Origin of the sequence: Methylobacterium fujisawaense, from assembly GCF_039619325.1 — a bacterium.
Taxonomy (GTDB): Bacteria; Pseudomonadota; Alphaproteobacteria; order Rhizobiales; family Beijerinckiaceae; genus Methylobacterium; species Methylobacterium fujisawaense.
The window spans coordinates 102,553-292,500 of sequence record NZ_CP155000.1 but is presented as its reverse complement, the minus strand read 5'-3'; the positions used below and the strand labels follow the sequence as shown (position 1 = coordinate 292,500).

Annotated in this window: 150 protein-coding genes, 6 pseudogenes and 2 riboswitches (2 of these 158 cut by a window edge); of the genes and pseudogenes, 91 read left to right on the top strand and 65 right to left on the bottom strand. The window is 71.9% G+C overall.

Going from position 1 to position 189,948, the window contains the following annotated elements:
- A protein-coding gene (locus ABC766_RS01490) for a Do family serine endopeptidase (protein ID WP_043347519.1) crosses the window boundary here: on the top strand, nucleotides 1-508 show its final stretch. 950 nt of this gene lie to the left of the window's left edge; 508 of the gene's 1,458 nt are visible here — the last part of the coding sequence; the start codon falls outside the window, past its left edge; its stop codon occupies nucleotides 506-508.
- Between the two features lie 99 nt (nucleotides 509-607).
- Entirely contained in the window at nucleotides 608-1,951 is a 1,344-nt protein-coding gene (locus ABC766_RS01485; protein WP_043385987.1) for a replication-associated recombination protein A, read from the top strand.
- A 38-nt stretch (nucleotides 1,952-1,989) separates the two neighbouring features.
- Here the strand turns inward: ABC766_RS01485 and ABC766_RS01480 are convergent, their stop codons facing one another.
- Entirely contained in the window at nucleotides 1,990-2,454 is a 465-nt protein-coding gene (locus tag ABC766_RS01480; protein ID WP_043385985.1) for an Lrp/AsnC family transcriptional regulator, read from the bottom strand.
- A 254-nt stretch (nucleotides 2,455-2,708) separates the two neighbouring features.
- Here ABC766_RS01480 and ABC766_RS01475 point away from each other — a divergent pair, with 254 nt between their 5' ends.
- Nucleotides 2,709-3,719 (top strand): 1-aminocyclopropane-1-carboxylate deaminase, encoded by a 1,011-nt coding sequence (locus tag ABC766_RS01475; RefSeq protein ID WP_182593225.1) that lies wholly within the window; start codon nucleotides 2,709-2,711, stop codon nucleotides 3,717-3,719.
- Between the two features lie 217 nt (nucleotides 3,720-3,936).
- The gene (gene ggt / locus ABC766_RS01470) at nucleotides 3,937-5,706 is read left to right on the top strand and encodes a gamma-glutamyltransferase (protein WP_345820788.1); all 1,770 of its coding nucleotides are present in this window, start codon (nucleotides 3,937-3,939) and stop codon (nucleotides 5,704-5,706) included.
- Nucleotides 5,707-5,879: 173 nt separating this feature from the next.
- Here the strand turns inward: ggt and purD are convergent, their stop codons facing one another.
- From purD to ABC766_RS01455, 3 genes are all read right to left on the bottom strand, one after another.
- Nucleotides 5,880-7,154: a phosphoribosylamine--glycine ligase gene (purD, locus tag ABC766_RS01465; RefSeq protein WP_342144129.1), complete on the bottom strand. Its 1,275-nt coding sequence runs from the start codon at nucleotides 7,152-7,154 to the stop codon at nucleotides 5,880-5,882.
- Between the two features lie 96 nt (nucleotides 7,155-7,250).
- A complete protein-coding gene (locus ABC766_RS01460) occupies nucleotides 7,251-7,586 on the bottom strand; it encodes a hypothetical protein (RefSeq protein ID WP_043355576.1) in 336 nt (111 codons plus the stop codon).
- Nucleotides 7,587-7,670: 84 nt separating this feature from the next.
- Nucleotides 7,671-8,894, bottom strand: a complete 1,224-nt coding sequence (locus ABC766_RS01455) for an oxalate decarboxylase family bicupin (protein ID WP_342144132.1) — start codon at nucleotides 8,892-8,894, stop codon at nucleotides 7,671-7,673.
- Nucleotides 8,895-9,085: 191 nt separating this feature from the next.
- On the opposite strand from ABC766_RS01455, the gene ABC766_RS01450 reads away from it, so the two are divergent.
- A complete protein-coding gene (locus ABC766_RS01450; protein WP_345820784.1) occupies nucleotides 9,086-10,357 on the top strand; it encodes an efflux RND transporter periplasmic adaptor subunit in 1,272 nt (423 codons plus the stop codon).
- Nucleotides 10,358-10,600: 243 nt separating this feature from the next.
- Nucleotides 10,601-13,027 carry a membrane-bound PQQ-dependent dehydrogenase, glucose/quinate/shikimate family gene (locus tag ABC766_RS01445; RefSeq protein WP_345820783.1) on the top strand — a complete coding sequence of 809 codons (2,427 nt, stop codon included), beginning with the start codon at nucleotides 10,601-10,603 and terminating at the stop codon, nucleotides 13,025-13,027.
- A 94-nt stretch (nucleotides 13,028-13,121) separates the two neighbouring features.
- On the opposite strand, the gene ABC766_RS01440 is transcribed toward ABC766_RS01445, so the two are convergent.
- The 6 genes from ABC766_RS01440 to ABC766_RS01415 all read right to left on the bottom strand — a co-directional run bounded on the left by ABC766_RS01440 (nucleotide 13,122) and on the right by ABC766_RS01415 (nucleotide 18,691).
- Complete coding sequence (locus tag ABC766_RS01440; protein ID WP_345820781.1) at nucleotides 13,122-14,057, bottom strand: dihydrodipicolinate synthase family protein; 936 nt, start codon at nucleotides 14,055-14,057, stop codon at nucleotides 13,122-13,124.
- A gap of 116 nt (nucleotides 14,058-14,173) precedes the next feature.
- On the bottom strand, nucleotides 14,174-16,438 hold the full coding sequence (locus tag ABC766_RS01435) for a xanthine dehydrogenase family protein molybdopterin-binding subunit (protein WP_345820779.1): 2,265 nt from the start codon (nucleotides 16,436-16,438) through the stop codon (nucleotides 14,174-14,176).
- Between the two features lie 10 nt (nucleotides 16,439-16,448).
- A complete protein-coding gene (locus tag ABC766_RS01430) occupies nucleotides 16,449-17,492 on the bottom strand; it encodes a xanthine dehydrogenase family protein subunit M (RefSeq protein ID WP_345820776.1) in 1,044 nt (347 codons plus the stop codon).
- Nucleotides 17,489-17,980 (bottom strand): (2Fe-2S)-binding protein, encoded by a 492-nt coding sequence (locus ABC766_RS01425; protein ID WP_043345413.1) that lies wholly within the window; start codon nucleotides 17,978-17,980, stop codon nucleotides 17,489-17,491. The genes ABC766_RS01430 and ABC766_RS01425 overlap by 4 nt, the downstream gene beginning before the upstream one ends.
- Before the next feature lie 116 nt (nucleotides 17,981-18,096).
- Nucleotides 18,097-18,327: a DUF2945 domain-containing protein gene (locus tag ABC766_RS01420; protein ID WP_043385962.1), complete on the bottom strand. Its 231-nt coding sequence runs from the start codon at nucleotides 18,325-18,327 to the stop codon at nucleotides 18,097-18,099.
- Between the two features lie 100 nt (nucleotides 18,328-18,427).
- Nucleotides 18,428-18,691, bottom strand: a complete 264-nt coding sequence (locus ABC766_RS01415; RefSeq protein WP_345820773.1) for a hypothetical protein — start codon at nucleotides 18,689-18,691, stop codon at nucleotides 18,428-18,430.
- Nucleotides 18,692-18,848: 157 nt separating this feature from the next.
- On the opposite strand from ABC766_RS01415, the pseudogene ABC766_RS01410 reads away from it, so the two are divergent.
- The 3 genes and pseudogenes from ABC766_RS01410 (at nucleotide 18,849) to ABC766_RS01400 (ending at nucleotide 21,896) form a co-directional block, all read left to right on the top strand.
- Nucleotides 18,849-20,094 (top strand): annotated as a pseudogene (locus tag ABC766_RS01410) (sensor histidine kinase).
- 128 nt (nucleotides 20,095-20,222) lie between these two features.
- Complete coding sequence (locus ABC766_RS01405; protein WP_083683397.1) at nucleotides 20,223-21,341, top strand: hypothetical protein; 1,119 nt, start codon at nucleotides 20,223-20,225, stop codon at nucleotides 21,339-21,341.
- Nucleotides 21,342-21,620: 279 nt separating this feature from the next.
- A complete protein-coding gene (locus ABC766_RS01400; protein WP_236961471.1) occupies nucleotides 21,621-21,896 on the top strand; it encodes a CsbD family protein in 276 nt (91 codons plus the stop codon).
- Between the two features lie 69 nt (nucleotides 21,897-21,965).
- Here ABC766_RS01400 and ABC766_RS01395 read toward each other — a convergent pair whose 3' ends face one another.
- From ABC766_RS01395 to ABC766_RS01365, 7 genes are all read right to left on the bottom strand, one after another.
- Nucleotides 21,966-22,415: a BA14K family protein gene (locus tag ABC766_RS01395; RefSeq protein WP_075380026.1), complete on the bottom strand. Its 450-nt coding sequence runs from the start codon at nucleotides 22,413-22,415 to the stop codon at nucleotides 21,966-21,968.
- A gap of 941 nt (nucleotides 22,416-23,356) precedes the next feature.
- Nucleotides 23,357-25,063: a DEAD/DEAH box helicase gene (locus ABC766_RS01390; RefSeq protein ID WP_179698584.1), complete on the bottom strand. Its 1,707-nt coding sequence runs from the start codon at nucleotides 25,061-25,063 to the stop codon at nucleotides 23,357-23,359.
- A 9-nt stretch (nucleotides 25,064-25,072) separates the two neighbouring features.
- Nucleotides 25,073-25,861, bottom strand: coding sequence for a precorrin-6A synthase (deacetylating) (gene cobF, locus ABC766_RS01385; RefSeq protein WP_345820767.1), 789 nt, complete (start codon nucleotides 25,859-25,861; stop codon nucleotides 25,073-25,075).
- Between the two features lie 47 nt (nucleotides 25,862-25,908).
- The gene (locus tag ABC766_RS01380; protein WP_345820766.1) at nucleotides 25,909-26,847 is read right to left on the bottom strand and encodes an ornithine cyclodeaminase family protein; all 939 of its coding nucleotides are present in this window, start codon (nucleotides 26,845-26,847) and stop codon (nucleotides 25,909-25,911) included.
- Between the two features lie 142 nt (nucleotides 26,848-26,989).
- Nucleotides 26,990-28,111, bottom strand: a complete 1,122-nt coding sequence (locus ABC766_RS01375) for a DSD1 family PLP-dependent enzyme (RefSeq protein WP_043385946.1) — start codon at nucleotides 28,109-28,111, stop codon at nucleotides 26,990-26,992.
- A 59-nt stretch (nucleotides 28,112-28,170) separates the two neighbouring features.
- Nucleotides 28,171-29,310 (bottom strand): threonine synthase, encoded by a 1,140-nt coding sequence (locus ABC766_RS01370; RefSeq protein ID WP_043385943.1) that lies wholly within the window; start codon nucleotides 29,308-29,310, stop codon nucleotides 28,171-28,173.
- Between the two features lie 171 nt (nucleotides 29,311-29,481).
- A complete protein-coding gene (locus tag ABC766_RS01365) occupies nucleotides 29,482-30,744 on the bottom strand; it encodes a D-amino acid dehydrogenase (RefSeq protein ID WP_342145276.1) in 1,263 nt (420 codons plus the stop codon).
- Nucleotides 30,745-30,809: 65 nt separating this feature from the next.
- Nucleotides 30,810-30,918: riboswitch (glycine riboswitch) on the bottom strand.
- 3 nt (nucleotides 30,919-30,921) lie between these two features.
- Nucleotides 30,922-31,024, bottom strand: a riboswitch (glycine riboswitch).
- A 168-nt stretch (nucleotides 31,025-31,192) separates the two neighbouring features.
- Between ABC766_RS01365 and ABC766_RS01360 the strand changes: the two genes are divergently transcribed.
- The 3 genes from ABC766_RS01360 (at nucleotide 31,193) to ABC766_RS01350 (ending at nucleotide 32,679) form a co-directional block, all read left to right on the top strand.
- Complete coding sequence (locus tag ABC766_RS01360; RefSeq protein WP_043345389.1) at nucleotides 31,193-31,528, top strand: hypothetical protein; 336 nt, start codon at nucleotides 31,193-31,195, stop codon at nucleotides 31,526-31,528.
- 191 nt (nucleotides 31,529-31,719) lie between these two features.
- Nucleotides 31,720-31,977, top strand: a complete 258-nt coding sequence (locus ABC766_RS01355; RefSeq protein WP_043345387.1) for a hypothetical protein — start codon at nucleotides 31,720-31,722, stop codon at nucleotides 31,975-31,977.
- A gap of 96 nt (nucleotides 31,978-32,073) precedes the next feature.
- Nucleotides 32,074-32,679 (top strand): glutathione S-transferase, encoded by a 606-nt coding sequence (locus ABC766_RS01350; RefSeq protein WP_043345385.1) that lies wholly within the window; start codon nucleotides 32,074-32,076, stop codon nucleotides 32,677-32,679.
- Nucleotides 32,680-32,701: 22 nt separating this feature from the next.
- Here ABC766_RS01350 and ABC766_RS01345 read toward each other — a convergent pair whose 3' ends face one another.
- Nucleotides 32,702-33,175: a DoxX family membrane protein gene (locus ABC766_RS01345; protein WP_043345382.1), complete on the bottom strand. Its 474-nt coding sequence runs from the start codon at nucleotides 33,173-33,175 to the stop codon at nucleotides 32,702-32,704.
- 523 nt (nucleotides 33,176-33,698) lie between these two features.
- Here ABC766_RS01345 and ABC766_RS01340 point away from each other — a divergent pair.
- A complete protein-coding gene (locus ABC766_RS01340) occupies nucleotides 33,699-34,451 on the top strand; it encodes a glycosyltransferase family 2 protein (RefSeq protein WP_342145278.1) in 753 nt (250 codons plus the stop codon).
- Between the two features lie 63 nt (nucleotides 34,452-34,514).
- On the opposite strand, the gene argE is transcribed toward ABC766_RS01340, so the two are convergent.
- The gene (gene argE / locus ABC766_RS01335; protein WP_342145279.1) at nucleotides 34,515-35,747 is read right to left on the bottom strand and encodes an acetylornithine deacetylase; all 1,233 of its coding nucleotides are present in this window, start codon (nucleotides 35,745-35,747) and stop codon (nucleotides 34,515-34,517) included.
- 184 nt (nucleotides 35,748-35,931) lie between these two features.
- Here argE and ABC766_RS01330 point away from each other — a divergent pair, with 184 nt between their 5' ends.
- The 7 genes from ABC766_RS01330 (at nucleotide 35,932) to ABC766_RS01300 (ending at nucleotide 43,183) form a co-directional block, all read left to right on the top strand.
- On the top strand, nucleotides 35,932-36,249 hold the full coding sequence (locus ABC766_RS01330; RefSeq protein WP_345820758.1) for a hypothetical protein: 318 nt from the start codon (nucleotides 35,932-35,934) through the stop codon (nucleotides 36,247-36,249).
- 65 nt (nucleotides 36,250-36,314) lie between these two features.
- Nucleotides 36,315-37,181: an alpha/beta hydrolase gene (locus ABC766_RS01325; protein WP_043385924.1), complete on the top strand. Its 867-nt coding sequence runs from the start codon at nucleotides 36,315-36,317 to the stop codon at nucleotides 37,179-37,181.
- A gap of 180 nt (nucleotides 37,182-37,361) precedes the next feature.
- Nucleotides 37,362-39,281 carry a sensor histidine kinase gene (locus tag ABC766_RS01320; protein WP_345820754.1) on the top strand — a complete coding sequence of 640 codons (1,920 nt, stop codon included), beginning with the start codon at nucleotides 37,362-37,364 and terminating at the stop codon, nucleotides 39,279-39,281.
- A gap of 368 nt (nucleotides 39,282-39,649) precedes the next feature.
- Nucleotides 39,650-39,979 (top strand): hypothetical protein, encoded by a 330-nt coding sequence (locus ABC766_RS01315; RefSeq protein WP_345820753.1) that lies wholly within the window; start codon nucleotides 39,650-39,652, stop codon nucleotides 39,977-39,979.
- A 179-nt stretch (nucleotides 39,980-40,158) separates the two neighbouring features.
- Nucleotides 40,159-40,836 (top strand): carbonic anhydrase, encoded by a 678-nt coding sequence (locus ABC766_RS01310; protein ID WP_043385918.1) that lies wholly within the window; start codon nucleotides 40,159-40,161, stop codon nucleotides 40,834-40,836.
- 3 nt (nucleotides 40,837-40,839) lie between these two features.
- Entirely contained in the window at nucleotides 40,840-42,408 is a 1,569-nt protein-coding gene (locus ABC766_RS01305) for a SulP family inorganic anion transporter (protein ID WP_345820751.1), read from the top strand.
- A gap of 430 nt (nucleotides 42,409-42,838) precedes the next feature.
- Entirely contained in the window at nucleotides 42,839-43,183 is a 345-nt protein-coding gene (locus tag ABC766_RS01300) for a hypothetical protein (protein ID WP_345820749.1), read from the top strand.
- Between the two features lie 49 nt (nucleotides 43,184-43,232).
- On the opposite strand, the gene ABC766_RS01295 is transcribed toward ABC766_RS01300, so the two are convergent.
- The 3 genes from ABC766_RS01295 to ABC766_RS01285 all read right to left on the bottom strand — a co-directional run bounded on the left by ABC766_RS01295 (nucleotide 43,233) and on the right by ABC766_RS01285 (nucleotide 45,521).
- Entirely contained in the window at nucleotides 43,233-43,463 is a 231-nt protein-coding gene (locus tag ABC766_RS01295; protein ID WP_053610472.1) for a hypothetical protein, read from the bottom strand.
- A 191-nt stretch (nucleotides 43,464-43,654) separates the two neighbouring features.
- Nucleotides 43,655-44,308 carry a hypothetical protein gene (locus tag ABC766_RS01290; protein ID WP_345820748.1) on the bottom strand — a complete coding sequence of 218 codons (654 nt, stop codon included), beginning with the start codon at nucleotides 44,306-44,308 and terminating at the stop codon, nucleotides 43,655-43,657.
- Between the two features lie 118 nt (nucleotides 44,309-44,426).
- Entirely contained in the window at nucleotides 44,427-45,521 is a 1,095-nt protein-coding gene (locus ABC766_RS01285; RefSeq protein ID WP_043385909.1) for a replication protein RepA, read from the bottom strand.
- Nucleotides 45,522-46,396: 875 nt separating this feature from the next.
- Here ABC766_RS01285 and ABC766_RS01280 point away from each other — a divergent pair.
- Both ABC766_RS01280 and ABC766_RS01275 read left to right on the top strand, forming a co-directional pair.
- Nucleotides 46,397-47,254, top strand: coding sequence for a TrmH family RNA methyltransferase (locus ABC766_RS01280; RefSeq protein ID WP_053610470.1), 858 nt, complete (start codon nucleotides 46,397-46,399; stop codon nucleotides 47,252-47,254).
- Between the two features lie 180 nt (nucleotides 47,255-47,434).
- On the top strand, nucleotides 47,435-47,674 hold the full coding sequence (locus ABC766_RS01275) for a hypothetical protein (protein ID WP_085987657.1): 240 nt from the start codon (nucleotides 47,435-47,437) through the stop codon (nucleotides 47,672-47,674).
- A gap of 278 nt (nucleotides 47,675-47,952) precedes the next feature.
- Here ABC766_RS01275 and ABC766_RS01270 read toward each other — a convergent pair whose 3' ends face one another.
- Nucleotides 47,953-50,001, bottom strand: coding sequence for a methyl-accepting chemotaxis protein (locus ABC766_RS01270; protein ID WP_053610469.1), 2,049 nt, complete (start codon nucleotides 49,999-50,001; stop codon nucleotides 47,953-47,955).
- A gap of 759 nt (nucleotides 50,002-50,760) precedes the next feature.
- On the opposite strand from ABC766_RS01270, the gene ABC766_RS01265 reads away from it, so the two are divergent.
- Nucleotides 50,761-51,186 (top strand): cupin domain-containing protein, encoded by a 426-nt coding sequence (locus tag ABC766_RS01265; RefSeq protein WP_043351508.1) that lies wholly within the window; start codon nucleotides 50,761-50,763, stop codon nucleotides 51,184-51,186.
- Nucleotides 51,187-51,189: 3 nt separating this feature from the next.
- On the opposite strand, the gene ABC766_RS01260 is transcribed toward ABC766_RS01265, so the two are convergent.
- A complete protein-coding gene (locus ABC766_RS01260; RefSeq protein WP_345820742.1) occupies nucleotides 51,190-52,371 on the bottom strand; it encodes an MFS transporter in 1,182 nt (393 codons plus the stop codon).
- A 442-nt stretch (nucleotides 52,372-52,813) separates the two neighbouring features.
- Between ABC766_RS01260 and uvrA the strand changes: the two genes are divergently transcribed.
- The 7 genes from uvrA to ABC766_RS01230 all read left to right on the top strand — a co-directional run bounded on the left by uvrA (nucleotide 52,814) and on the right by ABC766_RS01230 (nucleotide 62,511).
- Entirely contained in the window at nucleotides 52,814-55,933 is a 3,120-nt protein-coding gene (gene uvrA, locus ABC766_RS01255) for an excinuclease ABC subunit UvrA (RefSeq protein ID WP_342144247.1), read from the top strand.
- A gap of 699 nt (nucleotides 55,934-56,632) precedes the next feature.
- Nucleotides 56,633-57,613, top strand: coding sequence for a transporter (locus ABC766_RS01250; RefSeq protein WP_043345625.1), 981 nt, complete (start codon nucleotides 56,633-56,635; stop codon nucleotides 57,611-57,613).
- 265 nt (nucleotides 57,614-57,878) lie between these two features.
- On the top strand, nucleotides 57,879-58,853 hold the full coding sequence (locus ABC766_RS01245; RefSeq protein ID WP_043345622.1) for a S1C family serine protease: 975 nt from the start codon (nucleotides 57,879-57,881) through the stop codon (nucleotides 58,851-58,853).
- Nucleotides 58,854-59,041: 188 nt separating this feature from the next.
- Nucleotides 59,042-59,311 carry a GCG_CRPN prefix-to-repeats domain-containing protein gene (locus tag ABC766_RS01240; RefSeq protein WP_043345620.1) on the top strand — a complete coding sequence of 90 codons (270 nt, stop codon included), beginning with the start codon at nucleotides 59,042-59,044 and terminating at the stop codon, nucleotides 59,309-59,311.
- A gap of 283 nt (nucleotides 59,312-59,594) precedes the next feature.
- The gene (locus ABC766_RS33955) at nucleotides 59,595-59,741 is read left to right on the top strand and encodes a DUF1127 domain-containing protein (protein ID WP_020095497.1); all 147 of its coding nucleotides are present in this window, start codon (nucleotides 59,595-59,597) and stop codon (nucleotides 59,739-59,741) included.
- Nucleotides 59,742-59,830: 89 nt separating this feature from the next.
- Nucleotides 59,831-61,258 carry a methylenetetrahydrofolate--tRNA-(uracil(54)-C(5))-methyltransferase (FADH(2)-oxidizing) TrmFO gene (gene trmFO / locus ABC766_RS01235; protein ID WP_345820738.1) on the top strand — a complete coding sequence of 476 codons (1,428 nt, stop codon included), beginning with the start codon at nucleotides 59,831-59,833 and terminating at the stop codon, nucleotides 61,256-61,258.
- Nucleotides 61,259-61,308: 50 nt separating this feature from the next.
- On the top strand, nucleotides 61,309-62,511 hold the full coding sequence (locus tag ABC766_RS01230; RefSeq protein WP_345820736.1) for a Zn-dependent hydrolase: 1,203 nt from the start codon (nucleotides 61,309-61,311) through the stop codon (nucleotides 62,509-62,511).
- Between the two features lie 66 nt (nucleotides 62,512-62,577).
- Here ABC766_RS01230 and ABC766_RS01225 read toward each other — a convergent pair whose 3' ends face one another.
- Both ABC766_RS01225 and ABC766_RS01220 read right to left on the bottom strand, forming a co-directional pair.
- Nucleotides 62,578-63,297, bottom strand: coding sequence for a CatB-related O-acetyltransferase (locus ABC766_RS01225; protein WP_043345613.1), 720 nt, complete (start codon nucleotides 63,295-63,297; stop codon nucleotides 62,578-62,580).
- The gene (locus ABC766_RS01220) at nucleotides 63,294-67,259 is read right to left on the bottom strand and encodes a glycosyltransferase (protein ID WP_345820731.1); all 3,966 of its coding nucleotides are present in this window, start codon (nucleotides 67,257-67,259) and stop codon (nucleotides 63,294-63,296) included. Before ABC766_RS01220 ends, ABC766_RS01225 begins: the two co-directional genes overlap by 4 nt.
- A gap of 330 nt (nucleotides 67,260-67,589) precedes the next feature.
- Between ABC766_RS01220 and ABC766_RS01215 the strand changes: the two genes are divergently transcribed.
- From ABC766_RS01215 to ABC766_RS01200, 4 genes are all read left to right on the top strand, one after another.
- Nucleotides 67,590-68,222, top strand: a complete 633-nt coding sequence (locus tag ABC766_RS01215; RefSeq protein WP_043756726.1) for a PadR family transcriptional regulator — start codon at nucleotides 67,590-67,592, stop codon at nucleotides 68,220-68,222.
- 30 nt (nucleotides 68,223-68,252) lie between these two features.
- The gene (locus ABC766_RS01210; RefSeq protein ID WP_342145393.1) at nucleotides 68,253-69,170 is read left to right on the top strand and encodes a glycosyltransferase family 2 protein; all 918 of its coding nucleotides are present in this window, start codon (nucleotides 68,253-68,255) and stop codon (nucleotides 69,168-69,170) included.
- Nucleotides 69,167-70,123 carry a glycosyltransferase family 2 protein gene (locus tag ABC766_RS01205; protein ID WP_279901531.1) on the top strand — a complete coding sequence of 319 codons (957 nt, stop codon included), beginning with the start codon at nucleotides 69,167-69,169 and terminating at the stop codon, nucleotides 70,121-70,123. Before ABC766_RS01210 ends, ABC766_RS01205 begins: the two co-directional genes overlap by 4 nt.
- Nucleotides 70,124-70,248: 125 nt before the next feature.
- Nucleotides 70,249-71,172 (top strand): hypothetical protein, encoded by a 924-nt coding sequence (locus ABC766_RS01200; protein WP_279901532.1) that lies wholly within the window; start codon nucleotides 70,249-70,251, stop codon nucleotides 71,170-71,172.
- Between the two features lie 9 nt (nucleotides 71,173-71,181).
- Here ABC766_RS01200 and rutD read toward each other — a convergent pair whose 3' ends face one another.
- From rutD to rutA, 4 genes are all read right to left on the bottom strand, one after another.
- On the bottom strand, nucleotides 71,182-71,982 hold the full coding sequence (gene rutD / locus ABC766_RS01195) for a pyrimidine utilization protein D (RefSeq protein WP_053608220.1): 801 nt from the start codon (nucleotides 71,980-71,982) through the stop codon (nucleotides 71,182-71,184).
- A complete protein-coding gene (gene rutC / locus ABC766_RS01190; RefSeq protein ID WP_345820722.1) occupies nucleotides 71,982-72,368 on the bottom strand; it encodes a pyrimidine utilization protein C in 387 nt (128 codons plus the stop codon). Before rutC ends, rutD begins: the two co-directional genes overlap by 1 nt.
- 114 nt (nucleotides 72,369-72,482) lie before the next feature.
- Entirely contained in the window at nucleotides 72,483-73,244 is a 762-nt protein-coding gene (rutB, locus tag ABC766_RS01185) for a pyrimidine utilization protein B (RefSeq protein ID WP_043379752.1), read from the bottom strand.
- Nucleotides 73,244-74,338, bottom strand: a complete 1,095-nt coding sequence (gene rutA / locus ABC766_RS01180) for a pyrimidine utilization protein A (RefSeq protein ID WP_345822651.1) — start codon at nucleotides 74,336-74,338, stop codon at nucleotides 73,244-73,246. Before rutA ends, rutB begins: the two co-directional genes overlap by 1 nt.
- Nucleotides 74,339-74,820: 482 nt before the next feature.
- Between rutA and ABC766_RS01175 the strand changes: the two genes are divergently transcribed.
- Nucleotides 74,821-75,234, top strand: coding sequence for a DUF4864 domain-containing protein (locus tag ABC766_RS01175; protein WP_043352578.1), 414 nt, complete (start codon nucleotides 74,821-74,823; stop codon nucleotides 75,232-75,234).
- A 42-nt stretch (nucleotides 75,235-75,276) separates the two neighbouring features.
- Here ABC766_RS01175 and ABC766_RS01170 read toward each other — a convergent pair whose 3' ends face one another.
- Nucleotides 75,277-75,606 carry a hypothetical protein gene (locus ABC766_RS01170; RefSeq protein WP_345820717.1) on the bottom strand — a complete coding sequence of 110 codons (330 nt, stop codon included), beginning with the start codon at nucleotides 75,604-75,606 and terminating at the stop codon, nucleotides 75,277-75,279.
- Between the two features lie 209 nt (nucleotides 75,607-75,815).
- On the opposite strand from ABC766_RS01170, the gene thrC reads away from it, so the two are divergent.
- The 8 genes from thrC to ABC766_RS01130 all read left to right on the top strand — a co-directional run bounded on the left by thrC (nucleotide 75,816) and on the right by ABC766_RS01130 (nucleotide 86,954).
- Nucleotides 75,816-77,228 (top strand): threonine synthase, encoded by a 1,413-nt coding sequence (thrC, locus tag ABC766_RS01165; protein ID WP_043379743.1) that lies wholly within the window; start codon nucleotides 75,816-75,818, stop codon nucleotides 77,226-77,228.
- Between the two features lie 175 nt (nucleotides 77,229-77,403).
- Nucleotides 77,404-78,699 carry a pitrilysin family protein gene (locus tag ABC766_RS01160; protein ID WP_345820716.1) on the top strand — a complete coding sequence of 432 codons (1,296 nt, stop codon included), beginning with the start codon at nucleotides 77,404-77,406 and terminating at the stop codon, nucleotides 78,697-78,699.
- A 302-nt stretch (nucleotides 78,700-79,001) separates the two neighbouring features.
- On the top strand, nucleotides 79,002-81,878 hold the full coding sequence (locus tag ABC766_RS01155; RefSeq protein WP_236952982.1) for an EAL domain-containing protein: 2,877 nt from the start codon (nucleotides 79,002-79,004) through the stop codon (nucleotides 81,876-81,878).
- 231 nt (nucleotides 81,879-82,109) lie between these two features.
- Complete coding sequence (locus tag ABC766_RS01150) at nucleotides 82,110-82,349, top strand: hypothetical protein (RefSeq protein WP_345820714.1); 240 nt, start codon at nucleotides 82,110-82,112, stop codon at nucleotides 82,347-82,349.
- Between the two features lie 108 nt (nucleotides 82,350-82,457).
- Nucleotides 82,458-82,826, top strand: a complete 369-nt coding sequence (locus ABC766_RS01145; RefSeq protein WP_043352571.1) for a hypothetical protein — start codon at nucleotides 82,458-82,460, stop codon at nucleotides 82,824-82,826.
- A 29-nt stretch (nucleotides 82,827-82,855) separates the two neighbouring features.
- Nucleotides 82,856-83,791: a ferredoxin--NAD(+) reductase gene (locus ABC766_RS01140; protein WP_085987674.1), complete on the top strand. Its 936-nt coding sequence runs from the start codon at nucleotides 82,856-82,858 to the stop codon at nucleotides 83,789-83,791.
- An 88-nt stretch (nucleotides 83,792-83,879) separates the two neighbouring features.
- Nucleotides 83,880-84,944 carry a hypothetical protein gene (locus ABC766_RS01135; RefSeq protein ID WP_043379735.1) on the top strand — a complete coding sequence of 355 codons (1,065 nt, stop codon included), beginning with the start codon at nucleotides 83,880-83,882 and terminating at the stop codon, nucleotides 84,942-84,944.
- Between the two features lie 312 nt (nucleotides 84,945-85,256).
- Nucleotides 85,257-86,954, top strand: a complete 1,698-nt coding sequence (locus tag ABC766_RS01130; RefSeq protein ID WP_427902278.1) for a methyl-accepting chemotaxis protein — start codon at nucleotides 85,257-85,259, stop codon at nucleotides 86,952-86,954.
- Nucleotides 86,955-87,030: 76 nt separating this feature from the next.
- Here the strand turns inward: ABC766_RS01130 and ABC766_RS01125 are convergent, their stop codons facing one another.
- A complete protein-coding gene (locus ABC766_RS01125; protein ID WP_427902277.1) occupies nucleotides 87,031-89,571 on the bottom strand; it encodes a glycogen/starch/alpha-glucan phosphorylase in 2,541 nt (846 codons plus the stop codon).
- A 458-nt stretch (nucleotides 89,572-90,029) separates the two neighbouring features.
- On the opposite strand from ABC766_RS01125, the gene ABC766_RS01120 reads away from it, so the two are divergent.
- The 5 genes and pseudogenes from ABC766_RS01120 to ABC766_RS01100 all read left to right on the top strand — a co-directional run.
- A complete protein-coding gene (locus ABC766_RS01120) occupies nucleotides 90,030-91,616 on the top strand; it encodes an alpha-amylase family glycosyl hydrolase (RefSeq protein ID WP_043379732.1) in 1,587 nt (528 codons plus the stop codon).
- Between the two features lie 562 nt (nucleotides 91,617-92,178).
- Nucleotides 92,179-93,309: pseudogene (locus tag ABC766_RS01115) on the top strand (glycogen/starch synthase); the annotation flags it as partial.
- Between the two features lie 60 nt (nucleotides 93,310-93,369).
- Nucleotides 93,370-94,668, top strand: a complete 1,299-nt coding sequence (gene istA, locus ABC766_RS01110) for an IS21 family transposase (RefSeq protein WP_427902312.1) — start codon at nucleotides 93,370-93,372, stop codon at nucleotides 94,666-94,668.
- Entirely contained in the window at nucleotides 94,668-95,456 is a 789-nt protein-coding gene (istB, locus tag ABC766_RS01105) for an IS21-like element helper ATPase IstB (protein WP_127991182.1), read from the top strand. The genes istA (ABC766_RS01110) and istB (ABC766_RS01105) overlap by 1 nt, the downstream gene beginning before the upstream one ends.
- Before the next feature lie 16 nt (nucleotides 95,457-95,472).
- Nucleotides 95,473-95,950, top strand: a pseudogene (locus ABC766_RS01100) (glycosyltransferase); the annotation flags it as partial.
- A 62-nt stretch (nucleotides 95,951-96,012) separates the two neighbouring features.
- On the opposite strand, the gene glgB reads toward ABC766_RS01100, so the two are convergent.
- The 5 genes from glgB to treZ form a co-directional block, all read right to left on the bottom strand.
- Nucleotides 96,013-98,295 carry a 1,4-alpha-glucan branching protein GlgB gene (glgB, locus tag ABC766_RS01095; protein WP_053608224.1) on the bottom strand — a complete coding sequence of 761 codons (2,283 nt, stop codon included), beginning with the start codon at nucleotides 98,293-98,295 and terminating at the stop codon, nucleotides 96,013-96,015.
- The gene (gene treS / locus ABC766_RS01090) at nucleotides 98,292-101,570 is read right to left on the bottom strand and encodes a maltose alpha-D-glucosyltransferase (protein WP_345820704.1); all 3,279 of its coding nucleotides are present in this window, start codon (nucleotides 101,568-101,570) and stop codon (nucleotides 98,292-98,294) included. The genes glgB and treS overlap by 4 nt, the downstream gene beginning before the upstream one ends.
- A gap of 149 nt (nucleotides 101,571-101,719) precedes the next feature.
- Nucleotides 101,720-105,100 (bottom strand): maltotransferase domain-containing protein, encoded by a 3,381-nt coding sequence (locus ABC766_RS01085; RefSeq protein WP_342142122.1) that lies wholly within the window; start codon nucleotides 105,098-105,100, stop codon nucleotides 101,720-101,722.
- A gap of 371 nt (nucleotides 105,101-105,471) precedes the next feature.
- The gene (locus ABC766_RS01080; RefSeq protein WP_345820702.1) at nucleotides 105,472-110,373 is read right to left on the bottom strand and encodes a malto-oligosyltrehalose synthase; all 4,902 of its coding nucleotides are present in this window, start codon (nucleotides 110,371-110,373) and stop codon (nucleotides 105,472-105,474) included.
- Complete coding sequence (gene treZ, locus ABC766_RS01075) at nucleotides 110,370-112,175, bottom strand: malto-oligosyltrehalose trehalohydrolase (RefSeq protein ID WP_345820700.1); 1,806 nt, start codon at nucleotides 112,173-112,175, stop codon at nucleotides 110,370-110,372. The genes ABC766_RS01080 and treZ overlap by 4 nt, the downstream gene beginning before the upstream one ends.
- A gap of 276 nt (nucleotides 112,176-112,451) precedes the next feature.
- On the opposite strand from treZ, the gene ABC766_RS01070 reads away from it, so the two are divergent.
- On the top strand, nucleotides 112,452-113,321 hold the full coding sequence (locus ABC766_RS01070) for a hypothetical protein (protein ID WP_043379845.1): 870 nt from the start codon (nucleotides 112,452-112,454) through the stop codon (nucleotides 113,319-113,321).
- A gap of 24 nt (nucleotides 113,322-113,345) precedes the next feature.
- Here ABC766_RS01070 and ABC766_RS01065 read toward each other — a convergent pair whose 3' ends face one another.
- On the bottom strand, nucleotides 113,346-113,621 hold the full coding sequence (locus ABC766_RS01065; protein ID WP_043357650.1) for a YiaA/YiaB family inner membrane protein: 276 nt from the start codon (nucleotides 113,619-113,621) through the stop codon (nucleotides 113,346-113,348).
- A gap of 48 nt (nucleotides 113,622-113,669) precedes the next feature.
- Nucleotides 113,670-114,356 (bottom strand): PspA/IM30 family protein, encoded by a 687-nt coding sequence (locus tag ABC766_RS01060; RefSeq protein ID WP_345820697.1) that lies wholly within the window; start codon nucleotides 114,354-114,356, stop codon nucleotides 113,670-113,672.
- Nucleotides 114,357-114,463: 107 nt separating this feature from the next.
- Here ABC766_RS01060 and ABC766_RS01055 point away from each other — a divergent pair, with 107 nt between their 5' ends.
- Complete coding sequence (locus tag ABC766_RS01055; RefSeq protein WP_043756762.1) at nucleotides 114,464-115,090, top strand: TetR/AcrR family transcriptional regulator; 627 nt, start codon at nucleotides 114,464-114,466, stop codon at nucleotides 115,088-115,090.
- A 237-nt stretch (nucleotides 115,091-115,327) separates the two neighbouring features.
- On the top strand, nucleotides 115,328-116,368 hold the full coding sequence (locus ABC766_RS01050; RefSeq protein ID WP_345820693.1) for an ABC transporter substrate-binding protein: 1,041 nt from the start codon (nucleotides 115,328-115,330) through the stop codon (nucleotides 116,366-116,368).
- Between the two features lie 22 nt (nucleotides 116,369-116,390).
- On the opposite strand, the gene ABC766_RS01045 is transcribed toward ABC766_RS01050, so the two are convergent.
- A complete protein-coding gene (locus tag ABC766_RS01045; protein WP_043357661.1) occupies nucleotides 116,391-117,968 on the bottom strand; it encodes a DHA2 family efflux MFS transporter permease subunit in 1,578 nt (525 codons plus the stop codon).
- On the bottom strand, nucleotides 117,965-119,230 hold the full coding sequence (locus ABC766_RS01040; RefSeq protein ID WP_342142119.1) for an HlyD family secretion protein: 1,266 nt from the start codon (nucleotides 119,228-119,230) through the stop codon (nucleotides 117,965-117,967). The genes ABC766_RS01045 and ABC766_RS01040 overlap by 4 nt, the downstream gene beginning before the upstream one ends.
- 77 nt (nucleotides 119,231-119,307) lie before the next feature.
- Here ABC766_RS01040 and ABC766_RS01035 point away from each other — a divergent pair, with 77 nt between their 5' ends.
- Both ABC766_RS01035 and ABC766_RS01030 read left to right on the top strand, forming a co-directional pair.
- Nucleotides 119,308-119,982 (top strand): TetR/AcrR family transcriptional regulator, encoded by a 675-nt coding sequence (locus ABC766_RS01035; RefSeq protein ID WP_051044827.1) that lies wholly within the window; start codon nucleotides 119,308-119,310, stop codon nucleotides 119,980-119,982.
- A gap of 201 nt (nucleotides 119,983-120,183) precedes the next feature.
- On the top strand, nucleotides 120,184-120,894 hold the full coding sequence (locus tag ABC766_RS01030; RefSeq protein WP_043352024.1) for a DUF1013 domain-containing protein: 711 nt from the start codon (nucleotides 120,184-120,186) through the stop codon (nucleotides 120,892-120,894).
- A 147-nt stretch (nucleotides 120,895-121,041) separates the two neighbouring features.
- Here the strand turns inward: ABC766_RS01030 and ABC766_RS01025 are convergent, their stop codons facing one another.
- The 3 genes and pseudogenes from ABC766_RS01025 to ABC766_RS01015 all read right to left on the bottom strand — a co-directional run.
- Nucleotides 121,042-122,391: an MFS transporter gene (locus ABC766_RS01025; protein WP_345820690.1), complete on the bottom strand. Its 1,350-nt coding sequence runs from the start codon at nucleotides 122,389-122,391 to the stop codon at nucleotides 121,042-121,044.
- Between the two features lie 157 nt (nucleotides 122,392-122,548).
- Nucleotides 122,549-123,574, bottom strand: a complete 1,026-nt coding sequence (locus ABC766_RS01020; protein WP_345820689.1) for a histone deacetylase family protein — start codon at nucleotides 123,572-123,574, stop codon at nucleotides 122,549-122,551.
- A gap of 312 nt (nucleotides 123,575-123,886) precedes the next feature.
- A pseudogene (locus ABC766_RS01015) lies at nucleotides 123,887-124,987 on the bottom strand (HD domain-containing phosphohydrolase); the annotation flags it as partial.
- Between the two features lie 560 nt (nucleotides 124,988-125,547).
- Between ABC766_RS01015 and ABC766_RS01010 the strand changes: the two are divergent.
- Together ABC766_RS01010 and ABC766_RS01005 are read left to right on the top strand one after the other, a co-directional pair.
- Nucleotides 125,548-126,432 carry a LysR substrate-binding domain-containing protein gene (locus ABC766_RS01010; protein ID WP_081948571.1) on the top strand — a complete coding sequence of 295 codons (885 nt, stop codon included), beginning with the start codon at nucleotides 125,548-125,550 and terminating at the stop codon, nucleotides 126,430-126,432.
- A gap of 194 nt (nucleotides 126,433-126,626) precedes the next feature.
- Nucleotides 126,627-126,869 (top strand): hypothetical protein, encoded by a 243-nt coding sequence (locus ABC766_RS01005; RefSeq protein ID WP_345820683.1) that lies wholly within the window; start codon nucleotides 126,627-126,629, stop codon nucleotides 126,867-126,869.
- Here ABC766_RS01005 and ABC766_RS01000 read toward each other — a convergent pair.
- Together ABC766_RS01000 and ABC766_RS00995 are read right to left on the bottom strand one after the other, a co-directional pair.
- On the bottom strand, nucleotides 126,833-127,120 hold the full coding sequence (locus ABC766_RS01000) for a hypothetical protein (protein ID WP_043356965.1): 288 nt from the start codon (nucleotides 127,118-127,120) through the stop codon (nucleotides 126,833-126,835). The genes ABC766_RS01005 and ABC766_RS01000 overlap by 37 nt on opposite strands.
- A gap of 122 nt (nucleotides 127,121-127,242) precedes the next feature.
- Entirely contained in the window at nucleotides 127,243-127,653 is a 411-nt protein-coding gene (locus ABC766_RS00995; RefSeq protein ID WP_043356963.1) for a DUF1236 domain-containing protein, read from the bottom strand.
- A gap of 288 nt (nucleotides 127,654-127,941) precedes the next feature.
- On the opposite strand from ABC766_RS00995, the gene ABC766_RS00990 reads away from it, so the two are divergent.
- Together ABC766_RS00990 and ABC766_RS00985 are read left to right on the top strand one after the other, a co-directional pair.
- Complete coding sequence (locus tag ABC766_RS00990) at nucleotides 127,942-129,630, top strand: thiamine pyrophosphate-binding protein (protein WP_053608230.1); 1,689 nt, start codon at nucleotides 127,942-127,944, stop codon at nucleotides 129,628-129,630.
- 138 nt (nucleotides 129,631-129,768) lie between these two features.
- Nucleotides 129,769-130,212: a DMT family transporter gene (locus tag ABC766_RS00985; RefSeq protein WP_043756769.1), complete on the top strand. Its 444-nt coding sequence runs from the start codon at nucleotides 129,769-129,771 to the stop codon at nucleotides 130,210-130,212.
- A 47-nt stretch (nucleotides 130,213-130,259) separates the two neighbouring features.
- Here the strand turns inward: ABC766_RS00985 and ABC766_RS00980 are convergent, their stop codons facing one another.
- Entirely contained in the window at nucleotides 130,260-131,588 is a 1,329-nt protein-coding gene (locus ABC766_RS00980; protein ID WP_043357949.1) for an Nramp family divalent metal transporter, read from the bottom strand.
- Between the two features lie 156 nt (nucleotides 131,589-131,744).
- Between ABC766_RS00980 and mntR the strand changes: the two genes are divergently transcribed.
- Nucleotides 131,745-132,206 (top strand): manganese-binding transcriptional regulator MntR, encoded by a 462-nt coding sequence (gene mntR / locus ABC766_RS00975; protein WP_053608232.1) that lies wholly within the window; start codon nucleotides 131,745-131,747, stop codon nucleotides 132,204-132,206.
- A 24-nt stretch (nucleotides 132,207-132,230) separates the two neighbouring features.
- Here the strand turns inward: mntR and ABC766_RS00970 are convergent, their stop codons facing one another.
- Nucleotides 132,231-133,415, bottom strand: coding sequence for a zinc-binding metallopeptidase family protein (locus tag ABC766_RS00970; RefSeq protein WP_043379837.1), 1,185 nt, complete (start codon nucleotides 133,413-133,415; stop codon nucleotides 132,231-132,233).
- Nucleotides 133,416-133,633: 218 nt separating this feature from the next.
- Here ABC766_RS00970 and ABC766_RS00965 point away from each other — a divergent pair, with 218 nt between their 5' ends.
- The 3 genes from ABC766_RS00965 (at nucleotide 133,634) to ABC766_RS00955 (ending at nucleotide 140,608) form a co-directional block, all read left to right on the top strand.
- Nucleotides 133,634-136,912, top strand: coding sequence for a transglutaminase family protein (locus ABC766_RS00965; protein ID WP_345820673.1), 3,279 nt, complete (start codon nucleotides 133,634-133,636; stop codon nucleotides 136,910-136,912).
- Nucleotides 136,913-137,174: 262 nt separating this feature from the next.
- Nucleotides 137,175-139,712, top strand: a complete 2,538-nt coding sequence (locus tag ABC766_RS00960) for a circularly permuted type 2 ATP-grasp protein (protein WP_043357961.1) — start codon at nucleotides 137,175-137,177, stop codon at nucleotides 139,710-139,712.
- Nucleotides 139,709-140,608, top strand: coding sequence for a transglutaminase family protein (locus ABC766_RS00955; RefSeq protein WP_345820672.1), 900 nt, complete (start codon nucleotides 139,709-139,711; stop codon nucleotides 140,606-140,608). The genes ABC766_RS00960 and ABC766_RS00955 overlap by 4 nt, the downstream gene beginning before the upstream one ends.
- A gap of 100 nt (nucleotides 140,609-140,708) precedes the next feature.
- On the opposite strand, the gene ABC766_RS00950 is transcribed toward ABC766_RS00955, so the two are convergent.
- From ABC766_RS00950 to ABC766_RS00940, 3 genes are all read right to left on the bottom strand, one after another.
- Nucleotides 140,709-141,320 (bottom strand): pyridoxamine 5'-phosphate oxidase family protein, encoded by a 612-nt coding sequence (locus ABC766_RS00950; RefSeq protein ID WP_043379707.1) that lies wholly within the window; start codon nucleotides 141,318-141,320, stop codon nucleotides 140,709-140,711.
- Nucleotides 141,321-141,342: 22 nt separating this feature from the next.
- The gene (locus tag ABC766_RS00945) at nucleotides 141,343-143,046 is read right to left on the bottom strand and encodes a lysine--tRNA ligase (protein ID WP_342142109.1); all 1,704 of its coding nucleotides are present in this window, start codon (nucleotides 143,044-143,046) and stop codon (nucleotides 141,343-141,345) included.
- A 192-nt stretch (nucleotides 143,047-143,238) separates the two neighbouring features.
- Nucleotides 143,239-144,108, bottom strand: a complete 870-nt coding sequence (locus ABC766_RS00940) for a transporter substrate-binding domain-containing protein (protein WP_210274695.1) — start codon at nucleotides 144,106-144,108, stop codon at nucleotides 143,239-143,241.
- A gap of 49 nt (nucleotides 144,109-144,157) precedes the next feature.
- On the opposite strand from ABC766_RS00940, the gene ABC766_RS00935 reads away from it, so the two are divergent.
- The 5 genes from ABC766_RS00935 to ABC766_RS00915 all read left to right on the top strand — a co-directional run bounded on the left by ABC766_RS00935 (nucleotide 144,158) and on the right by ABC766_RS00915 (nucleotide 148,818).
- Nucleotides 144,158-146,146 carry a glycosyltransferase family 2 protein gene (locus ABC766_RS00935; RefSeq protein WP_345820666.1) on the top strand — a complete coding sequence of 663 codons (1,989 nt, stop codon included), beginning with the start codon at nucleotides 144,158-144,160 and terminating at the stop codon, nucleotides 146,144-146,146.
- Between the two features lie 100 nt (nucleotides 146,147-146,246).
- Nucleotides 146,247-146,414, top strand: coding sequence for a hypothetical protein (locus ABC766_RS00930; RefSeq protein WP_274927529.1), 168 nt, complete (start codon nucleotides 146,247-146,249; stop codon nucleotides 146,412-146,414).
- Nucleotides 146,415-146,629: 215 nt separating this feature from the next.
- The gene (mazG, locus tag ABC766_RS00925) at nucleotides 146,630-147,571 is read left to right on the top strand and encodes a nucleoside triphosphate pyrophosphohydrolase (RefSeq protein ID WP_345820664.1); all 942 of its coding nucleotides are present in this window, start codon (nucleotides 146,630-146,632) and stop codon (nucleotides 147,569-147,571) included.
- Nucleotides 147,572-147,779: 208 nt separating this feature from the next.
- Nucleotides 147,780-148,157 (top strand): hypothetical protein, encoded by a 378-nt coding sequence (locus ABC766_RS00920; protein WP_043379694.1) that lies wholly within the window; start codon nucleotides 147,780-147,782, stop codon nucleotides 148,155-148,157.
- Nucleotides 148,158-148,488: 331 nt separating this feature from the next.
- Nucleotides 148,489-148,818, top strand: coding sequence for a hypothetical protein (locus tag ABC766_RS00915; protein WP_043355615.1), 330 nt, complete (start codon nucleotides 148,489-148,491; stop codon nucleotides 148,816-148,818).
- Between the two features lie 67 nt (nucleotides 148,819-148,885).
- Here the strand turns inward: ABC766_RS00915 and ABC766_RS00910 are convergent, their stop codons facing one another.
- The 5 genes from ABC766_RS00910 to pabB form a co-directional block, all read right to left on the bottom strand.
- The gene (locus ABC766_RS00910; protein WP_345820661.1) at nucleotides 148,886-149,425 is read right to left on the bottom strand and encodes a ferritin-like domain-containing protein; all 540 of its coding nucleotides are present in this window, start codon (nucleotides 149,423-149,425) and stop codon (nucleotides 148,886-148,888) included.
- Nucleotides 149,426-149,785: 360 nt separating this feature from the next.
- Nucleotides 149,786-150,292, bottom strand: coding sequence for a DoxX family protein (locus tag ABC766_RS00905; protein WP_043379683.1), 507 nt, complete (start codon nucleotides 150,290-150,292; stop codon nucleotides 149,786-149,788).
- Complete coding sequence (locus tag ABC766_RS00900) at nucleotides 150,289-151,152, bottom strand: aminotransferase class IV (RefSeq protein WP_345820658.1); 864 nt, start codon at nucleotides 151,150-151,152, stop codon at nucleotides 150,289-150,291. The genes ABC766_RS00905 and ABC766_RS00900 overlap by 4 nt, the downstream gene beginning before the upstream one ends.
- The gene (locus tag ABC766_RS00895; RefSeq protein ID WP_043379680.1) at nucleotides 151,139-151,744 is read right to left on the bottom strand and encodes an anthranilate synthase component II; all 606 of its coding nucleotides are present in this window, start codon (nucleotides 151,742-151,744) and stop codon (nucleotides 151,139-151,141) included. Before ABC766_RS00895 ends, ABC766_RS00900 begins: the two co-directional genes overlap by 14 nt.
- The gene (gene pabB, locus ABC766_RS00890; RefSeq protein WP_043379677.1) at nucleotides 151,741-153,129 is read right to left on the bottom strand and encodes an aminodeoxychorismate synthase component I; all 1,389 of its coding nucleotides are present in this window, start codon (nucleotides 153,127-153,129) and stop codon (nucleotides 151,741-151,743) included. The genes ABC766_RS00895 and pabB overlap by 4 nt, the downstream gene beginning before the upstream one ends.
- Nucleotides 153,130-153,505: 376 nt before the next feature.
- Between pabB and rimO the strand changes: the two genes are divergently transcribed.
- The 8 genes and pseudogenes from rimO (at nucleotide 153,506) to ABC766_RS00850 (ending at nucleotide 163,257) form a co-directional block, all read left to right on the top strand.
- The gene (rimO, locus tag ABC766_RS00885) at nucleotides 153,506-154,867 is read left to right on the top strand and encodes a 30S ribosomal protein S12 methylthiotransferase RimO (protein WP_043379826.1); all 1,362 of its coding nucleotides are present in this window, start codon (nucleotides 153,506-153,508) and stop codon (nucleotides 154,865-154,867) included.
- Nucleotides 154,868-155,010: 143 nt separating this feature from the next.
- A pseudogene (locus ABC766_RS00880) lies at nucleotides 155,011-155,469 on the top strand (DNA polymerase IV); the annotation flags it as partial.
- 189 nt (nucleotides 155,470-155,658) lie between these two features.
- On the top strand, nucleotides 155,659-156,951 hold the full coding sequence (locus tag ABC766_RS00875) for a site-specific integrase (protein ID WP_345820655.1): 1,293 nt from the start codon (nucleotides 155,659-155,661) through the stop codon (nucleotides 156,949-156,951).
- 114 nt (nucleotides 156,952-157,065) lie between these two features.
- The gene (locus tag ABC766_RS00870; protein WP_345820654.1) at nucleotides 157,066-158,511 is read left to right on the top strand and encodes a hypothetical protein; all 1,446 of its coding nucleotides are present in this window, start codon (nucleotides 157,066-157,068) and stop codon (nucleotides 158,509-158,511) included.
- Nucleotides 158,504-160,543 (top strand): hypothetical protein, encoded by a 2,040-nt coding sequence (locus ABC766_RS00865; protein WP_345820653.1) that lies wholly within the window; start codon nucleotides 158,504-158,506, stop codon nucleotides 160,541-160,543. The genes ABC766_RS00870 and ABC766_RS00865 overlap by 8 nt, the downstream gene beginning before the upstream one ends.
- A gap of 103 nt (nucleotides 160,544-160,646) precedes the next feature.
- Nucleotides 160,647-160,970, top strand: a complete 324-nt coding sequence (locus tag ABC766_RS00860; RefSeq protein ID WP_345820652.1) for a hypothetical protein — start codon at nucleotides 160,647-160,649, stop codon at nucleotides 160,968-160,970.
- A complete protein-coding gene (locus tag ABC766_RS00855; RefSeq protein WP_345820650.1) occupies nucleotides 160,970-161,368 on the top strand; it encodes a hypothetical protein in 399 nt (132 codons plus the stop codon). The genes ABC766_RS00860 and ABC766_RS00855 overlap by 1 nt, the downstream gene beginning before the upstream one ends.
- Nucleotides 161,365-163,257 carry an ATP-dependent RecD-like DNA helicase gene (locus ABC766_RS00850; RefSeq protein ID WP_345820648.1) on the top strand — a complete coding sequence of 631 codons (1,893 nt, stop codon included), beginning with the start codon at nucleotides 161,365-161,367 and terminating at the stop codon, nucleotides 163,255-163,257. The genes ABC766_RS00855 and ABC766_RS00850 overlap by 4 nt, the downstream gene beginning before the upstream one ends.
- 54 nt (nucleotides 163,258-163,311) lie before the next feature.
- On the opposite strand, the pseudogene ABC766_RS33950 reads toward ABC766_RS00850, so the two are convergent.
- A pseudogene (locus ABC766_RS33950) lies at nucleotides 163,312-163,515 on the bottom strand (DNA polymerase IV); the annotation flags it as partial.
- A gap of 86 nt (nucleotides 163,516-163,601) precedes the next feature.
- Between ABC766_RS33950 and istA (ABC766_RS00845) the strand changes: the two are divergent.
- Complete coding sequence (gene istA, locus ABC766_RS00845; RefSeq protein WP_427902312.1) at nucleotides 163,602-164,900, top strand: IS21 family transposase; 1,299 nt, start codon at nucleotides 163,602-163,604, stop codon at nucleotides 164,898-164,900.
- Nucleotides 164,900-165,688: an IS21-like element helper ATPase IstB gene (istB, locus tag ABC766_RS00840; RefSeq protein ID WP_127991182.1), complete on the top strand. Its 789-nt coding sequence runs from the start codon at nucleotides 164,900-164,902 to the stop codon at nucleotides 165,686-165,688. The genes istA (ABC766_RS00845) and istB (ABC766_RS00840) overlap by 1 nt, the downstream gene beginning before the upstream one ends.
- A 45-nt stretch (nucleotides 165,689-165,733) precedes the next feature.
- Here istB (ABC766_RS00840) and dinB read toward each other — a convergent pair whose 3' ends face one another.
- Nucleotides 165,734-166,690: a DNA polymerase IV gene (gene dinB / locus ABC766_RS00835; RefSeq protein ID WP_345820646.1), complete on the bottom strand. Its 957-nt coding sequence runs from the start codon at nucleotides 166,688-166,690 to the stop codon at nucleotides 165,734-165,736.
- A 280-nt stretch (nucleotides 166,691-166,970) separates the two neighbouring features.
- Between dinB and ABC766_RS00830 the strand changes: the two genes are divergently transcribed.
- Together ABC766_RS00830 and ABC766_RS00825 are read left to right on the top strand one after the other, a co-directional pair.
- Nucleotides 166,971-167,588, top strand: coding sequence for a DNA polymerase thumb domain-containing protein (locus tag ABC766_RS00830; protein ID WP_425287545.1), 618 nt, complete (start codon nucleotides 166,971-166,973; stop codon nucleotides 167,586-167,588).
- A gap of 192 nt (nucleotides 167,589-167,780) precedes the next feature.
- A complete protein-coding gene (locus ABC766_RS00825) occupies nucleotides 167,781-168,008 on the top strand; it encodes a hypothetical protein (protein ID WP_342141177.1) in 228 nt (75 codons plus the stop codon).
- 51 nt (nucleotides 168,009-168,059) lie between these two features.
- On the opposite strand, the gene ABC766_RS00820 is transcribed toward ABC766_RS00825, so the two are convergent.
- The 3 genes from ABC766_RS00820 to ABC766_RS00810 all read right to left on the bottom strand — a co-directional run bounded on the left by ABC766_RS00820 (nucleotide 168,060) and on the right by ABC766_RS00810 (nucleotide 169,987).
- Nucleotides 168,060-168,260, bottom strand: coding sequence for a hypothetical protein (locus ABC766_RS00820; protein WP_043350668.1), 201 nt, complete (start codon nucleotides 168,258-168,260; stop codon nucleotides 168,060-168,062).
- A 111-nt stretch (nucleotides 168,261-168,371) separates the two neighbouring features.
- Nucleotides 168,372-168,998, bottom strand: coding sequence for a bifunctional nicotinamidase/pyrazinamidase (gene pncA, locus ABC766_RS00815; protein ID WP_345820645.1), 627 nt, complete (start codon nucleotides 168,996-168,998; stop codon nucleotides 168,372-168,374).
- Between the two features lie 11 nt (nucleotides 168,999-169,009).
- Entirely contained in the window at nucleotides 169,010-169,987 is a 978-nt protein-coding gene (locus ABC766_RS00810; protein WP_043379664.1) for a quinone oxidoreductase family protein, read from the bottom strand.
- 212 nt (nucleotides 169,988-170,199) lie between these two features.
- Here ABC766_RS00810 and ABC766_RS00805 point away from each other — a divergent pair, with 212 nt between their 5' ends.
- From ABC766_RS00805 to ABC766_RS00775, 7 genes are all read left to right on the top strand, one after another.
- Nucleotides 170,200-170,496 carry a succinate dehydrogenase assembly factor 2 gene (locus ABC766_RS00805; RefSeq protein WP_043351869.1) on the top strand — a complete coding sequence of 99 codons (297 nt, stop codon included), beginning with the start codon at nucleotides 170,200-170,202 and terminating at the stop codon, nucleotides 170,494-170,496.
- A 25-nt stretch (nucleotides 170,497-170,521) separates the two neighbouring features.
- Nucleotides 170,522-170,752, top strand: a complete 231-nt coding sequence (locus tag ABC766_RS00800; protein WP_043351867.1) for a hypothetical protein — start codon at nucleotides 170,522-170,524, stop codon at nucleotides 170,750-170,752.
- 274 nt (nucleotides 170,753-171,026) lie between these two features.
- Entirely contained in the window at nucleotides 171,027-174,623 is a 3,597-nt protein-coding gene (gene mfd, locus ABC766_RS00795; protein ID WP_043756801.1) for a transcription-repair coupling factor, read from the top strand.
- A 148-nt stretch (nucleotides 174,624-174,771) separates the two neighbouring features.
- The gene (locus tag ABC766_RS00790) at nucleotides 174,772-176,100 is read left to right on the top strand and encodes an AmpG family muropeptide MFS transporter (RefSeq protein WP_043379658.1); all 1,329 of its coding nucleotides are present in this window, start codon (nucleotides 174,772-174,774) and stop codon (nucleotides 176,098-176,100) included.
- 190 nt (nucleotides 176,101-176,290) lie between these two features.
- On the top strand, nucleotides 176,291-177,667 hold the full coding sequence (locus tag ABC766_RS00785) for a DUF2778 domain-containing protein (protein WP_345820639.1): 1,377 nt from the start codon (nucleotides 176,291-176,293) through the stop codon (nucleotides 177,665-177,667).
- Nucleotides 177,668-177,792: 125 nt separating this feature from the next.
- A complete protein-coding gene (locus tag ABC766_RS00780) occupies nucleotides 177,793-178,842 on the top strand; it encodes a CoA ester lyase (protein WP_345820637.1) in 1,050 nt (349 codons plus the stop codon).
- A 269-nt stretch (nucleotides 178,843-179,111) separates the two neighbouring features.
- Entirely contained in the window at nucleotides 179,112-179,465 is a 354-nt protein-coding gene (locus tag ABC766_RS00775) for an endonuclease domain-containing protein (protein WP_345820636.1), read from the top strand.
- Between the two features lie 7 nt (nucleotides 179,466-179,472).
- On the opposite strand, the gene ABC766_RS00770 is transcribed toward ABC766_RS00775, so the two are convergent.
- Nucleotides 179,473-180,456 carry a GlxA family transcriptional regulator gene (locus ABC766_RS00770; protein ID WP_278306942.1) on the bottom strand — a complete coding sequence of 328 codons (984 nt, stop codon included), beginning with the start codon at nucleotides 180,454-180,456 and terminating at the stop codon, nucleotides 179,473-179,475.
- 53 nt (nucleotides 180,457-180,509) lie between these two features.
- On the opposite strand from ABC766_RS00770, the gene ABC766_RS00765 reads away from it, so the two are divergent.
- From ABC766_RS00765 to ABC766_RS00755, 3 genes are all read left to right on the top strand, one after another.
- Entirely contained in the window at nucleotides 180,510-181,253 is a 744-nt protein-coding gene (locus ABC766_RS00765; RefSeq protein WP_345820633.1) for a DJ-1/PfpI family protein, read from the top strand.
- Between the two features lie 96 nt (nucleotides 181,254-181,349).
- Nucleotides 181,350-181,688: a heat shock protein HspQ gene (gene hspQ, locus ABC766_RS00760; RefSeq protein ID WP_043357318.1), complete on the top strand. Its 339-nt coding sequence runs from the start codon at nucleotides 181,350-181,352 to the stop codon at nucleotides 181,686-181,688.
- Nucleotides 181,689-181,738: 50 nt separating this feature from the next.
- Nucleotides 181,739-182,770, top strand: a complete 1,032-nt coding sequence (locus tag ABC766_RS00755) for a DUF4424 domain-containing protein (RefSeq protein ID WP_345820630.1) — start codon at nucleotides 181,739-181,741, stop codon at nucleotides 182,768-182,770.
- Between the two features lie 122 nt (nucleotides 182,771-182,892).
- Here ABC766_RS00755 and ABC766_RS00750 read toward each other — a convergent pair whose 3' ends face one another.
- Entirely contained in the window at nucleotides 182,893-183,669 is a 777-nt protein-coding gene (locus ABC766_RS00750) for an invasion associated locus B family protein (RefSeq protein WP_043379642.1), read from the bottom strand.
- 454 nt (nucleotides 183,670-184,123) lie between these two features.
- Between ABC766_RS00750 and ABC766_RS00745 the strand changes: the two genes are divergently transcribed.
- Nucleotides 184,124-185,422: an acyl-CoA synthetase gene (locus ABC766_RS00745; RefSeq protein ID WP_274927521.1), complete on the top strand. Its 1,299-nt coding sequence runs from the start codon at nucleotides 184,124-184,126 to the stop codon at nucleotides 185,420-185,422.
- A gap of 162 nt (nucleotides 185,423-185,584) precedes the next feature.
- A complete protein-coding gene (locus tag ABC766_RS00740) occupies nucleotides 185,585-185,929 on the top strand; it encodes a hypothetical protein (RefSeq protein ID WP_043357312.1) in 345 nt (114 codons plus the stop codon).
- 157 nt (nucleotides 185,930-186,086) lie between these two features.
- On the opposite strand, the gene ABC766_RS00735 is transcribed toward ABC766_RS00740, so the two are convergent.
- The gene (locus ABC766_RS00735; protein ID WP_043357337.1) at nucleotides 186,087-187,331 is read right to left on the bottom strand and encodes a UbiH/UbiF family hydroxylase; all 1,245 of its coding nucleotides are present in this window, start codon (nucleotides 187,329-187,331) and stop codon (nucleotides 186,087-186,089) included.
- 506 nt (nucleotides 187,332-187,837) lie between these two features.
- A complete protein-coding gene (locus tag ABC766_RS00730) occupies nucleotides 187,838-188,722 on the bottom strand; it encodes an alpha/beta fold hydrolase (protein WP_043357310.1) in 885 nt (294 codons plus the stop codon).
- A gap of 110 nt (nucleotides 188,723-188,832) precedes the next feature.
- Between ABC766_RS00730 and recG the strand changes: the two genes are divergently transcribed.
- Nucleotides 188,833-189,948 carry the start of an ATP-dependent DNA helicase RecG gene (gene recG, locus ABC766_RS00725; RefSeq protein WP_170861803.1) on the top strand. It continues 1,116 nt past the right edge of the window, so 1,116 of the gene's 2,232 nt are visible here — the first part of the coding sequence; the start codon lies at nucleotides 188,833-188,835; the stop codon falls past the right edge of the window.

The following is a 189,948-nucleotide window of genomic DNA, read 5'->3' as shown; positions in this document are numbered from 1 at the left end:
CAAGAGCCCCGCCGAGGAGGCGGGCCTGAAGCGCGGCGACCTGATCCTCACCGTCGACGGCCAGGAAGTCGCCGACCCGGAGGCCTTCGGCTACCGCTTCGCCCTCAAGGGCATCCAGGGCAACGCCCGGTTCGGGATCCTGCGCGGCACGACCCGCCAGACGGTGGCGGTCAAGCTCGCTCCGGCGCCGGAGACGCGGCCGCGGGACATGCTCAAGGTGAAGACCCGCTCGCCGTTCCTGGGCGCGACGCTCGTGAACACCTCGCCCGCGGTGGCCGAGGAGATGCAGGTCGATTTCCCCGCCGACGGTGTGGCCGTGCAGGCCGTGGACGAGAACTCCATCGCCGCCCGGGTGGGGCTGCAGAAGGGGGACGTGATCGTAGCGGTCAACGGCGTGCCGATGGCGACCACCAAGGATCTCGACCGGGTCACCCGCAACAGCCTCAATTCCTGGGAAGTGGCGATCAACCGCAACGGCGAGGTCCTGACCTCGGTGTTCGGCGGCTGATCCCGGGCGAGCCCGGCACCGGCTCGCGACCGTGGGCAAGCGTGGGCAAGGTCGGGCGCGCCGCTTGCGCCGCCGGTCGCGCCCGGTGTTGATGCGCAGATGTCCGACCTGTTCGCTTCCGCGGAGCCGCCCTCCGCGCCGGATTCCGGCCGCGCCTCCGGCACCGAGGCGGGCCGCCCCCTCGCAGACCGCCTGCGGCCGCAGAGCCTTGCCGAGGTCGTCGGCCAGGAGCACCTGACCGGGGAGGGCGGGGCGCTCACGCGCCTGCTGCGCGGGCGCAGCCTCGGCTCGCTGATCTTCTGGGGACCACCCGGCACCGGCAAGACCACCGTGGCGCGGCTGCTGGCGCAGGGCACGGACCTGCATTTCGAGCAGATCTCGGCGATCTTCTCGGGCGTGCCCGACCTGCGCAAGGTGTTCGAGGCCGCGCGCAAGCGCCGGGCGACCGGACAGGCGACCCTGCTGTTCGTCGACGAGATCCACCGCTTCAACCGGGCGCAGCTCGACGCCTTCCTGCCGGTCATGGAGGACGGCACCGTCACGCTGGTGGGGGCGACGACGGAGAACCCCTCGTTCGAGCTGAACGCCGCGCTCCTGTCCCGGGCCCGGGTGCTGCTGTTCCGGGCCCTCGATCCGGGCGCCATCGCGCGGCTGCTGGTGCGGGCCGAGGCGCTGACGGGCCGAGCCCTGCCGCTCACCGAGGAGGCGCGCGGCGTGCTGGTCCGCATGGCCGACGGCGACGGGCGGGCGGCCCTGACCCTGGCGGAGGAGGTGTGGCGCTCGGCGCAACCGGGGGAGACTCTCGACGCGGAGGCCCTGCAGGCCATCGTGCAGCGGCGGGCGCCGATCTACGACAAGGCGCAGGAGGGCCACTACAACCTGATCTCGGCCCTGCATAAGACCGTGCGCGGCTCGGATCCGGACGCGGCGCTCTACTACCTCTGCCGGATGCTCGATGCCGGGGAGGACCGGCTGTTCATCGCCCGCCGGCTGGTGCGCATGGCGGTGGAGGATATCGGGCTCGCCGACCCGCAGGCCCTGGTGGTGGCCAACGCCGCCAAGGACGCCTTCGACTTCCTCGGCAGTCCGGAGGGGGAGCTGGCGCTCGCCCAGGCGGCGATCTACCTCGCCTGCGCGCCGAAATCGAACGCGGTCTACACCGCCTACAAGGCCGCGACCCGGCTCGCCAAGGAGGCGGGCTCCCTGCCGCCGCCGCGGACCATCCTCAACGCGCCGACCAAGCTGATGAAGCGGATCGGCTACGGCGAGGGCTACCGCTACGACCACGACGAGCCCGATGCCTTCTCGGGACAGGATTACTGGCCCGACGCGCTGGGGCGCCAGCACCTCTACGAGCCCACCGAGCGCGGCTACGAGACCCGCCTCGCCGAGCGCCTCGACCGGTGGGAGGCTCTGCGCAAGCAACGGCGCGGGGAGGCGTAGAGGCGTCCGACGTCATCGCGAGCGCAGCGAAGACAGCGTCATAGGTCGAGGGGCGCGTTGTCGATCACCTCCTTCATCACGAAGAAGGTCCGGGTCTGGCGCACCCCCGGCAGGCCGATCAGCGTGGCGCTGTGGAGGCGGTTGAAGTCGGCCATGTCGGAGACCCGGATCTTCAGCATGTAGTCGAAGTCGCCGGCCACGAGATGGCAGTCGAGGAGCACGGGAATCGCCCGCACGGCAGCCTCGAATTCGGAAAAGCTCTCGGGGGTCGAGCGGTCGAGCACGACGCCGACGAAGACCAGGGTACCGCGTCCGACCCGCATCGGATCGATCAGCGCCCGGACCGCCCGCACGAACCCGTCCGCGAACAGGCGCTGGATCCGGCGGTGGCAGGTGGCCGCGCTGGTGCCGACCCGCTCGGCGATCTCGGCATTGGCCATCCGACCGTCCGCCTGGAGCAGGCGCAGGATCTTCTGGTCGATCCGGTCGAGCCCTTCGGACATGGACGATTCTTTCATGTTCGACTGGAAAACCGGATATTCCTGCGTGAGTTTGGCCTAGCAACGCAAGAGACCGGCCTTCGACGCCCAAAGATCGAGAGCACCTTTCATTGCAAATCGGGTAGTTTTCCCTGCGCCTCGAAGATAGGAGCCGGGACCTCACGGCCCGGTCGTTCTCGGGGCCTCGCCTCGATGCATCCGGGCCGGACGGAGACCGCTCCTGCCCCCGGGCGCGTCCCGAGATCTGGAGAGACCCGATGCTGGCACAGTTCGAGCGCTATCCCCTGACCTTCGGCCCGACGCCGATCGAGCCGCTCAAGCGCCTGACGGCTCATCTCGGCGGCGAGGTTGAGATCTTCGCCAAGCGCGAGGATTGCAATTCCGGCCTCGCCTATGGCGGCAACAAGCTGCGCAAGCTCGAATACATCGTCCCGGACGCGATCAAGAGCGGCGCCGACACGCTGGTGTCGATCGGCGGCGTGCAGTCGAACCACACCCGCATGGTCGCGGCGGTCGCCGCCAAGATCGGCATGAAGTGCCGGCTGATCCAAGAGGCCTGGGTGCCCCACGAGGACGCCGTCTACGACCGGGTCGGCAACATTCTCCTGTCGCGGATCATGGGCGCGCAGACGCAGCTCGTGGATGACGGATTCGACATCGGCATCCGCGACAGCTGGAAGCGGGCGCTCGCCGAGGTCGAGGCCGAAGGCGGCAAGCCCTACGCGATCCCGGCAGGCGCCTCGGTGCACAAATACGGCGGGCTCGGCTATGTCGGCTTCGCCGAGGAGGTGCGCAAGCAGGAGGCCGAGATGGGCCTGCGCTTCGACTACGTGGTGGTCTGCACGGTCACGGGCTCGACCCATGCCGGCATGCTGGTGGGCTTCTCCGCCGACGGGCGCGCCCGCAACGTCATCGGCATCGACGCCTCCTGCACCCCGGCCCAGACCAAGGCCCAGGTCCTCGACATCGCGCAGAACACCGCCGCCTTGGTCGGCGCGGGCGACATCGTCGCCGACGACGTGGTGCTCAACGAGGACTACGCCTACCCGGTCTACGGCGTGCCCTCGCAGGAGACCGTGGACGCGATCCGGCTCTCGGCCCGGCTCGAGGGGATGATCACCGACCCGGTCTACGAGGGGAAGTCGATGCAGGGCATGATCGACCTCGTGAAGAAGGGCTTCTTCCCGAAGGGCTCGAAGGTGCTCTACGCCCATCTCGGCGGCGCCCCGGCGCTGAACGGCTACAGCTACACGTTCCGCAACGGCTGAGCCGGGGCGAACGCGCCTCCCATCCATCGCCTCATCCTGAGGTGACCGCGCAGCGGGCCTCGAAGGAGGGCTCCAGGGATCGCAGCGTCCTCTGGAAGGCTCCTTCGAGGCCTCCGCTGCGCTCCGGCGCCTTGCGATGAGGGGGAGGGTGGAGGCCGCGACTCTGGCCTGCGGTCCCCTATATGGCGGCGCGGGACCCGCACCGGAGAGGGCAGGGATGATCGCACCGGCACGCGCGCTGCTCCTGGCCGCCCTGCTCGCCCTGGGCGGCCCCGCCGCGCGGGCCGCCTCGGGGCCGGCCGTGGAGGCCGAGAACGGGATGGTGGTCTCGTCGCAGCGCCTCGCCTCGCAGGTGGGCGCCGACATCCTCCGGGCCGGCGGCAACGCCGTGGATGCCGCGGTGGCGGTGGCCTATGCCGAGGCGGTGGTGAACCCCTGCTGCGGCAATCTCGGCGGCGGCGGCTTCCTGGTGCTGCACGCCGCCGACGGGCGCAGCCGCTTCGTCAATTTCCGCGAGACCGCCCCGGCCGCCGCGACCCGGGATATGTATCTCGACGCGACCGGCACCGTGGTGAAGGGCGCGAGCCTGCGCGGCTGGAAGGCGGCCGGCGTGCCCGGGACCGTGCTCGGCCTCAACACCGCGCTGGCCGAATACGGCACCCTGCCGCTGGCCCGGGTGATGGCGCCGGCGATCGCGCTCGCCCGGGACGGGTTCGTGCTGACCCGGGGCGACACCGACATCCTCGAATCCGGCACCACGCTGTTCGCAGCCCAGGCCAACGTCGCCCGGATCTTCCTGCGCCCGGACGGCAGCCCCTGGCGCCCCGGGAACCGGCTGGTCCAGGCCGACCTCGCCCGGACCCTCCAGGCCATCGCCGATCACGGCTCGGACGCGTTCTACAAGGGTGCGATCCCCGAGGCCGTCGAGGCGGCCTCCCGAGCGGGCGGCGGCCTGCTGACGGCGGCCGACTTCGCCGCCTACACGGTGACGCAATCCGAGCCGCTGACCTGCCGCTACCGGGGCGCCACCGTCCTGTCGGCGCCGCCGCCCTCGTCGGGCGGCACCACGCTCTGCGAGATCCTCGGCATCCTCGACGGCTACGACCTGCGGGCGGCGGAGTTCAACTCCGCGCGAAGCGTGCACCTGATGGTCGAGGCCATGCGGCGCGCCTATGCCGACCGCAACCTGCTGCTCGGCGATCCGGCCTTCGTGGCGAACCCGGTCGACCGGCTCCTGTCGCCGGCCTATGCGGAGACGCTCCGGGCCTCGATCCGCCCGGACCGGGCGACCCCGTCCGCCGAGATCCGCCCGGATCCCGGCCTGGAGACGCGGGAGCGGGCCGAGACCACCCACATCTCGGTGATGGACAAGGCCGGCAACGCGGCCGCGCTGACCTACACGATCAACGGCTATTTCGGCGCCGGGGTGATCGCCGCCGATACGGGGTTCTTCCTCAACGACGAGATGGACGACTTCACCGTCAAGACCGGGGTGCCGAACCTGTTCGGCCTCGTGCAGGGGACGAAGAACGCGATCGAGCCCGGCAAGCGCCCGCTCTCCTCCATGGCGCCCACGATCGTGCTGCGGGACGGCAAGGTCGCGCTGGTGGCGGGCTCGCCGGGGGGCTCGCGGATCATCACGATCACCGCGCAGACGCTGATCAACATGCTGGATTTCGGCATGGCGCCGCAGGAGGCCGTGGACGCCCCGCGCATCCACCACCAGTGGCTGCCCGACACGGTCTACGCCGAGCCCTTCGCGCTCTCGGCGGACACGCAAGCGATCCTGCGGAGCATGGGCCACACGCTCGTCGAGCAGAAGCCCTGGGGGGCGCAGGAGCTGATCGCGGTACGCGCCGCGGCGCCCGCGCTCCCCGAGGCGACGTCCTCGGGCAACGACGCTTCGCGCACGCAGGGGATGCGGCCGGGACTGCTCTACGGCGCCAACGACAACCGGAGGCCCGCCGGCGCGGCGGTTGGAGAATAGGGCGCGGTCGGCTGTATCGGAACAACCCCGTCGTGGCGGAACCGCGCGGCGGAACCCGCTCACCAGCACCCTCAACGGTGCAGGCGCGGATCTGCCGGCCGATGCGGGGCGCGCCTGCGGTGCGCCCGAAAAAGGGGTAGGGCCCGGGCTCGTGCGCCCGCGGACCCTGCCGCTCAGCCCTCTCCGGCCTCCCGTGCCACCGCCCGGAACCCGATGTCGCGCCGGCAGAAACCCTCCGGCCAGTCGATCCGGGCCACCGCCGCGTAGGCGCGACCTTGAGCGTCCGTGACGCTGTCGCCCAAGGCCGTGACCGCCAGGACCCGGCCGCCATCGGCCAGGAGCTGCCCGCCCTCGGCCCGGGTGCCGGCCTGAAAGACGTGAACCCCGTCGCCCTCGGCCCCATCGACGCCGCGGATCACCGATCCCCGGACCACGGCACCCGGATAGCCCGCCGCCGCCATCACCACGGTGAGGGCGGCCCGCTGGGTGTCGAATTCCAGGCTTACGCCGGAGAGGTCGCCCTCGCAGGCCGAGAGCAGGGCCGGCACGAGGTCGGAGGCGAGGCGCGGCATCAGCACCTGCGCCTCGGGGTCGCCGAAACGGGTGTTGTACTCGATCAGCTTGGGGCCGTCGGCGGTGAGCATCAGGCCGGCATAGAGGATGCCGGTGAACGGGCAGCCCCGCGCCCGCATGCCGGCGAGCGTCGGCGCGATGATCTCGGCCATCACCCGGGCCTCGATCTCCGGAGTGACCACCCGGGCGGGGGAATAGGCGCCCATGCCGCCGGTGTTGGGACCGCGGTCGCCGTCGAAGACCCGCTTGTGGTCCTGGGCGGTGCCGAGGGAGATGGCCCGCGTGCCGTCGCACAGGGCGAAGAAGCTCGCCTCCTCGCCGAACAGGCACTCCTCGACCACCACCTCGGCGCCGGGCTCGGCGAAGAGGGCGGTCAGCGCGTCCTCGGCCTGGTCGAGGGTCTCGGCCACGGTGACGCCCTTGCCGGCGGCGAGGCCATCCGCCTTCACGACGATCGGGGCCCCCTGCTGCCGGACATAAGCCAGCGCCGGCTCCAGTTCGGTAAAGCGCGCGAAGGCGGCGGTGGGGATGCCGCAGGCAGCGCACAGGTCCTTGGTGAACCCCTTCGAGCCCTCGAGCCGGGCGGCGTCGCGGGTCGGCCCGAAGGCACGGATCCCGGCAGCCTTCAGGTCGTCCACCAGCCCGGCGACCAGGGGAGCTTCCGGCCCGACCACCACGAGGCCGATCGATTCCGCCGTGCAGAAGGCCGCCACCGCCGCGTGGTCCGTGACGGCCAGGTCCGGCCGGTTCGTCCCATGGCGGGCCGTGCCGGGATTGCCGGGCGCCGTGAACAGGCGCGTGCAGAGGGGGCTCTGGGCCAGCCGCCACGCCAGGGCGTGTTCACGGCCGCCGGAGCCGATCAGGAGAATGTTCATGCGCACGCCACCATGGACCGAGCTTGTGGGCGAAGCCTGCCGGTGGGCAAAGGTTTTTTTCGGGCTGTCCCCGCTCTGCGCGGATATCCCGGCCGCTCAGCAGCCGATGCAGACGCCCGTGTTGACGCCCGTGTTGACGCCACCGCGCCGCCCACCCCCGTGGCGACCGAGATGACGGCCTCCATGGACTCCCCCCCGGATGCCGCGATAGGGCAGGACGGGTCCGAAGGACTCGAATTGGACGTTGCGCTGGATCGTCTGGTTCAGCGTATTGAAGTCCGAGACCCGCTGCTGGTTGAGCGCCCGGATCTGACCCTGCAGGGCGAACGAGGCGTTGGCGGCGTTCGGGTCGTTCTGCTGCACCTGGGCCTGGGCGGCGCCGGCCGGGAGGGCGAGCGCCAGGGCGAGGAGCGCGCGGGATGCGGGGCGCATGGGTCCCTCCGTGCAACGTATCGCGATGTATCGCGTGGTCTTTCGAACTCGACGCGCCAGGATCGGTCCGGGTTCCGGGCCGCGTCAACCCGGCACGACCGGGGATTTCGTCTCCGGAAGGGTCTCGACCAGCTTGGCATCCAGCCCGGTATGCGCCTGGACCAGGGGATGCGGGGTCAGAGCCAGCCACTGGGTCAGGGAGATATCGGCATAGCGCGGGCTCTTGAAGATTTCCAAGAAGGTCAGTGTCGTGTCGCCGGTATTCTCGATGTAATGGCCCATGGCGAAGGGCACGTAGCCCACATCGCCGGCTTGGTAGTCGAAGGTTCTGGCCTTCGATTCCGAGCCGAACACGGTCATCCGGCCCTTGCCCGAGAGGTAGTACTGCCATTCGTCGCCATTCGGGTGCCAGTGCAGCTCGCGCAGGCCCCCGGGCTCGACCTCGACCAGCGCTGCGGCGATCGTCACGGAGGCCGGGAACACCGTGGAATCGGTGATGCGCACGCTGCCGCCCCGGGTGCGGATCGGCTCCTGGGCCAGCATCCGGTGGCTGAACGACTTCGGCACCGGGCCCGAGCCGCCCATCCGGTCGGCCGTGAGCGGGCCGGGCTTCGGCCCGGGGAAGATGTAGAGCTCCTTCTCGGGGATCCGGGCGAAGGCGCTCTCGGGCAGGCCGAAATTCTTCGCGAGCACGTCCTTGGGCGTGTGCGCCAGCCAGTCGGTCAGCAGGAAGGTGGAATCCTCCGAGAAGCCGCCGTCGTCGAACACGAGCAGGAACTCGCAGCCGTCGATCCCGTCGGCGGCGAGCCCCTGGATCGAGTGCGGGATGCCGCCCGGGAAGTACCAGAGATCGCCCGCGCCGACATCGTCCGCGAAGGTGCGGCCGTCTTGGTCGACCGCGGTGATCCGGGCCTTGCCCTTGATCATGTAGGACCACTCGGCCTCCTTGTGCCAGTGCATCTCGCGGACCGCGCCGGCCTTGAGCCGCATGTTGACCCCCGCCATGGCCTTCGAGACCGGCAGCTCGCGGATCGTGGTCTGGCGCGCCCAGCCTCCCTCCTCCAGTCGCATGTGGCTGTCGCTGAACGACCATTTCAGGTTCGGCATCGTGCCGTGGTCGGTGCCGGGCGGCGCCAGGGTGAACGGCTCCTCGGCGGCCCGGGGCTTATTCTGCGGCCCCAGGATATCGGCGCCCTTGCCCCGGCGCTCGGGGAGGGGCGCGGCCGGCCCGGCGGATTGCGCCGCAGCGGAGGACGCCACCATCGCGCCGCCGACGGCGATGACGGCACGCCTGGAAATCTCGGACATCGCACGCGGTCCCTGCTCTGTCGCAGGGTAACCGGACGCCGGCCGGGAGGATCCGCAACGGGGCACCATCGTGCAGTGCGGCATCTCGCCCGGAGCCTGCGCGCGATCTATATCTTGAATGCACGATCAGACGCGTCCCGATTGGGGGACGAGCGCCCGAGCGGTGCACGGGGCGCGACCCGAGGGCGAGGATGGCGGATCGGGACAGTTCAGCCGCGGACGAGGCCGGCCGCGCCGCGTCCCACGGCCGCCTGTGGATCGCCCTGCTCGCGCTGGCGGGCGCGGGTCTCCTCGGCTACCGCCACTGGCCGGAACAGTCCCGGGCGGCGAGCTCGGAACCGGCTGCCGCGGCAAAGCCACCGGCTGTGCGGGTCGCCCGGGCCGCCCGGGCCTCCGACACCTTCAGCCTGACCCAGACGGGCACCACCCAAGCCTTCGATACCGCCGGCCTCTATCCACGGGCGACCGGCTACATCGTCGAGCGCAAGGTCGATATCGGCACGCACGTGAAGAAGGGCGACCTGCTGTACCGGATCAGCGCGCCCGACCTCGACCAGCAGCTGGTCCAGGCGCAGTCGCAGGCACTTCAGCTCCAGGCGGCGCTGATTCAGGCACGGGCGATGGTCGACCAGGCCGAGGCCAACCGTCACCTCGCCGACGTGACCAACCGGCGGACCGCGACCCTCGCCGGCACCGGCGTCGAGACCCGGCAGAACGCCGACACCTCCCAGGCCGGGGTGCTGGCGCAGACCGCCAATGTCGACGCCGCCAAGGCGGCCGTGAAGGTGGCCGAGGCCAACATCGCCGCGCAGGAGGCGCAGGTCGCCCGGCTCAAGGTCCTGACCGGCTTCGAGGAGATCCGCGCGCCCTTCGACGGGGTGGTGACCACCCGCAACAACGATGTCGGCGACGCGGTGACGGCGGACACGAACACGGGCGCGCCGCTCCTGACCCTGGCGCGGGACGACGTGCTGCGCATGGCGGTGAACGTGCCGCTCTACGCCGCCGACGACGTCCGCGACGGACTCGACGCCAGGGTCGAGGTGGCGCAGATCCCCGGCAAGGTCTTCCCCGGCAAGGTCTCGCGCTCGTCGACGACCCTGCTCTCCACCGCGCGGACGCTGGCGACCCAGGTCGACCTCCCCAATCCGGACGGCACGTTGCGAGCCGGCCTCTACATCACCGTCACTTTGGAGATCCCCCGGTCCTCGCCCGCCGTGACGGTGCCGAACGAGGCCCTGATCTTCGACCAGCACGGGACCCGCGTGGCGATGATCGAGCCGGCCGGGGACGGGACCGGCGTGGTGCGGATGCGCCCGGTCACGATCTTCCGCCAGACGCGCACGCTGCTGGAGTTGCGCGATGGCCTGAACGGCGGCGAGCGCGTCGTCGTGGGGCCGCCGGCCTCATTGCGCGACGGTGACAGGGTCGTCCTGCGTCCGGAGGACAAGGCGGGGGCGTGAACGGCACGCGGTCCAGGGCGATCCGGCCGCCGTAGCCTGCCGCTGCTGCCTGCCGCTGCTGCCTGCCGCTGCTGCCTGCCGGGCGTCAGGCACACCCCTGCAGACGGGCCTGTCCGGCCTTGGGACATGTCCAGCCTTGGGACAGCCACAACCGGCATAAGCCGTCGGACAGACGGTGCTCCGCCGCGGGGTCGCCCCCCGGCGGCGTCATGTCCGGCTGGCTCAAGGATCAGGTTGATCGCCGTGGCACTCGGAACCCTCGCACTATCGCTCGCGCTGCTTGGCCTGGCCCTGGCCTTCTTCGGGGCGAAGCTGGCCTTCGCAGGGGGATCGGCGTTCTACCTCGTCCTGGGGGTCGGTTTGCTGGCCTCCGGCATCCAGCTGGCCCGGCGCCGCCAGAGCGGCCTCTGGATCTATGCCCTGATTCTGGCGGCGTCCTTCATCTGGACGATCGTCGAGGTCGGGCTCGACAAATGGCAATGGATCCCGCGCGGCGCCCTGATCTTCGCCCTCGGCCTGGTCCTCTGCCTGCCCGTCGTGGTGCATCGCCTGCGGGACGCGCCCGAACGGGCCTGGGCGCCGAGCCTCGGAAACGGCCCGCTCGCCCTCCGGGCCGTCGTCCTGCTCATCGCGGCCGCGAGCACCGCTTCCTGGTTCGTCGATCCGGTCGAGACGCACGGCATCCTGCCGAAGGTCGCGGAGGCGAGGGCCGCCGTCGATCCGAGCGGCGTCCCCTATCCGGCCGACGACTGGGTCGCCTATGGCGGCACCAATCTCGGCCAGCGCTACTCGGCCCTCGAGGACATCACCGTGGGCAATGTCCAGGGCCTCACGGTGGCCTGGGAGCACCATACGGGCGACCTGCGCGGCGACGGCCGGACGGATTCGAAGGAATTCACCTTCGAGGCCACGCCGATCAAGGTGAACGGGCTGCTCTATCTCTGCACGCCCCACAACATCGTGCAGGCCCTGGAACCCGAGACCGGCCGGCTGGTCTGGGCCTTCGACCCGCAGATGGCGCGGGACGGCCAGTACCAGCACCAGACCTGTCGCGGCGTGTCCTACAACGACTCGACCGGCTACGCGCCGCCGGCGGAGGCGGATCCGGCGAAGGCGGGCGCCGTCGCGGCGGCGGTCGCCGAATGCCCGCGCCGGATCATCGCCGCCTCGGTCGATGCGCGGCTCTACGCGCTGAATGCCGATACCGGACTCCCGTGCCGGACCTTCGGGGCGGACGGGTTCGTCGATCTGACGGCGCAGATGCCGAACCTCCGGCGTGCCGCCTATCAGCAGACCTCGGCGCCGCTGGTGACCCGGAACCTCGTCGTCCTCGGTAGCGCGATCGCCGACAATTACTACGCGGAGAATCCGTCGGGCGTGATCCGCGCCTTCGACGTGCGCACCGGCGCGATCGTCTGGAAGTTCGACGCCGGCAAGCCCGACGCGACCGCACCGCTGCAGCCCGGTGCGCTCTACGAGCCCAACTCGGCGGTGGCCTGGACGCAGTTTTCGGCCGACGAGGCTCTGGGGCTCGTCTACGTGCCGTTCGGCAACCGGGCGCCCGATCAGGTCGGCGTGTCCCGGTCGAAGGCGGACGAGGCCCTCGTCGACGCCCTGGCGGCTCTCGACCTGGAGACCGGCAGGCTGCGCTGGGCCTTCCGGACCACGTATCACGACCTGTGGGACCGCGATAACCCGTCCCAGCCGGTCCTCCTGACCCTGCCGCAGGGCGACGGGACGGTGCCGGCGATCCTGATCCCCACCAAGGTCGGCAATGTCTGGGTCCTCGACCGCCGCACCGGCGCTCCGATCCGGCCGGTCTCCGAGGTCTCGGTCTCGACCCGGACCGACATCCCGGGAGAGGCGCCGTCTCCGGTCCAGCCGGTCTCGTCGCTCCGCTTCACGCCGGCGCCGCTGAGGGAGGCCGACATGTGGGGCGTCACGCCCTTCGACCAGATCCAGTGCCGGCTCGCCTTCCGGTCGAACCGCTACGACGGCAACCCGTTCACGCCGCCGCAGGCGTCAGGCGGCGCGATCATCTGGCCCGGCAATATCGGGGTGTTCAACTGGGGCTCGGTGGCCGTCGATCCGGTGCATCACTGGATGATCGCGACGCCGCAATACCTGCCCTACCTCTACCGCCTGCTCCCGCGCCCGGCGAACGAGCCCGACCGGCGCCTCATCACCACCGATCCGGATGCCGCCCCGGGCAACGAGAATCTCGGCGGCCCCTACGCGGTGTCCATCGCGCACATGCGCTCGGCCCTCGGCGTCCCGTGCAACGCGCCGCCCTGGGGCGTGCGGGTCGGCGTGAACCTCGCGGACGGCACAACCGCCTGGAGGCACCGCAACGGCACCGTCGCCGGGCAGAAGATCGGCGGGGTCGCGGTCCCGATCCCGTTCGCCATGGGTATGCTGGCCCATGGCGGCACCCTGGCCACGGCCGGTGGCGTCGCGTTCACGGCCGCCACGCTCGACGACCGTATCCGCGGCTACGACATGCAGACCGGGGCGGTCCTGTGGTCCATGACGCTGCCGGCCGGCGGTCAGGCTACGCCGATGACCTATCGCGGCAAGGACGGCCGGCAATACGTGGTGATCGCGGCGGGCGGGCACGGCTCGCTCGGCACCACGCCGGGCGATTCGGTCATCGCCTTCCGGCTTCCGTGAGCCGGCGCCCGCGGCGCGAGCCCGGGGATCGCCGGCCTCGCGCCGGAACGGATGGCGCCGGAGGGCCCGGCCCTCCGACCGGGCAGGGGGCGTTCTAGCCCGCGAGCCGCGCCCGCGCGTCGATGCGGGCAAGGCGGGCCAGCAGGTACTCGACCTCGGCCTTCGCCTGCGCGGTGAGCGCCTGCGACGGCTTGCGCTGGGCGTCGGATGAAAAAATTCCCCGGCGCATGAACACGTATTTCCGCACCGCGAGCCCCAGCGGGCCCTGCTGCTGCTCGTAGCGCAGATAGGGGAGGTGGGCGTCGAACAGGTCGTGGGCGGCGTCGCGCTCGCCGGCCCGGCCGAGGCGGACCACGTCGACCAGCATCTCCGGGAAGGCGTAGCCGGTATTGGCCCCGTCGGCGCCGCGCTCGGTCTCGAAATCGAGGAACAGGCCGCCATTCCCCACGAGGATGGAGATGTGGCGCATGGAGCCCTCGCGCTCGAAGCCGCGCAGCGCCGAGATCTTCTCCAGGCCGGGCCAGTCCTCGTGCTTGAGCATCACGCAGGAGGGGTTCTCCGACACGATCCGGCGGATCACCCCCGGGGTCATCTGGACCGAGAAGGTGAGGGGGTAATCCTGCAGCACGAAGGGCACGTCCGGCCCGATCGCCTCGGCGGCGGTGCGGTAATAGCCGACCACCTGGTCGTCGGTGCGCAGCGTGTTGGGCGGCGCGATCATCACGCCGGCGGCGCCCAGCCCCATCACCTCCCGGGCGAGGGCCCGCATGGCCGCGAAGCCCGGCGCCGTGACGCCGACGATGACCGGCAGCCGGGTGCGCCCGAGGACGCGCTTGGCCACCGCGAGGCCCTCCGCGTGGTCGAGCTTGCCGGCCTCACCGAGCTGGCCGAGGATCGTCAGGCCGTCGACGGCCGCAGCCCCGAAGAAATCGGTCATCCGGTCGAGGGAGACCTCGTCGATCCGGCCATCCGGATGGAACGGCGTCGGGGCGATCGGCACGACGCCGCGAATGTCGCTGGTGAGAGGCATACCGGTCTCCGTGCTGCTGCGGCGACCGCCGGCCGCCGGTGGGTATGCCCATACTCAAAAATCCCGGGCGCTGCGACGCACCCGGGACGGGATCGGCCTTCGGTCAGGCCGTTCGGTCAGCCCAGCAGCTTGTCCAGGGTGATCGGCATCTCGCGCACCCGAACGCCGGTGGCGTGCCAGACCGCGTTGGCGATGGCCCCCACCGTGCCGGTGATGCCGATCTCGCCGACGCCCTTCACGCCGAGCGCGTTCACCACCGCATCGTCCTCGTGGACCAGGATCGCCTCCATGGTGGGCACGTCGGCGTTCACCGGCACGTGGTACTCGGCGAGGTTGTCGTTGAGGAAGCGGCCGGTGCGCGGATCCATCTCGGCCCGCTCGTGCAGGGCGAAGGACAGGCCCCAGATCATCCCGCCGTAATACTGGCTCTGGACGAGGCGCGGGTTGATCACCCGGCCCGCCGCGAAGGCGCCGGTGAGGCGGCTCACCCGGATCTGGCCGAGATCGGGATCGACCTTCACCTCGGCGAAGACCGCGCCGTGGGCGTGCATGGCGTAGGAGGCCTGCGCGGCCGGATCGGCCCCGGCCTTGCCCTGGCCCTCGATGCTGGCGCGGCCGGCCCGCTTGAGGATGTCCGTGACGGACTCGCCCCGGCCCGGATCGTCGCGCCGGGTGAGCCGCCCGTCCGCCGCGGTGACGCCGGCATTGCCGGCGCCGTAGAGCGGGGAGGCGGGGTCGTTGGTGGCCAGCTCCGCGAGCTGCCGGATCACGTCGGCGGCGGCCGCGTGGATCGCGCCGCCGGCGGTGGCGGTGTGGCCGGAGCCCCCCGCGATCCCGGCATTCGGCAGGTTCGAGGAGCCCATCCTGAAGGTGAGGGCGTCCATCCCGATCCCGAGCCCGTCGGCGGCGATCTGGGCGAGCGCCGTCCAGGATCCCTGGCCCATGTCGATCGCCCCGAGCTCCACCGTGCCGGTGCCGTCGGCGCGGATCTCGGCCCGGGCCATCCCCTCGAAGATCAGCGCCGGGAAGGTGGCGGTGCCCATGCCGGTGCCGACCAGGAACCCGTCCCTGTCGCGGGTCTGGCGGGGCTGGAGCGGCCGCCCGGCCCAGCCGAAGGCCTCGGCGCCCCGCCGGTAGCAGTCCCGCAGGGCCTTCGAGGAGAACGGCTTGCCGGTGATCGGCTCGACCTCGGCGTAGTTGGCGAGCCGGAACTCCAGCGGGTCCATGCCGAGCGCGAAGGCCATCTCGTCCAGCGCGCTCTCCAGGGCGACGCTGCCGGTGGCCTCGCCGGGGGCGCGCATGAACAGCGGCGTGCCGGTGTCGAGGCGCACCGCCTCGTGCCGGATGGCGATGGCGGGGCTCGCGTAGAGGGTGCTGGTCGCCCGGCCCGCCGGCTCGAAGAAATCGTCGAAGCTCGACGAGGCGGTGCGGATGTGGTGGTCCAGCGCCGTGAGCTTGCCGGCGGCGTCGGCGCCGAGCCGGATCGTCTGCCGGGTCGGGCCGCGATGGCCCATGGGACCGTACATCTGGGTCCGGGTCGGCACGAGCTTCACCGGCCGGCCCACGAGCTTGGCCGCCATGCAGGCGAGCACCTGCGGCCCGGCCGGCACGCCCTTCGAGCCGAAACCACCGCCGAGATAGGGGCTGTCGATGTGGATGTCCTCGGGGCGGATGCCGAACAGGCCGGCGAGCCGGGCCTGCGACATGGCGAGCGCCTGGGTCGGCATCAGGAGCGTCAGCCGGTCCCTGTCCCAGCTGGCCACCGCCGCGTGGGGCTCCATGGCATTGTGGTACTGGGCCGGCGTCTCGTAGGTAGCGGCGATCGTCTTCGACGCGGCCGCGAGCCCGGCCTCGACGTCGCCGTCGGTCTCCACCGGCGGCGCGCCGACGCCGACCGAATCCGGCGTGAAGGCCTCGCCGGAATCGAGCCCGATCCGCGGGGTCTCGGCCGCGTAGGTCGGGGCGAGCAGCCGGGCCCCTTCGGTGGCCGCCTCCAGGGTCTCGGCGATCACCACGGCGATGGGCTGGTTGGCGTAGCGGACCCGGTCGTTCTGCAGGAGGTCGAGGCGGAAGGTGAACGGCCCGTCCTTGGCATCCGGATCCTTGGCGAGCGCCGGGGCGTGCCCCGGCCGCATCACCGCCACGACGCCGGGATGGGCCTCGGCGGCGGCCACGTCGAGGCCGGTCACGCGACCGCGGGCGATCCGGGCGACGCAGAGCGCCGCGTGGAGGGTCCCGGGGGGCAGGTTGTCGGCGGAAAAGCGGGCCTGGCCCGTCACCTTGAGGGGGCCGTCGCGCCGGGTCAGCGGCTGGCCGATGCTGGAGCCGTGCCGGATCGCGCCGGCGGGGCGGTTCGAGGCGGGCGTGGAGGTCGCGGTCATGCGGGTCTCCTCAGACGATGCCGAACGGGGAGGCGGGGAGCGCCGGGATCCGGGCGGGCGTCCCGGCGGCGGCCTGGGTCAGCGCGCGGATCGCCACCCGGCGGGCGAGCTCGATCTTGAAGGCGTTGGCCTCGCCGGTGGGCTTGGCGCCGGCCAGCGCCGCGGCGGCGGCCTTCGCGAAGGCCTCGGGGGAGGGTGCCTGTCCGGCGAGCGCCGCCTCGGCCTCCGCCACCCGCCAGGGCTTCAGCGCCAGCCCGCCCAGGGCGAGCCGGGCCTGCCCGATCCGGCCGCCGGCCTCCAGGGTGAGGGCGGCCGCCGCCGAGACCACCGCGAAGGCGTAGGATGTGCGGTCGCGGACCTTGAGATAGCGGGCATGGCCCCGGAAGGACGCCGCCTCGGGGGGCAGGCGCAGGCCGGTGATCAACTCGCCCGGCTGCAGCTCCGTCTCCCGCTCCGGATGGTCGCCGGGGAGGTGGTGGAACGCGGTGAGCGGTACCTCCCGGGCGCCGTCCGGCCCGGCGATCTCCACCACCGCGTCGAGGGCGGCGAGCGGCACGCAGAAATCGGACGGGTGGGTGGCGATGCAGTGATCGCTCCAGCCCTGGACCGCGTGGATGCGGGTGGCGTGCCCCAGAGCCGCGCAGCCGGAGCCGGGCGCGCGCTTGTTGCAGGGCGAGACCGCGTCGGTGAAGAAGGGGCAGCGGGTGCGCTGCATCAGGTTGCCGCCGACCGTGGCGGCGTTGCGCAATTGCGCCGAGGCGCCGGCCAGCAGGGCCTCGGCCACCATCGGGTAGGTTTTTCCGAACATCGCGTCGTGGGCGAGGTCGCTGTTGCGCACCAGCGTGCCGATTCGGGTGGCGCCGTCCGGCAGACGCTCGATCGACGACAGGCCGGGGAGCCGGGTGATGTCGACGACCCGCTCCGGGGTGGCGACGCCACCCTTCATCAGGTCGACGAGGTTGGTGCCGGCGGCGAGGAAGGCGGTGCCCGGAACCTGCCCGGCCGCCACGGCCTCCGGCACGCTCGCCGGGCGGATGTAGTCGAAGGTCCTCACGCCGCGTCCTCCCGGTGCTCCGCTTGGCCGGCCGCGTCCTTTACGGCCTCCAGGATGCCCGCGTAGGCGCCGCAGCGGCAGAGATTGCCGCTCATGCCCTCGCGGATGCGCTCCGGATCGGTACCGGCGTGGCCCTCGCGGATCAGGCCGACCGCGCTCATGATCTGGCCGGGGGTGCAGAAGCCGCACTGGAAGCCGTCATGGGCGATGAAGGCCGCCTGGACGGGGTGCAGCCGGTCGCCCTCGGCGAGCCCCTCGATGGTCAGCACCTCGGCCCCGTCGAGGCTCGCGGCGAGGGTCAGGCAGCTGTTGATGCGCCGCCCGTCCACCAGCACCGTGCAGGCGCCGCACTGGCCGCGGTCGCAGCCCTTCTTGGCGCCCGTCAGGCCGAGGCGCTCGCGCAGGAGATCGAGGAGGGTGACGCGCGGATCGTCGAGGGCGATCTCGCGCGGCTGCCCGTTCAGGGTGAGCCTGAGGGGAATGGTCATGCGGCGGTCCCGGCTTCGAAGGCTGGAACCGTTACAGATAGCCGCCGCCCCGCTCCCGGCGAGACCTTAAGCAGAAAGCGATGTGCGCAAGATCACGGCACGCACAGGTTGGGCGCTTATGCAGACTTGACCTTAACCTCCGAGACGGATTTCAGCACCGTCTTGCCCTTGGCGGTCTTGATCTCCAGGGCCGGCTCCGCCTTCGAGGCCTCGCGCTTGACCGTGTTGCCCTTGATGGTCTTCTTGACATCCTGGGTGTGGACCTTGGTCACCTCGCCCGAGACGGTGCCCTGGCCCCACTTGTAGGTGACATCGTCCCCGGTCTTCACCTTCGCCTTGGCGGTCATGTCCGTCTCCATCGTGGATGCGGGGAAAGGCGCCCCGGGGCAGGGGCGTTCCCGAGTTTCCACGGCCGGAATGCCGCAGGCGGATCGACCCGTTCCCGGCTCACCGGCCGACCTCCCGGCGCAGGGCCGCGACCATCGTCTCGACCGCCGCCTGCGCGGTCTCGCCGAGGTCGATGTCGGTCTCGCCGGCGGTGACGAGGCCGCGCCCCTCCAACTCCTTGACCCCCTCCGGATCGGCCTCGTGGCCGGCGCCGTCCCGGCGGATCACCGCGGTGACCTTTTCGCCGCTGACGAGGCGGTGATAGGCCGCGAAGACGAAGATCGAGAGGGCCTTGTCGGAGAGTCCGTTCACGTCGTCGGCCATGCCTGGCGCCTCCTGCGCTCCGCGCGTCGTATCCGATGGGCGAACGCCGGACGGGGCCGGGGGCTCCGCACCCCGGCCGGGGTGCGACGACGGGTGCGCCCGTCCGAGCGGCGACGCTTCGCGCCGGGCCCGCCTTCCTGCTAGTCTCACAGCTCCCATGACAGCGCATACCGACCAGACCGAAGTGGAACCCAGCCCCGAGGCGGCCCGCCCCCCCGCGCCCCCCGATCTCGACTATCGCCTGCGCCAGCAGGCGATCCTGTCCGAGTTCGGCGTCGAGGCTTTGCGCGGCACCGATGTCGACCACCTGCTGCAGCGGGCCGCGGAGCTGTGCGCGCAGGGCATGGGCGCCGAGTTCTGCAAGGCCCTGGAGTACCAGCGCGGCGCCGACACCCTGCTGGTCCGGGCCGGTGTCGGCTGGGGGCCCGACGTGATCGGGCAGGCCCGGATCGGGGCGGACCTCGCCTCCCCGGCGGGCTTCGCCCTCAAGACCGGGCGACCGGTGATCTCGAACCACCTCGCCGACGAGACCCGGTTCCGGACGCCGCAGCTCATGGCCGATCACGGCATCCGCCGGGCGATCAACGTGCTGATCGAGAACCGGGACGGCGCCTTCGGGGTGCTGGAGGTGGACGACACCCGCGAGGGCATGTTCGAGGAGGCCGACATCGCCTTCATGCAGGGCTTCGCCAACCTGCTCGGCGGCGCCATCGAGCGCCAGCGCACCGAGAGCCTGCTGCGGGCCGCCCTCGCCCGGCAGGACCTGCTCGCCCGCGAGATGAGCCACCGGGTCAAGAACAGCCTCGCCATCGTGGCGAGCCTGCTCGCCCTCCAGGCCCGGGCCGCCGAAGACCCGGCCGTGCAGATGGCCCTCGCGGATGCGCGCAGCCGCGTCGAGGCGATCGCGAGCGTCCACGACCAGCTCTGGCGGCAAGGTGACAAGGACGGCGACAAGGCGGCGGGCGAAGGGGAGGGGGTCCCGGGCGAACTCGACCTCGCGCCCTTCCTGGAGAAGCTGGTGGCCAACCTCGCCAGCGGCGTGCCGGGCCAGCGGCTCGCCTGCACGGCCTGCCCGCAGCGGATCTCGGCCGACCGGGCGATTCCCATCGGCCTCTTGGTCAACGAACTCGTCACCAACGCGCTCAAATACGCCTATCCGCCCGAGACGCACCCGGGAGGCGGCGAGATCCGGGTCCGCGCCGAGCGCCAGCCCGGGAGCCTCGTGGTCGAGGGTCGCCGATGACGGGATCGGGCTGCCGGCGGAATTCGAGATCGGACGCAACTCGAAGAGCCTCGGCATGCGGGTGGTCGGCAGCCTCACGCGCCAGCTCGGCGGCAGCCTGACGATCCCGGCCCGGGGGAAGGGCGCCTGCTTCCGCCTGGAGGTGCCGCTGGACGGCTGAGCGCGGCGCCCGGCCGGGGCGGGGACGGGAGAAGGGCCCTGCCCCGTCGCGACCGGGGGCGACGGGCTCGGCGAGACAGAGCGCGAGATTGAGCGCGAGACAGAGCGGATGCAGTGACCGGGATCAGGATGACGGGGGCGCCCCTCGCCGAACGGCTCCACGCCTTTCGGAGCCTCGGGGACAATTGCGAGTTCGGCTTCGTGCAGCGCTACGGGGGGGTCGAGCCCTCCGGCCTGCTGCGCTTCTCCTACACGCCGATGGCGGACCTGATCCGCGGCCTGCGCTGCGGCTTCGCGGATTTCGGCGTGCCGGGCGACCTGCGGCTCTCCGTGAGCGCGGGCGGCACCTACTATTGTCACAGCCTAGCCTACAACATCTGGGCGAATACCGGACATCCGGCCGGCTCGATCGCGCCGGAGGTGCTGCTGGAGCGGGAATACGGCCGGCTGGCCCATCTCAAGCGCAAGATGCTGGACGACCTCGCCGACGGCTCGAAGATCCTGGTGCGCAAGGTCGGCCGCGACGAGCCCGAGGCCGACTTCGCCCGCTTGGCCGAGGCGGTCTGGGCGCATGGGCCCTCGACGCTGCTGCGCGTGACCGAGGCCGGGCCGGACTGGGCTCCCGAGCCGGCCCGGCGCGTCGCCGACCGCCTGATCGCGGGACGGGTCCGCCGCTTCGCGCCGGCGGAGCAGGCCTGGGAGGTCGACCTCGAACCCTGGATGCACCTCGTGGACAGCACCTACGCGCTGGAGCGCGGCGCGGCGCCGAGCCGCCTCGACGCCGCCGCCTTCCCGGAGGCGCTGCCGCTGCCGGGCCGCCTGCGCCGGCATGTCGGCCGGCACCGGGCGAGGGCGCTCAGCGCCTACACCCGGGCGGTGGATCCCGCCGGCTTTCGCGCCGATGCGGTCCACGTGTTCTCGAGCTGGGTGTGGATTCCGGAGGAGTTTGCCGGGGACCGCATCTTCGCGGCGGCCGGCTATGCGCGGCTGGGCTGGCGCGACGCCGACCTGTCGCGGCGGCGGTGCTGGCAGCGCGTCTGGGCCGCGGGTCGGCTGCGGCCCGACGCGACGCGGGAGCCCGTCGGGCTCGGGATGATCGGCACGTGGCGGGACGGATTCTGGTCCGCCGGCGCGCGCTTCGCCGAGGGACCGATCCCCGGGGATGAGCCCGCGCCGGACCTGCGGATGCCGCCGTTCCGGTTCCCGGGCCAGGATCTCCTCGGACGGCTGCGGCCGCGGTTCCGATAGACCGCCGGCCCCCCCCCGGGCTCAGCTTTCGCTTCCCAGAGCGCGGAGGAGGGTGCCGAGGTGGCGTCGTCGGTCCCGCCTCCGGCCCGATGCGCGTGGCCGCCGGGGCGGAGGCCGAGCCCTGGATGCGGGCGGGGATCGGAGACGATCGGGCCGCCCGCGCAGGGAGCCGGTCCCGGGATACCGGTTCGATTCCGGCCGATCCGATACGGCTGCACCATTGCACTGGCGCGCCCCGCCCGTAAACCGCGCCCCCTCGCACAGAACGGGAGATTCCGGATGCGCAGCAGATCGATGATGACCCTGGGCGGCAGCGTCCTCGCCCTCGCCCTCGCCGGCCCGGCCTGCGCCGACGACACCCCGACCACGGCGGGTGCGGTCGATCGGCTCAAGGGCCTGACCAACGAGGCGATCGGAAGCGCGAAGCGCGGGGTCGGCAACCTGACGGAGGACGAGGCCCTCAAGGCGGAGGGCCGTGCGCAGAAGCTCCGTGGACAGGCCGAGCAGGGGCGGGGCAGGGCCAAGGACGTCCGCGAGAACGCCCTCGACCAATAGGGATGCGGCGGGCCCCGGCCGCGCCGGGCGGCCGGGGCCCGCTCCCGTCGGGGCAGAAGCGGGAGGAGCCTACGGGCAGGGATGGCGCAGGCCGTCATAGCCCAGGTAGGTCCCGGAGGCCGGGTCGTAGGAGGCGTAGCGGGCGGCGCAGGACGCCGAGCCGCGCACGACGACCGGGGCGGCGTAGACGGGTGCGGGCGCCCCGTAGACGGCCACGGGCCGCGCCGCGGCGTTGGCCGCCGCCGAGCCGATCACCGCGCCGGCGGTGAAGCCGAGCAGGCCGGCCCCCACGGCGGCCCCCACGCCGGGACCGCGGCGGTCGCCGTAGCCCCAGCGGCCGTACCCGCCGCGGTGCCAGCCTCCCCAACCGGCATGGTGCCAGCCGCCACGGAACTGAGCGTACGCGGTGGGAAGGGCGCCGGCCCGGAGGGCCTCAACCGCCTGTCCGGATGCGGCCTGAACGGGGGCAGCGAGACCCGCCAGCACGGCCAGGGTGGCGACGCCGGTCACGATCCTCATCGGTTCTCTCCATTCTCCAGAGGGGTGGAAATGCCCGCATCAGGCATTCACGAAGCCCAGTAACAATGGATCCGCAGGACCGTTCCAGTCGTGAGAAAGATCATTTTTGTCGCACCGGACGGGCCTGAAACAATTCGATACGAACAAGAGCGACGCGGGCGCGGCGTCGGGCCTCCCTCATCGCTGCCGTTGGCGTTCGGTGCGGGGATCCGCATCAGCCTCGTCTTTCGGTACGGCGCAGCTGACCATCGCCCGGGGGCGCGAATACAGGAGCCGGTATCGGGCTGCTTGGACCAGCGCACCTCGGGCGATCCCGTCGACGGCATGGCACCGCAGGGCACCGCACGGCACCGCGGGCGCCCGCGGCGATGCGGCGGACAATCGTGCCGCGGGGAGGGGGCCCGAACAGCCCTCCCCGGGTGATCGCCCGGCCCGTCCCGCTGGCCGGTGCGCGGCCTCGGTGCGGCTCTGAAGTCGGACCGGTCAGGCGTCAGGGCGGTCGGCAGACGCACGGAACGCAGGGGCCGGTGCGCGGACGGTGGCCGGAACCGGCACCCGCCGCGGGCACCGTTGCTCAAATGTTCCGCAAAATTCCGCTTTTTGTTCCACGGCCCGCCTGAGACCGGCCCTCGCTCTGGTGATATCCAGAGTTCGCATAAGATATATTATGGAACATAAGCGTCATCCTCGCTCGGGCGAGGGGGCTTGGCTCGGCTTCCGACCCGGTTTGGCGCTCAGGTTCGGCGTGTCGAGCGGACCGGTTCGTAACCGGGATCCTGGCCGGCTCTGTGGCCGGCGGCGCGACCGGGACCGGTGCCGGGACGGCGCGCCGGGCGAGGGCCGTTCGAGCGCCCTCCCCGGTCCCGGCCCTCGGACGGCCTCCGAACCCGTCGGGGCCGTCCGAGGGCCGATGGCGGCGAAGCGATCATCCGGAGACGGCGTCAGCCGGCGGGACCGGGCGTCCGGCGCTCGCCCAGGATCCGGCCTTCGCGGGTGCGACACTCGATCTGCTCCGATACGCGGCCCGGTCGGACACGGACGGCGGCCGGCCGCGCCAGGCTCCCGGCGCCCTCCAGGAAGCCCGCGGCGGTCATCGGCGCGTCGCGCCCGCCGCCGAGACCCCGCCACCAGGACACCGCCTTCTCCCGCTCGTAGCCGCTGCGCTCCGGCCGCAGGCGCACGCGCCAGCCGGCCTCGGCGGCGCCGTCCCGCCAGCCGAGCACGAGGTCGAGTCCGTCCGGCGCGGCTTCCAGGTTCAGGGTCGTGACCGGATGCCAGGCGGCCCCGGACCCGCCGGTCTCCGGCGCGGGGGCAGGGCCGGCCGGTTCGGGATCCGGCAATCCGGGATCCGCCGAGAGGATCGCCAGCTCGTCATCGGCCGCGGCCTCGTGCGGGGCCTCGGCGTCCGCGTCCGCCTCCGGCTCGGTCCAGCAGGCCTCGCAGGTGGAGGCGTTCAGCGCGATCAGGGCGCCGCAGCCGGGGCAGGGCTTGGCGCGCGGGGCCCCTGCCCCGCTCAGGCCCTGGGTGGCGCTCCGGACCGTCACGGCGTCCACGGGACCGTGCATCCGCACCAGCCCGGCATAATCGAGGATCAGCGCGTCGGCCTTGCCGGGGGCGCAGCGCAGCGCCCGGCCGACCTGCTGCACGTAGAGCCCGGTGCTGCGGGTCGGGCGCAGCAGCGCCACCAGATCGACCTCGGGGACGTTGAAGCCGGTGCCGAGCACGCCCACCGAGGTCAGGCAGCGGATCTGTCCGGCCCGGAACGCCGCCACGATCCGGTCGCGCTCCCGGCGCGGGGTCTCGCCCGAGACGCTCTCGCAGGCATACCCTTCCGCCCGTACGGCGTCGCGGACGGCGTCCGCATGGGCGAGGCCGGCGCAGAAGGCGAGCCAGGCCCGGCGGGAACCTCCGTATTCCGCGAGTTCGGCGACCGCCGCGCGGGTGATCCAGTCGCGGTTGACCGCCGCCTCCAGCTCGCCCGGGATGTAGTCGCCTCCCCGCCGGCCGACGCCGGAGACGTCGAGCTGGGTCAGCGTCGCCTTGGAGACGAGGGGCGCCAGGAAGCCGCGCCGGATCAGCGTGAACGTGTCGGCCTCGTAGGCGATGCCGGAGAACAGCCGGTGCTCGCCCGCGTCGAGGCGGCCCGAATCGAGCCGGTAGGGGGTCGCGGTGAAGCCCGCCACCCGCAGCCCGGGGGTCATCGCCCGCAGGCCCGCCAGGAACCGGCCGTAGCGGGTGTCGGCGGCGCGGGGGATCAGGTGGGCCTCGTCGACGATCACGAGGTCGCGGGGCCCCACCGCGTCGAGCCGGTCGGCCACCGACTGGATGCCGCAGACCAGCACCTGCGCGTCGGCCTCCCGCCGCCCGAGCCCGGCGGAGAAGATCCCGGCCGGCGCCTCCGGCCAGGCGCGGCTCAGTTCCGAGAAATTCTGGGCGACGAGTTCGCGGCTGTGGGTGACGATCGCCACCCGGGCGAGGGGGTCTTGCTCCAGGGTCTCCCGGGCGAGGGCCGCGATGACCAGCGCCTTGCCGGCCCCGGTGGGCAGCACGATCAGGTGGCCGGGCGCCGCGTCGTCCGCCCCTCCCCGCGCCCAGGCGGCCGAGAGCGCGTCGAGGCTGGCGCGCTGATAGTCCCGCAGGCGCAGCATGGCGGCGGTCTAAGCGGGTTTGCCGGTCCTGTCCGTGGCGGCGCGGTCACGGCGCAGCAGGTAGATGTCCATGATCCAGCCGTGGCGGTCCCGGGCCTCGGTTCGGACCCGGCGGATCGCGTCGCCCGTATCGCCCAGCCGGCCGGAGAGCAGGATCTCGTCCGGGCCGCCGAGATAGGCGCCCCAGTAGATCGTCAGGTCCGGGTCGAGATGGCCGAAGGCCGGGTCGCCGTCGAGCATCACCACGACGCTCTCGGCGTCCGCCGGCCAGCCCGCCGCGAGGCGGCGGCCCGTGGTGATCAGCACCGACCCGCCGATGCCGTTCAGCGGCACGCCGTGACGGGCGGCGAGCACCTGCACGCTCGTCAGGCCGGGGATCACCGTCCGGGTGACGGCGACGCGCCCGCGGTCGGCGATGCGGTCGAGGATGCGGAGCACGCTGTCGTAGAGGGCCGGGTCCCCCCAGGCCAGGATCGCCCCCACCTCCCCCGGCCGGAGATGCGCGGCGAAGGCCGCCTCCAAGCGCTCGGCCCGGGCCGCGTGCCAGGCCGCGACGGTGCCGCCGTAATCGGCCGGGCGGCGCTCCCGGGGCGGGTCCTCCACGGTGACGACCCGATGGGGCTTGGCGATATGGGCCGCGCAGATCCGGCGGCGGATCTCGACGAGGTCGGCGGTCTCGGCGCGCTTGTCGAGGACGAACACCGCGTCGACGTCGGCAAGCGCCCGCACCGCCTGGAGGGTCAGGTGCTCGGGGTCGCCCGTGCCGATGCCGATGACCCGGATCTGCCTGTCCTGCATGCCGTCCGTCCTCCGCCGGGGCGGGGGAGGGCCGGCGCCGGCCTCCCCTACAAGCGCGCGTCGGCTTTGGCGAGGATCGCCCGGGCGATGGTCAGGTCCTGCAGGGCGATGCCGGAGGAGTCGAACACGGTGATCGCCTCCGGATCGGTCCGGCCCCCCTCCCCGGTCCGGAGCACGTCGCCGAGGGCCCGCAGGCCGGCGGAAGCCCCCGCGGAGGCGTGCTGGAATTCCCCGATGGTGCGCGACTGCTCCGGCAGGTCGCAGAACAGCTGCGCCCGCTCCAGCAGGGCCGGGGGCAGTTCCTGCTTGCCCTTCGCGTCCGCCCCCATGGCGGCGACATGCGTGCCGGGGCGGACCCAGTCGGCCTCCAACAGCGGCGCGCGGGCCGGCGTCGCCGTGACGATCACGTCGGCGGCCGCGCAGGCCTCCCGGGGCGCGGCCGCCCGCACGGCGATCCCCGAGGCCCCCTGCCCCGCCAGACGCTCGGCGAAGCCCGCGACCTTGGCGGCGTCCCGGGCGACCACCAGCACCGTCCGGATCGGCAGGATCCGGGCGAGCGCCGCGCACTCGAACTCCGCCTGGTTCCCCGCCCCGAAAACGGCGAGCACCGCCGAATCCGGACGGGCGAGGACGCTGGCCGCCACCGCATCGGCGGCGGCGGTCCGGTAGGCATTGACGCGGCCCGCCTCGATCACCGTGTCGACCCGGCCGACATCCTGGTCGAACAGAAGAATCACCGAATTGTGCCGCGGCAGGCCCCGGTCCGGATTGCCCGGCCAGAACGAGCCGACCTTCAGGCCGGCATAGTCGGCCGTAGAGCCCGACTTGATCGAGAACCGGTTGGTCGGCTCCGAGCCGTGCCCGAGCACCGCCGGGAACAGGGTGGTGCCCGGGGCGACCGCGGCGATCAGCGCCTCCCGGGCCGCCTCGAACGCCATGGCGTGGTCGACCAGGGCCGCGGAGTCCTCTTCCGAGATGAAGCGCATGGATTCGAATACCTCCAGAGTCCGGGTTTCAAAAGGGCGTGCCCTTTCGCGGGTGCAGGGCGGCGCCCTGCGGTCGGGGACGCCCGAGCGTCGGGGCGCCGCCCCGACACCCCGCCGAAGGGCTTCAGCCCTTCGGAATCCCCTACAGGGTCATGCCGCGGGCGGTGACCGGCCAGACGGCCTCGACCCGGCCGTTCCGCACGCCCACGTACCAGTCGTAGACGTTGACCGTCGGGTCGCAATGGCCGGGGATCAGCTTCAGGCGCTCGTTGAGCTTGAGCACGTTGCCGGGATCGCTGATCACCCCGTGCTCGTCCGAGCACTTGATGTACGCCACGTCGTCGCGGCCGAACACCACCGGCAGGCCGCTGTCGATGCTCTGCGCCTTCAGGCCGGCATCGCAGATGGCGACATCCGCCTTCGCCTTGCTCATGATCGCCGTGACGATGAACAGGCTGTTCTCGAATTCCGCGATCGGCCGGCCGTCCGCGTCCTTCACCCGCTGGTAGTCCGCGTCCATGAAGACATAGGAGCCGCATTGCAGCTCGTTGTAGACGCCGCTGCCGCCCTCCAGGGCGAAGCTGCCGGTGCCGGCCCCCGCGACGATATCGCAGGCGAGCCCCTCGGCCTTCAGCAGGTCGACGGTGCGCCTGGTCTCGTCGATCGCCGTCTGGATCAGGGCCTTGCGCTCGCCGTAGTCGCGCACGTGCTGCGCCTTGCCCTGATAGGCCTGCAGACCCGCGAAGCGCAGGCCCGGCGCCTTCGCGATCGCCCTGGCGATCACCAAGGCGGGCTCGCCCGGGGCGACGCCGCAGCGGCCGGCGCCGACATCGATCTCCACGAGGCATTCGAGGGTGACGCCATACTGGACGGACGCCGCCGAGAGGTCGTCGACATTGCCGAGGTCGTCGACGCAGACCAGCACCCGCGCCCGTTTGGCGAGCGCCGCCAAGCGCTCGATCTTCTTCGGCGCCACCACCTGGTTGGAGACCAGCACGTCGCGGATGCCGGCGCTCACCAGGGCCTCGGCCTCGCTGACCTTCTGGCAGCAGACGCCGCAGGCCCCGCCCCGCTCGATCTGCACAGTCGCGATGTCGGAGGATTTGTGCGTCTTGGCGTGGGCCCGGTGGCGCAGGCCGTGCTCCTTCATGAAGCGGCCGAGCGTGTCGACGTTGCGCTCGAAGGCGTCGAGATCGACCATCAGGCAGGGGGTGTCGATCTCCTCGACCGGCATGCCGACGCAGGCGGGAATGTTGTTGCGCATGGTCCGTCTCCTCCGGATCGGGGTGTCTTGGTCGGGATGTCTTGGTCAGCGGGCCTGGGTCACGGGGCGAGGCCCAGAAGCTCGGCGATGCGCGGCGTCGCCTTGATGCCGGTGCCGGTGAGCACCACCACGGTGGTCTCCCCGGGCCGGATCGCGCCGCTTGCGGTGAGGTCGGAGAGCGCCGCCGCCGCCATGGCGCAGGTCGGCTCGACGTAGAGGCCGGTGCGGGCGAGCTCCATCAGGGCCGCCTCGATGGCCGCCTCGGAGACCGCCACGGTGCCGCCGCCGGACCGGCGGAGCGCCGCCAAGACCTCGCGGCCGCGCACCGGCTGGGCGATCGAGGCGCCCTCGGCCAGCGTCGGGCGCGGGGTCACCGGCACGAAATCGTCGGCGCCCGCCGCGAACCCGGCATGGAGCGGCGCGCAATGGGCCGGCTGGACCGCGTAGAGCCGCGGCAGGCGGGCGATCTCCCCCCGGCGCAGCAGCTCCGAGAAGCCGATGTCGCAGCCGAGGATGTTGCTGCCCGCGCCGCAGGGGATGATGACGGCGTCGGGCGCGGAGAAGCCCAGATCCTCCCACAGCTCGTAGGCCAGCGTCTTGGTGCCCTGGAGGAAATGGGCCTGCCAGTTGTGGCTGGCGTAGAAGATCTCCTCCGCCTGCCGCACGGCGGCGTCGGCGGTGTCCTGGCGGGTGCCGGGCACCAGCTCGACCGCGGCGCCGGCGGCGCGCATCTGCACGGTCTTGGCCGGCGAGGTCGAGGCCGGGACCAGGATCTTGGCCCGCATCCCGGCGGCGGCCGCGTAGGTCGCCACCGCGGCGCCGCCGTTGCCGGAGGAATCCTCCAGCACCGCGTCGATCCCCTGCTGGCGCAGGATCGACAGCATCACGGACGCGCCCCGGTCCTTGAAGCTGCCCGAGGGCGCGAACCATTCGAGCTTGAAATGGGCGTGGCCGCCCCGCCAGGGTCGGTGCACCAGCGGGGTGCAGCCCTCCCCGAGGGAGACCGGGTCGGAGACCGCCACCGGCAGGGCGGCGGCGTAGCGCCAGAGGGAGCGCTTGGCCGTGTCGATCTCCCCGCGTCCGATCCCCGGCAGGTCCGTGATCATCAGCGGACCGCCCGTCTCCGAGCGCCAGCGGGGCGTCTCGATCGGGTAGGTCGCGCCGGTGGCGGGGTCGAGATAGGCGGCAGATGGAGGCATCGCGGCTCGGTTTCCGGGGCGGTTCGGGAAGATAATACAAAATAATCTTGGTCGGCGCGCCTCCCTTCTCGCGGAGACGACGCCGGGCCGAGGCGGGCGGGGCCCGCCTCGTCAGGGCTCCGCCCCGACAACCCGCCAAAGGGCTTCAAGCCCTTTGGAAACCCGGGCCTCTCAGGCCGCGAGCGGCAGGATCGTCCGCTCCGGGGCGTGCTCGGCGGCGATCGCCCCGGCGACGATCTCGGCGGTGGCCCCCGAGAGGGTCCAGCCGAGATGGCCGTGGCCGGTGTTGTAGAAGACCCCGGGCCGGCGGCCGCGACCGACCTTGGGCAGCATGTTCGGCAGCATCGGGCGCAGGCCGCTCCAGGCCACCACCCGGTCGGTGTCGACCAGCGGGAACTGCTCGCGGGTCCAGTCGACCAGCGGCTGGATCCGGTCGTGGCGGATGTCGCGGTTGAAGCCGTTGAACTCGGCGGTGCCGGCGACCCGCAGGCGCTCGTCGCCGAGCCGGCTCGTCACGATCTTGGCCGCCTCGTCGAGGATGCTCACCTCGGGGGCCGCCTTCTGGGCCTCCGGAGTCAGCAGGTTCACGGTGATCGAGTAGCCCTTCACCGGGTAGACGTTGACCCGGTCGCCGAGCATCGCGGCGAAGTGCCGGCTGGCGCAGCCCGCACAGATCACCACCGCGTCGGCCTGCAGGACCTGCGTGTCCCCGGGAGGATGGCCCGCAGCGCGCCAGCCGATGTCATAGCCCCCCTCCCCCGGCGCGATCGTCTCGACGCTGGCGTCCTGGACGAAGCGGACGCCCCTGCGGGCGCAGGCGGAGGCGAGCCCCCGGGTGAATTTGTGGATGTCGCCGGTGGCGTCGGAGGGCGTGAAGAAGCCCCCGTGATAGGTCCCGGCCAGCGTAGGCTCGATCGCCCGGATCTCCTCCGGAGTCACGGCGTAGCGCTCGAGGCCGCCCTCCCGCAGCAGGGCGTTGACCCCGGTCGCCTTCTCGAAGCTCGCTCGGTCCCGGTAGAAATGCAGGATGCCGCGGGTCTTCAGGTCGAAGTCGATCCCCTCGGCCTCGGCCATGGCGAACAGCGCCTCCCGGGCCTTCAGGGCCAGCCGCACGGTCTCCACGGTGTTCTCGCGGTAATGGGCGATCTCGCGGACGAACGCGGCCATCCAGGACAGCTTGTGCCAGGAAGGCTTGGGATTCATCAGCAGCGGCGCGTCCCGGCGCATCATCCAGCGCAGGCCCTGCATCACCGTGGAGAGCTTGTTCCAGACCTCGGCGTTGCAGGCCGAGAGCTGGCCGCCATTGGCGAAGGAGGTCTCCATGGCGGCGTAGCGCTGCCGGTCGAGGACGGTGACGCGGTAGCCGCGCTGGGCGAGCGCATAGGCGGTCGTCACGCCGGTGATGCCGGCGCCGATCACGGCGATGTGGGTCATGGGCTTGGACTCCGGGACGTGGACGCGTGGAGGCCGCCTCAAGCGGTCGGCCGGTTGCGCGCCCCATCTGTCCCGGTGCCTGAGAGCTTGATCCGTCCCGCCCTGGCGCGGCGAAGTACGGACGTCCCCTTCGGCGGGTGCCCACGGGTTCCCCCGCTGCACCTCTCTCCAGATCGCCCTGACGACACGGTTCCGGTGCCTGAGAGTTTCCGGGGCGGTTGCTCCGTCGGCGCCGGGTCCCCTCTGCTGGGAAGATCCCGGTCTCTCCCGCATCGTCACGATGGGCTGTCCCTGGATACGCCGATCGGCCGCAGGGGAGAAGCCCGCCCGTCCCGTCGGCGGCCGATTTCACCGACAGCCGCTGCGCGTTGTCACCGCCATCCACGCTCTCCGCCGGAGCGATCCCGGCCGCCGCCGGTTGACGCTGGATTCTCCGGGAGACACCCCGATGCTGACCAGGACCGCGATCTACGAGGGCAGGGTGCGCGACGCCCGGGAAGAGGAATTCTTCCGCCGGGTCCGGGACGAGCTGGAGCCGTTCTGGCGGCGATTCCCGGGCGTCACCGCCGTGCGGATCCAGCGCGTGGTCTCGAAGGACGCCGACGCCCGGCCGATCGCCATGATCCTGGAGATGGACTTCCCCGATCAGGCGGCGCTGGATGCCTGCCTCGCCTCTCCGATCCGCCCGGAATCGCACGCCGCCACCGAGGCGGTGATGGAGATGTTCGACGGCCGCTTCTACCATCTGGTCAGCACCGGGCGCACCATGTCGCTGGTGGATTAGGACCCGGCCTCGGAAGGTCAATCCCCGCTCGAACGCAACGGCAAGTTTACCGCATATAAACCTATACTGACATATTATAATAGCCTGAAGATAAAATCTCAGGCCTGAACATCAGTTGATCCAGCACTCTTTAAGGGTCTCGGCGCAGGTTCCGTCCGAGCGACACCCTTCTTGTTCAGGCGGACGGCGCGATGGCGAAATGGATTCCTGGCGCGGCCGTCTTCGGCCTCCTGTGCCTGATGATCATCCCGGCTCCCGGGATCTGGGGCGTCCTGATCGGGGCCGCCTGCGTGCTGGCCATCGTCGGCAGCCTGTGCATGCTCGCCCTCGATCGGGTGGCGAGCGCCATCCTCGTCTGGCGCTCGCGGATGCGGGCGCGACGCCCGAGCCCGAGCCGGAGCCGGAGCCGGGTGGTCCATGCCGGCTCCAGGATGACCCGGAAGGTCTGAGCCTCCGGCGGGGCGCCGGGGGCTGGATTCCCCGCGGCATCGGTGCAAGGTCCCGGCGCCGCGACCACGGCGCCTAAGACCAACCGGGACGGTCCGATGAAGCTCCTCTACTCCCCCGCCTCGCCCTATGCCCGCAAGGTGCTGGTCCTCGCCCACGAGACGGGACTGATCGACCGGATCGCCGTCACCGTCGCCGGGGCCTCGCCGACCGGGCCCTCCGCGGAGGTCGCCGCCCACAATCCGCTGGGCAAGATTCCCGCCCTGGTCCTGGAGGACGGCACCGCCCTCTACGACAGCCGGGTGATCTGCGAGTATCTCGACGGCCTCTCGTCCGGGCCGCGCCTGTTCCCCGAAGGCGCCGCCCGCTGGGACGCGCTGACCCGGCAGGCGCTGGCCGACGGGCTGCTCGATGCCGCGCTGCTCGCCCGCTACGAGCGCGTGCTCCGCCCCGAGCCCCAGCGCTGGGACGCCTGGGAGGCCGGCCAGATCGGCAAGATCCGCGCGGCGCTGGACCGGTTCGAGAGCCTGGTCGGCGGGATGCCGGCACTGGATATCGGCACGGTCGCGATGGCCTGCGGGCTCGGCTACCTGGACCTGCGCTTTCCCGATCTCGCGTGGCGGGAGGGCCGTCCGGCGGTCGCGGCCTGGTACGCGCAGTTCGAGCGCCGGCCCTCCATGGCGGCCACCGTGCCGAAGGGCTGAGCTCCCGCCGCGCCGGGCCCCGCTACGGCCGGGCCCGGTCCGCGATCGCGTAGGGATGGGTCGAGCCGAGGGGATCGGCGAGGAAGTCCTGGACCGTCCCGGCGCCCGTGCCGAAGGTGATGAGCAGGAAGCCGCCCGCCAGGGCGAAGTTCTTCAAAAAATCCCAGAACAGCGCGCGGCCCTTGCCCCCCGCCCAGAAATCCCCCGGCACCCAGAACTGCTTCCACAGCAGCGCCGTCACCCCGCAATAGCCGGCGAGCACGAAGGCGGCGGCCCGGTCGGCGACCCCGGTCAGGATGCAGAGCGACATCCCGATCTCGACGCCGAGCCCGATCAGGATCAGCACCGTTGCGGGCGCCGTGGCGTGCACGGCCTCCCGCGCCTGCCCGACCGCGCCCCGGAAGTTCAGGATCTTGTCGAGGGCGCTGAACGGCAGGAACAGCAGCACGAGGAGCAGGCGGACGCTGAACGCGATTGCGACGCTGAGGCTGGCCATGCGCTGAACGGTCTCCCGATCCGGCCCGGTTCGGGCCGCCGATCCAAGGCGCTGATCCAAGCCGCGAGCGGCGCAAAGGTTTCGCGCGGCCCCGCCGGCCGCGTGCAGATCCTGGCCCCCGAAGCGCCCTGTGCGGGCCGGCCCCGGCGGTGCGCAGCGCGTCTTCGATCACGGGCGGCATCCCGGCAACGCAGACTCGGACGCCTCATCTGGAATGATAACTCTCTAAAATCATAATTGAGCTAGCTCCTATTACTAAAAATCGATCTTAGTTCTGGATATTTCAATTGTAGAATTTTTTTAAGCACTGAAACGTCGATCTTAAACTCGCATCATTAATCCTTGACACACTGTCCCAGGTAATATTTCACTGTTTCAATGCCTATCGAATTCGATGCACGCCATCACCTGGGTGCGCTAAGTTCGAGATTAGACACATAACCCACCATTATATTACATTCATCTCGGGTAAACGATTATGAGAGTTGCCATCATCACGCCATCCCGGATGAAACAATCGACCATGGCTGGAAAATCCGGTCAGTACTTCCTGGAACACGCGGTGGAGAGCGCGAACGCCCAGGAACTCGACAGGCCGGCGACGATCCATTTCTTCGTCGGGACCGACCCCGAGACCGAGATCCCGGCGCGGCTTGCCGCGCATCCGCAGATCACCTTCGTGCGCGGCGCGCGCAAGGGGCAGATCCCCGCCTTGAACGCGGCCATCCAGGCCGTCGATGCCAGCTGGGACCTCGTCGGCTTCCTGGAGGACGACGATCGCTGGCTGCCGCAATACCTCGCCGTCGCGCTTCACGCCCTGGACCGCTTCGATTTCGTCTCCTCGACCCAGCTCGAAACGGACGAGGCTGGCGAGGTCGTCCGGATCAACGACTTCCCGACGCCGTCGGGCTGGCTGATGCGCCGGACCACCTTCGCGCAGGTCGGCGCGATCAGCCCCGCCTCGAAATGGCATTACGACAACGAGTGGCTCGGCCGCCTCGCCGAGACCGGCCTGCGCCGCGCCCACCTCGTCGAGGCGACGGCGCCCATCACGCTGCAGCACGCGCGCCTGGTCCGCCCGTGGCTCGCCAACGTCCTTCAGCTCGGCGGGCCCAGCATATGCCTCGCGCGCCACAACTTCGTCCTGCCGCTGGTGTGCCGCCTGGTGCATCCCGGCTCCGGAAGCTCGGATGTCGGCCAGGGCGGGACGTCGAGAGCCGAGAGCGAAGCCGAGTACCGGCGGCTGGTCGACCGCTTCGGCCGCATCCCCTGGTGAGGTCGCGCCGCACGGCGGACGCCCTGCGGGCCGGAAGCGCGCTCGACCGGCGCGGATGTTGGTTCAGACTGGGAGCGCCCCTCGGGACGATGACGCGGAGCCGGTCGTGCAGGTGCGGATCAGCCGCCGCACGAAGCCCGCGCACGCCTCAAGTTCGTCCCGGGTGACGTACTCGTCGGCCCGGTGGGCCCGGGCGATGGAGCCCGGTCCGATCACCACGGCGGGCACGCCGCCGAGCCGCTCGAACAGCCCACCCTCCGTGCCGTACGAAACCTTGGCGTGGCCGTTGCGGCCCGCGAGGCGCTTGGCCAGGGTCACGATCTCGGCCTCCGGATCGGTGTCGAGGCCCGGATAATCGATCAGCGGCTCGACATCGACGCCGCAGGCCGGATCGCCGGCCCGCATCAGCGGCGCCAGCGTCCCGGTGGCGTACCCGATCGCCGCGGCCGCCAGCGCCGCGGCATCGTCCGCGCCGATCGCCCGGTACTCGAACGCGACGCTGCAGGTGTCGGGCACGATGTTGAGCGCCGTGCCGCCCCGGACCACGCTCGACAGGCCGGTGGTGTGGGGCACGTCGTAGAGCGGGTCGCGGGCCCCGTCCCGGGCGATGGCCTCCGCGGACAGGCGGACATGCTCGATGAAGCGGGCGGCGTATTCCACCGCGTTGACACCCTGGGGCGCCAGGGCCGAGTGGCTGGCCCTGCCCCGGAAGGTGAGGCGGGCGGCCGACTTGCCCTTGTGGCCGACCACCACATCCATCCCGGTGGGCTCGCCCACGAAACAGCCGAGCGGCCGCGGCACGCGCTCGAGCATCCGGGCGATCAGCGGGCGCACGCCGAGGCACCCCACCTCCTCGTCGTACGAGATCGCGAGGTGGATCGGGGTGGCGAGATCCGCCGCGACCATTTCGGGCAGGAGCGCGAGGCAGACCGCGAGGAACCCCTTCATGTCGGAGGTGCCGCGCCCGTAGAGCCGCCCCCCCGCCTCCCGCAGGGCGAACGGGTCCGACGACCAGGGCTGGCCCTCGGCCGGCACCACGTCGCTGTGGCCGGAGAGCACGTAGCCGGGGCAGGTCTCGAACGGCCCGACGCTGACCAGCAGCGCCGCCTTCCGGCCGGTCGGATCCGGCACCCGCTCCACCGCGGCGCCGTGGCCCCGGCAATAGGCCTCGGCCCAGTCGATCAGCGGCAGGTTCGAGCGGTCGCTCACCGTGTCGAAGGCGACGAGCGTCCCGAGCAGCGCCACCGGATCGGGCGGGCCGGAGGGCGGCGGGACGGTCTGTGCGGGCTCTGTCATGGATGGCGTCCTGCAACCGCGCGCGAATCGGCCCGGATGGGGCGCCCGGATTCCTACGGGGTTTTCGGCGCTTCGGGGATCCCGGGCAACGCCTGGACCGCCCGACCGGTCCCGGGAACCGGTGCGGCGTCCGAGCGTCGCTCTCGGGGGAGGCCGCCGGAGACCGCCCCTGGGAGCCCGAACCATGCGTCGCCGTCCCGCTCCGATCCGCGCCGCCCCGCTCCGCGCCGCCCCGATCCTCGCGACCCTGTTGCCGGCGGCCCTGCTGCTGGCCGCCCCGGCCGAGGCCCGGCCACCGGCCGGGACGCCGCGCCATCGCGTCGCGTCCGACATCGACCGGACCCTCGCCCGAAGGGCGGCGCGGGACCGGCCGGACTGGCGGGTCTGGCAGCGGCCGCTCGTCCCGACCTTCGCTCCGGCGACGCGCGAGCGGGTCGCGGCCCCGCCCTTCACGGGCTGGGGCTACGGCGGCACCCTCCCGGGGGCCTGGCCCGGCTTCTGATCCGCCTCGACCCGGGCCCGACCGCCTGCCATGGTGCGGGCGACCGAAGGCCTGAGACGGACGCGATGGTGCTGGAGTTCCGCCTGGACGATCCGACCCCCGCGGATCCGCGCCGCCGCTGGAACGCCCTCGCGCAGGAGGCGCGGGACGCCTGCTACGACAACACCCGCGCGGTGGCCGACAGCGCCGCCCAGGTGGCCGCCCGGAATGCCGCCTCGGCCGCCTACCGGGCCGCGCATCCGGCGGGCCTCGACGTGCCCTACGGCCCGGGCCCCCGCAACGCCCTCGACCTCTACCCGGCCCGGGACGGGGCGGCGCCCTGCCTGGTCTTCATCCATGGCGGCTACTGGCAGCGCGGCGCGCGGGAGCTGTTCGCCTGCTTCGCGCAGGGCCCGAACGCCGCCGGCTGGTCGGTGGCGATGGTCGGCTACACCCTGGCACCGGAGGCGAGCCTCACCCGGATCGTGGCGGAGATCGGCGCGGCCCTCGACTGGCTCGCCGCCCACGGGGCCGCGCACGGGATCCGCGGCCCCCTGATCCTGTCGGGCTGGTCGGCCGGCGGACTGCTCACCGCATTGCATCTGGGCCATCCGGCGGTGGCGGCGGGGCTGGCCATCTCCGGCGTCTACGACCTCGCGCCGATCCGCCAGACCGAGCTGGACGCCAAGCTGAGCCTCACCGACGCGGAGGTCGAGACCCTGTCCCCCCTGCGCCGTCCGGCGGTGGCGAAGCCGCTCTGCATCGCCTACGGCTCGCGCGAACTGCCGGCGCTGATCCACGACGCCCGCAACCTGCACGCCCTGCGGGCGGCGGCCCACGCCCCGGGGGCCCTGCTGCCGGTGCCCGATGCCGAGCACTTCTCGGTGCTCGACGCCCTGCGCCGGCCGGGCGGGATCCTGGTCCGGGCGGCCCATGCCCTCCTCGAGGGCTGACGATCCGGGCAATGGGACGATCCGGGGATGGGACGATCCGGGCGTATTTACAACTCCCGATAGAAATTTCGCATCGCCGGAGACCGCTCCCGTCTTGCTGAGGCCCGCGGCGCGTGCTGAGACGGGGGTGCGGGCGCGATCTCCCTCCTCCGGGAGCCGGCCGGATCCGAGGGAGATCGGATGCAAGCGGTCGCGCGATCGGAAACCCCTGCGGCGGCGGCCTGCGCCGATCCCGCGGACCGGGCCGATCGCCGCCGCCGCGGATGGGGCACGCCGCGGCTGCGCGTCGTCCTGGCTTTGGGCTTCGGCACCCTCGGCTTCCTGGCGACCCTGGCGCTCGCCGCCCTTGTGAGCCGGGAGGCGACCCGACGGCTCGAGGCGGAGGTCGGCGGCCAGCTCGCCGAGATCGCCGGCCAGATGGCCCGGAACCTCGATATCGGGATGTTCGAGCGCTGGCGCGACATCCAGATCGCCGCCGCCTCGGACAGCCTGCGCGATCCCGGAACCGCGACGGCGGCCAAGCGCGCCGTGATGGAGCGGCTCCAGGCGACCTACCCGGCCTATTCGATCATCGGGCTGGTCGACGCCGACGGGCGCGTATCCGCGACCAGCACGGGCGCCCTGGAGGGCGCGGACGTCTCCGGCCGGGACTATTTCCGCGGCGGCCTCGAGGGGCCCTATGTCGGGGACGTGCATCCGGCCAAGCTCCTCCAGAGTCTGATGCCCCCGGTCGACACCGGTGCGCGCGGGGCGGCGCGGGAGCCGCTGCGCCTCGTCGATGTCGCGGCCCCGGTCCGGTCGCCGGACGGCCGCGTCCTCGGAGTGCTGGCCGCCCATCTCGACTGGACCTGGGCGCGCGACATGGCACGCATCCTCGAAGGCGCGCTCCGGGGCCATCGCCAGGGGGCCGAGATCCTGATCCTGTCCCGCGACGGCACCGTGCTCCTCGGTCCGCCCGCCCTGCAGGGCGCGGCCCTGCCCCGGGCGGTCCTGACCGGCGACAGATCCCTCGATCCGCAGGGCACGAGCCGGGTCGGGCCCTGGCCCGACGGCGCCGCGGCGTATCTGAGCGCCCACGCGTCCACGACCGGTCACCGGGACTATCCCGGTCTCGGCTGGCAGGTGGTGGTGCGGCAGACGGCCGACCGGGCCCTGACCGCGGTGGCGGCCCTGCGCGGGGACATCCTGGTGGCGGGCAGCGTGGTGGCGCTCGCGGCGGCACTGCTCGCGTGGCTGCTCGCCGGCCTGATCGCCCGCCCGCTGCTGGACCTGGCGGTGGCCGCCGAGACGCTGGGCCGCGACCAGCGGCCGCCGCCGCTGCCCCGCGCCTTCGTGCGCGAAGGCGCGATGATCGCCGACGCCCTGGGCGCGGCGGCGGACGAGCTCGCCCGGCGCGCGGACACCCACCGGCTGCTGATCGATGAACTGAACCATCGGGTGAAGAATACCCTCGCCACCGTGCAGGCGATGGCGGCCCAGAGCCTGAAGAACCTCGGCGGGGACGCCGCGGCCGGGCGCGACGCCTTCGAGGCGCGGCTGCTCGCCCTGTCGCGGGCCCACGACATCCTGACCCGCGAGAGCTGGGCGAGCGCGGACCTGCGCGGCGTCGCGACCCAGGCGATGCGGCCCTTCCTGGGCGCGGAAGTCCCGGGGGGCGCTCGGTCCGGCAGCGATCTGGCGAGCCAGACCTCGTCCGGTGCGCTGCCGCCGCGCATCAGCCTGGAAGGTCCCGACCTGCGGCTGCCGCCCGAGGGCGCGCTGGCGCTCACGATGATCCTGCACGAATTGTGCACCAACGCGGTCAAGCATGGCGCCCTGTCGGTTCCGGGCGGTCGCGCGGCGCTGGTCTGGACGGTGGAGGCCGGCCCAGACACCGATACCCTCCGGGTGACATGGTGCGAGTGCGGCGGCCCCCCGGTCGTCCCGCCGACGCGGAAGGGATTCGGCACCCGCCTGCTGGAGCGGGGCTTTGCCGGGAACAGGACCGCCAGCCTCACCTACGAGGCTGCGGGCGTCGTCTACAGGGCGGCCAATCCCCTGCCCGCCCCCGGCCGCGCGGCCGCGCAGCCCACGCCGCGTCTGCAGGCCGGACGGGCCTGATCCCGCTCCGGCCCGATCGGCTTTCCCTCCCGTTCCACCCCGACATCGACCCCGCCTCGCGGCGTCGGGACAGCGGCCGCGCATTCCCGTAGCCCGGCCCCTTAGCCCGGCCCCACGGTCCGGCCCCATGGCCCGACAGAGCCCGATCCGGCGCATCGGAACCAGATCCGGCTTTAATCCCGGCGCTGATTTCGTGACGAGACAAAGATGTGTGCAAACACACTCTGTAGTAAATTGGTGATGGATTAAAGTCTTCATTGATGTGATGTGCTGAGACGCACATGAGATTTGCAAGAGTTTGACTAGGTTCGACTGACCGGCAGGGATTCGGTGTCCCCGGCCACAAGACGAACGCACGAGGAAACGCCATGCTCCAGTCACGACACGTCCCGATCCGCGGCACCACCGTCGGCCTCGCCCTGGGCCTCCTGGCCGGACTCCTCGGCGCGCCCCTGGCCGCGCAGGCCGGCGAAGGCGGCGGCGGGAGCCGCCAGGCCGCCGGCGGGGGCCACATGAGTTCCTACGTCAGCGATCCCCATCACGACCCGCGCTCCCTGCACTCGCAGCGCGCCGGGACCGGTCAGCTCCTCGGAGCGCCGATGCTCCACGAGAGGGCCGGCACCACGGTGGCGCGCCGCCGCGCGGTCGATCCCCACTGGGCGTCCGGAACCGTAGAGCCCCGCCGGGCCCGACGCTGAGACCGCCCGCCCGGCTCCGGGACGGCTCGCCTTCCTCCCCCCGGCCTGGCCGGGGGACCTTCACCCCGACCCGAACGCTCGGGCCGCACGACCCGCCCCCCTCGGGACGGGTCGTGCGGCCCGAGCGGTGTGCCCGCCCCGGTTTCTCCCCCGGTTCTCCCAGCGTCAGAGACCCCTTCATGAACAACATCATCCAGGGCATCGCCAGCTTCCAGGGCAACGTCTTTCCCGGACAGCGGCAGATGTACCAGCAGCTCGTGCGCGACGGTCAGCAGCCGAGCGCGCTGATCATCGCCTGCGCGGATTCCCGGGTCTCGCCGGAGCACATCACCCAGGCGGGGCCGGGGGACCTGTTCGTCTGCCGCAACGCCGGCAACATCGTGCCCCCGGCCTCCGACGTGGTCGGCGGCGTCTCCTCGGCGATCGAGTATGCCGTGGTGGCGCTGGGCGTGCGCGACATCGTGGTCTGCGGCCATTCCGATTGCGGCGCCATGAAGGGGCTGATGAACCGGGATCTGCTCAAGCGGATGCCCAGCGTCGCGTCCTGGCTGCGCCACGCCGAGGCCGCCGAGCGGATCGTCTGCGAGGCCTATCCCGAGGGGATGGACGCGCAGGCCCGTCACCACGCCCTGGCCCTGGAGAACGTGGTGGTCCAGCTCGCCAACCTGCGCACCCATCCGAGCGTCGCCGCCGCCCTCGCCAAGGGGTCCCTGCGGCTGCACGGCTGGTTCTTCGAGATCGAGACCGGTGCCCTCCTGGCCTATGACGGCGCGAACGGGCGCTTCCGGCCGATCGCCGGGGCCGACATGCCCGTGGCGCAGGATTCCTCCACCGGCAGCCGCCTGCAGGCGGCCTGACCCATGCGGATCCCCAGCAGCCTGACCGCCGCCCTCGCCCCGGGCGGCGCCATCCGGACGAACCTCGCCCGGGACCTGCCCGCCTCCGTTGTGGTCTTCCTGGTGGCGCTGCCCCTGTGCATGGGCATCGCCATCGCGTCCGGCGTACCGCCGGAACGCGGTCTCGTCACCGGCATCGTCGGCGGCATCGTGGTCGGCCTCATCGCGGGCTCGCCGCTCCAGGTCAGCGGGCCCGCCGCGGGGCTCGCGGTGATCGTGTACGGGTTCGTGCAGGCGCACGGGCTCGACGCCCTCGGCCCGGTCCTGGTGGTGGCGGGCCTCGTCCAGCTCGCCGCCGGCGCCCTGCGGATCGGCGGCTGGTTCCGGGCGATCTCGCCGGCCGTGGTGCACGGCATGCTGGCCGGCATCGGGATCCTGATCGTCCTGGCCCAGATCCACGTCCTGACCGACGCCCTCCCCCGGGCGAGCGGCCTGGACAACCTCGTGGCGATCCCGGCCGCGTTCTTCGACTTCGTCACCGGCACGGGCGACCGCACCGGCGCCGTGATCGTCGGCGGGTTCACCATCGCGGCGATGATCGCCTGGGAGCGGCTGCGCCCGGCGCGGCTCCGGCTCCTGCCCGGGGCGCTCGTCGGCGTGCTGGCGGGCAGCCTGGCGGCCGGCCTCGGTGGCTTCGCCGTCAAGCGCGTGGCGGTGCCGGAGGCGCTCTTCTCCGGACTCGCCCTGCCGGGGGCCGAGGCCTGGGCGCGCCTCGCCGAGGCCGAGATCCTGATCATGGCCCTGGTCATCGCGGTGATCGCCAGCGCCGAGAGCCTGCTCTCGGCGGCCGCTGTCGACCGGATGCATGACGGCCCCCGCACCCGCTTCGACCGGGAGCTCGGCGCCCAGGGCATCGGCAACCTGATCTGCGGACTCCTCGGCGCGCTGCCGATGACCGGGGTGATCGTACGCTCCTCGGCCAACGTCCAGGCGGGGGCGGTGAGCCGGGCCGCCACGGTGATGCACGGGACCTGGATCCTGGCCTTCCTGCTCGCCCTGCCCTGGCTGCTCGCCCTGGTGCCGACCGCGAGCCTCGCCGGCATTCTGGTGGTCACCGGCTGGCGACTGGCGAGCCCGGCCCACGCCCTGCACCTGCAGGCCCGCTACGGCTGGCTGACCGCCGCGATCTGGCTGGCCACGATGGCCACCGTGGTGGCGGTGGACCTGCTCTCCGGCGTGCTCACGGGCCTCGCCCTGAGCCTCATCCAGGCCCTGCCGAGCCTGCGCAAGGGCCGGCTCCGGATCGAGCACGCGGCGGCCCCGGAGGTGCCCGGCGTGCCGGAGCTGCGCCTGTCGGGGGCAGCGACCTTCCTGCAGCTTCCGAGCCTCACGGCGGCCCTGGAGCGTACCCCCGAGGGCGGCGAGGTCCGCCTCGCCACCGACAACCTCGCGGCCATCGACCACACCTGCCTGGAGATGATCGGCGACTGGGCGAGCCGGCGCAGCGCCGGCGGCAGCCGGATCGCCGTGGTCGGCGGGTCGGGAGTCCCGCACGACCGGCTCGCCGCCGCGGTGGCGGCCCCGGCCCACTAGGAAGCCCTGTGCCGAAGGGGCAGACCCTTCGGCACAGGGCGCGTCGGAGCAGGCCGTGCGGACGCGGGCCCGAAGCGGACGCGGGGCGGGCGGGGTCCGGGCGGGGTCCGGGCGGGGTCCGAAGGCGGAACCGTGGGTCCTGCGGCGGCGCCCCGACGTTTCCACGCGGATCCGAGCGGACGGCGCCCCCGGGCCTGTCCGCGTCGCGGCAGACGGTCGCGGCAACCGGTCGACGGGGCCGCCTTCCGGTCCGTCCCGACGCGGGCCGGGAGCCGCCCGGGTTCGTCGGAACCCGGAATTCCATCGTTTTCACAACCGGTTAATCCTGAATCTTCGCGCCCCCTTAACGGGCGGACCGCCAGACTCGCCGCTACGGCAGGCCCGCTGCGCGGGATCGGCCGCGGAATGGTACTCGTCAGGAGCTTCGTCGATGATCAGGTTCCTCGCGGCTTCGGCCGCATGCCTGGTCCTGTGCGGCGCCGCGGCGGCGCAGGACATGCCCGGCCTTGCGACGCTGCATCCGCCCGATCCCGCCCAGCCGGTGGCGGCGAGCGCCCCCGTCCCGATGCCGGACGGCGGGGTGGCGCCGGGACTGCGCCTGGGATCCGTTCCCGACCCGGTCCCGACGCCCCCCGGCAGCCTCGCGCTCCGCAGCACCGCGGCCGACGCCGCGCAGACGACCGCCAGCCTGAAGGCCCCGTCCGCCACGCCCAAGCCGTGGTGCGCGCAGGAGCGGCGGGTCGGCACCGGTCTCGGTTTCTGCCTCGTCAATTGAGCGGTCCGCCCGGGCCGTGCCGGGCTCTGCCCCGGACCCGGTCGCCGGCTCAGGAAGCCCCGTAGACCGCGACCGCGTCGAAGGTCTCGCCGTCCTCCGGGGCTTGGTCGCGAGAAGCGACGAGGGAGGCGACGAGGAGGACCAGCACGGCCGCTGCGACGGCCGCGACCGCGAGCGGCCGCGTGATCAGATCCGCATGGGCGCGGGCGGCGTGGATCACCGCGCAGCCGAGAAGGAAGATGCACAGTTGCGCGGCCGGCGTCGCGAAGGCCGCCGTCATCGCGGCGTCCCGGTCGTCCGATGCCGGCCGATCACGCCGATCACGCCGATCGGGTCCATGACGGTGTTCATGTCCGTGTCCATGGCACGCCCTCCCCGGCTGAGGCTGCCGATGCCCGGCTTGACCCGCAGGCGGTCGGCCGCGCCGGCCGGCGCGGCCGAACATGCGGGCGCGGGCGACCCGGCCGGGCGTCACGTCTGCGTGACCGGGCCCCCTCGGGCGGGTTCCGGATCCGGCGGCGCCAGGGCGTAGGTGGCCTCACCGACCCGGCTCAGGGGCCCGCCCGGCCCGGACCGCTTCCACAGCCGCGTGTTGAGGGCCGCCACCGGATCCCGGCCGGGCAGGGTGAAGCCCTGCCCGACGAGCACCTCCAGGATCTCGGCCGCGTGCAGCGGCCGGCCCGCGCGCCCGATCGCCGCGCAGGCCGCCTCCACCACGGCCCGGCCGTAGCGGCGGGCGCCGGCGGCATCCTCCGTGAAGGCGATGGCCGGCGGGATGGCGCCGCGGGCGCCGGCGGCATCGGTCCGGACCACGGGACGCGCCTCCGGACGGGCTTCCGCCCCCCGTCGTCCGCGCGGCGCGCCGGAATCCTCCGCCGCCGGTCCGGACCGATCCCCCGGCACGCCCGGGTCCCCCAGCGCCGGATCGTCGGCGGGGTCTCCGCGAAGGCGCGCCCCCGGCTCGGGGACCGGATCCGATGCCGCCCTCGCCCCGGATCCGGCGACTCCCAGGCGGCGGCCGAGTTCGAGGTAGAGCACGAGGTCGGCGATCTGCCGGTCGAGGGCCTCGCGCTGGCGCCGCAACGCGGCGAGCCGCGCCTCGATCTCGGATTCCGACAGACCCACGCGATGGTCCCTCCGACCTGAGGGAACATCTACCCGTTCTCAGCACCGGTGGGAATGCTCTAAGTCGGAATATTCCGTACAGCCTGAGCGACAGTCGGAATATTCCATCCGGCGAGCCTTATTCCCTTGCCCGCTTCCGCATTCCCTTGGCGGCCGGCCTGGGCGGCACGAGCAGCGTGCTCGGATCGGCCGGATGCAGGGTCAGGCCGCCCTCGTCGAGGACCAGCGGCAGCCGCGGGAAGACCTCGCGCAGATGCGCGAGATCCGCCTTGAACGCCTGCCGGAAGCTGCGGATCGAGGCGTTCTCGGCGCCGAACTGCGCGTGGAGGTTGGCCCAGGTCAGGCGGAGCGGGCGCTGCAGCGACCGCAGGCGGTAGCCGGTCCAGAACAGCAGGTCGAGCTTGCGCGCCGAGCCCGAGAAGGCCCGGGCCGCCCGCACGTCCACCGGCAGGGCGTGCCGGATCAGGGTCTCGTAGAATTCGGGGTCGAAGCGCACCGTGCGCCCCGCCTCGTCGGCCCCCTCGCCGGCGCGGGGGCGCCACAGTTCCAGGCTGCGGAACGGCGGAACGTTGAGGGTGGTGGCGCTGTCGCGCCCGTCCCAGAGGCCGATCTGCATGGAGCAGGCGGCCAGCCGGTTCAGCTGCTCCTTGAACTGGCGGATGGTGCCGCGCTCGCCCCCCGTGACCGCGAAGCCCATCTCGCGCATGAAGCCCGACAGGGTCTCGGCCACCTTCACGGTGGGGCTGCGCTGGCGCACGGCCTCGGTGCAGAGGTGCAGCAAGACCAGCCGGGCCTTCGGGCCGTAGGGCAGCCCCTGGGGCTCGAAGGCGCCCGTCTCCGGATCCTTGATCCGGCCGGCGATCAGGCTGAGGGAGTTGCGCCCGTAGCTGCGGGAGAATTCGCGCACCGGCCCGGGGTCGCGGTAGGGCAGGCCGCACAGCGCCAGGACCGAATGGATGTGCTGGAGGCTCGACGGGAGCGCCGGCTCGCTCTCGATCACGAGGCGCACCGCGTCGCGGCGGCGCTGGTCGCGCGACAGGCCGGCCCGGCGGCTCTCCTCCTCCCCCAGGAGGGCGGCCTGGGCATCGCGCTCGCGCTGACGGTGGAGCACGTGCTCCACGATCTGCGCGAACAGGAAGCCGCCGCGCGCCGCCTCAATCTCGGCCTGCAGGTCCGGGTCGTGGATCCCGGCGATCTTCTCCTCGATGCTCATCGCCCCTCGGTCCGCGGCACAGGGGCGCGTTCGTCCGGCGAACGGGAGAACGGCCCGATCCTGCCATGCCACGATTCGGACGCCGCGGACCCGGTTCGATCGGGCTTGTCCCGGCAATCCACGCTTCCCCGCTCCCGGCCCGCCCCCGAATGCAGGCGCATGACCGGGGCCGGGTGACCGCGGCCCCCCTCCATCCCCGCTCCAATCCTGCTCCAATCCCGCTCCGCCCCTCTCGGCTCTCCGGGGCCCCTCCGGCCCCGCGCGACGCAGAGTTCGATACGGGGTCCGTCCGCCGCCCGATCCCACGCAGAGTCCGATACGCCCGCCCGCCCGCGTTCCGTCCCCGTTATCCACCGGCGCGGGCCGGAATCCCCGCCGAATCCGATACGCTGCCGCGCAGATTCCGATACGCCACGTCGCCGGTCCGGCGCAGAATCCGATACGCGACCGCGCAGAGTTCGATGCGCACCCACGCAGAGTCGGATGCGCGAAACCACATCAACCCCTTGGCCAGAGTGAGGAATTTCGGACTGCATATAACTTGCCGAACTGACTCTCTGAAAGACTCTTCCAGATAATCTTCCTAGTGTCGGAGAGCCTGTTCGTTCTGACGAACGAACCCTGATCGCACCGGAAGCGCACAGGGTACGAAGGGAATGTATGATGGTTTTCCACATTCCCTCGAATTGCCGCCGTCACCGCTTGACGATCCGCAGAGCCTGGATGGCGGCGGGCCGGCCGGCTTCGTCACGGGGACCGTCGCGATCCCCGCGATGGCGGCTTGACGCGGGCGATGCCGCCCGGTTTCTCGGAGCCGTCCCAGAGGGCCCTCAGATGAAGAGCGTGCCGATGCCTCCCTTCCGGATCGAATCCCGATGACGGACCGCCGCGATGACGGCCGTCCGTCCGGCAGTCGCCCCGCCCCGAATCGCCCGCACGGGCCCCGACGTCCGGCTCTGCGGCCCGGCAACCGCCCCGGCAGCCGTCCCGGCGCGGCGGGCCGCCAGCAGGAGGCGGACGGCGACGGGCCGGCCGTGCTCTATGGCTGGCATCCCGTGGTTCAGGCCCTGGGCAATGCGCAGCGCGGCCTGCAGCGGCTGCTCGCCACCGAGAACGCGGCGGCACGGCTGGAGGCGGAGTTCGGCGGCGCCTTGCGGATCACCCCGGAACTGGTCCGGCCGAGCGAGATCGGCCGCCTGCTCGGACCGGACGCCGTCCACCAGGGACTGTATCTCGAGGCCGAGCCCCTGCCCGCCCCGGGGCTCGACGATCTGCCCGCCGACGCGCTGCTGCTGGCGCTCGACCAGATCACCGACCCGCACAATGTCGGGGCGATCGTCCGCACCGCCGCGGCCTTCGGGGTGGCGGGGATCGTCACCACGGCGCGCCACGCCCCGGGCGCAACCGGGGTCCTGGCGAAATCCGCCTCCGGCGGCCTGGAGCACGTGCCGTTCGTGACCGTCCGGAACCTCGCCGAGGCGCTGATCGCCCTGGGGGAACGCGGCTTCACCCGGGTCGGCCTCGATTCCGACGCGCCGGAAAGCCTCGACGCCGTGACGGTCGCCCGGCCGCTGGTGATCGTGCTGGGCGCCGAGGGCAAGGGGCTGCGCGAGCGCACCCGGAGCTGCTGCGACCTGCTGGCGCGGATCCCCTTCGCGGGGGCGATCCGCAGCCTCAACGTCTCGAACGCCGCCGCCATCACCCTCTACGCCCTCGGCCGGACCGAGACCTGACCGCGACCTGACCGAGGCCTGTCCGCGACGCGGACCGACGGCCCGGTCGAGACACGTTCGGAAACACGGAACCGGCGCCGGAAGCCCCTCTTCCGACTAGGCAGTTTCCGCAACTTCCCGTAGAGTTGCGGATGAGGGGGGCGTAGGCTGGAAGGCTGCGTCCGGATGCTGGACGATGTGATGACCTATGGCGGCTGGGCCGTCGGCCTGGTCGCTGTCGGCGTATGGACTTGGCTCGCGCGGCGTGCCTTTCCGAGTTTCGAATCCTTCGTGAGGGGCTTCGACGACGAGCTGCAGCTGGGCGCCAGCCCGGAGGAGCGCGCGCGCAGCGCGCGCTGGCATCAGGTCCGTCAGGCCGCCGTGGCGCTGACGGCAGTCGCGGCCCTGTGCCTGTCGATCGGGTTCGCGATTCCCGACTGAGCCCGCCGATTCGGCCGCGCCGGATCCGCGCGCTCACCGCCTCGGCCAGATCGATGTGGCGCTCCTGACCTTCCGGCACGGTTCCGGAGGCCGGCGTGCACTGAGGGCGCGGGGCGTCCCGGCGTTGGGCCGCGGCAGGACCCACGACAGATCCCGGATTCGAAGGCGCCGGGACCCTTCGCGGGTGCAGGGGGTGCCCTGCCGTCGGGCATGGCCCGGTGACGCCGGGGCGCCGCCCCGACACCCCGTCCGAGGGCGCGCCCTTCGGAAGCCCCGGCTCAAGCCGCCCGGATCCGGGTGAGGAAGCCCTCCGCGGCCTCCCGCAGGTCGCTCGCTTGGCGGGACAGGTCCCCTGCTGCCCGCAGCACCTGTTCGGAGCCCCGGCTGGCCGCGGCGGCGGCCTCGCCGACGCCCGCCATGTGCCCCGAGACCCCGCGGGTGTCCTGCGAGGTCTGGGCGGTGGTCCGGGCGATCTCCGCGGTGGCGGCGCCCTGCTCCTCGACCATGGCGGCGATCTCGGCCCCGATCCGGGCGAGGTTGCGAATCACCTCGGTGATGCTGCCGATGGACCGGACCGAGGCCTCCGTCGAGCCGGTGATCTCGGCGACCTTGGCGGCGATCTCCTCGGTGGCCCGGCTGGTCTGGGTGGCGAGGTCCTTGACCTCGGCGGCGACCACCGCGAAGCCGCGGCCCGCCTCGCCGGCGCGGGCGGCCTCGATCGTGGCGTTGAGCGCCAGCAGGTTGGTCTGACCGGCGATCTGCGAGATGATCGCGACGATCTCCCCGATGCTCCCGGCCGCCTGGGCGAGACGGTGCACCTCGCTGGCGGTCCCGTCCGCGTCCCGGGTCGCGGCGGCGGCGAGGTCGGCCGAGGCCCCCACCTGTACGCCGATCTCCCGGACCGAGGCGGTGAGTTCCTCGGTGGCCGCCGCCACCGTGTCGGCCGAGCGCGCGGCCGAATCGGCGGATCCGGCCACCGTCCGGCTGAGATCCGTGGTGTCCTGCGCGGTCCGGGCCATGCCGTGCGCGGAGGCCTCCAGCTGGGCGGCGGCCGCCGAGACGGCCGCGACGATGCCGCCGACCTGGCGCTCGAAGCTGTCGGCGAGGCCCAGGGCGGCGGCGCGCTGCGCGGCACTCGCCTCGGCGGCGAGCCGCTCCTGCGCGGCCCGGGCGGCGCGACGCTCGGCGACGCTGTCGCGGAAGGCGACGGCGGCGGCGGCGATCGCCCGGACCTCCCGCGGGCCCCCCGACGGGATCGCCAGATCGGCCGTCCCCTGGTCCCGGCCGATCGCGGTCAGGACCTGCGCCATCCGGGCGAGGGGGCGCGCGATCGCGGTGCCGAGCCAGACCGCGAGGCCGGCCGAGAGGGCGAACAGGGCGAGGCCTCCGGCGATCCAGAGGGTCAGCATCCGGTCCGCCCGGGCGCGCAGGGCGCCGGCGGCGGCCTCCAGATCGGCGGTGAGCCGGTCCTCCACGCCCTTCAGGGCATCGATGCGCTGCGTGGCGAGGCCGAACCAGGAAGGCGCGTCGCGGAAGGCGAGCGGCGTCCCCGGCATCGTTTCCTGGGCGATCCTGCGCAGGCGCGCGACCGCCCGGGCCGGCTCGGTCGCCTCGGCGGCGTCGAGCAGGGTCGTCTGGGCGGCCTCGGCCCCGGCCCGGAACAGGCCCGCATAGGTCGCCTGCTCGGCCGAGAGGGTGGCGAGCCGGCGCGCGGCCGCGAGGTCCAGGTTGCCGGAGGCGAAGACCGCCGAGGCGGCGGCCCGCTCCTGGCCGGCGGCTTCCTTCATGGCCAGGAAGGCCGCGTAGGCGTTCGCCCGGGCGGCGAGGCCGGCCTCGTCGATCGCCCCGCCCATCGCCCGCACGAGCCCGAGCCCCTCGCCGATCAGGCCGGTGTAGTAGCCGGCCGCCTGGGGGACGCCGGCCGTCAGGGCATCCACCGCCAGCCGCTGGTCGGCGAGCCCGGCGAGCGCCTGGCCGAAACCCGCGCCGCGCGCCGCGAAGGCCGGGCCGTACTGCGTGGCCGCCGCCATCGCCCCGGGAAGGTCTGCGAGCGCCGCGTCGGTGCGCACGCGCTGGGCGGCGAGTTCGGGCCCGAACTGTGCGCCCTTCGCGCCCAGGAACAGGCTGGAGGCACCGCGCTCGCGCTGGGCCTCATGCACGAAGGCGCTGATCCGCGAGGCGAGGCCGACGAGGCTCTCCACCCGGTCCATCTCGGCGCGCCGCGCCCACTGGTCGGACACCGTCCAGCCGGCGGCCCCCGCGAAGGCGAGGCTGGGGGCGAGCGCCACGACCAGGATCCGGGCGCGAAGCGAGGAGAGGAGGATCATCGGCGGCAGGACATCTCGGAGAACAGAACGGAGCTTGGCCGCAGGTCATAAAGATCTGGTTATGCTGACCTGCCCGGATTCGGTGCAGCTCTGCCTGATCGGATGGCAGTTTCGGTCGGGGCGCCGCTGTCGGTGTGCAGGTTTGCCAGGTCTTCAGCGCGGGGATCATCGGTTCCGGGGATCGCCCGTGCGGGGGCGGGCCGTCTTTCATCAGCGGCGGTACTTCGGCGGAGGCCGTCCGGGGGATTCGTTCCCCCGGTTCCATTGCGGGGCGCGGGATCGTGACCCTGCGCCGGGTCATGCGGGACCGCCGCCGCCGGAGCGCCCTGAACCGCCGGGTCCTCTCCAGCGGGGGGCGACAGCTGCGCCCTTCCGCGCCCCGGCCCGCGTCGTCTCCGCCACCGCCGCCCCCCGGGCCGGGATCGTCGCTCTCGTCACCCCGATCGACGACCCGGAGCGGCTGATTTCCGGCTCCGCAAGCGCAGGAGCCTGTGGCGGCCCCGGGCGTTCCCGTCCCGGCGCGCGATGGGCGGCCCGCAGGATGGGCGGCCCGCAGGACGTCGCCGCCGGGGCGCATGCCTCGACGGGCTGTCTCGCCGCGTTGACGCGGGGCGCCTGCGCACCACCCTGGGTGAGCATGACGGGGGGATCGACGCCGCGAGCCCGCGGCGCGCCCCGGCGCCGATCGAGAGCGGGCGGGCCGAGGACAGGATCGTGCGCGACGGTTTTCGGAGTGAGGAGGACGTGATGGCGGAGGCGATGGCGGACGCGGCGGGGACCGGCATCTTCGACGTGGCGGCGCTGGCGGCGGCGCTGCCCGGCAGCGCCCAGACCCTCCTGGTCGACACCTATCTGACCGACCGGGAGGCCGCGAGCGCCCGGGTGTTCCGGGTCTACCGGCCGACTCCGCCGCACTACCACGCCACCTGCGACGAGTATCTCTACTGCCTGTCGGGCCGGGGCACGGTCTGGCTGGGCGACCCGGCCGCCGCGACCGCATTCGGCCCCGGTCAGCTCCTGGTCTTCGAGAAGGGCACGGTCCACGCCATGCCGGAGATCGATCCCGCGGAACCGGTGGTGTTCCTCGCGATCGACACCCCCCGGCGGGCGCCCACCGACATCGTCTTCGTGAACCCGGAGGACGGCAGCCCCGCCACATTCATGGCGCGCAACGCCGAGGCGTGAGCCTCACACCGGCAGGGACCGCCCGGCCGCCGCCACGGCGAGGAGCAGGGCCGCCACGAGCAGGAGCGCGGCGGACAGGCCCAAAGCCTGCGCGGCGAAGCCGATCAGCGCCGGGCCCGCCAGCACCCCGGCATAGCCGAGCGTCGTCACCGCCGGCACCGCCACGCGCGCGGGCATCGCGGTCTGGCGGCCGGCCGCCGTGAACAGGACCGGGACGATGTTGGCGCAGCCCGCCCCGACCAGGGCGTAGCCGGCGAGGGCCGCCTCCCAGGCCGGGACCAGGACCGAGAGCGCGAGACCGGCGGCCGCCAGGAGGCCGCCGAAGACCACCACGGGCCGCCGCCCGAGCCGGGCCACGACCCGATCGCCGGCAAGGCGCCCCGCCGTCATCGTCACCGAGAAGGCCGCGTAGCCCATCGCCGCCCAGGCCGGATCGAGGCCCCGCTGCTGGATCAGGAACACCGCGCTCCAGTCGAGGGCCGAGCCCTCGGTGAGGAACACCACGAAGCAGAGCAGGCCCAGCACCAGCACGACGCCCCGGGGGCGCGCGAAGGCGGGGCCTCCGCTCCCCCCTGCCCGCTCGGCCGGCAGGATCCCGGGCCAGGCGGCCGCGAACAGGGCCGCGATCCCGGCGACCAGGAGCAGCACGCTCCAGCCCGCGCCGAGCCCGGCCGCCAACAGGCCGCTGGCGATCAGCGCCCCCAGGATGCAGCCGAGGCTGTAGAGGCCGTGGAAGCCCGACATCATCGGGCGCCCGCTGGCGCGCTCCACCACGACGGCCTGCAGGTTCATGACGCAGTCCACCGCCCCCATCCCGGCGCCGAACAGCACCAGCGCCAGGGTGAGCGGCACGAGCCCATCGCCCACGGCCAGCACCGGCAGGGCGAGGCCGATCGCCAGCGTGCCGGCGAGCAGGACCGGCCGGAAACCGAGCCGCGAAGCCGCCGCCCCGGCGCTCGGCATCGCCAGGATCGAGCCGATGCCGAAGGTGAGGAGCAGCAGGCCGAGCCCCGCCGCGTCGAGGCCGGCGCGGTCCTGCACCAGCGGCACCAGGGGCGCCCAGGTGGCGTTGGCGATGCCCACGATCAGGAACAGCAGCCGCGTGGACACGCTCTGTCCGCGGGCCGCATTCCGGTCCCCCGCCCCGCCGAGGGCGACCGGGTCGGTCAGGTCGAGCGCTGGCATCGGCACCTGTCGATGGAGTCGAGTCCGAGGGTGGATCCCGGCGACGTGGGGCCTCGGTTCCCGCGGCGCAACACCGGGCCGTCGTCGCGCGCGCCGGGCCGCGCGCCCGGAGGGGACACCGGCGGCCCCATGCGTCGGCGACTTGCCCGGTTCCTCGCAGGCGCCCTCGCGCGCCCGCTTGGACGACCGGTTGGACGCCCGCTCGGGCGCTGCCGGAACGCTTTGCCGCGCGCGCAAGGGCGGCGGCTCGTTCGCCGAGCGGTTGCCGCCGTACGCGTTTCGTTCTAGCAAGGGCGGCGCATGACGGACCTGCGTCCCGCCGGCCCCACCTTGCCGTCGGCCCCCTCGGGCTCGACATGTGTCGGAGCGGCGGCTGGCCCGCGCGCGAATCCGATCCGGATCCGATCCGACTGCGTCGACGCCTCGAAAGACCGCCGCCCTCATGGCCAAAGCCCAAGCTGGAAGTCGTGCCGCAAGCCGCGCCGGCGCCGCCCAAGCTGCCCCGACAGCCGCCGCGCAGACGGCGTCCAAGGCTCCGAAAGCCGCCACCGCCGCCCCGGCCCCGCAGCCCAAGCCGGCCCGCGCGAAGTCCGAAAAGCCCGCCCGCCCTGGGGCGGCCGCCGAGGCCGCGATCGACGCCAAGCTGGCGGCCCTGTTCGACGCCGCGCCGGCGAGCGCCCATGACCGGCGGGTCATCGCGGTCCGGGGGGCCCGGGAGCACAACCTCAAGAACGTCGACCTGACGATCCCCCGGGACAAGCTCGTGGTGTTCACCGGGCTCTCGGGCTCGGGCAAGTCGTCGCTGGCCTTCGACACGATCTACGCCGAGGGGCAGCGCCGCTACGTCGAGTCGCTCTCGGCCTATGCCCGCCAGTTCCTGGAGATGATGTCGAAGCCCGACGTCGACCAGATCGACGGGCTGTCGCCGGCGATCTCCATCGAGCAGAAGACCACCTCCAAGAACCCCCGCTCCACCGTCGGGACGGTCACCGAGATCTACGACTACATGCGCCTGCTCTGGGCGCGGGTCGGCATCCCCTACTCGCCGGCCACCGGCCTGCCGATCGAGAGCCAGACCGTCCAGCAGATGGTCGACCGGGTGCTGGAGCTGCCGGAGAAGACCCGGCTCTACCTGCTGGCGCCCGTGGTCCGCGGACGCAAGGGCGAGTACCGCAAGGAAATCGCCGAGTACCAGAAGAAGGGCTTCCAGCGCCTGCGCGTGAACGGCGAATACTACGCCATCGACGACGTGCCCAAGCTCGACAAGAAGTTCAAGCACGACATCGACGTGGTGGTCGACCGCATCGTGGTCCGGGCCGATATCGGCTCGCGGCTGGCCGAGTCCTTCGAGACGGCCCTGGAGCTGGCCGATGGCATCGCGGAGGTCGTGTTCGCGGATGCCCCCGAGGGCGAGACGCCCCGGACCATCACCTTCTCGTCGCGCTTCGCCTGCCCGGTCTCGGGCTTCACCATCGCGGAGATCGAGCCCCGGCTGTTCTCGTTCAACAACCCATTCGGCGCCTGCCCGACCTGCAGCGGCATCGGCCACGAGATGCGGATCGACCCCGAGCTGGTCATCTCCGATCCCGCTTTGAGCCTGAAGCGCGGCGCCGTCGGCCCCTGGGCGAAGTCGACCTCGCCCTATTACGGGCAGACCCTGGAGGCGCTGGCCGAGCATTTCGGCTTCAAGACCAGCGTCCCGTGGCAGAGCCTGTCGGAGACGGCCCGTGCCATCGTGCTGTACGGCTCGGGCAAGCAGGCGATCCGCTTCGCCTACGACGACGGGTTGCGCAAATACACGGTCAACAAGCCCTTCGAGGGCGTGATCCCGAACCTGGAGCGCCGCTACAAGGAGAGCGACTCGGACGCCGTCCGGGAGGAGATCGGGCGCTTCATGAGCGAGACGCCCTGCGCCGCCTGCGGCGGCAAGCGGCTGAAGCCCGAGGCGCTCGCCGTGAAGGTCGCCATGGCCGACATTGCCGATGTCACGGCCCTCTCAGTCAGTGAGGCGCATCGCTGGTTCTCGGAGCTGCCGGAGAAGCTGACGGCGAAGCAGAACGCCATCGCGGTCCGGATCCTGAAGGAGATCCGCGACCGGCTGAGCTTCCTGGTGGATGTCGGCCTCGAATACCTGACGCTCGCCCGCGGCTCCGGCTCCCTCTCGGGCGGCGAGAGCCAGCGCATCCGGCTGGCCTCGCAGATCGGCTCCGGCCTCACCGGCGTGCTCTACGTCTTGGACGAGCCGTCGATCGGCCTGCACCAGCGCGACAACGAGCGGCTGCTCGGCACGCTCAAGCGCCTGCGCGACCTCGGCAATTCGGTGATCGTGGTCGAGCACGACGAGGACGCGATCCTGCAGGCCGATTACGTGGTCGATGTCGGCCCGGGCGCCGGTATCCATGGCGGCGAGATCATCGCCCAGGGGACGCCCGCCGAGGTCCTGGCCAACCCGGCCTCGCTCACCGCGAAATACCTCACGGGCGAGATGGCAGTCCGGACGCCCGCCGCGCGCCGAAAAGGCCGCAAGGGCAAGCTCGGCCTGTTCGGCGCCCGGGGCAACAATCTGAAGGATGTCGATGTCGAGATCCCGCTCGGCACCTTCACCTGCATCACCGGCGTCTCGGGCGGCGGCAAGTCCACCCTGGTGATCGACACCCTCTACAAGGCGATCGCCAAGAAGCTGAACGGCGCCCTGGAGCATCCGGCCCCCTACGGGCGGCTGGAGGGGCTGGAGCACCTCGACAAGGTCATCGACATCGACCAGTCGCCGATCGGCCGCACGCCGCGCTCGAACCCCGCCACCTATATCGGCGCCTTCACGCCGATCCGCGACTGGTTCGCGGGCCTGCCGGAGGCCAAGGCGCGGGGCTACCAGCCCGGCCGCTTCTCGTTCAACGTCAAGGGCGGCCGCTGCGAGGCCTGCTCGGGCGACGGCGTCATCAAGATCGAGATGCACTTCCTGCCCGACGTCTACGTCACCTGCGACGTCTGCAAGGGCAAGCGCTACGACCGCGAGACCCTGGAGGTGAAGTACCGGGCCAAGTCCATCGCCGACGTGCTCGATTCCACCGTCGAGGAGGCGGCCGAGCTGTTCAAGGCGGTGCCGGCGATCCGCGACAAGCTCGAGACGCTGAAGCGGGTCGGCCTGCACTACGTCCATGTCGGCCAGCAGGCCACCACCCTGTCGGGGGGCGAGGCGCAGCGGGTGAAGCTCTCCAAGGAGCTGTCGAAGCGCGCCACGGGGCGCACCCTCTACATCCTCGACGAGCCGACCACCGGCCTGCATTTCCACGACGTCGCCAAGCTCATGGAGGTGCTCCACGAGCTGGTCGACCAGGGCAACACCGTGGTGGTGATCGAGCACAACCTCGAAGTGATCAAGACCGCCGACTGGGTGATCGACATGGGTCCCGAGGGCGGCGACGGCGGCGGCCGGGTCGTGGCGCAGGGCACGCCGGAAGAGATCGCCCGCTCCAAGGTCAGCCATACCGGCCGGTTCCTGCGCGAGGTGCTGGAGCGGCGCCCCGCGGCGCCCGCGCGCCGAGGCCGCGCCGCCGAGTAGCGCGCCAAACCTTCCGGGCCAAACCTTCCGGGTAAGCGGCGGCGTCGGACGCACCGGCGACAGGGCCGGCCGCGGGCCCTTCCCCACACAGGACGGGCGGGACGCGCAGCCCCGGAGGATCGGCCCCTCCGGGCGGGGACGCGCGAATCCGCGAGCCCGACGGGAGGAGGCAGGCGGTTCGGACCGGCCCGATCGCAGGCCGGCGCGGCAGTTTCTGCCGGGTGCCGTCCGCATATCCGCCCGGCCGGGCGGTGATTCGAGCCGCGGGGCGCCGGTTTGGGCCAGCCGCGGGCCGGTTCGAAGCCGGATTCCGGTCCGGATCCCGGCCGGGCGGCCCGCCCGGCGGCCTGCCCGATCACCTCCCCGGCCTTGCCGGATTCTCCCGTGCCCCGGCGCGACAACAGCTTGACCATTCAACGATATTTTGCCGGACCCCCCGTTTGGGCAGGGTCTGTGGACAGTGTTGCATCGCCGCAAAAATGCGGCTTTTGCGCAACGGTTCAGCCGGTTGTGGCGTTTCGGCGAGCATTCCACTGTCTTTCCGCAGGTCTCTGTAGAATAGTCGCAGACGTTGAGACGGGCAGGCTCCGTGGGGGCGCTCGGTAGGTCCGAAGCCGGCAGCCGCGATTGGCGAGCAGACCGGCAAGGAAGTGCCGAATGCGGGACGGAAGCCGTGGGACCTTGGGAAGGAATGAGAAAATGATGAAGAACTGGCTCGCGGCCGGCGCGGTCGCGCTCACGGTCGGCATGACCTCGACGATCGCGCAGGCGCAGACCACCACGGTTCCCGGCGAGCAGGTCGGCCTCGCCGTCGGCGCGCCGCTGCCGGAAGGCCTCTACGCGATCAACACGTTCACCTACCGCCGCACCGACGCGCCAAACTCGCCCGACACGGCCGTCAACATCCCGGTCCTGGTCTGGTCGACCCCGTTCGTGCCGTTCGGCGGCCGCGTCGAGCTGCTCGTGGCGCCCCCGACCGTGTTCGCCTTCACCCGCAACCCGGCGGGCGTGCGCAACAAGGACATCTCGATCAACGTCGGCACCTTCGTCGGCGGCATCTGGGCCTTCGACCTCGGCAACAACTTCGGCGTCAGCTTGCTCGGCGGCGCCTACCTGAACGACCTGAACGGCGACCGCGGCTCGATCATCACCGCGAACGGCACGACGGCCACCCCGGTCCTGCCGCAGCTCTCCTCCAACACCTACCGCTTCGGCATCGCCGGCAGCTACACCGGTGACGGCTGGAACATCACCGCCAACCTGACCGCCAACATCTACGACTCGCCCGGCCGCTTCCCCGGCCAGGTCGGCGCCGCCATCGGCCCGATCCGCCTCTCGGACGCCCTGAACTTCGACCTCACCGCGACGAAGAAGTTCGGCAACTTCGAGATCGGCCCGATCGCCTACGGCACCTACAACTTCGACATCAGCCAGGCCAGCGCGGCGGCCGGCAACCGCGGCCGCTTCGCCATCGGCGGCCTCGTCGGCTACGACTTCAAGATCTTCACCGTCCAGGCCTACGTCGCCCGCGACGTCGTGACCGGCGCGCAGTACACCAACGCCTTCGGCCGCACCCGCGACAACTACTCCACCGACGGCTGGATCCGGTTCATCGTGCCGCTCTACTCGCCGGCCCCGGCCGCCTCGCCGGTCCCGGCGGCCCTGGTCCGCAAGTACTGAGACCAACCCGAGACACCGGGCTCCCCGCCGCCGCGCGGCGGGGGCGCCCGGATCTCCGACAGGCCGTCCTCCGGGACGGCGCGCCGCCCGGCACCGCCGGGCGGTTTTTTGTTGTGCCGGCCCCGCCGCGGGCCGCCCCGAACGGGCCCGTTCCATGGGTCGCAACCGACCGCGGGTGACGCGGGCGGCGCTGACATCCTATGGTGTGCCGATGGCGCGGCTCCGGCGCCGACCGGAGCGCAGGCGGACGAGCCGAAGGAAAGTCATGGCGACGCAGGGCGAGTGGAAGATCCCCGCGCAGGCCCAGCCCAGGCCCGCGGATTACGGCTACGACCTCGACCGGGCGCTCTCGGCCGTGCTGGCCCTGTCGGCGCGGATCCCGGAGAGCGCGTTCACCGCCGAGACGCTCGGCACCGAGCGCGCCGGCAACGGCGTGGTGATCCGCGAGGACGGTCTCGTGCTCACCATCGGCTACCTCGTCACCGAGGCCGAGAGCGTCTGGCTCACCACCCGGGACGGCCGCTCGGTGCCCGGCCACGTCCTCGGCTTCGACGCCGCCACGGGCTTCGGCCTGGTCCAGGCGCTCGGCGATCTCGGCGTGCCGGCCCTCCCGCTCGGCCGCTCGGCCGGGCTGAAGACCGGCGACCGGGCCGTGCTGGCGGGGGCGGGCGGGCGCCAGCGCTGCGTCGCCGTCGAGGTCGTGGCCCGGCAGGAATTCGCCGGCTACTGGGAATACGTCCTCGACGAGGCGCTGTTCACCGCCCCCGCGCACCCGCATTGGGGCGGCACCGCGCTGATCGGTCCCCAGGGCGACCTGCTCGGCATCGGCTCGCTGCAGCTGCAGCAGGGCGGCGCCGGCGCGGCGCGACCGATCAACATGGTGGTGCCCATCGACCTGCTGACGCCGATCCTCGAGGACCTCGCCACGCGCGGGCGGGCCAACCGGCCGCCGCGCCCCTGGCTCGGCCTCTACGCCACCGAGAGCGAGGAGGGCATCGTCGTGATGGGTCTCGCCGATAACGGTCCGGCCGAGACCGGCGGCCTCCAGGCCGGCGACGTGATCGAGGCGGTCGCCGGCGAGCCGGTGGCCGATCTCGCCGCCCTGTTCCGCAGCGTCTGGGCGCTCGGCGAGGCCGGGGTGCGGGTGCCCCTCACGGTCCGCCGCGAGGGGCGCGGCGTGAAGCTCGCCCTCGTCTCCGGAGACCGGGAGCGGTTCCTGCGCACGCCCTCGCTGCACTGAGGCCGCCCGGAGCGCGCAGCCGTCGCGCTCCGGGCGGCGTCGCCGCGGGTGCCGTCGTGGGTGCCGTCTTGGGTGCCGTCTTGGGCCTGTACCGGGCACAACTTACGGCTCAGCGACTGTTCAGGTGGCGGCGTCGAATCTGCAACGACCGGCTCCCGATCCGCCGGAAGCGTTGAGGAGATCCAGTCATGACGGTTCTGAGCGCACCGCGCGCGAAGGCGCTCGTGATGGCCGCCGCGATCGCCGGCGGCCTCGGGCTCGCGGGCACCGCCGAGGCGGCCGGGGGCTGCGGCCCCGGCTTCCACCCGAATCCCTGGGGCATCTGCCGGCCGAACTGGGGGCCCCGGCCCTACGGATACTGGCGGCGGCCGATCTACTATGGGGGCTATGGCGGCTATTACCGGCCGCGGCCGTTCTACCGGCCCTACGGCTTCTACGGGCCGCGCCCGTTCTACTGAGCCTCGCGCCGGGCGATTCGAACGGCATGACGGGCGTCCCGCCGACCGGCGGGGCGCCCGTCGCGCGTTGTGGGAGGCTTTCCGGGGCCTGCATGCGCACAAAGAATGACCATTTGGAAACCTTGCCGGTTTCTTAAGCCCGGTATGCACTTTCCGCAGGTCTGATGCTTGACCTTGCGACTCCTGCTGCGCTGCGGCGGGATTATATGTGCGTTGCACCAACAAGAGGCAGCGATGCGCAATGAGGCGCCGTCGTCTGCTCGAACAGAGGTCACAGCACACCATGTCCGCCGCCCGTAGCGTCCTGAGCCGCGTCCGCGCCTATCTCCGGTACCGCGACACCGTCACCCAGCTGTCCCGCCTGTCGGACCGCGACCTGGCCGATCTCGGCATCAACCGCAGCGAGATCCGCGGCGTCGCCCGCGTCTGATCCCAGCGTTTGATCCCAGCGTCCGAGCCGAACGCCGTGAAGGACCGTTGCCCGTTGATCCGGGCGGCGGTCCTTCGCTATTTTCAGGCATGACACAGACCATCCATATCGTCGGCGGCGGCCTCGCCGGATCCGAGGCCGCCTGGCAGGTGGCCGAGGCCGGCCATCGCGCCGTGCTCCACGAGATGCGCCCCGTGCGCGGCACCGAGGCCCATCAGACCGACGGGCTCGCCGAGCTCGTCTGCTCGAATTCCTTCCGGTCGGACGACCCGGAGGGCAACGCGGTCGGGCTGCTGCATCAGGAGATGCGCACGCTCGGCTCGCTGATCATGCGGGCGGCCGACGCCAACCAAGTGCCGGCGGGCGGGGCGCTGGCGGTCGACCGGGAGGGGTTCTCCGCGGCGGTGACCCGGACCCTGGAGCAGCACCCCAACGTGACCCTGGTCCGCGGGGAGGTCGAGGGGCTGCCGCCGGAGGCGTGGGGCCCCTGCATCGTCGCCACCGGCCCGCTCACCGCACCCGCCCTCGCCGAGGGGATCCGGGGGCTCACCGGGGCCGAATCCCTCGCCTTCTTCGACGCCATCGCGCCCATCGTCCACCGCGACTCGATCGACATGGAGGTGGCGTGGTTCCAGTCCCGCTACGACAAGCCGGGGCCGGGCGGCACGGGGGCGGACTATCTCAACTGCCCGATGAACCGGGAGCAGTACGACGCCTTCGTGGCCGCCCTCGTGGCGGGCGAGAAGATCGGGTTCAAGCAATGGGAGGGCACGCCCTATTTCGACGGCTGCCTGCCCGTCGAAGTGATGGCCGAGCGCGGGCCCGAGACCCTGCGCCACGGCCCGATGAAGCCCGTGGGGCTCACCAACCCGCGGGACCCGCTGGTCAAGCCCTGCGCGATCGTGCAGCTGCGCCAGGACAACGCGCTGGGCACCCTCTACAACATGGTCGGCTTCCAGACGAAGCTGACCTATGCCGAGCAGGTCCGGATCTTCCGCACGATCCCCGGCCTGGAGCGGGCCGAGTTCGCCCGCCTCGGGGGCCTGCACCGCAACACCTATCTCGACAGCCCGCGCCTCCTCGACGCCACCCTCCGGCTGAAGGCCCGGCCCGCCTTGCGCTTCGCCGGCCAGATCACCGGCTGCGAGGGCTACGTGGAGAGTGCCGCGGTCGGGCTGATGGCCGGCCGCTTCGCCGTCGCCGAGGCGGCCGGCCGGCCCCTCGCCCCCCTGCCCCAGACGACGGCCCTCGGCGCGCTCATCGCCCACATCACCGGCGGCCACGTCGCGGCGGACGGCGAGGCCAACGCCCCGCGCTCGTTCCAGCCGATGAACGTCAATTTCGGCCTGTTCCCGCCGCTCGCGCAGGCCCCCCGCAACGAGACCGGCCGGCGCCTGCGCGGGCCCGAGAAGGCCGCGCTGAAGAAGCGCGCGCTCACCGACCGGGCCCGGGCCGACCTCGCCGCCTGGATGGCGGGGACGCAGCCGGCGGACTGGAGACCTGCGGCGGCGGAATAGGAAGGCGCATGCGGCTTGCAGGGGGGCGCCCTCCAGCATCCGGGCCCCGCATGATCGAGATCGACACCCGCGCCTTCCTGGCCGACCTGTACGCCCTGCGCGAGATCGGCCGGTTCCGCACCGGCGTCCACCGGCCGACCTTCTCGCCCGAGGACATGGAATCCCGCCGCTGGCTGATGGCCAAGCTGGAGGCCTGCGGGCTCGCGGCCTCCATCGACGGGATCGGCAACGTGCTGGGGCGCCACCGCGGCCCCGGCCCGCATCTCCTGGTCGGCAGCCATATCGAGACCCAGAACGAGGCCGGCTGGCTCGACGGGGCGCTGGGGGTCGTGGCCGGGGTGGCGCTGGCCCGAGCTGGCCTGCCCGTCGACGTCGTCGCCTTCGCGGACGAGGAGGGGCATTTCTCCGGCGGTTTCCTGGGCAGCCGCTCGGCGATCGGCGACCTGACCGAGGCCGAGATCGACGAAGCCCGCAACCGCACCGACGGCACCCCCCTGCGCGCGGCGCTCGAAGCCGCGGGCCTGGCCGGCCTGCCCCGGATGCGGCTCGATCCGGGCCGCTACCGCGGCTTCCTGGAGATGCATATCGAGCAGGGCACGCAGCTCGAATCCGCCGGCCTGCATCTCGGCGTGGTGAGCGGCATCGTGGCGATCTGGCAGTTCCGGATCGTGTTCGAGGGCAACCAGGACCATGCCGGCGGCACCACCATGGCGGAGCGCCGGGACGCGGGCCTCTCGGCGGTGCGGCTCCTGGCGGCGATCGACCGGGCGTTTCCGAACGTCTGCGGCCCGCGCAGCACCTGGACCACCGGGCGGATCACCCTGGATCCCGGCGGCTTCAGCATCATCCCGGGCCGGGCGGAGGTGTTCTTCCAGTTCCGCGACGTGGCGATGCCGGTGCTGGAGCGGATGGAGGCCTGCCTGGAGGCGCTGGTGCGCGAATCGAACCGGCGCGAGCGCTGCCCGGCGACGCTGACGGCCCTCTCCAAGGCGATCCCCGCCCCTTGCGACCCGGACCTGATGCGCGCCCTCTCGGAGGCCGCCGAGCGGGTCTGCCCCGGCGGATGGCAGGTGATGCCCTCGGGGGCCGGACACGACGCGCAGAACGTCGCCCGGATCCTGCCGGCCGCGATGCTGTTCGTGCCCTCGATCGGCGGCATCAGCCACCATTGGGCGGAGGATACGAGCGACGCCGACCTCGCCCTCGGGGTGCGGGCGCTCGGGGACGCGGCCGCCCGGGTGCTGGCGGGGTGAGCGTACCGTGCCCCGGGCTCTCTGCCGATCGGCCGGAGGGAACGGGCCGTCGCGGCGCCCCGGACCTCAGGCGCCCGGCAGCAGCGACTGGATCGGGATCAGGTCCGGCCGGTATTCCTGCATCCCGCCGGCGATCCGCTCCTCCACGGCGTCGAGGAATTTCTCCGGGTCGGTGATCGAGCACTGGCGCAGGTCCCAGAAGGCGTAGCGCCACCACTGCACCTTCAGGTAGCGCTCGATCAGCGCGTCGGGGAAGCGCATCTTCACGATCCGGGCCGGGCTGCCGGCCACGATCGCGTAGGGCGGCACGTCCTTGGTCACCACCGCCATGGCGCCGATGATCGCCCCGTCGCCGATCGTGATGTCGGGCATCAGGAAGGCGCCGTGGCCGATATAGACGTCGTTGCCGATGCGCACGCGCTTGGGCCACAGATAGGGGCCGCAGATCTCGTAATCCTCCGCCCGCGGGTCCAGGCGGTCGAACACCGCCGAGTGGTGCGTGTAGAACAGCGGCGAGGTCGAGCCGCAATGGACCGGATGGCTGCCGCGCCCGACCTGGACGCTCTCGCCGATCGAGCAGTAGCGGGCGATGTCCGCGCCGAAATAGTAGCCGCTCACCGCGTACGAGAAGGCTCCCATGGTGAGGCAGTAATCGATGCCCATCCACTTGATGCTGCACGGTGGCTCGAAGGTGCAGTCCTCCGGCAGTCCGAACGGAGCCGGATGCAGCACCGAGATGCCGCGCCGCAGCATCTCCTGCTTCATGTCCTCGTTGACGGAGATCATGCGGCGTCCTCGTCGATGCGGCGGCGTTCCGGCCCGGCCGGTGCCGGGTCCAGGCCATAATAATCGTGCAGCAGGTCGCCGTAGACGGCGGCCCGGATCGGTCCGGAGAATCGCCCCGCATCCGAGACGTCGAGGGCGAGCAGCCGGTCGTTGCAGGCGGCCGGGTCGGTGACGAGGGCGCAGGGCAGCAGGTGGCCGTTCGGATAGGCGCGCAGCCGCTCGGCCGGTGCGCCGAGGTCGAAGGCCGCCACCGGCAGGCCGGTGCGCAGCGCCAGCGTCAGCGCGTACGAGTAGGTCTCCGGCCAGATCGCCGGCAACAGGACCAGGTCGGCCGAGACCCGCCAGACCAGGTCCAGGGCCTCGTGGTCGCCGGCGTAGCGCCCGGTCTGGGCGACCCCGACCTGCTCCAGGCCGACGGCCAGGGCCGGGTCGGAGAAGCCCACGATCGAGAAGCGCAAAGGCAGCTTCCGATCCTGCGCGTCGGTGGCCAGCGCCTGCAGGAACAGCCCGCCCTTCGTGGCGCTGATCGCGCCGAGCACCGCGACGCGGCGGACGCGTCCGGGCCGCTGCAGGGCGGTGGAGCGCACGCTGCGCTCCGGCTCGACATGCGGCCGGACCGTGACCGCGAGATCCGGGTACACGTCCCGGATCCGGCCCGCCGTGTCGGCGGACGGCGCGAGCACCCGCGAAGCCCCCGCCAGGAACGCCCCGAACGCCGCCCGCCGCTCCCCCGGATCCGGCTCCTCGAACCCGTCCGCGTCCGAAGCCAGACAGGCCCGGCACGCGCTGACCGGCGCCAGCCCGCAATAGCGCCCGTCCGGCTGCACGAGGTGGTTGCGGTGGCAGACCGGCGAGTAGTCGTGCAGCGTCCAGGCGTAGGGCCGGCCCGACCCCGCCACCCGATCCATCAGCGCCCGCGCCGCCGCCCAGCGCAGCCCCGCCAGCGAGTGCACGTGGATCAGGACCGGCGCCAGCTCTGCGATGAAGCCGGCGAGTTCGTCCGCGTCCCGCGGCAGGTACAGGCTGTCGAGGTTGGGCAGGTACAAGAATTCGGGGCTGCGGTAGGCGACGTGGACCTCGAGGTTGCGGGTCCGGTCGATCTGCAGGAGCACGACGCTCAGGCCCTCGGCCCGGGCCTGCGCGACCATGTCGTCGATGTGCCGCTGGATGCCCCCGCCCCAGGAATGGGTCACGTACAGGAGCGCCCGGCCGGCGAAGTGCCGGGCCAGCCGCGCCCGGTCGAGCCGCGCCCGCCCGCGCCGGCCGGGATCGGCCTGGACGAACTGGCCGACCCGGGCCGGGTAGTCGGGGTGCTTGGCCAGCAGGGCCGCCTGGCCCTGGACGTACTCGCCGCCCTCGTCGAGCCCGAACGAGATCTGGCCGGCATGGTAGACGAACACGTCCTCGGCGAGCAGGTTGACGAAGCCCGCCTTGATGGCGCGCAGGCACCAGTCATTCTCCTCGCCGTAGCCCTTGCCGAAGGCCTCGGCGTCGAGGGTGCCGACGGCGTCGAGCGCGGCGGCGGTCATGTACATGCAGAAGCCGACGCCGGTGGGCACGGGCACGGCGTGGCCGCGGTTGACCTGCGCCGCCATGCGGTCGAGATCGGCGCGGTCGATCTCCAGCGGCATGGTGTTGTTGGCGTTGAAGCGCGGGTAGGAGCAGATCGTGGCGTTGTTGGACAGCGGCGTGACGCTGCCCACGCGCAGCCCCGCCCCGGCTTCGGCCTCAGGTTCGGCCCTGGGGGCGGCCTCGGGTTCGACCTTGGGTTCTGCGTGGGCGACGAGCCGGTCGAGCCAGTCGCCGAAGACCTGCGCGTCGGAATTGAGCAGGACGACGGCGCGGCCCTGGCGCAGGCCGAGGGCGCGGTTGACCGAGCGGACGAAGCCGAGGTTGCGTTCGTTCTCGACGAGGTGGAACAGGCCGCGGCCGGCGAGCCGGGCGAGGTCTGCGGTGAGTTCCGGGTCGGGGGAGCGGTCGTTGACGGCGAGCAGGGTGAAGGGCGTGGCCTGGGGCTGGGACAGGCAGGCGTGGAGGGCGCGCAGGGTCTCGCCGCGGCCCTTGTAGACCGGGACGATCACGACGACCCGGGCCTGGTCGATGGGCAGGGCCCGGGGCAGGCGGTCCCATGCGTCGGGCGCGGGGGCCTCCATCGGCGGGTAGGTGCCGAGATCCTCGGGGGCGGCCATCAGCCCGGCGGCCCGGCCCGTGCGCACGTAGTGCAGGAACGGCGACTCCCCCGCACCCAGGAGATGGCCGTAGGTCTCCCTGTAGAACGCGATGGAGAAGGTCGCGCTCGGATCGCGCCCCTCGTGCTGGCCGTAGGCGACGAAATGAGCGAGCGGTCCGCCGGGGGCGTCGGCGGCGTCGGGGTTGCGCTTGGCGTAGAAGGCGGCGTCGAAGAACGGCGCGATCAGGCGGGCCTCGTCGGCCAGCGCCGCCGCCCGCGAATCCGGCGTGCCGTAGCGGGGGTGGAAGGCACCGGCCGAGATGTCGGCGCCGTGCAGGAGGGCCGTGGCGAGGACGTGGACGAGGGGCGCCAGCCCGGTCTCGCGCACCCCGGGATGCGCGTCGCAATAGGCCTGTCCGTCGAAATCCGCCCTGGGGTTGCGGCCCTTGCGCCAGCCGGTGTCGCAATAGTCGCGCACGGCGTCGTCCGCCTCGGACAGCCCGTAGCGCGCCCGGTAGAAGCCGTGGTCGAAATGCCCCGCCACCAGCCGCGCCTGCAGGTCCAGGAGCCCGTCCCGGTCGCAGGCCGCCTGCCCGATCGCCCCCAGCCAGCCCGTATCGGCGATCGGCGCCCGCGCCGGGCGCAGGCCGCAGACGCCCAGCAGCGCGGCCAGCGTCGAGCGCCCGGGCCCCGGGTCGCGCAGCTCCCGCCAGCCCGCCTCGGCGAAGTGCAGGTACGGCTCCCGCCCGCCCACGTCCGGGTAGGTCGCCCGGTACCAGTCCGCATCCACCGCCGGCAGGTGCAGCCGGTGCGGCTCGGCGAACGGCGCGCCCCCGGACAGCCGGGTCTCGGCCACGTAGCGGAAGAACGGGTCGTCGCCGACCGCCCGGCTGCCCGCGCGGGCCTGCACGAAGCCGGCCGGGTCGAAATCCGGCCGCGGGCTGACCCGCGCCCGCCAGCCCTCCGCCACGTAGTGGCGCAGCAGCGCGGCGTCCGAGGCCCCGGCCAGCGCCTCGGCCTGGGGGCCGGGCAGGCGCTGCCGGTAATGGGCGGCGTCGAAGTAGGGGGCGAGGGTCTCCATCCGCAGGGCCAGCGCCGCGTCCGGGTCCGGCCGGGCGGGGCCGCCGTTGCGGACGTAGTGCACCAGCGGGTTCTGGGTGGCGAAGGTGAGGCCGCGGGTGAGGCAGTAGGCCAGGGTGTCGAACTGCGGTGCCGGCTCGCGGCCCTCGCGCCAGCCGGAGGCCATGTAGTGGTCGACCGGATCGACGCCGGCGGCGGCGAGGTCGGGGTTGTTGGCCAGGTAGAAGGCCCCGTCCACGAGGCGGCGGGCGAGGCGCTCGGCCCGGGCCGTGTCGGGCTTGGGCAGGGGCGCGCCGGCCGCCCCGCCCGCGCCGCTGCCCTCGCCGCCACCCTCGCCGCCGGCCCGGGCGCGCCGGCGCGTGAGGGCGTGCAGGAACGGGTTGATGCCGGCCCGGGCGAGGTAGGGGCGGTCGGCGAGGTAGGCGGCGGAGTCGAAGTCGGGGCGCGGGTCGCGGCCCTCGCGCCAGCCGCGGACGAGGTAGTCGCGCACCGGATCGGCCGTGATCCCGTACCAGCTCGCGTAGAAGGCCGCGTCGACATGCGGGGCGAGGGCGCCGATCAGGCGCGCCTCGAGATCCGCACCGGTCGCCGCACCGGCCCAGCGGCGGTGCAGCGCCGCCGGCTTGGCCAGCGGATCGCGCAGCCGGCCGAGGCGGCGGCGCATCCGCGTCAGGGCCGAGGTCCGGCCGGTCCCGTCGGAGCCGCGGCGCATCTCAGGACTCTGCGGAGGGGCGTTCGCCGCGGGCCGTCACGAGGCGCGGCATCCATCGGCCGCCCGCCGGGCGGGCGCGGTCGAGGCGCGGGGCTCTGATCGAGTCATGGGCGGCAGCTGGCGGGCAGCGTCGGGGGCGCAAGGAGGCGCGGGAGCGGTCATCCTGTCGGACACCTGTCGCACTAACGGAACCGGCGGAATCCGTAAACCGTGGGTCGCCGGCACCGTCCGCCCAGGATGGCTGCGTCGCGGGTCGGAGGCAGGCGCCTTGCGGGCATTCGGTTTTCGATATATCTTATATTTAGACATATCGAAATCGAGTCGAAAATCATGCGCCCACACCGCCCGGATGTCCTCCACGCCGATCCCTTCGATGCCTTCCGCGTCCGCGCCCATCGCGGTCCGATGGGGGGCGATCCCCGCGGGCGGCACGGTCCGCACGGCCACCACGGTCGCGGACCCGGGGAGCGCCGGATGTTCGGCCGGGGCGGCCGGGGCGACCTCGCGCGCTTCTTCGCCCACGGCGACCTGCGCCTCGTCATCCTGCACCTGATCGCCGAGAAGCCGCGTCACGGCTACGAGATCATCAAGGCGATCGAGGAGCGGGTCGGGGGCGCCTACAGCCCGAGCCCCGGGACGGTCTACCCGACGCTCACCCTGCTGGAGGAGCTCGGGCACGTCACGGTCACCCCCGGGGAGGGCACCAAGCGGCTGCACACGATCACGCCGGAAGGGCAGTCCGTCCTGGACGGCAACCGCCCGGTCCTCGACGCGATCCTCGCCCGGATGGCGGAGGCCGAGGCCGCCCGGGGCGACGGTCCGCCGCCCTCGGTGGTGCGCGCTCAGGAGGGTCTGAAGCTCGCCCTGCAGATGCGGCTCGCCCGCGGTCCGCTCAGCGCCGAGCAGGCCGCCGCCGTCACGGCCGCGCTGGAGGCGGCGACCGCCGCGGTGGAACAGGCGTGAGGGATCGCGATCGCCGCCGGGACGCGACCGGTGCCTGACCCGCGGCTCAGCCGCCTCGTGCTCGGGGTCACCCTGTTCCGGCCGGGTCCGGAACAGGTGGAGCGCGTGTGCGCCCTGGCCTCGGCCGGCTTCGCGGCGGTGATCGCCTTCGACAATGGCGGCCTCCCGGCCGGGGCGGCGGAGCGCCTCGCCCGGGCCGGCGTCACGCTGCTGTCGGAGGGGACGAATCTCGGCATCGCCGAGGCGCTCAACCGGATCGCCGCGGCCGCCCAGGCCGCGGGCGCCGGGGCCCTCCTCCTCCTCGACCAGGATGCCGAACCGCCCGGAGATCTCGCCGCCGCGCTGCTGACGGCCCAGGACCGGCTGCGGGCGGCCGGGATCCCGGCGGCGGTGGTGGGCCCGGCCCCGGCCCCGGCGCCGGGCCACAAGGCGCCCGCCTACCCGCCCCGTCCCGGCGCGCCGGGGCATGGCGACCTCGCCCCGGTGCAGTTCCTGGCGACCTCGGGCTCGCTCGTCGACCTCGCCGCCTTCGCCCGGGTCGGGCCCTTCCGCGGCGACTTCTTCATCGACGGGGTCGAGCTCGAATGGTGCTTTCGCGCCTGGAGCCTCGGCTACGGCTGCTACCAGACCCGCGCCGTCGCGATCCCGCACCGCGTCGGCGGCGGGACGATCCGGGCCTTCGGGATCGCGATGCCGCGCCAGCCCCTGTTCCGCATGGGGACCTATCTGCGCAACGCGATCTACGCGTGGCGGCTGCCGCACGTGCCGCTGCGCTGGAAGCTCGCCCAGGCCGCCTACCTGCCGCTCCAGGCCGGGCTGTACTGGGCGGATTCGGGCTGGCGGCCCGCCGTGCTGCTCAGGCTCCTCGCGGCCGCCCGCGACGGCGCCCTCGGGCGCCTCGGGCCGCCCCGGGATCTGCCCAGAGATGAGCCGAGAGATCTGCCGTGACCGACCGCCCTGCCCTCGACGTGGTGATCGTCAACTGGAACGGCGGCGGGCTGCTGCGCGCCTGCCTCACGAGCCTCGCGGCCGCGCAGGACGCCGCGGCCGTGCAGGTCACCGTGGTGGACAACGCCTCGACGGACGGCTCCATCGAGACCCTGCCCGCCCTGCCCCGCCCGCTCCGGCTGATCCGGAACGCCACGAATCTCGGCTTCGGCCGGGCCTGCGACCAGGGCGCCGCCGCCGGCGACGCCCCCGCGATCCTGTTCCTCAACCCGGACACGCAGGTCGCGCCCGACGCGCTCGGCGTGGCTCTGGCCGCGCTGATGGCCGACCCGCGGACCGGGATCGTCGGCGCGCGCCTCGTCGAACCCGACGGGCGGACCGCGCGCTCCTGCGCCCGGACCCCCTCGGCGTTGGGCCTCCTCGGCCGCGCCCTGGCGCTGGACCGCCTCGGCCTCCTGCGACCGCACTTCCTCCTCGAATGGGACCATGCCGCGGACCGCGCCGTCGACCAGGTGATGGGCGCCTTTCTGATGATCCGCCGCGACCTGTTCCGGACGCTCGGCGGCTTCGACCCGCGCTTCTTCGTCTACTGGGAGGATGCCGACCTCTGCGCCCGAACCCGGGCGGCGGGCTTTTCCGTGCGGCACGTGGCCGGGGCGGTCGCCCGCCATCTCGGCCAGGGCACGACCCGGCAGGTGCGGGCGCGGCGGCTGTTCTACTTCCTGCGCAGCCAGATCCTCTATGCCGGCAAGCACCACGGCGTCGCCGCGGCCCTCGCCCTGACGGCGGCGAGCTTCGGCGCGCAGGTGCCCCTGCGGCTCGCCCTGGCCCTCGCCCGCCGCTCCCCCGGGGAGGCCGCGGAGGTCCTGCGGGCGGCGGGCCTCCTGGCCGCGGCGCTGCCGGGGCTCGTGCCGGACCTCCTGGGGTCCGCGCGCGCGCGGGCCGCCGGCTGAGCGGGCCGGCTGAGCGGGATGGCGATGCCGCACGCGACCCGAAGCGCCCTCCGCGCATCCCCGCTCACATCCGCCTGCCGCCTCATCGGCCGGGCCGGGGCCGCGGCGCCGCACCGGATGCGGCCGTGAACCTGACCTTCGCCGGCGACGGCCGGTTCTGGGCCTGCGCCTTCCTGGGCCTCGGCCTGCCGGTCTGCCTCGCGCTGGCCTGGATCGATCTACCCGGCGAGACCCCGTCCGCCCTCGATGCCTTCGTCCGGCTCGCCCGCATCGCCGCGTTCCTGAGCCTGGGTGTCGCCGCCCTGGCCGTGGCGACCCGGGGACGGGCCGCGCTGTTCGCGCTGCTGTGCTGGCCGGCCTCCCTCGCGGCCGCCTCCGGTCCGGACGGGCTCGTCCTCGCGCTGGCGGCCCTCGCCGCCGCGCTGCTCAGCCCCCGGCCGATGACGGGCCGGTACAGGCCTGCGCGCCTCGCCGGAGCGACGCTGGCGATCGCCCTGGTGGTGCTGGCGCGGCCGGCCTGCGCCCCCCTCGCCGGGATGCTGCTGGTGCCGTTCCCGCCGCCGGGACGGCTTGCCCGCACCTGCCGGGAGCGGCTGCCCCTCGCCGCAATCGCCCTCTTGCCCGCCCTTCTGCCGGCCCTCTCGGCTGCGAGCCTCGGGACGCCGCACCCCGCCGGAGCCGGGCACGGGCCCATGGCCCTGCCCGTCCCGCTGCCCGGTTTCCTCTTCGGGCTCTGGGCCGTCGCGCTGCTGGTGCCGCTGGTCGCGCTGCGGCGCGGCCCCCTGCCCCCGCGGGCGGAGCGGCTGTGGCTCTCGGGGGGGGCGCTGCTCGGCCTCTGGCTGATGGTCGGGGCGCAGGCCCTCGCCCCGGCGGGCGGCCCCGGCGGGCTGCAGATCCGAGACCTTGTGCCGCTGGCGCCGATGCCGATTCTGGCCTTCGCCCGGGGGCGGATCGGCACCGCGGCGGCCCTGCGCTGGCCGGCCCTGCTCGTGGTGCTGGCCGCCGCTCTCGACGCGGTGGCGCTGCCGATGATCGCGCTGCGGCTTTAGGAGAAACGCTCAGTCCCGGTCGAGGAAGTCCAAGAGTGCCCGGTTGAACGCCTCGGGCCGGGTGACGCTGTGGGCGTGGCCGCCGTCGGGGGCGAGGGCGAGCCGGGCCTTGGGCAGCGCCGCCGCCAGCCGCTCGGACCGCGTGTAGGGCACCAGCACGTCGTCCCGGGCCGCCATCACCAGGGTCTCGTGGCCGATCGATCCGAGACGCTCCGCCACCGTGAAGCGCTCCAGGGCGGCGATGCGCGCCAGCACGGTCTCGGCGCCGGGGAAATGCGCCAGCGCCTGCGCCTCGTCGTGGGCGACGCGCTCGGCCTGCGCGGAGAGCCAGGGCGCCGGGTACAGGAAGATCGCCTGGGCCCGCACGAAGGCCTCCGGGCCGCCCCCCGCCAGGATCGCCCGGCGGGCCGCGAAGCAGCGGCGCGTGGCCGGGTCCAGGGCGTCCCAGCCGTTGATCACCACGATCCGCCCGACCCGGTCGGGCGCGTCCAGCGCCATCTGGAGGGCGATCAGGCCGCCCAGGGCGTGGCCGACCACGTCCGCCCGATCGATCCCGGCTTCGTCCAGCACCGCGCACGCGTCCCGCGCCATGGCGGGTATGTCGTGGTCCGGCCCGAGGGGGCCGGGCGAGCGCCCGGTGCCGCGATGGTCGTAGGTGACGACCCGGAACCGCGCGGTCAGGGCCGCCATCTGCGGCGCGAAATAGCCGGCCCCGCCGCCGAGCCCCGGCGAGAGCAGCACCGGCCGCCCGTCCGCCGGGCCCGCCACCGCGTGATGGAGGGAGGCCGCCCCCGCCGCGCGCCTGGCCATCAGCGGCCGATATGGGCGACGGAGGCGATCTCCACGCGGGCCTCGGGCTTCACGAGGCCGCACTGAATGCAGTAGCGCGCCGGTTTCTCGCCCGGAAAATACTCCGCGTAGACGGCGTTGATCGCCGCATAGTCGGCCCAGTCCGCCAGGAAGACGTGGTTGAAGGTGACGTCGGCCATCGTGCCGCCCGCGGCCTCCACCACACCCTTGACGGTCTCCAGCACGTGGCGGGTCTGGGCCGCCGCATCGCCGACATGGACCACCTGGGCATCCGCATCCAGCGGCAGCGTGCCCGAGACGTACAGGACCCCGTCGGCCAGCGTGCCCGGCACGTAGGGGGCCAGCGGCTTGCCGGTTCCCGGCGGTATCACGACCTGCTTGGGCATTCCCCTGCGCCTCCCGCACGCGACCTGTCGGCCGGCCCTTGCAGGCTGCGCGGGAGGCCGCAGCGCGGCGGCGTTCGGGCACCCTGCCGGTCACCGGCCGGGTGCGCGATGCACTTATCCGGCCAGGTCGACGCCGGCAGCGTCAACCGCAGCGGGTGAAGGCGCCCCGAGGGCCCTCTCGAAGGCGGGGACGTCCGAGACCCAGCCGAAGAAGGTCTCGATATTGGCGAGCGCCGCGTGGTGCAGGCTCTCCGGCCCGGCCTGGTGCGTGGCGTCGGCCAGCACGATCCCGAAATACTCCCGGTGGAACCCGTCCCGCAGGGTCGACTCGACGCAGACGTTGGTGGCGATGCCGGTGAAGACCAGCGTGGTCACGCCCCGGGCCCGCAGGGTGCTGTCGAGGGGCGTGTTGTAGAAACCGCTGTAGCGCGGCTTGCCCATCACGATGTCGCCGGGCTCCGGCCTCAGGGCGTCCACCAGCGCGTAGTCCCAGGATCCCTTGGCGAGAAGCTGCGTGTTCGCTTCAGGATTCCGGCGCATCGTCTTGAGGGCGTTGGATTTGTGCCAGTTCGGCGAGCCCGGGCCTCCGGCCTCGACATAGGCCGGGTCCCAGCCGTTCTGGAACCACAGGACCGGGATGCCGGCGGCCCGGGCCGCCGCCACCGCCCGGGCGATCCGGGCGATGACCGGGCCCGTGCCCGACACGTCGAAGCCGGCCCGGTCGAGGTAGCCGCCCGGGCTGGCATAGGCGTTCTGGACGTCCACGACGATCAGGACCGTGGTCGCGGGATCGAAGGCGATCGGCTCCGGGCGGGCCGGCAGGATGACGCCGCCGTGGCGGCCGTTCGGGTCGCGATATCCGGCGGGGGCGTCCATCAGGCCACCTCGGGCAGCGGCGCCGCCGTCACGTGCCGGCGCGACCGCATCAGCGGCTGGATCCGCGTCCCGAACGCGTCGAGGCCCTTGAGGAAGTCGTCGAAGACCAGCAGCACGCCCTCCACCCCGTCGATGGTCATGACGGCGTCGAGCATCGCGGCCACGCCGGCGTAGCTGCCCACCAGGGTGCCCATGTTGAGGTTCACCGCCGAGGCCGGGTCGGCGAGCTGGCGCACGTTGGTGTCGCCGCCGGACTTGGTGTCGGCCGCGCCCTGGAGGCCGAGCCACGCGATCGCCTCGGAATCCGCGCCCGCCTTGTAGTGCGCCCAGGTGGCCATCGCCACCTCGTCGGTCTCGTCGGCGATGATCATGAACAGGGCGAAGGCCGTCACCCGCCGCCCGGTCCGCGCGCTGGCTTCCGCCAGCTTCTCCACCACGGGGGCGAAGGCGGTCGGCGTGTTGAGCCCCTTCCCCAAGCAGAAATTGTAGTCCGCGTACTGGGCCGTGAAGGCCAGGCCGGCGCCGCTCTGGCCGGCGCAGATGATCTTCATGGGGGCCTGCGGACGGGGGCTCAGCCGGCAATCGTTCATCTGGAAGAACGCGCCCTTGCGGTCGCTGACACCCGTCTCCCACAGATCGCGCAGAATTTGAGCATACTCCGCTAAATAGTCGTAACGCTTGGCAAAATACTCATCCCCGGGCCAGAGGCCCATCTGGTCGTATTCCGGCTTCTGCCAGCCGGTGATGAGGTTCAGGCCGAAGCGCCCGTCCGAGATCGAATCGATGGTCGCGGCCATGCGGGCGACGATGGCGGGCGGCAGGCACAGGGTCGCCGCGGTGGCGAACAGCCGGATCCGGGTGGTGACGGCGGCGAGCCCCGCCATCAGGGTGAAGGATTCGAGGTTGTGGTCCCAGAACTCGGTCCTGCCGCCGAAGCCGCGCAGCTTGATCATCGACAGGGCGAAGTCGAGGCCGTAGCCCTCCGCCTTCAGGGTGACCGCCTTGTTGAGCGCGAAGCTCGGGCGGTACTGCGGGGCGTTCTCCGAGAGCAGCCAGCCGTTGTTGCCGATCGGAATGAACACCCCGACGCTCATGGCCGGCCCGGCTCCGGGCGCCGGCCCCGCTCCGGGCGCCAGCCCGGCTCCGGGCACCGGCCCGGCTCCACGGTCCGGAGCGGCCGCGTCCGGGATCGCGTCCGGGATCGCGTCCAGGGCCGGCCCGGTTCGGGGGCCGGCGCGATCGTCCGCATGGCTCTGCATCATCGTCCCACGCTCCGTCCGGTCGGTTCCGCCGGAACCGAGTCGACGCGCGGAGGCTCGCAAAACCGCGGCGGAGGGTCAAACCCGCGGCGCCCGTGCGGCGCGAAAATGCCTATCTTTCCAGCGGCTTGCACAACCGAGACGCGATGTCTGCTCAACCCGTGCGCGCGTCCCGTCCGGCCGCGCCGACCCGCCGAGACAAGCTTTCGTGCGGCAAGATTACCGGCGATGTCGGGCATCGATTGCCGTCGACGGAGCGGAGACCATCTTCACACGACAATGATAAATCTCGATCCGACCCTGCTGGAGTGACATCGATGCGCGTGTGGCCCGTCCTGCTCCTCGTCCTCGGCCTCGCGGGACCGGCGGTGGCCGACGAGGCGGCGCGCGCGGCGGCCCGGGCGGTGATCGCCAAGCAGGAGCAGGCGCTGGGCCGCGACGACGCGCAGACCGCCTACGAGCAGGCCGCGCCGGGGATCCGGGACCTGTTCCCGAATGCCGACCTGTTCATCGGCATGGTCCGGAACCAGTATCGTCCGGTCTACCGCCACCGCAGCTTCGTGTTCGGCGAGGCGCGGGACACGGACGAGGCGGGCGTGGTCCAGTCGGTGGCGATCCAGGACGAGTACGGCATCGACTGGACGGCCGAGTACAGCCTCGCCCGGGACGCGGACGGGCAGTGGCGCATCACCGGCTGCCGCCTGGTCAAGGCACCCGGCGCGCGCGCCTGAGGGGTGCCCGCCACCGTCGCGGCGGGCACGGGCCTGTCGGCCTCAGGGCCGGAACGCCGCGAGCCTGTCGAGCATCTGCAGGGCGACGTCGGCGCAGGCCTTCGTCGAATCGTCGTCGGCGCATTTCACGTCGAGGCGCGCGTCGCCGCGCTCCAGCACGATATGGGCGGCCCGCGACGGCGGCGGAGGTGGCGGCGGGGGCCCGTCGGGACCGGGGCCGCGCCTCGGGTCGCCGGGCGGCGGCGGCGGGGGTGGCGCGCCGGCCTCGGGGCCGGGCCGCGGGCCGCCGGGCGGCGGCGGTGGGGCCTGCGCGAAGGCGGCGGTGCCGCACAGCAGCGCCGCGGCACCCGCGAGGGCGATGAGTCGGGTCATGTCGGCTCTCTCCGAGGCTCGATCCGCCCCGCCGGCTGGGGCGCCGCGGGGTGCGCCGGCTCTAGGGCGTGCCCGGGAAACCGGCCCTGAACCGGCCCGTTCAGCCCCGGTTAAAGGCCGGGCCCCCGGGCGGACCGGCCGCGTCGTCCGGAGCTTTCGACAGGCCCGCCCGCATCGTGTAGAGGGAGCGCCTTCCCTCGGAGGACCCTGTGCTCCACGTCTCGACTCGCGGCGCGGCCGCGCCGCTCTCCTTCTCGGACGCGCTGCTGGCGGGCTTGGCCCGCGACGGCGGGCTCTACGTGCCGCAGACCTGGCCGCAGATCGGCCGTCCGGAGATCGCCGCCCTGGCGGGCCGCCCCTACGCGGAGGCCGCCAAGTGCGTGCTGCGCCCGCTGATCGACGGCGACGTCGCCGGTCCGGACCTCGACCGGATGATCGACGCGGCCTACGCGACGTTCCGCCACCCGGCGGTCTGCCCGCTGACCCAGCTCGACGACAACCTGTTCCTGCTGGAGCTCTTCCACGGGCCGACGCTCGCCTTCAAGGACGTGGCGATGCAGCTGCTCGGGCGGCTCATGGACCACGTGCTGACCCAGCGCGGCGCCCGTGCCACCATCGTGGGCGCGACCTCGGGCGATACCGGCTCGGCCGCCGTGGAGGCCTTCGGCGGCCTCGACCGGGTCGACGTGTTCATCCTCTACCCGCACGGGCGGGTCTCGGAGGTCCAGCGGCGGCAGATGACCTCGGTGCCGGCGCAGAACGTCCACGCGCTGGCCGTCGACGGCACGTTCGACGATTGCCAGAACCTCGTCAAAGCCCTGTTCCAGCACGCCGATTTCGCCGACGCGGTGCGGCTGTCGGGCGTCAACTCGATCAACTGGGCCCGGGTCGCCGCGCAGGCGGTCTACTACTTCACCAGCGCGGTGGCGCTGGGCTCGCCGCACCGCCCGGTCTCCTTCGCGGTGCCGACCGGCAATTTCGGCGACGTGCTCGCCGGCTGGGTCGCCAAGCAGATGGGCCTGCCGGTCGGGCGGCTGATGATCGGCACCAACGCCAACGACATCCTGGTGCGCACCCTGGAGCACGGCGCCTACGAGCTGCGCGGCGTGGTGCCCACCACCTCGCCCTCCATGGACATCCAGATCTCGTCGAACTTCGAGCGGCTGCTGTTCGAGGCGCTGGGGCGCGATTCCTCCTCCCTGTCGCGGTTGATGGCGGGGCTGAAGCAGTCCGGCGGGTTCTCGCTGAGCCCCGAGGTTCTCGCCACGGTCCGCTCGGACTTCGACGCCGTCGCGGTGCCGGAGCCTGACGTGATGGAAGAAATCGCCCTGACCCAGGCCGCCACCGGGGTGGTGCTCGACCCCCACAGCGCCATCGGCGTGCGGGCCGGGCGGCGGCTCCTGGAGCAGGATCCGGCGACCCCCGTGGTGGCGCTCGCCACCGCGCATCCCGCCAAATTCCCGGACGCGGTCGCCAAGGCCACGGGCGGCCTGCGCCCCGCCCTGCCTCCGCACCTCGCCGACCTGATGGACCGGCCCGAGCGCCTGACCCGGGTGGCCAACGACCAGGCCGCTCTGGAGACGCTCATCCGCGAGCGCGCCCGCATCACGAGGGGGGCGTGAGCGTTGCCCGGGGCGCGCGCCGCGCCCCCTCTCCCGTGCGGGAGAGGGTCGGGGTGAGGGGCGTGCCCGTTCCGGAGGTTTCTCCGCCCTCACCCGGCTCTCTGCGAGCGCAGACCGCTCCCGCACGGGAGAGGCGACCCGCGCCCGATCCGGCCCCCTTCGCGACGAGCCGTCGATGAACCAGCACTTCTCCACGCACGCCGCCTCGCCGTCCCTGCGCACCACGCGGCTCGACAACGGCGTCACGGTGGTCACCGAGCCGATGCCCGGGGTCGCCACCGCCAGCCTCGGCGTCTGGGTCGGGGCCGGCTCGCGCAACGAGCGCGCCGACGAGGCCGGCCTGTCCCACCTCATCGAGCACATGGCGTTCAAGGGGACGCGAACGCGCTCGGCGCAGAAGATCGCCGAGGAGATCGAGAATGTCGGCGGCGAGATCAACGCCGCCACCTCCACGGAGGGGACGAGCTACACCGCCCGGGTCCTGGGCGAGGATGCCGGCCTCGCCCTGGACGTGATCGGCGACATCCTCACCGATTCGGTGTTCGACGCGGGCGAGCTCGCCCGGGAGAAGGGCGTGATCCTGCAGGAATACGCCGCCGTCGAGGATACCCCCGACGACGTGGTCTACGACGCGTTCACGGAGGCCGCCTTCCCGGACCAGCCGGTCGGCCGGCCGATCCTCGGGCGGCCCGAGACGATCCGGAGCTTCGACGAGGCCGGCATCCGCGCCTATCTCGACCGGGAATACACGCCGGACTGCATCGTCGTCGCCGGCGCCGGGGCGGTGACCCACGAGGCGATCGTGGCGGCGGCCGAGCGCCATTTCGGGGGGCGGCCCGCCAAATCCGCCCCCGCCTCCGTGCCGGGCGTCTACGGCGGCGGCGAGCGGCGGATGCCGCGCAAGCTCGAGCAGGCCAACGTGGTGATCGGCCTGCCGGGCCTCTCCTTCCGGGACGACCGCTACTACGCGCTGCACATGTTCGCGCAGGTGCTGGGCGGCGGCCTGACCTCGCGGCTCTGGCAGGAGGTGCGCGAGACCCGCGGCCTCGCCTACGAGATCCAGGCCTTCCACTGGCCCTTCTCGGATTGCGGCCTGTTCGGGATCGGCGCCGGCACCGCCGGGGCGGACCTGCCCGAACTCGTCGACGTGACGCTGGCGGCCACCGCCCGGGCGGCCCGCGACCTCGACGCCGTCGAGATCGCCCGCGCCAAGGCGCAGCTCAAGGTCTCGCTGCTCTCGGCGCTGGAGACGCCGGGCGGGCGCATCGAGCGCAACGCCCGCCAGATCCTGGCCTGGGGCCGGGTGATCCCCGCCGGAGAGGTGATCGACAAGGTCGACGCCGTCACGGTGGCGGATGTCCGGGCCGCGGCGGCCGCGATGCTGCAGGGCACGCCGACGCTGGCGGCGATCGGCCCGATCCGCAAGCTGCCCGCCCTCGACAAGATCGCGGGTGCGCTCCGAGCGGCCTGAGAGGCGGTCGGATCTCCGCGAACAGGGATCCGGCTCCCCCGCATCCCGAGGCGCCCGCCGACGCGGGCACCGCAGGCTGCGGGCGCGCGGGGGATGGACCGGTTCCGAGACGCTCAGAATCCTGCCGCGGAGCCGCCCCCCGCCCCGCCCAACTTGATTTGGCCGCAAAGGGGCGCGATCCGCGGGCGGTGGACCGGCCCCGGGGCGACCTTGCCCCAGGTGAGGCCCACCCCTATCGATCAAGGCCGCCCGGGCGGCTGACGCCGAACCTCGCACGGCCGGAAGTCAAGACACCCTTGCGCATCCTCGCCCTCCTCCTGTCCCTGGTCGGCGGTCTCGTCGGTGCCCTCGCGCTGGGGGGGCCGGCCCGGGCCGTGGAAGCGGTCCGCGTCACCCTCGACGCGCCGGTGATCGACCTGACCACCGCGATCGAGCGCTACCGCTCCGACGGCGACCTGATCCAGATCTCCACGGCGCCCGGCAAGGACGGCATCGTCCGCCGCATCGTCGTGAAGGCCCGCGACGCCGGCGCCCGGCCCGACTGGATCGTGTTCGCGCTCACCAACGACACCGACGAGCAGATCGACCGCATCCTCGTCGCCCCGCATTTCCGGCTGGTGGATTCCGGGGTGATCTGGCCCGATCTCGGCGGCTCGCGGATCGCCGCCATCACGGCGAGCCAGGGCATCCGCCCGGAGCGCGACGAGAACCCGGAAGCCGACCAGTTCACCATCACGCTGGATCCCGGCGCCACCGTCACCTACGTGGCCGAACTGCGCGGCTCCAACGTCCCCCAGCTCCGCCTCTGGGACCAGGACGCCTACCGCCGGAAGGCCGCAGGCCTGACCCTCTACAAGGGCATCATCATCGGGATCAGCGGCCTGCTGGCCCTGTTCCTGACCATCGTGTTCGTGGTCAAGGGCGCGATCATCTTCCCGGCCGCCGCCGCGCTCGCGTGGTCGGTGCTCGCCTATGCCTGCATCGATTTCGGCTTCCTGCAGCGGGTCTTCCCGGTCACCGAACTGGCCGAGCGGGTCTACCGGGCCTCCGCGGAGGCGGTGCTCGGGGCGACGCTGCTGGTCTTCCTGTTCGCCTATCTCAACCTCGCCCGCTGGCACGTGCGCTACAGCCATGTGGCGTTCTTCTGGCTCGCCTTCCTGGCCGGCCTCGTGGGGCTCGCGGTGTTCGACCCGCCGGTGGCGGCGGGCGTGGCCCGGATCTCCATCGCGGCGGTGGCCGGCATCGGCCTGCTGCTGATCGTCTACCTCGCCGCCCATAACGGCTACGACCGCGCCATCCTGCTGGTGCCGACCTGGCTGCTCCTCGTCGTCTGGGTGACGGCGGCGGGCTTCGCGGTCACCGGCCAGATCGGCAGCGACCTCGTGCAGCCGGCGCTCATCGGCGGCCTCGTGCTGATCGTGATGCTGATCGGCTTCACGGTGCTCCAGCACGCCTTCGCGGGGGGCGGGCTCAGCCACGCTCTCGTGTCCGACACGGAGCGGCGTGCGCTGGCGCTGACCGGCGCCGGCGACGTGGTGTTCGACTGGGACGTGCCCGCCGACCGGGTCTTCGTCGGCCCCGAGATCGAGGGCCAGCTCGGCCTCGCCCGGGGGACGCTGGAGGGACCGGCCACCAACTGGCTCGGCGCGCTCCACCCCTTCGACGTGGAGCGCTACTCGGCGGCCCTCGACACGGTGATCGAGGAGCGGCGTGGCCGCATCGTCCACGATTTCCGCCTGCGCTCGGAGGCCGGCGCGTTCTTCTGGTACCGGCTGAAGGCGCGGCCCGTGATCGGCGCCGACGGCGAGGTGATTCGGGTGGTCGGCACCATCGCGGACGTCACCGAGGTGAAGACCGCCGAGGAGCGCCTGCTCCACGACGCCGTGCACGACAGCCTCACCGGCCTGCCGAACCGCGAATTGTTCGGCGACCGGCTCGATGCGGCGCTCGCCTTCGCCGGGCAGGACCAGCGCCTCAAGCCCACCGTGATCGTGCTCGACGTCGACCGGTTCAAGGGCATCAACGACGCCATCGGCCTGTCGGCCGGCGATTCGATCCTGCTGACCCTGTCGCGCCGGCTCGGCCGGCTGCTGCGGCCGCAGGACACCCTGGCCCGGGTCGCGGGCGACGAGTTCGCGGTGATCCTCCTGTCGGAGCGCGACCCCGACCGGATCCTGGCCTTCGCCGAGATGATCCGCCGGGCGATCGCCACGCCGATCACCTACGCGGACCGGGAGATTTTTCTGACCGTCTCGATCGGGCTCGCCCTCTACGAGGCCGGCGCCAACCTGAAGCGCGACGAGGTGTTCAAGAGCGCCGAGATCGCCATGATCCAGGCCAAGCGCAACGGCGGCGACCGCATCGAGGTGTTCCGCGCCCATATGCGCACCGACCGCTCCGACCGGCTGATGCTGGAGAGCGACCTGCGCAAGGCGATCGAGCGCAACGAATTGCGGGTGCTGTTCCTGCCGGTGGTCCGCCTCGAGGACCGCACGGTGGCGGGGTTCGAGACCGTCCTGCGCTGGGACCATCCGAAGCTCGGCCGCATCCCGGCCTCGACCTTCATGCCGCTCGCCGAGGAGAGCGGCTTCGTGGTCAATCTCGGCATCTTCGCCCTGGAGCGCACCGCGCTGGAACTCGCCGCCTGGCAGCGCTCCCTCGAGGTCGAGCCGCCGATCTTCGCGGCCTGCAACCTGTCCTCGCGCCAGCTCCTGCGCCACGACCTCCTGCACGACGTGAAGACCGTGCTGGCCCGCTCCGGGGCGCTGCCCGGCTCGCTCAAGCTGGAATTCAGCGAGAGCCTCGTGATGGAGAATCCGGAATACGCCGCGCAGATGCTGGCCCGGATCCACGACCTCGGCGCCGGCCTGTGCCTGTCGGATTTCGGCACCGGCTACTCGGCGCTCTCCTATCTCCAGCGCTTCCCCTTCGACACGATCAAGGTCGACGCGACCTTCGTGCGCCAGATCGGCACCGGGCAGACCGCGATCCTGCGCTCCATCGTCCGCATGGCGAGCGAACTGAACCTCGCCATCGTGGCGGAGGGCTGCGAATCGGAAGCCGACGCCCAGGCGCTGGCCGGGCTCGGCTGCGAATACGCGCTGGGCCCCGCCTTCGGCGAGCCGATGACCATGCTGCAGGCCCGCCAGATCGTCGGCGCGGCGCCTGAGGCGGCCTGAGATCCCTCCCGCGGGGCCGACAGCTGTGCTGCCGGCCACCGACACCATGGCGGCCGGGGATGCGACGCCTCCGGACCATGTCAGGCTCGTGCGGGACGGCTTCGCGCAGGTGCGGCCCATCGCCGGGACGGCCGACCTGCCCTGAGGCTGCCTGTTCGAGGTCGCCCCGCAGGCGCATCGCATCCCCGCTTCCACGCGGACAGGACCGAGCAGACGCTGACGCCGACGGCCATGCTCGGGCCGGCGGTGGCCAGCCCGAACCATCCGGAGACCGCGGCGCCGGCGCTCCAGGCTTCGGACGCAAGGCCCGTGGCCGACACGCAGGACGCCCCCTGCGCGCCGGTGGGCGCGGCCCTGCCGTGGCCCCTGGAACAGGGCCTCGGCGCGGACTTCACCCCGGAGGTCCGGGAGGCCCGGACCGAGACCGACGCGCTGGCCGCCCGCGCGATTCAGCAGGCGTATGCGGCCTGAAGGCCGAAACGGCGAAAGCCGCCGATCGGCTTAAGCCACCCTTAACCATGTTCGACCAAGCTCCTGTGGATGGACGGGCCCTTCAGCGCCCGGGAAGGGGATGGTCGGATGGCCGAGGCGGCACGGCGTTACCAGCAGGCAGGGGGCTCCGACCTCGTGCGCCGCCTGATGGCCCGGCCGGTCCGGCTGGAGCAGCAGGCCCGGACCCGGATGCCGCTCCGCGATCCCCGCCATGCCGATCCATCCCCCGAGGCCTTCGACGATCCGTCGGATGCGCTGGACGAGGCCGACGAGATCGCCCGCCTCGAGACCGAGCTGCAGGTGATGAAGGCGGTGCTCCGGGCCCAGCGGCAGGAGGTCGAGTCGCTGCGGGCGCAGCGCCAGCTCCTCACCGACTCGGCCCCGACCGACGATGTCCGCGCGACCCGCGAGCGCTGGGCGGCCCTGGTCGACTCGCTCCTGATCCGCGCCCGCTGATCCGTCACAAGCGCATGCGGGGGAGAGCCATGGGGGCGCGCTGCTCGCTCGTCGTCAACGGTCGGTCGGTGCGTGTCTCGACCGGCGATACGCCGCTGGAGGCCGCGCTGGCCGAGGGCATGATCGCCCCGCTCCAGGCGCAGCCCGGCAACCTGCTCGCCGGCCAGGGCCTCGCTCAGGGCAGCGCCGCACCGTCCGGTCGCCGTCATCCGGCCCGCCGGGCCAGGGCCGAGGCCCTGCGCCCGGCCCTCCCCGGCGCCCCGATCCAGGGCCAGGAGGCGGCGGCGCCGCCGCCCGTGGCCGTCCGCAAGGGCACGGTCACGGAAATCCGCCGGCTCAGCCCCGGAATCCTCGAGGTCGTCGCGACCCTGACCCGGCGCCCCACCGGTGAGCCGGGCCACCAGGCGCTGGTGACCTTCGCGGGGCTGCCCACCCTGACGCTGTCCCCGACCCTGCGGGTCGACGGCACGACCGAGATCAACGACGTGGTGTTCCATGTCGCCCGCGACCCCGAGGGCGATCCCCTCGACGCGCTCCGCCTCGACCAGCCGGTGCGCCTCAAGGGGCCGGTCGGCCGGGGGCAGTACCGCCCCGGGGGCGGGCGCCTCGTGCTGGTGGCGGCCGGCGCCGGCTTCGGCGCGATCTGGGCGATCGCCCGGGCGGCCCGCTACGTCGAACCCGCCCGCGAGATGGCCCTGGCCGTCGGCGCCCGCGATGCCCTGGACCTCTACATGCGCGAGAGCCTGGACTGGCTGCGCCGCACCGGCGTCGGCCGGATCGTGCTCTGCGCCGATCGCGGCCGCCAGCGGCCGCCGGACGTGCGCTCCGGCCCGCTCAGCGCCCACCTGCCGAGCCTGCGCGCCACCGACGTGGTCCACGTGGCGGGCGACGTCTCGACGGTCGGCGCCGTGCAGGTGCTCGCCGCCGCGGTGGGCGCCCGCTGTTACCCGATCGTGATCGACTGACCGCTGTCGCCTCGACGCGGCGGCGCCCGGCTGCTACCGGCGCCGGGCCGGCCGCACGGGGCCGATCCTGAGCCCGATCCGAGCCCCGATGGTCCGCGTCCTCTGCCTCGGCTACAGCGTCACGGAGCTGCCGGGCTATGTCGAGCGGGCCAACGCCCTGGCCGAGGCCGAGGGGCGTCCGGTCACCTTCCTCCGCAGCGGCTGGGGCGGCCATTCCCTACCCTCCATCGCCGCCCTGATCGACGAGATCCTGGACGCGCTCCCCTGCGACGGCGTCCTCCTCGAGCTGTTCACCGGCAACGTCCGCTACTTCGACGGCGCGACGATGCGGGCCTATCTCGACGACATCCTCGCGGCGACCGCCCGGCGGGACCTGCCCGTCGCCTTCCTCAACCTCCACCAGGGCGGCGTCGACTACGCGGCCGAGCCCGTCGCCGGCCTGCTGGCGGAGTACCGCGCCCTCTACGGGATCCCCTATCTCGACATCGCCGCCCCGGTGGCGGCCGCGGGCGCGGGCGACATCACCTACCTCCTGACGGATGCGACCCACGTCACGCCGGTGGGCGCCGACCTCTACGGCACCCTGGTCTACAGCTTCCTGCGCGCGCCGCCCCCGGGCCGCGCCTATATCGACCGGTTCCGGACCCTGCCGGGCCGGTTCGAGGCCGTGCCGCTGCGCGCCCTCCCCGGCCTGACCTGCGGGTTCGCCCTGCGCCGCAACGGCATCCCGCTGGACTTCCTGGAGATTCCCGAGGGCACCCGCGTCACCGTCCCCCTCGGGCGGCCCCGCGACGTGATCGGTCTCCTCGTGACCTACGGCCCCCAGGCGGGCACGCTGACGGTCCAGGACCCGGCGAAGGGACGGGGGCACGATCTCGTCGCCTACGACGAGTTCTCCTACTACACGCGCTCGATGTTCCGCAGCGTCACCCTCCCGGCGGCGCGCGCGCTGACGATCGCGCAATCGGCGGAGCGGCCGGACATCGCCCTGCGCAAGGGCGCGCCGGATCCGGGCCCGCGGATCGGGCGCGTGTCGCATGTCGTCTGCCGGCGCAGGCTGAGCCTCGCCCAGCGCGCCGCGCGCCTGCTGCACCGGCTGCGGCGCGGCCTGCGCCGCCTCGGGCCGCGGGTCGGCCTCGTCCGCGGGGCCTGAGATTCCGGCCCGGGCCGGGCGCGAAGGAGACGCCGGGCCTCACGGCGCCCGCCCGCGCCCGCCCGCGCCCGCCGGCGAGACCGCTCCATCCCCGACCCGGATCGGCCAGGCGCTCCCGGACGCGCGCCCACACCGCTCGATCGGTTCAATGGCGCTGATGTATTTCTTCGATATTATAAGTATTTGCAGATGAGTAAATATTCGTTTCATTCTTCGAGTGATCTGTCGTCGACAGATGATCGTGGCAAAGCGTGGATCTCTGCCGCGGTCTTATGCTAAAGGATATTTTGAAATCATGGGGGGTCGGACGATATGCGGTTTCTACGGAATGCGAGCCTGCATGTAAAAATGTCCGTGCCCATCATGTTCATGGTGATCGTCACTGCGGGGGTCGTATTTTATTCGATTGCGGGTCTCAAATATATGGAGGAAAGAAACATATATCTGGTCGATTATTATTTCGCCAGGCTCGAGATATTTGCGAAAGTTCGCGAAAAATTCGTCGATGCCGCGCTCATGAATCGCAATTTGATCATCGGCCGCCCTGAAGGGGACCTCCCGCTCTTTCGCAGGCGCTACGACGAGGACGTCAAGGCCGTGGCCGACGGCATCGAGACGCTGGCCGAGGGCTCGCGGCGCGAGGAGATCGCGGCGATGCAGCGCCAGATCGGGGCGATCGCCCGGGACTATTTCGACCTGCTCGACCGCTCCAACTACCTCGCCCTCCGGAACGACCGGTCTGCGGCGATCCAGGTCGGCGTCGTCGCGAGCCGTGAGGTCCGGGCGCAGTTCGACAGGGCGGCCCAGGATTACGAGGCGCAGGCGACGGCCCGCCTCCGCGAGGCGAGGCGCGCGTCCCGGCAGGAGGCCGAGCAGGCGCGGACGGTCCTGATCGGCTCCGCCCTGGCGGGCCTGCTCGCCGCCTTGAGCCTCTCCGCGGTGATCGTCGTCTTCGGCGCGACGCGGCCGCTGCAGCGCCTCGTCGCCGTCCTGCGGCGCATGGCGCAGGGCGACGTCGAGGCCGCGATCGTCGAGGCGCAGCGCGGCGACGAGATCGGGATGGTCGGGCGGGCGGTCGAGGCGATCAGGACCATGGTCGCCCGCAACGCCGCCGCGGAGGCCGAGCGCCGACGGCGGGCGGACGCCGAAGCCGCCGCCGTGCGCAAGGAGGCCACGATGGACCTCGCTCGGACCTTCGAGGAGGCGGTGGCCAGGATCGTCGAGCAGGTCTCGTCGGCCGCGGGAGAACTGGAGGGCACCGCCCACCAGATGACGACGACCGCCCAGGAGACGGCCAGCCAGTCCGGCGCGGTGGCGGCGGCGGCCGAGGCGGCGGCGGCCAACATCAACGCCGTGGCGGCCTCGACCGAGCGGCTCGCCAGCGCCATCCAGGCGATCGGCCATCAGGCGAGCGGCTCGTCCGACCTCGCGCAGCAGGCGGTCGGCGAGGCCGACCAGACCGCCGGCCTCGTGGCCGAACTGCAGCAGGCGGCCTCCGAGATCGGCGACGTGGTGCGGCTGATCGCGTCCGTCGCCGAGCAGACCAACCTGCTCGCGCTCAACGCAACCATCGAGGCGGCGCGCGCCGGCGAGGCCGGGCGCGGCTTCGCGGTCGTGGCGGCCGAGGTGAAGGCCCTGGCCGAGAAGACCGCCAAGGCGACCGACGGGATCGCCGCCCAGATCGGCCGGATCCAGGGCGTGACCGGTTCCGCGGTCGGCGCGATCGGCGGGATCATCGACCGGATCCGCGAGATCAACGGCGTGGCGATCGCGATCGCGGCGGCCGTGGAGGAGCAGGGCGCGGCGACCCAGGAGATCGTGCGCAACATCGCCCACGCGACCCGGGGTGCCACGGCGGTGACCGGCACCATCGTCGGGGTGGCCGAGGCCTCGGAGCGCACGGGCGTGGCGGCCGATCACGTGCTCGCAGCCGCCACGGCCCTGTCACGCCAGTCGGAGCGGCTGTCGGCGGAGATGGACCGCTTCCTGGTCGGCGTTCGCGCCGCCTGAGGGCCGGAGCCTTCCGGAGCGGGCAGGCCCCGCGCCGACCCGCTTCCGCATGGGAGCGGGTCGGGCGGCCGACGGCTCAGCCCAGGCGGACCCGCCAGATCTCCTCGGCGTATTCGCGCATCGCCCGGTCGGAGGAGAACCACGCCATGCGGGCGGTGTTGCGGATCGCCTTCGCCCACCAGCCGCGCGGATCGCGCCATGCGGCGTCGATGGCGCGCTGCACCCGCCAGTAATCGTCGAAATCGGCGGTGAGCAGGTACTGGTCGCGCCGGCGCAGGTCGTCGGTGAGCGGCCGGAACCGGCCCGGCTCCTCCGGCGAGAACCGCCCCGCGGCGATCATGTCGAGGGCCGCCGCAAGCCGCGGCGAGGCCTGGATCGCCTTGGCCGCGTAGTCCGGCTCGGCCTGCCGGGCCTTCACCCCGTCGGCCTCCAGGCCGAAGATGAAGATGTTGTCCGCCCCGACATGGTCGCGGATCTCGATGTTGGCGCCGTCGAGGGTGCCCACCGTGAGCGCGCCGTTGAGGGCGAACTTCATGTTGCCGGTGCCCGAGGCCTCCAGCCCAGCGGTGGAGATCTGCTCCGACAGGTCGGCGGCCGGGATGATCGCCTCGGCAAGGCTCACCGAGTAGTTCGGCAGGAAAACCACCTTCAGCCGGCCCGCGACCTCGGGATCGTCGTTGACCGCCTTGGCGACGTCGCAGGCGAGCTTGATGATCAGCTTGGCCTGGACGTAGCTCGGCGCCGCCTTGCCGGCGAAGATCTTCACCCGGGGCGTCCAGTCCCGGTGCGGCTCGGCCTTGATCGCCTGATAGAGCGTCACGGTCTCGAGGATGTTGAGAAGCTGGCGCTTGTACTCGTGGATGCGCTTGACCTGCACGTCGAACAGCGCGGCCGGATCGACGTCGATGCCGGTGCGCTCGGCGATGAGGTTGGCCAGGGCCTCCTTGCGCTCCCGGCGCACGGCCGCGTAGCGCGCCACGAAGACCGGGTCCTCGGCATGGGCCTCCAGGCCCCGCAGCAGCTCGGGATTGTCCAGCACGCCGGCGCCCACCGTCTCCACGGCGAGCCGGGTGAGGCCGGGATTGGCGTTGTGGAACCAGCGGCGGAAGGTGATGCCGTTGGTCTTGTTGACGATCTTGTCCGTGTCGAGGGCGTGCAGGTCGGAGAAGACCGTCGAGCGCATCAGGTCGGTGTGGAGCGCCGAGACGCCGTTGACCCGGCGCGCGCCGTGGAAGGCGAGATGCCCCATGCGCACCCGCCGCCCGTGCGACTCGTCGATCAGCGAGATCGAGGCGAGGTAGGCGGCGTTGTCGGAGGCGGTGTCCTGGCGGGCGTGCTTGGCCTGCTCCTCCAGGTGCATCCAGTTGATCAGGTAGATGATCTGCATGTGGCGCGGCAGCAGCCGCTCCATCAGCTCCACCGGCCAAGTCTCCAGCGCCTCGGGCAGGAGGGTGTGGTTCGTGTAGTGCAGCGTGTGCGTGGTGACGTGCCACGCATCCTCCCAGGAGAGGCCGTGCGCGTCGATCAGGACGCGCATCAGCTCCGGCACCGCGATGGCCGGGTGCGTGTCGTTGAGCTGGATCGCGGCGTGGTCCGGCAGGGACCGGACGTCGCCGCGCTCGGCCACGTGGCGGGCCACGAGATCCTGGATCGAGGCCGCGGTGAAGAAGTATTCCTGGCGCAGGCGCAGCTCCTGGCCCTCGGCCGAGGAATCGCTCGGATAGAGCACCCGGGAGATCGCCTCGGCGCGCATCCGCGCCGCCACCGCGCCGACATGGTCGCCGCCGTTGAACCGGGCGAGGTCCACGGGCTCGCCGGCCTCGGCCTTCCACAGGCGCAGGGCGTTGACGTGGCGCCCGCGCCAGCCGACCACCGGCACGTCGTGGGCCACCGCCCGCACGGTCTCGGCCGGCTGCCAGTGCCGCCGGATCACCCCCTCCTCCGCGGAGGACATGGTCACGGTGCCGCCGAAGCCGATGGCATAGGTCGCCTCGGGCCGGGCGAATTCCCAGGGATTGCCCTCGGCGAGCCAGGTCTCCGGCGCCTCGCGCTGCCAGCCGTCCTCGAAGGACTGGCGGAACAGGCCGTGGTCGTAGCGGATCCCGTAGCCCATGGCCGGGATGCCGATGCTCGCCATGCTCTCCATGAAGCAGGCGGCCAGCCGCCCGAGGCCGCCATTGCCCAGAGCCGCGTCGGGCTCGGCCTCCTGCACGGCGTCGAGGTCGACCCCGAGTTCCCGCAGGGCGGCGCGGGTGGTCTCGGTCAGGCCCAGGTTGTTCATCGCGTCCGACATCAGCCGGCCGATGAGGAATTCCAGCGACAGATAGTAGACGCGCTTGTTCGGCACGCTGCGCTCGGCGGCCAGGGCGGCCGCCACGATCCGCTCACGCAGGGCCAGGGCGGTCGCCGCGAACCAGTCGCGCGGGCGTGCGGTCTCGGGCGTGCGGCCCAGCGCGAAGGTGAGCTTGGCGCGGATCGACTCCCGCAGGTCGACTCCCGCGTCACCACTTGCGGACAGCACCGGGGCGGTCCAGGAGCCTGCGGCCGGGGCCTCGGGAGCGCGCTCGTCGCGCGCGACATCTTGTGGCACAGGCCGGGTCAGAACATCGTTCAACACGTGCGGGTCCCCCAAAGTCGTCGCCCCGGATTCTAGCGCCGGGGGTATCGTGGGCGGATTATCTCTTTTGATGGATTGCCGCCGCATGAACGGACGGACGATCCGTGCCCCGAAGCATCCGACGATGCGGTCGGCTTCCGGCGAAGTCGTGGCAGCGCCGCTCGATCGGAGCCCGCGGGTACGCTGAGAGACATATGGCGCGGCGGCGTGACATTCCAGGCACAGATCTGCGCGACGGCGCTGCGCGAAGGTCATGCACGCCGGCGATGCGGCTCACGGTCATGCCCGGGACGCGGTTCTCGACGGGCGCTCCGTGTCGGGCGCGCCGATCCGCGCCCGCCCGGCGCGCGCCCGGCGCGCGCCCGGCGCGCGCCCGGAGCACGCCCGGAGCGCATCCGTCGCCGGTCGCCAGCACGCCGGTCAGCGGTTAAGCGTGGGCCGCCAACGGGAGGGGCAGCATGACCGACACTGTCTGGTGGAAGCGCGGGACCGTCTACCAGGTCTATCCCCGCTCCTTTCACGACACGAACGGCGACGGGGTCGGCGACCTGCCGGGCATCACGGCGCGGCTGGACTACCTCGCCTGGCTCGGGGTCGACGCCGTCTGGATCTCGCCCGTCTATCCCTCGCCCATGGCGGATTTCGGCTACGACGTGGCCGATTACTGCGGGATCGATCCGCTGTTCGGCACGCTGGCCGACTTCGATGCCCTCGTGGCGGAGGCCCATCGGCGCCGGCTGAAGGTGATCCTCGACTTCGTGCCGAACCATTCCTCGATCGCGCATCCGTGGTTCGCCGAGAGCCGGTCGTCGCGCACGAGCCCGAAGCGCGACTGGTACATCTGGCGCGATCCCGCCCCCGACGGCGGGCCGCCCAACAACTGGCTGTCGAATTTCGGCGGCCCGGCCTGGACGCGCGACGAGGCCACCGGCCAGTACTACTACCACGCCTTCCTGGCGGAGCAGCCGGACCTGAACTGGCGCAACCCCGCCGTGCGGGCGGCCATGCACGACGTGCTCCGCTTCTGGCTGGAGCGCGGGGTCGACGGGTTCCGGGTCGACGTGATCTGGCACCTGATGAAGGATGCGGGGTTCCGCGACAACCCGGCCAATCCCGACTACGCGCCGGGCTCGCCGGAGATCAACCGCTTCACCCAGGTCTACTCCGCCGACCGGCCCGAGATCTTCGACGTGATCGCCGGCATGCGGGCGGTGCTGCGCGACTACGGCGAGCGCGTCCTGATCGGGGAGATCTACCTGCCGGTGGAGCGGCTGGTCGCCTATTACGGCCCCGACCTCACCGGCGCCGACCTGCCGTTCAATTTCCAGCTGATCCAGACCCCGTGGCGGGCCGACGCGGTGGCCGAACTCGTGGCCGATTACGAGGCGGCCCTGCCCGAGGGCGGCTGGCCCAACTGGGTGCTGGGCAACCACGACCAGCCGCGCATCGCCGCCCGGGTCGGGCAGGCGCAGGCCCGCATCGCCGCGATGCTGCTGCTGACCCTGCGGGGCACGCCGACCCTCTATTACGGCGACGAGATCGGGCTCGGCCATGTTCCGATCCCGCCGGAGCGCGCCCGCGATCCCTGGGAGTACAACGAGCCCGGGCACGGCCGCGACCCGGCGCGCACCCCGATGCAGTGGGACGACAATCCCCAGGCCGGCTTCTCCACGGCCGAACCCTGGCTGCCGCTGGCGGAGGATTGGGCAGCCTGCAACGTCGAGAGCCAGCGCTCGGATCCGGGCTCGATGCTCACCCTGTACCGGCGGCTGCTCGCCCTGCGCCGCGACCACGCGGCGCTCGCCGTGGGCGGCTACCGGGAGGTGCCGTTGGGGATCGCCGCGGTGTTCGCCTACGAGCGCTTCGCCGACGATGCCGTTCTGCGCGTGCTCCTGAACTTCGGCGCGGCGTCGCAGGATCTGCCGCTGCCCGAGGGCGACTGGACCGTGCTGCTCTCGACCCGTGCGGGGCGGGCGGGCGAGACGGTCGGCCTCACCCTGGCGCTCGGACCCGCCGAGGGGGTGATCCTGCGCCGCGGCGGGTGAGCCGGACCGGATCCGCCCATCCGGGCGCGGCGCCTCGGCGCGGGCGCCGGTCCAACGGCCCGGCGGCGCCTCATGGTCCGAGCCGGGGGCACGACATGGCTTGCGGCCGGAGCCCTTGGCTGCTGCGGCCCACGACCGTCCTCGCGCGCGCGGTGCGATGCCTCAGGGCTGCGCGCCGTCGGCCGTCGGGCGCGGGGTGGATGGCCTCGCTCCGCTCGCAGAGACGGCGGGGCCCAAGCCCCCAGCCGGACACGGTCCAGGCGCGCAGAACGTGATTCGGGATAGGGCGGTGCCGCTGCGGCGCGGCCCTGTGCATCGACGCCGGGGCGATGCCGCCCCATCCCGGAAGCCGCCCGGCCCGCCGAAATTTGCCGCGCCGCCACGATTTCGTGCTGCGACGCCACATAGGTAAGTGAAGCTTAATTCTCACGGTGGCCTATTTTGTGCGTCGCAGCGGAACCGTCGCGACGGAGGAGTATTAGCCGTGGTTGAGATCGCGACAGCCGTGCCTGCCCGATCGTCTGCCAGACCGGGGCATTCCGCCCGGCCAGGATCAATGCTGATGCTCGATACGCGCCGTGGTGGTTCCTTCGCCGAGTGGTCGTCCGGCGAGGGGGACGGCGTCGTATCCGTACCGGTGCCGGCCCGTCCGGCCTCGCTGCGCCGCCGCATCCTGTACGCCACGCCCGAGATGGCCGACTTCGTGAAGACCGGCGGCCTCGGCGAGGTCTCGGCCGCCCTGCCCCGGGCGCTGGTGCCGCACTACGACATCCGCGTGCTGATCCCGGGCTACCGGCAGGTCCGCGCGGCGTTCCCCGAGATTCCGGTGGTCGCCCGCCTCGAGGGCTTCGCGGGGGTTCCGGCCTGCGACCTCGGCCTGGTCGAGGCGGCCGACGGCCTGCGGATCTACGTGCTGCTCAGCCCCGACCTCTACGAGCGCGACGGCACGCCCTACGGCGACCAGCACGGCGATTTCGGCGACAACGACCTGCGCTTCGCCCGCCTCAGCCTCGCGGCGGCGGACCTCGCCGCCGGCGCCGACCCCGACTGGGCGGCCGACCTCCTGCACCTCAACGACTGGCAGGCGGCCCTGGCCCCGGCCTATCTCGCCTGGCGCGGCCGGCGGGTGCCGAGCGTGCTGACGATCCACAACCTCGCCTATCAGGGCCTGTTCCCCCGGGACGCCCTGCCCCGGCTCGGCGTGCCGGAGGCGGCCTTCCAGGTCGACGGCGCCGAGTTCTACGGGCAGCTGTCCTTCCTGAAGGCCGGCATCTTCTACGCCTCGCAGGTCACCACGGTGAGCGAGACCTACGCGCGGGAGATCCAGACCCCCGAGATGGGCTGCGGCCTCGACGGGCTGCTGCGCACCCGCGCCGGCCAGGGCCGGCTCGCCGGCATCCTCAACGGCATCGACGAGACCTGGGACCCGAGCACCGACCCGCACCTCGCCACGCGCTTCGAGATCGACGACTGGAAGGGCAAGCGGGCCAATGCCGAGGCGGTACGCCAGCAATTCGGCCTCGCGGTTTCCCGCGGGCCGCTCTTCGCCATCGTGTCGCGCCTCGTCCACCAGAAGGGCATCGACCTGAGCCTGCAGGCCGCCGAGGCGATCGTGGCCGAGGGCGGCCAGCTCGTGGTGATCGGCCAGGGCGAGGGCCGGTTCGAGCAGGCGCTCCGGGGTGTCAGGCGACACGGCAAACTGACCCCCTGACGCCATGAGGATCTGACCCCCTCGATGAGCGAGGAGGTCGAGATGATCAGGAACGAGGCTCAGGCTCTGACGCGGATGGACGATCCGTGGAGGGCCGAGATGAAGACGCCGGACGACGTGTCGGCGATGATGCGGCTGCAGGCGCTCGGCTGGGGCGCGAAGCGGATCGCAGCCGAGCTTGGCTGTTCGAAGAACACGGTGAAGCAGTGGCTGCGACGGGGGGATTGGCGCCCCTGCGCGACGCCCTCGCGCTCGAAGCAGCTCGACGGCTTGGCGGACTGGCTGGTCGAACGCTTCCGGCAGCATGCGGGCAACGCCGACGTCGTGCGCCAGGATCTGGCGACCGAGAAGGGCATCCACGTCAGCCTGCGCACGGTGGAGCGGGCGGTCGCGCCGTTGCGGCGGGATCTGGTGATCGCCGCGCGGGCGAGCGTGCGGTTCGAGACGCGGCCGGGCGAGCAGATGCAAATCGACTTTGGCGAACGGCGCGTCGAGATCGGCGGCGTGCCGACTCGGGTCTCCCTGTTCGTAGCGACGCTCGGCTACTCGCGCCGCCTGCACGTGCGTGCCTTCGGCCACGAACGGCAGGAGGACTGGTTCGCCGGGCTGGAGAGCGCTTTCCGGGCTTTCGGCGGCGTGCCACACGAGGTGTTGCTCGACAACGCTCGCGCCCTGGTCTTGCACCACGACCCTGTGAGCCGCGAGGTCGTCCTGCACCCGCGCCTGCACGCCTTCTCCCGCCACTGGGGCTTCCGGGTGCGGGCCTGCGCCCCGTACCGGGCGCGCACGAAGGGCAAGGACGAGCGCGGCGTCGGCTACGTCAAGAACAATGCCGTGGCCGGCCGCCGCTTCGCGAGCTTCGCAGCCCTGGAGGCGCATCTCGATGCCTGGACGCGGGACGTCGCCGACCGGCGCGTGCACGGCACGACCGGCGAGGCGCCGGGCGAGCGGTTCGCCCGCGACGAGGCTCGGGCGCTACGGCCGCTCGCGGGCGTGCCGCCGTTTTCCGCCGCGCGCGATCTCGTGCGCCGGGTCGGAGCGGACTGCGCGGTTGCGGTCGACGGCAACGCTTACTCGGTACCCTGGCGGCTGATCGGTGAGCGGGTGCGGGTCACCGTGAGCGGAGCGGTGGTGCGCGTCCACCACGGCGGACGGGAGGTCGCCGCGCATGCCGAACTGAAGGGACGTCACGGCCGTGCGGTCGACGACGCTCATCTGGCCGGGCTCGTGGGTAGCCGTGAGCGACCGGCTCATCGGCGCGACCCGCCTCCTCTCGTGGCGACGCCGGAACTGCTGCGTCCGCTCGCCGAGTACGAGGCTGTCGCCGGGGGAGGCTTCTGATGAGCGAGGAACACGATCACCTCACCGTACTGCTCGACCGCCTGAAGCTGACGGCCATGCGTGACCAACTCGACAGCCTGATCGACGAGGCCGGCCGGGGCGAACTGACGATCCGCGAGGCGCTGACGCTGTTCTGCGAGCGGGAGATCGCCCGGCGCGATCAGCGGCGCATCGACATGGCCTTCGGGCTGGCCCGCTTCCCGTTCGTGCGCGACCTGACCGGCTTCGACTTCGGCGCACAGCCCTCGTTGGACAAGGCGCAGATCCGCGAGATCGCCACCGGCCGCTTCATCGCCAACGGTGAGGCGGTGCTGCTCCTCGGACCACCCGGGGTGGGCAAGACGCATCTGGCGGTGGCGATCGGGCGTGCGGCGATCGTGGCCGGCTACGGCGTGTTGTTCACCCCAGCCACGACGCTCGTGGCGCAGTTGGCCAAGGCGCACGCCGAGGGGCGGCTGGAGGAGCGGCTGACGCACTATGCCAAGCCGAAGCTGCTGATCATCGATGAGCTCGGCTACCTGCCGTTCGAGCCGGATGCCGCGCACCTGTTCTTCCAGCTCGTCAGTCGCCGCTACGAGCGCGGCGCGATGCTGGTGACCTCGAACCGGGCGGTGGGCGAGTGGGGCAGCGTGTTCGGGGACGCGGTGGTGGCCACCGCCATCCTCGACCGGCTGCTGCACCATAGCCACGTCGTCACCATCCGCGGTGACAGCTACCGCCTGCGCGAGAAGCGTCGCAGCGGACTTCTACAGAGGGCCGCTATCGTCCCCAACCCCACGCCCGTCTAGGCGAGGAAACCGGCATGGGGGTCAGATCCTCGTGACGCGAAGGGGTCAGTTCCGGTTGTCGCTTGAAACGGGGCTTGGCCAAGCGCCATCCCGAGGCGGTCGGCGTGCATGTCGGCTTCGAGGAGGCGCAGGCCCGGCGGATGTTCGCGGGCAGCGACTTCCTGCTGATGCCCTCGCGCTTCGAGCCCTGCGGGCTGGCCCAGATGTACGCGCAGCGCTTCGGCTCCCTGCCGATCGTGCGCCGCACCGGGGGCCTCGCCGACACGGTCGAGGACGGGGTGACGGGCTTCACCTTCGCGGAGGCCTCGGCCGCGTCCTTCGGGGCGGCGGTCCGCCGGGCGCTGGAGGCCTTCGGCCAGAAGAAGCGCCTCAACGCCATGCGGCGGCGGGCCATGGCGGCCCGCTTCGGCTGGGATCAGGCCGCCGACAATTATGCCGGGCTCTACGGCCGGGCCATCGGCAACAGCACCGCGCTGCGCTGGCGGGCCGCGTAGGGCCTTCTCGCGGACGCAGCCGCCTCAACCCCCTCCCCCCAGAGGGGGGAGGGAGTCTCCGCTCACCCTTCCAGCAGGAAGATCATCGTGGCGAGCGGCGGCAGGGTCAGCGACAGGCTCTGCCCCTGGCCGTGGCTTGCCTGATCCTCGGTGCGGCGACCGCCCTGGTTGCCCAGGTTGGACCCGCCATACACGCCGGCATCCGAGTTGAACGCCTCGCGATAGAACCCCGCCGCGGGCACGCCGATCCGGTAGCCCTCGCGCGGCACGGGCGTGAAGTTCGAGACCACGATCGCCACCTCGCCGGGCTTGGCGCCCTTGCGGGCCCAGGCGATGACGCTGTTGTCCTGATCGTCCGCCACCAGCCACTGGAAGCCGGTATGCTCGACATCACGGCTGTAGAGGGCCGGAGTCGAGACGTAGAGCCGGTTGAGATCGCGCACCACGCTCTGCACGCCCTTGTGCAGCGGGTCGTCGAGGTGGTGCCAGTCCAGGCTGGTGTCGTGGTTCCACTCCCGCTCCTGGCCGAACTCGCCGCCCATGAACAGCAGCTTCTTGCCGGGATGCCCCCACATGAAGCCGTAATAGGCCCGGAGATTCGCGAATTTCTGCCAGCGGTCGCCCGGCATCTTGCCGAGCAGCGAGCCCTTCCCGTGCACGACCTCGTCGTGGGAGAGCGGCAGGACGAAATTCTCCGAGAAGGCGTAGAGCAGCCCGAAGGTCAGGTTGTGGTGGTGGTAGCGGCGGTGGATCGGATCCTCCTGCATGAAATGCAGGGTGTCGTGCATCCAGCCCATGTTCCACTTGAAGCCGAAGCCCAGGCCGCCCGTATAGGTCGGGTGCGACACGCCGGGCCAGGAGGTCGATTCCTCCGCCACCGTGATCGTCCCGGGGGCGTGGCTGTAGGTCGCCTCGTTGGTCTTCCGCAGGAAGTCGATGGCGTCGAGGTTCTCGTTGCCGCCGTAGCGGTTCGGGATCCACTCGCCCTGGCGGCGGGAATAGTCGAGGTAGAGCATCGACGCGACGGCATCCACGCGCAGGCCGTCGAGGTGGTAGTGCTCCAGCCAGAACCGGGCGTTGGCGGCGAGGAACGTCGCGACCTCGGTGCGCCCGAAATTGTAGATGTAGGTGCCCCAGTCCTGGTGGAAGCCCTGGCGGGGATCGGCGTGCTCGTAGAGGTGGGTACCGTCGAACTGGCCGAGCCCGTGGGCGTCGAGGGGGAAGTGGCCCGGCACCCAGTCGAGCAGCACGCCGATCCCGGCCTCGTGGGCGGCGTCCACGAAGGCGGCGAAATCCTCCGGCGTGCCGAAGCGGCTCGTCGGGGCGAACAGCGAGACCGGCTGATAGCCCCAGGACCCGTCGAACGGGAACTCGGTGATCGGCAGCATCTCGATATGGGTGAAGCCCAGATCCTTGACGTAGGGGATCAGCCGTTCGGCGAGCTCCCGGTAGGTCAGGTAGCGGTTCCCCTCCTCGGGCACCCGCGCCCAGGAGCCGAGATGGACCTCGTAGACCGAGATCGCCGCGTGGCGCGGGTCCTTGGCGCCGCGGGTGCTCATCCAGCCCGAATCGCGCCAGTCGAACTCGCCCGACCCGTGGGTGACCGAGGCGGTCTCCGGCGGGTGCTGGGCCGCGAAGGCGACCGGGTCGGCCTTGAGCGGCACCAGGGCGCCGTCGGGGCCGCGGATCTCGAACTTGTAGCGCACGCCGGCCTTGAGGCCCGGCACGAACAGCTCCCAGATGCCGCCGTCCTGCCAGAGGCGCATCGGGTGGCGGCGCCCGTCCCAGTCATTGAAGTCGCCGACGACGCTGACCTTGCGGGCGTTCGGGGCCCAGACGGCGAAGCGGAAGCCGTCGATGCCGTCGAGCTGGCCCGACTGGGCGCCGAGCATCCGGTAGACGAGGTTGGTGCCGACCTCGCGCAGCGTCGCCACGTCGTATTGCTCGATCGAGGAGCCGAAACCGTAGGGGTCGTAGCGGCGGCGCTTCGTGCCGTCCCAGGACTCGACCTCGATCTCGTAGAGCGGCCGGTGCTCGCCCTCGACCCGCGCGACCCAGAATCCGTCCGGATGGCGCTTCTCGAACGGCACGGTGCGGCCGTCCATCACCAGGGTGGCGGCCCGCGCCTCGGGGAGCACGGCGCGCACCTCCCAGGCCTTGGGCCCGACCCGGTGGGGGCCCAGCACCGAGAACGGGTCGCCGTGATTGGCCGCCATCAGGGCCGCGATCGCGTCCGGATGGACGCTCGGCGTCTGCGCGACGCCGGAGCCCGGGACATCCGCGTTCCGCGCCGTCCCCGCTTCCGGGGCGGCCCGTCGTGCGAAGGTCTCGTCGATCGCCGTCATTCCAATGCTCCGGGCTCGTGTCCGTCCGTGTCCAGAATGGTCAGAACCCCACGGGCGGGGATTTCGATCCAGTCCGGCCGGTTGTTGGCCTCGTAATCGACCTCGTACAGGGCCTTGGTCAGCAGGCAGAGGCGCAGCAGCCGCGCCCGGCTTCCCAGGTCGGTCACGGCGGCGCGCGAGCCCTCCACCGCGGACTCGTAGCCGGCGAGGAACGCCGCCTCGATCATGCCGCGCCACGCCGTGGCGGCGTCCCGCGCCCGCCCCTCGGAATCGGCGAACCGGGCGGTGATCTCCCGGATCACCGTCTCGGCGCCGTACGCGAAGGAGCGCATCAGCCCGGCGACGTCCCGCAGGGGCATCGACTTGGCCCGGCGCTCGTCGGCCGGACGCGAGGGCTCGCCCTCGAAGTCGACGATGATCAGGTCGTTCTCGGCGACCAGCACCTGTCCCAGGTGGTAGTCACCGTGGATGCGGGTCTTGTGGGCGCCCCGGACCGGCTCGGCGGTGAGCGCGGCGATCAGGGCCTCGACCTCGCCCCGGCGCTGGCCGAGTTCCGCGCAGGCCGGCTTGCCGGCATCGAGCCCCCGGTCGGCCAGGCCCTTGAGCGCCCGGAAGGCACGCTCCGCCTGGTGGCGGGCGTCGCGCGCCAGCACCGCGAGATCGTCCCCGGTGAACGGCTCGGCCGCGAAGGCCGGATCGTCGGTCTCGATCGCCAGCGCCGCGTGCAGCTCGGCGGTGCGCCGCCCGAGCAGATCCGCCCAGGGCCGGTGGGCCTGGAACGCCTCCTCGGGGCTGGCGGCCTCGCTCTCGGGGGTGAGCACGACGGTCTCGAAGTCCCGGCGCAGGCCCTCCAGCATCAGGGTCCAGGCATCGCCCTGGTTCACGACGAATTTCTGAAGGATCGCGAGGGCCGTCCGGGTCCCGTCCTCGGCGACGTGCTCCAGCGTGCCGAGCAGGGCGGGGGTATTGGAGAAACCCGCCTGCTCGGTGAGGAAGCGCCCGACCTCGATCTCGGGATGCAGCCCCGGCTGCAGGCGGCGCAACAGCTTGAGCATCATCTTCGAGCCGACGGCGATCGAGGTGTTGCTCTGCTCCGCCGACAGCCGGCGGATATCGGCCACGTCGACCGTGACCTCCGGGTCGAAGGCCGAGGTGACGGCGAAGACGAGGCGGCCGCTCTCCGTGGGGATCACACGGCCCTGGCGCATGTCGTCGATGAGGCAGGCGGCGAAGTCGTTGGAGCCGGCCGCGCCGTAGAGCAGCCCGGTCCGCGGGCCGCGGCGCACCCGCGCCACCGCGAAGGGCATCAGCGCCTCGTCTTCGCGGCCCTCCTCGACGCCGACCGGCATGAAGTACTCATGGCTCTCGCCGTTGGCGAGCTGCACCTGCAGCCGCGGCAGGAGGAAGCGCGCGCTCCCGTCGACGTCCTTCAGGGCGGCGCAGTCGACCACCTTCGTGGCCTTGATCCGCGAGCCCTTGGCGCCGAACCAGCGCCGGCTCGTCAGGAACGGCGGCACCACCGTGCGCTCGAAGGCGACGCGCTCGCGCCCGCTCATCAGGGTCTCGATCCCGCCGGTGAGCACCAGGGTGAACAGCTCCGGCGGCTCCTGCTGCGGGCCGACCACCCCGGAGCGCGCGGCGCTCAAGCTGAACCAGTAGAAACCGTAGGACGGCAGGGTCAGCAGGTAGGGCAGATCGCCGATCGGCGGGAACTCGGTGCCGCCGGTGAGCTCGATCGGCACCGCGGTGCGCAGTTCCGACAGGTCGAGCTGCACCGCCTGGGGCGCCCGCGACAGGTTCGCCACGCACAGGATCCGCTCGTCCTCGTGCTCGCGGATCCAGGCCAGGACCTTCCGGTTGCTGGGATAGAGGAACTGGATCGTGCCGCGCCCGAGGGCGACGCTGTTGTTGCGGATCGCGATCATGCGCCGCGTCCAGTTCAGCAGGCTCGTCTGCGCCTGGGTCTGCGCCTCGACGTTGATGGCGTCGAAGCCGTAGATCGGGTCCTGGATCGCCGGCAGGAACAACTTCTGGGGGTTCGCCCGGGAGAAGCCGCCGTTGCGGTCCGGGGACCATTGCATGGGCGTGCGCACGCCGTCGCGGTCGCCCAGATAGATGTTGTCGCCCATGCCGATCTCGTCGCCGTAGTAGAGCACCGGCGTGCCGGGCATCGACAGGACGAGGGACTTCATCAACTCGATCTTGCGCCGGTCGTTCTCGAGGAGCGGCGCGAGGCGGCGGCGGATGCCGAGATTGATCCGGGCGCGGCGCTCTGCGGCGTAGAACGACCAGAGGTAGTCACGCTCCTCGGCGGTGACCATTTCGAGCGTCAGCTCGTCGTGGTTGCGCAGGAAGATCGCCCATTGGCAGCCCTCCGGAATCTCCGGGGTCTGGCGCATGATGTCGGTGATCGGGTGCCGGTCCTCCCGGGCGATCGCCATGTACATCCGCGGCATCAGCGGGAAGTGGAACGCCATGTGGCATTCGTCGCCGTCGCCGAAATACTGGGCGGTCTCCTCCGGCCACTGGTTGGCCTCGGCCAGCAGCATCCGGTCGGGGTAGCTGGCATCGAGGGCGGCGCGGATCTTCTTGATGACGTCGTGGGTCTCGGCGAGGTTCTCGCAGTTCGTGCCGTCGCGCTCGATCAGGTAGGGGATCGCGTCGAGGCGCAGGCCGTCGACGCCCATGTCGAGCCAGTAGCGCATCACCTCGATGACGGCCTCGAGCACCGCCGGGTTGTCGAAGTTCAGGTCCGGCTGGTGGCTGTAGAACCGGTGCCAGAAATACTGCTTGGCCACCGGGTCCCAGGTCCAGTTGGACGCCTCGGTATCGAGGAAGATGATCCGCGTGTCCCGGTACGGCTCGTCGGTGTCCGACCAGACGTAGAAGTTGCGCTCCGGCGAGCCGGGGGGCGCCTCGCGGGCGGCCTGGAACCAGGGGTGCTGGTCGCTCGTGTGGTTGATCACGAGTTCGGTGATGACCCGCAGGCCCCGGGCGTGCGCCGCCTCCACGAAGGCCTTGAAGGCCTCCATGGTCCCGTAGGACGGGTTGATGTCCCGGTAATCGGCGATGTCGTAGCCGTCGTCGCGGAGCGGCGAGGGATAGAACGGCATCGGCCAGATCGCCGTGACGCCGAGATCGCGGACGTAGTCGAGGCGCTGGGTCAGGCCCTCGAAGTCGCCGATCCCGTCGTTGTTCGAGTCGAAGAACGACTTGACGTGGATCTGGTAGATGATGGCGTCACGGTACCATTGCGGGTCGCTGCGATCGATCATCGCGTCGCTGCCTCATCGGTCGAATCTGACGGGACCGGCGGTGGGAACCGGCCGGGAGCGGGCGGACGACCGCCGCGCGGGTGCAATGGTCGGCGACGGGGAGGCCCGCCGCCGGGGTCAGGTGCCACGGTCAGGTGCCACGGGTGGCCTCAGCCCGCAACCCGCCGCGGCGCCCGCAGGCGCCAGATGACGCAGGATCGCTCGGCCGGATCGAGGGCGATGCGGTGGGACTTGCCGCGCAACTCGAACGTGTAGCCCTGGAGCAGGTCCTCGACCTCGACGGCGCCGTCGTCGGGCAGGCCGAACAGCCAGAGCGGCACCTCGTAGGTGCATTCCTGGCGGTTCTTCGGGTCGAGGTTGACCATGGTGAAGATGCAGTTGTCGCGCTCCGGCGTCGCCTTGGCGTAGGCGATGATCTGGTCGTTGAAGGCCCCGGTGAAGACGACGTTGCGGAAATCCCAGAGGGCGGGGTTCTCGCGCCGGATCGTGTTCAGCTTGACGATGTGCTCGCGGATGTTGCCCGGCCGGTCGTAGTCCCAGGCCTTCAGCTCGTACTTTTCCGAGTTCAGGTACTCCTCCTTGCCCGGATACGGCGCGGCTTCGCACAGCTCGAAGCCGTTGTAGATGCCGTAGACCGACGACAGGGTCGCGGCCAGGGTTCCGCGGATGACGAAGCCGGCGCGTCCGCTGGTCTGAAGGAAGTAGGGGTTGATGTCGGGCGTATTCGCAAAGAAATTCGGGCGGTAGTACTCACCCATCTCGCCGGCCAGCTCCAGGGCGTAGTCGGTCAGCTCCTGCTTGGTGTTGCGCCACGTGAAGTAGGTGTAGCTCTGCTGGTAGCCGGCCTTGGCGAGCTTCTTCATCATCTTCGGCCGGGTGAAGGCCTCGGCGAGGAAGATCGCGTCCGGATAGCGCCCGTTGACCTCGCCGATCACCCATTCCCAGAACGGGATCGGCTTGGTGTGGGGGTTGTCGACCCGGAAGATGCGCACGCCCCGGGCGCACCAGCCGAGCAGGATGTCGCGCAGCTCGATCCACAGCCCGGGCAGGGCGCCGCCGTAGAAGTGGACGTTCGAGATGTCCTCGTACTTCTTCGGGGGGTTCTCGGCGAATTTCAGCGTGCCGTCGGGGCGCCACTCGAACCATTCCGGATGGTTCTTGATCCAGGGATGGTCGGGCGAGCACTGGATCGCGAAGTCGAGGGCGATCTCCATCCCGTAGGCGTGGCTCGCCGCGACCAGCCGCTCGAAATCCTGAAGGGTGCCGAGGTCGGGATGCACGGCCTCGTGGCCGCCCTCCGCCGCGCCCACCGCGTAGACCGAGCCGACATCGCCGGGCTCGGCCGTGAGGGTGTTGTTCTTCCCCTTGCGGTTGGTCCGGCCCACGGGATGGATCGGGGTGAAGTAGAGGACGTCGAAGCCGAGCTCGCGGATCTCGGGCAGACGCCGGATCACGTCGTCGAAGGTGCCGTGGCGGTTCACGTCCATCGACTGGGAGCGCGGGAAGATCTCGTACCAGGCGGAGAACCGGGCCGCGAGGCGGTCGGCGATCACCGGCAGGGTCACGGGATAGCGGGTGAGGTTCACCCGCTCGGCGTTCCGGCGCACGAGGCGCGACGCCTCGGGGTCGAGGATCCGGTCGAGCTGGGCGGCCGAGCCGGTCTCCTCGGCGGCGAGCGCCGCCACGAGCGCGGCGAGGCGCTCGGCGTCGCGGCCGCCGCGGGTCCGGGCGAGCGACGCCGCGGTCCCGACCAGGGCCACGCCCTCGATCGTCTCCAGGCGGACATCGACGCCGGCGGCGCGCTTCTTCAGGGTGTCGCGCACCCAGGACGAGAAGGCGTCGCGCCACGCGATCAGGGTGAACTCGTAGCGGGCGTTGCGCTCCAGGGGGAAGTGCCCGGCCCAGCGGTCGTTGTCGACGAAGACCATCGGGTCCTCGCGCCACGCGTCGCTGCCGGCGACCCGCGACAGGATCGCGGCGTCGATGATCTCGTGGCCGTCGGAGAAGATGTCGGCCTCGACCCGCAGGGACTCGCCGACGATCCGCTTCACCGGCGAGCGGCCGCCGTCGAGCTCAGGGCTGACCGCCTCGATCACCACCCGCCCCTCCCCGTCCGGGGTGCCGCGCTCGGGGAGCCGGGCGACCTCCTGGGCGCTGGCCGCCAGGATGCGCAGCTCGCCCGGCATCAGGTCGATGGCGCTGCCGGGATGGAACGCGATCGGCTCGGCCTCCGGGGTCCGGTCGACGAAGGTGCCGAGCATGCCGCCGGTGCGGGCGATGAGCGACCCAGCCTCGACCGGCACCGGCTTGTCGGTCGGGTTGTAGAGCACGATCAGCCCGTGCCGGGCCGAGGCCGGGTGGCCGGTGTCGAAGCGGGCGAGCGCCACGCAGTCGCTGTCGGGAGACGAGATCCGGATCTGCGCGCCCTCGACATTGGCGGCGGGCAGCTCCGCCCGCAGGGCGTTGACCGCCCGGATGAAGCCGGAGATGTCGATGCCGGTCTCGTGCTCGCGGTCGCCCGGGGTGGTCTCGACCACGTGCAGCGCCCGGCGGTAGCCCCATTCGTAGCCGATGGGCATCAGCACGCCGGACGAGAAGAAGGCGGCCAGCGCGTAGCGGGTGCGCAGATGGGCCGCCACCGCCTCAGGGCCGCCGCCGATCCCGGCGGCGAGCCGCGTCATGTCGTGGTTCTCCGGGAAGGCGATGGAGGGCGCCAGCACCCGCAGGCGATCGTACTGCTCCAGGGCCCAGGGCTTCTTCAGGTCCCACCACGCGAAGGAGTTGAACAGGTAGTCGAAGCCGGCGCCCGCCGTGGCCCGGGCCTCCTCGAAGGTGCAGCCCAGGGTCTCGGCGGCGAAGAGACAGGCGGGATCGCGCCCCTTGGCCTCCCCGATCAGGACGCGCCAGGTCTCCGGCGGCACCTTGTAGGCCGCATCACAGCGGAAGCCCGCCACGCCGAGGTCCTGGAGCCGGGCCACGTAGGCGCCCCAGATCCGGGTCAGCTCATCCCGGGCAGCCGGCGTGTGGTAGTCGAGTTCGGCCAGATCGCCCCAGACGGTGCGGATCGACGGATCGTCCGGATCCACCGCCGCCGGGTGCATGATCGAGCCGTCGGACTCCTTCATGAACAGGTCGGGCCGCTCCGTGGCGAGGCGGGCGTTGTCGGCGGTGTGGTTGATCACGAGGTCGGTCATCACCGACAGGCCGAGGGCCTGCGCGGCCGCGCAGAAGCGCTGGATCTGCGCGTCGTCCGGCGTGCCGTCCGGGTCGCGGAACCGCTCGTCGAGCCGCTCGGGATCGGCCACCGCGTAGAGGCTCCGGGAGCCGCCGGTCTGGTGGAACGGGTTCAGGTAGATCCAGTCGAAGCCGAGCGCGGCGATCCGCGGCAGCTCGGCGGTCCAGTCCGCGACGCGCCCGACCAGGAGCGGGAACAGGTTGTAGATCCGCGGCCCCTCGGCCCGGGGCGCCAGCGCGGCCGGCAGGACGGCCTCGGCCCGGGTCGTCGCAGCGGCTTTGGTCGGTGCGTTCATGCTGGCTTCTGGCTCCCGTTCCTGTGTCGTAACGCCCGAACCGCCCGGGCGTGCCTTCGCGTGGGACGGCGGGGATTGTCAGGTCCGCGCCGTCCGCCTCTCAGCAGATTCGCATGACAGGACCGCGAGGGACCTGCCGACATGGTCTTCGTGGCAGGGACGGACCCGCGCACGCTCCCTCCCGCCGCTGCGGGGAAGGGTGGTCCCCGAAGTCCCGCGACGGGGGCGCGATGCTGCCGGAGAAGGCGGCGGCCTTCATGCCGGCTCCGCCCGTTTCGGAAGCCGGGTTCCCTGCTCCCGACCCGGCCTGACGGCCGGCCCACCCTCCCCCGCGGAGGGGGGAGGACGATCCACGGATCCGGCCGCTCCCCTCACGGCTCCCGCCGCAGCACCGCGTAGGGCAGATCCCGCAGGAGTTCGCCGAGGTCGGCCCCCTCCCCCGCCACGATCCGCCCCGAGGCGAGGTCGCGCCAGCGGGTCCCCGCCCCGAGATCGACCCGGGTCCCATTAAAGGCCTCACCCGGCCAGACCGCCTCCCCGACGAAGCCCGCCACCAGCCGCGGTACCGCCACGAACAGGTCGCCGCCCTCCTGGCCGGGATCGGTCCGACGGTAGGCGATCACGTGCCCGGCCCGCGCGCCGGTGGCCGGGACGGGTTCGTAGGCGGCGCTCGCGTAGAAGTCCGGTCGCTCGGCCCGCTCGGCCAGAAGCGCCGCGAGGGTCGCCTGCTTGACCCGCCCGTCCGGCCAGTGCGCCAGCAGCTCCGCGGGCACGCCGCCCTGGTCCAGCATCCGCCCCAGGGCCGGGTAGTCCACCGGGCGGCGGTTGTCGGGATCGACGAAGGAGAAGTCCCAGATCTCCGTGCCCTGGTAGGTGTCGGGCAGGCCCGGCAGGGTGCATTTCAGGACCGTCCGGCCGAGGCTCGCCAGCATGCCGAGATGGGCGAGCCGCCGGGCGAAGGGCCGGAGCTGCGCCAGGAAGTCCGAGCCCGGGGCGATCAGCGCGGTGAACAGCTTCTTGACCGCGCCCTCGTAGACCGCGTCGACATTGACCCAGCTCGACCGGCGCTTGCCCTCGCGCATGGCCTTCTCGCCGTAGGCGATCAGCCGGTCGCGGAAATCCTCGATCGCCCCGGCCTCGTCCCGCTCCAGCAGCTCCAGCGGCCAGGCGCCCAGAATGGCCTGGAAGAACATCCACTGGTCGTTGGCGTCGGGGGCCGGCTCGCCGTCGATGCGGGCGAGGTGCGGGCCGGCGGTGCGCTGCCACAGGTCCCAGGCCTTGGCCCATTCCTCCGGGATCTCCGAGAGGGCGAGCAGCCGCGTGCGGGCATCCTCGCCCCGCTTGGTGTCGTGGGTCGCCGTGGTGATCATGGCGCTCGGCCAGTCCCGGGCGCGGGCGATCTGGAGGTCGTGGAAGTGCTCCGCGTCGATCCCGTACTCGCCCGGATCGCCCCCGACCTCGTTGAGGCCGAGCAGGCACGCGTAGCGGTAGAACAGCGTGTCCTCCAGGCTCTTGGCCATGACCGGGCCGGTGAGCTGCTGGAACCGGCGGCGGAAGCGCAAGGCAACCCGCGGATCCGGCCGGCCCGCCCCGGCGGTCTCGATCCGGCCGAGCAGGACGTCGGCGGCGAAGTCGTGGACCGAGCGGTCCGGCAGGCTCGACCAGCGCTTGGCCTTGGCGACGGCGCCCTCGATCAGGCGCACGTCCTCGGGCTCGACCTCGCCCTCCTCCAGCTCCGGCGGCAGGTAGCTCCGGTAGGTCGGGAAGCGCGCGATGATCTCGATCAGCGCCCGGCGGAGCGCGTTGACGGTGAAGTCGCGGGTCCGCCGGTCGGAATCGGCGACCTCCTTGAGGTCGGTGGTCAGCACCTCCAGCTCGCTCGCGAAGCTGATCTCCAGGATCTCGGCCTTGGCGGCACGGAGCTGGAAGCCGTAGGGCTCGTCGAAGCCCGTGGCCCAGGTGTAGAGGCGCTCGACCTTGCCGCGCTTCCCCTTGTCGACCAGGATCCCGTCGAGCTGATTGAGCACGTCGTAGCCCGTGGTCCCGGCCACCGGCCAGGGCCGCAGCCGCTCCCCGGGCTCCAGGATTTTCTCCACGACCACGTAGAAGCCCGGCCCGACCGCCGCCTGGAGCGCACGTGCGTAGCCCAGCGGGTCGGCCAGCCCGTCGATATGGTCGATGCGCAAGCCGTCGATCCGGCCCTCGCGGATGTGCCGGAACACGGTTTCGTGCGAGCGGTGGAAGATGTCGGACAGCTCGACCCGCAGGCCGGCGAGCGAGTTCACGTCGAAGAAGCGGCGGTAGTTGATGTCGCTCGACGCCACCCGCCAATGGGCGAGCCGGTAGGCCTGCGCTTCCAGCAGCCGGTGCAGCGGCCCGAAACTGTCCGGGCGGCCCTTGAAGCCGTTGAGCAGGGCCAGCGTGCTGGCGGTGGCCTCCTGGATCAGCGGCGAGACGCCGTGGATCTCGGCGAGCCGGCGCTTTAGCCCCTCGGCCTCCTCGGGGAAGCCTTTGCGGCGGGTCTCGTCGGTGTCGATCGCCATGGCCCGCAGGCGCTCGGAGATGGCGAGCAGCTCCGCGGTGGTGTCGTCGTCCACCGCCCCGATGGCGGCGATCACCCGGTTGAGGATGGTCGGGTAGCTCAGCGGCCGGATCGGCAGCTGGTGCTCGTAGTGCCAGACGCTGAAGGCGCCCTTCTCGGGATCGAATTTGAGCACCAGGGTGCCCTGCTCCAGGGCCTCGCCGTAGCGCTCGCCCAGGAACGGGATCACGAGGTTGCGCCCAGCCCCGAGCCGCTGCCAGTCGATGTCGAAGGCGTCGGCGAAGGGCGAGAGCGAGCCCCATTCGAGCACCGAGAGCCACCACGGGTTGTCGGATCCGCCGACGCCCATGTGGTTCGGGACGATGTCGAGGAGCAGCTTGATCCCGTGGGCGTGGAGCGTCTCGGAGAGCTGGACGAAGCCCGCCTCGCCGCCGAGTTCCGGGTTGATCGCCCCGTGATCGACGATGTCGTAGCCGTGGGTCGAGCCGGGCCGTGCCGTCTGGAGCGGCGAGGCGTAGACGTGGCTGATCCCGAGCCGGTGCAGGTAGGGGACGATCCGGCCGGCATCCGCGAAGGTGAAGTCCTTGTGGAACTGCAGCCGGTAGGTCGAGCGCGGCGGCGGCGCGGCGAGCCGCGCGGCCCCCGAGCGCGGTCCCCGTGCCTCCGCCGACAGGGCGGCGGCCAGCTTGGCCAGCGGCCCGCCGGGGGCGGCGATGTCCGCCAGCTCCCGGTCGAGCTTGCGCCGCCAGTTCGGGTAGCCCTCGGTGGAGCCCGGCACGTTGGCCTGGGCGAGTTCGGAGACCACGTCCTCGTACTGCACGGCGGTCAGCATCGAGGGCGCCCGGGCGAGGTAGCGGGCGGCGGCCTCGAAGGGCGCGGCATCCGGGGGCTCGGCCGAGGGGAGCAGCTGCTCGCCGGCCAGCGCCTCGGCGAGGCGGCGGCGCTCGACGACGCGCTCGGCCCGCTCGCCCTCGGCCCGCTCCTGGTCGTAGAGGCCGAGCGACTGCCGGGTGTCGGTGTCGACCCCGCGCCACCAGCCCACGAAGGTCGGCAGGTCGTGGGTGGTGATGGCGGTGAGCGCGTCGCGCGGATAGGCCGACGGCGCCTTGAACCGTCCGTCGCCTTCCCGCTCGAAGGCGAGGATCCGGTAGCTCAGCACCCCGGCCCGCATCAGCGCGTCCGAGAAGCCCTCCGGGGCGGTGCCGAGATCCTCCGCGATGACGAGGCACTTGTTGCGGTGGCTCTCCAGCCGCAGCACCGCCAGCATCGGCTCGAACGGCATGGCCACGTAGGCCCCGGCCTGGGCGCCCGCGCCCAGCGGGATCAGGAACAGGCGGGCGAGCTGGAAGGCGTGGTCGATCCGGATCGCGCCGGCATGGCGCATGTTGGCCTGGACCAGGGTCCGGAAGGCGGCGAGCCCGTCGCGCTCCATCTCCAGCGGATCGAAGGCCGGCAGGCCCCAGTTCTGGCCCTTGGGCGCCAGCAGATCCGGCGGCGCGCCGATCGACACCTTGTCGGCGAAGCGCTCGGGATGGGACCAGATCTCGGAGCCGCCCCGGTCGGCGCCGACCGCGAGGTCGCGGTAGAGCCCGACCCGCATGCCGGCGCCCAGAGCCGCCGCGGAGGCCTCTTCGAGCTGCCGGTCGGCGAGGTATTGCAGCCAGGCGTGATAGCCGACCGCCTCGGCATGCTCCGCCGCGAAGGCCCGCACCGCCTCCGTGCCGGCCCGGCGGTACGCGTCCGGCCAGTCGCCCAGCCAGTGCGCGCCCTGCCCCCGGAAATGCTCCGACAGGGCCTCGAACAGGGCGTGGGATTCGAGATCCTCGCCGCCCGCCTGCCGGAAGCGCGCGAAATCCGCGTCTGTGCCGGCCCGGGCGGGGGAGTCCGCCCAGAGGGCCCGGAGCACCGGGTCGAGCACGTCGTGCACGCCCTGGTGGTCGACCAGCGCCGCCTCGCGGAGCGCCGTGATCGCGTCCGCGCGCGCATCGAGCAGCGCCTCGGCCCGGGAGCCGGCGAGCCCCGGCAGGCTGCGCGGGGCGATGAACAGCGTCTCCAGGAACAGGCGCGAGGAGGGCGAGTAGGGGGAGATCTTGGTCCGGTCGGAACCGAACAGGGCGTGGACCGGGCTGAGCCCTAAGAACGCCGCCCCGCGCAGGGCCGCCTCGCGGGCGGCCTCGCCGGCATCCGCGTAGGTGCCGATGCCGATATTGGTCGCCGAGCGCAGGCCGTAGAGCTGGGCGGCGAGCCCCCAATCGGAGGCCCCCTCATCCGTGTAGGGGCGCGGGCGCCAGCAGCGCTGCGGCGCGGCGATCACCCAGGCCTCGGTGCGGCTCTGGCCGGCCTGCACGATGAGGCGGTGATAGCCCGGGGTCAGCGGCGGCAGCTCGAAGCCGGGATCGGACCCTTGCGGGTTGGCCCGTCCCTCCCGGGCGGTGCCGCGCTCGTCGACGAGGCGCCAGACCAGGGTGTGGGGCGCCCCGTCCTGCAGCCGGACCGGAACGCGGGCGGCCCGGCGGGCCTCCACCGGCAGGAGCGGCGGGATCAGGCCGCGGCGCAGGCGCTCGACCTCGGCGAGGCTCCCGGCGATCGACGCCTCGTCCTGGACCGCGAAGCCCAGGGCCGCCAGCAGGCCGCGGCGCACCGCCAGCGGCGTCTCGACGGGCTTGCCGAAGGCGTCGGTGTAGCCGGCGGCGACGCCGACGAGGTCGGCGAGTCTTTCGAGGGGGCTCACGCGTGGGACTCCGTCAGGAACACGCCCGTCCAGGACGGGAGATCGCGTCCGGCCCCGTCGGGGGCGTTGGTCCAGACCGGCCGGGCACCGCCCGGATCGACCGCGAAGGCCTCGGTCCCGACATTGGCGACGAAGCGCAGGGTGCCGGCGCCGAAGCGCCACGTGCAGTCGACCACGTCCGCGCGCGGCATCGTGGCGGCGGCGCCGTCATAGCCGGACTTCGCCAGCGTCACGACCACGTCGCGGCGCAGCCCCAGGAGGCGCGTCGTCTCGGCCAGAACCTCCCGGTGGGGCGAGCGCTCCCGCTCGGACCAGTCGAGTTTTGACTGCTCGAACGTCTCCCGTTCCGTGGGATCGGGGATCTTCGAGGTATCGTCCGCAAAGGCGGCAAAACTCTTGAACTCCCGGCGGCGGCCGTCGCGGACCGCCTTGTTCAGGTCCTCGTCCGGCGCGAAGTCGACGAAGAACAGGAACGGCGCCGAGGCCGACCATTCCTCGCCCATCCAGAGCATCGGGATCTGCGGCGCCAGCAGGAGCCCGGCCCGGGCGAGATCGAGTTTCTTCGGATCCGCGAGGTGGTTCAACCGCTCGCCCAGCGCCCGGTTGCCGACCTGATCGTGGTTCTGGAGGAAGGTCACGAAGGCCGAGGGCGGCAGGTGCCCGGAGGACTCGCCGCGCGGATGGTTGTCGAGCGTGGCGAACGGCTCGCCCTGATACGCGAAACCCTCCGCGAGGCAGCGGGCGAGGTGCGCGACCGGTTTGTCGGCAAAGCTTTTATAGTAGCCGGCGTCCTCGCCCGTGAGCAGGACGTGCCAGCAATGGTGCAGGTCGTCGGCCCACTGGGCATCGTGCATCTTCGGGCGCCCGGCCGCGTCCCGCTCCAGCCAGCGGGCCTGGTTGGCCTCGTTCTCCAGCATCAGGTGGATCTGCCGGTCCGGAAAGGTCTTCCGGACCGTCTCGCCGAGCTCGGCCAGGAAATGACGGGGCGAATCGTCGAGGATCGCGTGGACGGCGTCGAAGCGCAGGCCGTCGAAGCGGTATTCCTCCAGCCAGTAGAGGGCGTTCTGGATGAAGAACTGGCGCACGGTGGCGCCGCTCTCCTTGCCGTCGAAGTTGATGCCCGCGCCCCAGGGGGTCTGGTGGCGCTCGGTGAAGAAGGTCTTGGCGTAGGCGTGGAGGTAGTTCCCGGCCGGACCGAAGTGATTGTAGACCGCGTCGAGATAGACCATCAGCCCGAGCCCATGGGCGGCGTCGATCAGGCGCTTGAGGTCGTCCGGGCGGCCATAGGCGCCGTCGGGGGCGTAGGGCTGGACGCCGTCGTAGCCCCAGTTGCGCGCGCCCTTGAAGTCGGCGAGCGGCAGCAGCTCGATGGCGGTGACGCCGAGCGCCTTGAGGTCGGGCAGCCGGGCCTGCAGGCCGGCATAGGTGCCCTCCGGCGTCGCGGTGCCGACATGGCACTCGTAGATCACCGCCTCCTCGAAGGGCCGCCCGGTCCAGTCCGCGTCGGACCACGCGAAGGCCCGCGGGTCGATCACCTCGCTGAGGCCCGAGACGTCGTCCGGCTGGAAGCGGGAGGCGGGATCGGGCACCACGAGGTCGCCGTCGATGCGGAAGCCGTAGCGGGCGCCGGGCTTCACCCCGGGCAGGGCGGTGCGGCGCCAGCCGCCGCCGGATTCCGGCAGCGGGTGATCGGCGCCGTCGACGACGAGCGCGACGCTCTTGGCGGTGGGTGCCCAGAGGGCGAAGCGGACGCCGCCCTCGACCATCTCGGCCCCGAAATCCATGCTGTGGGCGCGCCGCATCGGGCCACCGTCCTCGTCATTGGCCGCGCGCACCGGGATGCAAGCGCGGCAGGATCATCTGTCGTGGGAGAAGGCCCCGGGCCCGATCCGGTTCCCGCAGCGCAGCTATGGCGGAGCGGCCGGGTGGCAATGGGTCGACGACTGGGTCGACGAATGGGTTGACGACTGGGTCGACGCGCGGGGGCGACGGGCGCGCGGAAACTAAGCCGCAGTTCCGTCCGTGCGGGGCGGCCCTATCTTGAGCCGCCGGCATTCGCGTCGGTCTGGGAGCGGACACTGGGTCGGGCGCACATCATCGGCATCCACGGGCTCGCCAACAAGCCGCCCCGGGATGAGAAGGCCGCCTGGTGGCGCGCCGCGATCCGCGAGGGGCTCGACCGCAATCGCGGGCTCCGGGTGGCGGAGGCCGACCTGCCCTTCACCTTCGTCTACTGGGCGGACCTGCGCTACCCGCAGCCGCTCGCGGGCGACCGCAACCGCGAGCCCTACCGCCCCGATCACGGCCTCGGGCCGTTCCCCTCCCCGGCGGGGGAGCCCGACCGCGCCGAGCCGACCCTCACCGACCGGATCTATCGCGGCCTGTCGCACCTGCAGGAGGCCGCCGGGCTGACGCCGGTGGACGACCTGATCCTGGAATACCGTCTCGACGATCTCTGGGGCTACCACGAGGACGCGGCCTTCCGGGCGGCGGCGCGGGCGCGCCTGCGCGACGTTCTGGCGGCGGCCGCGGCGGATACCGTGCTGATCGCCGCGCACTCGATGGGCGGCCTGATCGCCTACGACGTTCTGCGCGCCGCCGAGGCGGAGGGGACGCCGATGCCCCGCTGCGCCCTGGTCACCCTCGGCGCCCCTCTCGGCCTCGCCGAGCTGAAGCTGAAGCTCGCCGACGCGCACGGCGACCTCCGGGTGCCGGCGGCGCTCACCGCCTGGACCAACCTGATGGACCGCCAGGACATCGCCACGGTGGGCGACGACCTCGCGGCCCTCTACGCGCCGAATGCCGCCGGCGTGCGGGTGCGGGACGTGCCGGTGATCAACGCCTACCGGAGGCCGGACGGCGCCGAGAACCGGCACAAATCCTACGGCTACCTGCGGACCCCGGAATTCTCCCGGGTGGTCGCCGCGTTCCTGGAGGCTGCGGACTGAGCGGCGCCGACCTCGGGGATCGGCTCAGAGCCGGCCCGGCACCGCCTCCCGCAGGACGCGCTCGGTGGCGGCGTCCTCGATCTTGTTGATCAGCCGTTTCGCCTCGTGCTCGTCGCGCAGGGTCTTGGCCAGGGTGAAGGTCGTGCCCGTGAGGAACAGCGACGCCATGGCGAGGTAGCCCTTGATCCAGATATCCGCGGGCAGGAAGAAGATGCCGATCGTCAGCATGGCGGCGGCGGCGGCGAAGCTGACCAGCGTGAAGGTCTTCCAGGCGCCGGTATGGGGCATCTGCGGTGTCATGGTGCGGTCTCCTGAGGAAGGATCGGATGGGGGTTCGTGCGGCGCCGGTCAGGCCCCGGCCCTGAGGCGGTCCAGCACCGCCCGCGGGTCCGTGCGGGGGCGGCCGTAGCCCGCCGCCTCGAGATCGGCCTCGATCCCGCCCGCGGTCCCGGCCTCGAGATCGGCCTCGAGCTCGGTCAGCGCGGCGGCGACGTCCGCCTCGGCCGCCTGCCGCTCGCGCATGCGCGCCAGTGTCCGCTCGGCCTCCCCGAGGGCCCCCGCCGACAGGGTCGTGACCCGGCGGCCCTCGAGGCCGGCCCGCCGCAGCGCCTCGGTGGTGCGGGCGGTCTGGAGCCCGCGGTCGAGATCCCGCAGCCGCTCGCCGCCCTGGGCGACGAGGCGCTTCAGCCGCTCGACCTCGGCGGCGAAGCGTTCGGCGGCGGCCCGGCGGTCGGCCCGCTCGTCCTCCAGCGCGGCGATGTGGATCGCCGCCCCGGTCCCGAGATCCTCGCGGCCGTCGGCCAGCGCCCGCCGCGCCCCGTCCGACAGGGTGTCGATGCGGGTCCCGATGGCGTCGAGGGCGCGCATCTCGGCGGCGTGGTAGGCCAGGGCGACGGCCAGTTCCCGCCGGGCGGCCGCCAGGGCTCCGGCGGCCTCCCGGATCTGCTGGCGCAGGATCGTCACGGCATGGGCGTCGTGGATCGCCTGGGCGTTGTCGGCGATCACGCCGCGCATCAGGAAGGAGAGGGTCCTCATCACGGTTCACCTCGCGAAGAACGACGGGCCGGATCGCATCCGTAATTTATTGAACGTCGTTCATGAAACAGGTAAAACACGCGGCGCGCCGCGTCGCAAGGGATAAAATGAACGAGGTTCATAAAAAAGTGCGCGGACGGCCGCGGAAGGAGCCGGGCGACCGCGCGGCGGATCGCCGGGCCCTGATCGAAGCCGCGGTGGCGATCCTGAACGCGGGCGGCGCGGCGGCGCTGACCGCCCGCGGCGTCGCGGAGCGGGCCGGCACGGCGGTGGGCTCGGTCTACACGCAGTTCGACAGCCTGGAAGTGCTGCGGCTGGAGGCCAACGCCGTCACCATGCGGCGGCTCCGGGACGCCCTCACGGAGGCGCTGGCGGCCTGTCCGTCGCGGGGGACGGAGGCGCGGCTCCTGTGCCTGGCCGATGCGTATCTCGCCTTCGCGGCGGGGCACCATGCCGCCTGGGCGGCGATCTTCGAGCGCCGCACCGTGGCGGCGCCGGATTCGGTGCAGGCCGACATCGCGGCCCTGTTCGGGATCCTGGAAGGGGTGCTGCGCGACGGCGGCCGCCTCGCCGAGGCGGAGATCCCCGTGATGGCGCGGGCGCTGTGGTCCAGCGTCCACGGCATGACCTATCTCGCCGATCTCGGCAGCCTCGGGCCCCTCGGCGTGGACGACGTGCGGCCGATGATCGACGCGCTGGTGCGGGCGGCGGTCCGGGGCTTCTCGGCGGGCTGAGTGCCCGCGACGGTGGCGGCCCCGGCCCCGGCGCGGGCGCTGCGTCCGGCGGTGCGGAGCCTGCCCGATCGTCGGCCGCGCCGGTCGCGCCGGTCGCGCATCGGGGGACGTTGCCGCGCCGGAATCGGCGGATCGGGGCGGCGGGGCCTTGCGCGCGCCGACCCGAACCTGTCCACTCGCGCCCAACGACACATCCGGATCGGACACGAATCCGCCGGGGTCACAGGGAGATGCGTCATGGTGGGTACGTCGCGGACGGGCGCGTTGCTGCTGGGCTGCCGCCGGCTCCTGCGGGCAGGACCGGCCCTCCTGCTGGCCGGGCTGGCGCTCGCCTCCCCCGCCCGGGCCGACGACGCCAAGGTGCGGATCAGCCGGCAGCCGGGCTTCGTCTACCTGCCCGCCGTCCTCGCCGAGCAGCACAAGCTGATCGAGAAGCACGCCAAGGCCGCCGGCCTCGGGGACGTCGCGGTGGAGTGGGTCAACCTGACGAGCGGCGCCGCCGGCAACGACGCGCTGCTCTCGGGCAATATCGACATCGTCGACAGCGGCTCCACCAACATGCTGCTGCTCAACGACCGGACGCGGGGCGACGTGAAGGGCCTGTGCGGCGTCGGCACCACGCCGATGCTGCTGCTCACCCGCAACCCGGACGTGAAGACCCTCGGCGACTTCTCCGGCAAGGACAAGATCGCCCTGCCCTCCGTGAAGGTCTCCTCGCAGGCGGTGCTGCTCCAGATCGCCGCCAGGAAGGCCTTCGGGCCCGAGAACGCCACCAAGCTCGACCCGCTCACCGTCCAGCTCGGCCATCCCGACGCGGTGGCGGCGCTGGCGAGCCCGCACAACGAGATCAACAGCCACTTCTCGCTGCCGCCGTTCCAGCAGCGCGAGCTGCAGGATCCGGCGATCCACACGGTGCTGAACTCCTTCGAACTCGTCGGCGAGCCGGTGAGCAACGCGATCCTCTACGCCCGGACCGGCTGGTACACCCGAAACCCCAAGCTCGCCGCCGCCATCGTGGCTGCGATCGACGAGGCCAATGCCGCGATCGCCCGGGACCCGCTCCAGGCCGCCAAGGATTATGTCGCGGCCACCAACGAGAAGACGCCCCCCGAGACCCTGGTCGCGATCATGAAGGAGCCGGGCACGAACTTCTCCACCACCCCCTACGGGATCATGCTCCAGGCCCGGCACTTCTACGCGATGAAGACCATCAAGGCCGAGCCCAAGGACTGGAAGGACACGTTCTTCCCGATCGTCCACAACCTGCCGGGGAAGTAGCCCCCGGCCTCGCATCGGCCCGTCAATGCGCCTCCACCGGCCCGGCGGCGCGCTGGGGCTTCTTGAGGATCGCCACCACGGCGAGGCTCGCCACGAGGCTCACCCCCACCAGCCAGAACCCGTCCGCGTAGGCCATGACGGTGGCCTCGCGGCGGACCTGTTGCGCCAGCATGCCCAGAGCCGCGCCCTTGGCGGCCAGCGGGTCGGCGATGCGGGCGTGCATCCCGGCGGCGAGCGCCGCGAGCCGGTCCTGGGTGCGGGTCGCGTTGACGGTGATCGCCTCGGCCAGCACCGAGAAGTGGAAGTGCTCCCGCCGGTCGATCATGGTCGACAGCAGGGCGATGCCGATCGAGCCGCCGAGGTTGCGCATCATGTTGGACAGCGCCGAGGCGTCGGCGGTGTCGCGCGGGCCGAGGCCCACGGTGGAGAGCTGCGAGAGCGGGATCGTGAACAGCGGCTGGCCGATGGCCCGCATGAGCTGCGGCAGGATCAGCTGGTCGGCGCCGACATCGTGGGTCAGGCCGACATTGATCCAGCAGCTCGCGATGAAGAACAGCGTCCCGGTGACCACGAGCAGCCGGGCGTCGACGGCGCGCATGAGCAGGGGCATCATCGGGAACAGGACCAGCTGCGGCAGGCCCGACCACATCACCACGGTGCCGATCTGCTCGGCATTGTAGCCCTGGATCTGCGCGCAATAGACGGGGATGATGTAGATCGACCCGAACGACACCGCGCCCAGCACGGTCATCAGCACGCAGGCGCCCCCGACCGAGCGGTTGGCCAGGACCCGCAGGTTGATGAAGGGCTTGGCCGCCGTCAGCTCGCGGACGATGAAGCCGGTGATCCCGGCGACGGCCAGCCAGCTCGCCTCGACGATCACGGGCGAGCCGAACCAGTCCTTGCGCTGCCCCTCCTCCAGCACGAAGGTCAGGGCCGGCAGCCCGGTCGCCATCAGGCCGATGCCGATCCAGTCGCCCTTGAGCAACTCGCCCCAGCGGGCGGGCGCGGCCTCGAAGGCGCCGAGCTGGATCGCCGCGGCGATCGGCCCGAAGATCAGGTTCAGGTAGAAGATGTAGTGCCAGGACAGGTTGTCGGTGAGCCAGCCGCCCACCGTCGGGCCGATGGCCGGCGCGAAGGTCGCCGTCAGGCCGAACAGCGCGATGCCCACCGCCTGCTGGCTCTTCGGCAGCCGCGTGCGCACGATCACGATGGCGGTGGGGATCAGCACGCCGCCGGTGAAGCCCTGGCCCGCCCGGAACAGGATCATCTGGCTCAAGCTGGTCGAGAGCGCGCAGGCCAGCGAGAAGGCGGTGAACAGCAGGGTGTTCACCGCGAGGTAGCGGCGCAGGCCGATCACCGAGGACAGCCAGCCGGTGAGCGGGATCACGATGATCTCGGCCATCAGGTAGGCGGTGGAGATCCAGCTCCCCTCCTCGGTGGAGGCGCCGAGCGCCCCCTGGATGTCGGCGAGCGAGGCGTTGGTGATCTGGATGTCGAGGATCGCCGTGAAGGCGCCGAGGATCGCGCCGAACACGGCGAGCCAGTCCCGGGCGCTCGCCTTTGCCTCGGGCCCGGCCACGGCCGGCACGGGGCTCATCGGGGCAGGGCCTCGCTGACCAGCGCCGGGGCGGGCTTCGGCCTGCGGCGGGCGGGATCCACCGGCTCCACCGGGTCGGCGGTGTGGACCGTCGCCTCCACCGACAGGCCGGGGCGCAGGCGGCCGACGAGCGGGTCGGCGGGATCGAGGGCGACGCGCACGGGCACGCGCTGCACCACCTTGGTGAAGTTGCCGGTGGCGTTCTCCGGGGGCAGCAGCGCGAATTGCGAGCCGGTGCCCGGGGAGAAGCTCTCGATCCGGCCCTCGAATGCATGGTCGCCGAAGGCGTCGACCGTGACGGTGACGCGCTGGCCCTCGACCATGTGCCCGGTCTGGGTCTCCTTGAAGTTCGCCACGAGGTAGATGTCGCGGCCCATCGGCACGAGGGTCAGGAGCCCGGTGCCGGGGGAGACCACCTGCCCGATCCGCAGCGCCCGGTCGCCGGCCACGCCGTCGATCGGCGCCAGGATGGTGGCGTAGCTGAGGTCGAGCTTCACCCCCTCGACCTTCGCCCGCGCCCCTTCGAGGCTCGCCCGGGTGCTGGCCTCCAGGGCCTTCAGGCTGTCGATCTGCTTCTGCGCGGCGTCGAGCGCGGCGGCGGACTTGTCGCGGGCGGCGTGGCGCTGGCGCAGGTCGGCATCCGCCTGCTGCTGGCGCTGCACCGTGCCGGAGCCGGTCTGCAGCAGGTTCTGGTAGCGGGTGTATTCCTGCTGCGCGAAGGTCAGCGCGGCCTCGGCATTGGCGAGGTCGGCCCGCGACGAGGCGACCTGCGCCTGCTGCTGGATGATCGCGGCGGCGACGCCCAGGACCTGCGCCTTGTCCTTCTCGACCTCGGCCTCGGCCTGCTTGAGCTGGACCCGGTAGGACCGGTCGTCGAGGCGGGCGATGACGTCCCCGGCCTTGACCGGCTGGTTGTCGCCGACCCGCACCTCCGCGACGGTGCCGGCGATGCGCGGGGCCACCGTCACCTTGTCGGACTGGAGATAGGCGTCGTCGGTCACCTCGAGGAAGCGGCCGACGGTCCACCAGTGCCAGCCGTAGGTTCCGGCGCCGCCCAGCGCGAGAACTCCGAGGAGGGGCAGCACGATCCGCGCGCGGCGGCGACGCGGCGCCGATGCGGAGGCCGGCGCAGGGACCTGGGCCGGGGTCTGGGTCTGGGCCGGGACCTGGGCCGGGACCGCCGCGGCGGCGACCGGGGCGGGCGCCGGGGCACCCGCGACCGGGTCGGCGCTCTTGAAGCTGTCGCTGCGACGTGCGTCCATCGGGTCTGGCCAGAATCAAAACGGTACGGTATCGTTTTGATAATGCGCGGGACGGCTTCGGGCAAGGAGAATCGCGGGTGACGGTCACGGAGATCGCGGGAGCGGAGGCGGGACAGCGGCGGGGCGGCCGGCCGACGCGCGCGGAGGCGGTCCGGCGCGAGGCGCACCTGATCGCCGTGGCGACCACCCTGTTCCTGGAGCGCGGCTTCGACGCCACCTCCATCGACGCGGTGGCCGAGGCCGCCGGGATGAGCAAGCCGACGGTCTATGCCCGCTACCGCGACAAGCGGGCCCTGTTCGAGGCGGTCCTGCGCGAGCGGATCGCCGCGTGGCTGGCGCCGCTCTCCGCCGCCGCCGAGGCCCAGGCCGCGCAGGGCGGGAGCGACGACGTCGAGACCGCCCTGCAGGATCTCAGCCGCACCCTGCTGGCCCACGGGCAGTCGCCGGGGGCGGCCATGCTCAAGCGCAACCTCGTGGCCCAGGCCCTGCAGTTTCCCGAACTGGCGCGGCTGGCCCACGAGGAGGGCTGGCTGCGGGGCGTGCGCGCCGTGGCGCAGCTGCTCGACGCCTTCGCCCGGCGCGGCCGGATCGCCGTGGCGGATCCCGAGATCGCGGCCGACCTGTTCCTCAGCCTCGTCCTCGGCCGGTCGTCCCAGGCGGCCCTCTACGGCATCGCCACCGATCCGGAGACGCAGGAGCGGCGGCGGCAGGCGGCGGTGCGGCTGTTCCTCGACGGGGTACGGCCGCGCTGAGGGGCGGCCGGTCGTCCCGGCCCCCGGTGAATCCGCAGGCGGGCTCTCCGAACCGCCGAACCCGTGATTGCGCCCCTCCCCGCCCGGGCCTATAGTGCCTCATCCCCATTCGACAGCGTGAGACGGGACATCCGGATCGGTCATCCGGAGCCCGCGGCCCGATGCCCGGCCCCCGTCCCGCCAGGCCGGAGCACGAGAGACATGTCCCAGGGTCCGCTGATGCCCAAGGCGACCGCCGTCTGGCTGGTCGAGAACACCTCGCTGGCCTTCGAGCAGATCGCCGATTTCTGCAAGCTGCACCCGCTGGAGGTGAAGGGCATCGCCGACGGCGAGGTCGCGGCCGGCATCAAGGGGCTCGACCCGGTCTCCACCGGCCAGCTCACCCGCGACGAGATCGAGAAGGCCCAGAAGGCGCCGCACTACAAGCTGAAGCCGGCCGTGTCGAAGGTGAAGCTGCCGGAGGTGAAGCGCACCACCAAGGGCCCGCGCTACACCCCCCTCTCCCGCCGCCAGGACCGGCCGAACGCCATCCTGTGGCTGCTGCGCAACCACCCGGAGCTGAAGGATTCGCAGATCATCCGGCTGGTGGGCACCACCAAGTCGACGATCCAGCAGATCCGCGAGCGCACCCACTGGAACTCGGGCTCGCTCCAGCCGATGGACCCGGTGACCCTCGGGCTCACCACCCAGATCAACCTCGATTTCGAGGTCCAGCGCGCGGCGGCCGACCGCCCGGCCGCGGTGGCGGCCGAATCCGGCGCCTCGCTGCTGCCGACCGAGGTCTCCACGGCCCGCGAGGCGGACGAGCGGGAGCACGCGGACGATCACGGCGGCCGCGAGGAGCGGCTCGATGCCGATTCGGTCTTCGCCAAGCTCAAGGGCCGGCACCACGACGAGGACGACGAGGACTAGGACCGGCCTCCGCCCTGCCCCCTGGGCCGGGCGGGCCCATGGCGCCTGTGCAGGATCCGGCCCCCGCTCCACCGGAGTCGGGGGCCGCTTTGCGTCTGGCCGGGCCCGGGACCGCTGGCCGCCGGCGGGGCGGGACCCGGGATCGATCTAATCCGGCAGCGGCCGGCCCCGCGTCTCCGGCATGAACCACGGCACCACGAGGCCGATCACGTAGACGCTCGACAGGGTCAGAGCCGCCGCGGCGACGCCCCCGAAGGCGGTCACGATCTGCCCGGCGAGGATCGGGAAGATCCAGGCGATCAGCCGCGCGCCGTTGAAGACCACGCTCGCCGCCGTCGCCCGCACCGCCGGGGTGAACAGCTCCGCGAGGTAGATCGCCATCCACGAGAAGGCGAAGCCCAGGGTGAAGAACCCGTTCAGGAAGGCGAGCCCCATGAACGGCACCAGCCCGCCGGTCCAGAGGTAGCAGGCGAGCGACGTGACGATGCAGCCGACATAGGTGACGAGCAGGAAGGCGCGGCGGCCGATCGCGTCGGCCACGAAGCCCGAGATCACGTAGGCGGTGATCGCCCCGACATTGTAGATGATGCCCATGCGCGGGCCCCAGACATTGGCCGGCTCGCCCGCGGCCTTGGCCAGCCCCTCCGTGTAGGCCGGCAGCCAGGACGAGACCGCCCACCAGCCTACCGTGGTGGCGAACGACATGGCGGTGGCCAGCAGCACCCGCCGCCGGCTCTCCGGCTCCCGAAAGATCTCCGCCAGGGTGAAGGGGCGTTGCGCGGCCCGCGGGGCGTGGCCGGCATCCTCCGCGGTGGCGGCCCAGCGCTGCGCCTTGAGCGCCTGCATCCACTGCTCGGATTCCTCCAGCGCCCGCCGCAGGTACAGGCAGACGAAGGCCGGCAGGGCGCCCAGCGCGAACAGGATCCGCCAGGATTCCGGGCCCAGGGGCTCGGTGGCCGCGAGCACGGCCCACACGATGGCGGCCAGCACCGCGCCGCCGCCGAAGCCCGATTGCAGGAAGCCGCAGCCCTTCGGCCGCGCCCGGTTCGGCCAGGTCTCGGCCACCAGGGCGATGCCGGTGGACCATTCCGAGCCGATGGCGAGCCCCGTGATGAACCGCAGGATCGCGAGCTGCGTGAAGCTCCCGGCGAAGGCGGTCAGCCCGGTGAAGACCGCGTAGCCGAGGATCGAGATCATCATCATGCGCTTGCGGCCGATATAGTCGGCCGCGATCCCGCCCATGAGGCCGCCGATCCCCCAGCCGAGCAGCGTGATGCCGATGGCGAGCCCCACGTAGGTGGCCGGCGCCTGGGCCTGCTCGGGGGTGAGGATCGAGGCCAGCGCCGGACGCAGGGCGTAGACCAGGGCCACCGCCTCGTAGCCGTCGAAGATCCAGCCGAGATAGCTGCCCCACAGGATCCGCCAGTGGCGCCGGGTGAGACCCGCGTACCACGGAGCGCTGGCCGCCTCGCGTAAGCCCACCTCGCCCGCGCCCATCGTCCGTTCCTCCCGCCCGGGACGCGTCGGCGGCGCCCGCCCCGCCCTGATAGGTCGGTTGTGGCATCGGGTCGACCACATCCGGGTAGCCGATCCGGCGCCCCGGCGATCACGATCGCATCACGCCCGCACCGCGGGGGCGGACGCGATGCGGGTCTCAGCGCGCGGCGTCGAAGGCAGCCAGGAAGGCCGCGAGGTTGTCCGGCAGGGCCGCGCAGAGATAGCCGCCCTCCTGCACCAGGGCCGTGGGCAGCCCGGCCCGGGCGATCCGCTCCGCGGCCCCGACGAATCCCGCCCGGGTCACCGCGAGGGCGCCGATCGGGTCGTCCGCGGCGGCGTCGAGGCCCAGCGCCACCACGAGGGCCCGGGGCCGGTGCGCGGCGACAGCCGCGAGACCCGCCTCCAGGGCCGCGAGCCAGGGCGCGTCCCCCGAGCCCGGCGGCAGCGGCAGGTTGCGGTTGAACCCCGCCCCCGCCCCGGTCCCGGTCTCGTCCGCATAGCCGGCGAAGAACGGGAAGTAGTCGGACGGGTCGGCATGGACCGAGACTGTCAGCACGTCGGCGCGGGCGTAGAAGATCCCCTGCGTGCCGTTGCCGTGATGGACGTCGATGTCGAGGATCGCCACCGGGCCGCCGGTGGCGGCGCGCATCCGCTCGGCCGCGATGGCGCTGTTGTTGAGGAAGCAGAAGCCGCCGGCGGACTCTGCGTAGGCGTGGTGGCCGGGCGGGCGGCACAGGGCGTAGGCGTGTCCCGCCGCGAGGGCCGCGTCGGCGGCCGCGACCGCGCATTGCGCCGACCCGTAGACCGCCGCCCAGGTGCCGGCGCGGATCGGCGTCGAGGTGTCGGCGGTGTAGAGGCCCAGCCGCCCGAGGAGGCCGGCGGGCCTCCGGTGCATCTGCGGCCGGGCGAAGGATCCGGTCAGGATCTCGTCGCCGATGTCGGGGATCTCGCTCCGGCGCGCCCAGGCCTCGGCCAGGAACGCCACGTAGTCCGGATCGTGCACCGCCCGGATCGGGTCGAGGCCGTGATCGGCCGGCTCGGCGAGGTCGTGGCCGCCCCGCAGGGCCGCGTCGCGCAGGATCGCGTAGCGGGCGGCCTGCTCGGGATGCGGGATCGGCGTGCCGCGCCGCAGGTAGCGTTCGGGATCGTGCCGGCCTGAATCGGGCGTGTGGAAGATGCGCATGCCGGAAGGTTAGGGGCTTCCGGGGGATGCGTCATCCGCCCGGCCCGCGCTCAGATGAGGTAGACGGTGCCGTCCGCGCGGAACACCTTGGGGCATTTCGCCCCGTCGACCAGGCGCCGGGCCGCGTCCAGGGAGATCCGGCGGGCCAGGGCGATCTCCGGCAGCGTCTTCCAGGTCGTGGTCATGGTGCGGCTCCGTCCGTGATCCGTGCGAGTCCGCGATCAACGGCGCAGACGAGCCCGGGTTCACCGATGGCGTCAGGAGCGCCTCGGGGCTGCTGACGCGCCATCCCGCGGGGGCCGGCGACGGGGCGGCGACCTCGCGGAGCAGGGTCGGCACCCGCGCCCAGGGTTCGGTGACCGGCCCCGCATTCGGCCGCACCCCCGCCCGGTTCTGCCCGCCGGCGACGCGGATGTCCGGGAAGCGCGCGCAGAAGGCCTCCACGCAGGCCGGGTCGAAGTGGCGGCCGCTGTCGGCGCGGATGCAGTCCAGGGCCGCGTCGAAGGGCAGCGCAGCCTTGTAGGGCCGCGCGGTGGTCAGGGCGTCGAACACGTCCGCCACCGCGACGATCCGGGCCGAGAGGGGAATCGCGGCGCCGACGAGCCCGTGCGGGTAGCCGCCGCCGTCCCATTTCTCATGGTGAAACTCGGCGATCTCGGCGGCCAGCCGGATCAGTTCGGAGGCGCTCCCGCCCAGGATGCGCCGGCCGATCGCCGGATGCGTCTTGATCAGGTCGAACTCGTCCCGGTCGAGCCGGCCGGGCTTGAGCAGGACGCCGTCCGGGATGCCGACCTTGCCGACATCGTGCAGGGGCGCCGCGAGATAGAGGTTGCGGCAGACATCCGGCGCCAGCCCGAGCCCCTCGGCGACGATCTGGCTGTAGCGGGCCACCCGCCATGTGTGATCGCCGGTGTCGTTGTCGCGGTATTCGACCGCCAGCGCCAGGCGGAAGATGATCTCCTCCTCGCGCTCACGCATGTGGCGCAGGGCGGCCTCCACCGCGCCGTCGAGCCAGGCCGCCTGCTCGGCGAGCCGCCGCACCGCCCGGGCGAGCCGGATCATGTTGCGCAGCCGGACGGTGAGTTCGACGCCCTGCATGGACTTGTCGAGGAAATCGGTCGCCCCCGCCTCCAGGGCGGCGAGCCGCACCGCGTCCGAGATGTCGCTCGTGATCATCACGATCGGCACCTGCGCGTAATGCGGGATGGTCCGCATCTGCCGGATGAAGGCGATCCCGTCGATGCCGGGCATGTGGCAGTCGACCAGGACGATATCGAAGGCCCGCATCCGCGCCTCGACCATCGCGGCGACCGGGTCGCCGTGATCGGTGACGGACATGTCGGGCTTGGCCTCCAGCAGGCGGCGGAGGCGCATCCGCATGGTGGCGCTGTCGTCGACGAGGAGCGCGTCCATCAGCGGCGCCCAGACCGGTTCGCGGGCGTATCGGAGCCGGAGCGCCGCAGGCGATCGCGGGACGGCCGGTCGATCCCATGTTCTGACGCAGAAGCCATCGTCGCGAAGCCTTGCAAGACTATTCGATGATCATTGAGACATGCAGCGTTAACGTCCGGTAAATCTGAATTGAATCTGAATTGCTGATATTTACAGAATTATTGACTTTTGCGGGGTCCATATTTGGATTGTTCCGAAATTGACCCGGATTTTCTGCGTCGATAGACCGGTGAAATTGCGCGCTATACCGTGCCGGATACCTCGGGACTGGTCCGTCTCTGCCCGGGACCGGCGCGCCCGGCCCTTCCTGCAGCGCCCCCTGGGCTCGGGCTCGGGCCGATGCCGGGGCGCGGCCGGTGGGAATTCCTGACAGACGGGCGGCCGGCCGCTACCGTGGCCCGGCGACGGCCGGGGCCGTCGACGCGCGACCGGGCCAGGGCCGGGCCAGGGCCGGGCCAGGGCCGGTTCCGGGCTGCCCGGGCCGCGCCGGTGCAGATGGCGTGTCGGGAGGCGCCTGCGCGATGATGCGGTTCGATCTCACCGATCTCGGCCTGTTCCGGCACGTGGTCGAGGCCGGCTCGATCACCCACGGGGCCGCACGGGCGAACCTCGCCCTGGCGGCCGCCTCGACGCGGATCCGGCTGATGGAGGAGTCCCTCGGCGCGGCGCTGCTGACCCGGGGCCGGCAGGGCGTCAGCCCGACCCCGGCCGGGCGAGCCCTCCTCGTCCACGCCCGGGAGGTCCTGGCCGGGGTGGAGCGGTTGCGCGAGGAGATGGCGGCCTTCTCGGGGAGCGCCTTCGGCCAGATCCGGGTGCTGGCCAACACCAACGCGCTGACCGAGTTCCTGCCGGACGCGCTCTCGGCCTTCCTGGCCGATCACCCCGGGATCGGCGTCGAGATCGACGAGCGCACCTCCGAGGAGATCGTCGGGCTGGTGGCCGAGGGGGCGGCCGATCTCGGCATCCTGTCCGGCACGGTGGATACCGGCTCGCTGCGGACCTTCCCGTTCCGGGAGGACCGGTTCGTGCTGGTGGCGGCCCGGGATCACCCCCTGGCGGCGCGCGGGACGATCCCGTTCGCCGAGCTGCTCGGCCACGACCTCGTCGGCCTCGACCGGCGCAGCGCCATCAGCCGGTTCCTCGTCGCCCAGGCGGTGCGGGAGGGGCGGCCGATGCGCCTGCGGGTGCAGCTGCGGGACTTCGACGCCGTCTGCCGGCTCGTCGAGGCACGGGTCGGGCTGGCGGTCCTTCCCGAGAGCGCCGCCGCCCGCGCCGCCCAGGGCCTCGCCCTGGCGGTGGTGCCCCTCGCCGATTCCTGGGCGCGGCGCGACCTGACCCTGTGCCTGCGCGACCTCGACGGGCTGCCGCCGTTCATCCGGGCCTTCGTGGCGCAGCTGCGCGCCTGAGCGTCGCCCGGCCCCCGCCCCGGGCCCGAGGCGGGGAGACCGCGGAACACCGCGATGGTCGCGGACATGATGCGCGTCGTCCGCGGGCTCGATCCGCATAGGGGTTCCGATGGGGCCGCCGTTCCGTCCGGTCATGAGGCGGGACGGGTCGGTGGTGATCGGCGACGCCTTCGAGGCCGCCTGCCCGCGTCCAGGTGCCGGCCTGCGACGCCCGCAGCCTGCGCGCCAGCCTCTACGCCCGCGGCCCCGCGATGGAGGCCGGCGCCCTCTGGCGGGCCCGGCGCCTGCGCAACCGCGTCGCCCGCACGGCGATCCGTCTCGCCGATGCCCCCGGGCCGCGGCGTCCCTGGCGCTCGGCCTGGGGCTGTCGGAGCGTTTGGCGCGCCCTGACGCGGCGGCGTCAGCGCCAGCGCTCCTCCGTGCAGGCCAGCACGTAGACGACGTGCATGCAGCGGGCCTGGGCGGCCTGCGAGGTCGCGTCGCTCATGCACGCCCGCATCCCGGCGGAGAGCAGCCCGCGATCGACGTCCTGATCCCGGGCGCAGGTGAAGATGGGCTGGAAGCCTTCGAACCGGCTCACCTGCCAGAAGATGACCACGAACGCGAGCAGACAGAACGCGCAGACCAAGAGCCGGTTGTCGTAGAACCAGTGTCTCCGATCGGCCTCTGCGGTGTTGCGCGCGCTCATCCCGTCACCGGGGGCGCCGACAGGATCGCGGTCTGGGCCACCTGTGTCCTCCGCAGCGGATCGCCCGCGCCATCTCGCCGAATCCCTCAGCCGCGCCAGCCGCGCCCACCGGGAGGGAACCGTCAGTCGATCACCTCCACGATGCGGCGCGTGCGTGGCTCGACGAGCACCGGATGGCCGTTGACGATCGTGTAGCTGTACTCCGGCAAAGCGAACTCGCGCGGGACATCGTAATACACGACGCCCTCCTCCGGTAGCACGGTTCCGACCCGAACGGGGCCCGCGAGGGCGACGGACGGGCGGCGCTCGCCGAGGGCGTAGATGCGGAATCGCTCCCGCCGGTCGACGCCGAGGATGCCGTTGGCCGTGCCCACGGCGGCACCGATCGCGCCGCCGACGATCGCCCCGAGGGGGCCCGCCATCTCCTCGCCGCGCGAGGCGCCCTCCTGGGCGCCGCGCTCCAAGCCTTGCGCCTGCGCGATGGCGGGGAGGCCCAGCGTGGCCAGGAGCGCAAGGGGAGCCGCGATCCGCATGGGTGTCGTCCTGGTCGGTGGCATGGACCTTCAGGCCTGCGCCTGAGGGGGCGGGAGCATCCCGGCCACGGCAGGTTACGCCAGAAAGGCTGCCGATCGGTTGCGGCCCGCCGCACGCCGTCCGCAAGGGGGCCGCATCGGGCGCCGGCCCCCTCTTCCGGCACCCTCTTCGCGATCGGCGTGACGGTTCGGCTCTCGGTCGGCTCTCGGGATGCGGGCGGAGCCGCGGCATTGCCCCGGCCCGCCCATGGTTTAGCCTCCCGCTGATTCCGCCGGAGAGGACAGGGCATGTCGATCGAGACCGTGGAGACCGCCGGCCGGCGCCGGGGCGCCGACCTCCTGGTGGAGGTGCTGCGCTCGGAGGGGGTGCGCTACATCTTCGGCAATCCCGGCACCACCGAATTGCCGCTCATCGACGCGCTCACCGAGGCGCCGGACATCGCCTACATCCTCGCCCTGCAGGAGGCGACCGCGGTGGCGATGGCGGACGGCTACGCGCAGGGCGCCCGGCGGCCCGCCTTCCTCAACCTGCACACGGCGGGCGGCCTCGGCCACGCCATGGGCGGGCTCGTGAATTCCCAGGTCTCCGGCACGCCGCTGGTGGTCACCGCCGGGCAGCAGGATCTCCGCCACGCGCTGACCGACCCGCTGCTGATGGGCGACCTCGTGGCCATCGCCGACCCGGTGATGAAGTGGGCCCGGGAGGTGACGAGCCCGGACCAGATCCCGATCCTGCTGCGCCGGGCCTTCCACGATGCCGCCGCCGCCCCGTCCGGCCCGGTCTTCCTGTCCCTGCCCATGGACGTGATGGAGGCGATGAGCGCCGTACCGGCGGGCGAGACCTCGACCATCGACCAGCGGGCGGTGGCGGGTTCCCTCGACCGGCTGGCGGACAAGCTCGCCGCCATCGCGCCCGGCCGCCTCGCCCTGATCGCCGGCGACGAGATCGACGCCTCGGACGCCTCGGCCCAGATGGTGTCATTGGCCGACCTGCTGGCGGCGCCGGTCTACGGCTCGTCCTGGCCGGCCCACATCCCCTTCCCCACCGCGCACCCGCTCTGGGCCGGGAACCTGCCGACCCGGGCCGACGCCATCGCCGCCATCCTCGGGCGCTACGACGCGGTGTTCGCGCTGGGCGGCAAGTCGCTGATCACCGTGCTCTACTCGGAGGTCTCGGCGGTGCCGCCGGGGGTGCAGGTCTTCCAGCTCTCGGCCGACGTGCGCGACCTCGGGCGCACCTATGCCACGAGCCTCTCGACCGTGGGCGACATCCGCGCCTCGCTGGACGCCCTGCTGCCGCTGCTCCGCCCCCGCCTCGCCGACCGGGCCGAGGCCTTCGCGCAGCTGCGCGCCCAGGCAGTGACCGCCCGGGCCGAGCGGCGGGCGACGCTTGCCGCCGCGGCGGATGCGGCCTTCGAGGATCCGGTGATCGCGCCCCTGGTGGCCGCCCGGGAGGTGGCCCGCGCGGTCGGGGCCGAGACCACCATCGTGGACGAGGCGCCCGCGACGCTCACGCACCTGCGCACCTTCCTCGACAGCCCGTCGGCCCATCAATACGCGGCGATGCGCGGCGGCGTGCTCGGCTGGGGCATGCCGGCCGCGGTGGGGTTTTCCTTGGGGCTCGACCGGGCGCCCGTGGTCTGCGTCGTGGGTGACGGGGCCGCCATGTACTCGCCCCAGGCCCTCTGGACCGCCGCGCACGAAAAGCTGCCGGTCACCTTCGTGGTGATCAACAACGCCGAGTACAACATCCTCAAGACCTTCATGAAGGGCCAGGCGCACTACGCCTCGGTGCGGGCCAACCGCTTCATCGCCATGGACCTCACCGACCCGCGCATCGATTTTCCGGCCCTGGCCGCCTCGATGGGGGTCCCCGCGCAGCGCGTGACCCGGGCCGCCGACATCGCCCCGGCGATCGAGGCCGGGATCCGGTCGGGAGGGACCAACCTCGTGGAGGTGGTGGTGCGGGCGACGTGAGGGGCCGCCCCTCCGCCGGCCTCCGAGGGGCGCGGCCCTGAGGGCCGTCGCGGCGTTCGGACACAGAGGCTGCCGAGGAACACGGACGTCCGGCCCGGGCTGCCCTAGGGATCGGTTTGACCGGGCGGGATCTCAGCCATGTGGTACCTCTACGGTTTCGCGCTGCTGGCCGGCGTGGCCAACGCCGTCCAGGCCGGACAGAACGGGACGCTGTCGAAGGGGCTGGCCGAATCGCTGGTCGCCGGCCTCGTGGTCGCCGCCGGGACCGCGAGTTGCATCCTCGCGGTGGGGCTCATCACCGGGAGGCTCGCCTGGCCGACGGCCGCGCAAGCCCTCGGGATGCCCTGGTGGGCGTGGTTCGGCGGGGTCCTGGGCGGAGGCATCATTCTGGCGCAGTTCGTCGTGGCCCGCCAGATCGGGGCCGCCCCGTTCCTGGGCCTCCTCGTCACGGCCGGGGTCGCCACATCGATCATGCTGGACAATTTCGGGTGGGTCGGCTTCGAGCGCCACCCCGCCAGTCTCTGGCGCATCCTCGGCGGCGTGCTGATGATCGCCGGCGTCGCCCTCGTCGCGCTGTTCTAGGGGCAAAACCGGGCCGGCCGATCACATCGACCGGCCGCCTCGCGGGCTTACCCCAGCCCCGGCACCGGTATCCCGAAGGCCGCCGCCAGCAGGACCATGTTGAGGGCGAGCACCACGGCCGCCCCCGCGACGGCCGCCGCCTGGGTGAGCGGCCCGTTGGCGAAGGGGCCCATCACGCTCCGGCGGCGGGTGAACACCACCAGCGCCACCATCGGCACCGGCAGGGCCAGCGACAGCACCACCTGGGACAGGACCAGCGCCCGGGTCGGATCGACGCCGATCGCCACCACCACGAAGGCGGGCAGCATGGTCACGAGCCGGCGCACGAGGAGCGGGATGCGCCAGCCGGTGAAGCCCTGCATCACCAGCTGGCCGGCGAGCGTCCCCACCACCGAGGAGGAGATCCCGGAGGCGAGCAGCGACACCAGGAAGGCCGCCCCGGCCGCGGGGCCCAGCAGCGGCGTCAGGGTCCGGTAGGCCTCGCCGATCTCGGCGACCCCGCTGTGGCCGGCATGGAAGGCCGCCGCCGCCATGATCACCATCGCCATGTTGACGAGGCCCGCGAGCAGCAGCGCCACCACCACCTCGCGGTTGGAGTAGCGCACCAGAAGGCGCCGGTCGGCCTCGTTCCGCGGGCTGCCGCGCCCCTGGGTCAGGCCGGAATGCAGGAACAGGGCGTGCGGCATCACGGTGGCGCCGATGATCCCCACCGCGATGGTGAGCGCCTCCGCGTCCGGGATCCGCGGGGTGACGAGGCCCTTCGCGGCCTCGCCCCAGGCCACCGGGGCGATCAGCAGCTCGATCGCGTAGCAGAGGCCGATCGTGCCGACCATCGCCCCGATGGCGATCTCCAGGGGCCGGAAGCCCTCGTGCTCCAGGAGCAGGATCGCGTAGGTGACGATCGCGGTGATCGCCATCCCGGCCATCAGCGGCATGCCGGTGAGCAGCGACAGGCCGATGGCGCCGCCGAGGAACTCCGCGAGGTCGGTGGCCATCGCGGCGACCTCGCTGATGCCCCACAGGGTGAGGCGCACCGGCCGCGACGTCGCGTCCCGGCAATGCTCGGCGAGGTTCTTGCCGGTCACGATGCCGAGCTTGGCCGACAGGGCCTGGAACAGCATCGCCGTGAAGTTGGCGAGCAGCACCACCCAGAGCAGCCCGTAGCCGTAGCGGGCGCCGGCCTGGATGTTGGTGGCGAAGTTGCCGGGGTCCATGTAGGCGATCGACGCCGTCACGGCCGGACCCGCGAACAGCAGGAACCGGCCCCGTCCACCCGCCCGCCCTTCGAGGACGTCGCGGATGGCGCTCTCCGTCCGCCGGCTCATCGCCCCGGGCGGGGCGCCCCCGGGGGCCGTCCCGGCGTTCGGCGCCACCATGCTCACCCTCTCCTCAAAGATATAGCTCGGGCTATATTCAGGGCTGCGGCCGCGGGATTCAAGGGGTTTTCCGCGTGCCGCGTGGGACTCCCCTCCGGCCGCCGGTTTTTGCTAGACAGGGGCGGGGCGGCGTGTGCGTGCCGAGAGGGAGAGCCGATGCAGGAACCGTCCGAGCCGGGCTCGCCCGAGACCGCGCTGGTCGATCCCGAGCGGCACGTGGAGAGCTTCCGGCAGGCCCGCGAGGCGCGGCGGTCCGAGCTGGTCGAGGATTACGTCGAGCTGATCGACGACCTGATCGGCGACGGCGGCGAGGCGCGCCAAGTGGACATCGCGGCCCGCCTCGGCGTGGCGCAGCCCACCGTCGCCAAGATGCTCAAGCGTCTGTGCGAGGACGGGTTCGTCCAGCAGCGGCCCTATCGCGGCGTGTTCCTGACCGAGGCCGGCCGCCGGCTCGCCGCCCAGGCGCGGGAGCGCCACCGGATCGTCGAACGCTTCCTGTGCGCGCTGGGGGTGAGCCCCGAGACCGCCCGGCGGGACGCGGAGGGGATCGAGCACCATGTCAGCGCCGAGACCCTGGCGGCGTTCCGCGCCTTCGCGGAACGTCACGGGGGGACGTGAGGCGCCCGTCCGTCCGCCCTGCCCTCACACCGTCGGCGCAGGCACCTTCTGGCGCAGGCCCAGGATCACCGCCCGGAGCATCTCGGCGCCCGCCTCGCCGGCATCCGGCAGGATGCCGGTGCGGGAGGCGTAGATCCGCTCGTGCACGAAGGCGAGCTTGGCGATCACCGTCGGCGTCAGCTTGAACGGGTAGAGCGCCGGCTGGCCCATGCTGTGGGAGAGCGAATTGATCGCGTAGGTCAGCGGCAGCCACGCCGCGATCAGCCGGTCGAGATCCTGGGTGTTGTAGGGGTCGAAGTCGATCACGGTCGGTGCCGCCTGCCCGTGGCGCAGGCGCGGGCGCACGTGCAGCTCGAAGGTCGAGGCGGTCTCCACCGTGTCGACGATGTGCAGGTAATGCGCGAAGGTCTCGGCGAAGTCCTCCCAGGGATGCGCCGTGGCGTAGGCCGACACGTAGGCCTCGTCCCAGTCGGCGGGCGCGCCCCGCGCGTAATGGTTCTGCAGCGCCTGGACGTAGTTCAGGCGCTCGTCGCCGAACAGCGCCCGGAAGGCCCCCATGGTGGGGCTGTTCATCACCAGCAGGTACCAGAAGTAATGCCCGATCTCGTGCCGGAAATGGCCGAGCAGGGTGCGGTAATGCTCGCCGAACAGGATCCGGCGGCGCTCCCGCTCGACATCGTCGGCCTCGGCGATGTTCATGGTGATCAGGCCGTTGATGTGCCCCGTCAGCACCGGCATTCCGCCGGAGAAGCTCTCGGACGGATCGGCCAGGAAGTCGAAGGCCAGCCCGTCCGTGTACTGGGCGCGGGTGGCGAGCGGCAGGTCCAGGCGCAGCAGCGAATAGAACAGCCTGCGCTTGGCGGCCTCGATCTGGCGCCAGCGGGTGAGGTTCCAGGTCTGCGACAGGTCCGGCACAACGCGGTTGTGGCGGCAGGCGGTGCAGTAGATGTCGGGGCTGTCCTCCGGCACCAGCCAGTTGCAGGCCTCCGAAACGGCGTTGTTGCACAGGCGGTAGCGCCGTCCGGGATCCGCGTAGGCGTGGAAGACCTGCGCGCCGCCCATCAGCGGGTGCGCCGAGGCCCCCTGCGGCTCCAGGGCCGAGACCTCGTGGACCACGCACGTATAGCCCAGCTGCCGCGCACAGCTCTCGCAGGCGGTCGCCTCGAAGGTGACCGGCTGGTCGCAGGCCTGGCACTGGAAGATCTTCATCGCGCGGTCCCGGGCCGGCACCCGGCCCACCTGCCGGTCAAAGCGGGGCCAGGCGGCAAAGTTCCGGCCAGAGGTTCGGAGGCCTGGGCGCCGCCGCACGGAAATTGCTTGTGTCTCGGTTCGTGTCGCATAACCGCGCGGTGGGGGGCGATGGTCGACCCGCCGTGACGTCCGGAACCGGCGCCGAGGCCGGATTCGATCCTTCAGACGGAGCCATCGTGTCGATCAAAGCCGCCCTGCACCACGTCACGCATTACCGCTACGACCGGCCGATCAGCCTGGGCCCCCAGGTGATCCGCCTGCGCCCGGCCCCGCACGCGCGCACCAAGGTTCCGGCCTACGCGCTCACGGTGACGCCCGCCAACCACTTCCTGAACTGGCAGCAGGATCCGAGCGGCAACTGGCTCGCCCGCCTCGTCTTCCCGGAGAAGACCGACGAGCTGAAGATCGAGGTCGACCTCACCGCCGACCTGGCGGTGATCAACCCGTTCGACTTCTTCGTCGAGGATTACGCCCAGACCCACCCCTTCGCGTACGACCCGGACCTCGCCGAGGAGCTGGCCCCCTACCGCGCGCCGGTGGATGCGGATGGCCCCGAGATGGCGGCGCTGCTCGCCCGGCTCCCCGCGGAACCCAGCACCGTGCAGTTCCTGGTGGCGCTCAACGCCCAGATCGCCCGGGAGACCGCCTACGGCGTGCGCATGGAGCCCGGCGTCCAGACGCCCGCCGAGACCCTGCGCCTCAAGAGCGGCTCCTGCCGGGATTCGGCGTGGCTGCTCGTGCAGGTGCTGCGCCGGATCGGGTTCGCCGCCCGGTTCGTCTCCGGCTACCTGATCCAGCTCGTGCCCGACACCGTCGCGGTCGACGGCCCCACCGGCACCGGGTCGGACTTCACCGACCTGCATGCCTGGGCCGAGGTCTACCTGCCGGGCGCCGGCTGGATCGGCATGGACGCGACCTCGGGTCTGCTCACCGGCGAGGGCCATATCCCGCTCGCGGCGACGCCGCATTACCGCTCGGCCGCGCCGATCTCGGGGGCGGTCGAACCGGCCAAGACCGAGTTCGGCTTCGCAATGAGCATCACCCGCGTCGCCGAGACGCCGCGGATCACCAAGCCGTTCTCGGACGCGGTCTGGGCGTCCATGGACGCGCTCGGCGAGCGGATCGATGCCGACCTCGCCGCGCAGGACGTGCGCCTGACCATGGGCGGCGAGCCGACCTTCGTCTCGGTGGACGATTTCGAATCGCCCGAATGGAACATCGCCGCGGTCGGCCCGACCAAGCGGGGGCTCGCCGACACGCTGATCCGGCGCCTGCGCGACCGGTTCGGCCCGGGGGGGCTGCTGCATTACGGCCAGGGCAAGTGGTATCCCGGCGAGAGCCTGCCCCGCTGGGCCTTCGCCCTGTACTGGCGCAAGGACGGCCAGCCGATCTGGCGGAATCCGGACCTGATCGCCCCCGAGGCGGCCGCAGGCCAGGCGGGCGAAGCCACGATCGCGCAGGCCAAGGCCCTCGCCGACGCGCTGGCCCGCCGCCTCGGCCTCGCCGACTACGTCATCCCGGCCTTCGAGGACAGCGAGGTCTGGGAGAAGAAGGCCGCCGAACTGCCGGTCAACGTCACGCCCGCCGCGGCCCGGTCCGGCTCCGTGGAGTTCGACGCCCGGATCAAGCGGGTCTACGAGCGGGGCTTGGCTGAGGCCGCGGGCTACGTCCTGCCGCTGGCGAGCCTGCCCACCGGCAGGGACGGCGACGCCGACCGGGTCTGGATCTCGGAAGCCTGGGACTTCCGGCGCGGCGCCGCCTTCTTGGTGCCGGGCGACTCGCCGGTGGGCTTCCGCCTGCCCCTGTCGTCCCTGCCCTACGTGCCGCCGGAGCACTATCCCTACTACCAGCCGCAGGACCCCCTGGAGTCGCGCCCGCCCCTCACCGACGGGCGTCCCGGCGCGACCACCGTCAACGGTTCAGGGATCACCGGCGTCGCGGTGCGCACGGCGCTCTCGATCGAGCCCCGCGACGGGGTGGTGCGGGTGTTCATGCCGCCGGTGCAGCGCGCCGACGAGTATCTCGAACTCGCCGGCCACCTGGAGGCGGCCGCCGCCGAGCTGAACCTGCCGATCCAGCTGGAAGGCTACGAGCCGCCCTACGACCCGCGGATCGGCGTGATCAAGGTCACCCCCGATCCGGGCGTGATCGAGGTGAACGTCCACCCGGCCGCCTCCTGGCGGGAGGCGGTCGCCATCACCACCGACTTGTATGCCGAGGCGAGGCAAACCCGGCTCGGCGCGGAAAAATTCATGACCGACGGGCGCCACACCGGCACCGGCGGCGGCAACCACGTGGTCATGGGCGGCGTCACGCCGGACGATTCGCCGTTCCTGCGCCGGCCCGACCTGCTCAAGAGCCTCGTGCTCTACTGGCAGCGCCACCCGGCGCTCTCGTACCTGTTCTCGGGCCTCTACATCGGCCCGACGAGCCAGGCCCCCCGCATGGACGAGGCGCGCCACGACGGGCTCTACGAACTGGAGATCGCGCTCGCCCAGATCCCCGCCCCCGACGCGCCCAACATCCCGCGCTGGCTCGTCGACCGGGTGTTCCGCAACATCCTCGTGGACGTCACCGGCAACACCCACCGGGCCGAGATCTGCATCGACAAGCTCTACTCGCCGGACGGGCCCACCGGGCGCCTCGGCCTGCTGGAGTTCCGGGCCTTCGAGATGCCGCCGGACGCCCGGATGAGCCTCGCGCAGCAGCTCCTGCTCCGCGCCCTCGTGGCCTGGCTGTGGCGGGAGCCGCAGACCGGCGGCTGTGTCCGCTGGGGCACGAACCTCCACGATCGGTTCATGCTGCCGCATTTCCTCTGGTCCGACTTCCTCTCGGTGCTGGAGGATCTCCGGGCGGCGGGGTACGCTTTCGATCCGGTCGCCTTCGAGGCGCAGGCCCTGTTCCGGTTCCCGGTCTTCGGCACGGTCGAGCAGGGCGGGGTCCGGATGGAGCTGCGCCAGGCGCTGGAGCCCTGGCACGTGATGGGCGAGGAAGGGACCAGCGGGGGCACCGTGCGCTTCGTCGACAGCTCGGTCGAGCGGCTGCAGGTCAAGGTCGAGGGCTTCGTGCCCGAGCGGCACGTCATCGCCTGCAACGGCCGCCGGCTGCCCATGACCGGCACCGGCCGCGGCGGCGAGGCCGTGGCGGGCCTGCGCTTCAAGGCGTGGCAGCCGGCCTCCTCGCTGCATCCGACGATCCCGGCCCACTCGCCGCTCACCTTCGACATCCTCGATGCCTGGAACGGGCGCTCGCTCGGCGGCTGCCGCTACCACGTCGCCCATCCGGGCGGCCGCAACTACGAGACCCATCCGGTCAACGCCTACGAGGCGGAGGGGCGCCGCCTCGCCCGGTTCCAGCCGCACGGCCATACCCCCGGCCGGATCGACATGCCCCGGCCGGAATCGAGCGCCGAGTTCCCCCTCACCCTCGACCTGCGGATGCCGGCCCCGCAATGATCCGCGATGTCCACACATCTGGGTCGGACACGGACGCGGACGACAGAGCGCGACGCGCCCCCTCTCCCGTGCGGGAGAGGGTTGGGGTGAGGGACGAGAGGCTTCAGGGTCGACGCGCCGGCAGGACGCGCCCCTTTCGGGCAGACCCGACCCCTCACCCTGTCCCTCTCCCGCACGGGAGAGGGGACCCGCGCTCCCTTCTGCGGCCGCGTCGCCGTCCACGCTGTGTGGATCCGCAAGCCGCAGTGACCGGGGGGCCGTGATGGAGGCGGCGCTCGCGGGCAGCCGCGGCCGGGCCGAGCGGCCGGAGGGCCCGCGGGAGCGCGTCGCCCGCTGGAGCGCGGGCTACCGCCCCGCCCCCGGCCGGCCGGACGAGTTCCTGGGCCCGGACGGCGCTCCGCGCGGGGCGTGGCCGCGCCTGCTCGACCGTCTCGGCGGCCTCACCGAGCCGGAGATCATGGCCCGCTTCGTCGCGGCGGAGCGGCACATCCGGGACGCGGGCATCTCGTTCCGCATCGCCGGCGACCAGCGGGAGCATCCCTGGCCGCTGGGCTGCCTGCCCCTGGTGATCGAGGGGTCCGAGTGGGCGGCCCTCAGCGCCGGGATCGTCCAGCGCGCGGAGCTGATGGAGGCGATCCTCGCCGACGTCTACGGGGATGGTAGGCTGGTCGCCGAGGGATTGCTGCCTGCCGCGATCGTGGCCGGCACGCCGGAGTTCCTGCACCCGCTCCACGGCGTCACGCCCCCCGGCGGCCATTACCTCAAGCTCTACGCCGCCGATCTCGGCCGGGGCCCGGACGGGCGGTGGCAGGTGCTGGCCGACCGGACGCAGGCCCCCTCGGGCCTCGGCTGGGCGCTGGAGAACCGGATGGTCCTGGCCCGGACCTTCCCGGACTTCTTCCAGGACCTCCACGTCGAGCGCCTGCCGGCCTTCTTCCAGGCCTTTCGCGATGGCCTGGCGCTGGGGGCCGAGCGCGTCGACCCGCGGATCTGCCTGCTGACCTCCGGCCCCTACAGCAGCACCTATGTCGAGCAGGCGGCGCTGGCCCGCTATCTCGGCCTGATGCTGGTGGAGGGCGACGACCTCGTCATGCGGGACGGCCGCCTGCACGTGCGCACCGTCTCGGGCCTGAAGCGGGCCGACGCCCTGTGGCGGCGGATCGACTCCGACTTCCTCGATCCCCTGGAGCTGAATCCGGCTTCGCGGCTCGGCGTGCCCGGGATCCTCGAGGCCCTGCGCAACGGCTCCCTGGTGATGACCAACATGCCGGGCTCGGGCCTCGTCGAGTCGGCCGCGCTCGCCCCCTATCTCGACGGCATCGCCCGGCGCGTCCTCGGCGAGCCCCTAAGGCTCGGCCATCCGCGCACGTGGTGGTGCGGCGACCTGGAGGGCTTGGCGCACGCCCAGGCCAACCTCGACAGCCTGACCCTGCGCCCGGCTGCCACGCCCCAGCGTGGGGCGGGGCGCGACGCGATCCTCGCGGGCCCGGTCCTGGCGGCCGAGCGGGAGCGGGTCGTCGCCGCCCTGCGCGACCGGCCCTTCGACTACGTCGCCCAGGAGGCCGCGCCGCTCTCGACCATGCCGGGCTGGGAGCGCGGGCCGGACGGCCTCGTCCTGGTCCCCCGCCCCTTCGTGGTCCGCGTCTTCGCCACGCGGACGCCGCTCGGCTGGCAGGTCATGCCCGGCGGCTTCTGCCGGGTCTCCGAGCGCGAGGACGTCGACCCGATCGAGCTGCGGCTCGGCATCCGCTCCGCCGACGTCTGGGTGCTGTCCGAGAAGCCGGTCGCCGCGCCCCTGATCGGCACGCAGGCGGCCCCGCGGGTGCGGCGGGTCGGCGGCCATCTCCCGGCCCGGGCCGCCGACGGCCTGTTCTGGCTCGGACGCTACCTGGAGCGCGGCGAGGCGGTGATCCGGCTGGTGCTCGCCCATCTGCGCAGCGTCGGCGACGCCGTCGGGACCGACATCTCGGGCGCCCTCGACACGCCCGCGGCCCTGGCGCTCCGGGCCCTCCTGCACGAGTGGGGCGCCATCGGCGCGGCAGACTTGCCCACCGCCCGCCTCGCTCTGGAGGCGCTCGCCGGGCGCGATCGGCCGGGCTCGGCGCGGTCCCACATCCTCGCGGCCCGCCGCAACGCCGCCGCGCTCCGCGCCCGCCTGTCCGGCGAGGCGTGGCGGGTGCTGGCCGACCTGAACGAGTTCCTGTCCCTCAACACCGAGCGGGCCTTCACCGAGTCGCAGCTCGCCGGCCGCGCCGAGCGGGCCCTGAGCCAGCTCGCGGCGCTCGCCGGCCTCACCCACGAGAACATGAGCCGCGCCGAGGGCTGGCACTTCATCGAGCTCGGCCGGCGCATCGAGCGGGCGATCAACACCGGCGCCTTCGCGCTCGCCTTCGCCAACGACGAGGCGACGCCCGGCTGCCTCGGGGTGATGCTGTCGCTGTGCGATTCGCAGATCAGCTACGGGCGGCGCTACCTGCAGGGGGCGGCCCTCGATCCGGTCCGCGACATGGTGCTGCTCGACCCCTACAACCCGCGCTCGATCGCCTTCCAGGCCGAGGCGATCACCCGGCACCTCGCCGACCTGCCGGCGCTGGCCGCGGACGGCATCCCCGAGCCCCATTGCCGTCTCGCCACCCGGATCCTGGCGGAGCTGCGCAGCGGCGAGGCCGCGGATTTCGACGCCGTGCGCCTCACCGCGCTCGCGACCGACCTGGAGCGGCTGGCCGACGGCATCGCGGCCCGCTACTTCCCCACCGGGCCGAACGCGCTGCGCCCCGAGAAGCTGACGGGGCTGGCGTGATCTACACGCTGCGCCACCGCACCACCTACCGCTACGGGCGGCCGGTCCACTTCGCCCGCTGCACCCTGCGGCTCAAGCCGCAGGAGGGCGAGGGCCAGAGCGTGCTGGCGAGCGCCGTCACGATCGACCCGAGCCCGGCCCGCGCGGTGATGCGGCGCGACTATTTCGGGATCGAGGCCGTGGCGATCACCCTGGAGGCGCCGCACACCACCTTCAGCGTCGAGGCGCTCTCCACCGTGCGGGTCGAGCGCCCGGCCCCGCCGCCGCCGGAATCCGGCATGGCCTGGGAGCGGGTCCGCGACGCCGTGGTGGCCGGGCGCGACCTCGCCGGCCGGGCGCCGGTGCATTTCCTGTTCCCGAGCGGCCGGGTGCCGCTGCTGCCCGCGATCACCGACTATGCCCGGCCGAGCTTCTTCGCCGGCCGCAGCGCCTACGGGGCGGCCCACGACCTGATGCTGCGGATCGGCCGGGACTTCCGCTTCGATGCCAAGGCCACCACCGTCTCCACGCCGCTCGCCGAATCCTTCGCGCTCCGGGCCGGGGTCTGCCAGGATTTCGCCCACGTGATGATCGCGGCCCTGCGCGGCATGGGCCTGCCGGCGGCCTATATCAGCGGCTACCTGCGCACCGTGCCGCCGCCGGGCCGCCCGCGCCTGCGCGGGGCGGATGCGAGCCATGCCTGGGTGGCGGTCTGGTGCGGGGACGGCTGGCTCGGCCTCGACCCGACCAACGGCGTGCCGGTGCAGGACGACCACATCGTGGTGGCCCGCGGCCGCGACTACGGCGACGTGGCCCCCGTGGACGGCATCGTCAGCGGCTCGGGCAAGCAGCGCCTCAAGGTCGAGGTCGACGTCATCCCCGATACCGAGACGCAGGATCTCGCGCTGGTGGGGTGAGGGATCCCGGAGCGGCCCGCCGGCTGGTGCCCGAAACGTCTCCCCCCTCAGGATGCGGATGCGGAAGCGGGTCGGACAGGCCGGCGCCCAGACTCGTCCCTCACCACATCGTCTTGGCCGCCCGCTCCGGCCATTCCGCGTCGTAGCGCTGGCCGCCGACCGCGCCTGCGGTGAGCGCCGCGAGGATCGACCCGGGCGTCGGCAGGCTCGCCGGATCGACGCGGGCATCCGGATCCCACAGCTTGGCCCGGATGATCGCCCGGGCGCACTGGAAGTAGATCTCCGCGACCGTGATCACGATTGCGGTGCGCGGCGCGTGGCCGTCGACCCGGAACGTGGCCAGGAGATCCGGATCGGCCGAGATCACCGCCCGCCCGTTCACCCGGAGCGTCGTGCCCGAGCCCGGGATCAGGAACAGCAGCGCCACCCGCGGATCGCGCACGATGTTGCGGAGCGAGTCGATCCGGTTGTTGCCGCGCCGGTCGGGCAGGATCAGCGTGCGCGGATCGGCGACCCGCACGAAGCCCGGCTGGTCCCCGCGGGGGCTGCAATCGAGCCCTTCCGGGCCGCTCGTCGCCAGCACCGCGAAGGGCGAGGCCTCGATCAGCGCCGCGTAGTCCGGCGTGACCGAATCCGCCACCTTGGCGGTGGAGGCGGCCGCCGGGGGCGCGGTGTAGATCGCCTCCAGGGCGGCGAGGCTGTCGACGACCATCACGCCCTCCTGCGGTCCTTGCTCACGCGACCTTGGCCGTGCCGGCCACGAAGGCTTCGTGCTCGGCCACCAGCGCGCCCGAGAGGGCCGCCTCGATCAGGCTCCGGGTCTCCGCCACGCCGTAGAGGGCCACGAAGGAGCCGAAGCGGGGTCCGCGCGCCTCGCCGAACAGCACGTTGTAGAGGCTCGTGAACCACGCCTGCGACACGCCGGGCCGCCCGTCCGGGCTCTTGGCCTTGCCGGACGTGTCGGGGAAGTGGCGCCGCCCCACCTCGTAGACCGCCGCCTGCAGGGCCTCCGGATCGGTGGAGCCGGCATGGTCCCTGAGGGTCTCCGACAGATCCTCCAGGGCCGCCCGCTCCTCCGGGGTCGGCGCCCGGTAGGTCTTGGCCGGCCGCACGAAATCCGAGAAGTATTTCAGCGCGTGCTTGACCAGCCGGTCGAGGCCCGGATGGGTCTCCGGCCCGGTCTGCGGCGCGTAGCGGCGGATGAAGCCCCACAGCACCGCCGGATCCTCGGTGTTGGCCACCGCGGCGAGGTTGAGCAGCATCGCGAAGGTCAGGCTCGCGCCCTCGACCGTCTCGGGCTCCGGCGGGGTGCCGGCGTGCAGGTGCCAGACCGGGTTGCCGAGGCGGAGCTTCGCGTCCTGGCCGGCATAGCGGTCGAGGAAGCCGATATACTCGTCGACGTGCCGGGGGATCACGTCGAAGAACAGACGCTTGGCCTCGCGCGGCTTGTTGTACATGAACAGGGCGAGCGATTCCGGCGTGCCGTACTTGAGCCACTCGTCGATGGTCAGGCCGTTGCCCTTCGACTTCGAGATCTTCTGGCCCTTCTCGTCGAGGAACAGCTCGTAGTTGAAGCCCTCCGGCGGCTCGCCGCCGAGCGCCCGGGCGATCTTGGCGGAGAGCTTGACCGAATCGATCAGGTCCTTGCCGGCCATCTCGTAATCGACGCCCAGCGCCACCCAGCGCATCGCCCAGTCGGGCTTCCATTGCAGCTTGGCGTGGCCGCCGGTCACCGGGGTCTCGTAGCGCTCGCCCGTGGCGGGATCGCGCCACGCGATGGTGCCGCTGCCGGCGTTCACCGCCTCGATCGGCACCTGCATCACGTGGCCGGTGACCGGGTGGAGCGGCAGGAACGGGGAGTAGCTCGCCGAGCGCTCGGCCCGCAGGGACGGCAGCATGATCTCCATGACGGCGTCGTAGCGCTCCAGCACCCGCAGCAGCGTCGCGTCGAACACGCCCGAGCGGTAGCATTCGGTCGCCGATCGGAACTCGTAGGCGAACCCGAAGGCGTCGAGGAAGCGGCGCAGCTCGGCGTTGTTGTGCGCCCCGAAGCTGTCATGGGTGCCGAACGGGTCCGGCACGCGGGTGAGCGGCTGGTTGAGATGGCCGGCCAGCATCTCGCGGTTCGGCACGTTGTCCGGAACCTTGCGCAGCCCGTCCATGTCGTCCGAGAAGGCGATCAGCCGGGTCGGCACCGCGTCGCGGGTGAGCACCCGGAAGGCGTGGCGCACCATGGAGGTGCGGGCGACCTCCCCGAAGGTGCCGATATGCGGCAGGCCCGAGGGGCCGTAGCCGGTCTCGAACAGCACCTCCGTCTTGCCGGATTTCTCCAGCCGCGCCACGAGCTTGCGCGCCTCCTCGAAGGGCCAGGCGGCGGCGTTGGCGGCGGCCTCGATGATGTCGGGGTCGAGGGTCAGGGCTGGGGGGGCGGCTTGCATGTCTTCGGGGATGAACGCGAATTGGGAGCGCGCACCCTAGAGCGGTTCGCATCGGAGCGGAACGCCTGACGGTGCAATGCGGGGTTCCATCGCGCGCCCGCGCTCGTGGCCTGAGACTGCGGCGCCCGGCTCCGCCGCCCCGTCCGGCATGAACCGGTCGACGGCGGCATCATCGCCCAGGAAGGAAGTCCGTCAGAACGGGCTCACCGGGAAGAACCGCAGGTACAATTCGGTGTACTTGCCGTCGTCCCAGACCCGCTGGAGCGCGTCGTCCAGGGCCCGGGAGAGGGCGGCGTCCTCCGGGCGGGTGATCAGGCCGATCCCCTCCCCGAAATAGCGGTTCTCCAGATAGTCGCCGCCGATGAGCGCGCAGCACGTCTCCGCGTCCTGGCCGCCGACATAGAGGGCGAGGTTCAGGCCGTCGGCGAACAGGTAGTCGATCTCGCCACGCTTGAGCGCGCCCTCGGCCGCCGCCAGGTCGGTGAAGTCCTTGGCCACGGCCTTCGGGAAGAACGCCTTCAGGTAGGCCGCATGGGCGCTGCCGGCGATGACCCCGACGCTGCGTCCGGCGAGCGCCGCCGCCGAGGGGACGGGCAGGCCCTTGTCGGTCCGGGCGGCGAACCGCGCCGGCCAGCGGAAATACGGCCGCGTCGCCAGGAATTTCTGCCGCAGCGTCGCCGTCAGGGGAATGGCGGCCGCGACCACGTCGCCCTGCCGGCTGTCGAGGGCATCGAGCAGGGTGTCGAAGCGGCGCGCCTGCACCGTGCAGGTGATCGTCAGCTTCTCGCAGACGGCGCGGGCGAGCTCGACCACGAAGCCCGTCGGGTTGCCGTCGGGGCCGGCGAAGTGCAGCGGCGGGAACTCGTCGTCCGTGAGGAAGCGGACCGCCCGGCCGGTCTGGGGCGCCTCGATCCGCTCGCCCCGGCTGCGCGGGTTCCAGAAATCCGGCACCGTGACGGCGGGGGTGGCGGTGACACCTGTGGCCTCGGCGGTGGCACCGGCTGCAGCACCGGCGGGCGCGGCCGGGGCCGCGAGGAGCGCGGCGGCGAGCACGGCCGCCATGCACCGGGATGGGATGCGTGTCCTATCGCCTCTTGACGATCGGGAGGGGGTGGTGCTCCTCTCGGAGCGTGGGGGCGGGGACTGGCTCACCCCCCTCCTCTACCACGTCCTGGGGCCACCGGGGGAGCGCGGCGTGTCGGTCCAGCGCCCGCCCGCGGGGCCGGCGGCCCTGCCGTCGGAGATCGCCTTCCTGCTGGCCGAGGGCGTCGACGGCCGGCTGCTGGTCCGGGCGGCCGCCGCGGCGGCCGCGGCCGGGACCGACGCGGCGACCGCCCTGCTGAATGCCGGCCTGATCGCCGAATCGGCCTATTACGAAGCCCTGGCCCGGGCGCTCGGCGCCCCCTACCTCGACGGCCCGATCCCGTTCGGCCTGGGCCTGCGCTTCCCCGACAGCCTGGTGGCCGGTCTCGCGCCGCTGGCGCCGGGATCGGTGTCGCCCTGGGTGCTGGCGCCCTGGGGCCGGGCGATCGCGGACCTCCTCGACGCCCCGGGCCGCGCTGCCATGCCGGCGATCACCAGCCCCACGCGCCTGCGCGAGGCCGTGTTCGCGGCCATCCCCGAGCAGGTGGCGGATCATGCGGCGCACGACCTGCGGCGGCGCGCCCCCGAGCGGGCGACGGCCCCCGAGCCCGCCCTCCGCTGGCTGCTGGTCCTCGCCCTCGCGGTCACCGCCGCGCTCTGCCTGTGCGCGGCGCTGCCGCCCCCGCTGGCGCGCGCGGTGGTGATCGCCGGGCAGATCCTGTTCCTGGCCATGGCGGCCCTCCGGATCGCGGCCCTCGCCATCGCGGCCCCGGTGGAGCCGGAGGCGGTGGCGCCCCTCGCCGAGGCCGACCTGCCGGTCTACACGGTCCTCGTCCCCCTCCACCGCGAGGCGGCGGTGGTGCCGGACCTGCTCAGGGCGCTCTCCGCCCTCGATTATCCGGCCGCCAAGCTCGACATCAAGCTGCTGCTCGAGGCGGACGACGCGGAGACCGCTTCCGCCCTTCCCCGGGACACCCTGCCGGCCCGGTTCGAGGTGATCACGGTGCCCCCGGGCGGCCCGCGCACCAAGCCCCGGGCGCTCAACGCCGCGCTGCCTTTGGCCCGCGGCGCCCTGCTCACGGTCTACGACGCCGAGGACGTGCCCGATCCCGGACAGCTGCGGCTGGCGGCCGCCTTGTTCGCGCGCCTGCCCGCGCGCACCGCCTGCCTCCAGGGGCGGCTCGTGATCGACAATGCCGGCGATTCGTATCTCGCCCGCGTCTTCGCCCTCGAATATGCCGGCCTGTTCGACGTGCTGAACCCGGCCTTCGCCCGCTGCGGCCTGCCGGTCCCCCTCGGCGGCACCTCGATGCACCTGCGCACCGCGGTGGTGCGGGCGCTGCACGGCTGGGATGCCCACAACGTCACCGAGGATGCGGATCTCGGCCTGCGGCTGGCGCTCGCGGGCTACACCGTCGGCGACCTGCCTAGCCCCACCTTCGAGGAGGCCCCCGCCCGTCTCGGACCCTGGCTCGGCCAGCGCACCCGCTGGCTCAAAGGTCTGGTCCAGACCAGCCTCACCCACGGGCGGCGCCCCCTCGACACCGCACGCAGCCTCGGCGGCCTGGAGACGCTCTGCGCCGTCGCGCTGGTCCCGGGGACGGTGGCCTCGGCGCTCGCCTACCCGGTCTGCCTCGTCGCGGCGGCGTGGTCCTTCCTGGTCCTGGAGATCCCGGCCGCGCCCGCCTTCCTGGACAACCTGCCCACCGGGCTCGCCATCACCCTGTTCGGGACGGGGCTCGCCGCCCTGGTCCTGCCCGCCCTCGCCGGCTGCGCCCGGCGCGGCTGGGGGGACCTCGCCCAGTCGGTCCCGTGGATGCCGGTCTACTTCCTGCTGGTCAGCCTGGCCGCGTGGCTGGCGCTCATCGAGCTGATCCGCGCCCCGCTGCGCTGGAACAAGACCCGGCACGGCCTCGCGCGGACCTCCCGCAGCGGGCGGCGGGCCCGGCGCGGGCGGCCTGCGACACCCTGCGACACGGCGCGCGGGCCGGACGGCGGCGCATGCGCATCCGCTTGATCTGGATCAGTCGCGCCGACCGGCGGCACCGCTCACGTCGGCGCTTGGCTCGTGCCCGCGCCTCGGGCGGCGGGTGATTCGCCTCGCGGCGGCCCAAGCGATGCCGGCCTTCTGCCTCCGACACACCCTCGAGCATGCGGACGGCCGCTGCGGCCTCGCCTCCGCCAGCGACCACCTGGAGGCGGACGGCGTGGAGGCGGCGATCCGTGGCGCCCGGGAGCTGGGCCGGACCGCCAGCCCCATGCTCCTGACCGGGGCGCGGTGCTGACGGATTCGGTCGGCCGGATCCTCTGGTCGTTCACCCTGGCACCGGCCCGGGAGCCGCCCTGCGTCCGGGCGACGCGCTGACGGCCGCCGGAGCCGGATGCCCCCGGGGCCCGCGCGTCGATGGCCCACTGGCGCGGCCGGACCTGCATCGCGATCCCGAGGGGCACGCCGGCGGGCGGATTTCCCTGCGCCGCGCCATGCTCTAACGCCATCCGCATGAGCGAGACACGCGATGCGGGCCGGCCTGGGCCGGGCGGGGCGAAGGCGGCGGGTGCTGCGGAGGAGGCGCCTCTGAGCCGGCTCCTGCGCCTGATGACGACCCTGCGCGATCCCGTCGCCGGCTGCCCCTGGGACGTGGCGCAGAGCTTCGCCACCATCGTGCCCTACACGATCGAGGAGGCCTACGAGGTCGCCGACGCGGTGGCGCGGGGGGATCTGCGCGACTTGCGGGACGAACTCGGCGACCTGCTACTCCAAGTGGTGTTCCACGCCCGCATGGCCGAGGAGCAGGGCGCCTTCGCCTTCGACGACGTGGCCCGCGCCATCGGCGACAAGCTGGTCCGGCGCCACCCCCACGTCTTCTCCCCGGACGGCACGCCCCTGCCCGCCGGCTCGCCCCTGCGGGATCCGGCCCAGGTCGAGGCCCAGTGGGCGGCGATCAAGGCGCAGGAACGGGCGGCCCGCCAGAAAGAGCGGCAGGAAGAGCGGCAAGAGGCGCGGCAGAATACAGGCGCCGCGCCGGATCCAACGCCGGACCCGCTCGGTGGCGTCGCCCGGGCGCTGCCGGCCCTCGCCCGGGCGGAGAAGATCTCCCGGCGGGCGGCCGCCTACGGCTTCGACTGGGACGAGGCCGCCCAGGTCGTCGACAAGGTCCGCGAGGAGACCGACGAGGTCGCCGAGGCCCTGGCGGCGGGCGACCCGCAGGCCCTGTCCGAGGAGATCGGCGATCTCCTGTTCTCGGTGGCCAACCTCGCCCGGCATGCCGGGATCGACCCGGAGACCGCCCTGCGCGACGGGACCGCCAAGTTCGAGCGCCGCTTCGCCGCCATGGCGCGGCACCTCGCGGCCTCCGGGGGCGCCCTCGGCCGCTCCGACCTCGCCGCCATGGAGGCGGCGTGGCAGGCGGCCAAGCGCGACGAGGCGGGGGGTGGGCCGTAGCGGCGCGTGGCCCGGATCCGAATCGGGCGACCGCCTCGCGAGATCCGCGACCGGGACCTTCGTCTGTCCGCGTTCGAGCGGCGCTGTCAGGCCGCGCCGCTCGAACGCCCGCGGCCCGATCTGCGGGCCCGTCGCGGCGGATCGGCCGGGCTCCGCAACGGTGATCCGACGCGTTGGCGTTCCGGCCGCCGGGCGTTAAACCCGCGCCATGTTCGATGATGCAGCCGCTCAGCGCTATCTCGCGGGACTGGCTCCCGTGGCGGCGGGATCGGTGCGCTGGCTCATCTACGATCACGACCGGCAATGGGTCTCGGTCGTTGACGGCAATCTCGTGTCCCTGCGGCAGGATTGCCTGCATGTCCTCGGCGCCTCCGCGGAGGCGGACGCCACCGCGTCCCTCGTCGATGCGATCCGCGACTTCCTCGCCGAAGGGACGGATCGCACCCCGCAGATCGTCGCCCTCTCGTGCGCCGTGCTGATGCAGAGCGTCGGGGATCTCGACGCGGTGTTCGATCGGATCCGGTCCGGCGTCATGGCAACCCTCGTCTATGCCGAGGACGTCGTGGTCAGGCCCGTCGCCGCGTAGGGCAAATCGGCACTGCCCGTCCTCGCCGCCCGGCACGCCGGCGACGGCGGCCTTCGCGGCAGCCGGGGGCGGCTTGATCCCGCGAGGCACCCGCGCTCTCGAGAAGGGGCTTCCGGGCGCGCGTCGGCGGACCGCCGACGCCGGGATTCCCGCTCCGGACGCGCCGGCTGGGATTGAAGGAACCTCCCCCGTCCAGGTTCCGAGGCCGAGCGGTGCCACGTTCCTGATCGACCGCGCCGCGATCCGCGCCGGGGTTACCCGCGGCGATCCTCCGCGGCTCCCCGGCGCGCCGAGGGCTCGACACGGGGCGGTCCGCGGATATGTTCCGCGCATGCGCTTCGCCCTGCCCGTCCTCGCCGCCCTCGCCGTCACCGCCGCCCTGTCCCGGCCCGCCGCGGCCGAGACGGTCGTCCAGGAGCGGTTCGGCTGCCACAGCCAGGAGGTCACCGACCGCCTGTTCAAGCTGGTCATGGCGGGCGACGAATCCGGGTTCGGGCAGTTGCTGAAGGGCAGCCTCGCCAGCGGCGAGTGCCGGTCCTTCAAGCCCGGCGAGGAAGTCCGGCTCGAGTCCCGGACGATGAGCTACGGCTGCCTCGCCCTGAAGGACGCGCAGGACCGCTGCTACTGGACGCCGCTCAGCGCCATCGAGAAGGCGAACTGAGCCGGGCCCGGCCGGAGGGCGGCCCCGCTGTCCGGCACCCGCGAGGGGCGCCGGGTCCCGCGGGCGATCAGGCGCCCTTCTTGCCCTTGCCCCTCGCCGGTTCCGCCTCGCCCTCCCCGGCATCGGCCGCCGCGTTGATCGTCCCGGCGATCTGGGAGAGCAGCGCGTCGGTGGTCTTCTCCTCCTGCAGGGTCTCGTCCAGGAGCTTGGCGGCATCCGCGTAGCCGAGCTGCTCGGCCCAGGTCTTCAGGGTGCCGTAGCGGGCGATCTCGTAATGCTCCACCGCCTGGGCGCAGGCGGCCAGAACCGCGTCGGCGGCCGGGCTGCCCGCGAAGTCGTCGAGGTCCTCCTCCATCTCGGAGACGATCCCCTGCATCGCCTCGCAGGTCTTGGCCCGGGCCGGCTTGCCGATGATCTCGAAGACCTGCGTCAGGCGCTCCACCTGCTGGGCGCTCTCCTCCGCATGGGTCTCGAAGGCTTGGCGCAACGCGTCGTGCTCCGCCGCCTTGGCGGACTTCTTGAGCGCCTTCACCGACTGCTTTTCGGCATAGTAGACGTCCTTCAGGGTCTCATAGAAGGCGTCCTGCAGCGTCTTCTGCTTGGCCATGGCGGTCTGTCTCCGTTGAAGGGCCGCCGTCGGTGTCGGCGGCCTCCTCGGTGAACCCCGGTCCGGCCGGCTGTATCCGGGCGATATCTTCGGCCTGTGGAGGAACCTTTCGGGGTTTCGGCGGCCGCCCCGTCCGGGCGCGTCTTCCGGCCGGATCCGGGCACAGGTAGTCGAGGGCGGTTTCGAAGGCGCCCCCCACCGCGTCGGGCAGAGACGGGCGGGCCCGGGTCGCGACGCGTCGGCCTGTCGTCCGCCGTTCGGGGCCGGGGGGCGGTCTTCCGGGCCGCCTGGCGGCCGGTCCATGGCCCGGGATCCTGTGATCAGGGCCTGCCGGGACCCGGGGATCCGGGGATCCTGTGATCAGGGATCCCGGATGGGGGCCTGCGCGTCCCGTCCCGGTGGCGTCGGCGGGCGCTGCGGAGCGCGGGCGGTCCGGGGCGCGGCGCCGGCGGATCCGCGATCCCCGCCGAACGGCCAGTCGATCAGCCCGCCGGCCCAGAGCGCCGCCCAGACGAAGACCGGCTGAAACGCCAGGCGCGGGCCGTGGTACCACCAGGAATCCGGGATGCCGGCGATGGCGACGTGGTCGAAGGCGTGCTTGAGGTTCGCCGGGTAGACGCAGACCGCGTAGAGGGCGAGGCCGAGCGCGGCCGCCCGGCGGAACCGGCCCGTCAGCAGGCCGACGGCGCCGGCGATCTCGCACAGGCCGGTCGCCAGGATGACGAGCCGCGGCTGCGGCACCCAGTCGGGCATCAGCGGCAGCATCGCGTCGGTCGCCACGAGATGCACCACCCCGATGAAGGCGTAGAGGGCCGCGAGCCCGTAGCGGAGCCGGCGGCGGCCCGTCTCGACCGCTTGCCCGGTCACGCGACGGACTCCTCCGCCACCCCGCAGGCGCGGGCCACCGACTCGCGGAGCGCCGCCCTGAGGCGGAGGACCGCCGGGTGCCCGAGGCTGGCGAAGGCCGTCTCGCCCACCGCCGTCACGGGGGCGAGGAGCCGCAGGGAATTGGTCAGGAACACGGCCTCGGCGCCCATCAGCTCGGGCAGGCTCAGCGACCGCTCCTCCGCCCGGAGCCCGCATCCGGCGGCGAGCGCCAGGATCTCCGCCCGCACGATCCCGGCGAGGACGCCGTCGGTCAGCGGCGGCGTCACCAGGATCTCTCCGAACAGGCCGAACAGGTTGCCGGTGCCCGCGCAGGCGACGCGTCCCCGGGTGTTGCAGAACAGCGCCTCGTCGAACCCAGCCGCGGCGGCGTCGCGGGCGGCCAGCACCGCGTCGCCGTAGCCCAAGGTCTTCAGCCGGGCGGCCGGGGACGTGTCGTTGCGGGCGATCGAAGTCGGCCACAGGCGCAGGGGCGCGAAGGCCGCGCTGCGGGCGCTCGGCGCCGCGGTGGCGAACAGGGTCGGGCTCGGATCCTCCGGCGGCTTCAGGCCGCGCGGGCCGGAGCCGCGGGTGAGGGTGGTGCGGATCGCGAGCCGCTCCCCGGTCCCGCCCCCCGCGCCGGCCAGCGCCCGCATGGCCTCCCGGATCCGGTCCGGCGCGGCGGGGATCCCCAGCGCGTCCGCGGAGGTCACGAGCCGGGCGATGTGGGCCTCCGCGAAGGCGACCCGGCCGCCCAGCGCCAGCGCCGTGTCGAACAGGCCGTCGCCCAGCGTCAGGCCGCGGTCGGTGAGGTCCAGCGGCGCGGTCGTCCCCGCGACGAGGGCGCCGTCACGCCACAGCATCGCGCTGTCCCTCCCGCCAGGCCCGGGCCAGCCCCAGAAAATTGGCGAACAGGGCGTGGCCGCCCTCGGTCAGGACCGATTCCGGGTGGAACTGGATGCCGTAGGTCGGGTGGGTCCGGTGCGACAGGGCCATCACCTCCCCCTCCTGCGAGACCGCGTCGACGGAGAGGTGCTTCTCCATCTCGGGGCCGGGGGTCACCACGAGCGAGTGGTAGCGCCCCACCGGCATCGGCGCCGGCAGCCCGGAAAACAGCCGCTCGCCCGTATGGGCGATCGGCGTCATCTGCCCGTGCAGGGGCCGCTGCGCCCGCGCCACCGTGCCGCCGAAGGCCGCGCCGATCGCCTGGTGGCCGAGGCAGACGCCGAGGATCGGCACCGCCCCCGACAGCTCCCGGATCGCCGGCAGGGAGATGCCGGCCTCCGCCGGGGTGCAGGGGCCGGGCGAGACCACCAGGGCCTCGGGGGCCAGCGCCCGGATGCCGGCGACGTCCAGGGCGTCGTTGCGCACGACCCGGACCTCCTCGCCCAGCTCCTCCAGGTAGCGGACGACGTTGAAGACGAAGGAATCGTAGTTGTCGAGGACGAGGATCATGCGAAGGCCTCGAAGACGCGGGCGGCCTTGGCGAGGGTCTCGTCGTATTCCGGGCCGGGCTCCGACAGCAGGGTCACCCCGCCCCCGGCCTGCAGGACCGCCTGTCGGTCGTCCATGAACACCGTGCGGATCGCGATCGCGGTATCGAGCGCCCCGTCGAAGCCGATCCGGCCGATGGCGCCGCAATAGAGTTCCCGGGCGTCGCCCTCGATCTCGGTGATGATGTCCATGGCGCGGATCTTCGGGGCGCCGGTGATCGAGCCCCCCGGGAAGGTCCCTTCCAGGAGGTCGAGGGCGTCGAGCCCGTCGCGGAGCTCTCCGGTCACCACCGACACCAGATGGTGGACGTTGGCGTAGGTCTCCAGGCCGCAGAGCGTCGGCACGGCGACGCTGCCCGGCGCGCAGACCCGGGACAGATCGTTGCGCAGCAGGTCGACGATCATGACGTTCTCGGCCCGCTCCTTGACGCTGGCCTGGAGCGCCTCGGCCGCCGCCCGGTCGGCCGCCGGGTCGTCCGAGGGGTTATCCGCGCGGCGGGCGGTGCCCTTGATCGGCCGGGTCTCCACGTGACGGCCGTCGAGGCGGATGAACCGCTCGGGCGAGGACGAGGCGACGGTCAGGCCCTCCAGCTCCAGATAGGCGCCGAAGGTCGCCGGGTTGGTGGCGCGCAGCCGCCGGTAGAGGGCGAACGGATCGAAGCCGGCCGGGAGATCGGCGGTGAAACGCTGGGCGATGTTGGCTTGGTAGATGTCGCCCGCCCGGATGTAGGCGCGGACCTTTTCGACAGCCTCTTCATAGGTTTGTCGGTCGAAGTTCGAGCGCCATGTGAGCGGCTCCGGCGCTCCGGCGGCGGCCGCGCTCGGGATCTCCGCGCCGCCGAGCCGGTCGGCGAATCGGGCGAGCCGCGCCTCCGCGCGGGCCTGCCGCTGGGCCGGTGCGGTCTCCGGGAACCCCGTGGCGACGAGCCGGCAAGTGCCCGCGGCGTGATCGATCACCAGGGCCGTGTCGTAGAAGTTCAGGGCGATGTCGTCGGTGAGCCCCGCCCGCCGGGCCGGCGGCGCCACCCGTTCCAGCGATGCCCCGAGGTCATAGGCCAGATAGCCGATCGCCCCGCCGGGGAAGGGTTCTTCGGCGTCCGGTTCGATCCGGTACGGCGCGAGGCACGCCCGCAGAGCCGCGAAGGGACCGCCCGGCACCGGATTTCCGTCGAGGGTCGCCCGCCCGTCGCGGTAGCGGAAGCGTGCGAACGGCTCGGCGGCCACGATCGAATGGCGACCCAGGGAGTCGTGCCGCATGGCACTGTCGAGGAAGGCGAGCCCGGGCAGGGCACGCAGCCGGGCCGCCGCCGCGACGGGATCGATGAAGGGGATCTCTCGGGTCCACATGACCGGGTTCGGGCTGTTGTCCTGGGCGAGGGCGGGGCAGATCCTGTCACGCTGCCGTCGCACAGGCGATGCCGCGGGGGAAGCGGCAGTTGCACGCAGGGACCGCCCCGGGGGGCAGACAGGGCGTGCCTCCGACGCAGACCGTGGCCCCGCGGCTTCATGTGGGATTTCAGGGCAGGCGCGCAAAGTCCTGGTCAAACAGCCAAGTTTCCGGTTCTGCGTCAGCGGCGCGCGCCGGTCCGGTCACCCCTGCGGCGGCCGGTCTCGCGCGGCGGCGCGGGAGCTTGTATAGGAACCGCGATCCCGAATTCCCGTCCTCGCGCTTCGGGCGACCGATCCTCGGTTGCCCGCGCCGGGCCTGTCCGACCCGAATGCCATGACCGCCACGCCTGCTCCCCGCGGCCCCGCTTCCGGAGCCGAATCCAAAATCACGGCCCCCAAGATCTCGTTCGTGTCGCTGGGCTGCCCGAAGGCGCTGGTCGATTCCGAGCGGATCCTCACCCACCTGCGCGCCGAGGGCTACGAGCTGGCCCGCCGGCACGACGGCGCCGACGTGGTGATCGTCAACACCTGCGGCTTCCTCGATTCGGCCAAGGCGGAGTCGCTCTCGGCCATCGGCGAGGCCATGGCGGAGAACGGCCGGGTGATCGTCACCGGCTGCATGGGCGCGCAGCCGGAGGAGATCCGCGAGAAGTATCCGGATCTCCTGGCGGTGACCGGGCCCCAGGCCTACGAGTCGGTGGTGGCCGCCGTCCACGAGGCGGTGCCGCCGGCCCACGACCCGTTCCTCGACCTCGTGCCGCCGCAGGGGATCAAGCTCACCCCGCGCCACTACGCCTACCTGAAGATCTCGGAGGGGTGCAGCAACCGCTGCAGCTTCTGCATCATCCCGTCCCTGCGCGGGAACCTCGTGAGCCGCCCCGCCGCCGACGTGCTGCGCGAGGCCGAGAAGCTGGTGAAGGCCGGCGTGAAGGAGCTGCTCGTCGTCTCGCAGGACACCAGCGCCTACGGCGTCGACATCCGCTACGCCGAGAGCCCGTGGCGCGACCGGCAGGTCCGGGCCAAGTTCTACGACCTGACCAAGGAGCTCGGCGAGCTCGGGGCCTGGGTGCGGCTCCACTACGTCTACCCCTACCCGCACGTGGACGAGGTCATCCCGCTGATGGCCGAGGGCAAGGTGCTCCCCTACCTCGACATGCCGCTCCAGCACGCGAGCCCGTCGGTGCTCAAGCGCATGCGCCGGCCCGGCAACCAGGAGCGCCAGCTCGACCGGATCCGGAGCTGGCGGCAGACCTGCCCGGACCTCGCGATCCGCTCGACCTTCATCGTCGGCTTCCCCGGCGAGACCGAGGCCGAGTTCGAGGAGTTGCTGGCCTGGCTGCAGGAGGCCAAGCTCGATCGGGTCGGCTGCTTCGAGTACGAGCCGGTGGCGGGCGCCACCGCCAACGCGCTCGGCGACCTCGTGCCGCCGGCGGTGAAGGCCGAGCGCAAGCGCCGGTTCATGGAGACGCAGAACGGCATCGCGCTGCGGCTGCAGCGCGCCAAGGTCGGCAAGCGGCTGCCGATCATCGTCGATGCCGTCGAGGGCGGGGTCGCCCGGGGCCGGTCCAAGGCCGACGCGCCGGAGATCGACGGCACCGTCCACGCCGCCTTCCGGCGCCCGGTGCGGGTCGGCGACATCGTCACCGTGAAGATCGACCGGGCCGAGGCCTACGACCTCTACGGCAGCGTGGCGTAAGGCTATTCCCGTCTTCGCTGCGCTCGCGATGACGGGCGCGGGCCGGACTCCTGTTGAAGCCCTCTCCGACGCGGCTTGACCCCGCTGGCCCACCGCGGTCTTTGGAACAGAGCAGGAACTCACCGCGGATCTCCGAGGCGGCGATGGATCCGGAGGTCGCGCTCCGCAAGATCATCCACATCGACATGGACGCGTTCTACGCCTCCGTGGAGCAGCGCGACGACCCGTCCCTGCGCGGCAAGCCCCTGGCGGTGGGCGGCTCGCGGGAGCGGGGCGTCGTGGCGGCGGCGAGCTACGAGGCGCGCAAGTTCGGCGTGCGCTCGGCCATGCCGTCGACTACGGCCCGGCGGCTCTGCCCGGACCTGCTGTTCGTGAAGCCGCGCTTCGAGGTCTACCGGGCGGTCTCGGAGGAGATCCGCGCGGTCTTCGCCCGGCACACGCCGCTCATCGAGCCGGTGGCCCTCGACGAGGCCTATCTCGACGTCACCGAGAATCTTCTCGGGTTGCCCACCGCCACGGCCGTGGCGAAGGCGATCCGGGCCGAGATCCTGGAGCGCACCGGGCTCGTGGCCTCGGCCGGGGTCTCGTACAACAAGTTCTTACGCGCATCTTGGCAGGGAGATGTCCACAAGTTGATCTAAGTACCTGTTGAACATCGGTAATGTGCGCAATTGACATTCTTGTGGGCGCGGTCCTAGCTTTTGAGCGTTATGGCGCGTCTACCCAAAGCCGAAGGCAGCTTCCGACTGAAGATCGCTTTGGTCGTTCTCTCCGACGGAGAGCGATGCCCAATGCTGCTCGACGACGGCGGCATTCCGCTTTTCGACCCGACTGTCTGGTCGATTACGAGGTACCGTCAGAAGAGCGCCGCCACCGTGGAACAGGCCCTGAGAGGGGCGATGCTCATTCACCTGTTCTGCTGGCGGCATGGCATCGACCTGGCCGAGCGTATCAGGGCAGGGACATTCTTCGAAGTGGGGGAACTCGACGCCCTGGTGTCCGATGCATCCAAGCCGTTCGCCCACCTGCGAACAGCAGCGAAGGTGCTGTCCACGTCCGAGTTTTTCCCACTGAGGAGCCGCTCTGCCGCGAGGTTCCTCCGTAGGCTTCCGACTACGGCACGGGTGCAGACGGTAGCCCCCGAGACAACCCGGATCAGGCTGCATTACGCCACCAGCTATCTGAGATGGCTCGGTGAGCGGCAAAAGTCCCGCTTTTCGAGCGGTGCGATTGGTACCGACGAGGCCTTCGTAAGGGCCCACGAGTACGGGGTGAGGTTAGTCGATGTGGTCGAACAGATTGAGGAGCGAGCTCCCTCCGTAAGCCGTAAGGGCCGCATCAGTTTGGAGTCCGAACAGCGCGCCAGGCTGCTGGAGGTCGTTCACCCGGATAGCCGGATAAATCCATGGAGCGATCCGTTCGTGCGCCTGCGGAACTGGGTGATCGTCTGCTGGCTCCTCGGCACTGGGATGCGGCGCGGCGAGTTGCTCGGCCTTCGGGTGCGCGACTTCAACCGGGGTCAAGCGTACTGCGAAATTAAACGCCGGCAGGACGACAAGCGCGACCAGCGTCGGAGGCAACCGAACGCAAAGACTTTGGAGCGCGTCGCTCCTCTCGATGAGGTCCTGACCAGCCTTGGAGAGCAATACCTTGAGGTCCGCAACAAGATCGAACTTGCGCGGAAGCACGGCATCCTCTTCGTCGCAGAGGACGGCAAGCCTCTTTCGGATAGCGCGATCACCGGAATGTTCGCGCTGCTGCGGGAGAGGCACCCGGACGTCGGCTCAGTTAGCGCCCATGTCCTGCGGCATCAATGGAACGAAGACTTCTCGACCTACGCCGACACCAGCGGGTTGGGATCGGACGAAGAGGTTCAGCTACGGTGCTTTCTCATGGGGTGGACCCCCAAGTCCAGGATGCCAGGGCATTACTTAAAGCGCAGGACGAAGGCCAAAGCCGATGAGCACAGTAAAGAGATGCAGCGCCGCCTCATGAAGCACGGGCCTGAGATCCATCAGCGGATAAAGCACGTGGATCAAAAGGCTCATGCCCTAAACGACGAAGCGGTTGGCGCAGGGGGATGAGCGGTGCGTAATCGAGTTGCCGACAAGTCGCCGAGTGCCAGAGCAGTTTACGGTATTCCCGCCCAAGCAGAGACTAACGACGGGTATATCTATTTTCCTGGTGAGAATGACTGGGTGATCGTTACCAAGACTGGGCGGAGGAACTTCCACTTCGGCGACATCGGTGTCGCCAATCCCTTATTGACCGGGTTCAAAGGGTTTGTGGTCGCTCGGCTGCGCAGCGAAAACCCGAAGTCTGTCTATACAACTTACCAATGGGCGCGATCGTTGCTTTTCAACATCGCCGCCTATGATCCAGACGCGATTGAGATCTCGTCCGCTCACTTGTTGAATTACCGGGCTTCTCTCAAGGAGCGCCATCGCCATCGGTCGACCGACGTCAACGATGTCGTGCGGACTTGGGCTCGGCTCGGCATACCTGGGGTCGCAAGGGAGGCATTCGTCGCCGCCACTGACATGCCCCGATACTACAAGAACAGGGCGCACGCGGTTAGGATACGGTGCCCAATTCAAGGGGCGTATTCAAACTTGGAATACGATGGATTGTACAAGGCTCTGCACGCGGCCTTTGCAGTGGGCAAAATCTCGATCGATAACTATGGGCTTTGTCTTCTCAGCGGAGCGATCGGACCCAGGCCGGTCCAGATCGCCAGCCTGATGGTCGGGGATTTGAAAATCACAACTGGCCCTGTCGGGAAAATCTACATTCTCTCCGTCCCGCGGGCGAAGCAACGGGGCGGAGGATACCGCACTCAGTTCAGAGACCGACCGCTCATCGAAGAGGTCGGTATAGTAATCGAGGCACAAGCCCGGTTCGTCTGCGAACAGGCGCGGCGCTGCGGGATGAATGACCCTAAAGAGGTGCCGCTCTTCCCTGCCGTACACGTGAGTAGCACGTTCTTCGACGGCGGGATGACGCTTGCCAGGCCGACACCTTCTTCGATCGCGATGAGGATCATCAACGTGATGGAAGGCTTGGGCGTGATGTCCGAACGGACTGGTGAGGCCATCAATGTGAACGCCACGCGAGCCCGGAGGACGGTCGGCACGAGAGCTGCCCAAGAAGGTAAGTCCCTCGAGGAGATCGCATCCGTCCTCGACCACACGTCCCTCACGGCTGCCCAGAGCTATGTCGAAATTCGCTCCGAACTGCTCCAACGTCTCGACAAGAAGGTCGCCATGTTGCTGGCACCTATGGCCCAGCGCTTCGCGGGGGCACTCGCAACGCGCGGCGATGGCTCGGAGCACGGTATCCAGCGACATGTCTTCGGGGCCGTCAACGAAGGCGAAGCGCCTGCTGACGTCGGCGGGTGTGGGAAGCACGGCTTCTGCGGTCTCGGCAAGCCGATCGCCTGCTACACGTGCCGCTTGTTCCACCCGTGGCTGGACGGACCGCACGAAGCGATCCTCGATGGCCTAATCGCGCGGCGCAGGAGGATGGCCGCGGACGGATCCTTGATCGTCGCCACCACTCTCGACGATACGATCGTCGCATGCGCCGAAGTGGTCCGTCAGTGTCACACGAGAGCGGCCACCTTGGAGGTTGGCCGGGATGGCTAATTTAATCCCCTTTATCCCGAAGGTTGATCTGGCCGCCTCGACCAACATGGAGCGCTTCGTACGCTTTTGCCGCGACGAGTTAACTGTGTTTGGGGCCGATCTCGACTTTGACGCTCCGACTTGGGACGTCACTGGCTACTATCACCAGCGGGGTAAGGCGCATAAGATACTCCTCAATTTCGTCGAACTCGCTTCTCGGCGGGGCTCTATTGGCTCACCGATGCCGGAGCCGTTCGCAAGCCAAGCCAAAGCCTACATTCGTTATCTCGTGGGCCGGAGTACGAGAAAGTCTCCCCCTGTGGCAGAGATCGGAGTGTTCAGGGAGATACTTGCAGCTTTTTTAGACAAAGCCATGGTGCCCGATCTCGGTATGGTCGACGCCCATATCCTCGACCATACCGTTCAATTGGCTACCGCAAGAAAACATGGTGACCACGGAGCTAGGGTCGGCGTTTATTTAGGATCGCTGTCAAAATTCCTCAGGGAGAAGAACCTGGCGGCGCACGCGCCTATCGATTGGAAGCATGGTCAGGCGTGGGAATGGTGCAAGAGATCCGCGATCGACGAGCGGCGTGCGGCGTTGATGCCGTCGGACGAGGCACTTCAGGCTCTCCCTCAAGCCTTCCGTAGAGCCAATGAGCCCCGTGATGCAATCCCCACGGCGGTAATGGCGCTGCTGGCGTGCGCGCCCAGCCGCGTCAACGAGGTGTTCGCCCTTCCGTTTGATTGCGAGATCAAGCCTCTGACTGAGGGCGACGAGGGCTACATGCTTCGGTGGGCAGGATCGAAAGGCCACCACGACTTCGCTAAGGGCATTCCCTCAATCATGGCCGATGTGGCCAAGGAAGCGATTGAGCGTTTAAGGAAGCATACAGCTGAGGCACGTCGCATCGCAGCTTGGTATGAGAAGCATCCCAGCCGTCTCTATTTGCCGGATGACTGCACTGATCTGCGGGGGAAAAACCTCAAAGGAGAGGACATCGCCCGCATCATAGGCTTCAACGAGCCCGGCAACGGACGGGATTGGGCGATCGATCGCGGGCTCAAGCCGATAGGAGGAGTGAGGTCGTCCAACGGGCGCACCCACTTCGCTTTCCTCTTCTCGGACGTTGAAAGCGCCATCTTATCCTTGTTGCCCCGCGGTTTTCCAATCTTCGATAAAGCGACTGGGCTTCACTACAGCGAAGCATTGATGGTTGTGCGTCGGCAGGAGTTCGCCGATCGTGGGCGCGGCCGGTGGCGATGCATGATCACGCCGGTGAAGTACAGCAATATCATGAACAATTTCCACACCTCAGACGGGGTCTTCGCAAGGCTCGGCCTGTCAACTCCCGAGCAGCCGATCGTCCTGAGGACACATCAACTGCGCCATTACTTAAATACGCTGGCACAGCGGGGCGGACTGTCGGAGATGGAGATTGCGGCTTGGAGCGGTCGCAAGGATGTCCGGCAGAACGCTGCCTATGACCATCGGACACCGGCAGAGATGCTGCAACTGAAGCGCAGCCGGGACAAGGAGCTGGCAACGATCAAGGGGGCAGCGCTGAAGGTGAACCCGCCGATGACGCGAGCCGAGGCTGCCAATTGTGCAGTCCACGGCCACGCAACCGAGATCGGCTTCTGCGAGCACGACTTTGCCGCTTCACCTTGTACGATGTTCATGGAGTGCCTGCACTGCACAAAGCACGTTTGCGTCAAGGGCCACGATCCCCGGCACTTGGATAGGGTGACGCTTGCGGTGGAGAGCGCGCGTCGAAGCCTCACGGAGGCCGAAACGGCTTTATCGAAAGAGTACGAGGGATCAGAAGACTGGGTTCGCGCCCATCAAGAAACGATTGAGCGCCTGGAGCAGTTGCAAGCGATCCTGGCCGACCCGACCGTGCCGGACGGGTCGTTGATCCGGCTGGCCAAGTCTGGCCGATACTCCATCGTCGAGCAGGCCATGCGCGACCATGAGGATGTCTTGGGCGCGCTGCTGTCGCGAAATGACGGCAACGTTCAGGCGCTCGCTGGAGGGAACAGTGATGTCTAAAGGCAGACTGCGGAAACTGCCTGTCCGGCGTCGCCGTGCCCCGGCGCTCACGTCGGAGCGTATCGCGGATATCGTCGCCTTGGTAAGCAGGTGGAAGGGGCGGTTGACGTGGGAGGCGCTCTGCGAAGCGGTCGCCCGCGAGACGGGCGCAAGATATACTCGGCAGGCGCTTAACAACTACGTCGAGATCAAGGCTGCCTACAACGCCTATGGTGCAAAGCCGACTCCGGCCCCGGAGAAAAGGGCGCTGAGCAGGACGCAGCAGAAGATCCGCGACCTGGAACGGAAGGTCACCGAGTTGGAGGCCGTACGCGATGCGCTGCTAGAGAAATTCGCCCGCTGGGCGGTCAACGCTAGCACTCGCAACCTGGACGAAGCCTTCCTGGATCAACCGCTGCGCCGGATCAACCGTTCGGAGAATCGGTGATGGCGCAGAAATCGTTCCTTGAGGTTAGCGAAGAGAACCACGCAAAGCTCGTCGAGTTCATCGAGCGACTGCGCGCAGCGAAACTGAAACTTCCGGGACGTCTCGGTAAGGTCAACAAGACTGCGGTCGCAAGGGCCTGCGGCTTCGCCCGGGAAGTGTTTCAGCAGAACCCCCGCTTCGCTCGGACCCTGGATGACGCCATCGAAGAATTGGGCATCGACGTGCCCGAGGCCGAAGAGCCCGAGCCACGGCATAGCGGGGACAAAGCCAGGATCATGCGTCTTGAGCAACAGCTCGCCGCCGCCCGCAGCGAGGGCCACGAGTTGAGAAGGCGCTTGCGCCGCTACGAAGCTATCGTTGATCACATGGCAACGTCCGGCCGACGGGTGATCCCATGACCGCCTCAGCCGGTCTGGCTCCGGGAAAGGACCTGCCTCCTGGTCACCACGTGGTCCAGTTCCTGGCAGGCCGGGCGGAGTTCGTCGGCATCGGTCCGGCGACGGCCCAGCGGATGTGGGATGCCTTGGGAGAAGATCTTTACGGCATCTTGAACGAAGGCGAAGTCGAGCGCCTGGCGGAGGTCCTACCGCGCACGCAGGCAGAGATCGTCTGCACTGCCTGGAGAAACCAGAGGGCCATTACCGAGGCGGTCGCGTTCTTCGACAGGCACGGCATTTCCAACCGTTCCGCCCGCAAAGCCGTGGATCTGTGGGGCGACGATGCCCTCGCTAAGCTGCGAGAAAATCCCTACCGACTACTGACGCTCTGCTCCTGGGCGGAGGTGGATCAGGCCGCGGCACAGCTTGGGATCCGGCCGAATGACCCGCGGCGGCAGGTCGGCGCGGTGGAGGCCGCACTCTACGACCGGCTCGACGACAAGCATACAGTCACAGCCGAAGAAGCGCTCGTCCTTCATGTCCGGAAACTCCTAGGAGGGACAATTGAGGAGGCTGATCGCGCCCTGACCGCAGCGGTGGAAGACGGAGCGGCCATCCCATGTTCCGGGGGCTATCAGCCTGCGGGGGCCGCCTATGCCGAGCGCTTTATCGAAGCCCGGATCCGGGCGGCCCTAGATGACGCCAACGGTCGCAAGGACCTTCTGGTGAGCAGACCAAGCCAAGAGGCAATGTCGTCCTTCTTGGGGCGCTACAGCACCGTTGCGCCGCATCCTCTGACCGGCGAGCAGGCCAAGGCGGTCATGATGGCGCTGAGCCATCGGTTCTCGATCCTGACCGGCGGCGCAGGTGTCGGCAAGACTACAACGCTCCGGGCAATCAATGAAGCGGGCGAACACTTCGGCGTGCATGTACATCAGCTTGCCCTCGCCGGGAGGGCTGCCAAGCGCATGACAGATGCAACCGGGAGACCAGCCCGAACGATTGCCTCCTGGCTGTGGGATGCCTCGAAGGGTCGCGCAGAAACGGGAGCTCACACGCTCGTCGTGGTGGACGAGGCCAGCATGCTGGATCTGCCCACGCTCTACCGCATCCTGTTTTACCTTCATGAAGATGCGAGCCTGCTGCTGGTCGGGGATGTCGCCCAGCTAGCTCCAATAGGCTATGGCCTTACGCTGCACCGGCTCGTTTCGACCCCTCGGATCCCTCGCGTTGACCTGACCCGCATGATGCGGGCTGACGAGGCGACGGGCATTCCAGCCGTTTCCCGTGCTGTCCGCGATGGCGTGTTGCCGCGGTTGCCGGTTTACGAGACCGGCCGGATGGGATGCAGCGTCATCGGATGCCGGCAGGATGAAATAATCGGAGCAATTGAACGGGTCCGCGACGACCTGCGTGATGAGGACGTGCAGGTCGTAGGATCAACCTACGCCGGACCTGCCGGGATTGCTTCGATCAATACGTACTTTCACCGCTACAATGCTCACGGCAGTCCCCGGCTGAGGCGGTTTAGCGAGGGCGACCCGGTCATTTGGACCAAGAACGACTATGAGCGGGGGCTTTGGAACGGCAGCATGGGCCATGTCCTGACCGTAACTGGAGACCAGCTAACGGCGCAGCTTGACGGCCAAACTTTTCAGTTCATGGCCGAGGATCTATCGGCTCAAATGGACCTCGCCTATGCGATCAGCACCCATAAGGCCCAAGGATCGCAGTGGGGCACCGTCGTCGTACCCCTGTCCCCCGGTCGTCTTTTTGACCGGGCGCTCCTCTATACGGCGTTGACCCGCGCCGAACGACGCGTGGTCCTGGTTGGCGACCTCCGGCTATTGGAGCGGGTGGTGACACAGCCGCCAGCGTCGCTTGCGCGTGATGTCGCGCTATCGGTCTGAGCAGTTGCGCCATGTTCATTGAGCGAAGGGTTTGATAGAGCCTGGATTGTTCCTCTAGAGACTAAGTGATAGCTGGGGGCTATCATCCCCGCGGATTTCGTCTGCCTCCGTATTGAGCCCCGAAAGGGACACTCCAAGGAGACGGACTGTTTTCGGCATGGGGAACAATCCTACGAGTAACTCTTCGCTGATCCGAGCAATGCTGTCCCTATCAGTGATATCTTCCTGGACGGTGCGACTTCGCGTGATCTGCCGAAAATCTTCGTACTTGTGTCAGGCGACACGGCAAACTGACCCCCTGACGCCATGAGGATCTGACCCCCTCGATGAGCGAGGAGGTCGAGATGATCAGGAACGAGGCTCAGGCTCTGACGCGGATGGACGATCCGTGGAGGGCCGAGATGAAGACGCCGGACGACGTGTCGGCGATGATGCGGCTGCAGGCGCTCGGCTGGGGCGCGAAGCGGATCGCAGCCGAGCTTGGCTGTTCGAAGAACACGGTGAAGCAGTGGCTGCGACGGGGGGATTGGCGCCCCTGCGCGACGCCCTCGCGCTCGAAGCAGCTCGACGGCTTGGCGGACTGGCTGGTCGAACGCTTCCGGCAGCATGCGGGCAACGCCGACGTCGTGCGCCAGGATCTGGCGACCGAGAAGGGCATCCACGTCAGCCTGCGCACGGTGGAGCGGGCGGTCGCGCCGTTGCGGCGGGATCTGGTGATCGCCGCGCGGGCGAGCGTGCGGTTCGAGACGCGGCCGGGCGAGCAGATGCAAATCGACTTTGGCGAACGGCGCGTCGAGATCGGCGGCGTGCCGACTCGGGTCTCCCTGTTCGTAGCGACGCTCGGCTACTCGCGCCGCCTGCACGTGCGTGCCTTCGGCCACGAACGGCAGGAGGACTGGTTCGCCGGGCTGGAGAGCGCTTTCCGGGCTTTCGGCGGCGTGCCACACGAGGTGTTGCTCGACAACGCTCGCGCCCTGGTCTTGCACCACGACCCTGTGAGCCGCGAGGTCGTCCTGCACCCGCGCCTGCACGCCTTCTCCCGCCACTGGGGCTTCCGGGTGCGGGCCTGCGCCCCGTACCGGGCGCGCACGAAGGGCAAGGACGAGCGCGGCGTCGGCTACGTCAAGAACAATGCCGTGGCCGGCCGCCGCTTCGCGAGCTTCGCAGCCCTGGAGGCGCATCTCGATGCCTGGACGCGGGACGTCGCCGACCGGCGCGTGCACGGCACGACCGGCGAGGCGCCGGGCGAGCGGTTCGCCCGCGACGAGGCTCGGGCGCTACGGCCGCTCGCGGGCGTGCCGCCGTTTTCCGCCGCGCGCGATCTCGTGCGCCGGGTCGGAGCGGACTGCGCGGTTGCGGTCGACGGCAACGCTTACTCGGTACCCTGGCGGCTGATCGGTGAGCGGGTGCGGGTCACCGTGAGCGGAGCGGTGGTGCGCGTCCACCACGGCGGACGGGAGGTCGCCGCGCATGCCGAACTGAAGGGACGTCACGGCCGTGCGGTCGACGACGCTCATCTGGCCGGGCTCGTGGGTAGCCGTGAGCGACCGGCTCATCGGCGCGACCCGCCTCCTCTCGTGGCGACGCCGGAACTGCTGCGTCCGCTCGCCGAGTACGAGGCTGTCGCCGGGGGAGGCTTCTGATGAGCGAGGAACACGATCACCTCACCGTACTGCTCGACCGCCTGAAGCTGACGGCCATGCGTGACCAACTCGACAGCCTGATCGACGAGGCCGGCCGGGGCGAACTGACGATCCGCGAGGCGCTGACGCTGTTCTGCGAGCGGGAGATCGCCCGGCGCGATCAGCGGCGCATCGACATGGCCTTCGGGCTGGCCCGCTTCCCGTTCGTGCGCGACCTGACCGGCTTCGACTTCGGCGCACAGCCCTCGTTGGACAAGGCGCAGATCCGCGAGATCGCCACCGGCCGCTTCATCGCCAACGGTGAGGCGGTGCTGCTCCTCGGACCACCCGGGGTGGGCAAGACGCATCTGGCGGTGGCGATCGGGCGTGCGGCGATCGTGGCCGGCTACGGCGTGTTGTTCACCCCAGCCACGACGCTCGTGGCGCAGTTGGCCAAGGCGCACGCCGAGGGGCGGCTGGAGGAGCGGCTGACGCACTATGCCAAGCCGAAGCTGCTGATCATCGATGAGCTCGGCTACCTGCCGTTCGAGCCGGATGCCGCGCACCTGTTCTTCCAGCTCGTCAGTCGCCGCTACGAGCGCGGCGCGATGCTGGTGACCTCGAACCGGGCGGTGGGCGAGTGGGGCAGCGTGTTCGGGGACGCGGTGGTGGCCACCGCCATCCTCGACCGGCTGCTGCACCATAGCCACGTCGTCACCATCCGCGGTGACAGCTACCGCCTGCGCGAGAAGCGTCGCAGCGGACTTCTACAGAGGGCCGCTATCGTCCCCAACCCCACGCCCGTCTAGGCGAGGAAACCGGCATGGGGGTCAGATCCTCGTGACGCGAAGGGGTCAGTTCCGGTTGTCGCTTGAAAACTTGACCTTTAACGTCACGGTGCGTCCACGCAGATCCGCTCTTAAGCAGTAATTCCAGACCTTGTCGATGATCGGGGCCAGAGCTTTCTTCATCTCGCCATAGGAGGAAAGGTCGCTCTCGAAAGTATTCTCGGCCCCGACGGACTTCCTAATGCGATCCGGTCGAACGGGACGCTCGTCAATGCCGCGGGAGATCCAATAATAATAGCTTCCGGCCTTGCCGAAGTGCTGGTGGAGAAACTCCATTGACGCCGCCTTCAGATCCAGTCCCTTAAAGATGCCGAGGCGGTTCATCTTCTCTTCGGTTTTCTTCCCGATGCCGTGGAATTTGCCGACCCGAAGCCCCTCGACGAAGGCGGGAGCCATTTCCGGGGTAATCACGAACTGACCATTCGGCTTGTTCTGATCGGATGCCATCTTGCTTAAGAATTTGTTTGGGCTGATACCGGCCGATGCAGTGAGCCGTGTCTCGTCCCAGATGCGGGCTCTAATCTCTTTCGCAATCTGGGTTGCATATTCAATGCCCCGCAGGTTCTCTGTCACGTCGAGGTACGCTTCGTCGAGGGATAGCGGCTCGATCAGGGGGGTGTACTCGGCAAAGATTGCTCTGATCTGGAGAGATATCTCTTTGTAGACCTCGAAGCGCGGTTTCACGAAGACGAGATCAGCGCACAAGCGTTTAGCTGTCACTGATGGCATGGCCGAGTGGACTCCAAAGCGGCGCGCCTCGTAGCTTGCCGCCGCGACCACGCCGCGCTCGCGCGATCCACCAACAGCGATAGGTTTGCCGCGCAGGTCCGGGTTGTCCCGCTGTTCTACGCTCGCATAGAAGGCATCCATGTCCACATGGATCACCTTGCGCTGACGTCCCTCCTTGGACGGAGCACCGGAAGAGGTTGGTATCTGCGGACGACTCTGTTCGGTATCGAGCATCACTTGGTCTTGGATGCTGCTGAGGGCATCGGTGCCCTAGGCTGCTCCTGTTCCCGAAATGTACTCCGTGGAGAACCGACGCTCAATCGAGCCATCCTTCCGGTCCACACTTCATGCCAGTTGACAGGGACGTGGTACGATCTGAAATGCCGCTTCGATTGGCGACCAATCAGAGGCATAGTTTACACTCGGCGATGGCTGGAGAGGAAAAACCCCTTTCGCTGCAACGTTCTCTCTCTCAGTTGACGGTGGTAGGTACGCTTTAAAGTTCCTCGCCAAGGTGGCGTCCGACCACAGGAAGCCGAACGCCCTGTTCGTCATCACCCCCGCCATGGGGCCGGACTTCGTGGCCGAATTGCCGATCGGCCGGTTCCACGGCGTCGGTCCGGTCACCGAGGCGAAGATGAAGCGGCTCGGGATCGAGACCGGGGCGGATCTCCGCGCCTGGACGCCGGAGCGCCTGCGCGAGACCTTCGGCTCCGCGGGCGCCTACTACCACGCGGTCGCCCGGGGGATCGACGAGCGGCCGGTCCGCGCCCACCGGGTGCGCAAGTCGATCGGGGCGGAGACCACCTTCTCGGAGGATACGGCGGCCTTCGAGGTCCTGGCCGCCCGGCTGGCGCCGCTGTTCGACAAGGTCTGGGCGGGGGCCGAGGCCAAGGGGATGCGTGCCCGGACCGTGACCCTGAAGCTGAAATTCTCGGATTTCGCCCAAGTCACCCGGGCGAAGTCGCTGTCCGTCCCCGTCGCCGACCGGGCGGCGCTGGAGCGGATCGGCCTCGACCTGCTCGCCGGCCTGTTCCCCCTGCGGCGCAGCGCGCGGCTGATCGGGGTGTCGCTGTCGGGCTTCGCGCAGGACGCGCCCGAGGCGCCGCTCCAGCTCGGGCTGGCGCTCTGACGGGGCGCCCCGTCGCGGGGCGGCGCCCCGTCGCGGGGCCCTGTCGCGGAGCGCCGTCGCGCGGCCCGCGCTGATGCGACGCGGGATCGTCGTGCGGTCGCGCACGCCGGGCCCGCGCGGCCGCCCCCACATGGGATCCATCCGGCGCGGACCGGCATTCCCCGGGACCGCGCGCACCGAAGGGGCCGTCCCATGTCGAAGCCCGCCGTCCTGGCCCTGTCCGCCGCGCTCCTGCTGACCGTCCCGGTGGGCGCCGCCCGCGCCGACGGCACCGCCGCCTTCGGGGCCGCCAACGCGGCGCAGCTCCTGGGCTACACCGCGAGCCCCGCCCAGCTCTACGTCCCGGCGGGCGGCCCGTCCGCCGGGTTCGCGACCGGGCCGGCGCCGCAGCGGCCGAAGCCGCCGGCCCGCGCCCGCTGACCGGGATCGCCCGGGCCGGGCCGGCCCGGGCGTGCCGTCACCCCGGCTCGGTCAGGCGTTCTTGCGCGGCCGGTGGTCCGGGTCGACGCCGCCGTCGCGCTTCGTCTCGTTGTCGACGTCGCCCTCGAAGGTCGAATCCGCCTGCAGATCCGCGGGGTCGGCGCCGCTCATCCCTTTCGACGTGCCGATCCCGGGATTGCCCTTGAGGTCGGCGTCCGTCGGCGTGTCGGTCTTCGGGTGCTTGCCTGACATGCTGGCTCCTGACTGGCATCCTGCCCGGATGCCGATGTCGGGCCAACGCGTCGGGGCGGGGGCGGTCTCCCGCGCGGCATGCGGCGGTTCGCCTCCCGCGCCCCGCGGCGCTCAGCCGATCTGCGCCGCCGCGATCCGGCGGACGCCCGCCGCCTCCATCCGCGCCCAGGCCTGCGCCAGCGACCCGTCCACGTCGATCCCGCGCACCGCATCCTCCACCACGAGGACCTCGAAGCCGGCGTCGCGGGCGTCGAGCGCGCTCCAGGCGACGCAGAAATCGGTGGCGAGGCCGCACACGGCGACGCGGGTGATGCCGCGCTCCCTGAGCGCCCCCGCGAGGCCCGTGCGCGTGGCCCGGTCGGCTTCGAGGAAGGCCGAGTAGCTGTCGACCCGCGGATCCAGCCCCTTGCGCACCACCAGGCTCGCCCGGTCGGTGGCGAGCCCCGGCGCGAAGGTGGCGCCTCGGCTGCCCTGGATGCAGTGCCGGGGCCACAGCACCTGCGGCCCGTAGGGCAGCACGATGGTCTCGAACGGCGCCCGACCGGGATGGGTCTCGGCGAAGGAGACGTGATCCGCCGGGTGCCAGTCCTGCATCAGCACCACATGCCGGAAGCGGTGCTGGAGCGCGTTGATCGGTCCGACCACCGCGTCGCCCCCCGGGACGGGGAGCGCCCCGCCCGGCAGGAAATCGACCTGCACGTCGACGACGAGGAGCAGGTCGGCGTTGCCGGGCGTCACGGTCGCGGGCCTCAGGGCAGCATCACGATCGAGCCGGTGGTCTCCCGGCCCGCGAGGTCGCGGTGGACCTGCTGCGCCTCGGCGAGCGGGTAGGTGGCGTTCACCGCGATCTTCACCGCGCCGTCGCGCACCACCTTGAACAGGCGGGCGGCCGCCTCCTCCAGGGTGGCGCGGTCCGACGTGAAGGTCGCCAGCGTCGGGCGGGTCACGTAGAGCGAGCCGCGCGGGGCCAGCAGGCCGAGGTCGAGCCCGGTGATCGCCCCCGAGGCCGAGCCGAAGCTCGCCAGGAGGCCGAGCGGCGCGAGGCTGTCCAGCGAGCCCATCAGGGTCGCCTGCCCGACGCCGTCATAGACGACCGGCACGCCCTTGCCGCCGGTGATCTCGCGCACGCGCTTGGCGACATCCTCCTCGCGGTAGAGGATGACGTGGTCGCAGCCGTTCTGCTTGGCGAGTTCCGCCTTCTCGGGGCTGCCGGCGGTGCCGATCACGGTGGCGCCGAGGTGCTTGGCCCACTGGCAGGCGATCAGGCCGACGCCGCCGGCGGCCGCCTGCCACAGGATCGTGTCGCCGGGCTTCACCGCGTAGGTCCGGTGCAGCAGGTACTCGACGGTCAGGCCCTTGAGCATCATGGCGGCGGCGGTCTTCTCGTCGACCCCCTCGGGGATCGGCACGGCCGCGGAGGCCGGGATCACCGGCTCCTCGGCGTAGCAGCCGTCCGCCACCGAGCCGTAGGCGACCCGGTCGCCGGGCTTGAACTGCGAGACCCCCTCGCCCACCGCCGTGACGGTGCCGGCGCCCTCCTTGCCGGGGGTGTAGGGCATGTGCGGGGACTTGTAGGCGCCGGTGCGGAAGTAGATGTCGATGAAGTTGACGCCGATGGCGGCCTGCTTGACGCGGATCTGCCCGGGGCCGGGCTCGGCCAGGGGCACGTCCTCGAAGCGCATCACCTCGGGGCCGCCGTACTCGTAGACCCGGATCGCCTTCGGCATCGTCCTGCTCCCGCTCGCCGCCCCGTCCGGGGCGTTGCAGCCCGAGATAACGGAGCGCCCGCCGGAGGCAATTCGTTTTTGGGGCCTCGTACGCCGCCCGTGCGCCGGTTGTAACCCGCCCAGGGGCGCCGCCGTTCTGGATCCGCCGGTCCCGGGCGCCTATCTAGCCCTCGTCCCTGCTCCTGCCCTTCCTCAGCCGAGGTCCGAGATCCATGTCCGGCACCACCCGCACGAGCGCCGACCTCGATCCGCGCCGCCGCCGCCTCCTCTACCGCGCCTGGCACCGGGGCATCCGCGAGATGGACCTGATCATGGGCCGCTTCGCCGATGCCGAGATCGGCGACCTGTCGGAGGCGGAGCTCGACCAGTTCGAGGCGCTGATCGAGGTGCCGGACCGCGACCTGTTCAAGTGGCTCACCGGCGAGGTCGAGACGCCGTCGAACTACGACACGTCGGTCTGGCGGCGCGTCCGGGCGTTCCACCGGCACGACGCGCCGATCCATTCCTGAGAGCGACCGGTCGAGAGTGCCCGCGATGGACGAACCCAAGCCCAACTACGATCACCCGGCCCGGTCGATCGCCACCGAGCTGGTGGTGCGGATCATGCTGGAGATGATGGAGCGCTCCGATCCGGCGCTCCGCGCCGAGATCCTGCGGCAGGCGACGGTGCGCGCCGGGGCGATGACCGAGCACATGCCCAACGCGGATTTCTTCCGCGGCCGGGTCGAGGCGGCGCTGGCGGAGATCGTCGGGCCGGACGCCTGAGGGGCGTGCGCCGGGGTATCCCCGGCCCCGACGCGGCGCGGGCCGCGGCCTCTTCCATGCGGGAGAGGGGACCCGCGCGCCATCCTGAGCCCGGCTCACCGACGATCGGCCGCCCATCGGCGCAGGGCCGTTCCCTGCCGCGACGGAGCGTCCATATAGGCTTTGTCCCGCCGCCCGGCCGCCGCCGCCATGCTTTATCGCGGCGGCCCGATCGGCTAACGCCACCCGAGCTATACCCCTGACGCGCCCGGCGGGATTTCCCGCGAAAGACCCGATGGCCAAGCCTCAGCCGAAGCCCCCCGCCCCCGCCGCCAAGCCGCAGGTCGCGCGCTTCGCCCTGCCGAAATCCTCGGCGCTCGCCCGGGCGATCGACGCCCTGAAGCGCGGCGACAGCCCGGTCCTGGCGAACGCCCCGGAGGGCTTCGACGCGCTGGCGCTCGCCGACCTCGCCCGCGCCCTGGCGCCCACCGTTGACGCGCCGGCCGTGCTGGTCCACGTGGCGCGGGATTCCGGACGCTCGGCCTCGTTCCAGGCGGCGCTCGGCTTCGTCGCGCCCGAGATGGACGTGATGAGCCTGCCGGCCTGGGACTGCCAGCCCTACGACCGGGTCTCGCCGACCACGGCCACGGCCGCCGCCCGGATGACGGCGCTCGCCCGCCTCGCCCGCACCCGCTCCGCCGAGGACCGCCCGCGGATCCTCTGCACCACGGTCAACGCCCTGGTGCAGCGGGTTCCGCCCCGCACCCACATCGCCAAGGAGGCGTTCTCGGCGGCGATCGGCAACGTCGTGTCCATGGACGACGTGGTCGCCTGGGTCGAGGCCAACGGCTTCCTGCGCACCGGCACCGTGCGCGACACCGGCGAGTATGCGGTGCGCGGCGGCATCCTCGACCTGTCGCCGCCGGGCTTAGCCGCGCCGATCCGCCTCGACTTCTTCGGCGACACGCTGGAATCGATCCGCGCCTTCGATCCGGAGACGCAGCGCACCACCGGGCAGCTCCGCTCGCTGGACCTGATGCCGATGAGCGAGGTCCAGCTCACCACCGAGACGATCCGGCGCTTCCGCCAGGGCTACATCCAGAGCTTCGGCGCGGCGACCCGGGACGACCGGCTCTACGAGACCGTGAGCGAGGGGCGCCGCTACGCCGGCCTCGAGCACTGGATGCCGCTGTTCTACGACCACCTCGACACGCTGTTCGACTATCTCGGCGGCGTGCCGCTGGTCTTCGACCCGCAGGTCGAGGACGCCGCCGCCGAGCGGATCAGCCTCGTCCAGGATTATTACCAGGCCCGCGAGGGCGCGATGAAGACGCCGCAGGCCGGCGTCGCCCCCTACAAGCCGCTGCCGCCCCGGGCCCTCTACCTGACGCCGAACGAGCTGAAGGAGCGGATCGCCACCGCCACGGTGGCGCGGCTGACGCCCTTCGCGCAGCCCGAATCCACGGAGCGCGCCGTGATCGATTGCGGCGCCAAGGCCGGGCGGAGCTTCGCCCCCGAGCGGGCCGACGAGAATGCCAGCGTGTTCGACGCCGCGGTGGCGCATATTCGCGACCTCCAGGGATCCGGTCATCACGTGATCCTGGGCGCCTGGTCCGACGGATCCCGCGACCGGCTCTGCGGCGTGCTCACCGACCACGGCCTCAAGAAGCCGGTGGCGATCACCCGGCTCACCGACGTCTACGCGCTGAAGCGCGGCACCGACGCGGCAGTGGCCGTCTGGGGCCTGGAGGCGGGCTTCACCGCGGGCGAACTCGCGGTGGTCTCCGAGGGCGACATCCTGGGCGACCGGCTGGTCCGCCAGAAGCGCAAGGCCAAGCGGCCCCAGGACGTGATCCTGGAGGTGCAGGCGCTCCAGCCCGGCGACCTCGTGGTCCATGCCGACCACGGCATCGGCCGGTTCGTCGGCCTCAAGACGATCCACGCCGCGGGTGCCCCGCACGATTGCCTGGAGCTGCAATACACCGGCGGCCTGCTGCTGCTGCCGGTGGAGAATATCGAGCTCCTGACCCGCTACGGCTCGGAGGATTCCGAGGTCGCCCTCGACCGGCTCGGCGGCGGCGCGTGGCAGGCCCGCAAGGCCAAGATGAAGCGCCGCATCCTCGAGATGGCGGGTGAATTGATCAAGGTCGCGGCCCAGCGCTTCGTCCGGAAGGCGCCGGCCCTCAAGGCGCCGGAGGGGCTCTACGGGGAATTCGCCGCCCGCTTTCCGTTCGAGGAGACCGAGGACCAGGCCAACGCCATCGACGCGGTGCTGGACGACCTCAATGCCGGCCGGCCGATGGACCGGCTGGTCTGCGGCGATGTCGGCTTTGGCAAGACCGAGGTGGCTTTGCGCGCCGCCTTCGCGGCGGCGATCTCCGGCAAGCAGGTGGCGGTGATCGTCCCCACGACGCTGCTGGCCCGCCAGCACTACCGGACCTTCGCGGAGCGCTTCAAAGGATTGCCGGTCCAGGTGGCGCAGCTCTCCCGCTTCGCCTCCGCCGGGGAGATGAAGCAGACGCGGGCGGGGCTCATCGCCGGCACGGTCGACATCGTGGTCGGCACCCACGCCCTCTTGGCCAAGAACATCGCCTTCAAGGATCTCGGCCTGATCATCGTGGACGAGGAGCAGCATTTCGGCGTCGCCCACAAGGAGCGGCTGAAGGCGCTCCAGGCCGACGTCCACGTGCTGACGCTGTCGGCGACGCCGATCCCGCGCACGCTCCAGCTCGCCATGACGGGGGTGCGCGAGCTCTCGATCATCGCGACGCCGCCGGTGGACCGGCTGGTGGTGCGCACCTTCGTGACACCCTTCGACCCGCTGACCATCCGGGAGGCCCTGCTGCGCGAACGCTACCGCGGCGGCCAGTCCTTCTACGTGGTTCCCAGGATCGAGGATCTGGCGGAGGTCAAGAAATTCCTCGACGCCGAGATGCCCGAGATCAAGGTCGCGGTGGCCCACGGCCAGATGGCGGCGGGCCAGCTCGAGGACGTGATGACGGCCTTCTACGAGGGCAAGTTCGACGTGCTGCTCTCGACCACGATCGTGGAATCGGGCCTCGACATCCCCACCGCCAACACGCTGATCGTCCACCGGGCCGACATGTTCGGGCTGGCCCAGCTCTACCAGCTGCGCGGCCGGGTCGGTCGCTCGAAGGCCCGGGCCTACGCGCTGTTCACGACCCCGGCGAACCGCCAGCTCACCGCCCAGGCCGAGCAGCGCCTCAAGGTGCTCCAGAGCCTCGACACCCTGGGCGCGGGCTTCCAGCTCGCGAGCCACGATCTCGACATCCGCGGCGCCGGCAACCTGCTCGGCGACGCGCAGTCCGGCCACATCAAGGAGGTCGGCTACGAACTCTACCAGCAGATGCTGGAGGACGCGGTGACGGCGCTCAAGGCCGGCATCGAGGACGTGCCCGAGGAGGCGTGGTCGCCGACCATCGCGCTGGGCGCCCCGGTGACCATCCCGGAGACCTATGTGGAGGATCTTGGCGCGCGGCTCGCGCTCTACCGGCGCCTCGCCACCCTCCAGGACGATGCCGAGATGGAGAGCTTCGGCGCCGAGCTCATCGACCGGTTCGGGCCGCTGCCGCCGGAGGTGGAGCAACTCCTCAAGATCGGCACGATCAAGATCCTCTGCCTCAAGGCGAATGTCGAGAAGGTCGAGGCCGGGCCGAAGGGCGTGGTGGTCCATTTCCGCGACCGCTCCTACGCCAACCCGCAGGGGCTCGTCGCCTACGTGGCCGAGCAGGCCTCCTTCGCGAAGGTGCGGCCCGACATGAGCGTCGTGTTCGTGCGCGAGCTGAATACGGTCCCGGCCCGGCTCAAGACCGCCACCGAGGTGCTGCGCAGCCTCGTGAAGATCGCCGAGCGGGGGAAGAAGGCGGCGTAACGATCCGCCCGATAGACTCCCTCATCCTGAGGTGCCCGCGTCAGTGGGCCTCGGCACCTCAGGATGAGGGGGCAGGTGGGAAAGCCGTGTGTGTTGCACCGCCCGCCCATCTCTGCTCTCTCCGTCGCGAATCCCAGGAGACGCGTGGATGGCAAACCCGGCCGCAGCCAGCGCCCCGTCCGATCCGGCAAGATCCGAGAAAAACGCCTTCCTCACCCCCCTGTTCACCGACCGGCGCGTCGCCGCGGTGCTCGGGCTCGGCTTCGCGCAGGGCATCCCGTTCCTGCTCGTCTACGCGACCCAGTCGGCGTGGCTCGTCCAGGCGCAGGTGCCGCTCGCCACGATCGGGCTGATGAGCGAGCTGACCATCGCCTACAAGCTCAAGTTCCTCTGGGCCCCCTTCCTCGACCGCCACGACGCGCCGCTCATCGGCCGCTGGCTCGGGCGGCGCCGGGGCTGGATCGTCGCCACCCAGATCCTGGTGGCCCTGGCGCTGGCCGGCGTCGCCTTCGGCGATCCGGCCCACTGGCTCGCCTGGACGGTGGCGTTCTCCCTGGCGCTCGGCGTGGCCGGCGCCACCCAGGACGTGGTGATCGACGGCTGGCGCATCACCGCCGCGCCCCCGGAGCGGCAGGCGCTGATGTCGTCGTGGTCGGAGATCGGCTACCGGATCGGCAACCTCGCGGCGGGCGCCGGCGCCCTCTACCTGTCCGACGCCTATGGCTGGCGCGCCGCCTACCTGTGCATGGCGGCCCTGATGGCCCCCGGCACGATCGCGGCCCTGCTCGCCCCCGAGCCCCCCGCCCCCGAGACGCCCGCCACCGGCGGCTTCGTCGAGACCGTCTGGGCGCCGATCCGCGACCTCCTCGCCCGGCTCGGGCCGCTGGCCGTGCCGGTGCTGGCGCTGGTCGCGGGCTTCCGGATGCCCGGCTACGTCTCGAACGCCATGGCGATTCCCCTGTTCAAGACGCTCGGTTACTCCAACACCGACATCGCCACCGTGACGAAGCTGTTCGGCTTCTGGATCGCGCTGGGCGGCACCTTCCTGGCGAGCGCCATCATCCCGCGGATCGGCATGATGGCGAGCCTGCTGATCGGCACCGTGACGGCCTCGGCCTCGCACCTGGCGCTGGCCTATCTCGCGTGGCACGGCGGCCATGGCGGGGCGGCGTTCTGGACCTTCGCGCTGACCGTGGGGATCGACGGCTTCGCCTACGCCTTCGCGTCGATCGTGCTGATCACCTACATGTCGCGGCTCTCGGCGACCGCGCACGCGGCGAGCCAGTACGCCCTGCTCACCTCGCTCTGCGCCCTGCCGGGCAGCCTGCTCGCCGGGTTCTCGGGCTTCGTGATCGAGCGGACCGGGTTCACGTGGTTCTTCGTCGGCACGTCCCTGATCGGCGTGCCGGTGGCCCTGCTCTGCCTGCTGGTCGCGCGCCGCCACGGGCCCATGGACACGCCCGGACAGGCGATCTGAGGCTGTGTCCCAACACGGGAACGCGCGCGGAAACTGTCTCTTTAGCGGGGATTAACCACAGCACGGCTTAATGGGGTGGACGGTTGATGTCCTCCCCAGACGGGCGACCCAGGCCACGTGCGCGGAAACAAGCTTTCGCGGGCGAACGGCGGCGGCTGCCCACGGGGAAGCGCGTACGCGAGTTCCCCGAATGGCCCAGGCTGCGTTGTCCCAAGCCGCGTTCCAGACTGCGTATCCGAGCGCGGCGCCCCTGCGCCGGGCGCCGCCGCGCATCACCTACGTCGAGACCGTCTACGATCCCGTCATCCGCACCCGGGCGCCCTACCCGAGCGCCATGCGGCGCGCGCGCCGCCGCGCCCGGCTGACGGCGCTCATCTCCCTGACGGGCATAACCCTGGCCGGCTGGGCCGTGTTCAGCCACCCGCAGGGGCCGGCCCGGATCGACCAGCAGACCGTCGCCGCGACCGGGGCGATGTCCGGGCTCCCGCCGGTCGCCGCCCCGATCCGGCACGCCGCTCGCAACGCCGCGCCGAATCCGAGCATCGCCTGGATGCTCGATCCGAGCCCGGCGCTGGGCTCCGGTTCCGCGACGGCCTTCGGCGAGGCCCCGCCGACCGCCACCTTCCAGATCGCCCGTGCCGAGCCGTCCCCGGCGGTCCGCGAGATCGCCCGGCAGGTTGCCCGGGCCGAGCAGTCCAAGGCCGCGCAGACGGCCGAGCAGGCCCAGATCCGGATGGCCCAGAGCCGGATGGCCCAGGCCAAGATGGGCGAGACGACCACGGAGGCGCCGGCCGCCCCGGTCCGGATCGCCGCGGCCGAGCCCACGCCCGCCGCCCTCGCGCCCGCCTCCGTCCTCGTGCCGCTGCCGGTGTCGCGTCCGCCCGAGCTGCGGCGTGCGCCCGCGGTCCCGGCCACGCGGGTGGCGACCCGCGCCCTGCCCCGGACCCGCGACGTGTTCCGCGCCGCGATGGCCGAGGAGCCGTCCTTCTTCGAGAAGCTGTTCGGGGTCGGTGCCGCGGCCCCGTCACAGGACAGCCGCCAGGAGCCCCGTCAGGCGCTGGCCTATGCCAGCCCGGACGCCCTGCCGCAGGAGGCGCCGCGCACCCGGATCAGCCCGGAGCCCGATTCGGTGGCCGGCACGGCCGTCTACGACATCACCGCCCGCACGGTGACGCTGCCCTCCGGCGAGGTGCTGGAGGCCCATTCCGGCCTCGGCGAGGCCATGGACAACCCGCGCTACGTCCACCTGCGCATGCGCGGCTCGACGCCGCCCGGCACCTACACGCTGACCGAGCGCGAGCGCCTGTTCCACGGGGTCCGGGCGATCCGCCTCAACCCGGTGGGCGGCAGCGCCGCGATCCACGGCCGCGACGGCCTGCTGGCCCACACCTACATGCTGCGGCAGCCCGGCGCCTCGAACGGCTGCGTCTCCTTCCGCGACTACAACCGCTTCCTGCAGGCCTTCCTGCGCGGCGAGGTCCGGCGCCTCGTGGTGGTGGCCGGCAGCGAGGCCGGCGGCATCCTCAACCGGATCGGCCTGGCCGGGCGTCGGGGCAGCCGGGGCTGAAGCGCGACAGGGTTGACGACCGTCTGAGCCGAAAGTTCGAGACCACTTCGGCGCGGCGCGGCTTTACGCGCCCGCCCCAGCTGCCTTAACGGGGCTCAGACGCCAGCCCTGACAAGAGGCACCCGATGAAACTGCCCCGCCGCTTCTTCCAGCCCCTCGCCACCGGCGCGCCGGCCCCGTTCCGCGAGCTGCCCGTGCGGCTGGAGCGGATGATCCACTTCGTGCCGCCCCACAACGACAAGGTCCGCGCCCGGGTGCCGGAGCTCGCCGGCACGGTCGACGTGGTTTTGGGCAACCTGGAGGACGCGGTCCCGGCCGACCAGAAGGAGGCGGCCCGCAAGGGCTTCGTGGCGATGGCCCAGGCCACCGACTTCGCCGCCACCGGCACCGGCCTCTGGACCCGGATCAACGCCCTCAACTCGCCCTGGATTCTCGACGACCTGTTCACGATCGTGGCCGAGGTCGGGGACAAGCTCGACGTGGTGATGGTGCCCAAGGTCGAGGGGCCTTGGGACATCCACTACATCGACCAGCTCCTCGCCCAGCTCGAGGCGCGCCACGGCGTGACGAAGCAGATCCTGGTCCACGCGATCCTGGAGACCGCCGAGGGCGTCGCCAACGTCGACGCCATCGCGTCCGCCTCGCCGCGGATGCACGGGATGAGCCTCGGGCCGGCGGATCTCGCGGCGTCCCGCGGCATGAAGACCACCCGGGTCGGCGGCGGCCACCCGGATTACCGGGTGATCGCGGACCCGGCGGGCGACGCGCCCCGGGCCAGCGCCCAGCAGGATCTCTGGCACTACACCATCGCCAAGATGGTCGATGCCTGCATGGCCAACGGCATCAAGGCCTTCTACGGCCCGTTCGGTGACTTTTCCGACGGCGCGGCCTGCGAGGCGCAGTTCCGCAACGCCTTCCTGATGGGCTGCGCGGGCGCCTGGACGCTGCATCCGAGCCAGGTGGCGATCGCCAAGCGGGTCTTCGCGCCGGACCCGGCCGAGGTGGCCTTCGCGGCCCGGATCGTCGAGGCCATGCCGGACGGCACCGGCGCCGTGATGCTCGACGGCAAGATGCAGGACGACGCCACCTGGAAGCAGGCCAAGGTCATCGTGGATCTCGCCAAGCTGGTGGCCGCGAAGGATCCGGAGCTGGCGGCGGTCTACAAGCTGGGGTGAGCGGCTGCCGAGTGTGCCCCCCTGTTGATTACAGATCGGTGTCCGCAAGCCACGACGTGCCCCCTCTCCCGTGCGGGAGAGGGTTGGGGTGAGGGATCAGGTTTTTCCGGATAGGTCGCACCCCTCACCCTGTCCCTCTCCCGAACGGGAGAGGGGACCCGCGCTCTATTCTGAGCCGGTGGCAAGGAATTCAAGCTGGAGGTGGCCCCGCACAAGCGATGTGCCAGTAACATCGCCTGGACTCGCAATCACCCTTTCGGGCCAGTCCAGTGATCAAGTCGACCCCGCGAGCCCGAAGCCTGCGCCGCACCCAGACATCCACCGAGGCTAAGCTCTGGCGCGTTCTGCGAAACCGCGCCCTGAACCGCTGGAAATTCCGCCGCCAGCACCCGATCGACCGATACATCGTCGATTTTGCCTGCATAGAGGCCAAATTCATCGTCGAAGTGGACGGGGCAACGCATTCCACCGATGCCGAGCTCGTCCGAGACGCCATGCGGACCGAAATCCTCGAATCTTTCGGCTTCGCCCTGCTCCGCATCCCGAACGCGGACATCCACGACCATCGCGACGGCGTGCGCGAGACGATCCTGGCGGCCCTCGAGCGCCGCGACACGGTCTAGTCCCCCCTCACCCGCCGAACCGCGCCCGATACGCCTGCGGCGTCGCCGCGACGTGCCGCAGGAAGCTGCGCCGCAGCGTCTCCTCGGAGCCGAAGCCGCAGGTCCGGGCGATGCGCTTCACCGGCTGCGCCGTCTCGGCGAGCGCCCGCCGGGCCGCCTCCACCCGCAGGCGCTCCACGGCCTTGGCGGGGGTGAGGCCGGTCGCCTCCAGATAGTGCCGGCTCAGGCTGCGCGCGCTCATCCCGGCCGCCGCGGCCAGCGCCGGCAGCGACAGGTCGCCGGACAGGTTGTCCGCCATGAAGGCGTGGAGCCGCCCGAACCGCTCCTCGCCCGCCTGCAGGGCCAGCGCCGCGCTGAACTGCGCCTGCCCGCCGGGGCGCTTGAGGAACATCACGAGGTGGCGCGCCACCGCCAGGGCGGTCGCGCGGCCGAGATCCTCCTCGACCAGCGCCAGGGTCAGGTCGATGCCCGCCGTGACCCCCGCCGAGGACCAGACCGGGCCGTCGCGCACGAAGATCGGGTCGGGCTCGATCCGGGCGCGCCGGTAGCGCGCGGCGAGCGCGCCGCAATGCTTCCAATGGGTCACGGCCCGCCGCCCGTCGAGGAGGCCCGCCGCTCCGAGCAGGAACGCGCCGGTGCAGACCGAGGCGACCCGGCGGGCCCGGCCCGCCCGGGCCCGCACCCAGGCCACCAGGGCGGCGTCGTCGCAGGCCGCGACGACGCCGGGGCCGCCCGCGATCACCAGCGTGTCCACCGGCGCCGCGAGATCCGGCAGCGGGTCGGCCACCAGCCGCAGGCCCGCCGAGGCGGTGAGCCCCGGGTCGCCGGCCGCGATCACCCGCGGCGCGTATGGGGTCCCGGCGCCGCCGTGTTCGTTGGCGGTGGCGAAGACCTGGAGCGGCCCGGCCACGTCGAGGAGCTGCACCGACGGGAAGGCCAGCACCTCGATCGGTCGCGGTTGATCTGGCGAGAAACGAGGGCTCTTTGGCATTTCGGCCAGATCCTGACGCGGTAGGGTGTCCCTGTCCACCACGGAGGCCCGGCATGATCCCGCCCGACACCCATCTGCAGATCGGCTCGCTCCTGTTCGAGGGGCTGGACCAGATCGACCTCACCGGCCCGTTCGAGGTCCTGTCCCGGGTGCCCAACAGCACCTACCGGGTCTACGCGCCGAGCCTGGACCCCGTCCGCGACGTCCGCGGCCTCCGGATCCTGCCGGATGCCACCCTGGCGGAGGCCCCGCGGCTCGACGTGCTGCACGTCCCGGGCGGCCAGGGCCAGGAGGCCCTGATGCGGGACGCGGCCGTGCTCGGCTGGATCCGCGACCAGGCGGCCGGGGCCGGCCACGTCCTCTCGGTCTGCACCGGCGCGCTCCTCCTCGGTGCGGCCGGTCTGCTGGTGGGGCGGCGGGCCACGACCTACTGGAACGCCGTCCACCTGCTCCCGTTCTTCGGGGCCGAGCCGGTGGATGAGCGCGTCGTGATCGACCGCGACGCGGACGGCCGCACCTGGGTGTTCGCGGCCGGGGTCACCGCGGGCATCGACGGGGCGCTGCGGCTCGCCGCCGCGCTGCGCGGCGACGAGGCCGCGCAGGCGATCCAGCTCGGCATGCAATACGCCCCCGAGCCGCCCTTCGACAGCGGCACGCCCCGGACGGCCCCGCCGGCCATCGTGGCGTGGGCGCGGGCGGCCGCCGCCGACCTCACCGCTCGGCGCGAGGCCACCGCCCGGGCGATCGCGGCCGAACGCGGCATCCGGCTTCCCGAACCGGCGTCCGTCACCCGATGACGCGCAGGCCGGTGCGCGCCGTTACCGGTCGGCGGCACCGACCCGGTGACAGGCCCCGTCAACGGACCTATCTGTCCGTTCTGGACGGACTGAACCATGACGGACGTAACACTGAGAACCGCGAAATTCGCGATCGGCGCCGTGGTGCGCCACCGGATCTACCCGTTCCGCGGCGTCGTGTTCGACGTCGACCCGGTGTTCGACAACACCGAGGAATGGTGGCTGGCGATCCCCGAGGAGGTCCGGCCGCGCAAGGACCAGCCGTTCTACCACCTGCTCGCCGAGAACGCCGAGACCGAGTACGTGGCCTACGTGTCGGAACAGAACCTCCTGCCCGACACGTCGGGTGAAGCCCTGCGCCATGCCGGCATCGCCGAGATGTTCGAGCGCGACGCCGCCGGCGCATACCGGATGCGGGACCGCCCCACGAACTGAGCGGGCCGGGACTCGTCAAGATCCTGGCAACGCCGCCGCGATAGCCTTCCGTGACGGCCCGTGCCGTCGCACGGGCCCGACACCATGATCCGACCTGTCGCCGCCGCGCTTCTGGCCGCCGGCGCCTTCTCTCGATTCAGGCCCGCGCCAACGATAGCGCCGCCGAACTCGATGCCGGCGGGCTGGTCCTGAGGCGCGAGCCCGGAATCGCGCTGGCGAGCGAGGACCTGTCGATCGCCAGCGACCGGATCGGCGTGTCCTACCTGTTCCGCAATCAGGGGCAGGAGCCCCGCACGGTGCGGATCGCCTTCCCGCTGCCGCCCATCGACGGGCGCGAACTCAGCTTCTCGGCCCTCGCGCTGCCGCAGCCCGAAAGCCCGAACTTCGTCGGCTTCACCGTGACGGTGGACGGAAAGCCGCTCGCACCGGAGCTGGAGGAGCGGGCCTTCGTGGGCGAGCGCGAGGTGACGGACCTCCTCCGCCGCCACGACCTGCCCCTGAACCCGCTGCGCTTCGACGCGATCAAGGCGGCCGAGAAGCGGATCGGCACCGCCGCGTGGGCCGAACTGGTCAAGGCCGGCCTGTTCCCCGAATCCGAGGGGATGACCGATCGCATGACCGAGGGCCTGTGGCGCAGCGAGGCGAAGTTCCACTGGCTCCAGACCTTCCCGCCCGGGCAGGACGTCCGCATCGCGCACAGCTACGCGCCGGTGAACGGCTTCCATTTCCTCGACCTCAAGGACGCCTCCCGCGAGGGCTACCGGGCGACCTACTGCCTGGACGAGGCCGGGCTCACGGCGATCCGGCGCCTGCAGGCGAAGGCGGCGGATCCCAGCGGCCACCTGCGCGCCACCGTAGTGCCCTACATCGTCACCACGGCGCGCAACTGGGCCGCGCCGATCGGGCGCTTCACCCTCACGGTCGACAAGGGCAGCCCGGAGGCGGTGGTGAGCTTCTGCCGCACGGGCATCCGGAAGACCGGGCCGACCACGTTCCGCTGGGAGGCCCGGGACTACGTTCCCGACCAGGATCTGCGCGTGCTGATCGTCCAGCCGGGTTCGGGCCCGGCGGGGACCCGGTAGATCCCGGCGCCGGGCGCCTCAAACGCGAAGGGCCGGACCTCGCGGTCCGGCCCCCGATACGGACCCGCCGCGCGGCGGGTCGATGGCGCTCGCGGTCCCGGAGGACCGCGGACGAGAAGCCCTTACTTGGCGGCGGGGGCCGGCGCCGCGGCACCGGCGGCCGGAGCGGAGCCCTGCTGCTGCTCCAGCTTCTTGCGCATGTCCTCGGAGCGCTTCTCCAGCTCGGCCTGGAGCTTCTTCTGCTGCTCCTCGAGGACCTTCGGGTCGATGGCCGGGCCGTCGAAGGCCTTGCCGAAGCCGGTCAGCGGCACCGCGAAGGTGACCTCGCGCTGGGTCTGGTTCTGGACCGAGACGTTGAGGGTCGTGCCCTTCTTCATCGCGGCGATCACGCCGGCATCGACGCCGCCGGCCTCGGCGAAGCAGCCGTTCGGGAAGCAGACCGCGAAGCGACCGGCGGTCGCCGCCTGGCCGTCGACGCTGAAGCGGATGCCCGGCTGCAGCAGCAGGCCGAGCGGCAGCAGGTAGCGCACCACGCGCACCTCCTGCTTCTGGGCGGCGTTCTTCATCTCGTAGACCGCCACTGCCAGCACGGGCTGGCCCTGGTCGGACACGAAGTCGCGGGTCGTGTAGCAGATGTCGGTGCCCGAGCCCTGATCCTTGCCGCAGACCTTGGTCCAGTCGGCCTGGCTCGGCTCGGACTTCACGGCGACGATCTGCGGGCCGGTCTGGGCGGCCGGGGTGTTGGCCGCCGGGGTGCCCGGGGCGGTCGGCGCCGGCGCGGCCGGCGCGGGAGCGGCGGGCTTCTTCGGCTGCGCCAGGGCCGGCGCGGCCGCAAGACCGAGGCCCGCGAGGCCGAAAAGAGCGGCGCGCGCGAGCGTCGCGGTGCGGGTGAAGGACATCGGCTCTGACCCCTTGGAAGAGACGTGGTGTGGCTGGCAGGATGCGGAGCCGGCCTGGCGGCAGGTCCGCCGGACCGTCCGGATGCCCGCCGCGTTGGCGTGCCGCCCGGAACTCCGGATGAATCGGTCCGGCCATCGGGCGGGACGGGCGCCCGTCTGCGCGCATCCCTCACCCCGGCGACCGGGCGGCCTGCCTTTCCCCTTGAATGAGGCGAAGGCATGACACCGCGGCCGGGGAGGCTGTCGGAACCGTCCTGGCCGCGCCCGGCCCCCGATAGGCCCCCATACGCCCGGCCGCAAGCACGACGTTGCGCGGGCGCGAGGCACGAGCGCGTGATCGGGCCGCGCCGTCGGCCGCCGGCGGCCGCCCTCCGGCGGCGGCCCCCTTAGCGGTCGGTTAACCCTGCCGGGCCGAGATGATAGGAGTTCTGCAGGATCGGCGGGGGCGGCGGGTGTGAGCGCGTTGGCGGTGGCGGAGTGGGCGGCCGACGCCGCGCTGGACGCGTCCGCGCGATCCGAGGACGCGCCCGAAGGCCTGTCCGAAAGCTTCTTCGGCGGCCTGTCCGAGGGTCTCGCGGCCCGCCTCTTCGCGGCGGCTCTGACGGGCCCCCAGCGCACGGTCCTGCGTGATTCGGGGGACCGCGTCGCTTGGTGCGGGCGCCCGGCTATCACCTGGACCTACGCGGCCGCCGCCGAGATCGTCGGGCGGCTCGCCCGCGGGATCGGCGCGTGGCGGCTTCCCGCCGGCAGCCGGATCGGCCTGTGGTTCTCGGGGGGCGCCGAATCGACCCTCGCCCATCTCGCCGTCGAGGCGGCGGGCCACCTCCCCTGCGCGATGCCGGCCGTCTGGGATTGCGCCGAGCTCTCCGCCGGGATCGAGTCCGCCGGCCTCGTGGCCGTTCTGACGGAGGGCCGCCGCGGCGCGCGTCGGCCCGCGGAGGACCTCACCCGCGCGGCCATGCGCCATTTCGGCCTGCGCTATCTCGCGGCCTTCGGTCCGAGCGTGCCGGACGGCGTGATCAGCCTCGACGCGATGGCCCTGGAGCGGGGCGTGGTCGAACCGGCGCCGAGCCGCGGCCTCGTCACCTTCGCGGGCGGCGATCCCGGCCGGCCCGTCTACCGCAGCGCCGCGGCGCTCGCGGCGGCGATCGCCGCCCATCTCGACGCGCTGCCCCTGTCCGCGGACGAGCGGGTCCTGACGCTCCTGCCCGGCCACGACCTGCGCGGCCTCGTGACCGGCCTCGGCGCCGCCCTGGCGGCGGGCGCCGGCCTGGAGACCGTGCTGCCCTTCGACGAGGCCGGGTTCCGCGCCGCCCTCCTGCGGCCGGTGCCCACCCGGCTCGTGGTCCCGGCCCTGGTCGAATCGGCCATTGCCGCTCTGCCGCTGCCCTGGACCGTCCGCGTCCTCGACGTGGTCCATCGCGCGCCCGCGCGGCTGACCCGGCGGAGCGCCGGGCTCGCGGGCCCGCAGCGCCTCGATTCGCTGGTCCTGGGCGAGGCGCTGGTGCTCACGCGCCCCGGCCTGGAGGACCTCGCCGCGACCCTGGCCCATCCGGAGGACGCGCTCCTGCCGCGCACGCTCCTGGACGTCGGCCACGGGCCCGCGGGCGGCCTCGGCTGTCGTGGGCCGGCCTGCGCCGCACAGGCGCTTCCCCGGAGCGGAAACCCGGAGACGGATCCGCGCGCGTGGCGGGATTCGGGCTACCGCCTGCTCCTGTCGGGCGGGACGGCCGTGGCGGTCGCGGCGACCTGAACGGCGGCGCCGCGCCGGTTCATCCGGCGCTCAGGCGGCGCAGATAATCTCGCATCTGCACACGGACCCACGGGATCCGAACCGCCTGTTGGCGGGTTCTGCATCGGATTGTCGTGACGGCTATCTTTCCAAGTCGTCCGGGATGGAGTACCGCTCAAGCTTATGGGTGCGCTGCAACAAGTGCTCGTGGTCGACGACGGCGTACGCGCCGTGGACCGGTCCCTCTCGGGCGAGCTGGCCAGCCTCGGCTATGCGAGCGTGACCGCCTCGATGGAGGCGGCGGACGACGTGCTGGCCGTGATCGCCCGGCCGGCCGCGGTGCTGCTCCAGGCGCCCACCCGCCGCGATCCCGCCTATGCCCGCCGCGCCGCCCGCCTCCGCGGCCATCTCCGCGACCGCGGCATCCCGGTGATCCTCATCAATGATCCGGGCGGGGCCCGGGCGGGCGGCCCGGTGGACCTCGCGACCCGCCTCGGCGCCTACGTGGCCGCCCAGCCGGATCTCTGAAGCCGCAGGCCCCCGTACCGCCTTAACGGGCGTCCCTGAACCGTCTCGTCCGTGCGCGCGCAGCGAATCGATCTCAGGGCCGCGTGCGCCGTCGGGCGCCGAAATGCCCCGGGATTGCGGCACGCGCGAAGACGCCGGCTGTCGCGGCGCCCGCAGTTCAGCGGGCCGCCCGCATCAGCTCCGGGGCGCCGAGCCGGGGCAGCACGCCCTCCCGCATCACGAGCCGGCGCAGCGGTCCGAGCTGCGTCATCGCCAGCAGGCCGAGGCCGCGGAGCGCGTCCACCGGCAGCAGGCCGGTGAGCAGGCTGCGGTTGAGGAGATCCACCGCGGCGGTGCGCGCCGCCGTGTCGACCCGGCGCGCCCGCGCATAGGTGTCGAGCACCGGGCGGCTGCCGGGATCGCGGCGGTCCCGGGCGGCGACCAGCAGGGTATCGCGCAGGGTCGCTGCGTCGCGCAGGCCGAGATTGAGCCCCTGGGCGCCGATGGGTGGGAAGACGTGGGCCGCCTCCCCGATCAGAACCAACCGATTCGCCACCGGCCGGGTCACCGCGAGGCCGCGCATGGGCACGAGGCCGCGGGGGCCGTCGACCCGCATGGCGCCGAGCATCGCCCGGGCCTGCCGCTCCACGGCTTGGCCCAGAGCGTCGTCGTCGAGGGCTGCGAGACGCCGGGCCGCGCCCTCCCCGGTCACCCAGACCAGACTGGACCGGTGACCGCCCGGCAGCGGCACCAGGGTGAAGGGACCGGACCGGGTGTGGAACTCGGTGGAGACGTCCCGGTGCGGGCGCGCATGGGCCAGGATCGTGGTGATCGCGCTCTGTGGGTAGGTCCAGTCGCGCACGCGGACGCCGCTGGCGGTCCGCAGCGGCGAGCGCGCGCCGTCGGCGGCCACCACCAGCCGGGCCTCGACCGCGGCGCCATCGGCCAGGGCGATGCGTGCCGTCGCTTCGCCGGGCACGGCGCCGGCGGCGTCCGCCTCGACCAGGGTGAGGTTGTCCTGCGCCCGGGCGCGGGCGCGCAGGCTCTCGACCAGCCGGGCGCTCTCGACGTTCCAGCCGAAGGCGTCGAGGCCGATCTCGGCGGCGCGGAACCGTGCCGGCGGCGGCCGGAACAGGCTGCCGGTGTCGTCGACGATCTGGAGTTCGCAGAGGGGACTCGCGTGCGGCGCCACCGCCTCCCAGGCGCCGAGCGCCTCCAGGAAGCGCACGGACCCATCGAGGAGCGCGACGGTCCGCCCGTCCGCCACGGGGGCGTGGCGGCCGACCAGCGCCGTGGGGATCCCCTCCCGGGCGACCGCCAGCGCCGCGGCGAGACCCGCGGCCCCGGCCCCGACCACGGCGACCTCGAACGGCGTCGCGGCGCCTCCGACCTGGCCCGCTTCGACCTTGGCTCCTTCGGACATGTTGCCCCGCACGCGCTCCGCTCGTTCCTGGGTCGGCCGGGCTCCGCGCCCCCCGTCCGGGAGATGGCCGCCGCCACGGTCTCCCGTCGGCGCGGCCCATGCCCGTATCTGAGCATTCCGCTCTCTCTGCCAAGCCCGATCCGCGCAGGCCACAGCGCCGCACGCCCGGAGATTCGCATGCCGTCGCGATTCGATCCGACCTCCCGCTTCGCCAGCGTGGCGCCGCGCTGCGGCGCCACGCGCCGGATCCCGGAGGCGCGCCGCCACGCCTGCTGCGGCACCGGGCCGATGTCCCTGCCCCTCGTCGCAGGGGGCTACGCGGTGGCGGGATACGGCATCGCGGTGGCGCAGGTGCGCCGGGCCCGGACCGCCCTCTCCGCGATGGCCGAGGTCCGGGCCCTGGCCGCGACGGAGGCCTGGGCGGCAGCCGAGCCCGGCGGTCTCGACCGGGGCGAGACCCTGTCGGCCCAGCTCGCGGTCGATCTGCTCCGGGCGGCTGATCGCCGTCAGCCCAGGAACGCCGTCAGCTCCGAGACGACCGCGTCCGGCCGCTCCTCCTGGAGGGTGTGGCCGCAATCCAGCGCCCGGCCCGAGACGGTGGTGGCCTTCTCGCGCCAGGTCGCCAGCACGTCGTAGGTCTGGCCGACGACGCCCTTCGCGCCCCAGAGCGCCAGCAGGGGCGCCGCGACGCGCGCCTCCGCATCGGCGGCGTCGTGCTCCAGGTCGATCCCGGCCGCCGCCCGGTAATCCTCGCAGATCGCGTGGCGGCAGGCGGGGTCGGCGTAGCAGCGCAGATACTCGGCGAAGAGGTCCGGCGGGGTGGAGCCGGGCGTCTTGGACTGGCCCTCGACGTGGTGGCGGAGGAAGTATTCCGGATCGGCCCCGATCAGCGTCTCCGGCAGGGGATGGGGCTGGATGAAGAAGAACCACCAGAAGTACCGGGTGGCGAAATCCTTGTCGGTGCGCGCGTACATGGTCGCGGTCGGCGCGATGTCGAACAGGGCGATCCGCTCGACCGCGGCGGGATGGTCCAGGGCGAGGCGGTGGGCGACGCGCCCGCCCCGGTCGTGCCCGACCACGGCGAAGCGGTCGTGGCCGAGCGCCCGCATCACCGCGACCGCGTCGGCCGCCATGGCGCGCTTGGCGTAATTGGTATGCCGGTCCCCGCCCGGGGGCTTCGACGAATCCCCGTAGCCGCGCAGGTCCATCGCCACCACGCTGTGGCGCTCCGCGAGTTGCGGGGCGACGTGGAGCCACGTGGAGAGGGTCTGCGGATGGCCGTGCAGCAGCAGCACCGGCGGGCCCGAGCCGGCCGAGCGGGCATGGATCGTCACGCCCGGTGCTGTCTCGATCCGGTGCCGGTCGAAGCCCGGCAGGAAGTCGCTGGCCATGGGATCGGTCTCTGGGCTCGGTCTCTGGGCTCGGTCTTCATCGGCCGCACTGGCGCGCCGGGATGCACCGGATGATAAGGCGCCTCCGGCACCATGTCCGCCGAACCGCCATGACAGATGCACGCGCGACTCAGGACCCGGCCTTGAAGGACCCCGACGCGGCCGAGTCGTCCGAGGGCGAGGTCGCCCGTGCGCGTCCCGCCGCATCGGCCGACGCACCCGCCCTGCGCCCGAGCATTCTCGACGCCCTGTTCGCGCCGGCCCGCGCCCTGCCGGGCATCGGCCCGAAGATGGCGCCCCTCATCGAGAAGCTGCTCGGCACCCCCGAGCGCGAGGCCCGGGTCGTGGACCTGCTGTTCCACCTGCCCCAGGGCGGCGTGGCGCGGAAGCTCATGGGCTCGATCAGCGACGCGCCCGTCGGCGAGCCGGTGACGATCGGCGTCACCGTGGTGGCGCATCGACCGGCCCAGATCGGTTCGGGCCGGCGCCCGCACCGGGTTCTGGTGGAGGATGCCACCGGCGACATCTCCCTGGTCTTCTTCGGCATGCCCCGCGCCCGGGTGGAGAAGATGCTGCCGCTCGGGGCGCACCGCTACATCACCGGCCGGATCGACCTCTGGGACGGCACCCGCCAGATGGTCCACCCGTCCCGGATCGTGGACGAGGCGGGACTGGCCGAGCTGCCCGCCGTCGAGCCGGTCTACGGCGCCACGGAGGGGCTGACCTCGCGGGCGATCAACAAGCTCGCGGTGGCGGCCCTCGACCGGCTGCCGGTCCTGCCGGAATGGCAGGACCCGGCCTGGCTGGAGAAGAACCGCCTGCCGGCCTTCGCGGATGCGCTCCGCCTCGAGCACCGCCCCGAGGAGGCGCCCCCGAAGGCCGAGGATCCGCTCCAGCCGCCGCCCGCGACCCCGTCCCGGAAGCGGCTGGCCTACGACGAACTCCTGGCCTCGCAGCTCGCGCTCGCCCTCCTGCGCGCCCGCCAGCGGCGCAAGGCCGGCCGGGTCAATGCCGGCGACGGCGCCCTGAGCGCCCGCATCGAGGCCGCCCTCCCCTTCGCGCTGACCGGCGCCCAGGCGCGCGCGGTGGCGGAGATCCGCGCCGATCTCGCCGCGCCCCGCCGGATGCTGCGCCTGCTCCAGGGCGATGTCGGCTCGGGCAAGACCGCGGTGGCGCTGCTGGCCATGGCCTCGGCGGTGGAGGCCGGCCGTCAGGCCGCCCTGATG

Bases quoted from the DNA above. Each gene is read 5' to 3' on its own strand.
- ABC766_RS01485 (WP_043385987.1), top strand. From the start codon at position 608: ATGTCCGACCTGTTCGCTTCCGCGGAGCCGCCCTCCGCGCCGGATTCC.
- ABC766_RS01480 (WP_043385985.1), bottom strand. From the start codon at position 2,454: ATGTCCGAAGGGCTCGACCGGATCGACCAGAAGATCCTGCGCCTGCTC.
- ABC766_RS01475 (WP_182593225.1), top strand. From the start codon at position 2,709: ATGCTGGCACAGTTCGAGCGCTATCCCCTGACCTTCGGCCCGACGCCG.
- ggt (WP_345820788.1), top strand. From the start codon at position 3,937: ATGATCGCACCGGCACGCGCGCTGCTCCTGGCCGCCCTGCTCGCCCTG.
- purD (WP_342144129.1), bottom strand. From the start codon at position 7,154: ATGAACATTCTCCTGATCGGCTCCGGCGGCCGTGAACACGCCCTGGCG.
- ABC766_RS01460 (WP_043355576.1), bottom strand. From the start codon at position 7,586: ATGCGCCCCGCATCCCGCGCGCTCCTCGCCCTGGCGCTCGCCCTCCCG.
- ABC766_RS01455 (WP_342144132.1), bottom strand. From the start codon at position 8,894: ATGTCCGAGATTTCCAGGCGTGCCGTCATCGCCGTCGGCGGCGCGATG.
- ABC766_RS01450 (WP_345820784.1), top strand. From the start codon at position 9,086: ATGGCGGATCGGGACAGTTCAGCCGCGGACGAGGCCGGCCGCGCCGCG.
- ABC766_RS01440 (WP_345820781.1), bottom strand. From the start codon at position 14,057: ATGCCTCTCACCAGCGACATTCGCGGCGTCGTGCCGATCGCCCCGACG.
- ABC766_RS01435 (WP_345820779.1), bottom strand. From the start codon at position 16,438: ATGACCGCGACCTCCACGCCCGCCTCGAACCGCCCCGCCGGCGCGATC.
- ABC766_RS01425 (WP_043345413.1), bottom strand. From the start codon at position 17,980: ATGACCATTCCCCTCAGGCTCACCCTGAACGGGCAGCCGCGCGAGATC.
- ABC766_RS01420 (WP_043385962.1), bottom strand. From the start codon at position 18,327: ATGACCGCCAAGGCGAAGGTGAAGACCGGGGACGATGTCACCTACAAG.
- ABC766_RS01415 (WP_345820773.1), bottom strand. From the start codon at position 18,691: ATGGCCGACGACGTGAACGGACTCTCCGACAAGGCCCTCTCGATCTTC.
- ABC766_RS01405 (WP_083683397.1), top strand. From the start codon at position 20,223: ATGACGGGGGCGCCCCTCGCCGAACGGCTCCACGCCTTTCGGAGCCTC.
- ABC766_RS01400 (WP_236961471.1), top strand. From the start codon at position 21,621: ATGCGCAGCAGATCGATGATGACCCTGGGCGGCAGCGTCCTCGCCCTC.
- ABC766_RS01395 (WP_075380026.1), bottom strand. From the start codon at position 22,415: ATGAGGATCGTGACCGGCGTCGCCACCCTGGCCGTGCTGGCGGGTCTC.
- ABC766_RS01390 (WP_179698584.1), bottom strand. From the start codon at position 25,063: ATGCTGCGCCTGCGGGACTATCAGCGCGCCAGCCTCGACGCGCTCTCG.
- cobF (WP_345820767.1), bottom strand. From the start codon at position 25,861: ATGCAGGACAGGCAGATCCGGGTCATCGGCATCGGCACGGGCGACCCC.
- ABC766_RS01380 (WP_345820766.1), bottom strand. From the start codon at position 26,847: ATGCGCTTCATCTCGGAAGAGGACTCCGCGGCCCTGGTCGACCACGCC.
- ABC766_RS01375 (WP_043385946.1), bottom strand. From the start codon at position 28,111: ATGCGCAACAACATTCCCGCCTGCGTCGGCATGCCGGTCGAGGAGATC.
- ABC766_RS01370 (WP_043385943.1), bottom strand. From the start codon at position 29,310: ATGCCTCCATCTGCCGCCTATCTCGACCCCGCCACCGGCGCGACCTAC.
- ABC766_RS01365 (WP_342145276.1), bottom strand. From the start codon at position 30,744: ATGACCCACATCGCCGTGATCGGCGCCGGCATCACCGGCGTGACGACC.
- ABC766_RS01360 (WP_043345389.1), top strand. From the start codon at position 31,193: ATGCTGACCAGGACCGCGATCTACGAGGGCAGGGTGCGCGACGCCCGG.
- ABC766_RS01355 (WP_043345387.1), top strand. From the start codon at position 31,720: ATGGCGAAATGGATTCCTGGCGCGGCCGTCTTCGGCCTCCTGTGCCTG.
- ABC766_RS01350 (WP_043345385.1), top strand. From the start codon at position 32,074: ATGAAGCTCCTCTACTCCCCCGCCTCGCCCTATGCCCGCAAGGTGCTG.
- ABC766_RS01345 (WP_043345382.1), bottom strand. From the start codon at position 33,175: ATGGCCAGCCTCAGCGTCGCAATCGCGTTCAGCGTCCGCCTGCTCCTC.
- ABC766_RS01340 (WP_342145278.1), top strand. From the start codon at position 33,699: ATGGCTGGAAAATCCGGTCAGTACTTCCTGGAACACGCGGTGGAGAGC.
- argE (WP_342145279.1), bottom strand. From the start codon at position 35,747: ATGACAGAGCCCGCACAGACCGTCCCGCCGCCCTCCGGCCCGCCCGAT.
- ABC766_RS01330 (WP_345820758.1), top strand. From the start codon at position 35,932: ATGCGTCGCCGTCCCGCTCCGATCCGCGCCGCCCCGCTCCGCGCCGCC.
- ABC766_RS01325 (WP_043385924.1), top strand. From the start codon at position 36,315: ATGGTGCTGGAGTTCCGCCTGGACGATCCGACCCCCGCGGATCCGCGC.
- ABC766_RS01320 (WP_345820754.1), top strand. From the start codon at position 37,362: ATGCAAGCGGTCGCGCGATCGGAAACCCCTGCGGCGGCGGCCTGCGCC.
- ABC766_RS01315 (WP_345820753.1), top strand. From the start codon at position 39,650: ATGCTCCAGTCACGACACGTCCCGATCCGCGGCACCACCGTCGGCCTC.
- ABC766_RS01310 (WP_043385918.1), top strand. From the start codon at position 40,159: ATGAACAACATCATCCAGGGCATCGCCAGCTTCCAGGGCAACGTCTTT.
- ABC766_RS01305 (WP_345820751.1), top strand. From the start codon at position 40,840: ATGCGGATCCCCAGCAGCCTGACCGCCGCCCTCGCCCCGGGCGGCGCC.
- ABC766_RS01300 (WP_345820749.1), top strand. From the start codon at position 42,839: ATGATCAGGTTCCTCGCGGCTTCGGCCGCATGCCTGGTCCTGTGCGGC.
- ABC766_RS01295 (WP_053610472.1), bottom strand. From the start codon at position 43,463: ATGACGGCGGCCTTCGCGACGCCGGCCGCGCAACTGTGCATCTTCCTT.
- ABC766_RS01285 (WP_043385909.1), bottom strand. From the start codon at position 45,521: ATGAGCATCGAGGAGAAGATCGCCGGGATCCACGACCCGGACCTGCAG.
- ABC766_RS01280 (WP_053610470.1), top strand. From the start codon at position 46,397: ATGACGGACCGCCGCGATGACGGCCGTCCGTCCGGCAGTCGCCCCGCC.
- ABC766_RS01275 (WP_085987657.1), top strand. From the start codon at position 47,435: ATGACCTATGGCGGCTGGGCCGTCGGCCTGGTCGCTGTCGGCGTATGG.
- ABC766_RS01270 (WP_053610469.1), bottom strand. From the start codon at position 50,001: ATGATCCTCCTCTCCTCGCTTCGCGCCCGGATCCTGGTCGTGGCGCTC.
- ABC766_RS01265 (WP_043351508.1), top strand. From the start codon at position 50,761: ATGGCGGACGCGGCGGGGACCGGCATCTTCGACGTGGCGGCGCTGGCG.
- ABC766_RS01260 (WP_345820742.1), bottom strand. From the start codon at position 52,371: ATGCCAGCGCTCGACCTGACCGACCCGGTCGCCCTCGGCGGGGCGGGG.
- uvrA (WP_342144247.1), top strand. From the start codon at position 52,814: ATGGCCAAAGCCCAAGCTGGAAGTCGTGCCGCAAGCCGCGCCGGCGCC.
- ABC766_RS01250 (WP_043345625.1), top strand. From the start codon at position 56,633: ATGATGAAGAACTGGCTCGCGGCCGGCGCGGTCGCGCTCACGGTCGGC.
- ABC766_RS01245 (WP_043345622.1), top strand. From the start codon at position 57,879: ATGGCGACGCAGGGCGAGTGGAAGATCCCCGCGCAGGCCCAGCCCAGG.
- ABC766_RS01240 (WP_043345620.1), top strand. From the start codon at position 59,042: ATGACGGTTCTGAGCGCACCGCGCGCGAAGGCGCTCGTGATGGCCGCC.
- ABC766_RS33955 (WP_020095497.1), top strand. From the start codon at position 59,595: ATGTCCGCCGCCCGTAGCGTCCTGAGCCGCGTCCGCGCCTATCTCCGG.
- trmFO (WP_345820738.1), top strand. From the start codon at position 59,831: ATGACACAGACCATCCATATCGTCGGCGGCGGCCTCGCCGGATCCGAG.
- ABC766_RS01230 (WP_345820736.1), top strand. From the start codon at position 61,309: ATGATCGAGATCGACACCCGCGCCTTCCTGGCCGACCTGTACGCCCTG.
- ABC766_RS01225 (WP_043345613.1), bottom strand. From the start codon at position 63,297: ATGATCTCCGTCAACGAGGACATGAAGCAGGAGATGCTGCGGCGCGGC.
- ABC766_RS01220 (WP_345820731.1), bottom strand. From the start codon at position 67,259: ATGCGCCGCGGCTCCGACGGGACCGGCCGGACCTCGGCCCTGACGCGG.
- ABC766_RS01215 (WP_043756726.1), top strand. From the start codon at position 67,590: ATGCGCCCACACCGCCCGGATGTCCTCCACGCCGATCCCTTCGATGCC.
- rutD (WP_053608220.1), bottom strand. From the start codon at position 71,982: ATGGCCAGGCGCGCGGCGGGGGCGGCCTCCCTCCATCACGCGGTGGCG.
- rutC (WP_345820722.1), bottom strand. From the start codon at position 72,368: ATGCCCAAGCAGGTCGTGATACCGCCGGGAACCGGCAAGCCGCTGGCC.
- rutB (WP_043379752.1), bottom strand. From the start codon at position 73,244: ATGGACGCCCCCGCCGGATATCGCGACCCGAACGGCCGCCACGGCGGC.
- rutA (WP_345822651.1), bottom strand. From the start codon at position 74,338: ATGAGCGTCGGGGTGTTCATTCCGATCGGCAACAACGGCTGGCTGCTC.
- ABC766_RS01175 (WP_043352578.1), top strand. From the start codon at position 74,821: ATGCGCGTGTGGCCCGTCCTGCTCCTCGTCCTCGGCCTCGCGGGACCG.
- ABC766_RS01170 (WP_345820717.1), bottom strand. From the start codon at position 75,606: ATGACCCGACTCATCGCCCTCGCGGGTGCCGCGGCGCTGCTGTGCGGC.
- ABC766_RS01160 (WP_345820716.1), top strand. From the start codon at position 77,404: ATGAACCAGCACTTCTCCACGCACGCCGCCTCGCCGTCCCTGCGCACC.
- ABC766_RS01150 (WP_345820714.1), top strand. From the start codon at position 82,110: ATGCTCGGGCCGGCGGTGGCCAGCCCGAACCATCCGGAGACCGCGGCG.
- ABC766_RS01145 (WP_043352571.1), top strand. From the start codon at position 82,458: ATGGCCGAGGCGGCACGGCGTTACCAGCAGGCAGGGGGCTCCGACCTC.
- ABC766_RS01140 (WP_085987674.1), top strand. From the start codon at position 82,856: ATGGGGGCGCGCTGCTCGCTCGTCGTCAACGGTCGGTCGGTGCGTGTC.
- ABC766_RS01135 (WP_043379735.1), top strand. From the start codon at position 83,880: ATGGTCCGCGTCCTCTGCCTCGGCTACAGCGTCACGGAGCTGCCGGGC.
- ABC766_RS01130 (WP_427902278.1), top strand. From the start codon at position 85,257: ATGCGGTTTCTACGGAATGCGAGCCTGCATGTAAAAATGTCCGTGCCC.
- ABC766_RS01120 (WP_043379732.1), top strand. From the start codon at position 90,030: ATGACCGACACTGTCTGGTGGAAGCGCGGGACCGTCTACCAGGTCTAT.
- istA (WP_427902312.1), top strand. From the start codon at position 93,370: ATGATCAGGAACGAGGCTCAGGCTCTGACGCGGATGGACGATCCGTGG.
- istB (WP_127991182.1), top strand. From the start codon at position 94,668: ATGAGCGAGGAACACGATCACCTCACCGTACTGCTCGACCGCCTGAAG.
- glgB (WP_053608224.1), bottom strand. From the start codon at position 98,295: ATGACGGCGATCGACGAGACCTTCGCACGACGGGCCGCCCCGGAAGCG.
- treS (WP_345820704.1), bottom strand. From the start codon at position 101,570: ATGATCGATCGCAGCGACCCGCAATGGTACCGTGACGCCATCATCTAC.
- ABC766_RS01085 (WP_342142122.1), bottom strand. From the start codon at position 105,100: ATGAACGCACCGACCAAAGCCGCTGCGACGACCCGGGCCGAGGCCGTC.
- treZ (WP_345820700.1), bottom strand. From the start codon at position 112,175: ATGCGGCGCGCCCACAGCATGGATTTCGGGGCCGAGATGGTCGAGGGC.
- ABC766_RS01065 (WP_043357650.1), bottom strand. From the start codon at position 113,621: ATGACACCGCAGATGCCCCATACCGGCGCCTGGAAGACCTTCACGCTG.
- ABC766_RS01060 (WP_345820697.1), bottom strand. From the start codon at position 114,356: ATGAGGACCCTCTCCTTCCTGATGCGCGGCGTGATCGCCGACAACGCC.
- ABC766_RS01055 (WP_043756762.1), top strand. From the start codon at position 114,464: ATGAACGAGGTTCATAAAAAAGTGCGCGGACGGCCGCGGAAGGAGCCG.
- ABC766_RS01050 (WP_345820693.1), top strand. From the start codon at position 115,328: ATGGTGGGTACGTCGCGGACGGGCGCGTTGCTGCTGGGCTGCCGCCGG.
- ABC766_RS01045 (WP_043357661.1), bottom strand. From the start codon at position 117,968: ATGAGCCCCGTGCCGGCCGTGGCCGGGCCCGAGGCAAAGGCGAGCGCC.
- ABC766_RS01040 (WP_342142119.1), bottom strand. From the start codon at position 119,230: ATGGACGCACGTCGCAGCGACAGCTTCAAGAGCGCCGACCCGGTCGCG.
- ABC766_RS01030 (WP_043352024.1), top strand. From the start codon at position 120,184: ATGTCCCAGGGTCCGCTGATGCCCAAGGCGACCGCCGTCTGGCTGGTC.
- ABC766_RS01025 (WP_345820690.1), bottom strand. From the start codon at position 122,391: ATGGGCGCGGGCGAGGTGGGCTTACGCGAGGCGGCCAGCGCTCCGTGG.
- ABC766_RS01020 (WP_345820689.1), bottom strand. From the start codon at position 123,574: ATGCGCATCTTCCACACGCCCGATTCAGGCCGGCACGATCCCGAACGC.
- ABC766_RS01010 (WP_081948571.1), top strand. From the start codon at position 125,548: ATGATGCGGTTCGATCTCACCGATCTCGGCCTGTTCCGGCACGTGGTC.
- ABC766_RS01000 (WP_043356965.1), bottom strand. From the start codon at position 127,120: ATGAGCGCGCGCAACACCGCAGAGGCCGATCGGAGACACTGGTTCTAC.
- ABC766_RS00995 (WP_043356963.1), bottom strand. From the start codon at position 127,653: ATGCGGATCGCGGCTCCCCTTGCGCTCCTGGCCACGCTGGGCCTCCCC.
- ABC766_RS00990 (WP_053608230.1), top strand. From the start codon at position 127,942: ATGTCGATCGAGACCGTGGAGACCGCCGGCCGGCGCCGGGGCGCCGAC.
- ABC766_RS00985 (WP_043756769.1), top strand. From the start codon at position 129,769: ATGTGGTACCTCTACGGTTTCGCGCTGCTGGCCGGCGTGGCCAACGCC.
- ABC766_RS00980 (WP_043357949.1), bottom strand. From the start codon at position 131,588: ATGGTGGCGCCGAACGCCGGGACGGCCCCCGGGGGCGCCCCGCCCGGG.
- mntR (WP_053608232.1), top strand. From the start codon at position 131,745: ATGCAGGAACCGTCCGAGCCGGGCTCGCCCGAGACCGCGCTGGTCGAT.
- ABC766_RS00970 (WP_043379837.1), bottom strand. From the start codon at position 133,415: ATGAAGATCTTCCAGTGCCAGGCCTGCGACCAGCCGGTCACCTTCGAG.
- ABC766_RS00960 (WP_043357961.1), top strand. From the start codon at position 137,175: ATGGAGGCGGCGCTCGCGGGCAGCCGCGGCCGGGCCGAGCGGCCGGAG.
- ABC766_RS00950 (WP_043379707.1), bottom strand. From the start codon at position 141,320: ATGGTCGTCGACAGCCTCGCCGCCCTGGAGGCGATCTACACCGCGCCC.
- ABC766_RS00945 (WP_342142109.1), bottom strand. From the start codon at position 143,046: ATGCAAGCCGCCCCCCCAGCCCTGACCCTCGACCCCGACATCATCGAG.
- ABC766_RS00940 (WP_210274695.1), bottom strand. From the start codon at position 144,108: ATGGCGGCCGTGCTCGCCGCCGCGCTCCTCGCGGCCCCGGCCGCGCCC.
- ABC766_RS00930 (WP_274927529.1), top strand. From the start codon at position 146,247: ATGCCGGCCTTCTGCCTCCGACACACCCTCGAGCATGCGGACGGCCGC.
- mazG (WP_345820664.1), top strand. From the start codon at position 146,630: ATGAGCGAGACACGCGATGCGGGCCGGCCTGGGCCGGGCGGGGCGAAG.
- ABC766_RS00920 (WP_043379694.1), top strand. From the start codon at position 147,780: ATGTTCGATGATGCAGCCGCTCAGCGCTATCTCGCGGGACTGGCTCCC.
- ABC766_RS00915 (WP_043355615.1), top strand. From the start codon at position 148,489: ATGCGCTTCGCCCTGCCCGTCCTCGCCGCCCTCGCCGTCACCGCCGCC.
- ABC766_RS00910 (WP_345820661.1), bottom strand. From the start codon at position 149,425: ATGGCCAAGCAGAAGACGCTGCAGGACGCCTTCTATGAGACCCTGAAG.
- ABC766_RS00900 (WP_345820658.1), bottom strand. From the start codon at position 151,152: ATGCTGTGGCGTGACGGCGCCCTCGTCGCGGGGACGACCGCGCCGCTG.
- ABC766_RS00895 (WP_043379680.1), bottom strand. From the start codon at position 151,744: ATGATCCTCGTCCTCGACAACTACGATTCCTTCGTCTTCAACGTCGTC.
- pabB (WP_043379677.1), bottom strand. From the start codon at position 153,129: ATGTGGACCCGAGAGATCCCCTTCATCGATCCCGTCGCGGCGGCGGCC.
- rimO (WP_043379826.1), top strand. From the start codon at position 153,506: ATGACCGCCACGCCTGCTCCCCGCGGCCCCGCTTCCGGAGCCGAATCC.
- ABC766_RS00875 (WP_345820655.1), top strand. From the start codon at position 155,659: ATGCTGCTCGACGACGGCGGCATTCCGCTTTTCGACCCGACTGTCTGG.
- ABC766_RS00865 (WP_345820653.1), top strand. From the start codon at position 158,504: ATGGCTAATTTAATCCCCTTTATCCCGAAGGTTGATCTGGCCGCCTCG.
- ABC766_RS00855 (WP_345820650.1), top strand. From the start codon at position 160,970: ATGGCGCAGAAATCGTTCCTTGAGGTTAGCGAAGAGAACCACGCAAAG.
- ABC766_RS00850 (WP_345820648.1), top strand. From the start codon at position 161,365: ATGACCGCCTCAGCCGGTCTGGCTCCGGGAAAGGACCTGCCTCCTGGT.
- istA (WP_427902312.1), top strand. From the start codon at position 163,602: ATGATCAGGAACGAGGCTCAGGCTCTGACGCGGATGGACGATCCGTGG.
- istB (WP_127991182.1), top strand. From the start codon at position 164,900: ATGAGCGAGGAACACGATCACCTCACCGTACTGCTCGACCGCCTGAAG.
- dinB (WP_345820646.1), bottom strand. From the start codon at position 166,690: ATGCTCGATACCGAACAGAGTCGTCCGCAGATACCAACCTCTTCCGGT.
- ABC766_RS00825 (WP_342141177.1), top strand. From the start codon at position 167,781: ATGTCGAAGCCCGCCGTCCTGGCCCTGTCCGCCGCGCTCCTGCTGACC.
- ABC766_RS00820 (WP_043350668.1), bottom strand. From the start codon at position 168,260: ATGTCAGGCAAGCACCCGAAGACCGACACGCCGACGGACGCCGACCTC.
- ABC766_RS00810 (WP_043379664.1), bottom strand. From the start codon at position 169,987: ATGCCGAAGGCGATCCGGGTCTACGAGTACGGCGGCCCCGAGGTGATG.
- ABC766_RS00805 (WP_043351869.1), top strand. From the start codon at position 170,200: ATGTCCGGCACCACCCGCACGAGCGCCGACCTCGATCCGCGCCGCCGC.
- ABC766_RS00800 (WP_043351867.1), top strand. From the start codon at position 170,522: ATGGACGAACCCAAGCCCAACTACGATCACCCGGCCCGGTCGATCGCC.
- mfd (WP_043756801.1), top strand. From the start codon at position 171,027: ATGGCCAAGCCTCAGCCGAAGCCCCCCGCCCCCGCCGCCAAGCCGCAG.
- ABC766_RS00790 (WP_043379658.1), top strand. From the start codon at position 174,772: ATGGCAAACCCGGCCGCAGCCAGCGCCCCGTCCGATCCGGCAAGATCC.
- ABC766_RS00785 (WP_345820639.1), top strand. From the start codon at position 176,291: ATGGCCCAGGCTGCGTTGTCCCAAGCCGCGTTCCAGACTGCGTATCCG.
- ABC766_RS00780 (WP_345820637.1), top strand. From the start codon at position 177,793: ATGAAACTGCCCCGCCGCTTCTTCCAGCCCCTCGCCACCGGCGCGCCG.
- ABC766_RS00770 (WP_278306942.1), bottom strand. From the start codon at position 180,456: ATGCCAAAGAGCCCTCGTTTCTCGCCAGATCAACCGCGACCGATCGAG.
- ABC766_RS00765 (WP_345820633.1), top strand. From the start codon at position 180,510: ATGATCCCGCCCGACACCCATCTGCAGATCGGCTCGCTCCTGTTCGAG.
- hspQ (WP_043357318.1), top strand. From the start codon at position 181,350: ATGACGGACGTAACACTGAGAACCGCGAAATTCGCGATCGGCGCCGTG.
- ABC766_RS00750 (WP_043379642.1), bottom strand. From the start codon at position 183,669: ATGTCCTTCACCCGCACCGCGACGCTCGCGCGCGCCGCTCTTTTCGGC.
- ABC766_RS00740 (WP_043357312.1), top strand. From the start codon at position 185,585: ATGGGTGCGCTGCAACAAGTGCTCGTGGTCGACGACGGCGTACGCGCC.
- ABC766_RS00735 (WP_043357337.1), bottom strand. From the start codon at position 187,331: ATGTCCGAAGGAGCCAAGGTCGAAGCGGGCCAGGTCGGAGGCGCCGCG.
- ABC766_RS00730 (WP_043357310.1), bottom strand. From the start codon at position 188,722: ATGGCCAGCGACTTCCTGCCGGGCTTCGACCGGCACCGGATCGAGACA.